We start from the raw sequence: 229,642 nt of genomic DNA on the forward strand, positions 1-229,642 counted from the left end.
ATTCTACAGCGTTACACGCTGCTGTCAACACCTCTTTTTCAACTTCCTTTTGGCTTCGATGAACTGAAGCAACCTGCTGCCGAAAACTGCATAACTCATTGTTTACCAAGGCGTTTTCCGTTTCGACTGCGCCGGAAGTGGGGCGAATTATAGGCTTCCAGAATCTGGCGTCAACCTTCTTTTTCATATTTCTGTCATATAAGTCAAAAATGCCCCTGAAACGCAAAAGCCGGCCCCGGGGGCCGGCTTTGCGCCTACCAAGCCTTACAGGCTAGGGAAAGCGAACTGCGACGCTTCATGGCTCGCCCGCTGCGGCCAACGCTGGGTAATTGCCTTGCGACGGGTATAGAAACGCACCCCGTCCGGCCCATAGGCATGCAGGTCGCCAAACAGCGAGCGCTTCCAGCCACCAAAGCTGTGATAAGCCACCGGCACTGGAAGTGGAACGTTCACCCCAACCATGCCCACTTCAATCTCATCACAGAACAGACGAGCCGCTTCACCATCACGCGTGAAGATACACGTCCCGTTGCCATATTCGTGGTCGTTGATCAGTTGCATCGCCGCTTCCAAACTGCTCACCCGCACCACGCACAACACAGGCCCGAATATCTCCTCCTTATAGATACGCATCTCAGGCGTCACACGGTCAAACAGGCTGCCACCGAGGAAGAAGCCCTCTTCATTCCCGGCAATACTCAATCCACGGCCATCAACCACAAGCTCCGCCCCCGAAGCGATACCGTCTTCTATATAGCCGCTGACCTTATCCCGTGCCTGCCCTGTCACCAGCGGCCCCATATCCAACCCAGAGGTCGTGCCAGCGCCAATCTTCAGCGCCTTGATCTGCGGCACCAACTTGGCGATCAATGCATCCGCAACCTGGTCACCCACGCACACCGCCACCGAGATCGCCATGCAACGCTCACCGCAAGAACCATATGCCGCGCCCATCAAAGCACTGACTGCGTTATCCAGATCCGCATCCGGCATCAGCACCGCATGGTTCTTCGCCCCACCCAGCGCCTGTACGCGTTTTCCGCGCTTGGTCGCTTCGGAGTAGATGTACTCGGCAATCGGCGTCGATCCCACAAAACTCAGCGCCTTCACTTCCGGCGCCTCAATCAGCGCATCCACCGCGCCCTTGTCGCCATGCACCACACTCAACACACCCTTAGGCAGGCCGGCTTCCTGCAACAATTGCGCAATCAACAACGTCGAACTGGGATCACGCTCAGAAGGTTTCAGGATGAAACAGTTACCGCACACGATTGCCAGCGGATACATCCAAAGCGGCACCATCGCCGGGAAGTTGAACGGCGTAATACCCGCCACCACGCCCAAAGGCTGGAAGTCCGACCAGGCATCAATGTTCGGACCCACGTTGCGACTGTACTCGCCCTTCAGAATCTCCGGCGCCGAGCATGCGTACTCAACGTTCTCGATACCGCGCTTCAACTCACCCGCCGCGTCTTCCAGGGTCTTGCCATGCTCCTCGCTGATCAACTGCGAGATGCGCGCTTCGTTCTGCTCCAGCAACTGCTTGAAACGAAACATCACTTGGGCACGCTTGGCCGGCGGCGTATTGCGCCAAGCCGGGAATGCGACTTTGGCTGAGTCGATCGCCTGTTGAATGGTTTCACGGCTGGCCAACGGCACCTGGTGAATCACCTGGCCGGTGGACGGGTTGTACACGTCGGCACTGCGACCGCTGTCGTTGACCAACTCACCGTTGATCAAATGCTGGATAAGGCTCATGCAGGGCTCCTGAAAAGTTGTTCTATATAGAAGGAGAAATCAGTCGATCTTGTTCAGCACTTCGCCGACCGCATCAAACAGGCGGTCCAGGTCCTGCGGCTTGCTGTTGAAGGTTGGCCCGAACTGCAGAGTGTCACCACCAAAACGCACGTAGAAACCGGCTTTCCACAAGGCCATGCCGGCCTCGAATGGACGCACGATGGCATCACCGTCACGCGGGGCAATCTGGATCGCACCGGCCAGGCCGTAGTTGCGAATGTCGATCACGTTCTTGCTGCCCTTCAAGCCGTGCAGCGCATTCTCAAAGTGCGGAGCGACTTCGGCTACGCTCTGCACCAGGTTTTCCTTCTGCAACAGGTCGAGTGCCGCCAGGCCAGCCGCGCAAGCGACGGGGTGCGCCGAGTAGGTATAGCCGTGGGGGAATTCCACCGCGTACTCAGGCGTCGCCTGGTTCATGAAGGTCTGATAGATCTCGCTGCTGGCAATCACCGCGCCCATTGGAATCGCGCCGTTGGTGACTTGCTTGGCGATGCACATCAGGTCCGGGGTCACGCCAAAGCTGTCGGCGCCAAACATCGAGCCGGTACGGCCGAAACCGGTGATCACTTCGTCGAACACCAGCAGAATATTGTGCTGATCGCAGATTTCACGCAGGCGCTTGAGATAACCCTGCGGTGGCACCAGCACGCCCGCGGAGCCAGCCATCGGCTCGACAAACACTGCCGCGATGTTGGACGCGTCATGCAGTTCGATCAGCTTGAGCAGCTCATCGGCCAACGCGATGCCACCCTGCTCAGGCATACCACGAGAGAAAGCATTGCTCGCCAGCAAGGTGTGTGGCAGATGGTCGACGTCCATCATCGCCTGGCCAAACATCTTACGGTTGCCGTTGACACCGCCCAGGCTAGTGCCTGCGATGTTCACACCGTGATAACCACGGGCGCGGCCGATCATCTTGGTCTTGGTGGCCTGGCCTTTCAGGCGCCAGTAAGCCCGCACCATCTTCACCGCCGTATCAGCGCACTCGGAGCCGGAGTCGGTGAAGAACACATGATTCAGGTTGCCTGGGGTCAAGTCGGTAATCTTTTCCGCCAGCTGGAAGGACAACGGATGACCGTACTGGAAGCCCGGGGAGTAATCCAAGGTACCCAATTGCTTGGCGACCGCTTCCTGGATTTCCTTACGCGTGTGCCCTGCGCCGCACGTCCACAGGCCTGACAGCGAGTCGTACACCTTGCGGCCCTTGTCATCGGTCAACCAGCTGCCTTCGGCGGCCACGATCAAACGTGGGTCTCGCTGGAAGTTGCGGTTGGCGGTGTAGGGCATCCAGTGCGCGTCCAACTTCAATTGGCTGGCCAGGGACGATGGGGCGTTTTCGGGCATGTTCATCAGCAAAACCTCGCAGGGCAAAAGGCAGCGTCGGGATTGAAAAGCGTTCTTGCAGCTAAATTGCCATGGCGATAAAGTCGGTGAAATTCAACTCTTCTAACCTTCAGTCAGGCCTTCACTAAACTATGAGCAGCCGTCGACCCGATCCCCTGGCCCAAGTCAGCGACTTTGATATTCGTCTGCTGCGCATCTTTCGCAGTGTGGTGGAGTGCGGTGGGTTCTCGGCGGCGGAAACCGTGCTCGGCATCGGGCGCTCGGCCATCAGCCAGCAAATGAGCGACCTAGAACAGCGTCTCGGATTACGTCTGTGCCAACGCGGCCGCGCAGGTTTTTCCCTGACGGAAGAGGGCCGCGAGGTTTATCAATCGGCCCTGCAACTCTTGAGTGCGCTGGAAAGTTTCCGCACCGAGGTCAACGGCCTGCACCAGCATTTGCGCGGAGAGTTGATCATCGGCCTTACCGACAACCTCGTCACCCTGCCCCATATGCGCATTACTCACGCCCTGGCCCAATTAAAGGAACGCGGCCCGGACGTGCAGATCCAGATCCGCATGATTGCCCCCAATGAGGTCGAACAAGGCGTACTCGACGGTCGCCTGCATGTCGGTGTAGTACCACAGGCCAGCGCCCTCTCCGGATTGGAGTACCAACCGTTATATAGCGAACGCTCGCTGCTCTACTGCGCAGTCGGCCACCCGCTGTTTTACGCCGACGACAAGCAATTGGACGACGAGCGCATCGACAGCCAGGACGCCATCGCACCGACCTTCCGCCTGCCTGCTGAAATCCAGGCCCATTACCAAGCCCTTAACTGCACCGCCAGCGCCTCGGACCGCGAAGGCATGGCGTTCCTGATTCTCACCGGCCGTTACATCGGCTACTTGCCCGACCACTACGCCAGCCTGTGGGTGCAACAAGGCCGACTGCGCGCGCTGAAATCGGCTACACGTTTTTACGATTTAAGCCTCGCATCGGTCACCCGCAAGGGACGTCGCCCTCATTTGGTGCTGGAAAGCTTCCTCGACAGTCTGGCCACAACGCGCTAGCACGGGGCTTACGCTAAAAGCTGAGCAACTGGACAGCTTTTTGCAAGGACAGATGGAACATGAACCATCCGCCTTGAGTTAACCCGCCATGCCACCAGAATCTAGCAGCCCCAGCGACCTGATCTACGGCCTCAACGACCGTCCCAAACCGGCGCCAGCCTTTTTGGCCGCACTGCAACATGTGCTGGCGGCGTTTGTCGGCATCATCACCCCGCCACTGATCATCGGCTCCACCCTGGGCCTGACCGCCCATTTGCCCTACCTGATCAGCATGGCGTTGATGGTTTCCGGTGTCGGCACGTTCATCCAGGCGCGCAGGCCATTTGGCATCGGCGCGGGGATGATCTGCCTGCAAGGCACCAGCTTTGCCTTTCTTGGCGCGGTGCTGTCGGCGGGTTTCCTGGTGAAACAACGCGGCGGCAGCCCGGAAGACATCATGGCGATGATCTTCGGCGTGTGCTTTTTCGGTGCCGTGGTGCAGATCGTGCTGAGCCGTTTTATCGGCCAACTACGCCGAGTCATCACGCCGTTGGTGACCGGGATTGTCATCACGCTCATCGGCATCAGCCTGATCAAAGTGGGTATCACCGACCTCGGCGGTGGCTTCAATGCAGCGGATTTCGGTGCGCCCACCAACCTTGCGTTGGGCCTGTTCGTGGTGCTGACGATCATCCTGCTCAACCGCTCCAACACGCCGTGGGTGCGGCTCTCGGCCATCATCATCGGCCTCGCGCTTGGCAGCCTCGCGGCCTGGTTCAGCGGAAAACTGGTGCCCCAAGCCCTGCCAGACTTGCCTCTGATGAGCCTGCCAATACCGTTTCGCTTTGGCTTCAACTTCGACTGGAGCGCTTTCCTACCGATCGCGCTGATTTACCTGATCAGCAGCATCGAAACAGTCGGCGACCTCACCGCCAACTGCATGATCGCGCGCCAGCCCATCAGCGGCCCTTCTTATATAAGCCGACTCAAGGGCGGCGTGCTGGGTGATGGTGTGAGCTGCATGATCGCCGCCACCTTCAGCGCCTTCCCCAACACCACCTTTGCTCAGAACAACGGCGTGATCCAACTCACCGGCGTCGCCAGCCGTTACGTTGGCTTATATATAGGCGTGGTGCTGTTTTGCCTCGGCTTGTTTCCGTTGATTGGCGCGGTGTTGCAGCAAATCCCCAAACCCGTATTGGGCGGCGCGACCCTGGTGATGTTCGGCAGTGTGGCGGCCGCAGGCGTGCGCATCCTTGCCCAGGCGCCGCTGGACCGCCGCAGCATGCTGATCATCGCCACGTCGTTTGGCGTCGGCCTGGGCATCGCCGCGCAACCGAACTTGCTGCACCTGATGCCGACCCTGGTGCAGAACCTGTTTGACTCGGCCATCACCAGCGGCGGGCTGACGGCCATCGTGCTGTGCCTACTGCTGCCGGAGTCGAAGGCGACTGAAGCTGCCGCAAACCACGCGCCGGAAAGCGACACACTGGAACCGCTTTAAGGGTTTTATTGCATCAGGACTTGTCTGAGGCTTGAGGGTGGGTTATCTGTGCACACGTCGTCTCTATCGATCAGCACGGTAATCTCCATGAGCCTCGAAGTTCCTGCCCACAGCAACCACGCCGGTAAGCCCGCCAGCCGCATTCGGCAAAAGAACGAACAAGCGATTCTCCAGGCTGCTGAAGATGAATTCGCGCGCCATGGCTACAAGGGCACCAGCATGAACACCATTGCTGCCAGTGCCGGATTGCCGAAGGCCAACTTGCACTACTACTTCACCAACAAGCTGGGCCTGTATATCGCCGTGCTCAGCAATATCCTCGAACTGTGGGACAGCACCTTCAACACGCTGACCGCCGAGGACGACCCGGCCGTGGCCCTCTCCCGCTACATCCGCGCCAAGATGGAGTTTTCGCGACGCCAACCCCAGGCCTCGCGGATCTTTGCGATGGAGATCATCAGCGGCGGCGAATGCCTAACCGAATATTTCAGCCAGGACTACCGCACCTGGTTCAGTGGCCGAGCGGCCGTGTTCCAGGCCTGGATCGACGCCGGCAAGATGGATCCTATCGACCCGGTACACCTGATCTTCCTGCTATGGGGCAGCACCCAGCACTACGCCGACTTCGCCACGCAGATCTGCCGCGTCACCGGTCGCACCAAGCTGACCAAGCAAGACATGGAAGACGCGGGCACCAACCTGATTCACATCATTCTCAAAGGCTGCGGCATCAAGCCGGCCCTCTAGACGAAGCCACTTATGCCTTTCACGCTCACCGGTCTTTGCGAATTTCGTGAAGAAATACGCAAAAGCCGCTTCATCACCCTCGCCGCGCCAATCACCAGCCCACAGGACGCCCAGGCATTTTTCGAGCAACACAGCGACCTGAACGCCACGCACAACTGCTGGGCCTGGAAGCTGGCCGACCAATACCGCAGCAGTGACGACGGCGAACCCGGTGGCACTGCCGGGCGACCGATTCTGGCAGCTATCGAAGCCCAGGGTTTTGATCAGGTCGCCGTGTTGGTGATTCGCTGGTACGGCGGCATCCAACTGGGCACCGGCGGCCTCGCCCGTGCCTATGGCGGCGGTGCGAATAAATGCCTGCAGAATGCCGAGCGCCTCGAACTGATCAGCCGCGTGCCGTTGAGTTGCGCCTGTGGTTTCTCCGAGTTGAACCTGGTGAAACTGCGCGTGGCTGAACTCGGTGGCCTGGTGGTGGAGGAACACTTCACCGCCAACGGTGTGGAGCTGCAACTGGCACTGGGTGAAGCGCACATCGACACGCTCCAGGCGCAGCTTGCCGACCTGAGCCGTGGGCGTATCCTGCTGCAACGCTGAAACTGTTACTGTAATTTGCTGAATCCCCCTGAACCGCGACTCCAAAGGAAGCTTTTCATGTCTACGCCAAAAACCGCACTGATCATCGGCGCCTCGCGCGGGCTGGGCCTTGGCTTGGTCAAGCAACTGCTCCAGGACGGCTGGGACGTAACCGCCACCGTACGTGATCCGAGCAAGGCCGATGCCCTGAAAGCCGTGGGCCCGGTACAGATCGAAAAACTCGACATGGACGATCAGCAAGCCGTGATCGCCCTGGCCCAGCGCCTCAAAGAGCGCACCTTCGACCTGCTCTTCGTCAACGCCGGCGTCAAAGGCCCGGCCAACCAGGAACCTGGCCACGCCACCCTGGCGGAAGTCGGCCAACTGTTTTTCACCAACGCCGTGGCGCCGATCAACCTGGCGCAGCGCTTTGTCGGACAGATCCGCAAAGACAGCGGCGTGCTCGCATTCATGAGTTCGGTGCTGGGCAGCGTGACCATCCCCGACGGCTCGGACCTGGCGCTGTACAAGGCCAGCAAGGCCGCGCTCAACTCCATGACCAACAGCTTCATCACACAACTGGGCGACCACAAGCTCACCGTGCTGTCGCTGCACCCAGGCTGGGTAAAGACCGACATGGGCGGCGAAAACGCGCACATTGATGTCGACACCAGCGTGCGCGGCCTGGTGGATCAGGTAAATGCCTACACCGGTAAAGGCGGCCACCACTTCGTGGACTACAAAGGCGACACCATCGCCTGGTAAACACCCCATTGATAGCGTCTTTTTCCTACGAGTAGACCAGATCCCGAACTACACGTAATCTACCCAGCTCGCCCTCACGGGCGACCCTGGATCAGCAGACAGGGCAACACTGAGCTGGCAAACCTGAACCCATCATTCAGAGGAGCCGGCCAATGCCTGCGACCCGTATCTGGTTAAAAAACCCCCTCGCGATTTTCACTGCCAATGGCCTCGATGCCCGTGGCGGCCTGGTGCTGCAAGACGGTGTGATCACCGAAGTGCTGGCCCAGGGGCAAGCACCCGCACAGCCCTGTGCCGAGGTGTTCGATGCCCGCGAGCATGTGGTCCTGCCGGGGTTGATCAACACCCACCATCACTTCTATCAGACCCTCACCCGCGCCTGGGCGCCAGTGGTCAACCAGCCGTTGTTTCCCTGGCTGAAAACCCTGTACCCGGTGTGGGCGCGGCTGACCCCGGAAAAGCTCGCCCTGGCCACCAAGGTTGCACTGGCTGAGTTGCTGCTCTCCGGCTGCACCACCGCGGCCGACCACCACTATCTGTTCCCCGACGGCCTGGAAAATGCCATCGATGTGCAAGTGGAAAGTGTGCGCGAACTGGGCATGCGCGCGATGCTCACCCGAGGCTCCATGAGCCTGGGCGAAGCCGACGGTGGCCTGCCGCCGCAACAGACCGTGCAACAAGGCCAAGTGATCCTCGACGACAGCCAGCGCTTGATCCACGAATACCACGAGCGTGGCGACGGCGCGCAGATCCAGATCGCCCTGGCGCCCTGCTCGCCGTTCTCCGTCACCCCGCAAATCATGCAAGCCAGCGCCGAACTGGCCAACAGCCTCGACGTGCGCCTGCACACCCACTTGGCGGAAACCCTCGACGAAGAAGATTTCTGCCTGCAACGCTTCGGCCTGCGCACCGTGGATTACCTCGACAGCGTCGGCTGGCTTGGCCCACGCACCTGGCTGGCCCATGGCATTCATTTCAACCCGGATGAAATTGCCCGCCTCGGCGCCGCCGGTACCGGGATCTGCCACTGCCCAAGCTCGAATATGCGCCTGGCGTCCGGCATCTGTCCGACCCTCGACCTGCTGGCTGCCGGCGCGCCGATCGGCCTGGGCGTGGACGGTTCCGCCTCCAACGACGCGTCGAACATGATCCTCGAAACCCGCCAGGCCCTGTACATCCAGCGCCTGCGTTACGGCGCGGAAAAAATCACCCCGCAAGGCGTGCTCGGTTGGGCTACCAAAGGTTCGGCGCAGTTGCTGGGGCGTACGGACATTGGTGAGTTGGCCGTCGGCAAACAGGCCGACCTGGCGCTGTTCAAACTCGATGAGCTGCGGTTCTCCGGCAGCCATGATCCGATTTCGGCGCTGCTACTGTGTGGTGCGGATCGGGCAGACCGGGTGATGGTAGGGGGCAAATGGCGGGTCATTGATGGCCAGGTGGAAGGGCTGGACCTGAAAGGCTTGATCGCCGATCACACCCAGGCGGCCCGACAACTGATCGCCGGAACCTAAGCAAACACACTTCAAAAGGTGGGCGAGGGTTTGACCTCTCCCACACCTTTATCTGCTGTGTTCCTACAACCCCAGCAGAGACAACATGATAAACGTCGCAAACAACACAAAATGGGTCATCCCTTCGATGGCATTGGTTTCGCCATCGTTGAGGTTGATCGCGCTGACAATCAACGTGATAAACACCATCACGGTTTGCACTGGCGTCATCGCCATCTGGAACGGCTGGCCAGTGTAGAGCGCCATCGCCTCCATCACCGGCACTGTCAAAATCACCGTCGACAACGACGCACCCAGCGCAATGTTCACCACTGACTGCATGCGATTGGCCAATGCAGCGCGCAACGCTGTCAGGATTTCCGGTGCTGCCGAGATCGCCGCGACCACAATCGCCGTGATCACCGGCGGTGCGCCCGTGCCTTCCAGACCCAGGTCGAGGGTTTTGGACATCACCTCGGCCAGCGCGCCAATCACAATCACGCCAAACACCAGCGTGCCAATGGAGAACGCCAGGTTCACCGGCGGCGTCTGCTCCTCTTCCGGCAGTTTCTTGCGGCGTTTTTCCGGGTAGCTGTAGCTGAAGAAATAACTGTGAGGCCCCACCTGCATGCGCAGGAACAGGGTATAGAGCACCACCATCGCGCCAATGGTGAAGGCTGAGTAAATTTTCCAGTCGGCTTCGGGGATAAATTCCGGCACCACCATCGACACGCCCATGGCCGTCAGGATCATCACGCTGTAGGTACGCGCCGAGTCATCGTTGTAGGACTGCTCGCCATGTTTGATGCCGCCCATCAACGCGGCCAGGCCGAGGATGCCGTTGATATCCAGCATTACCGCGGAGTAAATGGTGTCACGCACCAAGGTGGGCGACGGCTCGTTGCTCATCATTATCGCCAGGATCACCACTTCCACCAGCACGGCGGCCAGGGTCAGGATCATCGTGCCGTAAGGGTCGCCGACTTTTTCCGCCAATTGCTCGGCGTGATGGGCCACACGCATGGACGCCACCACGATAAAACCGATCAGCGCCACGCCTGCCAGCAGCGCGACCATTTGCCCGCTGTGCAGCATCCAGTGCTCCAGCGGGTAGGCGGCGATGGCAGCAATCAGCGCCAACAGCATGAATTTTTCTTGCTTGAGAGAGGAGAGCATTCGGGGCCTTTTCGTACAGCAAATCAGTCATTGATGGGGTACAGACTGCGCCACGCTGCTAACGTTTCGTTACACCTTAGTTCAGAACCCTATTGCGTGAATTAAACGAATACTCTCCTGCCGGTCAGGTTTTACCGATTATTTCAGCCATGACCTGTAGAATGCGCCCATTGCACCTGATGAGAATTTAGACATGTACGATTGGCTCAACGCCCTGCCCAAGGCTGAACTGCACCTGCACCTGGAAGGCTCGCTGGAGCCTAAGCTGCTGTTCGCCCTGGCCGAGCGCAACAAGATTGCGCTGCCATGGAACGACGTCGAAACCCTGCGCAAGGCCTACGCCTTCAACAACCTGCAAGAGTTTCTCGACCTGTATTACAAGGGCGCCGATGTGCTGCGCACCTCCCAGGACTTCTACGACCTGACCTGGGCCTACCTGCTGCGCTGCAAAGAACAGAACGTGATCCACACCGAACCCTTCTTCGACCCGCAAACCCACACCGACCGTGGCGTGCCGTTCGAAGTCGTGCTCAACGGCATCGCTGCTGCACTCAAAGATGGCGAGCAGCAACTGGGCATCACCAGCGGCTTGATCCTCAGCTTCCTGCGCCACCTGAGCGAAGACGAAGCGCAGAAAACCCTCGACCAGGCGCTGCCGTTCCGTGACGCGTTCGTGGCCGTGGGCCTGGACAGCTCCGAGATGGGCCACCCGCCGAGCAAGTTCCAGCGGGTGTTCGACCGGGCCCGTCATGAAGGCTTCCTCACCGTTGCCCACGCCGGCGAAGAAGGCCCACCGGAGTACATCTGGGAAGCCATCGACCTGCTGAAAATCCAGCGAATCGACCACGGTGTGCGCGCCATCGAAGACGAGCGCCTGATGCAGCGCATTATCGACGAGCAGATCCCGCTGACCGTGTGCCCGCTGTCCAACACCAAGCTTTGCGTGTTCGACGACATGGCCCAGCACAATATCCTCGACATGCTGGAACGTGGTGTGAAGGTGACCGTGAACTCCGATGACCCGGCGTACTTTGGTGGTTATGTCACCGAGAACTTCCACGCGCTGTACACCTCTCTGGGCATGACCCAGGACCAGGCCAAACGTCTGGCGCAGAACAGCCTGGATGCGCGACTCGTAAAGCCGTGACGTAAGCAAATGTGGGAGTGAGCGCCTGTGACGAGGGCGTTTGCTCCTAAAGCGCAGCCAATCGGGCGATTTCCGCCACCCCGACGTCGTTGACCACCACGGCCCGGGCCTCGTTGACCAAGCTGATCCAGTTCGATTGCAGGAACAACTGCAACAGCCCCGCGCCCAACGCGCCACCCAGGTGCGGTTGCTGCTGGCTCCAATCGAAACAGTCGCACACCAGCGGTGATGCCAGGGCTTGAGTAAAAATACCCAGGCCCGCCAATTGCTGCACACCCTTGACCGTGACTTCAATGCGTTGCTCGCGACGCTCGATCCACCCCGCCACCAACATCCGTTCATACAGCCCCGCCGCCAGCTCACCGCCGAGGTGACCCCGGCACAGCCGAACATGGCGCAACAATGGTGGCGCCACCAACGCCAAGGGTGGAGCATCCGGCGAACTGCGTATTGCGCTGGCCAGGGTGGTACTGGCCAAGGCATCGATGGCGACGCTCACGTCGACAGCCGCCACGCGGAACAGCCGTTTACCGCGCCGGGCTTCGATCCGTAGCAAACCACTCCCAGTCAGCCGTGCCAGATGCGCATTGGCCGAGGCCGGCGACAGCCCGGCAAGCGTAGCCAGTTCCTCAGAGGACTTGGCCGAGCCGTCCATCAGGGACCAGAGCATGGCGGTGCGTTTTGGCTCAGCGAGCAAGCTGGCGATCTGACTGATGCATGGTGCCTCTTCCATCGATTCACTCCCTGTCGACTTATTTTTGTACTGCGGTTGGCGCCAAAGTATAGGGGCGTAAACCGGCAGTTCCTTAGCGTCTTACAGCGCGAATAGGGACAGCATCTGAGTGAAATTTCCTTGTGTGATGGAGGCTATTTACCTAGCGCCTAATCGCTCCGGCAATTGAGCGGTCAATGTCGCACAGCGAGACACGAGCATTTCTCGCAACAGGTTGATGGGTTTGCTCAACTGCGCGCGATGCGCGCACAACAGATTGAGCGGTGTGCGCTCGCCGCGCAGCTCCGGCAGGATCAGGCGCAGGCGCCCGGCCAGCACGTCGGTGCTCACATCCAGCCAGGATTTATAGGCAATGCCTACACCGGCGACGGCCCAGCGGCGCACCACGTCGGCATCGTCGCTGAAGCGGTCGCCACTGACCGTCAGGCTGACGTCGCGCTTGCCGTCGTGAAAGGTCCAGTGGTCATGCACGCGACTGCCGAGCATATACAGCAGGCAATTGTGCTGGGCCAATTGCTCCAGATGTCGCGGCTCACCGTGGCATGCGAGATAACTGGGCGCCGCGCACAGCACACGAACGTTGTGCGGCGCGACGGGCAGTGCAACCAGGCTGGAATCCTCGGGTTCGCCATAGCGCAGGGCAATGTCCACCGGCTGGCGAAACAGGTCGGCAATCCGGTCACCCAACAACAGGCGCACGGTGAGCTGCGGGTACTCACGCTGGAATTCGTCCAACCACGGCAGCAGTTGGTTGCGGCCAAAATCCGAGGGGGCCGACAGTTGCAGCACACCGCTGACATGGTCCTGGCCGCTGGCCAACAGGCGCCGCCCTTCATCCAGAGAACTCAACGCGGCGCGGGCATACTCCAGAAAGCCTTCACCTTCGGCCGTCAGGCGCAGGCTGCGGGTGGAGCGCGCCAGCAAACGTGTGCCCAACTGCTGCTCGATACGCTTGAGTGCCGCGCTGGCCACGGCGGGCGACAAGTCCATCACCCGCGCCGCCGCCGACAAACTGCCCAGGTCGGCCGCGCGCACAAACAACTGCAAATCATCAAAGCGCAGCATGCTCTCCCCCGATTATCAAAATTCTATTGAAACAGAGTGCTGTTTTAGCGGCTTTTATGTTCTTGGGAAATAACCAATTATTTGCCCATCCCGTTCACCCGCCGTTTTGGAGCTCCCATGAAAGCCATTGCCTACTACGCATCACTGCCCATCACCGATGAAAAATCCCTGCAAGACATCGAATTGCCGGAGCCCGTCGCCGGCCCTCGCGACCTGCTGGTGGAAGTCAAAGCCATCTCGGTGAACCCGGTGGATACCAAGGTGCGCCAGAACGTCGCCCCGGAAAACGGCGCCGCCAAGGTGCTCGGATGGGACGTCGCCGGTGTGGTCAAGGCGGTCGGCAGTGACGTGAGCCTGTTCAAGGTCGGCGACAAGGTGTTCTACGCCGGCTCCCTGGTACGCCCAGGCGGCAACAGTGAACTGCACACCGTGGACGAGCGTATCGTCGGCCATATGCCCAAGAGCCTGGGCTTTGCCGAAGCCGCCGCGCTGCCGCTGACCGCCATCACCGCTTGGGAACTGCTGTTCGAGCGCCTGCAAGTGCGTGAGGGTAAAGACGACGAAGGCCAGAGCCTGCTCATCGTCGGCGCTGCCGGTGGCGTCGGTTCGATCCTGACCCAACTGGCCAGCCAGCTCACCGCATTGAAAGTGATCGGTACCGCCTCGCGCCCGGAAACACAGGCATGGGCCAAGGCGCTCGGCGCCGATCTGGTGATCGACCACAGCCAACCGCTGAGCGAAGCGCTGAAACACGCCGGCCACCCGCAGGTGACCCACGTTGCCAGCCTGACCCAGACCGACCATCACCTGGATCAACTGGTAGAAGCCCTACAGCCCCAGGGCAAACTGGCACTGATCGACGACCCCAAGGCATTGGACGTGAGCAAGCTCAAGCGCAAGAGCCTGTCGCTGCATTGGGAGTTCATGTACACGCGCTCGATGTTCGAGACGCCAGACATGATTGAGCAACACAACCTGCTCAATCGGGTGGCCGAGCTGATCGACGCCGGCACCCTGGAAACCACGGTGGGCGAGCACTTCGGTGTGATCAATGCAGCGAACCTGCGTCGAGCCCACGCCCTGCTGGAAAGCGGCAAGGCCAAGGGCAAGATCGTGCTGGAAGGCTTCTGAAATAACGGCTGTCAGTGTCGTCCCTTATTCGTGTAAGTAATGGACGACACCGCTAGTCAGAGAGTTGATCTTTGTCATATTTGTAAGCGTATTCGGGTTTATATTGGCCGCCTTTGCCACGATTCTTTTACGTGAGGAAGTCAGCAATGAAGATCCTGATAAAAGCGTTAGCAAAATCCCAGTGGGAAGTTCGTCTGGACCAGAAGGCGATTACTTTTCACACTGAAGCCGAGGCACGCGCCTTTGCCGATACCCTGCAAGCGCGCATCCAGGCGCCCCACCGCTTTCCAATCAGCCAGCAACATTCCGCCGCTGGCTGACCCGCTCGTCAGACCTGCGCTTGCGCGGCTCTCGCCCGTTGCAGGCGCTGGGTCGACACGGCCACCGTCACCGCCAATACGCCGCACAGGCTGATGACCATCGCCATCGGCATGGCCGTGCCATCGTGCAACACCCCCACCAACGACGCCGCCCCCGCCGCCACACCAAACTGGATGCAGCCAAGCAGTGCCGACGCACTGCCGGCCCGTGCGCCCTGCCCGCTCATGGCACAGGCTGAGGTATTGGGCAAAATGCAGCCCAGGCTGGCGATGCAGATAAACAGTGGCACCAGCAATGGCCACAGCGCATCAGTGCGCAACGCGGTGATGCCCAGCAGCGTCAGGCCTGCCAGCAGATACACCCACACCGAACGCGACAGCAAAAACGCCGGCCCACGCTTGGCCAGCAGGCGTGCGTTGAGCTGCGCCACCAGGATGAAGCCTGCGGCGTTGGAGCCAAACACCCAGCCGTAATGCTCGGCGGGCACGCCATACAGCTTGATAAACACGAACGGTGAACCGGCGATGTAGGCAAACATCCCGGCAATCGACAGCGCGCCGGTGAGGGCGTAGCCGAGGTAAACCCGGTCGGACAGCAACCCAAAGTAGCGGCGCAACGAGCCCGACAACGGCTGGCGCGGCTGATGGGCCGGGAAGGTCTCGGGCAGGCCGAATGCCACAGCAACGGCGGCCATCACACTGAAGATCGTCAACGCCAGGAAGATCGACTGCCAGCCCCACAACCCGACCATCACCCCGCCGGCCAGCGGCGCGAGGATGGGCGCCAGGCCGGTCACCAGCATTAATTGAGAAAACACTTTGGCCGAACCCACGGCGTCGCATTTGTCGCTGACCACCGCGCGGGAAATCACCATGCCGGCGCACCCGCCCAGGGCCTGCACGAAGCGGGCGCCGATCAGCCAATCCAGGGAGGGCGCGTAGGCGCAGGCGAAAGAGGCCAGGGTGAACAGGGTCACGCCGCTGAGCAGCGGCCCGCGTCGGCCGAAACGATCCGCCAGCGGGCCGTAGATCAATTGGCCGATGGCCAGGCCGGCGAAGTACACCGCCAGGGTCAGCTGGATGTGTTTTTCATCGGTGGCGAAGGCCGTGGCCATTGCCGGAAAGCCTGGCAGGTAAAAGTCGATCGCCAGCGGCGCGAAGGCGCTCAAGGCACCCAGGATCAGGATTATGCGAAGGTTCATCAGGCACCCAAGAGAGTCGGCAGCCCGACAGTCTAGCCGGGCCTGGGTGCCTTGAACATAACGATAGCTCGCTAACTATTAAAATCAGGCGAGCGTGGCGCTGTAGCCTTCCTCGGTGATCAGTCTGATCACCTTTTCGGCAGACAGACGGCTTTCCACGCCCACTTCCTTTGCCGCCAGATCGACCTTCACACTGGCCGCCGGGTCCTGGCTCTGCACCGCCTGGGTCACGGCCTTGACGCAATGGCCGCAGGTCATTCCTTCAACGCTGAATACTTGCATGACATGACTCCTTTGATGAGGTTGAAACCAGTCTCGACCTTGCCACGATGGCAAGGTCAAGTTCTGAAAAAATCGGCCGGGCTGGTATTCGGCGGCACTGTCGGCCAAGCTTGAGCCATCTTTGATTCATACCACGGAGCATTCGCCATGCGCTGGTCGTTTTTTGCCCTTGCCGGCTTGATGAGTTTGTCTGCCGCTGCGCCCATGGCCAGTGCCGATCAAGACTATGCGGTGCTGATCATTTCCCGGGAGCGCCTGGAAGTGCTGACCAACTGCGAGATCGGCCTCTACCTGAATGACCAACTGGCCGGCCGGCTGTTCCAGGAACAGGCCACCTCCTTCAACCTGCCCGCTGGCGATGTGTCACTGCGCCTGAAGCTGCTGCCGGGCCAGGCGCCGGGCTGCCTGCCAGGCCTGCTCGCCCCGCCCGCGCAGAACATCAAGCTCAAGGCCGGTGATGTACGCAAGCTGCGGATTGCCCAAGGCCCGGACGGCATGTACCTCAAAGCCGCTGCATTGGACTACTGAAGGCGCTTGACCTTACCCACAGGTCAAGGTTGATCCTAGGGGCAACTTCTCCTGGAGGACTGCCCCATGAATGGATCCACCACCTTTGATCTGCCCATCAGCGGCATGACCTGCGCCAGTTGCGCCGGGCGTGTCGAGCGTGCGCTGGGCAAGGTGCCGGGGGTGCAAAGCGTCAGCGTCAACCTGGCCAATGAGCGTGCCCACGTCCAAGTGCAGGGCCAGATGGACCCCGCCGTGCTGATCGCCGCCGTCGACAAGGCCGGTTACAGCGCGAGCCTGCCCCAAAGCGAAATAGCCACCGAGACCGATCAAGCCCAGCGCCTGCACCGCGAGCGTTGGTCGCTGCTGCTGGCGATTGCGCTGGCCCTGCCGTTGGTGCTGCCGATGCTGGTAGAGCCCTTCGGCCTGCACTGGATGCTCCCGGCCTGGGTGCAATTCGCCCTCGCCACCCCCGTGCAATTCATCTTTGGTGCGCGCTTCTATATAGCCGCCTGGAAAGCTGTGCGCGCCGGTGCCGGCAATATGGACTTGCTGGTGGCCATCGGCACCAGCGCCGGTTATGGCCTGAGTATTTACGAATGGCTCACCGCCCAGGCTGGAATGGCGCCGCACCTGTACTTTGAAGCATCGGCGGTGGTGATCGCCCTGGTGCTGCTGGGCAAATACCTGGAAAGCCGCGCCAAACGCCAGACCGCGAGTGCCATCCGAGCCCTGGAGGCCTTGCGCCCTGAACGCGCCCTGCGTGTACAGGATGGGCGCGAAGAGGATGTCGCGATCAGCGCGCTGCAGCTCAATGACCAGGTGCTGGTCAAACCCGGCGAGCGTTTCCCGGTGGACGGTGAAGTGATCGAAGGCCAAAGCCATGCCGACGAGGCGCTGATCAGCGGCGAAAGCCTGCCAGTGCCCAAACAACCCGGCGATAACGTCACTGGCGGCGCCATCAATGGTGAAGGTCGCCTGCTGGTGCGCACCACCGCCCTTGGCGCTGAAAGTGTGTTGGCACGCATCATCCGCCTGGTCGAAGACGCCCAGGCCGCCAAGGCGCCGATTCAGAAACTGGTGGATAAAGTCAGCCAGGTCTTCGTCCCCGCCGTACTGGTACTGGCGTTGCTCACGCTGGTGGGTTGGTGGCTGTACGGCGCGTCGCTGGAAACGGCGATTATCAACGCCGTGGCGGTGCTTGTGATCGCCTGCCCCTGCGCCCTCGGGCTGGCCACGCCGACTGCAATCATGGCCGGCACGGGTGTTGCCGCCCGCTATGGCATCCTGATCAAAGACGCCGAAGCCCTGGAACGCGCGCATGAGGTGAGCGCCGTGGTCTTCGACAAGACCGGCACCCTCACCTCCGGTACGCCAAAGATCGCGCACCTGGTCGCGGTGGATGGCAATCAAGCCGTGCTGCTGCAACAGGCCGGCGCGCTGCAACGTGGCAGCGAACATCCGCTGGCCAAGGCCGTGCTGGATGCCTGCAACGAACAAGGGCTGAAGGTGGCGGATGTGAGCGCCAGCCAGTCCCTGACCGGGCGTGGTATTGCAGGCACCCTCGACGGCCGGCCATTGGCCCTGGGCAATCGCCGCCTGCTGGAGGAAAGCGGCTTGAGCGCGGGGGACCTGGCAGGCTCCGCCAACGACTGGGAAGCCGAAGGCCGCACCTTGTCCTGGCTGATCGAACAGGGCCCGCAACCGCGCGTGCTCGGGCTGTTCGCCTTTGGCGACACCCTCAAGCCCGGTGCGTTGGCAGCCGTTGAGCAACTCAAGGCCCGGCACATCAGCAGCCATTTACTGACCGGCGACAATCGCGGCAGCGCCCGCGTGGTCGCGCAAGCGTTGGGCATCGACGATGTGCACGCCGAAGTACTGCCCGCCGATAAGGCCGCCACCGTCGCCGAGCTTAAAAAAACCGGCGTAGTGGCGATGGTCGGTGACGGCATCAACGACGCCCCAGCCCTGGCTGCCGCCGATATCGGCATCGCCATGGGCGGCGGCACCGACGTGGCCATGCACGCCGCCGGGATCACCCTGATGCGCGGCGACCCGCGCTTGGTGCCGGCCGCCCTGGAGATCAGCCGCAAGACCTATGCAAAAATCCGCCAGAACCTGTTCTGGGCCTTTGTGTATAACTTGATCGGTATCCCCCTGGCCGCATTCGGCCTGCTCAACCCGGTGCTGGCGGGCGCGGCCATGGCCTTGTCCAGCGTCAGCGTGGTGAGCAATGCTCTGCTGTTGAAAACCTGGAAACCCAAGGACCTGGAGGATCAACGCCCATGAACATCGGCCAAGCCGCTCGCCAAAGCGGGCTGAGCGCGAAGATGATTCGCTACTACGAATCCATCGGCCTGCTCAAAGCCGCCCACCGCACGGACAGCGGCTACCGTGTGTACGGCCCGCAGGATTTGCACACGTTGGCGTTTATCAAACGCTCGCGGGATCTGGGGTTTTCATTGGAAGAGGTCGGCAAGCTGCTGACCCTGTGGCAGGACCGGCAACGGGCCAGCGCCGACGTGAAGGCCCTGGCGCGCCAGCACATTGACGAGTTGAACCACAAGATTCGCGAACTGGGGCAACTGCGCGATACCTTGCAGGACCTGATGGAGCACTGCCAGGGCGATCATCGACCGGACTGTCCGATACTCAAAGAGTTGGCAGCGGGAAACTGCTGCGGCTGACAGGCTGTGCAAAAAAATCATTGTGGGAGGGGGCTTGCTCCCGATGGCGGTGGCTCAGTTAAAGATACTGAGACTGACCCACTGCTATCGGAGCATAGCTATCTACACAACTCTCAAAGGCTTATACATAACTCTGTGGTGAGCGGGCTTGTCCCGCGCTGGGCTGCGCAGCAGCCCCAAAACCAGGCAACTTGGTTTTTCTGAAAAAACGCGGTGGCTTTGATGGGGCTGCTTCGCAGCCCAGCGCGGGACAAGCCCGCTCACCACAACAGCCCAGTTGCCATAGATTCAGTATCCACGGGAAGTTGTGTAGATACCTATGGCTATCGGAGGCAAGCCTCCTCCCACATTTTTAACCTCATCTACCCTGAGATCACTGCATCCAGGGCGGCGGCGGTGGCTCGTCCGGCACTTTGCTAGACGGCGCATCGTCTGCCGCTCGAATCGCCTGCTTGCGCTCTTCATCCAGCCGCGCCGCTTCAATCTCGCGGATCACGCCGCCCACATCCGCCAACTCTTCCGGCTCGTCGAACTCACCGGTCAAGACGCTGGCCGGGTGCAAGGTGCCGGCTTCGTACAGCGCCCACATTTCCTTGGCGTACTTGGTCTTCTTCAACTCCGGGGCAAAGCGTCCGAAGTAGGAAGCCATGTTGCCCACGTCGCGCTCCAGCATGTTGAACGCATGGTTGTTGCCCGCCGCATCGACCGCCTGGGGCAGGTCGATGATCACCGGGCCGGTAGGCGTCAGCAGTACGTTGAACTCGGAAAGGTCACCGTGCACCAGGCCGGTACACAGCGTCAGCACGATCTGGGAAATCAGGAAGGCGTGGTATTCGCGCGCCTGATCCGGCTCCAGTGTCACGTCGTTCAGACGCGGCGCCGCATCGCCGTATTCGTCGGCCACCAGTTCCATCAACAGCACGCCTTCAAGGAAGTCGTAGGGCTTGGGCACGCGAACGCCCGCGCCGGCCAGGCGGAACAACGCCGCCACTTCGGCGTTCTGCCAGGCATCCTCGGTTTCTTTCTTACCGAACTTGGAGCCCTTGGCCATGGCCCGGGCCTGACGGCTGTTACGGACCTTACGGCCTTCCTGGTATTCGGAGGCCTGACGAAAGCTTCGTTTATTCGCCTCCTTGTAAACCTTGGCGCAACGCAATTCGTTGCCGCAGCGCACCACATAAACAGCTGCTTCTTTACCACTCATGAGAGGGCGCAGCACTTCGTCGACCAGACCGTCTTCGATCAGGGGTTCAATGCGTTTAGGAGTCTTCATCAGCTTTTATTGTGGGTCCTTTATTACCAAATACGCGTATGGCACTCGTTATACGGCAATCGGCTCGCCGGTGGGAGGGGCTACCGACCGTTGATTGCTTAAGAATGCATCCAATATGCCAGTTTCAACGCTCAATGATCGCCGTCACGCCTTGGCCGCCTGCGGCGCAGATCGAAATCAGCCCACGGCCCTTGCCTGCTGTATCCAACAATTTAGCCAGGTTGGCAACGATGCGCCCACCGGTGGCGGCAAACGGGTGGCCGGCGGCCAGGGAACTGCCCTTCACATTGAGCCGGCTGCGGTCGATGGCACCCAGCGGTGCGTCCAGCCCGAGGCGGGTCTTGCAGTAGTCCGCATCTTCCCAGGCCTTGAGCGTGCACAACACCTGGGCCGCGAAAGCTTCATGAATCTCGTAGTAATCGAAGTCCTGCAACGTCAGACCATTCCTCGCCAGCAGACGCGGCACCGCATACACCGGCGCCATCAACAGGCCTTCGGCGCCGTTGACGAAATCCACCGCCGCCGCTTCGCCATCGCGCAGGTACGCCAGGATCGGCAAGCCCCGCTCTTTCGCCCACGCCTCACTGCCCAGCAGCACCAGGGATGCACCATCGGTGAGCGGCGTGGAGTTGCCGGCGGTGAGTGTGCCCTTTTCGCTGCGTTCGAAGGCCGGCTTGAGGGCGGCGAGTTTTTCCGGCGTCAGGTCGGGGCGCAGGTTGTTGTCGCGGGTCAGGCCCAGAAACGGGGTGAGCAGATCGTTGTGCCAGCCTTCGGCATAGGCGGCCGCCATTTTCTGATGGCTCTGCAGTGCAAGCTGGTCCTGCTCGGCGCGGGGGATCTGCCAGGTCTGCGCCATCAACTCACAGTGCTGGCCCATGGACAAACCGTTGCGGGGCTCGCCATTGCGCGGCAGTTCGGGCTTAAGGTGATGGGGACGAAGTTGTAACAGGACTTTTAATTTATCCGCCATGGATTTGCTGCGGTTGGCTTGCAGCAGGAGCTTGCGCAGCCCTTCATTCACCCCAATCGGCGCGTCGGACGTCGTGTCGACCCCGCCGGCGATGCCGCATTCGATCTGGCCCAGGGCAATCTTGTTGGCCACCAGCAATGCCGCCTCCAGCCCGGTGCCGCAGGCCTGCTGGATGTCATAGGCCGGGGTTTGCGGCGACAGGCGCGAGCCCAGCACGCATTCGCGGGTCAGGTTGAAGTCCCGCGAATGCTTGAGCACCGCACCCGCGGCCACTTCGCCCATGCGCAGGCCATGCAGGTTGTAGCGTTCGATCAAGCCTTCCAGCGCGGCGGTCAGCATCGCCTGGTTGCTCGCGGTAGCGTACGGGCCATTGGAACGGGCGAACGGAATGCGGTTACCACCAATGATCGCTACACGGCGCAATTGAGTCATGGAAAGCTCCCTCTGTCTGTTATGGGCTTGATCACTGAGCCTAGTCGAACGACTGCTACCCTGGGATGGTCAACCCTTTGAACCCCAGCCTTCGGAGAGCGTTCCATGTCTGACCGTTATATCGACTTCGCCAACTCAAGCCTCGGCCATCGTCTGGTCGCCGCCCTTGGCCTGCCGTCACCGGTACGCCTGGAACGCTGGCAAGCCGGACGCCTGCGCCCGGTAGACGGTGCACTGCTGCTGGGCGGTGGTGCCCTGGCGAGCAAGGTGCAGGCATTTGCCCACAAACTCACTGACGCGACTTACACCTACGGCGCCGAGTCATCCACCTGGATTCCCGGACACGGCCCCAAGCTCAAAGCGGTGGTGTTCGATGCCAGCGAGTTGCAACACACCGACCAGCTCAAGCAACTGCGCGAGTTCTTCCAGCCGCTGATGAAAAACCTCGCCAACAGCGCTCACCTGGTGATCCTCGGCCGCGCTCCGGAAAGTCTCAGCGAACCGTTCGCCGCCAGCGCCCAACGCGCCCTGGAAGGCTTCAGCCGTTCACTGGCCAAGGAACTGCGCAACGGCGGCGTGTTGCAACTGCTGTACGTCGGCGAGGGTGCCGAGGACCAGTTGGAAGGCGCGCTGCGTTTCTTCCTCTCGCCGAAAAGCGCCTACATCTCTGGCCAGGTGATCCGCCTGCAGGCTTGCGCCACCCCCGTCGAGGATTGGACCCGCCCACTGGCCGGACGCAAAGCGCTGGTCACTGGCGCGGCGCGCGGCATCGGCGCGTCCATCGCCGAAACCCTGGCCCGCGACGGTGCCGACGTCATCCTGCTGGATGTGCCGCAAGCCAAATCCGACCTCGAAGCCCTCGCCGCGCGCCTGGGTGCGCGCACCGTGGTGCTGGATATCTGCGCCGAAGACGCCGCCGGCCAGTTGATCGAACACTTGCCCGATGGCCTCGACATCCTGGTGCACAACGCGGGCATCACCCGTGACAAAACCCTGGCCAACATGACCCCGGAATATTGGGACGCGGTGCTGGCGGTCAACCTCAATGCGCCACAAGTGCTGACCCAGGCGCTGCTCGACAGCGGTCGCCTGCACGACAACGCCCGCGTGGTAGTGCTGGCCTCTATCAGTGGCATCGCCGGCAACCGTGGGCAAACCAACTACGCCGCGAGCAAGGCGGGTTTGATCGGACTGGTGCAGGCATGGGCGCCGTTGCTCAAGGAGCGCGGGATCAGCATCAACGCCGTGGCGCCAGGGTTTATCGAAACCCAGATGACCGCGCATATCCCGTTCGCCCTGCGTGAAGCCGGGCGCCGCATGAGTTCCCTGGGCCAAGGCGGTTTGCCCCAGGACGTCGCCGAAGCCGTGGCCTGGCTCGGCCAGCCGGGCTCCGGCGCGGTCAGCGGGCAAGCATTGCGGGTGTGCGGGCAAAGTCTATTGGGAGCGTAAATATGGAATGGCAGACCTTAGGCAATACTCCGTTTCTGCCGCCGTTGTATTGGCGGGCGGCGCTCAAGCGCAAGATTACCGGCAGCACGCTGCCTGAGCAGGGCCTGCGCTGTCGGGTCAGCGTCAACCCCGGGGACGTGGCGGCGTATCGCAAGGTCTGCGGCTTTGCCGACAGCCCGATCCTGCCGGCGACCTATCCGCACATCCTGGCGTTTGGATTGCAGATGCAGCTGCTCACGGACAAGGCATTTCCCTTCCCGTTGCTGGGGTTGATCCACCTGAGCAATCGCATTCGCATCCATCGACCGCTGGGCGGCGTAAACGAGCTGTGCATCGCTGTGCACACGCAAAACCTGCAACCTCACGCCAAGGGCGCAACCTTTGAGGTGGTGACCACTGTCGAAGATGCTCTAGGCGTGCTGTGGGAAGCCGAGAGCCGGATGCTCTGCCGAGGCGTAAAACTCGAAGGCGAAGCAGCCGATGACACCCAGCCCACTCCTGCGCAGATCAGCGAACTGACCCGCTGGAAAGCCCCCACCGATATCGGCCGTCGTTACGCGAGGGTCTCCGGCGACTACAACCCGATCCACCTGAGTGCGCCGACTGCCAAATTGTTCGGCTTCCCCCAGGCCATCGCCCATGGACTCTGGAACAAGGCGCGCACACTTGCGGCCCTCGGTGAGCACCTGCCCGCGGCCAATGTGGAAATCGACGTAGTGTTCAAGAAGCCGGTGCGCCTGCCCAGCGAAGTGATATTGCACAGCAGCGCCTCCGGTTCCAGCGGTGAATTACTGCTGAAAGGCGCCGCAGACATTGAACATATGCTGGGTAAATGGCGGCCAATCGCATAAAAACCGCCGATGTCGGACGAGGCTCTCGACAGCCTCAACCGCAAGCCGCGGTATTCCTTGAGCTTCAGTTATCAACTCTGACGAGGTGCACAGTGCTCACGAGGATGAATGCTTTTTGAGCGGAAACAGGTTATCCAACGTATCGATCAACCGCACCAGGTAGATCGGCTTGCGAAACAGGTCGAGCACCTGCAGGCGCAACATGTCGCTGACATCATCCATCTCGGCATGACCCGACATCACAATCACCGGCAGGTGCGAGCGTGAGGTGTGTTCGCGCAGGCGCTTGATCAAGGAGATCCCGCTTTCTTCGGGCATGCGCAGGTCGGTGATGACCAGGGCAATATCCGGGTGAAGTGTCAATTCTTGCAAGGCGAAGGTGACGGAGGTGGCGGTAAAGCAGACGAATCCCTCGTTTTCGAGAGATTCGGCGAGCTCGATCAGGGCGTCCTCTTCATCGTCCACCAATAAGATTTGCTGGCGTGAAGAAGATGCGCTCATGGCCGTACCTGCGAGGGAAAAGATCGAATGACTGGCACATCCTGGCATCAAGTCCCCGTCGGCATTTGCGACGACATATTGGTGAAGATGGTACTTATCTTGCCACCCAATCCGGTCCCTGCACCGACAATGACCAGGGCAACCAGCGCCACAATAATGGCGTATTCAATACCTGAGGCACCCTCGCTGCGTTTGAAGAACAGTTGCGTCTGCACGTAAAGCTTCACTATCAGGTCAAGGAACATATGACTTCTCCCTAAAGCGCCACGGATTGCCGGTACGGCTCTAGCACGATCTACGCGGCGTGCCACTAGAGCATTGTCAACAAACCCTGGGCTCACAACTGTAATAACGAGTTAATCACAAAGTATTAGTCGCAAAGTTGGCGTCATAAAACCAAGCGTTCAAGGAGGCGGATCTTTAGTTCCGGTAAATTTTTTGTCAGGTAATGGCATTTCGTCCTAGCTGAGCTACCTTCAAATAGCCAAATCGTTAGATGTTCATCACAGCCAGGTTGCGAATTAACTCGTTTGGATTGGCGGGACTGTAGTGCAACCGGAAAGGGAGAGCCGTCATGAACAGTCGTATCAGCATGATCCTGGCTGGCGTGCTGTTGGTCGGGGCGTTGATCGCGGGGTATTGGGGGCTGGTGCTGAGCCGCCAACCTGCCCCCGTCGCCGAACCTGTCATTTCTGCTGAAAAACCCGCCGCTGACGCCGAAGACCAGACCCGCCTCCCGGTCGTGGTGCTGGTGCGCGATGTGCCGCCTTTCGTGGCGCTGACCGAAACCGACCTGGCCGTGGAAAAGCTGCGCACGGTGCCTGCCGGCAGCCTGACCCAACTTGACCAGGCGATCGGCCGCACCCCGCAGCGCCCCCTGAGCGCCGGCACTTGGCTTAATCAGGAAAGCTTCAGTACGGGCGGCCCGCTGGCCCGCATGATTCGCCCCGACGAGCGCGCACTGGCGGTTGCGGTCGATGAAGTGGTGGGTGCCGGTGGTCAACTGAGCCCCGGCGATTACGTGGACGTGCTGCTGTTTCTGCGCCAAGAGCCGGGCAACGCCGAGCCGTCGGCGCAGATCGTGGTCCCGGCGATGCGCTTGCTCAGCGTCGGCGACCAATTGGGGCTGACCAACGATGGCCAACCCGCCATGCCGCCGCCGGTCACGGCCGAAGAACGTATCCAGGCCGCGCAACGCCGGGCCGCTGCACGCAGCGTCGTGCTCGCCGTGCCGGAGCCTCTATTGAGCCGCCTGATGCTCGCCACGCAAGCCGGTACGTTGCGCCTGGCCGTACGCAGCGCCGACGAGCAACTGCTAAGCCGCTATTGGGCCGGCGACAGCGATGCGGCGCAAAAACTGCAAAGCGCCAACCGCGACCTCTACCAATTCACCCAACTGGCCATGAGCGCGCCGCCCAAACGCGTCGCCGTCGCCGTCACCAGCGGAGGGCCAAGCGTACGACGTGGCATTGAAGTGATTCGCGGCGCCCAAGCGGCGCCGCAAAACCCGTGATTGAGCAAGGATGCCTTGAATGAGCCATCGCTATGCCCCGCTGTTCACGCACATCGCCTGCGCCCTGATGCTGTCGAGCCTGTCGGTCGGCCTCGCAGTGGCGGCGCCGGGCAACTGCAGCGCCCTGGGCCAGTTGCCTGCCGTGGTCGAGGTGGGCGAAGGGCTGCAACAGGAACTGCAGTCGCCGGTGGCGATTACGCGCCTGGCGATTGGCGACCCGAAGATCGCCGATGTGCGGGTCCACGGTGACCGCAATTTTCTGCTCACCGGTGTCGGCGCGGGCGCCACCAGCCTGCTGGTGTGGACCGCCTGCGCCAGCGCGCCGCGCCAGAGCATGGTGTTCGTCAAGGGCAAGGCTACGTCGGCGCTGACCAGCCTGTCGCTGTCGCCGTCGGAGGACCCGTCACTGCCCAGCCAGGTACAGACCGATATCCGCTTTGTCGAAGTCAGCCGCACCAAGCTCAAGGAAGCCAGCACCAAGTTTCTCGGCATGGGCACCAACTTTTTCCTCGGCAGCCCGAACTTGCTGTCGCCCTCCGAAGGCGTGTTCAAACTGCCGGTGAGCACCGACAGTTTCAACGTCGGCTTTGGCGGCGGCCGCGTCAAAGCCATGATCAACGCCCTGGAACGCAGCGGTTTTGCCTACACCCTCGCGCGCCCGAGCCTGGTGGCCATGAGCGGCCAGAGCGCGACCTTCCTCGCGGGCGGCGAAGTCCCGGTGCCGGTGCCCAGCGCAGGCAGTGACACCATTTCCATCGAGTACAAGGAGTTCGGCATCCGCCTCACCCTGACTCCCACCGTGATCGACCGCAACCGCATCACCCTCAAGGTGGCGCCGGAAGTCAGCGAACTGGACTACAGCAACGCGGTGGTGATCCAGGGCATCCAGGTGCCGGCCCTGACCGTCCGCCGCACCGACACCAGCGTGTCCCTGGCCGATGGTGAAAGCTTCGTGATCAGCGGCCTGATCAGCAGCAATAACCGTTCGACCATCAGCAAGTTTCCAGGCCTGGGTGACATCCCGATCCTCGGTGCGTTTTTTCGCGACTCCAACATCAACCGTGAAGAAAAAGAACTGCTGATGATCGTCACGCCGCACCTTGTCCAACCGCTGGCGGCCAACGCTCGCTTGCCCTCTTTGCCCGGCGAAAAACTGCGCAGCTACGACCCGAACTGGTACCGCATGTTTTTCCTCGAAAACGGCAACTTCGACCGTCGCAGCGGACTGTCCCAATGAGCGATAGCCTGAGCCAGACGTTTCTGGCAATCACCCGCAACGACACCGACCTTGAATGGCTGCAGGGCGCCCTTGCGCCACTGGGCCAGGTGGTCAGTGCCGGCAGTGGCTCGCTGGATGAATTGCTCGCCCTGGTGGACGTGACCTTCGCCAACCTGGTGTTCGTGGGCCTCGACCGGGAAAACGTGGTGGCCCAGAGCGCATTGATCGAAGGTGCGCTGGAGGCCAAGCCGATGCTCGCGGTGGTCGCCCTTGGCGACGGCATGGACAACCAGTTGGTGCTGAACGCCATGCGCGCTGGCGCGCGGGATTTTGTTGCCTATGGCTCACGCTCCAGCGAAGTCGCCGGCCTGGTGCGGCGCCTGAGCAAGCGCCTGCCGCCCGTCACGTCGAATGCGCAACTGGGCGGGCTGACCGTGCTGTATGGCACCCAGAGCAATGCCGACGGCGCGATGCTGGCGACGCACCTGGCCATGGTGGTGCAGAAAAGCGGGCAACAGACGCTGGTGCTGGACCTCGGCCTGCCGCGCAGCGACAGCCTGGCGCTGCTGGGCCTGGAAAGCACCTTCAATTTCGGCGATGCACTGCGCCATTTGCGCCGCCTTGATACCACGTTGATCAACAGCGCATTCACCACGGCCAAGGACGGCCTGCGTATCCTCGCGTACGCCACCGGCGACGAACCGCTCAAGCTCACCAGCGCGGCCGAACTGTTCATGTTGCTCAGTGCACTGCGCCAGCATTTCCAGCACATCGTCGTCAACATCACCGGGCAACCGGACAGCGAAGCGCTGCGCACCTTTGTCAGCCACTGCGACAAGCTGCTGTGGTGCACCGACCAGAACGTCCTGGACTGTCGCCGCAACCTCGCAGTCCTCAACCGCTGGCGCGACAAAGGCATGAAGCTCGATCACGCCAAGCTGGTGATCGATCGCTACATCAAGTCATGCGCGCCCGACACCGAAGCGCTGGAAAAAAGCTTCGGCCTGCAGTGCATCGCCGTCCTGCCCTTGAGCGCCGAACTGCGCCTGAACGTGAAAAACCAGGGCCAGACCCTGTTTGTCCTGGCGCCCCGCGAACCCTTGACCCAAGCCGTGCGCGCCTTGGGCGAGCGTCTGGCGAAACGCTCCGAAGGCCTGGAAAAACCGTCAATGCGCTGGTTTGAACGCATCCTGGGGGCTGGACGATGAGCGGCGAAAAACTCTTCGGCGGGCCCGCCCGCAACGCCAATGGCAAAAGCGATAACGACGGCCTGAAGCTGGTGCTGCATCGCTACATCATCGACGCCATTGAAGAATCGGGCAGGAACCTGCTCGAAGGCACGCGCCAATCCCTCGCGCAATTTGTCATCGACAAAGTCTCCGAATACATCACGCGCATGCGCCTGGCAATCTCGCGCTATGAAATGGAGCGGCTGGCCGAAGAGATCGTCGACGAACTCACAGGTTTCGGCCCGCTGGAAGTGCTGCTGCGCGACCCGTCGGTGACCGAGATTCTGGTCAACGGGCCGCATCGGGTATTTATCGAACGCGAAGGCCTGCTGCACCAGAGTGACCTGCGTTTTATCGACGACCATCACGTCGAGCGCGTGATGCAGCGCATCCTTGCGCCACTGGGCCGACGCCTCGACGAGTCGTCGCCGATGGTGGATGCGCGTCTGCCCGATGGCAGCCGGGTCAATGCGATCATCCCGCCGATAGCCCTGGACGGGCCGTGTCTGTCGATCCGCAAATTTCGCAAGGACATGCTCAAGAGCAGCGACCTGGTAGCCATGCAGACCATCGACCAGAGCATCTTCGAGTTCTTCCAGGAGGCCGTAGGCAAGCGCTGCAATATTCTGATCAGCGGCGGCACAGGCACAGGCAAGACCACACTGCTCAATATCCTCAGCCAGTTGATCAACCCCCGTGAACGGCTGGTGACCATCGAAGACGTTGCCGAACTGCAACTGGGGCACCCCCACGTCGTGCGCCTCGAAACCCGCCCGCCGAATGCCGAAGGCCACGGCGAAGTGCGGTCCAGCGACCTGATCCGCAACGCCCTGCGGATGCGCCCGGACCGCATCATCCTCGGCGAAATCCGCGGCGTCGAAGTGCTCGACGTGATGACCGCGATGAACACCGGTCACGACGGTTCCATGAGCACCGTGCACGCCAACAACGCGCAGGATGCGTTGCTGCGCCTGGAAACCCTGGTGGGGTTGACCGGTCGCGTGGTCGCGGAAAAAACCCTGCGCCAGATGATCTGCGCCGCGCTGGACGTGATCATCCAACTCACGCGCATGCCCGATGGCCGCCGCTGTGTGAGCGAAGTGGTGGAAGTGGTCGGCGTGCGCGATGACGTGTATGTCACCAATACCCTGTTCCGCCTGGACCGGCGCACCGGCTTCGGTTTCCTGCGCGAAGCCATCCACCCCGCAGGCGACAAACTGCGCCGCGAATCGGCCTTGCCGCTATAGGGGGCGCTGAATGACCGGACCCTTGCTGCTGCTTATTTGCCTGCTGCTGATCGGCCTGTCGCTGTGGCTGTTCGACAACAGCCTGCGCAAGGCCCAGACCGACCGCGTGCTGGAACGCCTGGGCGACGGGCAGCCCGAGACAGCCGAAGCGAGCACGTCCTGGAGCGGTCTTGAGCGCATGTTCCTGCGTGCAGGGCTGGGTAAACCCACCGACCGCCTGGGCCTGTGGTTGAGTGCGTGGGTGATCGGCGCCCTCTTCGGCTACCTGCTGGGCGACGGCTGGGGCCTGTTCACGATGATCGTCGGCCCGCCGTTGGTGCTGCGCCTTTACATCGGTTGGCGTTACCAGCGCCGCGTCCAGCGCATGGTCGAGCAACTCCCGCAGTTGCTCGACCACAGCGTGCGCAGCCTCAAATCCGGCAGAACCCTGGCCGACGCGGTGTTGGGCGGCATCGAAGGTGTCGAAAACCCACTCAAGGAGGCCATGGGCCGCGTGCAGCGTAACGTGCGCATGGGCGTCAGCCTGCCCGACTCGGTCAGCGACTTCGCTGAGTTCTACGAACAGGACGAGTTTCGCCTGTTCGCCCTGGGCCTCAAGGTCAACCACCGCTACGGCGGCAATGCCAGCGAACTGCTGGAAAACCTGATCAGGATGATCCGCGAGCGCGAACAGGCCTCGCGTCAACTCAAGGCGATGACCGGCGAAACCCGCATGACCGCCTATGTGCTGGGCGGGCTGCCGATCTTGATGGTGGCTTACTTCATCCTGGTCAACCCCGGCTACCTGATGACCATGTGGAATGACGACACCGGGCGCCACATGTTGCTGGCTGCCACCGCGATGGACCTGACGGGCACGTTCGCCATGTGGCGCATGTTGAGGAGTGTCTGAGATGGTGCTTCTGGTAGGTGCCCTGTTGTTTCTCGCGGCGCTGGTCCTGGTGGGCGGTCAGTTGCTGGAGCATCGGCGCCGCGAGCGCCGGGTGACGGAACGCCTGCAAGGGCGCATCACCAGCGAAGCCAGGCTCGGCTCGCTCATCCGGCTACTGGGCGCAAGCTCGTTGGCCCAGGGCTCGGTGAGCCTGGACAGCGAAACGCAGACCCTGCTCAACCGCGTAGGCTGGCGCAAATCCAGCCAACGCTCGCTGTTTGCCGCACTGCAGATCGGCGTGCCATTTGTACTGATGGCCTTGACCCTGCTTGGCCAGGAACTGCTGTTCCCCGAGGTGGAACCAATGTGGATCGCCCCGCTGCTGGCCCTGGGCGTCGGCTACCTGCTGCCCAAGCGCGTACTGGCTACCTCCGCCAGATACCGCCAGCAGCGCATCGCCAGGGAAATCTCCACGTTTATCCCGCTGCTGCGCATCCTGTTCGAGTCGGGCATGGCGATTGAACAATCGTTGCGCGTACTGGGCAGCGAGGCGCAACGCTTGCTGCCCGACCTTACCCACGAATTGCGCCTGATCCTGGCGCGGGTCGATTCCGGCCTGGAACTGGGCGAGGAGCTGGGCAAGACCGCGCACTTGCTGGAAGTCGACGAGTTCACCGACACCTGCGTCATCCTCCAGCAGTTGATCACCCAGGGCGGCGGCGCAATGAAGTCCCTGCTGGCGCTCAAGCAATTGCTCGACGACCGGCGCCTGACCAATCTGCAGGAATTCATCTCGAAGATGTCGGCGAAGATGTCGGTGGTGATGATGGTGTTTCTGTTTCCGGCATTGTTGATTGTCCTCGGCGGCCCGGCCTTTATCGGCATCGCCCGAGCCCTGGTCCATTTTTAAGGAGCACCCGATGAAACCACTGATTGCCGCCATGGCCCTGCTGCTGCTCGGCGGTTGCGCCAGCAACGGGCAGACGCCCTGGGCCTCATTCACGTCGCCCGGCAGTTGCGCCAAGCCCAGTTCGGAACAGGACCTGGCGCTGAACCTGGCCGATGACATGGCCAACGAAGACAAGCTCCACGCCAGCCTGGCCAACCTGCAAAGCCTGCCCGATACGCTGCCCCAGGTGCGCCAGCGCAAGGCCCGCGCCTATCGCTTGCTGGGACGCAGCGAGGCCGAGCCGTTGTACCGCAGCCTGATCGGCACCTGCATGGCCGCCGAGGGTGAACACGGGCTGGGGCAATTGGCGGTGGCGCGGGGCGACAACGCCCAGGCGCTGGTCCATCTGCAAAATGCTGCGCGGCTGGCGCCCACCGACGAGAAGATCCGCAATGACCTGGGTGTGGTCTACCTCAACCAATCGCGCCTGGAAGAAGCGCGCTTTGAATTCTTGACGGCCATCGAGCTCAAGCAGAGCGACCCGTTGGCCGCCGTCAACCTGGTGACGTTGCTGATTTATCAGGACGACTGGGGACAAGCAGCCAAAGTGGTCAGCCAACTGGGCCTGAGCCCCGCGCAAGTCACCGAAGCCCAGGCGCGCGCGGCCAAACTCAAGCGCAGCCCTGCACGCAAAGTCGCGGCAGTCGCCGATGCCCTGCCCGTGACGATCAAGTAAGGAGTCGAGTATGAAAGCCCATTTACTGATGTGCCTGTGCCTGAGCCTGCTGCCGCTGGCCGCGGCGGCCATCGAGCCGGGGCCTTCGTCCCCACAGCAGGCTGAAACGGAAAATTGGCTGGCGCTGCAGGTCAATGGTCTCGCCGCGTCGCCCACCCCGCAAACCACCACGCCGGCGGAACGCGAACAGGCCCTGCAACGCTGGCTGGACAGCAACAAGCATCCGATCCCGGAATACTTCGAGTCGAAATCCAGCTCGTCCGGCGGTGGCGACAGTAAATGAAGTGATGAGCGTCAGTGCGCCGTGACCCGCTGACGCATGACCGAGTTACTCGGCGACAGCGCCAGCGCCAGTTGGGTGCGGTTGTGCATATGGGTCAGGCGCAACACCTGCGACACATACAGCTTGACGGTGTTTTCGGTGATGCCGAGTTCGCAGGCGATCTGGTAGTTGGTCTGCCCCTTGCCCACCAGACGGGCAACGTCGAGCTGACGCGGTGAGAGCTGATCGAACATGGCCGGGATTTCCACCGCCGCAGGCTCCTCGCCGACCGACTCGGCCGCGTCCACCACGCTCGGGCTGCGACGCACCTTGTCGAGATCCTGATACAGATCGTTGATGGATTCGGAAAGGTATTGCAGCTTCAGGTTCAGTTGCCCCAGGTGCAATTCCTTCTGACGCTCCTCCAATGCGGCTTCCTGGCGCTGCAGGCCTTCGAGCAGTTCTTCGAGGTCGATCGGCTTCTGGTAGTAGTCCGAGATGCCGGCGCGCAGGGCCTTGATCACGTCCTGTTTATCGGCACGCCCGGTGAGCATGATCGCCTCGAACGCACGATGCTTGCCCGCGATGTTCTGCATGGCCTGGACCAGTTCGATCCCATCCATGTCCGGCATGTGCAGGTCGCACAACACCAGGCCAATCTCCGTGTCTTCGGTGAAGCGCTGCAAGGCATGGCGGCTGGATTCGCAAGGGACGCAGCGATAGCCGCTATTTTCGATAAATTCACAAAGCTCCTCGACGATCAGTGGTTGATCGTCGACCACGAGCACTTTTACAGCCGAAGTGAGCTTGTTCACACGTTACTCCATGCCTGGCAAGCCAAATGATTGACCTATCCCTTTTCGACGCAGAATGTGAATCATCTGCTCAATAAACCTAGCCCTACTTTCCGACTATGTACATAGCGATAGAGGCCTTGTGCGACTAGTGGATCCAAAACCAATACAGGGCAAAACCTGTCAATACAAACGGTGCGAAAGGCTGCTTTCTTGACGTGCGCCTCGTCGCTGTTTCATGGCGCGCGCCAAGCCCTTGATGCACAAGCGACCAGGCCGCGAGCAGCGCCGCCGCAAGAATCAGCGACCACAGCAAATGATTCACCGTGGTGGCCAATCCCAGCGCCGCGAGCAGCTTTACGTCCCCCGCGCCGAAGCGGCCCAGCGCGTACCCCGGCAAGGTCAGCAGCAAGGCCAACACCAGCGCCCACGCGCCCTCGCCTGCTGGCGCACCCAGCCAGGTGCAGCCCGTCCACACCACATACAGCAGGGCCAGCAGCGCCGCACCGAGGGTCAACCCGTTGGCGATATGCCGCTGACGAAAATCCTGCACGGCACAGACACTCAGCCAAAGCAGCAACACCGCGCCATGGATCACGTAAAAAACATCCCTTTTTGCTGAATGATTCTATGCTGATATCAAGTAGTAGCCGTCAGGGTAGACGCAGTCATGAGAACCAGCCTCCCCAGAACGCAAAAAGGTGCCGCGGCGATTGAGTTCGCCTTGGTTTTCGGGATCTTTTTTGCGGTGTTCTATGGATTGATCAGTTACAGCCTACCGCTGCTGTTGATGCAATCTTTCAATCAGGCGGCAGCCGAAGCGGTGCGCCAGGCTATGGCGGTCGACCCAGTGGCTGCCGGCACCGCGTATGGCACACAGGTCACCCAACGCGCCAAAGACACGGTCGTCAGCCAATTGAGCTGGATCCCCGCCAGTTTCAACTTTCAGAGCAGCTACATCAGTTCAACCTACGTCGGCACCACCCTGACCGTGGCGATCAGCTACCCCACCACTAATCTGTACTCCGTGTTCCCGGCGCTGGTGATACCCGGCGTGGGCACCGTCCCCAGTCTGCCGGCCAGCCTCTACGCGCGTTCGAGTCTGCAACTTTGACGGCGGGGGACAACCTCTTCGGGCGCCTGCTAGGCCGCACCGAGGCCCTGGCCCGCGAAATAACGGCCATGCCCGCAACCGGGCTGCACGTGCACCTGGATCAGCTGGGCCATGTCCTGCACATCGGCGGCACCCTGCGCTCGCAACTCGCCGCACCCGCCGCCAGCGAGCACAAGCCACTGCTGCGTGAGCTGCTGTGCGCGGCCAGTGTCCTCAGCGTCGAGGGCAACCCCGCAGACTGGCAATACCAGAGCCTGGACCTGGATTTCCAGGCAAGCGCCGGCAAAGTCCTGCATCTGCGCGGCTGGATCGAGCCCGACGGCGACGGCTGGAACCTGCACCTGATGGACGTCAGCGACTTGCTCGCCGAGCACCAACAGGCCGGCGATCGCGAGGAGAACCATCAGCTCGCCAGCCGCATGAGCGAGCAGCTGCGCGTGTGCAGCCTGAGCCGCTTGCCGGAAGTGCTCAACGAACAACTGCGCAGCCTGTCGCAGCACTGGCACATTCCCTGTGTCGCGTTGGCGCTGCTGGATGATGAAACCCAGGGTTGGCGGATCTACAGCCAATACGCCGGCCACGACGCACCGACCTTGTGGCAGACCGACCAGCCCCTGGGCACCAGCCTCGACAGCGTCAATGGCAACGTCCCCTTGAGCCTGCCCAATGGCCGCAGCGACAACCCCCGGCTGCACAGCGTGTTCGGTGATGCCGACGGTTTTCTGGTGCCCTACCGCGATGGCCAGGGCGTTGCCGCGTGGCTGCTGTGCGGCTTTTATGATGGGCAGGCGCAGATCAGCAACACCGAATGGCTGCACCTGTGCGCCGCCCTCGCCGCGCCGCTGCTGAGCCGTTTGCGCGAGCAGCGCTACCATCAACAGCTGGAGCGCGTAGAAGCCTTGCAAGGCCTGCTCGGCACCGGCTGGTGGGAGTTGCTGCCGGCCACCCGCGAAATCCAGCTCGCCCCGCAGTTGTTACGCAGCCTGGGCCAGGAAGACGGCGCCAGGCGCCAGCCACAGGCAGCCTGGCTCGAATTGATCCCCCCCGCCGACCGCCAGGAGTTCGACAGCCGCCTGCACGATCTGCAAGTCCTGGGCAAACCGCTGCTCGCCAGCGTGCGCCTGCAACGCAGCGACGCCGACGGCCACCCGCTGTGGTACCGCGTGCAGGGCCAGGTGCTGGGGCTGGGCGACAGCCAGCGCTGGATCGGCGTGATGCTCGACATCAGCGATATCAAGAACCAGCAACTGCAAGCCGCCGCCGCCCACGCACGCCTGGACAACCTGATCGCCAGCGCTCCGGCCGTCATCTATGTACAGCGTTATGTCAGCGGCGCGCTGCACCCGGCGTTCTTCAGCGACAGCCTGCTGCCGCTGCTGGGCTGGACCCTCGACGACTGCAATCACGACAACCTGCTGTCGTTGATCCACCCCGACGACCGCGATGTCTATTTCGAACGCACCCGCCAGTTGCTGCGCGAAGGCACCGTGCGCAGCCGCTACCGCGTACGCGACAAACGGGACCACTACCACTGGCTGCTCGATGAAGCCAAGTTGCTGCGCGATGACCTCGGTCTGCCGGTGGAAGCCGTCGGCCTGTGGCTGGACGTGACCGAAGCGACCCTGGCCGCCGAGCACGTCAAGCAAAGCGAAGAGCGCTACCGCATCCTGGTAGAAGACTCACCGGCGATGATCTGCCGCTACCTTCCGGACCTGACCCTGACCTTCGGCAACACGCCGCTGGCCAACTACCTGGAATGCCCGCCGGCGCAACTGCCGGGGGTGAACCTGGGCCATTGGCTGTCGGACGAACAGCGCCAGGCCTTTGTGCAGCGCATCCGCCAACTCACGCCGGAGTTCCCGGTGAGCACCGCCGAAATCAGCCTGGAACTGCCTGGCCGCGAGCACGCCTGGTGGGTGTGGTCTGACCGGGGAGTCTTCGACGCGCACGGCACACTGGTGGAAGTCCAGGCCGTGGGCCGCGATAACACCGAAGTACGCCGCTCCCAGCAACAACTGACCCAAAGCGCGAAAATGGCCACCCTCGGCGAAATGGCCACCGGGCTGGCCCACGAGATCAATCAACCGTTGAACGTCATGCGCATGGCCATCGTCAACGTGCTCAAACGCCTGAGCAGCGGCGACGCGCCGGTCGACTACCTCACCGAAAAACTCCAGCGCATCGACGCCCAGGTGCAGCGTGCGGCGCGGGTGGTTGACCATATGCGCGTGTTCGGCCGCCGCTCGGAAATCGAGCAGCAACCGTTTGATCCTGCACAGGCGGTCGAAGGCGCGTTGTCGTTGCTCAGCGAAGGGGTGAAGGGCAAAGGCCTCGATCTACGGGTGATACCGGCGGACTTTGTCGTGCAGGTCAACGGCTACGTCGATCAGCTCGAACAAGTGCTGATCAACCTGGTGGTCAACGCCCGCGATGCGCTGCTCGGCCAGCGTGAGAAAAATCCGCAGCTGCAGCCATGGATTGCGCTGCACAGCGAGCATGACAGTCGTCATGTGCGCATCTGGGTAGAAGACAACGCCGGTGGTATTGACCCGCGCCTGATGGAGCGGATTTTCGAGCCGTTCTTCACCACCAAGCCGATTGGCGTGGGCACCGGGCTGGGGCTGTCGGTGAGCTACGGGATTGTCGAGAACATGGGAGGACGCCTGAGCGTCAGCAATGGCGCCGACGGTGCGCGGTTTTGCGTGGAGTTGCCCATTCTTCAGATCACCAGATAGGCGCGGCCCATGTGGCAAGTGAGGTTGGCGCCGACTTCGGCGTTGCCCAGATTAATGCCCAGCGCCGCCAGCAGCGTGTTGACGATGGGATCGAGGATCGGCGCAAGCACGGTTTGGATCAGTCCAACCACGCTGCTGACGATTGACGCCAGTGCCGTCGTCACTGTGGTGGTGGGGTTGTTCGGCGAACTGCCGGTGGGCGGCACGTAAGTAACCTGCAAGCCGCTCAAGGTGGTGCCGAGGCTGTTGACGATGTTGGCGGTGCCGGGCGCGTTTTTATAGGTGGGTGTCGCGTTCATCTCCGCCACCGGCAGAAACACCATGGGGTTGGTCTGCGCCGCCACCGTGGTCAGGGCGCGCAGGTTCAAGCCGCCGCCGACACCAGCAGTACGCGGCCCGCAGATCAAGGTCAGCAGGCAGTATTTCTGGCCAAAATCGATCAGCCGGATCGGTTGCACAGTCACCGCCGCCGACGACGAAAACGCCGACACCGGGTCCACATAACCGACACCCAAGGTGGCAAGGGACGTGGTGGCCTGCACGGTCAGCGACTTGGTCGCCGGCGTGGCGCAACTGTAGTCGGTGACGTGGCTCTCGGCGCTGGCCGCTTCGATGTAAATCGACAACGTTTCGGTGATGTCCACATCCGCCACATTGCAGCCGACGACACACAAGATACCGCCCACCACAGCGGGCAGGTTCAGGTTGAGCAGGCCGCCGACCACCTTCGATACCGGGGTCGTCAAGCCCGCCAAGATGGACGAGACACCTGAGACCACTTTGAGGATCGGCGCCTGCACCACCACCAGGGTCCGCACTTGCGCGGTGCGCACGAAAATCTGATCGGTTGGCGGGCTTTTCAACAGCCCGGCCTTGGCCAGCGCGGGGTTGCCTATCGCCGACAGCTGCGGCGCCTCAATCACCTTGGTCTGGATCGACACATTGCCCACCAGCGGAATACTCACCTGGGTCGCCGCGCTCACCGCACTTTTGCTGCTGGACAACTGCGCCACCGCTTCCAACAGTTGAAACAGCTGCACATTGGTATTCAGCGCGGCGGCGGGCGTCCCGGTGGCGACTTTCAACAAGTCGCCTACTTTCAACAGTTGGGTAGTGGGGGCGATGGCCTTCACTGAGATCACATCGTTGATCACCGCCGTGGCCACCGCGCCATTTTTTTGCAGCACCTTCACGGTGGCATCGATCAGTTGGCTGGCGGACACGGCGGTGTTGAGCAATGCATCGTAGTCGCCAGCGGTCACGTTCAATTGCACCGCCAGTTGGTCAAGGAAGCCGAGCAGGTTGACGTTGGTCTGCAACAGTCCGTTCCAGCCGGCTGCCGTGATCGACAGGCTGCCGCCGAGCAGATTGCCGAGCGCCAGGTTGAGCAGCGGGGATTTGGTGGAATCGACCGTTGCCAGGCTGCTGCGAATCGTCAGTTGTGCGACCGGCGGTGCAAACGCGGCCACGGCGGTGGCGGTCAGCACCGTTTGCGTGGATATCGGCGTGCCGCTGAACATGTTCCAGATACCGCCGGCGATGCTGGTCATCACGCTGTTAGTCGCCACCACGCGGATTGCGTCGTTCTTGCTGGCATCGGCGGTGTAGACGCGGATATTGCTGGCGTTGGTTGCCAGTGAGCCGCAGGTCACGGCCAGGCCACGGGTGGTGTCGCCGGCGACCACGGTGAAGCCATTGCGGGTGGCGTTCTGTATGGCGAAGTCATTGGCGGTGGAGGTTGGCGTGCACACGCCGCTACGCCCCGCCGCTTCCAGGGCGGCGCTGTCGGCGATGGACTGCAATTTGCGCTTTTCCAGGTACAGGCGACCGCTGTCAACTGCCAGCAGCATGAAGACCATAGCCACGGCCAGGGTCCCCGCTGCCATCAAGCCAATCGCACCACGCTGTCTGAAACCAGGTCGGGGAGACATCAAGGCACTCCTTAGCGCTTACTCTCCGTAGGTGCTGTGGAGTGTAGACAAGGCTTGGGAGGTGCGTTGGCCAGTGGCCATAAATTGCTGTTCGGGTTGATCCAGTGGCGGGGCCAGGTCAGTGCGGCGGGTAGCTGGAAAGGATGCGCGTCACCGTCGTGCGGATTGCGTTATTACGGTCCTGTGGGTTGGGCGTGCTGCTCATCATCTGTTCATCGCTGCCGCGCCACACCAGTTTGCCGTCCTTGCCGTCGAGCAAGTCGATCTGGAGGGTCGCGACTTTGTAGGTGATGTTGCGCGTTTCGTTGTACATCGGCGCGCCCCAGTAGCCGTTCCACGGGCCGCCCCAGGCGCCGCCGTAGTTGGTGGTGACTTGCTGCTGGCGGTCTTCGACGATGAGGTAGGCCTGTACGGTCAGGTCGGCCTTGGTACCGGCTGCGGCGGGGCGCAGGCCGCGTTGGTCGAGTTGCTCGCCCACGGCTTGGCGGATGCGTTGTTCGGTGAGGTCGCTCTTGATCCGTGGATCATCAGGGCGGTATTGCAGGGCCGGGTCTTTCCAGGCCCAGTTGCGGTAGGCGCCGAAGTCTCGGCTGGCGTCATAGTCGTGGTTGACCTGGCTGGTCTGGCAACCGCCCAGCAGCACGACAAAAGCGAGCGTAGCGATGCGACGAAACATGGTTTTTCTCCAAAAAGCGAACAGCGCTTGAAATGAGAATAGCGGTTAACGGGGCGGGTAGGCGCTCATGGCCTTTTGCACGGCCTGGCGCAAGGCATCGGCGCGCTCGCCGAGGCTGCCCTGGCTGGCAGTTTCGGCGCTGGTGCTCCACACGGGCTGACCGCTGCGGGCGTCAAACAGGTTGACCCGCACCACGGCTACCGTCACCTCGTAAGTGCGCACGATCGGCGCCGAGTTGTACATCCCGTAGCCATTGCCGTAGCGGTTGTAGCCGCCGTAGCCGTAACCGTAGTCATCCTGGACTTGCTTGAGACGCTTCTCCAGGCGCACGTCCGCACTGACCAGCACGTCGGGCGCGCGGTTGTCGTGCAAGGGCCGCAGGCCGCGTTGGTCGAGGGCGCCGCTGACGGCTTCGGCAATTTGCGCCGAATCCGCCCAGGCCGAGCCCGCCGGCAGTTGGCCGTTGCGCCACGCCCAATTACGGTAGGCGCCGTAGTCGCGCACCGGCGCAGGATACGCACTGGCATCAAAGGTGGTAGCCGCCTGGGCCGGCGCCGGTGGCAGAGGCGCAGACGCCGCCACATAAGGGTTGGGGCTGGAACACGCGCCCAGCCCGAGGGATAACAGGATCAAACAGAGACGACGCATTTCGACCTCCGCAGACTGGGCCGCTTAAACCGGACGGCAGATCCAGTGCAAATAACGCCCAAGTCCGGCAAAGCTTGGGTGACGACGGTGAGCGAGTTCCATCTCAACAAGGTCCTGTAAGTTCACGCGGGCCTGGAATTCCACCGGCATATAGTCGTGGAAAACGCGCACGCCACTTTGGCTTTCGACCTGCCATAGCCCGTCGAGTTGCGCCGCCAATTCGCGCGGGTCGAGGGGCTGTTGCGGGGTCAGGCTCTGCTTTTCGCCGGCCATGTCGTTCTTGCGCATTTTGCGGAAGTGGCCTTTGAGCAGGTTGCGATAAATCAGCGCATCACGGTTGTAGAACGCCAGGGACAGCCAGCCACCCGGCACCGTCAGTTGGTGCAGCACCGGCAGGATTGCATGGGGTTCGGCCAGCCATTCCAGCACCGCGTGGCACAGCACCAGGTCGTAAGGTTCGGTGAGCTGGCCGAGCAGGTCTTGCCAGGGCGCATGGATAAAGGTCGCCGTCTGCCCGGCCTCGGCGAAGCGCTGGCGCGCACCTTCAAGCATCGGCTCGGCGGGTTCGGCCAGGGTCACCTGGTGGCCGCGCTCGGCCAGCCACAGCGACATATGCCCCAGCCCCGCGCCGATATCCAGCACGCGCAAGGGGCGTGCCGGCAGGGCTTCAATCAAGTCGGCCTGAAGCACAGCCAGGCGAATCGCGCCTTTGGCACCACCGTAGATTTTCTCGGCAAAGCGCGTGGCCAACTGGTCGAAATGACGGTCACTCATGGGCAAACCGCCGTTCGCTGTCAGCCAGTTTGGCGCGCACCACTTCGTTCATGTCCAGGCCCAGCTCACTGCACAGCAGCAGCAGGTACAGCACGATATCGCCGACTTCCTGCCCGGCGTGGGCGAGTTTGTCGGCGGGCAACTGGCGGGATTGGTCTTCGGTCAGCCATTGAAAGATTTCCACCAGCTCGGCCATTTCCACGCTGGCGGCCATGGCCAGGTTTTTCGGGCTGTGGAACTGCTTCCAGTCGTTGGTATCGCGGATGCGATGCAGGCGTTCGGTGAGGTGTTCGAGGTTCATAGGGGGCTCCTGAAGGGGTATAGCTTCCGGGGGATGAGCCTTCAAGGCAAGTGAATCACTTGTGTGGGAGAGGGCTTGCCCCCGATGAGCATGGGTATCTACACAACTCTCAAAGGCTTACACATAACACTGTGGTGATCGGGTTCTTGCTGATGCTACGCGGTGTTTGTTATTGGGGCTGCTTCGCAGCCCAGCGCGGGACAAGCCCGCTCACCACAACAGCCCATTTGCCATAGATTCAGCATCCACTGGAAGTTGTGTCGATACCTATGCCCCGATGAGGCCCTAATCCACCACGCTGAATTCAAGCCGTGCAGTTTGACCGGCCTCATCCAGGACACTGAGCTGATAGCGCCCCAACCGCTCGAAACTGGCATTGATAAAGTCCTGATTGGCACTGTCCCCCAACGGCGCGCCATTGAGGAACCACCAGCGCCGACCACTGCCGCCCAGGGCCGAGATTTTCAGGCGCAGGGTTTGTTGGCTGGCGGCGGGCAGGCGCAGTTGGTCGCCTTCACGCACGCCGACAATGGACAGCGGCGAAGACGCGGCCAGCGCCGGTGGCGGGCAATCCGGATCGGCGGCCGGGATGCGTGCTTCGCGGCGCTCGGCCCTTGGCAGCCACGGTTCCAAAGGCGCGGGCCAGAGGGCGATATGGCGGGCGACGGCACCGGGGCAATGGGCGTCAACCTGCAAGCCCTTGGCGTTGACCCAAATACTTTCCATCAAGCCCACACTCAGTGGTTGGTCCAACGCCTGCAAGGTCGGCGGCGTGGTGTTGTCCAGGGTCCAGGCGAAGCGTTGGCGCCGACAATTCGGATCGCTGCGGCTCATCGACTGGCCCAGGGGCCAACAGATCGCCGCCACGCCGACAGTGGCTGGCACCGGTAAAACCGACGCGCTGATGCCGCGCTGGCTGTCGCGGTTGGTCAACACGTCATGCACCTGCAACATCAGAGGCGCCGCCGACGCCAAGCCGAACTGGCCCGGCACGGGCGTGCCGTCCGGTCGGCCGATCCACACGCCGATCAGGTAGCGCGGCCCCACGCCAATCGCCCAGGCATCGCGAAAGCCGTAGCTGGTGCCGGTTTTCCAGGCAAGCACCGGGCGCTGCACCAGCTCGGCACGCGGGTCGCGATCCGGCCGCGCTTGCCCACTGAGGATGCGCCGCACAATCCAGGCAGAACCCGGCGACAGCATTGGTCGTTCTCTCAACGTGTCGTCAGGCTGCAATCGGATGGAAGCGCTTTTACCGGCCCGGGCGAAGGCACTGTAACCACCCACCAAATCTTCCAGACGGCTGCCCGCGCCGCCGAGGATCAGCGCCAGGTTCGGCTCGGCCAACGCAGGCAATGCCAGGGGCACGCCGCCGATGCGCATCTCGGCGGCAAATCGCTTGGGCCCGTAAGCTTCCAGCAACTGCACCGCCGGCAGGTTCAGGGAGCTGGACAACGCAGTACTCGCCGGCACCGCGCCGGTAAACCCCATGGAGAAATTGCCCGGCCGGTAATCACCATACCGCCGGGGCACGTCCTGCAGCAGCGACTCGGAGTGAATCAGCCCCTCATCCAGGGCCAGGCCATACAGGAAGGGCTTCAAGGTCGAGCCTGGCGAGCGCAACGCGCTGATCATGTCAACATGGCCAAAGCGCCTGGCGTCATTGATGTCCACCGAGCCCAGATACGCGCGCACGGCCATGGATTCCTCTTCCACCACCAGGATCGCGGCCGAGGTGTGCTCCGGCAACCGTGCGCGCCAGCCCAGCAACAGGTCTTCGAGACGGCGTTGCAGGGTGGCGTCAACGGTGGTGCGGATCAGCGGCGGGCTGTCGGGGCGGTTCAGGCGGCGGGCGAGCAAGGGGGCCAGGCTCGGTTCCAGGCGTGGGGCAAGTAGCAGCGGTTCTTCAAGGGCTTCGTCGACCGCCGATTGCGGCCATACCTTAAACTCGGCGAGGCGCCGCAAGACCTTGTCCCGAGCCTGCTGGGCGCGCTGCGGATGGCGGTCCGGACGCAAGCGGCTAGGCGCCTGGGGCAATACGGCAAGCAAGGCCGCTTCGGCATGGGTCAATTGCGCCGGGGATTTGCCCAGATAGGCCCAACTGGCCGCGGCCACGCCCTGCAACGTGCCGCCAAACGGGGCGCGGTTCAGGTAGAGGTTGAGGATTTGTTCCTTGGACAGGTGCCATTCCAACTGCGCGGTGCGCCACAGCTGGCGCAATTTACCGTGAAAGGTGCGTGAATGCGGGTCGAGCAAACGGGCGACCTGCATCGACAAGGTGCTGCCACCCGACACCACCCGAGCGCCGGTCAGGTTCTGCCAGGTCGCGCGCGCCAACGCCAGCGGGTTTACGCCTGGATGCTGGTAGAACCAGCGGTCTTCGTAGGTGAGCACGGCGTCCAGGTAATACGGCGAGACTTCGCTGGTTTGCACCGGGTAGCGCCACACCCCATTAGCATCGGCAAACCGCCACAACGGCGTGCCATCCTCGGCCAGCACCACCCGCGCCAGGTCATCCTTGGGCAGGGGCAGCGGCCAGATACGGTCGGCCAGCCACAGCAGGGCAATCACCAACAGGAGGGTCGCCAGGGTCCAGCGGGCAACTAAACGCAATTTCAAACGGGCAAACCTCTATGCTGGTAGGGAACTAGCCTGTCGCATTAACAACCAAAGGCACAGACACGCCCACCTCTTATCAGGACACGCACATGCAGGTAGAAAGCTTTTTCGAGTGGTTGGGCCAGGCGCTCGGCTCCATCATCCGGTTTATCGTCGACGGCCTCAGCGGTTTGTTCGGTGTGCTGACCCATGCCGGCGCAAACTTTGTCGAAGGGTTGTCCCGTACGCTGGGCATGGACACGTCGATTATCAGCATCATCACCCTGATCGTCGGCCTTATGTTGCTCTACTCGGCAGTCCGCGCATTTATGCGGGCGTCGATCATCATGGGGATTATCTGGTTGCTGCTGGGGCTGTGGCTGCTCAGCTGGGTCGTGCACTAATCCCCTGCGGGAGCGAGCAAGCCCGCTCCCACAAGGGTTCTTCAGCGGCCCTTGATGACCAGGTCCGCCGGGGTCTCCCCCACGGCCTGCCAGTTCGGCCGATACATCGACTCCACCTGCGGCGGCGGCACACGGTAGGTGCCCGGCGTCACCGCACGCGCCAGGTACAGCAGGTGCGTGGTGCCATCGCCGTCCAGGTTGATCGCCGCCACATAGCGGTCATCGCGGAACTCCTGATGCTTGAGCGCCGCGTTCTGCATCGACTCGCGCCATTCCTTCACTTGGCTGCTGGCGTTTTCCAGGCTGGCGGCACTTTGCGCCAGGTTCTGGTTTTCCAGCTCCAGGCCAGCGGGCAGGAGGTCGACCACCAACGCATCCGGTACGCGCTGCTTGGCGCTGACCGCCAGATGCACCAGCACCAGGTCGCCGCTATTAAGGCTGCGCAGGTTCAGCGGCTGGCCGTTCATACCCAGGTATTCACGGCGGATGCTCAGGTTGTCGCCACCCGGTGCCGGCGGCACTTGCGGGTAACCCGAGATCGTCAGTTGCTGGTACACCGGCGTGTCGCCCTGATTGCTCAGGCTCAGATCGCCTGAAAGCAGCTTGCCTTCCAGGTCCAGCGTCGACTGTTGATTGTTCAGCTCTTGCTCACCGCCGCTGCCGTTGAGCAGGACCTTCCAGGCCGACTCGGGCTGGGCGAACCCCAGGCGCCCGGCCAGGAACAGTGAATTGCGCTCCTGGGTCGACAGGTACGGGCTGGCCGCCAATTGGTCCGACAGGGTAAACAAACGCTCTTCGCGCTTGCCCTTGGCCAAGTCATTCTCTTCCAGCAACGCCAGGATCATCGCCTGGTCCCGCAGCGGGCTGCCGTAGTCGGCCAGCCATTCCTTGGCGCTGCGTTGCGCTGCCAAGCCTGCCTGCAACGCCTGGTCCGCACGCGGCTGGTCGCCCATCTTGTGCAAGGCGATGGCCAACTGCACCAGCGGCAACCCGGAACGCGCATCGCTGCGTCGCTCGAAAATGCTGCGCAGCGCGCCCAGTGGCGCCTGCTGACTGCGCGCCAGCACCATGCCGGCGTAGGCTTGCACGGCAAAGCGCGTGTGTTCGGCGTTGTCGCTGTAGTCGACTTCGATCAGGTTGCGCTCCTGCACATACCGCAGCAGGCGCTCGCTGGCCTTTTTCAAGGCTTCAGGCGGCACGGCAAAACCCTGGTCGCGGGCGCGCAGCAGGAAGTCGGTGACGTAGGCCGTCAGCCAATATTCTTCTTCGCCGTCGGCGCCCCACAAACCAAAGCTGCCGTTGTAGCGCTGCATGCCCAGCAGGCGTTCGATGCCCAACTCGATCTTGCGCTTGCGCTCGGCATCCGGCTCGCCCTTGATGCTCAGACGCTTGAGCAACGCATCGTCAGCGTACAGCGACGGGTACAGGCCGCTGGCGGTTTGCTCCAGGCACCCATACGGGTACGCCTTGAGCGCCGATATCTGCGCGCCGAGGTTCAGCGGCGGCCGGCTCGACAGGCTCAACAGCGCCTCACGCCCGGAGGCATCGAATTGCTCCAGGCTGCCGGCGGGCAAGCTCCAGGGTTCATTTTTAAGCACTGCGCGGTAATGCTTGAGCAGCGCCGGATAAGCCGGACGCACGCCCAAGGTCCACTCGCGGCTGAACGGCGGCAGGTTTTCACCCGGCAGATCCAGCCCGTTGACTGTCACCTTCACCTTGCCCTGGCCCAACCCGCCCCAGGCTTTCACCGGGATACGCAGGGTGGTGCGCTGGCCTTGTTTGAGCTCAACGGTTTGCGCGGCAGTGTTGACCAATTCCAACTGCCCCTCGGCGCTCAGTTGCACATCGAGTTTCTGCGCCTTGCCCGACAGATTGGACAGGTCCAGGGCCAGTGTCGTCTGGTCACCGCCGGCGAGGAAGCGCGGCGCCGACAGCTCGGCGATCAGCGGCGCGGCAATCACCGTCTTGGCTTCAGCCATGCCATAGCGGTCATCGCTCCAGGCCTGGGCCATCAGGCGCAGTTCGCCATTGAAGTCGGGGATGTTGACGCTGACTTCGCCCTCGCCCTTGTCGTTCAAGGTCACAGGCGCGCTTTGCAGGGCGACGATGGTCACGCTGGTGTCCGGGCGCTTGCCACCCTTGGCCAATGCCGCGTCGCCACCGAAGGCCAGGCTGGCCAGACGGCCCTGCCCGGCTTCGATCAACTGGCCGTAGATGTCGAACTGGTCCACGCCATACGCCTTGCGGCCGAACAGGCTGGCGTACGGGTCGGGCGTCGGGTACTCGGTGATGTTGAGGATGCCCACGTCCACCGCCGCCACCAGCACATGCACCTGTTTGGGCACGCTGCCGTCGTCGTTTTTGGCGGTGACTTTCACCGTCAGTGGTTGTTTGGGGCGCATTTTTTCCGGGGCGGTGAGGGTCACGCCGAGCTTGCGCTGGGTGCGATCCAACGGCAGGTGCAGCAGGCCCACGGCGCGTTTGGGGGTGATATTGGCCTTGCGTTCGCCAGGGCGAATCACCAGGGCACTCACATACAGGTCATGGCGCGACCATTTAGGGTCGAGTTTCACGGCGAAGCTTTTGCCCTCGGCCGGCACCTCGATTTCCTGCCACCACAGCGGCCCTTCGGCGGACTCCACCAGCAGGTAGCCTTTACCGGCAGCGGGCGGCGTCACGGTGATATTGGCGGTGTCACCGTCGCCATACGCCGGTTTATCCAGCGCCAGCTTGACCTGATCGGGCCGCACGGCGCCGCCTTCGGTGTTGTCCTGGGCCTGGTAACCGGCCCAGAAACGCAGGCTGCTGACCAGACCGGTCTGCGGGTCTTCAACCTCGACACGGTACGGGCCCCACTCCACCTGGAAACTGACCTTGGCGGTGTCGCCGGCCTTGATGTTCAGCGTCTGCTCATCAAGGTTGAGGAATTTCTCGTTGTAGTGGTAACTCCAGCCGTCGTTATCGGAGTAGTTCCAGTAATAGTCGCGGCGCTCGCGCACCAGGCGCACCTTGAGGTTTTGCGCGGCGAGTTTCTGCCCGTCCTGGTTGGCCAACAGCACTTCGAATTCCGCCGGGCCATCGCCGTTGGTTTCGGTGCCGTCAAACAGCCCGCGCAGGCCCGGCAATTGCTCGGCCGGCCAGATGGGTTGCACCAGGCGACGGGTGATCGGCCGTCCGCCCGACTCTTGCAGGCTGGCCTGCACGATCAGTTGCAGCGGTGATTTGGCCTCGGCCCATTTGCTTTCCAGGGTCAGTTTTTCCTGGCCCTTGGCATCAAGGACACTTTCGTCCAGTTCAAAATCCTGGCTCAGTTCTTCTTCGGTGACGGAACCGAACTGATAGCCCGGCAGCGCCTTGACCGCTTCGCGCAGCGGCCGCACATAGACTTGCCCGCTGACCCGATTGCCGGAAGCTGGCGCGCCGTACAGGTAACGGCCGTTGACCTGGATGACGGGGTTATCCGCCGGGCTCAATGCTGTGTCGCTACCCTTGAGTTCCAGCGCCAGGCGCTCGGGCAGGAAGTCTTCGACGAGGAACTCATACAACTGCGGTTTGCCGTCGCCCAGGTCGAACACCAGCTGCCAGCGCCCGGTCGGCGCCTCTGCGGCCAGTTGCAGTTGGTATTGATAGAGGCCGGATGCGTCGGCATCCCAGACAAATTTGCGGCTGACTTGTTCATCCGGACGGCGCACCTCGACACTCACCGGCTGCGGCTTGACGGCGTTGCCGTCCTTGTCGCGCAGCAGGGCGTTGAGCAGCACGGTTTCGCCGGGGCGATACAGGTCGCGCGGGCCGAATACAAAGAACTGCAACGGGTGCGAGGGTTGGCCGCCGATGTCGAACTCCGCCAGGTCCAGCGCAGCGCTGTCGAGGCGCAGCAGGCTGGTCTGTTCGCCTTGCTTGGCAAGCAAAACCTGGGCCTTTTTCGGCAACGGCAACTCGGCGTGGCCACCCTTCTCGGTCTTGCCCTGGCCCAGCACGCGACCATCGGCATCCAGCACTTCCAGGTCGACGCCATCCAGCGCTTTGCCGCCTTCCAGTGCCTGGGTAAACACATCCAGGCGATTGGCGTAGCGATGCACCGACAGGCCGATATCACTCAGGGTAAACAGCGTGGCCGGTTGCGAATAGTTGTAGGTGCCCGAAGCGCGCATCACTGCCAGGTATACGCCCGGCTGCTGCAATTGCTTGAGGCCGGCAATGGGCAGCAGCAGGGTTTCACGGGTATTGCGCGCCGGATTGAGATCAAAACGGCCGCCGTAGACCAGATCGGCCAGCGGCAGCAGTTCACGGGATTCATAGCTTTGCAGGCTGGTATTGCGCCCCCACTGCGCCAGGAACGACGGCAGGGATTCGGGCTTGATGCGGAAGAATTCGACGTCGATCTTGTCAACGTTCAGCGCGATCACCGGCAGGCCCTCGGCGAGGCGCGTCGGCAGCAAGGTGCCACGGCTGGCGAAGCCGACGGTGGCTTGCAGGTCACGGGTTTCCAGGCGGGCGATGTACTCGGCGGCGAGCGTGTTGTCGTTGACCGCCTTCACCCCGGCGTCGACTGTCAGCACCAGTTTGCGCTGGGGCTCAAGGTGGCGCAGGCGCAGCTCCATCAGGTTATCGGACAGTTCCCAGGCGCCGTCGACCTTGCCCGATTTGCTGTCCACCAGGTGGAGCCTATCGGCGAACTTCTGGTCGGGGTCCAGGGGAATGGAAAAACTCACCGACAAGGTGCTGGCCCCGTCCAACTGCACCTCGGACACGTCCACCACGCTCAACTCACGCCCGGCATAACGCTGCTTCAGCGCTGGCACATCCACCGCCGCCTTGGCCGGTTTCGGCGCAGCCGCCACTGGGGGTGCGGACGGCGCAGCAGGTTTATCGGAAGAATCGCAGGCGCTCAGCAGGGCCAGCGCGCAGGCCAGGAACAATCCTTTGTTAAGCATGGGGCACTCGTAGTGAGAGGGAACCGAGGGGTGAACTATATATCAGCGCCGGCAAAGCCGATGTGGCGCTGGTCACATTGACCGACGGAGGGTGGGTTGGTTCTGGATCTGCTTCAAGCCAAGCCAATTCCCACAGCCTACAAAGAATAAAATGTGGGAGGGGGCTTGCCCCCGATGACGGTGGGTCAGTTGATGCATGAGTTGACAGACACACAGCTATCGGGGGCAAGCCCCCTCCCACATTGGTCCTGCGGGGCGACGGAGGGCCAGTTACACTGCAGCTCCCCAGAGGAGCCTCCATGCCCACCTTACTCACCGACTGGCGCCACCGGCCCACACATCGCCGCGTCTGGGCCCTGGCCGCGCCGATGATCCTGTCCAATATCTCCGTGCCGCTGGTGGCCTTGGTCGACAGCATGGTCATCGGCCATCTGCCCCATGCTCATCAGTTGGGTGCCGTGGCCGTCGGGGCCAGCCTGTATACCTTTCTTGCCTGGGCCATGGGTTTCCTGCGCATGGGGTCCACCGGTTTCGCCGCCCAGGCCGCTGGCCGCAACGATGGTCCGGCGCTGCGACAAATCCTGCTGCAAGGTCTGTTGCTGGCGCTGGGGCTGGCGATGTTGCTGGGCACGGTAGGCATTCCCTTGAGCCACCTGGCGCTGGAGTGGATGCAGCCGTCACCCGAGCTCAATCAACTGACTCGTGACTTTTTCCACGCCCGCCTGTTCGGCCTCCCTGCCGCCCTGGCCACTTATGCGCTGGTTGGCTGGTTCCTCGGCACGCAAAACGCCCGCGCGCCGCTGGCGATTCTGTTGACCACCAACCTGGTGAATATCGCGCTCAACCTGTGGTTCGTGCTCGGTTTGGAGTGGGGCGTGGTCGGCTCCGCCCGCGCCTCCGTGATCGCCGAATGGACCGGCGCCCTGCTAGGTCTGGCGCTCACGCAAAAAGCCCTGCGCGCCTACCCCGGCCATATCGCCTGGGCCGCGCTGAAAGTGTGGCAAAGCTGGCGCCCATTGCTGGCGGTGAACCGCGACATTTTTATCCGCAGCCTGGCGCTGCAATCGGTGTTTTTCATGATCACGGTACAAGGCGCGCGCCTGGGCGATGCCACCGTGGCGGCCAACGCGCTATTGCTCAACGGGCTACTGTTGACCGCCCACGCCCTGGACGGTTTAGCCCACGCGGTGGAAGCCCTGTGCGGCCACGCCATCGGCGCCCGTGATCGCCAGTCCCTGCGCCGTTCATTGGTGGTCGCAGGTGGTTGGTCACTGATTGCCAGCGTCGGCTTTGCGCTGCTGTTCAGCCTGGCCGGGCACCTGTTTATCGCCATGCAAACCGACATCCCCAGCGTGCGCGACACCGCTGATATCTACCTGCCCTACCTGGCCCTGCTGCCGTTGATTGCGGTTTGGAGCTATCTGTTGGATGGCCTGTTTATCGGCGCCACCCGCGCGCGGGAAATGCGCAATGGCATGCTGCTGACGGTGTTGCTGGCACTGCCCTTCGCCTGGGCGCTGCAGGGCTTGGGTAATCACGGCCTTTGGATCACTTTCCTGCTGTTCATGGCACTGCGCAGCCTGACCCTGGGGGGCATCGCTTGGCGGCTCAAGCAGCGTGGCCACTGGTTCGGTACCGGTGCTGACTGACCACTGCCAGAACATCACAACAATACCCATTAACGGCACGGGTAAAATTAACCAGGTCATCCAGATATAACCCTGGCAACTGTTCGTACGCTCAATGCACTGAATTCCATTGACCAAGCCAAAAGCAGCTAGGTTTATTGGCCGGAGGTGGACTCGATAAACCCAGTCACCCTATCCAGCACCGGCGCCAACCAGCGCAAAGGCTTGGCGATAGACGCCACCAATGTCGCATGGCCGGTTCGGGTGAAATACAACACCTCGACCGGCGCACCCGCTTCCCGCAGTTTTTTCGCTAACCCTCCCGTGTTGCGGGTGGGGTTGACGAGCGTGTCATCGGTCGAGGCAATCAACAGGCTTGGCGGCGCGTCACGACTGACGTGGTTGATCGGCTGCGATTCCGGCGGCGAGTCCGGAAAGAAGAACACCGGCTTCACGTCTGGGTTTTCAATCGGCAAGAAGTCATAAGGCCCGGCCAGGCCGATCCAGCCTTTGAAGATCGATGGTGCCAAGCCCACTGCATTGAGCCAACGCCCATCCAGCGCCAGCATCGAGGCGTTATAAGCGCCGGAGCTATGGCCCATCACGTAAAGCTGCTTGGGATCGGCGCCGTATTCAGCGCCATGGTGATAAGTCCAGGCCACCGCTTTTGCGCCATCCTGGAGAAAGGCGGGGTAACGCACTTGCGGGTAGAGCCGGTAGTCTGCGATCACCACCACCACGCCACGTGAAGCCAGGGCTTCGCCGACGAAAGCGTAGTCGTCCTTGCTGCCGTTGTTCCAGCTGCCGCCGTAGAAAAACACCACCACGGGGGCGTTTGAAATGGCAGGAAGCGGGCGGTAGATATCAAGCTTCTGGCGGGGATTGTCGCCGTAGGCGATGGCGGAAGTTTTGGTGAAGGTGTCGCAGGGTGTCAGTGCATTGAGCACTTTGATCGGCGAGCAGGCCGCCATGAAAGCAGCCATTGCCAGGGTGAACACTTGCAGCCATTTGCTCGACATCGTTCAGCCCCCACACAACCTAAGGAATGGCAGCGTTCCCACTGTGGGAGGGGCCATCGCACCGCCCCTCCCACAGTTGGACTTGTGTCAGCTCAGCTTACGAGGACAGGTACGAAGACCGCGTCAGGCCCAGGCGCAAGGCGTCCAGGAACTGGGTGCGTTCCGACGCGCTGATCTTCGCGCTCGCGCACTTGTCACGGTAATGCGTCATCAATTCCTCCGGCGACAAGTGCACGTAGCGCAGCATGTCTTCGATGGTGTCGTGGGTCTCGATGCCGGCGCTGTACACCGAGCCGTCTTCGCGCTGGTAGATGTTCACCGAGTCGGTGTCACCGAACAGGTTGTGCATGTCGCCGAGGATTTCCTGGTAGGCGCCGACCAGGAAGATACCCAACAGGTAGTCTTCACCTTCGTTCAAACCGTGCACCGGCAGGCTGGTCTCGATGCTCTGCTCGTCGACGTACTGCTTGATCTTGCCGTCGGAGTCGCAGGTCAGGTCTTGCAGCACGGCGCGGCGCAGCGGCTCTTCGTCGAGGCGGTGCAACGGCAGGATCGGCAATACTTGGCCGATGGCCCAGGTGTCCGGCAGGCTCTGGAACACCGAGAAGTTGCAGATGTACTTGTCGGCCAGCTTGTCGTTGAGTTCGTCCAGCACCTGGCGGTGCGAGCGCTGGCGGGCTTTCAACGAGTTGTGCAGGCGGCGGCACACGGCGAAGTAGCACTGCTCGGCCAGGGCTTTTTCGGCCAGGGTCAGCTTGCCATCGGCGTACTGGGTGGCCACGTCGCTCATGTAGTGAGTGGCGCGCCAGTAGGTTTCGGTGACCATCTCGATGTCGGTCGGACCCAGCAGGTCCACCAGCCACTGCACGGTTTCCGGCAGGCTTTCCTTGTTTTCGATGGTCGGGATTTCGTCGTTGTGTTTCTCGACGTCAGTGACTTGCACCACCAGCATGGCGTGGTGGGCGGTCAGGGAGCGGCCGCTTTCGGAGAAGATATTCGGGTGCGGCAAGCTCTGCGCGTCGCAGAATTCCTTGAGCATGCCCACGACCACACCGGCGTAGTCGTCCATGTCGTAGTTGATGGAGCTGGCGTTACGCGAGTGCGTACCGTCGTAGTCCACGCCCAGGCCACCGCCGACGTCGATGTGATCCACCGGCAGGCCGAGGTTGCGCAGTTCGCCGTAGTAACGAATGGCTTCCTTGAACCCGTGCTGGTAATCGGCCAGGTTGGCGATCTGCGAGCCCATGTGGAAGTGCAGCAACCGGATGCCCTGGTCCAGGCCTGCGGCGCGGAAGCGCTCGACCACGGACAACAGTTGCGCCGCCGACAAACCGAACTTGGACTTCTCGCCACCGGTGTCCGCCCACTTGCTCGACGCGAGGGACGACAACCGCACACGCAGGCCGACCTGTGGCTTGACCTTGAGGCTGGCAGCCTCTTCGATCACCAGGCCGACTTCGGATTCTTTCTCGATCACGATAAACACGTTGTGGCCGAGCTTCTGGCCCATCAGCGCGAGGCGGATGAACTCACGGTCCTTGTAGCCGTTGCAGACGATGGTGCCGCCCTTCGGCGCCAGGGCCAGCACGGCCAGCAGCTCAGGCTTGGAGCCCGCTTCGAGGCCAATGGAGACGTTCTGGGTGGCGATGATGTTCTCGATCACCGCTTCCTGCTGGTTCACCTTGATCGGGTACAGCGCGGTGTACTTGCTCTGGTATTCCAGGCGTTCGATGTTGGCGTCGAAGGCACCGGTCAGTTGGCGTACACGGTCTTGCAGAATGTCAGGGAAGCGCACCAGCAACGGCAACGACAGGCCGCTTTTGCGCAACTGGTCGACTTGCTCGTAAAGGTCGACAGGCGTGCTGTTCGGGCCGTTCGGACGGACTTCAACGCGACCGGCGTCATTGATCGCGAAATACCCGGCCCCCCAATGGCGGATCCCGTAAACACTGCGGCTGTCCGCAACTGTCCATTGGCTGCCATCGTCTTTGCGTGTGCGTCGTACGGACATCGAAGTCCCCTATAAATGAAGGCGAAGGCGCCACCTCTCAGGGAGGCTGGCGCAGTCTAAAGAATGAAAATGACGATTTGCCTGTAAGAAAGGTAGACCTCACTCGCAGGACAGAGTTTAGACACAGGTTGGGAAGAGGCTGTCAGCCGCCGGACTTCTTGGCCTTGTAACCGAGCTTGATCAGCTCGGCCAACAGCAGTTCGACGTGATCGCCCTGGATCTCGATGACGCCGTCTTTCAACGCGCCACCGGTGCCACAACGCTTTTTCAGCGCGGTGGCCAGTTCCTTGAGCGCATCTTCAGCCAGGGGCACGCCGGTGATAGTCGTCACCGTCTTGCCGCCACGGCCCTTGCTCTCGCGTCGCACGCGGGCAATACCGTCGCCTTCAGGGATCAGGGTCTGTTTGCAGATACACGAATCCACGGGCTGACGACAGTCCGGGCAGTGTCGACCTGCATCGGTGGAAAATACCAGGCCACCAAGGGCGGCGAAGGATGCGGCTTTTTTGGCCACCGGCAATCCTCTTGGGAGGATGAAGACTGATCGGCGCGCTCATGCACGACCGACCGCGAAGCCCCACTCAGGCAGGGGCAGCGCTACCGAACCGCCAAGGCGGCTCGGGTGAAAAGTCGCGCAGTGTAACGGCAAAAAGCCAACTTGCTAAGGGCCAAATAGCGCCAATTTATGCAACTTTAGCGACGCGAGGCCAGATAGCGGCGCAGGCCCTCTTGGGCGTCCGGGCAGTAGGGCTTTTGTTCGGCCTCCTGCAGGACAATCTCGATGGGCAAAAAGCGCGCTTCCATGACTTCTTCAGGCTGTAAACGCAGGGGCCCATCCCAGACAGCGGAATAGGATCTGCACCACAAACGGCTGTCACCGTCCTCGAAGTAGAAATGGTCATGCTCCACCAATTCCACCCCGCCCACGCCAAGTTCTTCCTCCAGCTCACGCGCTGCGGAGTCTGCATAACTCTCCCCGGCCGCCACCATGCCGCCCGCCGCCGTGTCCCAGAACCCAGGGTACATGGCTTTGCTCAGGGTACGCCGGTGCACACACAGCTCACCGGCGGAGTTGAACAGGAAGATAAACGTGCAGCGGCCGATCAAGCCCCGCTGGCGAAGGTCGGACCTGACGAGGGTGCCGAGCAGATTGTCCTGCTCGTCGACCCAGCAGATCAGTTCAGCATCGGAAGCCGCACGGTGCGCGGCCTCCTGTTGAGTGGCGTCCATCATCAACCTTGGTTAAGCAACTGACGCAGATCGATCACCGCTGCGTTGGCCCGCGAGATGTAGTTGGCCATCACCAGCGAGTGGTTCGCCAGTACGCCAAAGCCGCTGCCGTTGAGGATCATCGGGCTCCACACGGGCTCTTGCGAGGCTTCCAACTCACGGATGATCTGACGCACGCTGACCGTGGCGTTCTTCTTGGCCAGTACGTCGGCGAAGTCGACTTCGATGGCGCGCAGCAGATGGGACAGTGCCCACGCCTGACCACGGGCTTCGTAGAACACGTTGTCGATCTGCATCCATGGCGTTTCCACCACCTCTTCGTCGACCTGCGGCACTTCACCTGGCGCCAGGGCTTCGGTTTTGAGTGCGGTGTTCAATTTGACCCGGCCAACACTGGCCGACAGGCGTTGCGACAACGAACCCAGGCGGGTAGCCACATCACCCAGCCAGTTGTTCAGGTTGTCGGCACGCGCATAAAACAGCGCGCCGCGCTGGTTAGGGTCGGACAGGCGCGCTTCATAGCGGCTCAGGGAGTTGATGCCTTCCTGGTACTCCGACTCGCTCGATGGCAGCACCCAGCTCTTGTTATCGAAGTTGAAACGCGGCTCGGCCTTGGCCAAGTCAGCGTCTTCGGCCGATTGCGACTGGGACCGGGCGAAGTCTTTACGCAGGGCACGGGTCAGGTCGCGCACCTGCACCAGCACGCCGTACTCCCAGCTCGGCATGTTGTCCATCCACAAGCCCGGCGGGAAACGGTCGTTGGAGATATAGCCGCCGGGTTTGTTCAGCAAGGTGCCGACCACGGTCTTGAGGGTTTCGACAGTGGTGTAGCCCACCACCATCTGCTTGCCTTCTTTCTCGGCAGCAATTTGCGCGTTCTGCTGGACCGGGAACAGCGCCGGCTCTTCGCTCCAGTACCAACCCAGGGCACCGGTGACCAACAGGTACAGACCCAGCACGCTAAGCAGCGCCCGGCTCATCAGCAGGGTACGAAAATAGCTGCGGTTGGCCGACTTGGGCTCAGGGGCGGGGCCTTTGGCACTGCCTGCACGGTTTTTCCAGTCCAGCATGGCGATATCCTTTCAATCACTTGAGTTCATGCACTTCAATTGACGGCGTGCGTTCAAACACTCCGACCACAACCCTACCCCATCGTGCCCGCCGGTGCGGGGGTTTTCACCAAACTGGCGCAGGAGTGGCGCTGGACTATAAAGGATGGACGCTTTTTACGCTGCGCGACCGTCAGGTCATTAACTGAATCGCACCGACATGCAGTTAATTGACATATGACACTCATCCCACTGAAAAGAGGTGCTAGCATAGAGCCATCAGTTCGACCTCAGCATGCACCCTTACTAGTAGTCAGGATATGACCGAGCCAGAAGACCCCAGCCGTGAGCGTCTCAAGCAGCACTTTGCCCAGCGGGTAATTCATCAGGCACGTCAAATTCTTGAGATCTGGCAGCGCCTGCAACGCAGCGAATGGTCTGGCGCCGACCTCTCCGAGCTCAGCGAGGCCAACCTGCGCCTGCTGCGCTTTGCCGAGCGTTTTGAACAACCCGAACACGGCCAGTTGGCGCGCAACATCGGTGAATCACTCCAAGCGGTGGATGAAAACCGTGGCCGCCTCAGCAGCCAGTTGATCACCGAACTCAACCGTTTGATGCAGCGCCTGTCGCGCACCGGCCTGCGTCAGGGCGACCAGCTGGAACAGACCTTCCTGCCACCGATGCGCAAGCCGATCTACGTGATGCTCGCCGATCACGACCGCGCCGAGCGCCTGGCCAAGCAGCTGGAATTCTTTGGCCTGAGCGCCCAGTCACTGGATAGCGTGGCGGCGTTTCGCGCCTCAATGAGCGAGCGCCTGCCGTCTGCAATCGTGATGGACGTGGATTTCTGCGGCGCAGGCCTGGGCCTCAAGCTCGCCGCCGAAGCCCAGGAAGGCCTGGAGCAAAAGCTGCCGCTGTTGTTTTTCAGCCTGCACGAAACCGACACACCGACCCGACTGGCTGCCGTGCGCGCCGGTGGCCAGGAGTTTCTGACCGGCACACTGGAAGCCTCCAGCCTGCTGGAAAAAATCGAAGTGCTGACCTGCGTCGCCCAGTACGAGCCTTATAAAGTGCTGATCATCGACGACTCGCGGGCCCAGGCGCTGCACACCGAACGGCTGCTCAACAGCGCCGGGATCGTCACCCGCACCTTGATTGAGCCGATCCAGGCCATGGCCGAGTTGGCGGACTTCCAGCCCGACCTGATCATCCTCGACATGTACATGCCCGCCTGCACCGGCACCGAACTGGCCAAGGTGATCCGCCATAACGACCGTTATGTGAGCGTGCCGATCATTTACCTGTCGGCCGAGGACGACCTGGACAAGCAATTGGATGCGATGAGCGAAGGCGGCGACGACTTCCTCACCAAGCCGATCAAGCCGCGGCACCTGATCACCACCGTGCGCAACCGCGCCGCCCGCGCCCGCCACCTCAAGGCACGGATGGTGCGCGACAGCCTGACCGGGCTGTACAACCACACCCATATCCTGCAATTGCTCGAAGACTGCAGCTTCCGCGCACGCCGCGAGAACAAGCCGTTGAGCTTTGCCATGCTTGATATCGACCACTTCAAGCGGGTCAATGACAGCCATGGCCACCCCATGGGCGACCGCGTGATCAAGAGCCTGGCGCTGTTCCTCAAGCAGCGCTTGCGCAAGACCGACTTTATCGGACGCTACGGCGGTGAAGAATTCGCCATCGTGATGCCCGACACCGACCTGGAGTCGGCCTGCAAGGTGCTGGATGAAATCCGCGGACGCTTTGCCGAAATCCATTACCCGGCACAGCCTCAGGATTTGTGGTGCACGTTCAGCGCCGGGCTGGTGGAGCTGTGCGACGGCTCCGACAGCCTGATGATGGCGGCCCAGGCCGACGAGGCGCTGTATCGCGCCAAGCATGCCGGGCGCAATCGCGTGCAAGCCGCACGGACGTCAAAGCAAAGTGCCACCTTTTCACCAGAATCCACTGACTCCGTCATAACGCTGTAATGAAAACGCAATAACTTCAGGCACTTACCTTTTGCTGTCGGTTGAAACCACGCATGCGCCTGAAGCTGCTGACCAATCTCAACACCCTTCTTCTGGTGGCCGTGTGCCTGGCACTCGGGGCGACGCTGTGGTGGTCGCAACGGGCGCTGGAACGGCCCTATCTGCTGATGGAGCGCTACCTGGGGCTGTCGCAGACCTTCCAGAACCAGGCGGCGCGCAATATCGACGATTACCTGGCCAGCGGCGATGCCCTGCGCCTGAGCAGCGCCAGTCAAAGCCTGGAAAACCTGCTGCAACAGCTGGATGAGCTGCCCGCTGACCTGGCGCAGAACCTGCGCCCCAGCCTGGCTGCCCTGGACACCTTCAGCAAGACCGACCTGCTGGCCGCCGGCAAACTGGCCGGCGACCCACAGGCCTTGCTGCTGCAAGCCGAGCGCGAATTGGGCGCCAACCTGGACCAGTTGAGCCAGTACGCCATGGGCGTCAATTCCCCTGACGGTGCGCGCTACCTTCAACCGCTACTGACCGCGTCCCAACACCTGGGCAAGTTGTCCCTGGCCCGCGACAAGCTGGTGAGCAGCGGGCGTGCGGAACTGGCCAATGATGTGGAGCGCGAAGTCGCCAATATCCGCGCCCAGGCCGACGCGCTGGGACAACTGCCGTTGCTCGGCGTCAAAGCCAGCACCGAATCCAGTACCGATGACTTTTCCGCCCTGATGGGCCTGGAAAACAGCGAAAAAACCGAAGCCCAGGACACCGGTGTCGACCTCAAGCGCGAACTCAACAGCCTGCTGACCCGTTACCCCGCCGAACTCAAGCGCACCCGTGAACAGATCCAGCAACGCAGCGACCTGGCCGCCAGCACCCACCTGAAGATCAACGCCGTGCAACAGGCCATCGCCGGTCTTGAGCCTGTGGTGCGTGCGCAACATGGCCTTATCCAAAGCGAAGTCCGCCTGATGCAAGGGGTGATGATCGGCCTGATCCTGCTGATTGCGCTGCTGATCGACACCCTGCAACGCCGCCTGGCAAGGGTGCTGACCAATCTGGCCCCGGCCTTGTCGGTCTGGGCCGAAGGCAACTTCAGCCAACCGATCGCACTGGGCAAGACCAACCGCGAACTACACGACATCGAAGCCTCCCTCAACCGCTTGCGCGCCTACCTGGTGGACTTGGTGGACACCATTCGCGGCAATGCCGAAGAAGTGGCTGGCAGCAGCCGCGCCCTCGCCGAACTGAGCAGCGGCCTGCACGACGGCGCCGAGCGCCAGGCCGGGGACACCGCACAAATCCGCGATTCCCTGGGCGAACTCGAAGCCACCATCCAGCAAGTGGCCGGCGATGCCAGCCAGGCCGCCAGCGCCAGCCGCAGCGCGGGCCAGGCAGTGGAACAAGGCCAGCGGGTGATCGGTCTGAGCCTGACCGGTTTGCATGCATTGGTCGGCGAAGTGCAGCAAAACGCACAGATGATCGAGAAACTTGCTGAAGAGTCCGCCACCATCGGCGGCGTGCTCACGGTGATTCGCTCGATTGCCGACCAGACCAACCTGCTGGCCCTCAACGCCGCCATCGAAGCCGCCCGCGCCGGCGAGGCCGGACGTGGATTTGCGGTGGTCGCCGACGAAGTACGCACCCTGGCCCAACGCACCGCCGGCGCCACCGCAGAGATCCAGGGCTTGATCAGCGGCCTGCAAAACGCAGCCCACCAGTCAGTGGAAGGCATGCGCGCCCAGGTCGAACACGCCGAAGCCACCGCCCAGCAAGCCCAGGCGGCGGATGGAGCGCTGGATGAAATCGTCGGGGCGATCCAGACCATTTCCGACACGGCTGTGCGGATTGCCGACGTGACCGCACAGCAGAGTGGCGCGGTGAGTGAGATTCGCGATAATAGCGAGCGGATTCATCAATTGGGTGAGGATAATTTGCTGCGCATCGGGCAAGGGCGTAGCCAGGGAGAGCATCTGCTGGTGCTGGGTGGGCAGCTCAACACCGCAGTCCAAGCCTTTCGCGTATGACCCAATCCCGCGCCCTATGAAGATCAAATGTGGGAGGGGGCTTGCCCCGATTGCAGAGTGTCAGCCACTGCATGTGTTGGCTGATGCACCGCTATCGGGGGCAAGCCCCCTCCCACACTTGATCTCGATGACCAGATCTAAGGCCCCAGTCACAAATTTTGCGCAATCCTCGCTAATCGTGCTGCCTACTGCATAGAACTGGACAGTCACAAAGGCTTTGCGGCATAGTCGCCGGGTTCTGCCGTACTCCCATCAATAACAAGGAACAGCCGATGGCGACCTTACTGGTTCTTCACGGACCCAACCTGAACCTGCTTGGCACCCGCGAACCGGGCGTCTACGGGGCTGTGACCCTGGATCAGATCAACCTCGATCTGGAGCAGCGGGCTCGTGTTGCCGGCCACCATCTGCTCTACCTGCAAAGCAATGCCGAGTACGAATTGATTGATCGCATCCATGCCGCGCGCGGCGAAGGCGTGGACTTTATCCTGATCAATCCCGCCGCTTTTACGCATACAAGTGTTGCATTACGTGACGCGCTGCTGGCGGTGAGCATCCCATTCATCGAAGTGCATTTATCGAACGTGCATAAACGCGAAGCTTTCCGCCATCACTCTTACTTCTCCGACGTAGCGGTAGGTGTGATCTGCGGCCTTGGCGCCAGCGGTTACCGACTGGCCCTGGAGGCCGCCCTGGAACAACTTGAACAACCGGCCAAGCGCCCCTGACCGACCCTTGGGAGTTGATGATTCATGGATATCCGTAAAGTTAAGAAATTGATCGAACTGCTGGAAGAGTCCGGCATCGACGAGCTGGAAATCAAGGAAGGCGAAGAGTCCGTACGGATCAGCCGCCACAGCAAGACCCCGGCTCAACAGTTCTACGCGCCACAGATGCAAGCACCGGCTCCGGCTGCTGTACCTGCCGCCGCGCCAGCCGCCGCTGCTGCACCTGCTGCCCCGGCCGCGCCTGTTCTGAACGGCTTCGTGGTCAAGTCGCCAATGGTCGGTACTTTCTACCGCACCCCGGCTCCAACCTCGCCAGCCTTCGTTGAAGTCGGCAAGACCGTGAAAGTGGGCGACACCATTTGCATCGTTGAAGCGATGAAAATGATGAACCACATCACCGCTGAAAAAGCCGGCGTCATCGAATCCATCCTGGTAGAAAACGGTCAGCCGGTTGAGTACGACCAGCCGCTGTTCACCATCGTTTGAACCGCGGAGCGCCTTCGATGTTGAAACCTGCGAAGAAACTGCAAAAAGTCCTGATCGCCAACCGCGGCGAGATCGCGCTGCGGATCCTGCGCGCCTGTAAGGAAGAGGGCATCAAGACCGTCGCTGTTTACTCGACGGCCGATACCGAATTGATGCACGTGAAACTGGCGGACGAAAGCATCTGCATCGGCCCGCCACTGGCCACGAACTCGTACCTGAAAGTCTCGAACATCATCGCCGCTGCTGAAGTGACCGGCGCTGATGGCATCCACCCGGGCTACGGCTTCCTCGCGGAAAACGCCGATTTCGCCGAACAGGTAGAAAAATCCGGGTTTGCCTTCATCGGCCCGAAAGCCGAAACCATTCGCCTGATGGGCGACAAGGTCTCGGCCAAGGACGCCATGATCGCGGCCGGCGTGCCAACCGTTCCTGGCTCCGACGGCCCACTGCCGGAAGACGAGGAAACCGCGCTGCGCATTGGTCGCGAAGTCGGGTACCCGGTGATCATCAAGGCCGCCGGTGGCGGTGGTGGTCGCGGCATGCGTGTGGTGCACAAGGAAGAAGACCTGATCGAAGCCGCCAAGCAGACCCGCTCCGAAGCGGGCGCCTGGTTCGGCAACCCGATGGTCTACCTGGAGAAGTACCTGACCAACCCACGTCACGTGGAAGTCCAGGTACTGTCCGACGGCCAGGGCCACGCCATCCACCTGGGCGACCGCGATTGCTCGCTGCAACGTCGTCACCAGAAGGTACTGGAAGAAGCACCGGCACCGGGCCTCGATGAGAAAGCCCGCGAAGAAGTGCTGGCTCGCTGCGTCAAGGCATGCATCGATATCAACTATCGTGGCGCCGGCACCTTCGAGTTCCTCTACGAAAACGGCCGCTTCTACTTCATCGAGATGAACACTCGCGTGCAGGTAGAGCACCCGGTTTCGGAGATGGTCACCGGTATCGACATCGTCAAGGAGATGCTGAGCATCGCCGCTGGCAACGTGCTGTCGTTCACCCAGGCCGACGTGAAGATCCACGGCCACTCCCTGGAGTGCCGGATCAACGCCGAAGACCCGAAAACCTTTATGCCGAGTCCTGGCCTGGTCAAGCATTTCCACGCGCCCGGCGGCAACGGCGTACGTGTGGATTCGCACCTGTACAGCGGCTACAAGGTTCCGTCCAACTACGATTCCCTGATCGGCAAGCTGATCACCTGGGGCGCGACCCGCGACGAGGCCATGGCCCGTATGCGTAACGCCCTGGACGAAATCGTGGTCGACGGCATCAAGACCAACATCCCACTGCACCGGGACCTGGTTCGTGATGAAGGCTTCTGCGAAGGTGGTGTGAACATTCACTACCTGGAACACAAACTGGCCGACCAGTAAGTGCTCCAACCAACAAAGCCGCCTTCGGGCGGCTTTGTTGTTTCCGGGCCCCAACTTTCAGGCCATACGCAGTACAAATGTGGGAGGGGGCTTGCCCCCGATTGCAGTGTGTCAGTCTCAGTATCTGTCACTGATCCACCGCTATCGGGGGCAAGCCCCCTCCCACATTTGATTTGTGTTCAGTCAGTACAGTCGTCTTATGCCCTGCTCTCGCGTAAACTTGCGCCCTTTCGCGACCCTGCCGTCGCACACTCATTTTTTCAAAGGTGCCCGCCATGCCTTGGCTGCAAGTCCGTCTCGCCATCAGCCCAGAACAAGCCGAAACCTACGAAGACGCGTTCCTCGAAGTGGGCGCCGTCTCGGTGACCTTCATGGACGCCGAAGACCAGCCGATTTTCGAGCCGGAACTCAACACCACTCCGCTGTGGTCCCACACCCACCTGCTGGCCCTGTTCGAAGACGGCACCGATGCGGCCGCCGTGCTGGCCCATATGGAGCTGCTCACCGGTGGCCCGCTGCCCGAGCATCACAGCGAAGTGATCGAAGACCAGGACTGGGAACGCAGCTGGATGGATAACTTCCAGCCGATGCGTTTCGGCCAGCGCCTGTGGATCGTACCGAGCTGGCATGCCGCACCAGAGCCTGATGCGGTGAACCTGCTGCTGGACCCAGGCCTGGCGTTCGGCACCGGCACCCACCCCACCACAGCATTGTGCCTCGAATGGCTCGACGGCCAGGACCTGACCGACAGCCACGTGCTGGATTTCGGCTGCGGCTCGGGGATCCTGGCGATTGCCGCGCTGTTGCTGGGCGCCAAGCAAGCCGTGGGCACCGACATCGACGTGCAGGCCCTGGAAGCCTCGCGCGATAACGCCGGGCGCAACCATATTCCTGAAGATAAATTCCCACTCTACCTGCCTGAAGACCTGCCGCAGGTCCAGGCCGATGTGCTGGTGGCGAATATCCTCGCCGGGCCGCTGGTTTCCCTGGCGCCGCAACTGTCGAGCCTGGTCAAGCCGGGCGGGCGCCTGGCGCTGTCGGGCATCCTCGCCGAGCAAGGCGAAGACGTTGCTGCCGCGTATGCCCAGGATTTCGAGCTGGATCCGATCGCCAACCGCGATGGCTGGGTACGCATCAGCGGGCGTCGGCGCTAGAATGAGCGCTTGCCTGAATCGGATGGCCGCATGACCGACAGTTTCGTCACCCAGTGCCCGCATTGCCAAACACGCTTTCGCGTCAACCACGCTCAATTGAGCGTGGCCCGTGGCGTGGTGCGCTGCGGCTCGTGCCTGCAGGTGTTCAACGCCGCTCGCCAGCTGCTGGAGCAGCGCGCCCAGGCCGTGGCGCCTGAACAACCGGAAATCGCGATGCCCCCTGAGGCACCCCGCGCCATCAGCCAGAAACAGTGGACCGCCGAAGAGCTGGACCTCGACAACCTGGACCTGGACGAAGAACTGGCCAAGCTGGAGCGCCGCGAGATTCAGCACACGCTGCCCGTGGGCGCGGAACGTCGCCAACCGGGTGCAGAGCGCCGCCAGAAGGAAGACGCCCTCAGCGCCAGCCGCGAAACCGTCAAGGCCGAAGAGGAAAAATGGGCGGCCAGCCTGTTCAGCGATCCGCCTGAAGAGCGTACCAAAGCCCCGGAAGACGAGTCGGAACCGAGCAACGCCCCTGCGACAAAGCAGCGCACCGAGCCGTCCATGTCGCAGCACATCGACGATATCGACGACGAGCCGCCACTGCGTGCAGCCCCCGAGGATGAAGACCTCGACCCACCGTTCACTCCGCTCACCCAGGCGGCGGACGAGCCGGAACCCGAGGAGCGCCCCCAGTTGCGTCGCAAGCGCCCGCGCCCCGACGCTGGCGTTCACGACGAACTGCTCCAGGACCTCGAAGACGACCCGCTGCACCTGTACGCGCAAAAGCGCCCACAGGGCTGGGGCCGCCGCTTAATCTGGATACTGCTGGTGCTGATCGCCGCCGCGGGGTTGGCAGGCCAATACATCGCCTACCAGTTCGACGACTTGGCGCGCCAGGACGCTTACCGCCCGTGGTTCCAGCAACTGTGCCCCACACTGGGCTGCAAGGTGCCATCACGGGTCGATATCGCCCACATCAAGAGCAGCAACCTGGTAGTGCGCAGCCACCCGGAATTCGCCGGGGCGCTGGTGGTGGATGCAATCATCTACAACCGCGCGACGTTCTCCCAGCCCTTCCCCCTGCTGGAGCTGCGTTTTGCCGACCTCAATGGCGGCCTGATTGCCAGTCGTCGCTTCAAACCCGCCGAATACCTCAGCGGCGAGTTGGCCGGCGTGAGCGAAATGCCATCGCAGACCCCGATCCATATCTCCCTGGACATCCTGGATCCGGGCAACAAAGCCGTGAATTACAGCCTGAGCTTCCACTCGCCCGAGTGAACCGACCCACTCACCGAAGCTTGACGGTGGATTATTGACTTGGCGCCGCGCATCCAAACCGGCGGCGATAAAGAAATAACTGTTCAGATTTTATCCAATCCAGCCTTTATCCAGTCATCGAGAGCGGGTATCATGCCAACCCTTTTTCGAACTCTAATGATCCGGCCCCACAACAGGGAAGTCCTATGTCGGCGGTACGCATCGGCCCATACACATTGCAGAACGGCTTGATCCTCGCCCCGATGGCGGGTGTCACCGACCAGCCCTTTCGTCAGCTGTGCAAACGTTTGGGCGCGGGTCTTGTAGTCTCGGAAATGGTCACTAGCGACATGAGCTTGTGGAACACCCGCAAATCGCGGATGCGCATGATCCACGAAGGTGATCCCGAGCCCCGCTCGGTACAGATCGCCGGCGGTGATGCGCAGATGCTGGCGGATGCGGCCCGAGCCAACGTGGAGTTGGGCGCACAGATCATCGACATCAACATGGGCTGCCCGGCCAAGAAGGTCTGCAACAAGGCCGCCGGTTCCGCGCTATTGAAAGATGAGCAGTTGGTTGCCGAGATCCTGCAGGCCGTTGTCGCCGCAGTGGATGTGCCGGTAACCCTGAAGATCCGTACCGGCTGGGACCGGGACAACAAAAACGGCCTGACGGTGGCGAAGATCGCCGAACAGGCAGGTATTACAGCGCTGGCGGTCCATGGCCGCACACGCGCCGATCTGTATACCGGTGAAGCCGAGTACGACACCATCGCCGCGATCAAGCAGGCGGTGTCGATGCCGGTGTTTGCCAATGGCGACATCGACTCAGCCGAAAAAGCCCGGCGCGTACTGCACGCAACCGGTGCCGATGGCTTGTTGATTGGCCGGGCCGCCCAAGGGCGCCCGTGGATTTTTCGTGAGGTCGAGTATTTCCTGCGTACCGGTGAAGTCTTGCCGGCGCCGAAATTGGTCGAAGTGGAACGTATTCTGCTTGAGCATCTGGCTGCACTTCACACCTTCTATGGGGATGTGATGGGCGTGCGCATTGCTCGCAAGCATGTGGGTTGGTATCTCGCAACCCTGCCGGGCGCCAGGGAGTTTCGCGCCGGATTCAATCGTTTGGATGAAACGCAAGCACAGGTCACCGCCGTTCGTGAGTTTTTTGCCGAACGAGACAAGAGCCTGAGAGCAGGGGACGGAGAAGGGGTGGCCGCATGACGATGATGACCGAGACTTTAGTGAGTGGAACAACACCCGTGAGCGACAACGTCAATTTGAAACAGCACCTCAACACGCCGAGCGAAGAAGGCCAGACCCTTCGCGGGAGTGTCGAGAAGGCGCTGCATAATTATTTCGCCCACCTTGAGGGCGCTTCCGTCACGGACGTGTACAACCTGGTGCTCTCCGAAGTCGAGGCGCCCTTGCTCGAATGCGTGATGAACTACGTCAAGGGCAACCAGACCAAAGCCAGTGAGCTGCTGGGCCTCAACCGTGGCACCTTGCGCAAAAAGCTCAAGCAATACGATTTGCTGTAAGCATTCAATCAAACCAGAAAGGCGCCCGCGTAAAACCGGTCGCCTTTTTTGCTGACTCCTTTGCTTTTGATGGAAATTGAAATGACCGACCAGACTACCCGCCTGCCGATCCGCCGCGCCTTGATCAGTGTCTCCGACAAGACCGGGATCCTCGAATTTGCCCGGGAGCTGGAAGCCCTGGGCGTGGAAATCCTCTCCACGGGCGGGACCTTCAAACTGCTGCAGGACAACGGCGTGGCCGCAGTAGAAGTCGCGGACTACACCGGTTTCGCAGAAATGATGGACGGTCGGGTCAAGACCCTGCACCCGAAAATCCACGGCGGCATCCTTGGCCGTCGCGGTATCGACGACGCCATCATGACCGAGCACGGCATCAAGCCGATCGACCTGGTGGCCGTCAACCTGTACCCGTTCGAAGCCACCATCAACAAGCCAGGCTGCGACCTGCCGACCGCTATCGAAAACATCGATATCGGCGGCCCGACCATGGTGCGCTCGGCCGCCAAGAACCACAAAGACGTGGCCATCGTGGTCAACGCCAGCGACTACACCCAAGTGCTCGAAAGCCTGAAAGCCGGCGGCCTGACCTACGCCCAGCGCTTTGACCTGATGCTCAAGGCGTTCGAACACACCGCCGCCTACGACGGCATGATCGCCAACTACATGGGCACCGTGAACCAGGCCGCCGAAACCCTCAGCACAGAAGGCCGCAGCCAGTTCCCGCGTACCTTCAACAGCCAGTTCATCAAGGCGCAGGAAATGCGCTACGGCGAGAACCCGCACCAGAGCGCGGCGTTCTACGTGGAAGCCAAGCCTGCCGAAGTGGGCATCGCCACCGCGACCCAGCTGCAAGGCAAAGAACTGTCCTACAACAACGTGGCCGACACCGATGCCGCGCTGGAATGCGTGAAGAGCTTCGTCAAGCCGGCCTGCGTGATCGTCAAGCACGCCAACCCGTGCGGCGTGGCCGTGAGCCCGGACGCTGAAGGCGGCATCCGCCAGGCGTACGAATTGGCCTACGCCACCGACACCGAGTCGGCGTTCGGCGGCATCATCGCCTTCAACCGTGAACTGGACGCCGAGACCGCCAAGGCCATCGTCGAGCGTCAGTTCGTTGAAGTGATCATCGCCCCTTCGGTAAGCGAAGAAGCGCGCGCCATTGTTGCCGCAAAAGCCAACGTGCGCCTGCTGGCCTGTGGCGAATGGTCGGCTGACCGCGCTGCAGCCTGGGACTACAAGCGCGTCAATGGCGGCTTGCTGGTACAGAGCCGCGACATCGGCATGATCGGCAGCGAAGACCTGAAAGTCGTGACCAAGCGCGCCCCGACCGAGCAAGAGATCAACGACCTGATCTTCGCCTGGAAAGTGGCCAAATACGTTAAATCCAACGCCATCGTCTACGCCAAGAACCGCCAGACCATCGGCGTCGGCGCCGGCCAGATGAGCCGCGTGAACTCGGCGCGTATCGCCGCGATCAAGGCTGAGCACGCCGGCCTGCAGGTTGTAGGTTCGGTGATGGCATCCGATGCGTTCTTCCCGTTCCGTGATGGTTTGGACAATGCCGCCAAGGCCGGCGTGACCGCCGTGATCCAACCGGGCGGCTCGATGCGTGATGCTGAAGTGATTGCCGCTGCTGATGAAGCCGGCATTGCCATGGTCTTCACCGGCATGCGCCACTTCCGTCACTGATCCAAATGTGGGAAAGGGCTTTGTGGTGAGCGGGCTTGCCCCGCGCTGGGCTGCGAAGCGGCCCCAAAACAGCAATCCGCGCCGTATCTGATGCCCTGCGTTCTTGTTGATTGGGGCTGCTTCGCAGCCCAGCGCGGGGCAAGCCCGCTCACTACATAAGTTCAGCTCCACACTGAAGCGCTCGTGCAGCGCCTTACAGAATTTGAGGTTTTTGAAATGAATGTATTGATCATTGGCAGCGGTGGCCGCGAACACGCCCTGGCCTGGAAAGTTGCCCAGGACCCGCGCGTCCAGAAAGTTTTCGTCGCTCCCGGCAACGCCGGTACCGCCATTGAAGCCAAGTGCGAAAACGTCGCCATCGACGTATTGGCCCTTGAACAACTGGCCGACTTTGCTGAAAAGAACGTGTCCCTGACCATCGTCGGCCCGGAAGTCCCTCTGGTCGCTGGCGTTGTGGACCTGTTCCGCAGCCGTGGCCTGGACTGCTTCGGCCCGACCGCTGGCGCTGCACAACTGGAAGGCTCCAAGGCTTTCACCAAGGATTTCCTGGCGCGCCACAAGATCCCGACTGCCGACTACCAGAACTTCACCGAGATCGAGCCGGCCCTGGCCTATCTGCGTGAAAAAGGTGCACCGATCGTGATCAAGGCCGACGGCCTGGCCGCCGGCAAAGGCGTGATCGTTGCCATGACCTTGCAGGAAGCCGAAGACGCCGTGCGCGACATGCTCGCCGGCAATGCGTTTGGTGAAGCCGGTTCGCGTGTGGTCATCGAGGAATTCCTCGACGGCGAAGAAGCCAGTTTTATCGTGATGGTCGACGGCAAGAATGTGCTGCCGATGGCCACCAGCCAGGACCACAAACGCGTCGGCGACGCCGACACTGGCCCGAACACCGGCGGCATGGGTGCCTACTCCCCTGCCCCGGTGGTCACCGCAGACGTGCACAAGCGTGTGATGGACCTGGTGATCTGGCCGACCGTGCGCGGCATGGCCGACGAAGGCAATGTGTACACCGGTTTCCTGTACGCCGGCCTGATGATCGACAAGGCCGGTAACCCGAAAGTCATCGAGTTCAACTGCCGCTTCGGCGACCCGGAAACCCAACCGGTGATGCTGCGCCTGCAATCGAGCCTGGTCCTGCTGGTGGAAGCCGCCCTGGCGCAAGCCCTGGACAAGGTTGAAGCACAATGGGATCCACGCCCGAGCGTCGGCATTGTGCTGGCGGCCGGTGGTTACCCTGCCGACTACGCCAAAGGCGATGTGATCGAAGGCCTCGATGCTGCCGCAACGCTGGAAGGCAAGGTGTTCCATGCGGGCACCGCGCTCAAGGATGACAAGGTTGTGACGGCCGGCGGTCGTGTGCTGTGCGCTACCGCAATGGGCGCCAGTGTCGACGCTGCGCAGCAACAGGCTTATGCACTGGCCAAGAAGATCGACTGGAAAGGCTGCTTCTACCGCACGGACATCGGCTACCGCGCCATTGCCCGTGAACGTGGCGAAACTCAGTAACACTAGCTATCCGTTCGGTTAGGCAAGGGCCTCTGGCCCTTGCCGTCTACAGGCCTCCCCGCGCATAGTTAACCCGTGCATCAACCTACGAAGGGATTTCGCCGTGCGCTGGCTCAGGATCGCCATAGGTTTCACTGTCAGCCTGCTGACACTGCTCTGCTTGTTCCCGGCCCAGGCCGCTGCACAAGGCAGTGGTTGGGCAGTATTGCTTGATGAACAGGCCGACCTGCAACTGAGCGACATCCGTTCCCCACGCTACACCAATCAATTCAGCCCCATCGAACTGGACCGCGTGACCGCTGCGCAGCCGGACGGTGCGTTGTGGGTACGTTTCAAGCTGCAGCCCGGCAAGCACGAGCAAGTGCTGCGGGTATTCGCCCCCGACCTGTCGCACCTGAGCCTGTATGTACTGGACGGCGACAGCCTGGTCGAGCAACAAAGCACCGGCGCCCGCCAGCCCCAGGCGGAACGCCCGCTACCCAGCAGCGATTTCATGCTGCCAATGCCCCAGAGCCAGAAGCCTCTCGATGTCTACCTGCGCCTGGTCTCGGAACACGAACTGCGCCCCTATATCACCCTGGAACCGGCGGTGCTGGCGGCCGCCGACCAGACCCAGACGCTGATCTACGGCCTGCTGTTCGGCTGCCTGCTGATGCTGATCCTGCACAACCTCTCGCGCTTCGCTTACCACCGCTCGCGCAGCAGCCTGTGGCTGGCGGCCTGTGAACTGCTGTTGATGCTCAGCCTGGCGCTGCTGCTCAACCTGGTAGGCCCATGGCTACCGAACTGGCATGCAATCCAGACCCCCGGCGCCTACCTGGCCTTGCTGCTGACCGCACCGTGCGGGCTGATGTTCGCCTATCGTTTCTTCATGCCCCTGGGCCCGCACCCGCTGAACAAAGTGTTGATGGCCGACATCCTGTTTATCGTGCTGTGCGGCCTGCTGCTGTTGTTCGTCAACACCCTGCCGCTGAACATCATCACCTACGCCCTGGTGGCCCTGGCCGGCCTGAGCATGCTGTTTGTCTCGGCTTACCACTGGCAGAAAGGCTACCGCCCGGCGCGCTTGTTCGTGGCGGGCATGGTGGTGTTCAACATTGGCACGCTGATCATCCTCCCAGCCCTGCTGGGCCTGACCATGGTGTCGCCTCAGGGGTTGATCATCACGCTGCTGGCGTTTATCTGCCTCAGTGGCTTGTTGATGAGCCTGGCCCTGGGCGAACGCCAGCGTGCGATTGTCGAGGCCCGTTTCAGCCTCAGCCGCGACCTGGCCGCCAGCAATGCCGAGATCGCCGCCAAGGCCGAGTTCCTGGCCAAGATCAGCCACGAAATACGCACCCCCATGAACGGCGTGCTGGGCATGACCGAGTTGCTGCTGGGCACGCCGCTGTCGGTGAAGCAGCGCGACTACGTGCAGACTATCCACAGCGCCGGCAACGAGCTGCTCACACTGATCAATGAAATCCTCGATATTTCCAAGCTTGAATCCGGGCAGATCGAACTGGATGACGTGCAGTTCGACCTCAATGCCCTGATCGAAGACTGCCTGAGCATCTTCCGCGCCAAGGCCGAGCAGCAGAATGTCGAGCTGATCAGTTTTATCCAGCCCCAGGTGCCGCGCGTCATCAGCGGGGACCCGACGCGCCTGCGCCAGGCGATGCTGAGCCTGCTGGAAAACGCCCTGCACAAAACCGATGAAGGCGAAGTCCTGATCGTGGTCGCCCTGGACGACCGCAGCACCAAGCCACGCCTGCGCATTGCCGTGCAGGACAGCGGCCTGCCGATGGAAGCCGCCGAGCGCGACGCACTCCTGCACAGCGAACTGCACAGCAAGAATTTCCTCTCGGCCACCCGTCTGAGCGGCCACCTGGGCCTGGTGATCGCCCGCCAACTGATCCTGTTGATGAACGGCGAATTCGGTATCAAGAGCGGCAGTCACCAGGGCAGTACCTTGTGGCTGACCCTGCCACTGGACCCGGAACGCCTGGAGCACCCCACCTCCGACCTCGATGGCCCGCTCAAGGACGCCCGCGTGCTGGTGGTGGACGACAACGACACCTGCCGCAAAGTGCTGGTGCAGCAATGCACCGCCTGGGGCCTGAACGTCAGCGCGGTGCCCTCAGGCAAGGAAGCCCTGGCCTTGCTGCGCACCAAGGCGCACCTGCGCGACTACTTCGACGTCGTGCTGCTGGACCAGAACATGCCCGGCATGACCGGCATGCAACTGGCGGCAAAGATCAAGGAAGACCCGAGCCTGAACCACGACATCCTGCTGATCATGCTCACCGGCATCAGCAACGCGCCAAGCAAGATCATCGCGCGCAACTGTGGGATCAAACGCATCCTCGCCAAGCCGGTCGCCGGTTACACCCTCAAGACCACCCTGGCCGATGAGCTGAACCAGCGCAGCAAAGGCGGCGTGGCGCTGCGCGTCTCACTCAACGCCCCGGCGGCGATTACCGTGCCCAGCGATTTCAAGATCCTGGTCGCCGAAGACAACAGCATCTCCACCAAAGTGATTCGCGGCATGCTCGGCAAGCTCAACCTCAACCCGGACACCGCCAGCAACGGCGAAGAAGCGCTGGAGGCGATGAAGGCCCAGCGTTATGACCTGGTATTGATGGACTGTGAAATGCCGATCCTCGATGGCTTCTCGGCCACCCAGCAGCTGCGGGCGTGGGAAGTCAGCCACCAGCGCATTCGCACACCGGTGGTGGCGCTCACGGCGCATATCCTTTCGGAACACAAAGAACGCGCGCGCCAGGCTGGGATGGATGGGCATATGGCCAAACCGGTGGAGTTGTCGCAGTTGCGTGAACTGGTGGAATTCTGGGTCGCGCAGCGTCAACAGCGGGCGGAGCACGCGCCTTCCTGACCTGGAGCGTACCGCCTGATAGACTCTCCACACTTTTCCTGCCGCGAGCTACCTCCATGCTCCACGTGTTATTCAGCGTCTACCTGAAAATGCTGGTGCTCTACAGCCCGTTCTTCGTGCTGTCCTGCTTTATCAGCCTGACCCGTGGCTACTCCAGCAAAGAACGCCGGCGACTGGCCTGGAAGGTAGCGTTGGCGACCCTGGTGTCGAGTGTGCTGCTCTACCTGTTCGGCCGGGTGATTTTCAGTGTGTTCGGCATCACCGTGGATGCGTTTCGCATCGGCGCCGGCAGTGTGTTGTTTATCTCGGCCCTGGGCATGGCCCAAGGCAAGTCAGCGGTGCAGACCGACAATGTGCAGCAGGACGTGACCATCGTACCGCTGACCATTCCCCTCACCGTCGGCCCCGGCACCATCGGTGCGTTGTTGGTGATGGGCGTCAGCCAGCCGCACTGGGATGACAAGATCACCGCCATCCTCAGCATCGCCCTGGCCAGCCTCACGGTTGGCGTGGTGCTGTATCTGTCCAACCGTATCGAACGGATTCTCGGTGACCAGGGCTTGCAGATTGTCAGCCGGTTGATGGGCCTGTTTGTGTGCGCCCTTGCCGCGCAAATTATCTTTACCGGCGTACGGGGTTATCTGGTGCCTTAGATCCGGTACTTGGCAATCGCCGACTGCACCTTGTCGCCCGCACTCTCGCGCATCAATTGGATGGTTTTTTCGTTGACCACCGAGGTGCTCAGCACCAGGCAGGTCTGCCCGCTGAAGGCCTCGACCGAAGCGCTGTCCCACTCAAGGAACGGCAATCCCACCTGTTTGCTCACGCTCTGGGTGCTGTAGGTCACCAGCACCATCGTCAATTCGCCGCCCGCTTCGACACAGGACGCCAGGCCGAAATCACCGCCCTGGTGCAGCGTACTGTTGCGCCTGAACAACTCGAAGGACGCCGGTTGCTGCTTCATGGCTTCCAACGCATCGGCTGCCAGTTTCGGCAGCGCCGCGACCAATGGCCCCGAAACCGACATCGACGCCAGCATCGTGGCGATGATGTTCAGGGCCGCCAATTGCACCGACAGGCCCTTACCCGAATGTGAAACCCGCTCGAAACGGCTGCGCACCGGCAGCCAGCCCAGGCTGATCATCACCTTGATAAATTCGTCGTACCAGGCCTCGGTACCGCGCGGGGTCTTCAAGACATCACTGACGTAACTGCTGGCCAACAGGTAGCTTTTGCGGATGTATTCCCGGTTCAGGCCCGACAGCCCCTCGGCGAACGACATCACACTGTTGTTGACCACTGCCGCGTTGCAGTCGTCCCCCGTGTCGAGCGGCGGCAATGAGGGCTGCGCGCCAGGCGCCCTCGGCAATGTGTAGGCGGCAATCAACTTGCGCCGTTTTGTGTTGTTGATCCTTCTGTGATGTTGCTCCATTTTCGGTTCTCCACAAGCACCCCACATGGGGCTTACCTGCACACTAGTCCAGTGGCCGATGCGCGTTCCAGGCGACAAACATCCCTTGGCAAGACACACCTGAAACCAGCGCCCAGCAATCACACGGGACACCTGCGAGCCTTCGTTTTTTCGTCGCACAAAAAAGAAAAAGCCCCGAACAACAGCAGAGTAATCCCTGTGTTATTCGGAGCTTTCTGACAGCCAGCAGGCCATTTTCAGGAGAGGGGTTTCTCACCATACCAGCGTGGCGTATAGACCCACTCACCACCACCGGCTCGCGCGAATGTGCAAGTGGTGGACGAGCCGATCAGCACCATGGTGCGCATGTCCACCTGGTCCGGAGTGAGTTGCCCCAGGGTAGTGACACGCAAGGTCTGACCCGGTCGGCCGATATCGCGGCCCAGCACCACCGGTGTTTGCGGCGTGCGGTGCAACGCGACGATTTCCAGGGCACGGCCCAGTTGCCACGGCCGTGACCGCGAAATCGGGTTATAGAACGCCAGGGCCAGGTCGGCCTGGGACGCGAGGTCCAGGCGTTTTTCGATGATCGACCACGGCTTGAGGTTGTCCGACAGCGACATCACGCAGAAGTCATGCCCCAGCGGCGCGCCCGCCTGGGCAGCGGTGGCCAGGGAGGCCGAGACACCTGGCAGGATTTCCAGGTCGACCTGGTGCCAGGCCGGATCGCTGGACTCGTGCAACGCCTCGATCACCGCCGCCGCCATGGCGAACACGCCAGGGTCACCGGACGACACCACTACCACCGAACGGCCCTGAGCGGCCAGTTCGAAGGCATGGCGTGCGCGTTGCATTTCTTCGCGGTTGTCGGTGCAGTGCTGAATCTGATCGTCGCGAAATGGCCCGGCCATGCGCACGTAGGTTTCATAGCCCAACACATCGGTGCAGCGCGCCAGTTCGGCCTTTACCGCCGGCACCATCAACTCGGCGGCGCCTGGGCCGAGGCCGATCACGGCGAGGCGGCCACGCGGGCGGCCCACCTGCGACAGGTCCAACGGCTGCTCGGCGACGTCAATCACGATGTCGGCATCCTGGGTAACGCTGGCGAAACGCAGCGGCACCGCCAATGCCGATGCGGCTTCATGCAGCGACGCCTCGGCCATCTGCGTGTCGCTGGCCAGCAGGCACGCCAGGGAATGCACGGCGATGCCTGCGTCATGCAACGCCGCTCGCACCCGCGCAGCCAACTCCACACCCGGTTTGCAGGTGACTGACACCGTCTTCGGATAGATCAGCAATTCATTGGCAGCCGGCACGCGCTCGGCGCTGCCTACGTGAATCGCCAGGCGCGCTTGCTGGTCCTGGGGCAAATTCGCTTGACCCAGCCACGGCGCCGCGCCTTCGATACGTACGCTTTCGCCGGCCAGCAGGTCGGAGACGAAGCGCTTGCCGAGCTCCAGATCCGCCAACTCATAACCGGCCGGCGGGTTGAGCAGGCAGGTGCCGAAGCGCAGTTCGCCACTGGTGGTGATCGCAGCGGCCACATCAAGTGCGGCCGCGATGTCCCGCGCCATCACGTTCACGCCACCCAGGCCGCCGAGCAGCGGCACCACGGCACTGCCGTCTTCGGCAACAGCCAGCACGGCCGGCTCTTCGCCTTTTTCCAGCAGCAGCGCAGCCAAGGTGCGGATGACGATACCGGCCGCGCACAGCGCAATCAGCGGCGTGCCGTGCTGATACAACTGACGCAGGGTGGCGCCGAAGTCGCTGTAAGCCTGGTCCGCACCGTCAACCCGCCCGGCCAAGCCGTGGATCACGGCGCCAGGGTAAACCTGCTGGATCCTGCGCGCGGTCGCCAGGCTGCCCTGGCCGAGGATGACAATCGCCGGACTCATCACCCTTGCCACCGTTCACCGGGCACGATGATCAGCGAGAAGTACGGTGACGACGACGGGTCGACCTGATCCAGCGGCACGATCTTCTGGTTGGCCATGGTGGCGCGCTCCACATACAGCGCGCGCTCGGCCAGGCCGAGTTCTTCCAACACCTGGCGCACCTTGGGGAAGTTGCGACCCAGCTTCATGATCACCGCCGCGTCGGCATCCGCCAGGCGGCGCTTGAGGTCATCGTGAGGCAACACGCCCGACAGCACGGAGAGGCTCTGGTTGCGATACACCAACGGTGCGCCAAGCACCGAAGCGCCGCCGAGCATCGAGCACACGCCCGGAACAACCTGGGCTTCGTAGCGCTCGGCCAAACGGTCATGCAGGTACATGTAGGAACCGTAGAAAAACGGATCACCTTCGCAGATCACCGCCACATCGCGACCGGCGTCCAGATGCGCGGCCACGTCGACGCTGGCGGTGTCATAAAAATCGCTGATCACTTGCTCGTAGGACAGCGGCGCCGGAAGTGCCTCGGTGGTCACCGGGTACACCAGCGGCATCAGGGTCTGTTGCGCCACCAGATGGTCCTCGATGATGCCGAAGGCGTTGCCCTTCTTGCCCTTGGCCACGAAGTACGCCACCACCGGCGATTCACGCAGCAGGCGCAGGGCCTTGAGGGTGATCAGTTCCGGGTCGCCGGGGCCCACGCCCAGGCCGATCAAACGTCCGCGTGCCGGCATTATTCCACCTCCGTGGCGAGCGCATTGACCGCTGCGGCGGCCATGGCACTGCCGCCCAGGCGGCCTTGCATGATCACGAACGGCACCCCACGGCTGTCAGCGGCCAGCATCGCCTTGGATTCAGCGGCGCCGACAAAACCCACCGGGAAACCGAGGATCAACGCCGGTTTCGGCGCGCCCGCATCGAGCATTTCCAGCAGGTAGAACAACGCGGTCGGCGCGTTGCCGATCACCACCACACTGCCTTCCAGGTGCGGGCGCCACAGCTCCAGGGCGGCAGCGGAGCGGGTATTGCCCAGCTCCCGCGCCAGTTCCGGCACGCTGTCGTCGCGCAGGGTGCAGATCACCGCGTTGTTGGCCGGCAGGCGCGTGCGCGTCACGCCTTCGGAGACCATCCGCGCATCACACAGAATCGGCGCGCCAGCGGCCAGCGCATCGCGCCCGGCCTTGCCCGCACCTTCGGAAAATTGCAGGCCGTCGATGGCATCGACCATGCCGCAGGCATGAATCACTCGCACCGCGAGTTTTTCCAGATCGGCCGGGATGCGGTCCAACTTGGCTTCCGCTCGAATAATGGCGAAGGAGTTGCGATAGATCTCCTGACCGTCGCGGATGTAATCAATCATCGGTGTTGCTCCGTGGACAAGCGCGCAACAGGGCGCCCGCCGCTTCAATGGAAAGAGTGCGCGCGTGCAGCCGGCCAAAACCCGGGTGGGCTGCATCGCGAAAATAGAGGTCGTAGTGGCCTGGGCTCACCGCCAGCAGGGTGACGGGCGCGGTGTGCGCGGCGGCGCAGGAACGTGGGCAGCCTGTCAGATGCACGTCATGCCCGGCTTGCAGCGCGGCCAGTTGCAGGGCGTCGGCCTTGGTGTCGGCCAGTGCCTTGGCGCAGCCGCTGGAGCCGGTGCAGGCGGTCAGGCGCGCCAGGGGTTGGTCGATGGAACAGAGAAAGCCCAGTTGCGCCAGGCGTTCGCTCACGGCGTGAGGTTTTTCGACGTTGGGCAGCAGCACGCCTTGCCAGGGAGTGAAGCGCAAGGTGGCGTCACCGTAGTCGCGAGCGAGTTGTGCGGCGCCCCTGAGCATCGTCGGATCCAGGCGACCCAAGGGGGCGATGGCCGCGACATAGAATTGATTCTTCTGCGCCTGTGGATAAGTCCCGAGGTGCAGCAAGGCGCCACTGGGCGGGCGTTTGAAGCCGTCGACCGGCAACAGCGGCAGGCGCAGTTGGCTCAGCAAGTTATCCACAGGCAAATGGCGCATGCGTGTTTGTTCTGGGGTGGCGAGGTCGAGAAAGGCGTCCAGCACCGCCACCACCAGTGCGTGGCCCTGCTCCAATGGCACCGCTGCCAGTGGCGCATCCAGCCCCGGACAGCCGGCCAGACCGAACGCGAGCAGCGTCTCGCCATTGCGCACGAACGCCGAGAGCCACAGATCGTGATGATGTTCGAGCATCGCCAGATCCTCGCCGCCATCCAACTGCACGGCGAACTTGGCCGACAGCGCATGGAAACGCAGGTGGTTTTGCAAGGTGGCGAGGATCTGCCCGGCCAACGGGCGGGTGTCGAACAGCATCTGCGGGTCAATACCGGCGCTGGGGCTGAGCATCAGATTGCGCACATCGTCACCGCCAGCGTTGCTCGGGCCGAGGCCTGCGGCCAGCAGCCTGGCAATCAGCGCATCCTGCCCGGCGCCGATCCCACGTATTTGCAGATTGGCGCGGTTGGTCGCCTCGATCACCCCGCCGGCATAGGCCTGGGCGGCTTCGGCCACGGCGTCGGCTTGCGCACTGGTGATCGAGCCACCGGCCAATTTGATCCGACAGATACCGCCATCCAACGCCTGGACAATACGCAGCAACCCCGGACAAGCCGAGGGGCGCAAGGTATTCAGAGTGGGCGTTGGGTTCACGGGGCTACCGGTTCACAGGTAAAGGCGCGGTATTATGCCTGCTTTGTCCGGCGGCATGAAAAGCCTGCCCGTCGGATGTCGTTCAAGGAATTGATATGTCGCCCTGGCTGACGGTTGTAGGCATCGGTGAAGACGGCTTCAAGGGCCTGGGCAGAAATGCCCGGCATGCCCTGTTGCGCGCCACGCGGATTATAGGTGCTCAGCGCCAGTTGGACCTGCTGCCGGTGTGTATTCGGGGGGAACGCCAGGTGTGGCCGAGCCCGTTTTCCCTGGAGCCGGCGCTGGCACAACGCGGCACGCCAGTGTGTGTGCTGGCCAGCGGCGACCCGATGTTCTATGGCGTGGGAGCCAGTCTGGCGCGGCAGGTGGCGGCTGAAGAACTGCTGATTTTGCCGGCACCGTCGTCGGTGTCGTTGGCGGCAGCGCGGTTGGGCTGGCCGTTGCAGGAGGTGGTGACACTGTCCGTGGTCGCCCGGCCAGCGGCGGCGATCAATGCACATCTGGCCACGGGCGTGCGCTTACTGGTGCTGAGTAATGACGGCGGCAGCCCTGCGTTGATTGCTTCGTTGTTGGCCGAATCCGGGTTCGGGCCCAGCCGATTGACGGTATTTGAACACCTGGGCGGCGCGGATGAACGGCGCATTGACGGTTTGGCTGAAGATTGGCAACACGCCTCGGTTGCCGACTTGAACCTGGTCGCCATCGACTGCCTGGCCTCCAGCGACACACCGCGTCTGTCGCGCCTCGCGGGCTTGCCCGATTGCGCCTTCCAGCACGACGGCCAACTGACCAAGCGCGATGTACGCGCCATGACCCTCGCCCGCCTCGCCCCTATGCCCGGCGAACTGCTGTGGGACGTGGGCGCGGGCAGTGGCTCAATCGGTATCGAATGGATGCGTGCGCACCCAAGCTGCCGCGCCTTGGCGATTGAAGCAGACGAAGGCCGCCAAGGCCTGATCGAACACAACCGCGATGCCCTCGGCGTGCCCGGTTTGCAGTTGATTCGTGGCAAAGCCCCTGAGGCGTTGCATGGCCTTACCGCACCCGACGCTATCTTTATCGGCGGCGGCGTCACCCGTGAGGGCGTACTCGACACCTGCTGGCAGCACCTGCGGCCCGGTGGGCGATTGGTGGCCAACGCCGTGACCCTGCAAAGTGAAATGACCTTGATGAACTGGCGCGCTCAACATGGCGGTGAGCTGACGCGCATTCACGTAGCCCAGGCCCAGCCGTTGGGGGAGTTTGATACGTGGCGCCAGGCGTTGCCGATTACGCTGCTGGAAGTGGTCAAGCCGCTATGAAACGCATCTTGCTGCTGGGCGGCGTGACCGAAGCGCTGGCCATCGCCCGGACATTGGGCCCGGAACATATCTACAGCCTGGCCGGTGTCGGGCGGGTGCCGACCGATCTGACCTGCCAAGTGCGGGTCGGTGGTTATGGTGGCGCAGAGGGCTTGGCGCGGTTTGTCCGGGATGAGGGGATCAGCCTGATTCTCGACGCAACCCATCCGTATGCCGCGCAGATCAGCCGCAATGCCGCCGAGGCGGCACAGTTGAGCGGTGTACCGTGCTGGGCATTGCGACGCCCGGCATGGCAGCCCCTGGCCGGGGATGATTGGCGAGAGGTCGGTGATTGGGCCGAGCTGATTGAAGCCTTGAAACCCTTCAAGCGGCCGCTGTTCACGTTGGGCCGAGAGCCGTTGCAGCACCTCGATGAAATCCCCTCCGACCAGTTCTGGACGTTGCGGGCACTGGATGTGTATCCGGGCAACGAGCGCTGTGAAGTGATCGGCGCACGTGGGCCGTTTTTGATCGAAAACGAGCGAGAGTTGTTTGAACGGCGCGGGATTGATGTGCTGATCAGCAAGAACAGCGGCAGCACGGCTACCGAGCCGAAGCTGGAAGTGGCGCGCGAGCGCGGGGTGCCGGTGTTGGTGTTGAAGCGGCCGGTGTTGGCGGCGGTGGATCGGGAGTTCCCAACGGTCGCAGCGGTACTACAGGCAATCCACTCTCTCTGAACAACACAGTTCAAATGTGGGAGGGGGCTTGCCCCCCGATGGCGGTGGTTCAGCCAGCAAATCAGCGACTGACATAGCGCTATAGGGGGCAAGCCCCCTCCCACCTTGTTTTCTGTGGTGCTAGCGGCTCGTGGCTGTCGGCTGCCCAACGCCGCCGTGCACGCGATCTGCAAGCAATTCCTCTCCCAGGTCAAAAGCCAAGTCGCAGCTCAACGCGCTGGCCGATGCCCGTGTTTCGCTAAGGTTGACCAGCAGGTCTTCGGTACTGAATACGTCGGCTAGGTGAACAGCCAGCTATCAGGCTGCACCACCAAAAGTCGAATCCCCCTACAAACACTTCCGAACAGGCTGGCTGGCTCAGCCAAAAGCCCTCGACCTAACCTCCCCGCTCGCGGTTTCGCGTCAGCCATCCGCGATGGGGATGCCTGCTTTTGCAGCGCGTCGCAACTTGCCAACATGTATCCCAAGGAATACGATCTGAGATGATCCACTTCAAGAGATCTGATGAGTTTCAGGAATGGCTTTATTCGCTACGCAGTAAACCCGCCCATGGACGCGTACTTACAAGATTGGATAACGCAAGAATGGGCAATTTTGGAGACTGCGAAAACGTCGGAAATGGCGTATCCGAAATGCGCATCCACTATGGTCCTGGATATCGGGTGTACTTCAAACGTGTAGGTGAGGTGATTTATCTACTGTTGATAGGTGGCGATAAATCAACGCAAAAACGCGACATCGAGCGAGCTAAAGAAATTGCCGAAGAATTTGATAAAAAGGAGTGACCCATGACTCAATTTAAAGATTTCGACATAGCCGAGCATCTGACGACTCCTGAGGACATGGCGGAGTATCTCGAAGCCTCTTTCGAAGAGGACGCCGGTGACGGAATGCTGATTCGTTCAGCGCTCAACAATATCGCCCGCGCCCAAGGCATGACCCAAATTGCTCGCGACGCCGGCCTCGGACGCGAAAGCTTATATAAAGCCCTCTCCAGCACTGGCAATCCCGAGTTCGCGACTATCATGAAAGTGATGAAAGCGTTGGGCCTCAAGCTTCACGCCACGGCGGTGTGATTCTGCTGCGACACCAAACCACACCGCCGCTTTTTACTTATCCCCCCCGATCAGGCTAAATACCCGCCTGATCGTTTAACCCTACGGATTGTCCGCCATGGCCCGTCAACGCTTTGCAATTGCCTGGATCGCCTGCCTTGCAGTGCTGTTCAACGCGTTTGCCATGCCAATGGCCGCTGCGATGCAGCAGGCCGACGACCCGGTCAAGCAACTGATGTGGGGCGGGTTCTGTTCTTCCAATGGCGCAAGCCTGAAGACGATTGCCCTGGGCAAGCTGGACATTCCGGCGCCGCAACAGGACGATCATTCCACCATGCAGCATTGCTGGTGTTGCTCGGGCTCGGCGCCTTTGGTGGCGTTGCCGGGGCATGTGCCGCAGTTGTATCTCACGCGATTTGAAGCCGTACCGCGTCAGCCACAACCCCCACTGCAAACCCCTACCCCGCGCCAGCAATGGCCGAGCCTCAACCCCCGCGCCTCTCCAACGGTCTGATCTTCTTCGCAAGTGAACTGCGTTTAGAACCGTTCTGGAGAACTGCCATGCTCAAATCTTCCCTGCTTCTGGCCGCGTTGCTGCTGCCGGTGTTCAGTGCCGCCAATGCCGAAGACTACAAGGCCGGCGACCTGCTGGTCAGCGATCCCTGGTCCCAGGAGTTGCCGCCCAATGCGCCCACCGTCGCGGCGTACTTTGTGATTCACAACACCGGGGCGACCCCGGATCGCCTGCTCAGCGTCGACACGCCCGTGGCCGACAAAGCCGAGCTGCACGAGCATGTGATGCAGGGCGATCTGATGAAGATGCAGCAAGTGCCCAGCGTTGCCGTACCGGCCAAGGGCGATCTGACCTTCGCGCCCATGGCCTACCACGTGATGCTGCTGGGCCTCAAAGACCGCAGCCTGCTGGCCGATGGCAAGCAATTCCCACTCACCCTGACCTTTGAAAAATCCGGCAAGGTCGAGGTGCAAGTGTCGGTCCAAAAAGTGCCGCCGATGGCCGCCCACGCGCATAAGCACGCCCAATAGGCCAACACTCGATGGGCGCCCCCCGCGCCAGGCTCTCTCCACATCACCGCGTGAAGCGCGGCAGTTGGATCAGCCTGTTCGCCATGCTGATGATCTTTATCGGTCCGCTGATTTCCCAAGCGATGCCGATGGATCATCACGCCGGTATGTCGATGCCGATGAGCATGTCCATGGATATGGACATGTCGGGCGACCACGGCGAATCCCATCACCCCAAAGCCCCCAACGACCATCACGCGCTCTGGGCCAAGTGCGGTTATTGCGACCTGCTGTTCAGTTGCCCTGCCCTGCCCGGCAGCCTTTCATTCGTGGCCCTCGGTACCCCGCCGCCGGCCAATGCCCTCTCCCCCGCCACGCGCCTGGGCCATGCCCGGCAGAGCATCTTCCCCGGCGCCCGCAGCCGTGCGCCGCCCATCGCCTCGTAAACACCAAGCACCGTTACTTCACCCCGGCCGACTTTAGACAGACAGCCGCAGGCTGCTGGCCGTGTTGTTTACGATTGATTGATGGAATTTGTCATGTCCAGGTTTACTGCTGACTCCCGTTTGGGAAGTACTTCTGTGCTCGCTGCCCTATGCGGCGCCCTGCTCGCCCCCCACGCTCAGGCCGATGAGCACGACGAGCATGAGCTGACGCCCACGGTGATCACCGCCATCGCGCCCAGCTCGCCGCTGACCGTGGTCACCAACCCCAAAGAGCCGCGCCAACCGGTGCCCGCCAGCGACGGCGGCGACTACCTCAAGACCATCCCCGGCTTCGCCCTGGTGCGCAACGGCGGCACCAATGGCGACCCGGTACTGCGCGGCATGTTCGGCTCGCGCCTGAATATCCTCACCAACGGCAGCATGATGCTCGGCGCCTGCCCCGGCCGCATGGATGCGCCCACGTCGTATATTTCCCCGGAGACCTACGACACGCTTACCGTGATCAAAGGCCCGCAAACCGTGCTCTGGGGCCCAGGTGCCTCGGCCGGTACGATCCTGTTTGATCGCGAGCCCGAACACTTCGGTGAGTTGGGCACACGGCTCAACGCGAGCGTGCTGGCTGGCTCCAACGGGCGCTTCGACAAGGTCATCGATGCCGCCGCTGGCGGGCCGCTGGGCTATGTACGGGTAATCGGCAACCAGGCCCACGCCGACGACTACAAAGACGGCAACAACGACACCGTCGCCTCGCGCTACGACAAATGGAATGGCGACGTGGCCGTTGGCTTCACCCCGGATGCCGACACCCTGCTGGAACTCACCGCCGGCCGTGGCGATGGCGAAGCGCGTTACGCCGGGCGTGGCATGGACGGTTCGCAGTTCCTGCGCGAAAGCCTCGGGCTGCGCTTCGAGAAATCGAATATTGGCGAGGTGCTGGATAAGGTCGAGGCCCAGGTCTACTACAACTACGCCGACCACGTGATGGACAACTATAGCCTGCGCACGCCGTCGGGGACCGGGATGATGGCCGGGCCGATGGCCTCCAACGTCGACCGTCGTACCCTCGGCGCGCGCATCAAAGCCACCTGGCGCTGGGCCGATGTGCAGTTGATCAGCGGCCTGGATGCGCAGACCAACGAACACCGCCAACGCAGCAGCATGGGCATCGACACCTACAAGGATTTGCCCAAGGTCAAGGACGCCAACTTCCACAACTACGGCGTGTTCGGCGAACTCACCTGGTACGCCGCCGAGCGTGATCGCCTGATCACCGGCGCACGCCTGGACCGCGCCTCGGCCAAGGACTTTCGCCAGACCAGCGCCACCGCCAATGAAACCCGCGCCGACACGTTGCCGTCGGGCTTCATGCGCTACGAACACGACCTGGCCAACAGCCCCACCACCCTCTACGCAGGCTTGGGCCACACGCAGCGCTTCCCGGATTACTGGGAGTTGTTCTCCCCCAATACCGGCGCGGTCGGTTCGGTGAATGCCTTCGACGGCGTGAAACCGGAGAAGACCACCCAACTCGATTTCGGCGCGCAATACAAAGCCGACAACCTTGAAGCCTGGGCCTCGGGCTACATCGGCCAGGTGCGTGACTTCATCCTGTTCGACTACCGGCCAGGCATGATGGGCACTACCTCGCAGGCCCGCAACGTCGACGCTCGCATCATGGGCGGTGAACTCGGCGCGGCGTACAAGCTGACGCCAAACTGGAAGACGGACGCCACCCTCGCCTACGCCTGGGGCAAGAACAGCAGCGACGGCAAGGCCCTGCCGCAAATGCCGCCGCTGGATGCACGTTTCGGCCTGACCTACAGCGCAGACGACTGGAGCGCCGGCGCGCTGTGGCGGATGGTCGCCGCACAAAACCGTATCGATCAGAACAAGGGCAACGTGGTCGGCAAGGACTACGACAAGAGCGGTGGCTTTGGCGTGTTCTCGTTGAATGGCGCGTATCGCATCAACAAAAACTTCAAGGTCAGCACCGGCGTCGACAACCTGTTCGGCAAGGCCTACGCCGAGCATTTGAACCTGGCGGGCAACGCCGGCTTTGGCTACCCGGCCAGCGACCCGCAGGCCATCAAGGAGCCGGGGCGCACCCTCTGGACCAAAGTCGACATGAGCTTCTAAAAGCATCGGGGGCAAGCCCCCTCCCACAGTTGGAATGCATTCCACATGTGGGAGGGGGCTTGCCCCCGATGGCGGCCTGACCAACGACAAAAATTTAAGCTTTGCGGAGCATCCCTGATGACCACTCAAAACGTTTCCTTCTACAACCTGGCCTGGCGCTGGCATTTCTACGCCGGCCTGTTCGTCGCCCCTTTCATGGTGCTGCTGGCCCTGACCGGCATCATCTACCTGTTCAAACCCCAACTCGACCCGCTGATGTACGGCGACCTGCTCAAAGTGCAAAGCGCCGAGCACGCACTGAGCGCCGACGAGCAGTTGCAACGTGCCCAGGCGGCCTTTCCTCAGGGCAAGATCACCAAGTACCTGCCGCCGGCCGACACCACCAGCAGCGCGCAATTCGTGATGCACGACGGCGGGCGCGAAGTCACCGTCTTCGTCGACCCCTATCGCGGCACCGTACTCGGTGAACAGGATGCAAAAAACAACCTGCAAGCCATCGCCCGCGCCCTGCACGGCGAGCTGATGATCGGCACCGTCGGCGATCGCCTGATCGAACTCGCCGCCGGTTGGGGCGTGGTGCTGGTGGTGTCGGGCCTGTACCTGTGGTGGCCGCGCGGCAAGTCGTCGGCCGGGGTGTTATGGCCACGCTTTAACAGCCGCGGCCGGTTGTTCTGGCGCGATCTGCACACGGTAGCCGGCTTCTGGGGCGCGGCGTTTTTACTGGTGATGCTGCTCAGCGGCATGACCTGGACCGGCTTCTGGGGCAAGCAATACGCCGACCTGTGGAACACCTTCCCGGCGGCGATGTGGAACACAGTGCCGCAGTCCGATCAGCAGGCACGCGTGCTCAACACCGCGACGCAACAGACCGTGCCCTGGGCCATGGAAAACACACCGATGCCGATGTCCGGCGACCACGCCGAACACATGAACCACGGCGCCATGCACGCCGCTCCCGCCGCGCCCACGGTACGCCTGCAACAGGTGGTGGATCTGGCCACTGCACGCAAAGTCGAGCCCGGCTACAGCATCACCTTCCCCACCACCGCCGAAGGCGTGTTCACCGTCGCCGTATTCGCCAACGACCCACGCAACGACGCCACCCTGCACGTGGACCAGTACACCGGCAAGGTCCTCGCCGATGTGCGCTGGGAGCACTACAGCAACGTGGCGCGGGCCACCGAGACCGGGGTGATGCTGCACGAGGGCAAGATGTTCGGCTGGGTCAACCAACTGGTCGTGCTGGTGATCTGCCTGATGATTCTGCTCAGCGCCATCAGTGGCGTGGTGATCTGGTGGAAGCGCAAGCCCCAGGGCGGCCTGGGCGTTCCGCCGTTGCGCCATGACCTGCCGAAGTGGAAAACCGGCGTGGTCATCATGCTCGGCCTGGCGCTGGTCTTCCCGCTGGTGGGGGCTTCGCTGGTGCTGGTGTGGCTGCTGGATCGGCTGGTACTGGCGCGGTTCAACCGAGCAACCGGATGGCCACCAACCGCCTCATGAGTCACCGGGCCACGCACCCTTACAGCGCGCGCTGTGCACCCTCCCGGAAAACAAGCGCCTACTTGGTGCGTCCGTGCTCGCAGAAGCCTCCTACAACCCGCGCAGCCGGCCCGTTCGTAATAGCAGGCACAGCCTTTGCAGTGCCCCCTTCAGTTCCCCAACCTACGCCCATAACAATGTTGAGTTCTGGAGATTGCACAATGAAGCGTCGCAGCTTGATCAAGGCTTTCACTTTGTCGGCATCCATTGCCGCGATGGGCATGACATGGACCCTCCAGGCCGCCGAGACCATCAAGGTCGGCATCCTGCATTCGCTGTCCGGCACCATGGCCATCTCCGAAACGTCGCTCAAAGACATGGCGCTGATGACCATCGACGAGATCAACGCCAAGGGCGGGGTGAACGGCAAGATGCTTGAACCGGTGGTCGTGGACCCCGCCTCCAACTGGCCGTTGTTCGCCGAAAAAGGTCGGCAGTTGCTGACCCAGGACAAGGTCGCCGTGGTGTTTGGCTGCTGGACCTCGGTGTCGCGCAAATCGGTATTGCCGGTGTTCGAAGAACTCAACGGCCTGCTGTTCTACCCGGTGCAGTACGAAGGCGAAGAGATGTCGCCGAACGTGTTCTACACCGGTGCGGCGCCGAACCAGCAGGCGATCCCGGCGGTGGAATATCTGATGAGCGAAGAAGGTGGCAGCGCCAAGCGCTTCTTCCTGCTCGGCACCGACTACGTGTATCCGCGCACCACCAACAAAATCCTGCGTTCGTTCCTGCATTCCAAAGGCGTGGCAGATAAAGACATCGAAGAGGTCTACACCCCGTTCGGCCATGCGGACTACCAGACCATCGTCGCCAACATCAAAAAATTCTCTGCCGGTGGCAAGACGGCGGTGATCTCCACCGTGAACGGCGACTCCAACGTGCCGTTCTACAAAGAACTGGCCAACCAGGGTTTGAAGGCCACCGACGTGCCGGTGGTGGCGTTCTCCGTGGGTGAAGAAGAACTGCGCGGCATCGACACCAAGCCGCTGGTGGGCAACCTGGCCGCCTGGAACTACTTCCAGTCGGTGGAGAACCCGGTCAACCAGAAGTTCGTCGCCGACTGGAAAGCCTACGCCAAGAAACACAACCTGCCGGGCGCGGACAAAGCCGTGACCAACGACCCGATGGAAGCCACCTACGTGGGCATCCACATGTGGGCCCAAGCGGCCGAGAAAGCCAAGTCCACCGACGTCGACAAAGTGCGTGAAGCCCTGGCCGGCCAGACCTTCGCCGCGCCGTCGGGCTTTACCTTGACCATGGACAAGACCAACCACCACCTGCACAAGCCGGTGATGATCGGCGAGATCCAGGCCGATGGGCAGTTCTCGGTGGTGTGGCAGACCCAGGAGCCGATCCGCGCGCAGCCGTGGAGCCCGTACATTCCTGGCAATGACAAAAAACCGGATTACGCGGTGAAGAGCAACTAAAGCCCCACCACAGGCCAAATGTGGGAGGGGGCTTGCCCCCGATGGCGGTGTATCAGGCAATGCTTTTATCACTGAACCACTGCTATCGGGGGCAAGCCCCCTCCCACAGTTTTGACCGCGCATGACTAGGACATTTGTTTATGCCCACTGCCCTCCATCGCTATTTCCTGGCCTTGCTGCTGTTGCTGCCTTTCGCCGCACATGCCAGCGACGCCGAAGACTTCCTCGCCGCCAACCCGACCCAACAAGCCAAGCTGCTCCAGGACTGGGCCGCAACGCCTGACCCAGCACGCATCGAGCTGGTGGACGGCCTGCAACAAGGCCAGCTCACGCTCAACGGCGAGACCAGGACCGTGCGCCTGAACAACCGCCTGCGCGGCTTGATCGACAACGTGCAAGCCAGCCAACAACTGCTCGCCGCCGACCCCAAGGTGCGTCTGGCCGCAGCGGTTACCCTGCAAAAAAGCGCGCAACCTGCGCAGCTCAAGTTTCTCGACCAGCGCGTCGCCGCCGAAACCGATGAAGGTGTGCACACCGCCCTGAGCCTGGCCCTGGCCAACCTGCAACTGGTCGACCCCGACCCGGTGGTGCGCCTGGCCGCTGTGCGTTTGCTCGGCAGCACCGGCGACCCGCTCGCCCGCACCCGCCTTGAAGCGCTGCTCGCGCCCGGCGTCGAAACCGATGCCGCCGTGCACACCGCCGCCGAAACCAGCCTGGCCCAGGTCAAACGCAAACTGATGGTGGGCGAGATCCTCGGCCAGGCCTTCAGCGGCATGTCCCTCGGTTCGATCCTGCTGCTGGCCGCGCTGGGCCTGGCGATCACCTTCGGCCTGCTCGGCGTGATCAACATGGCCCACGGCGAGATGCTGATGCTCGGCGCCTATTCCACCTATGTGGTGCAGTTGCTGATGCAGCGCTACGTGCCGCAAGCCATCGAGTTCTACCCGCTGATCGCGCTGCCGGTGGCGTTTTTCGTCACCGCCGCCATCGGCATGGCGCTGGAGCGCACGGTGATTCGTCACCTCTACGGCCGGCCATTGGAAACCCTGCTCGCCACCTGGGGCATCAGCCTGATGCTGATCCAGGCCGTGCGCCTGGTGTTCGGCGCGCAGAACGTCGAAGTGGCCAACCCTGAATGGTTGTCCGGCGGTATCCAGGTACTGCCCAACCTGGTGCTGCCGTACAACCGCATCGTGATTATCGCCTTCGCCTTGTTCGTGGTGGTGCTCACCTGGTTGCTGCTGAACAAGACGCGCCTGGGCCTCAACGTGCGCGCCGTCACCCAGAACCGCAACATGGCGGCCTGCTGCGGCGTGCCCACCGGGCGCGTGGACATGCTCGCCTTTGGCCTCGGCTCCGGCATCGCCGGCCTGGGCGGCGTGGCGCTGAGCCAGATCGGCAACGTCGGCCCGGACCTGGGCCAGAGCTACATCATCGATTCGTTCCTGGTGGTGGTGTTGGGCGGCGTCGGCCAGTTGGCCGGCAGCGTCACGGCGGCCTTCGGCCTGGGCATCGCCAACAAGATTCTGGAACCGCAGATCGGCGCCGTGCTCGGCAAGATCCTGATCCTCGCGCTGATCATTCTGTTTATCCAGAAACGCCCGCAAGGACTCTTCGCACTGAAAGGACGGGTGATCGACTGATGAACCAGCCATTGATGCTTACAGCCGCACAAAAGGCCGGCCCCAAGGCGACGATTGCCACCGGTGTGATCATCCTGATCCTGCTGCTGGCCTTGCCATTGTGCTCTCTGCTCTCGCCGGAAAACCCGCTGCATGTGTCGGCGTACACCCTGACGCTGGTGGGCAAGATCCTCTGCTACGCCATCGTCGCCTTGGCCCTGGATCTGGTGTGGGGTTACGCCGGGATGCTGTCCCTCGGTCACGGTTTGTTCTTCGCCCTCGGCGGTTATGCGATGGGCATGTACCTGATGCGCCAGGCGTCCGGCGACGACCTGCCGGCGTTCATGACCTTTTTGTCGTGGACCGAATTGCCCTGGTACTGGGCCGGCACCGACCACTTCCTCTGGGCCTTGTGCCTGGTGGTGCTGGCGCCGGGTTTGCTGGCGTTGGTGTTCGGTTTCTTTGCCTTCCGTTCGCGGATCAAGGGCGTGTATTTCTCGATCATGACCCAGGCACTGACGTTCGCCGGGATGCTGCTGTTCTTTCGCAACGAGACCGGGTTCGGCGGCAACAACGGCTTTACCAATTTCCGCAGCATCCTCGGTTTCGGCATTACCGAGCCGGGCACGCGGGCGGTGTTGTTCCTGGCCACGGTGCTGCTGTTGGTCGCCAGCCTGTACATCGGCTGGCGCCTGGCGCTGAGCAAGTTCGGCCGGGTGCTGACGGCCCTGCGCGATGCCGAGAACCGCCTGATGTTCTGCGGCTACGACCCACGCGGCTTCAAGCTGTTCGTGTGGGTGTTGAGCGCGGTGTTGTGCGGCTTGGCCGGTGCGTTGTACGTGCCGCAAGTGGGCATCATCAACCCGAGTGAAATGTCGCCGACCAACTCCATCGAAGCCGCTGTGTGGGTCGCCTTGGGCGGGCGCGGCACCTTGATCGGCCCGTTGCTCGGCGCGGGCGTGGTCAATGGCATGAAGAGCTGGTTCACCGTGGCTTTCCCGGAATACTGGCTGTTCTTCCTCGGGGCGCTGTTCATCATCGTCACCCTGTATTTGCCCAAGGGCGTTATCGGCCTGCTGAAGAAATGAGGAACGTCATGCTCGAACCTATTTTTGATGCCGGCAGTGGCCGCGATGCCATCGGCATTGGCCAGGCTGCGGGCAAGGGCCTGAACACCCGCCACGGCACCATCCTGACCCTCGAAGACATCAGCGTCAGCTTCGACGGCTTCAAGGCACTCAACGACCTCAATCTCTACATCGGCGTTGGCGAACTGCGCTGCATCATCGGCCCCAACGGCGCAGGCAAGACCACGCTGATGGACGTGATCACCGGCAAGACCCGACCCAGCCACGGCAACGCCTGGTTCGGCGAAACCCTGGACCTGACCAGCATGAGCGAAGTGCAGATCGCCCAGGCCGGCATCGGCCGCAAGTTCCAGAAGCCCACGGTGTTCGAAGCCCTCAGCGTTTTCGAAAACCTGGAACTGGCGCAGAAGACTGACAAGTCCGTATGGGCCAGCCTGCGTGCCCGCTTGAGCGGCGAGCAGAAAGACCGGATTGATGAAGTGCTCGACACCATCCGCCTCACCGCCTCGGTGCATCGCCCGGCCGGGTTGCTGTCCCACGGCCAGAAGCAGTTCCTGGAAATCGGCATGCTGCTGATGCAAGACCCGCAACTGTTGCTGCTGGATGAACCGGTGGCGGGCATGACCGACGCCGAAACCGAATTCACCGCCGAACTGTTCAAGCGCCTGGCAGGCAAACATTCGCTGATGGTGGTGGAACACGACATGGGTTTTGTCGGCTCGATTGCCGACCACGTGACCGTGTTGCACCAGGGCAGTGTGCTGGCCGAAGGGTCGCTGGAACAGGTGCAGGAAAACGAGCGGGTGATCGAGGTTTATCTCGGTCGCTGAATAGGTGTGGAAGGGCTACGAAACAAGAGCCAGGCACCCGCAGGATTTGAGGAGAGTGTGAACATGCTGCAAGTCGACAAACTGCACCAGTACTACGGCGGTAGCCACATCCTGCGCGGGCTTTCGTTTGACGTGAAGATCGGCGAAGTCACCTGCCTGCTCGGGCGTAACGGCGTGGGCAAGACCACCCTGCTCAAGTGCCTGATGGGCTTGCTGCCGGCCAAGGAAGGCGCGGTGAACTGGGAAGGCAAGGCCATCACCGGCTTTAAACCCCATCAGCGCGTGCACGCCGGTATCGCCTACGTGCCTCAGGGCCGCGAAATTTTCGGGCGGCTGACGGTGGAAGAAAACCTGTTGATGGGGCTTTCCCGCTTCCCCGGTTCCGAGGCCAAGCAAGTGCCGGCGTTTATCTACGAACTGTTCCCGGTGTTGCTGCAAATGAAACATCGACGCGGCGGTGACTTGTCCGGCGGCCAGCAGCAACAGCTTGCGATCGGCAGAGCCCTGGCCAGCCGCCCGCGCCTGTTGATCCTGGATGAGCCCACCGAAGGCATCCAACCCTCGGTGATCAAGGAGATCGGCGCGGTGATCAAAAAGCTCGCCGCCCAGGGCGATATGGCGATTCTGTTGGTGGAGCAGTTCTACGACTTCGCCGCTGAATTGGCCGACCAATACCTGGTGATGTCCCGTGGTGAAATCGTGCAGCAGGGCCGTGGAGAAAATATGGAAAGCGAGGGTGTACGTGGTCTCGTAACCATCTAATCTGTAGCGTCCTAACGATAAGCATAAAGACATGAACCTGCCCGTTACCCCTGCCCTGTTCACCCCCAGCTGGCACGCCGAGCTGGAACTCGGCTACGCGCGTTTCGGCGACACCACGCGCCCGGTGATGCGCCGCCACCTCGGCCCGCTGCGGGTGCAAAAGCACCTGTACGCCGAAGGCCCCGAGGTGTGCCAGCACATCATCGTGCACCCGCCCGGCGGGATTGCCGGTGGGGATCGCCTGGACATCAGCGCCCATGTCGCCGAAGGGGCCTGGGCCCAATTGACCAGCCCCGGCGCGGCCAAGTGGTACCGCGCCAGCGGCCCGGCGTTCCAGCAACTCGAACTGACGGTCGAAGCCGGCGCGACGCTGGAATGGCTGCCCCAGGAGACCATCGTATTCAGTGCCGCCCAGGCCGAACTCACTACGCGCATCGACCTGCACGGCGATGCGCGGCTGTTCTACTGGGACGTGGTCGCCCTGGGCCGCCCGGCCAGTGGCGAGCGTTTTGACCTTGGGCACTTTCAATCGCACCTGGATATCCGCCGCGACGGCCAGTTGCTCTGGCACGAACGCCAGCGCATTGTCGGCGCCGATGGGTTGCTCGACTCACCTATCGGTCTCGATGGGCAACCGGTGTTTGCCACGTTGTTGGTGACGGGCGAGATCGCCCCCGAATTACTCGAAACCTGCCGCGCCCTGCCACATGCCGTGCGCGGCGACCTGACCCAACTGCCCGGCTTGCTGGTCGCTCGCTGCCTGGCCAGCGAGGCGCTGTTGGCGCGGGGTTGGTTGATTGATTTATGGCGGCTGTTGCGCCCGGCGATGCTGGGCCGCGAAGCCGTTTCACCGCGAATCTGGAGCACATGAAGATCAAAATGTGGAAGGGGGCTTGCCCCCGATGGCAGTGGGTCAGTGACAGATGTCTTGCCTGACACTCCCCTATCGGGGGCAAGCCCCCTCCCACAGGGATCTCCAGTGTTTTTTATGAATGTTGTTTGAAGGACCTTGAACCATGGACCTGACCCCACGGGAAAAAGACAAACTGCTGATCTTCACCGCAGGCTTGGTTGCCGAACGCCGCCTGGCGCGCGGGGTGAAGCTCAATTACCCGGAAACCATCGCCTACATCTCGGCGGCGCTGATGGAAGGCGCCCGCGATGGCCGCACCGTGGCCGACCTGATGCACTTCGGCACCACACTGCTCAGCCGTGAACAGGTGATGGAAGGCATCCCGGAGATGATTCCGGATATCCAGGTGGAAGCCACCTTCCCCGACGGCACCAAGCTGGTCACCGTCCACCAACCCATCGCGTGAGGCGCGGCCATGATTCGTGATGCGATTGAAAGCGACCTGCCAGCGATCCGCGCTATCTACAACGACGCGGTGCGCAACACCACGGCGATCTGGAACGAACAACCGGTCGACCTGGCCAACCGCTTGGCGTGGTTTAACGCACGCCAGGCCCAGGCGTACCCGATCCTGGTGTCGGTCGAGCATGATGAAGTCACCGGCTACGCCTCGTTCGGCGACTGGCGACCGTTCGAAGGCTTTCGCTACAGCGTCGAGCACTCGGTGTATGTGCGTAACGACCAGCGCGGCAAAGGCCTTGGCCCGCGCCTGATGGAAGCCTTGATCGAACGTGCGCGCAGCGGCGGCAAGTACGTGATGGTCGCCGCCATCGAAAGCGGCAACCAGGCCTCGATCCGTCTGCATGAACGCCTGGGGTTCGTCACCACCGGGCAGATGCCGCAGGTGGGTATCAAGTTCGGGCGTTGGCTCGACCTGACCTTTATGCAACTGGCCTTGAACCCGGGCGCCGAGCCGCCCAAGGAGTGAGATCGATGAGCGCTGCGCAACTGCGTCGAGTCAATGCAGAAAGTTTTGCCCATTACCGCGAGGGCCTGATTGAGCTGTTGCTGGATGCGGTCAAGCACGGCGCGTCGGTGGGCTTCATGGCCGACTTCGATGAGGCCCAGGCCCGCGAATATCTGCACGGCGTTCAGGCGAGCATCGAAGACGCCAGCCTGTTGCTGTGGGTGGTGGTGCGCGACGAACAGGTGCAGGCCAGCGTGCAGTTGGCGCTATGCCAGAAAGCCAACGGCCTGAACCGCGCCGAGGTGCAAAAACTGCTGGTGCACAGCCGCGCGCGGCGCCATGGCCTGGGCCAGCAACTGATGCAAACCCTGGAACTTGCCGCACGCCAGCACAAGCGTGGCCTGCTGTACCTGGACACCGAAGCCGGCTCCGGGGCCGAAGCCTTCTACCAGGCGTTGCGCTACACCAAGATCGGTGAACTGCCCGATTACTGCCAAAGCCCGGACGGGCGCTACAGCCCGACCGCCATCTACTTCAAGACCCTGGGGCAACCTGCATGATTCCTGGTGAATATCAGATCCAGCCCGGCGAGATCGAACTCAACGTCGACCGCCGCACCGTCACCCTGAGCGTGGCCAACAGCGGCGACCGGCCGATCCAGGTGGGCTCGCATTATCATTTTTTCGAGACCAATGACGCGCTGACGTTTGACCGTGCGTTGAGCCGAGGCATGCGCCTGAATATTCCGGCGGGGACTGCGGTGCGCTTTGAGCCGGGGCAAAGCCGTGAGGTGGAGCTGGTGGATTTGAGCGGCGGGCGGCGGGTATTTGGGTTTGCCGGGCGGATCATGGGCGACCTTTAGGGCCTCATCGGGGGCAAGTCGAATCGTCGCACCGCCCCTCCCACCTTTGATTTGTGAACGCATTCAAGTGTGGGAGGGGGCTTGCCCCCGATAGCGGTGTCACATTCAACATAATTTTTCCAGGGCAACCACACATGAAAATCAGCCGCCAAGCCTACGCCGACATGTACGGCCCCACCGTCGGCGACAAGGTGCGCCTGGCCGACACCGAGCTGTTCGTCGAAGTCGAGCAGGACTTCACCGTCTACGGCGAAGAGGTCAAATTCGGCGGTGGCAAGGTGATCCGTGACGGCCAGGGCCAGAGCCAATTGCTCGCCCATGAAGTGGTCGACACGCTGATCACCAACGCACTGATCATCGACCACTGGGGCATCGTCAAGGCCGACGTCGGCTTGAAGAATGGCCGCATCCACGCGATTGGCAAAGCCGGCAACCCGGACATCCAGCCCGGCGTGACCATGGCCATCGGCGCCAGCACCGAAGTGATCGCCGGTGAAGGCATGATCCTTACTGCGGGCGGCATCGACAGCCATGTGCACTTCATTTGCCCGCAACAGATCGAAGAAGCGCTGACCAGCGGCGTCACCACCATGATCGGCGGCGGCACGGGGCCGGCCACCGGCACCAACGCCACCACCTGCACGTCGGGCCCGTGGCACCTGGCGCGCATGCTGCAAGCCAGCGATTCGTTCCCGATGAACATCGGCTTTACCGGCAAGGGCAACGCGAGCCTGCCGGAGCCGTTGATCGAGCAGGTCAAGGCCGGCGCTATCGGTTTGAAGCTGCACGAAGACTGGGGCACCACGCCTGCCAGCATCGACAACTGCCTGAGCGTCGCTGACCAATATGACGTTCAGGTAGCGATCCACAGCGACACACTCAACGAGTCCGGCTTCGTCGAAACCACCCTCGCCGCGCTCAAAGGCCGCACCATTCACACCTACCACACCGAAGGTGCCGGTGGCGGGCATGCGCCAGACATCATCAAGGCCTGCGGTTTCCCCAACGTGCTGCCCAGCTCCACCAACCCGACGCGGCCATTCACCCGTAACACCATCGACGAACACCTCGACATGTTGATGGTCTGCCATCACCTGGACCCGAGCATTGCCGAAGACGTGGCCTTCGCCGAAAGCCGCATCCGCCGCGAGACCATCGCCGCCGAAGACATCCTGCACGACCTCGGCGCGTTCTCGATGATCAGCTCCGACAGCCAGGCCATGGGCCGCGTCGGCGAAGTGATCACGCGCACCTGGCAGACCGCCGACAAGATGAAAAAACAGCGCGGCGCCTTGCCCGGCGATGGCCCCGGCAACGACAACTTCCGCGCCAAAAGGTACATCGCCAAGTACACGATCAACCCGGCGATCACCCATGGCATCAGCCATATCGTCGGTTCCATCGAGGTGGGTAAATGGGCTGACCTGGTGCTGTGGCGCCCGGCGTTTTTCGGCATCAAGCCGACGCTGATCCTCAAGGGTGGCGCGATTGCGTCGAGCCTGATGGGCGACGCCAATGCGTCAATCCCGACCCCGCAGCCGGTGCACTACCGCCCGATGTTCGCCAGTTTCGGCAGCTCACTGCACGCCACCAGCCTGACCTTTATCAGCCAGGCAGCATTGGAAGCCGGGTTACCGGAAGCCTTGGGTTTGAAAAAGCAGATTGCGGTGGTCAAGGGGTGTCGCGAGGTGCAGAAAACCGACCTGATCCACAACGATTACCTGCCGGACATCGAAGTGGACCCGCAGACGTATCAGGTCAAGGCCGATGGGGTGTTGCTGTGGTGTGAACCGGCTGACGTACTGCCGATGGCGCAGCGTTACTTCTTGTTCTGACTCGACCTGCTGTGGTGAGGGAACTTGCTCCCTCACCACAGTGATTCAGAAGTTCTCGCGTGGGTTGAAGTTGGCTTGCTTGGCCAGCGCCTGCCACAGCGCGATGGTCTCGTTGTCAGCCTGCTTGGGCATCACGGCCTTTAGCTGCACGTACAGGAAGCCACGTTCGCCGGCCTTGTTCAGCAAGCCATGACCCCTGGCGCGCATGCGCTGGCCGTTCTGGCTGCCGGCCGGCACCTTGAGGTTGATCTTGCCGGTGAGGGTCGGCACGGTCACTTCCGCCCCCAACGCCAACTCCCATGGAGCCAGGGGCAAGGTGATCACCAGGTTTTCGCCTTCCACTTCAAACTTGGGGTGCGGCGCAAACTTGATGATCAAGTACAGGTCGCCATTGGCCCCGCCGCCAATCCCCGGCGCGCCCTGGCCTTTGAGGCGGATGCGCTCACCGTCGGCCACGCCGGCAGGGATCTTCACGTTCAGGCTCTTGGTGGTGTTGCTGACGTGCCGGCCCGAAGCGTCATATTGCGGCACCTGGAAGGTGACCTGCTTGGACTCGGTGGACAGCGTCTCTTCCAGGAACACCGACAGCTGCATCTCCACGTCCTGGCCTTTACGCCCTGTGGGTCGGCGCTGGCCGCCACCAAACGCATCGCCGCGCGAGCCGAAGATCGAACTGAAAAAGTCCGAGAAGTCGCCCGCGTCCTGGCCGCCACCAAAGCCGCCACGGCTCTGCCAGCCCGGCGGCCCCTGGAACGGCTGGCCATGCTGGCCGTATTTGCGCAGTTCATCGTATTCGGCGCGTTTGTCGGCACTTTTCAGGGCTTCATAGGCCTCGGACGCATCCTTGAACTTGGATTCGGCATCCTTTTCCTTGCTGACGTCCGGGTGATATTTACGCGCCAGCTTGCGATAAGCCGACTTGATCTCCTTGTCGTCAGCCGTCGGCTCGACACCGAGAATCTTGTAATAGTCTTTGAAATCCATGGGGGCATCACCATCCGTTATCGATATCGCGCAGCCCGCCACACGGCACACCATGGCTGGCAGCCTGGGAATTGATGTCAGGGCGCGTCATAAGTTGAGCGGCGGCACACAGGTTCAATGCAATGGCTGTGTACCGCCTGGATATGCCCACAAGATTGGGGCAAAACGCGGCCTTTCAAGATGCAATACCGCTATTTACGACGACGGACGGGTTACCGACCTGAGTAGGATCAAGCGAACAGCCTTTTTATCATCCCCTCGGTGTATTGGTAGTCCATTCGCAGTTCGGTGCCCGCGGCGATATCTTCAGTGGCAAAAAGGGTGTTGAGGATGAACGGCTTGCGCTTTATCTGCGCCCCTGGCCCCACGCCCAGCCACATGTCGGCCTCAACATCAAACCCCACTGTCTCGACGTTATACCCACCTGGCGCGTGGCGCAGCGGCTTGCCGTTTTCGTCATATTCAAAGTGGGTGTTTATTCGCGACAGAATATTGTCCCCCGACAAATGAATCGGCACCTCCTTCAACACGTTACCCTCGGCGACCCTCTGGCTGCCCACCTTCATGGTGTAGGTCTGGCCGCCCTGGCCGAAGATCCCCGACGGCAGTACGGTGCCGCCGTATACACCGACGATTTCCCCTTTGGCGATACGCCGGTTGGCCACCACCATGGACTGGCCGATCAACGCCTTTTCACCAGGCACTTTCACATCCTGCGCCGTGAACGTGCGCAGTTGCAGTTGCGCTTCATAGCGTGCACCGACGTGCTCATACCCTTCGAACTGGATGTAGGGTTTGACCTGCGCGGAGGTGTATTGCGTGTCGGATTCCAAGGCCACTTGCCTCTGCAGGGTTCGGATACGGATCGGCCTGCCCTGGTAATCCCTGAGTGGGTACTTGCCGTTGTTGGCGCGGATGTAACTGCCGACCGGATTAGGGTTGGCCGCAAAGTGCACTTCCCGGCGCATGTAACTGAGTTCTGCCGCTGTATAGGGCTTGACCGGCATGGATTCCGACGCGTCGACAAACTCATCGTCAGACCCCGGCTGCACCATTCCGCCCGCCAGGCCTCGACGCCGCCACACACCATTGACGTCAGGCTTGGCGACGATTGTGCTGCTGGTCAACCGCAAGGGGTTATCCGCCGCTTGTACCCATAACACGTAATGCTCGCCATCACCCGCATCGGGCATGCTTGCCACGAAGTAGCGCTTGCCATTGAAGTCGACGGCTTGTGCCTGGGACAGTTGCAAGCCGTTGCCATCGCTGTCCACCAACACTTCAAGGCTCGCTGTCGGCACCAGCGCCTGCACCACTTCATCGCGGCTCAAGCGTTCGATCAATTGTGCTTCCTCAATCTCGAACTGCGCCTGCAATGCCTTGACCTTGGTGTCGTAGGTTGCACGGGGCAGCGTCCCGGCATCGAAGTCGCGCTGCAAGGCTTCCATTTGTTCGTGATGGGGTTCGTTCTGTGCTTCAAACTGCGTACGGTATTTATTCGCCACATAGTCTTTCCAGAAGTCTCTGGCGAGCATGGCTTGCAACTCCTGGGAGGAGTTATCCAGGCTGAGCACCCGTTGGCAGGCCGCATCAAGCATGGCCTGGCTCACATTGCCGAACTGGACAAACCGGGCCTGCTGCGGTTGGCCGGGCAATTCAAGGCGATCCTTGAGCCCATGACGATACGCCATGCGCACCTCCACCTCTTCCACGGCCCTCAATGCGCTCTCTCGTTGGGCGGGGGTCAAGCCTTCACGCACGTTGATCGCGGCCCTGCGCTGGTCGATATCCTCCAAGGCGATCTTTTCCAGCTCATCGAGACGGAACAGCCCCTTGGACAGCTTCAGCAGGGCCGCACCCTGGGTCGAGTCCAAGGCAAGTGCCTTGGCGTTGTAGGTCGTCAGCAGGATCTCCAGGTTGCTGAAGGTCAAGGCCGCGCGGTCACAGCAGGCCGCCCGCCCCGCCCACTCGAACATCTCCTTGCGCAACTGCTCGGACTCATTGCTGTTTTGCGTGATGCCATCGATCACCTCCCAGATCCGGCGCTGCAAGTCCTCACGCCCGGCAGGCGCTATTTCCAGGTCCCGGAGCACTTCAAAGAAGCCGTCCGAACCCGGCAACGCACGCAGGGTGGACCACTGGAGCCGGCGCTGCGCCAACTGCTCAGTGGAAAAGCCCGTGGACCAGCGCCGAAACGGAGCATCCGCGCCATGCAACACCACCGAGCCATCCACCGCACTCGTCACGCTGGCGAGCAATCGATTGGCTGTTCGCTCGGTGGCGGTGAGCCGGTCGCCGTAGGCGCTGATGCGTGACGAGAGTATCGCCGCCGAGTCGGCAGTCAGGCGGATCCGGTTGTTTTGCAGGGACAAGCGGGTCAAGCCATGCATCTGCCCGACCGCTGGCGGTAGCTCACGCAACTGGTTATTCGACAAGTCGAGCCAGCGCACCCCGCGAAAACGCGCGAGGAACCCTTCCGGCGAGGTTCGAAGGTTCATATTGCTCAGGTTGAGCGAACCCACATGGCTGAAATCCGCGTCCAGGTCAGGCAGGCTCGGCAGGTTCAGATCACTGAGGTTCAACTCCAGGCCGAAAGGTTCGCCATCATTGGTGAGCTGTTGCGGTGTTTCTTGCCTCCAGCAGCGCAAGATGCGGTCCCAGGCCTGGCGGCGATCACGCAAAGACCCTGCGTCATTGGCACGCTCGCCGACACGCACATAGCGCTGGCGCTCACCACCGCCTGAAAATACCCATTCGTTCAACTGCTTGAGCAGCACAGAATGCTCTTGCCAGAGGCGGTTCAGCTGCGCCTCGGCCCCTTCACCCCAGGACCAGATAAGCGCCCTGGCCTTCTGCACGGAGTACTCGGGGTACATGTACTGCACCTTATCGATACGCGGATTTTTACTGTCGAAAGCGCCCTCCAGTGCCCCTTGCAACAGGTCGGGTCGAGACCGGGCCAGGTCCTGCCAGTACTTATCGAAGGTTTTCCAGTAATCGGGGGGGAAGCGATTATTCTCGAGCAAGGTGACATTGTTGATCCGTACCACGGTTTCCACTTGATCCGCGGGCGGCACCAGGTTGTCCTGCGGTACCTGTTGCAGACGGTTTTGACGCAGGTCGAGACGCTCCAGCCCGGCCTGTTCTCTCAACCCCGAGGGCCAACGCTCGATGCGCGTCCAATACAGATTCAGCTCTCTCAAATGGGGCATGCCACTGAAGTCTGGCGTTACGCCCAATGGGTTACTCGAAAGGTCGAGCACTTGCAGCGCATTGAGATCGCTTAACAGTCCAGCGCTGTGTTCGGTCAACTGCAAGCCATTGGCGTTCAGCTTCAACGACGTGAGCTGCTTCATGTCGCCAATCACCGCAGGCAGCTCGGTCATTTCGGCCCCGGTGATGCTCAAGCTGTTCAACTCGGTAAAGTTTTCGAGGAACAACGCAGTGGAATCTCCCCCCCCATGTAACATTCGACAACACCAATTCCCGGACATGGTCGAAGCCTGCTTTTATGGCGGGTATATCCACCCGATAGAAGCTGTCCCTGGGCACGCGAATGTGCAACTGGCTCCCGGTCTCACGGCGCCAGCAGCGTTTGATCTCTTCGCTCACACGCCACTCAACGCTATGAGGGTTCAGGGCCTGCGGCCCTCTTGCTTGCGCCCAGACCTTCAAGGTTTTCTTCAGGGTGCGGTACTCCAACTCACGGCGGCTCAACTCGCCCCGCACGTCTTCACCCAGCGATTCAATGAACGCCGTGACCTGCTCGTCGCTGAAGGTCGGAAACAACCGCCGTACCCGCTCCGCCGGGAAGCGAAGCACATTCCCCGCCGTCCTTAACAACTGGCGCACCCCAGGCGCGCCGCCCAACAGCCTGGCCATCGGGTCGTAGTCAGGCTTGCGCAACGGATTCTCCTCCAGCACCGTGCGCAACGGTTCTCGCGGTAACGGGCTGCGTTGGATCGCCTGCTTGAGCTCAACGGCACTGCTCAAGCCCAGGCGCTGGCGTTCAGCGAGCGCCAATTGTTCCCAGATAGCGCTGTAGAAATCGCCGGGCATGGAGGCTTGGAAGTCGCCGCTTTCCAGCAGCACCAGTGTGCGTTTATGCGCAAAGTCAGGCGAGCCGATGGCATCCAGCACCGTGCCTTCAGCCGAATACTGACGCAGCTCGATGCGCGAACCGCGGTGCCAGCCCGGCAGGGTTTCCAGGGTGCGCAAGGCCAGGCGCTGGCTATCGAGGTGCGCCTGGGTGTCCAGGTGCAACCCTTCGTAGGCACGGGCCACCCGGGTTTCCTGGGCACACCATCGGGCTTGCGTGGCCAGGGGCTCGGGCAAGCGACGGGTGCTGCGAAAGGCCTGCAACTGATCGGTCGTCGCCTGTTGCAGCACACGCTCAGCGACCGGTGTGGGCAAGGCCGGGTAGGTATCCAGCAGACGTTGTACATCGGCATCGGCCGCCGGGTTCAGCGCTTGGTAGCGTTGCTCCAGCAACGGCCCCTTGAGGCTGTCAACGGCATCGCCGAGATAGTGGCGCAGCTTGCCGGCGCGCACCTCCAGCGACTCCTCGGGGCTGCCGGGAAACGCCTCGAGCAGCGGGTCGACACCCTGCAACGTATACAACAACTCCCGTAGCAAACCGCCCCGGGCCATGGCGCTTTCGGTCACCACCATCACGCGCTTGCTGGCTGAAGCCGGGGCATCGGGTGTCTCCCAGAGCACCTCGCCCCGGGGGCCGATGACTTTCAGCGCCACGTTGTCAGGCAACAGGCCGCGGCGTTGAAGCAGGTCAAATTGCAGCTTGGGTTCGGCTTTCGAGTACACCAAGGGATCGCTGCTTCTGATGCGCTCGGCAAAGGTGGTGAGCTGCTGGTGCAGTTCGAAGCGTTTGAGCGTGTCTTCCAGCAACCACGGCAATGGCTCATGATGGACTGCGGCCTGGCGCAGCACGTCGGTGTCGACACCGCTGATGCGCAGCGGGTCCGCCTGATCGCCAAGCCCCAGGCGCTTGAGCAAGGTCGGTTCATCCCAGGTCAGCGGTTCTTCCAGCTCATGGCTCCACACCCCGTTGTGGTTGTGCTCCAGCTCTGGGGTATAAGCGCCGGAGCGGGTCGGGTGCTGGATGCGGTAATCGCCGGTGAGGGGGTCTTGCTTGACCTGATAATGGGCGTCCTCGAATGCCACCAGTTGCTGCCCGTCATGCTCGTACAGGCCCAGCGCGCTGGCCTTGGCCTCGGGCGCCGGTTTGACAGGCGATTCGTAGGGCGCCAGGTCAGGGTTCCACAGCACCTGCTTGCCGGACGGCATCGTCACAGGTTTGAGATGCTCCACCGCGCTTTGCCATTTAACGGCTGGCAACACCTTGGCGCCGGTGGCAATAAACGCCACGTTCAACGCCACCGACGCAAAATGCGCCCACATTTGCCGCGGCTCGCCTTGCCCATAGGCCTCTATCCCTTCAAAGACTTCGTAGCACATCTGCGACGCGCCCACGGCCAACATGATCGGCCCCAACCCTGGCACCACGAAGGCCGCCAGGTTGAACACGCTGACAGCGGCGTCGAAAAAGCTTTCCAGACGCTCCAGCCGCGCCTTACGGCCCTCGTCCTCGGTAGGTACGGCCACGGCCCGCGCATCACTCAAGATCTTGCTGATATGTGCCTGGCGACTGAGCTGCCAGAGGTCACCACTGAGCAGGAAGCTGTCCATGGGCAAATGCACCAACGGCGTACGCAGCGGATAATCCGTCCCGCCGTTGCCATTATCGGCGGGCTGGTACAACCGGTTGAAACGAGCGAAAAAACCGCCTTGCTCGCGCACTGGCACAAAGCGGCTGAAAAAGCGTCGATAGGATGCGCTGTGCAAACGCATACGCAGGTCGACCATGAACTCGCCACTCGATGCGTACTCCTTGACCGGCTGTTGCGGATCGCCGGGTATGTAAACCACCAGGCGCTCGGTACGGTCCGAACGTTCACGGTCGGGCCCGATCAGCAGCGGCCCCACCAGCACACTGTCCAGTACCTTGAGCGCGGCGTAGGTGACCGGCTTGCCCGTCAGCTTCGGCGTGCCGGAACCGGCCACCACCTGTTTGAGCATCTGGTAGGCATCGGCGCTCAACGCGCCGTTTAACTGCAACCGGGCGATCTCGATGCTCAGCGCCAGTTGCTGGCGTTGATGTTCCTCAAGCAATTGCTCCAGCGCCTCGCGCTCTTGGGCGGCGTCGGGTTCGACCACCGCCTTGATGTGCTTCTGGTATTGCGCGCCGAGGTCCAGGGAGCGGCACAGCTTGGCAAATTCATGGGGCTTGATCGCCACCGCGTGGGCACTGACGGCGGCGAATGTCGCAATGATGTGGGGGTTATCGGGATTCCAGCGGGTAATGAGTTGGCAATCGTTGCACGGCGATGGCTGTTCTTCATCGGCCTCGAAATTGGCCAGGGCCGCTTCCAGCAGGGATGTACCACGGTAGGTGTAAGTCAGGCTGGGGTCATTTTGCTGCTCAAGCACAAAGGCCCCGTAGAAATCGTCGCGAGCACCTTTGTAGGCGTATTTGCGCACGAGGAACACATTGCGTACATCCAACTCCAGGTTGAACTGCTTTTTGATTGCGTCCTTGAGCGGCTGCTCGGCGAACGCCAGGATGTCGTCGATCTGGCCAAGATGCTCTTCGATTGAATTGAGGGTTTCGCGAAAACGTGTGTGCTGCTCGGCCAGGGTGGTTTTGTCTTGGTGAGTCGCGGCCAGGTACCAGGACGGAATGTCCATCTCGTGCTGGCCCAGCTCTTCCTGGCGCTGGGTCGTGCCATCCAGGAACCAGCTTGGCACGCGTTGTTTGAGGAAGTCGTAGTGCACGCCGCGCAGGTCGGCGGTAAAGGTTGCATCAGGCATAGCGGTTCATCCGTGAGCGGTAAAACCGCAGCCTAGCCAAACCCCGGCAGGTTCAAGACGTAGCTATGTAGCGCGAATGCCGGTGGATTTACGGATCACCGGTCTACGCATCCGAGCGCCAGTGGCATACACTGCGCGGCCGTTTTTTGCCCGGAACCTGTGAGACATGAAAAACGCATCCCCAGCCCGTGCCTGCGGCATCGACTTCGGCACGTCCAACTCCACCGTCGGCTGGATCCGCCCCGGCGAGGAGACGCTGATCGCGCTGGAGGACGACAAGATCACCCTGCCGTCAGTGGTCTTTTTCAACTTCGAGGAGCGCCGCCCGGTGTACGGTCGCCTGGCGCTGCACGAATACCTGGAGAACTACGAAGGCCGCCTGATGCGCTCGCTCAAGAGCCTGCTGGGTTCCAAGCTGATCAAGCACGACACCAGCGTATTGGGCACGGCGATGCCGTTTACCGACCTGCTGGCGCTGTTTATCGGCCAGCTCAAGAGCCGCGCCGAAGCCACCGCCGGCCGCGAGTTCGAAGAAGTGGTGCTGGGCCGCCCGGTGTTTTTTGTCGATGACGACCCGATGGCCGACCAGGAAGCGGAAAACACCCTGGTCGACGTGGCGCGCAAAATCGGTTTCAAGGATATTTCCTTCCAATACGAACCGATCGCCGCGGCCTTCGACTATGAGTCCACCATCGAGAAAGAAGAGCTGGTACTGATCGTCGACATCGGCGGTGGTACGTCCGACTTCTCGCTGGTACGCCTTTCCCCGGACCGCCGCCACAACGACAACCGCCAGGACGACATCCTCGCCACCGGCGGCGTGCACATCGGCGGTACCGACTTCGACAAACAGCTCTCGCTGGCCGGCATGATGCCGCTGTTCGGCTACGGCAGCCGCATGAAAAGCGGTGCCTACATGCCTACCAGCCACCACATGAACCTGGCCACCTGGCACACCATCAACTCGGTGTACTCACAAAAATCCCAGCTGGCCCTGGGCAGCATGCGCTACGACATCGAAGACACCGGCGGCATCGACCGCCTGTTCAAGCTGATCGAACAGCGCGCCGGGCACTGGCTGGCCATGGAAGTGGAAGAGACCAAGATCCAACTCACCCATGAAGACAGCCGCCACGTGGCGCTGGATCGGGTTGAGCCTGGGTTGAGCGTGGACCTGAGCCGCGCACTGTTCGAGTCGGCCATCGACGGGCTGCTGGAGCGCGTGCGTAACAGCGTGACTCAGTTGCTGACCGATGCTTCGGTGGATGTAGCGCAGGTCGACACGGTGTTCTTCACCGGCGGTTCCAGCGGCATCCCGGCCCTGCGCCACAGCATCTCGGCGATGCTGCCGAATGCGCGGCATGTAGAAGGGAATATCTTTGGCAGCATTGGTAGCGGGTTGGCGATTGAGGCGAGCAAGCGCTACGGCATCTGATAGGACCTGATTTCACTGATGCTGCAAATCCAATGTGGGAGGGGCAAGCCCCCTCCCACAGTTACATCAGACCATCCCGCCGAGCTTCAGCTCACTCTTCAGGTACGCATAGTAAATCGGCCCCGCCACCACGCCCGGCAGCCCGAATGCGGCTTCGAACACCAGCATCGCCAGCAGCAATTCCCACGATTTGGCGCTGATTTGCCCACCGACGATCCGCGCGTTGAGGAAGTACTCGACCTTGTGGATCACGATCAGATAGCCCAACGCCGCCACCGCCACCCAGATCGACAGCGACAGCGCGACGATGGTGATCAGGGTGTTGGACATCAGGTTGCCGATCACTGGCAACAGGCCGAGCAGGAAGGTCAGTACGATCAGGGTTTTGGTCAGCGGCAGGTGAATGCCGCACAGCGGCAGCACCACGGCGAGGAACACGGCGGTGAAGGCGGTGTTGAGCGCAGCGATCTTGATCTGGGCGAAGACGATGTTGCGAAAGGCCTGGACCAGCAGGTGCAGGCGGTCGAACAGTGCAGCGGCCAGGGGTTTGCGTTTGGTCAGGTCGGGCACGCGCTGCAGGGCGATGATCGCGCCGAGCACCATGCCGATCAGCAGGGTGACGAACATGTGCGCGGCGTCCTTGCCGACCAGTTGCAGTTCGCTCAGGTGCTTGCTCAGCCACTCGCCGATGGCCACGCGAAATTCGGCGGCGCTGGCCGGCAGGTAGGCGTCGAGGAACGGCGGCAGTTGGCCGCGTGCGCGGTCGACCACGCCCATGAATTTGTCGAGGGACGCTCCGGGGTTTTCTGCTTCGTGGAGCAGGAAGCTGATGGCGCCGGCGAAGATCAGGGCCAGCACGCTGACGATCAGGGTGCCAAGCAACGCCACCGCCAGCCAGCGGGCGCGGCGGCCTTCGATCAGCCGTTGCAGTTGGGGGGTGAGCATGTTGACCAGTTCATAGACCAACAGGCCGGCCAGCAAGCTGGGCAGCAATTTCAGCGGCAATACGAGGAGCAATCCGCCGAAGATGATGATGTAGCTGGCCAGCAACAACACATGACGCTGAGAAAACGTTGGCATACAGCCTCAAAACGAACGGCGTTAAAGGATGGGCAGTCTGCCAGCCTTGAAGGAATCAAGCGAGTGGATAGGTGGTGAATGCGATCAAGTGTGGGAGGGGCTCCCACATTTGATCGTCGGCGCCTGCGAAATCGTGATCAACCTTTGAGGCAGGTGCTCATGAACGTCTTGCGCGCATCGCCGGTCAGCGCTTTGGTTTTCGCCGACGCATTGCAATCCTTCATCTTCTGCTGCTGCGGCGTCAGGGTCTTGGCGTCATTGGCAGCCGGGGCCGACAGGCAGGTTTTCATGAAGGCCTTGCGGTCGTCGCCCTTGAGCGTCTTGGTGGTGGCTTCGGCATTGCAGGTGGTCATCTTGTTTTGCTGGGCGGTGGCGGCAAAGCCTTGGGAACACAGCAACAGGCCCATCATCAACAACGGAATACGCAGCATCTTCATGGAGTTTTCTCCCGGTTACCACGCCGAGGGGCGCGGCCTATGCGCAGTGTAGTCAAAGCCTGTTACATCTTCATCCACGGCGAATATTCGTCCGGCGATACTGCTCCGGCGTACAGCCGGCGTGGCGCTGGAACATCGCGATAAATGCCGAGGCTGTGCTGTAGCCGAGGTCGAACGCCACCTGTTGCACGCTGCGCTCGCTGTCGAGGGCTTCAATGGCCGCGAGGTAGCGCAGGCGCTGGCGCCATTCACCGAAGCTCATGCCCAACTCGCGCACAAACTGGCGCGCCAGGGTGCGTTCGCTCACGTGCACCTGCTCAGCCCATTGCGCCAGCGGGCGGTTGTCGCCAGGGTCGGCCTGCATGCCTTCCAGTACGCCGAGCAACCCTGAGGGGCGGGCGTAAGGCAGGAAACCGTCGTGGATCGGTGCCTGCCGTAGTTGATCCACCAGTACCTGGGCCAGGCGGATGTCGGCTTCGGTGTGCGGGATATTCACATCACGCCGGGCGAAGTCGCGCAGGATCGCCTTGAGAATATCGCTGATGGCCAGGGTGCAAGGCTGGGGCGGCAGTTGCTCGCAGAGCGCGGGGGCCAGGCCCACGGAGTGATAGACAATCGCCTGGGCGTTGTAGGAACTGTGCTCAGTATTGGGTGGGATCCACACCGCGTACTGCGGCGGCGACATAAACCGGTTGCACGCCACTTCCATGCGCATCACACCGCTGGCGGAGTAATCCAGCGATCCCCAGAAATGCTTATGCGGCGTGCATTCGGTGTCGGGGGCGAAGTCGGAATACCGGAAGTACACCGGGCTCGGCAGGCTGCGAAAATCCGCAAGGCGTACGGTATGTCTGGCCATATTGTCTGGATGCAAAGGTGATTTGTCTGGATCGAAGTATAGGCTTCGATCCAGACAATGGATAATCCCGCTTCATCAACACACTTGGTTTCTTTCGATGCAATACGCGTATCCCCTGCTGGCCATTTTTATCTGGGCCGGCAACACCGTGGTCAACAAACTGGCCGTGGGTGCGATCTTCCCGTCGGAGATCGGCTTTTACCGCTGGCTGCTGGCGGCGCTGCTGTTCACGCCATTTATGCTTAAGCCAGTGATCGCCCATTGGGCGCAGATTCGCCCGAACCTGGGCAAGATCGTCATCCTCGGCGTGCTGGGCATGGCCGTATACCAAAGCCTGGCGTATTACGCCGCGTCCCTGACCACCGCCACCAACATGGGCATCATCCTGTCGCTGATGCCATTGATGGCGCTGACGGCGGCGATCATCAGCCTCGGCCAGCGCCTGACCTTCGGCGCGCTCACCGGCGCGGTGCTGTCGTTTGCCGGCGTGGTCGTGGTGGTGTCGTCCGGCAGCCTGGGCGCGCTGTTGCAGCATGGCGTCAACCTGGGCGACGCCATGATGCTGGTCGCCACATTGGCCTACGCGGTCTACAGCACACTGCTGAAAAAATGGCAGCTGCGCCTGCCGCCGCTGGTGTTGCTGTATTTGCAGATACTGGTGGCCGTGCTGGTGTTGTTTCCGCTGTTCCTGTTCTCGGCCAAAGCCGGCCTTGGCTGGGCGAATATCCCGCTGGTGCTGTACGCCTGCTTGCTGGCATCGATGCTCGCGCCATTGGCGTGGATGCATTCGGTGAAGACCTTGGGGCCAAGTCGTACCACGCTGTTTTTCAACCTGCTGCCGTTGATTACTGCGTTGATTGCGGCGGTGGTGCTGAAGGAGGAGTTGGCGATGTATCACCTGGTGGGTGGTTTGCTGACCCTGGGCGGGGTGATCTTGTCGGAGCGCTGGACCACGCCGGTGCGCCGCCGGGCTTAAACACCCGCGGCTTTCAAGCGCCGGGCATGCTCCACAAACAATCGGATCGGCTCGGCGCCCTTGCCCACCAGCCCCAGTGACTGGTTGACGATATCAAAGTGGTCCAGGGCAAAGTCATCGCCGATTACCGTGCCCAGGTGCGAGCTGTAGCGCCCGACCATGCCGTCGCACTGGCCCTTTTCCCGCACAAAGCTGCGGGCGAACAAGCGACAGCTGCGATTGGTACCGTCGAACAGGTTGCGACCACGGTCGGTGATACCCGGCTGCAACGTGCCGGACCACGAGTAATAGCGCACGCCGTTGACCACCTCCGCGCCCTGCCCGCCCCACGTCTCGGGCAAGCCTTGGGGATACTGGCGATTGAACAGGGCCACCCCTTCACTGGTCAGGGAATGGTGCGATGCCTGCAAGTCCGGCTTGAAGCGCGGCCCGCGATAGCCGGTTTCCAGCACGCCCATCACCCAGGCGACCAGATGAAACAGCGCGCTCATGATCCGGCCCTTGGCGCCGTCGGCCGGGTAATGGCGGTGGATATGGTCTGCCAGCTCGGAACCATGGTTGGGCCCGGCCACCGAGGTCACCGACGCCACCCATTCCGGGCGCTTGGCCGCTGCATAACGCGCGGTCAGCGAGCCTTGGCTATGGCCGATCAGGTTGACCTTATCCAAGCCGGTCTCACGGCGAATACGTTCGATCTGCACCAGCAACTGCTCGCCGCGCACTTCGCTGGAGTCCAGCGGCGCCACCTGCACCGGGAACACCTGCGCCCCGCCCGCGCGCAAGGTCGGAACAATGCCGTACCAATACGGGAAGAACCCGAGGCGCACAAACCCGAGCATGCCGGGCACCAGCACCAGGGGGTAACGCGTGGCTAACGACTGCGGCATGACGCGAACGTCCTCGAAACTGAAGTCCTGCCGTGCAGCCTAGCGCAACCTCAAGTCGGGCTGATGACGCCGGGGATGAATCCGATAAAACTTTTTGCGTTGCCTGGGACTCACAACTTGGAGCGATCACGCCAGCAGAGCGTGGCGCAAAACCGGATTAGCACCAGGAGATTGAGATGACTGAAGCACATTTGACCGACGTTGCGACCCTGCGCAGCCGCGCCCGCCAGAACGTCGAAAACGGCGCCGTGACCGAAGGCTACGACGCCGATCGCGAAGAAATCATCCGCCTGCTCAACGAGTCGCTGGCCACCGAATTGGTCTGCGTGCTGCGCTACAAGCGCCACTACTTCATGGCCAGCGGCGTAAAAGCCGCCGTCGCCGCAGACGAATTCCTGGAGCACGCCACCCAGGAAGCCGAGCACGCCGACAAACTCGCCGAACGCATCGTGCAACTGGGCGGCGAGCCGGAGTTCAACCCCGACCTGCTGTCGAAGAACTCCCATGCGCAATACGTGGCCGGCAATACCTTGAAGGAAATGGTCTACGAAGACCTGGTGGCCGAGCGCATCGCGGTGGACAGCTACCGCGAGATCATCCAATACATCGGCGACAAAGACCCGACCACGCGCCGCCTGTTTGAGGAGATCCTCGCCCAGGAAGAAGAGCATGCGGACGATATGGCGGATATTCTTGAAAGTCTGTAAATAGCGGCGTAGAAAAAGGGGGGAACTGATTGCTCAGTTCCCCCCACTGCTTCTGCGATGACGTCACCCTGTCAGAAACCAAGATACGGCCATTCCAACGATGGAAGAGATAGTCAGCAAAAAGGGGATGACCATCCAGAGTTGCAGGCTCTTCGGGATTCGCCTTACATCCTCAACGAGCACCAAGTGGCGCCATTGAAAAACCTTTGGCATGAGGATAACAATGGCGATAACGAAAAGACGCTTAAGCCTCCCACCAAACAGCCCGAATCCGAATCTGTATTTAAATGTCACGATGAATGAGCTGAACTTTAAGTGCTCTTCGGCTTTTTCGAGTTTTGTATAGATGGCATAAATGCATATGGGGAAAGACAGCATCATAATAATGGCCGATATCATACCCATGGACTCAAGTGTCATTTGCTCCCCCTGAAAGCCTCATAAAGACTCGTACCAACCTGCTCTCCATACTCATTTCCCAGCGGCCCTGCGGTTGCACCTCCGATTACCCCACCCGAACGCAAGTTTTCCTCCCTCGACAAACTTCGCCCGCGTACATTCCTGCTCGCGCCCGCTGGAACACGCCTCTGTTATCTTTTTAATAGAGCCGTCATTTTTCAACCCCGTCCCCAAACGCGCCATACCAGAGAGCTGAAGATCCAGCGTCGCGAACAGCGCCCTGCGCTTGACCAGAAACTCATTCCTCGCCTCCATGGTCCCGTGCCTCAAGTACTGTTTATGCAAATCATCAATTTCCCTGAGGGTCTTTTCGATTTGCGCCAAGTGCTTGCTCCAGGTGCTGCTGGCGCTCCCGATGGCGAGTGAGGCATGGGACATGATTGCCTGTAGCTGATCGTAGTTTTTGATCAGAAACTGATCGCTTGCAGAGTGCGCCATCAACGCCTGTTTTATGTTCTGCGCGGAGCGCATCAGCTGTGCTTCTTCAGCGGTACAAGATGCCGTACGCGCATCTGGAATGATCACCAACTGCCCAGGCAATACCACGACATTGCGGATATGTTGGTTGACGATGTCGAACTTCGCTTGTGTATGAAAGCCTAGAGAAAGACTGAGTTTGAGCAATGGATAAGGCTGGGGTCGCTCATTGATAAATGCGTAGGGTCCCTGCATGGATTACATCTCCTATTAACAGTCGCGGCCGACTATAGGAAGGCAAGCCAGGAGGCGTAAGGGGAATCAGAGGCGGTTTCAGCACTTCAGAAATGGGCTACACAAAACCAGGATCATGCTTACGGCACGGCCATAAAAAAGGCGACCCAACGGTCGCCTTTTCCGACAATTTCGACGATCAGCCTTTCACCGTCTTTGGCGCCTTGCCTTCTTTCATCTGCTGCAACAGCGGTGCACATTCGTTGGGCTCGCCGCCACTTGGGGCGACCAGCGCAAGCAACCCGGCGGCAGGACCGGCGATCACGCCCAGTGCCACCATGCCGGCGCCGCGCAAGGCCAGTGGAATAGCCTTCACGCCGGCATTGGGCTTGATGAACGGCCCGTTCACGTAAAGCGGCGAGCGCAGGGAGAAGAGGCGGAAGCCTTTGGATTCCGGCGTGACGGTCAGGTCCAACTGTTCGGTGGCCATGTTCGCGGTGCCGTCGACGTAGATGATGGCGTTCTCGGTATCGAACACAAACAGCCGCGTGGTTGCCAGGCCGGTCTTGATGCCGAAGTCCGCCGCCGCGCAGTTGATCTTCACTTCCTTGTCGCCGAACAAACGGCCCACCACATAGTTGCCGACGTTGAGCCCGGCAATTTCCATCAGGCCACGGCTGATGGCGCCGTCGTTGATCAGCATCTTCAGGTCACCGTTGGAACTGCCCAACAGCGCCGCCACGGAGTTGCCGCGCCCAGCAATATCGGCATCGCCGTTGAGTTCACCGAAGCTGGTTTTCATCGGCTCGAAGGTCGGGAACAGTTGCTTGAGCTTGAAGTTACGTGCGGTCAGCCTGGCGCGACCTTCCATTGGTGTGATGCGCCCATTCAGGCGGATCTGCGCATCGAGCTTGCCGCCGGCAACGCCAAAACGCAGGGGTTCCAGGCTTAGCTCGCCGTCATTGAGCACAACGTGGGTGTAGAGGTCAGTGAAGGGCAACTCGGCACTGTGCACAATGCGTTTGCCGGTGAATTCCACGTCGGCGTCCATGTCGCGCCAGCGTTCGGTGCGGAACTCTTCCACTGGCAGCACTTTGGTCGCCGGCTGCTTGCTTTCGCCGCCACGGGCCTTTTGCTTGGCGTTGGAGTCGGCGCCAATCAAGGGGGCCAAGTCAGTCATCAGCAACTGGTTGGACACCAGCGCGCCGCTGAGCTTGGGCCGTGGCTGGCTGGCGACGTAGCCGAGGTTGCCGTGGATATCGCTGTTGCCGATCTTGCCGTTGAAGTTTTCGTAACGAAAGGACGCGCCGCTGGCCTCGTGCAGCTTGGCGATCAAGTGGCCGTCGGTGGCGTAGGCCGGCGAGTCCGGCAGGGTGACGCCGGTCAGCGGGTACAGGTTGCCCAGGCTGCTGCCGGACAGTTTCAGGCGCAGGTCGAGGGCGCCGAGGTTGAGCGGGTCGGTCAAGGTCCCGGCCAGGGCGATGCTGGTGTCGGCGATCTTGACCTGGGCCTGCAGCGGGAACGGCTTGGCCGCGTCCTGCAGGGCCAGCAGGCCGCCGATTTTGCCGGTGCCATCCAGCTTCTGGCCGTGGTACTGGCCTTTGACCTTGAGGGCGAACGCATAGTCCTGAGGCGCGGAGCCTTTTTCCAGGGCCTTCCTGGCATCGGCATCACCGACGATTTCACCAAACGGGATCGGTTTGCCCAGGGGGTCGATGATCACGTCGAGCTGGGTCTTGAGGGTCTGGTCGTCGAGGGTCACGTGGCCTTTATCGAAACCGATGGCGCCGATGTCCACCACCCAGTTGGAGGGTTCGGCATTCGGGTCCTTAGGGTCGAACGTGAAGGTCCAATTGGCCCGGCCATCGGCCAGGCGCTGCAACGCGGCGCTCGGTTCGGTGAGGTCGATACGCGGAATCACCACGTGCTGCACCAGCAGCGCCAGGGGCGAAATACGCAGCTCGACTTTTTTCAGCGTGACCATCTGCGGTTTTTTCGACCAATCGGGGTTGCCCAAGGTCAGGTCTTCGGCGATCACGTGGGGCCATGGCACCCAGGCACGCCAACCGCCTTCATCGGGCTCGCGCTGCCACACCACGGCGAGGTTGCCATTGATGGCAAACGGGCGATGCAGTTCTTCGGAAACTTTGGCATTGAGGGGCGGCTTGATGCGGTTCCAGTCAAAAAACACCAGGACCAGGACCGCTACGGCGATTAACAGAACGAAGCTGGCGCAGCTCCAGGCGACGATTTTACGAGTGCGCGTCATTGCACAGGACTCCTCAACACGACTAGCTGAACTACAGCTCAATAAGGGTACGACTGGTAAACCGTCCGGGGGTTTAACCCAGTGGCCGATTTAGTCTCAAAAAGCCATTTTCCTGATCAACCAGACAAATCCGATCATCGACGGCGCACCATTGTTACCCAGGTTCGTGTCGAAAATACCCACCACGGTGCAAAACCGCGTGCTTGAGAGGTCCGGTCTAGAGCCTCCGCAAGGAACAATCAATTCTGTTGATTATTACCATTGTGTTTATGAACTTTTATATCGACATATCGAGAGTAGCATTAGTCCTGTACCCACTTTATCGCCCTCCCAAGGAGCAACCATCATGAAACGCCAAGTACTCGCTACCGTCCTGTTGTCCATCCTGGCTTCCAGCGCTTTTGCCCTGCCAGCCGCTGAACAAGTCACCCCTCAAGTCAAAGCCGACGCCGTGCACTTCAGCCAGACCCTGGCCCGTAGCGGTTCGCAAGAAGAAGATGCCCGTGACTACGCCAAAGGCGCTGTTGCAGAAAACGGTTCGGATCAGATCAGCAAACGCGCTCACGCCGAAGGCCTGACCGAAAACGGCAGCGATCGCCTGCATGAGAATGGTCTGGTTGAAGATGGTGCCGATCAAATCAGCAAGCGCGCCTACGCTGAAGGTGTTGCCGAAGATGGTTCGGATCGCCTGAAAGAACAAAATCAAGCACAGAGCTAACCCTATGGTAGCCCAGAAAAAAGCCCGATCACCTGATCGGGCTTTTGACCTTTTGTAGAACCTGTCACGCTCGCCTGCCCCGCCAAGTTCGACGCCAACAGAGCTGTTTTGCTAGAGTGCGTCGCTGTACTTGCCGACAAAGCCCCCGCCCATGCTGCCCCGCGCCGAACAGAAGCAACAGACCCGCCTTGCCCTGATGGACGCTGCCCGCCATCTGATGGAGTGTGGCCGTGGGTTTGGCAGCCTGAGTCTGCGGGAAGTGGCCAAGACGGCCGGCATTGTGCCCACCGGTTTCTATCGCCATTTTGCCGATATGGACCAGCTTGGGCTCGTCCTGGTGAGTGAAGTCGGCCAGACCTTTCGCGCGACCATTCGCCTGGTGCGCCACAACGAGTTCGTGATGGGCGGCATCATCGACGCCTCGGTGCGGATCTTTCTCGATGTGGTCTCGGCCAACCGTTCGCAATTCCTGTTCCTGGCCCGCGAGCAATATGGCGGCTGCCTCGCCGTGCGCCAAGCCATCAGCGCTTTGCGCGAAGACATCACCCATGACCTGGCGGCCGACCTGACCCTGATGCCCAAGTTGCAGCACCTGGACAGCGAGGGCCTGCACGTGATGGCCGACCTGATCGTCAAAAGCGTGTTCGCCACCCTCCCCGACATCATCGACCCACCGGCGCATGCCTTGCCGGCCCATCTCACGCCACAGGCGAAAATCACCCAGCAACTGCGCTTTATCTTTATCGGCCTCAAGCACTGGCAGGGCCTGGGCAGCACCGAGTAAGCCGATCAACCCGCCGAATGGAAACGCTTGGCGGTGGTGTAGTTCTTGTTCCAGTAGCTGTTGCTCAGCGAATCGATACGCACGGTCTTGCCGGTGCGCGGCGAATGAATGAATTTGCCCTGGCCTATATAGAGACCCACATGGCTGACCTGGCCGCGCCCATTACCCTTGAAGAACACCGCATCGCCGGGCTTGAGCGCACTGCGCTGGATGGTAGCGGCCGTCGATCGGTGCATCGCCGCGGTCGTGCGCGGGATCTGGATATTGGCTTCAGTCTTGAACAGGTAAACCAGGAAACTGCTGCAATCGAACCCTTGCTTCGCGGAAGTGCCGCCCCATTTGTAGGGCGTGCCCAGCAACTCATGCGCGCGGTCGATCACGTTCTCGATTGCTTCGCTTTTAAGTGACGACGCGAAGGCAGGACGAGGCTGAAAGTTGGCCGAAGCGGATGACACAACAAAAGACAGGCTGACAATGACTAAACAACATAATGATTTGAACATGATGAACGTCGCGGGGAATTAAACAGGGCGCAAAGCCTAATGATTCCTTACGTAACGCGATGAACGCCGAATCCCCATATCACGTAGGACAAATCCGAAACGCTCACAACAGGTGCGACCAGCAATAGCGCGCACCATTTTGGGTCAGTTCTCGCCTCTTTAAACGCCCTGTTTAGTGGCATCAAAGGGCCGTCCTACAAGCAATTCCTACTCACCCTCCGGGTTGGCAAGCCCCTTGCTCTAGCTGTTTCATCGCTCATAGCTGGAAGCTTCCTGATGCTGGTGATCCACCGCCGAATAGCCCCCCAAGCCCTCTGGGCCGCTGAGTTGCTGCTGAACTTCGAAGCACGCAGCAAGAGCCGCTTGCGCTGTTTCAGTGCCGACGGTGAAGACGTCGGCTTGTTTCTGGAGCGTGGCCAGCCACCGTTGCACGATGGCGAATGCCTACAGGCGGAAGACGGACGTGTCGTACGTGTCTGCGCGCGGCCTGAACAACTGCTGCACGTCACCTGCGCCAACGCGTTTGAACTGACCCGCGCCGCCTATCACCTCGGTAACCGCCACGTGGCGTTGCAGGTTGGTGATGGCTGGCTGCGCCTGCTTGATGACTATGTCCTCAAGGCCATGCTTGAACAGCTGGGCGCCACCACGCAGACGATCGAAGCGCCATTCCAGCCGGAGCACGGTGCCTATGGCGGTGGTCACCATCATTCACGCCATGGCGATGAAGATTTCAACTATCCGCCCAAGCTGCACCAGTTCGGCGTGCGTTTATGAACCCAGCCTGGGCGCTGCTGCGTCTGGCCAGTCCGCAATTGCCGATTGGCGGCTACAGCTATTCCCAAGGCCTGGAGATGGCCGTGGAGAATGGCCGCGTGAAGGACGCCGCCAGCGCTCGCCGCTGGATCAGCGACCAGTTGCTGCTGAACCTGGCGCGTTTCGAAGCGCCGCTGCTGCTCGCCCATTGCCGCGCTGCAGCCGAGCAGGATTGGCCGACACTCTCGCAACTGTGCGAAGCGCACCAGGCCAGCCGCGAGACCCGCGAGCTGTATCAAGAAAGCCGCCAGATGGGCTACTCCTTGCACCAATTGCTCAACGGTCTGCCGGAGCTGGACAGCGCAGCCCGCACCTTTCTTGAGCAACGCAGCGAACCCCACCTGGCCCTGGGCTGGGCCCTGGCCGCACGCGCCTGGGCCATCAGCCCCGACGACGCCCTCGCCGCCTGGCTGTGGAGCTGGCTGGAAAATCAACTGGCCGTGCTGATGAAAACCCTGCCCCTGGGCCAACAAGCCGCCCAACGCCTGACCAGTGAGCTGCTGCCGCTGCTGCAACAGGCCCAGCAGGATGCCGCCCGCATCGACCCCCATCATTTCGGCAGCGCCGCGTTCGGCCTGTCCCTGGCGTGCATGGCCCATGAGCGCCAGTACAGCCGCCTGTTCCGTTCCTAGGAGCGCTTTATTTGGAGAAGCACATGAACACACAACCCCTGCGCGTCGGCATCGGCGGCCCGGTCGGCTCCGGCAAAACCGCCCTGACCCTGGCCCTGTGCCTCGCGCTGCGCGACCGCTACAACCTGGCGGTGGTTACCAACGACATCTATACCCGCGAAGACGCTGACTTCCTGGTGCGCAACCAGGCCCTGGCGCCCGAGCGCATCATCGGCGTAGAAACCGGCGGCTGCCCGCACACGGCCATCCGTGAAGACGCCTCGATCAACCTGGAAGCGGTCGACCAACTCAACCGTCGCTTTCCCGGCCTGGACCTGATCCTGGTGGAGTCCGGTGGGGACAACCTCTCGGCCACGTTCAGCCCGGAACTGTCGGACCTGACGATCTATGTGATCGATGTGTCGGCTGGCGACAAACTGCCGCGCAAAGGCGGCCCAGGCATCTGCAAATCCGACCTGCTGGTGATCAACAAGATCGACCTCGCGCCGCTGGTCGGCGCGTCGCTGGAGCTGATGAACAGCGACACCCAGCGCATGCGCAACGGTAAACCCTTTGTGTTCAGCAACCAGAAAACCGGCGTCGGCCTGGACGAGATTGTCGCCTTTATCGAACGCCAGGGCCTGCTGACCACCGCCGCCTGATCAACCCATAAGGAACCTGTCTATGAGCCTCAACAAACTCTTCGCCGCTGCCGCCCTGCTGCTCGCCCCGGCGTTGGCCTTCGCGCATCCGGGTCATGGCGACAATGGCCTGGTGGCCGGTATCAGCCACCCATTGGGCGGCATCGATCACTTGCTGGCCATGCTTGCCGTCGGCCTGTGGGCAGCGCAGCAGAAAGGCGCCGCCCGTTGGGCCCTGCCGTGCACCTTTGTCGGCACCATGCTGATTGGCGGCGTGTTGGGTTTTGAAGGCCTGGCATTGCCGGCGCTGGAAAGCGGGATTGCCGCGTCGGTGCTCGCACTGGGCCTGGCAGTGGCGCTGGCGGTGCGTCCGCCGCTGTTCATGGCGGTGGGCGCTACGGCGTTGTTTGCACTGTTCCACGGGGTCGCCCATGGTCTGGAACTGCCGGAGATGTCCAACCCTTGGGCGTATGCCGCTGGGTTCGTCGGCGCGACCGCTGCATTGCACGCGGCCGGGTATGCCGTGGTGCGTTTTCTGCCGGCTGCGGCGGCGCCGTTGGTGCGGGTAGCCGGGGCGGCTTCGGCAGCGACTGGGGTTTGGTTGCTGGCGGGCTGATCTGCGGCGCGCTTTAGGGATTCATCGCGGACAAATGTGGGAGGGGGCTTGCCCCCGATAGCGGTGGCACAGACAACACCGTTCCCAAGCCTGCTACCATGCGCGCCTACACCCCTGCCGTGACGACGCCAGCCAATGCCCATCGCTTCCCAGCCTACGTTGAATTCCGTACTCACCCATTTCCACACCCTGATCGTGCCGCTCTGGCAGGGCCCGGGCTGGAATGCCGAGTTGGCGCTGCCCTATGAGGCGCTGGATGCCGATCATTGGCCTTTGCCGCCGCAACGCTACCGCGCCATGGCCTGTGCCCGGCAGTTGTACCTGTTCGCCAGCCTGATCGGCGAACCCGACGCGGCCTTCGCCGAGGAGCGTGCCGCTGCGCTGTTCCGTTCCCTGCAACGGCACTTCCACGACGCCGAGCACGGTGGCTGGTTCTACAGCATCGACCCGGCCGGGCAGCCGCTGGATAAGCGCAAAGACCTCTACACCCACGCCTTCATCATCTTCGCCTGCGCCCACTACTGGGCCAAAGTGCACGAACCGTTGGTCGAATCGGTACTCAACGCGGCCCTTGAAGTGGTCGCTGAGCGTTTCGCCACCGGCGATGGCCTTTACGAGGCGGTGCTTGAGCGTAATTGGTCGTCCCTCAAGTCCGGCCCGCTGCAAAACCCGTTGATGCACCTGGCCGAAGGCTTTCTCGCCACCCTTGCGGTGCGCGAAGACGCCGAGGTACAAGCGGCGTTGCTGGCCTTGGCGACGGCTATGCAACAGCGCTTCATCGACCGCCAGCATGGCGTGATGATGGAAAAACCGCTGGGCGCTGTGGATAACTGGTTCGAGCCAGGGCATCAGTTCGAGTGGTTCTTCTTGCTGGAATCGTCCCCCGTCTTACGCGGCACGCCGTTGCATGCCTCACTGACTCGGGCATTTGCCTACGCCGAGCAGAAGGGTGTGGACAACTTAAGCGGCGCGGTGAGCGGCATGCTTAGCCTGGACGGCAGTGTGCGTGACGCCACCCAGCGCATCTGGGCCCAGGCGGAATACCTGCGGGCGCTGACCTTGCGGCCGGGCAGTGAGGAGGTGTTACAGCGCCAGTTGCTGGCGCTGCAAGAGCATTTCCTGCATGACAGAGGTTGGCATGAATGCCTGGATGCCAACGGTGCCGTGAGCCGACGGGACATGCCGTCGACGACGCCTTATCACTTGGCGACCTGCTATCAGGGCCTGATTCAGCATCTGCGCTGACCTTCAGAGCCTCATCGGGGCATGAGTATCTACACAACTCTTAAAGGCTGACACAGAATCCTGTGGTGAGCGGGCTTGCACCCGCGCTGGGCTGCGAAGCAGCCCCAATAAGGTCACCGCAGAGTGCCAGAACCAATCGAGGTGAAGGTTTTGGGGCTGCTGCGCAGCCCAGCGCGGGACAAGCCCGCTCACCACAACAGCCCATTTGCCATAGATTGAGCATCCTCCGGAAGTTGTGTAGATGCCCATGCTCATCGGCGGTGCGACGATTCGACTTGCCCCCGATAGCCTCGCCTCGACTTAAAGTCCTACTTACTTACCGCCCCGCTCAATCGCAAAACCAGCCCAGGTCTGGCTCACCGGCATCAGCTCCAAGCGGTTGATGTTGACGTGCGCCGGGGTGTTAATCACCCAGAAGATCGTGTCGGCAATGTCCTGCGGCTGGATCGGCTCAGCGCCGGCGTAGGTGGCGTCGTAACGCGCCTGGTCACCACCGAAACGTACCAGCGAGAACTCGCTCTCACACAGGCCTGGCTCGATATTGGTCACGCGCACGCCGGTGCCTTGCAGGTCGCAACGCAGGTTCAGCGAGAACTGCTTCACGAACGCCTTGGAGCCGCCATATACGTGGCTGCCAGGGTAAGGGTAGTTACCGGCGATAGACCCCAGGTTGATGATCCCGGCGCCACGCCCGTGAGCGATCAAGCGCGGCAGCAGCAGATTGGTCGTGGTCAGCAGCCCTTTGATGTTGGTGTCGACCATGGTTTCCCAATCGTCGAGGCTGCACTTGGGCGCAGGATCAGTGCCCACGGCCAGGCCGGCGTTGTTGATCAGGCCACGCAGTGTGGCGAACGACGGCGGCAGGCTGGCGATGGCGTCTTCCATACCTTTGCGGTCACGCACGTCCACGACCAGGCCGTGCACTTCAGTCTGCTTGGAAAGCTCTTCAACCAAGGCATTCAAACGTTCGGCACGACGGCCAGTGAGCACCAGTTTCCAACCGGCGTCAGCAAAACGACGGGCGCAGGCTTCGCCAAAACCTGAGGTTGCGCCAGTAATAAACAGCGTGTCGGACATGGTGTTCTCCTTGCGGGCATCGGAAAAAAAAACAGCCAGCAGAATGCCCTTACACCGCCTTCGCGGCAACCGCTAAGCGCACCGCCCAATCTACAACTGATCGTTTTTTGATCACTTCAAGCAACGCTATATGAACCGTGGCCTGCAGCCATATACGCGCAGGTTATCCACAACTGCGCCCACAGTCTTTGGGGGCAAGTGCAAAACACCGCAAGCCGCTGTGTACAAGGCTTTCAGGCGGTTTTAGAAAGTTTTTTGCTTGACCTTGACGAGGGCGTATGTAGGCCTATCGACACAGGGAAAATTCAGACGATGGCTCCAGGCCAGTCATTCCGGCCTCTGCGGAGGTCTTTCCAGAGTTTAATCACAGACTTATCCACAGGCTGAAGGGTCATATTTCGGTCATATACCTGTGTCTTTAAACAGGTTGACAAACCCCTTGGCCGGTCGCCAAAAAGCGCCTGATCAAAAAACAACCGACGCGCTGCAGGCCACGGTTTTAAAGGCGTTCAGCCAGCTACTCCCACGTTACCCACAGCCGGTTCCACAGTGGATGGGGACAAGTCAAAAGTGTGACAAAACAGGGATTTGCGGCGGCTATATGTCGCGCTTTGGAGGAGGGCTGGATTTGTTTTCCACAATTTGGGATCGGCCTTGTGAACACCCACAAAACAAATGTGGGAGGGGCTTGCCCCCTCCCACAGAGGTACTGCGTTGTGATTTAGATCAGTGCCCGCCGAGGTAGGCGTTGCGCACTTCCTCGTTCACCAGCAGCTCCTTACCCGTGCCTGTAAGGCGAATCTCGCCGTTGACCATCACATACGCCCGGTCCGACAAGCGCAGTGCGTGGTTGGCGTTCTGCTCCACCAGGAAGATGGTCATCCCGGTGGCCGCCAGTTCGCGCAGGGTGGCGAAGATCTGCTTCACCACAATCGGCGCCAAGCCCAGGCTTGGCTCGTCCAACAGCAACAGCTTGGGCCGGCTCATGAGTGCACGGGCGATGGCGAGCATTTGCTGCTCGCCGCCGGACATGGTCATGGCCCGCTGGGTACGCCGCTCCTTGAGCCTTGGAAACAGCTCGAACATGCGCTGCATGTCTTCCTGGGCGTACTTGTCGCCAATCGGGATGGTGCCCATCAGCAGGTTTTCCTCGACGGTCATGTCAGGGAATACCCGCCGCCCTTCCGGCGACTGCGCAATACCATTGGAGGCGATGTAGTGGGACGACTTGTGGGTAATGTCGACGCCGTTGTACAGAATCTGCCCCGACTCAGCCCGAGGCTGGCCGAAGATCGACATCAGCAGCGTGGACTTACCCGCGCCGTTGGAGCCGATCAGGCTGACGGTTTCGCCTTCATTGATGTGCAGCGAGACTTTTTTCAGGGCCTGGATCGGGCCGTAGAACACGTCCAGGTCTTTCATTTCGAGGATAGGCCCGCTCATACCAGCTCCTCTTCGTCGGCGCCCAGGTAAGCGGCAATCACTTTCGGGTCGTTGCGGATCGCTTCCGGCCCGCCCTCGGCGATTACGTTGCCGTGGTCCAGCACCACGATGTGGTCGGAAATACTCATTACCATGCCCATGTCGTGTTCGATCAGCACCACCGTGAGGTCGTGTTCGTCGCGCAGCAGGCGAATCATCGCGCTGAGGGCTTCGGTTTCCTGGGGGTTGAGGCCCGCGGCGGGTTCGTCCAGGCAGATGATCTGCGGCCGGGTGCACATGGCGCGGGCGATTTCCAGGCGGCGCTGCTGGCCGTAGGAAAGCTCACCGGCCAGGCGGTTGGCGCAGTCCACCAGGTCGACGACTTCGAGCCAGTAGAACGCGCAATCCAGCGCGTCACTTTCGGCCTTGCGGTAGCCCTTGGTGTTGAGGATGCCTGCGAGCATGTTGCGGTTGACCCACATGTGCTGGGCCACCAGCAGGTTTTCCAGCACCGACATTTCCTTGAACAGGCGAATGTTCTGGAACGTCCGCGCTAAACCTGCACGATTGACCAGATGGGTACCGCCGAACATCTTGTAGTACACGCGGCTGAGGAAGCTTTTCGGCGACACAAAGTCGACGGCCTTGAAGCGCTCGCCCAGCAGTTGGATCACGTTGGTCTGCTTGCCGCGCACGTTGAGTTCGATCTTGCCGCCGCTGGCTTTGTAAAACCCGGTGAGGCAGTTGAACACCGTGGTTTTGCCGGCGCCGTTAGGGCCGATCAGGGCGAAGATCGAGTTGCGTTCGACCTTGAGGCTCACATCGCTCAAGGCCTTGATGCCACCAAAGTGCATCATCAAATGTTCCACGGACAGGACGACTTCCTTGCTCATGGCGCCACTCCTTTACGTGGGGTCACACCGGTACGGCTGATCCGGATCAAGCCGCGTGGTCGCCAGATCATCATCACCACCATCAACACGCCAAACAGCAGTACGCGGTACTCCGAGAAGCTGCGCAGCAACTCCGGCGCCACGGTCAGCACGAACGCCGCGATCACCACGCCGACCGTCGAGCCCATGCCGCCCAGGACCACGATGGCCAGGATCAGCGCCGACTCGAAGAACGTGAACGACGACGGGTTGACGAAGCCCTGGTAGCTGGCAAAAAACACCCCGGCCAACCCCGCCGTGGAAGCGCCGATGGTGAACGCCGAGAGTTTGACCAGCACGTGGTTCAGACCCATGGAGCGGCAGGCGATTTCATCTTCGCGCAGGGCTTCCCAGGCGCGGCCGACCGGCATGCGCGTCAGGCGGTGCTTGATGTACAGCACAGCCAGCACCACCAGGAACAGCACGATGTAGATGAACATGAACTTGATGTTGGGGTTGTAATCGAGGCCGAAGAATTCGTGGAACGGAATCCCGCCCTCCTTCGCCTTGCGCCCGAACTCCAGGCCGAGGAACGTCGGTGAAGGCACCGGCATGCCGTTAGGGCCACCGGTGAACGACAGCCAGTTATTGAGCACCAGACGGATGATCTCACCGAAACCCAAGGTCACGATGGCCAGGTAGTCACCGTGCATTCGCAATACCGGGAAGCCGAGTATGCACCCCGCCAGCGCCGCCGCGATGGCCGCCAAGGGCAGCACGCTCCAGAAACCCAGGCCGAGATACTGATAACCCAGCGCCAGGCCGTAGGCGCCGATGGCGTAGAACGCCACGTAACCCAGGTCGAGCAAGCCGGCCAGGCCGACCACGATGTTCAGGCCCAGGCCGAGCAACACGTAGATCAGGCCGAGGATCACCACAGTCAGCAGGTACTTGTTGGCGAAGATCGGGAACACGATGGCGATCACGATCAATGCCGGGATGATCCAGCGCAGCCGCGACTTGTAGTCCGGTGGCAGCACATGCACGCCGGAACCACTGCTCTCGAAGCCCTGCAGAATCTTCACGCCCTTGGGGGTTTGCAGGAACAGGCTGAGGGCAAAGCGCCCGACCATCACGATGGCGACCAGGATGGCCACGCGCGCGGGTTCCAGGTTGAAGCTGTAGCCGTCGAGGACCACGCCGACGATCGGACCGAACACGATCAGCGAAATCAGCCCGGCAAGGATCGTATCGACGACACTTTTCTTGATATCGATAGGTTTGGCAGCAGACATGTTTACACCTTAGCCACGAGCGGGCGACCCAGCAGGCCCTGGGGACGGAAAATCAGAATCACCACCAGCAGGGAGAAACTGAATACGTCTTTGTAGTCAGAGTTGATCAACCCCGAGAACAGCGACTCGGAAATACCCAGGATGATCCCGCCCAACATCGCCCCAGGCAGGGAGCCGATGCCGCCGAGTACCGCTGCGGTAAATGCCTTGATGCCGATGATGAAGCCGGCATAGAAGTCGAAAGTGCCGTAATTGAGGGTGATCAGCACGCCGGCCAATGCGGCCATGGCGGCACCGATGACAAACACGTAGGAGATCACGCGGTCGGTGTTGATGCCCAGGATCGAAGCCATCTTGCGGTCTTGCTGGGTTGCGCGGCACATGCGACCGAGCTTGGTGTACTTGATGATGTAGGTGAGCAACGCCATACCGGCGAAGGCCGCCACGAGGATGAATACCTTGGTGTACGTGAGTTGCACGAAGCCGGTGCCGATGTCGACGCGCCAGGCGCCAGCCAGCAGGGTTGGAATGCCTTGTTGTTTCGCACCCTGGGCGATCTGCGCGTAGTTCTGCAGGATCAGGGAGATCCCGATGGCGCTGATCAGCGGAGCCAGACGGGTAGAGTTACGCAGTGGTTTATAGGCGACACGCTCGATGACCCAACCGTACACGCCGGTGACGACCACGGTGAAGATCAGAGTGCCGAGAATGAGCAGCGGGAAGGATTCGATGCCGAAGTAAGCCAGCAGTGCCAGACTGATCGCCGCGAGGTAAGCGGAAATCATATAAACCTCGCCGTGGGCGAAGTTGATCATGCCAATGATGCCATAGACCATTGTGTAGCCGATGGCGATCAGGCCATAGACCGACCCGAGGGTCAGGCCGTTGACCAGTTGCTGCAGGAAAATACCATCCATAACGCAATCTCACGCGGTGAGCACCTGCACACCGGTGGGTGTGCGGCGCTTCTGGAGGAAAAGACAGATCTCGATCAGAACACGGTCCTCTTGTGGGAGGTGGCTTGCCCCCGATAGCGGAGTGTCAGTCAACAGTTGTTCAACAGACCCACCGCATCGGGGGCAAGCCCCCTCCCACATGGATTACTTCTGCTTTTCCAACTGGTGGTACTTGCCTTCTTTATCCCACTGGTAAACCACGTAGTCGGAGATTTTCAGGTCGCCTTTACCGTCCCATTCCTTCTTGCCCATCACGGTCTGGACCGGGTTGGCCTTGAGCCATTTGGCGGCGTCTTCGCCTTTGTTGGACTTGGCACCGTTGAAGCCGGCAGCCAGGGCCTGGACCGATGCGTAGGCGTACAGGGTGTAGCCTTCGGGCTCGGTGCCGTTCTTGCGGAACTCTTCCACCACAGCCTTGCTGTCCGGCAGCAGGCGCGGGTCGGCGCCGAAGGTCATGTACACGCCATCGACGTACTGCTTGCCGCCAGCGGTGGCCACCAGTTCGTCAGTCACGATGCCGTCATCGGACATGAACTTGACGTCCTTGAGGCCGGCTTCACGGATCTGGCGAACCAGCGGGCCGGCTTCCGGGTGCAGGCCGCCGAAGTACACGACGTCCGCGCCGGTGGAACGGATCTTGGTCACCAGGGCGCTGAAGTCTTTCTCGCCACGGGTCAGGCCTTCTTCGAGCACCGGCTTGACGCCGCGCTTGGTCAACTGGGCAGCGGTGGCGTCGGCCAGGCCTTTGCCGTAGGTGTCCTTGTCATTGATGACCGCGACTTTCTTGCCCTTGAGCACATCGACGATGTAGTCGCCGGCGACGATGCCCTGCTGGTCGTCACGCCCGCACATGCGGAACATGGCGCCCAGGCCGCGTTCGGTGACTTGTGGGTTGGTGGAGCCTGGGGTGATAGCGATGATGCCCGCTTCGTCATACACCTCGGAGGCTGGGATGGTGTTGGACGAGCAGAAGTGCCCGACCACGCCGATCACTTTGTCCTGGTCAGCCAGGCGGTTGGCCACGGCCACGGCTTGTTTTGGCTCACACGCATCGTCACCGGCAACCAGCACGATTTTCTCGCCGTTGATGCCGCCAGCCTTGTTGATCGTATCGGCTGCCGCTTGGGCACCCTTCATGTACTGCTCACCGAAAGCGGCGTTGGCGCCCGTCATGGGCCCCGCTACGCCAATCTTCACATCAGCTTGAACAAACGTAGAAACACCCAGCGCCGCTGCAACGGCGAGGGCCAGAAAACCTTTCTTGTAAAACGTCTGGGACATGAGTGGTGCTCCGATATTTTTGATTTTTGGCACGACAACTTGCATTCAAACTTTTCACTGAAAGCTCAGAGCAAGCCCCGTGCCATTACGTTTTTATTCTTCAAAAAGACACCGTGTCATTGTTATTACTGGCGTTTCGACTCGACTCGCCAGCACGTGCAACCGTCTAGCCTACAGAGGTGCAACCAACCCCCTTAAAAAGTACAACCCTGGCAGGTGCCACCTGCAACCGGATGGATAAACCGCAGCCCCTGCACCTGTAACAGCATGCGTAACGGAACTGCACATTTACAGTGCGCAACTGCTACGACCTGCACCAATACAGATTAGTAGCCGGCTAAGAAAATGCAGGCTTCTGAGCGGTATTTCGCTGATCAGATCACGATCCTCAGGCATTGCCCGGCGTGATACAGCGAGAACCCAGCCTCATACAGGCAACTGCGCAAGCCCACGCCGGCCAGCGGTTGCATCGGCGCGAAGGGAATCGGCAGGGCCTGGGGATCCTGGTGACACAAGTAGTCGGCGAACGCCTTGCCGACCACACTGCCGGTGGTCACGCCACGCCCGTTATAGCCGGTGACGGCGACCAGGCCAGGGGCCGGTTCGAACAAGCGCATCAGGTGATCGGGAGTGAAGGCGATGCAGCCGGTCCAGGTGAACTCCCACTGCACCGATTTGAGGTAGGGGAAGTAGTGCTGCTGCACCCGATCGGCCCACGCCTTGAGAAACCACGCCGGTTTCTGGTTGCCATTGCCCAGGCTGCCAAGCAACAAACGACCCTCGGCATCGCGGCGGATGCTGCTCAAGACCTGGCGCGTGTCCCACGAACCCTGGCCGCCGGGGAGTATCTGCCGGGCGGCGTCATCGGTGAGCGGGGCCGAGGCGACCTGGTAGTAATAACCGGGGAAAAAGTTACGCCGCAGCTCGGTCCATTCGCCTTCGGTGTAGGCATTGGAGGCAATCACCACCTGCGCTGCCTGCACTGCACCGTGCTGGGTCTGCACCGACCACTGCGCACCCTGGCGTTCCAATTGGGTGGCCGGCGAATGATCGAACAGTTGCCCACCAAGCCCGACCGCAGCATTGGCCAACCCAGAGGTGTAGGCCATCGGGTTCAAGGTACCCGCCCGCCGATCCAGCAAGGCGGCGGCGATCTTTTTAGTGCCGGTGGCGTGCTCGCAGGCCTGGCCGGTGAGCAGCTCGACCAGCGCGCCGCGGCGTTTCCATTGTTCTTCACGACTGCGCAAATCCGCCTCGCCACGGGCGTTGTGCGCCATGTGCAAGGTGCCCTCGCGGCGCAGTTGGCAATCGATGTTGTATTTGTCGATCAGGCTGAACACCAGCGAAGGTGCTGCGCCAAGCATGCGATTGAGCTGACTGCCCACCGCTTCGCCGAAACCGGCCTCGATGTCATCCGGCGGGATCCACAACCCGGCGTTCACCAACCCGACGTTACGACCTGAACCGCCGTGGCCGGTGCGATGGGCTTCCAGCACGGCGACGCTTTTGCCCTGCTCCAGCAGGTGAATGGCGGCCGAAAGTCCGGTAATACCGGCGCCGATCACGCACACGTCCACTTTCAACTCGCCCTTGAGCGCGGCGCGATCCGGCCGGCTGGGGGTGAGGTGTTCCCACAAACATGTTTCGCGTAGTGCCATTGCCAGACTCCGGTGAGACCTAACAAACAACAATCTTGATGTGCAATGCGGTCACATGTGGGAGGGGGCTTGCCCCCTCCCACATTTTTAACCGCGTTTCGACAGTGGTTTAGTCGAAGGTAATGCCCTGGGCCAGCGGCAATTCCAGCGAGTAATTCACGGTGTTGGTCTGCCGACGCATATACCCACGCCACGCATCCGAACCCGACTCACGCCCGCCACCGGTCTCTTTCTCGCCGCCAAACGCGCCGCCAATCTCTGCGCCGCTCGGGCCGATGTTGACGTTGGCGATGCCACAGTCACTGCCCACGGCCGACATGAATTGCTCGGCCTCGCGCACGTCCGTGGTGAAGATGCACGACGACAGGCCTTGAGGCACGGCGTTGTTCAGGCGCAGGGCTTCGGCGAAATCGCTGTAGCCAACCACGTAGAGGATCGGCGCGAAGGTTTCGGTGCACACCACGTCGCTTTGCTCGGGCATTTCCACAATCGCCGGCGACACGTAGTAGGCGTTGGGGAATTTATCTTCCAACTGGCGCTTGCCGCCGAACACCTTGCCGCCTTCGCTCAAGGCCTGCTCCAGGGCGTCCTGCATATTATCGAAGCCGTGTTTGTCGATCAGCGGGCCGATCAGGTTGCCTTCCAGCGGGTGGCCGATGCGCACTTTGGAATACGCGGCCTTGAGGCGGGTGACGATCTCTGCCTTGACCGACTCATGGGCGATCAGGCGGCGCAGGGTGGTGCAACGCTGGCCGGCGGTGCCGACGGCGCTGAACAGAATGGCGCGCACGGCCATGTCCAGGTCGGCGCTTGGGCCGAGGATCATGGCGTTGTTGCCGCCCAGTTCGAGGATGCTGCGGGCAAAACGTGCGGCGACTTTAGGCGCCACTTCGCGCCCCATGCGCGTGCTGCCGGTGGCGCTGATCAGCGCGACACGCGGGTCATCCACCAGCGCGGCGCCGGAATCGCGGCCACCGATGATCACTTGGCTCAAATACTCAGGGGCACCGTCGAATTTCTTCAGCACGCGCTCGAACAGCGCCTGGCACGCCAGGGCGGTGAGCGGGGTCTTTTCCGAGGGTTTCCAGATCACGGCGTTGCCGCACACCAACGCCAGAGTGGTGTTCCACGCCCACACCGCAACGGGGAAGTTGAAAGCGCTGATTACGCCGACCACGCCCAGCGGGTGCCAGGTTTCACGCATGTGGTGGCCCGGGCGTTCGGAGGCGATGGTCAAGCCGTACAGCTGGCGCGACAGGCCGACGGCGAAGTCGCAGATGTCGATCATTTCCTGCACTTCACCCAGGCCTTCCTGAGTGATCTTGCCCGCTTCCCAGGACACCAACTCGCCCAGGTCGGCCTTGTATTCGCGCAGCACGTCGCCGAATTGACGCACCAGCTCACCCCGACGCGGCGCCGGCACTTTGCGCCAGGCGTCGAATGCATGCTCGGCGCGACTGACCTGTTGCTCCACCTCGGCGGCACCTTCCCAGTGCACACTGCCGATGCGGCTGCCATCAATCGGCGAATGCACGGGCTGTTTACCCGCCTGGTACAGCGCCGGGTTTACCCCGAGACGATCAAGCAATGCGGCAACCATGGGTCACTCCTTCAATCTGCAGACAAAAAATCGCACCGCGCCACGCACGGCGATCCAGGCCTTATTTGTAGCTGGCCCAAGACTTGCCAACAAACGACGATTAGGCGAGATATCATTCCGTTTATTCATGCAAAGCATAAAAAGAGGCACGCCGTGCTGAACAAAAGACATTTGCCCTCGATCACCGCCCTGCAGTGTTTCGAAGCCGCCACCCGCCACCTGAGCTTCACCCGCGCCGCCGAAGAGCTGAACCTCACGCAGAGCGCGGTCAGCAAGCAAGTGGCGCAGCTGGAAGAACTGCTGCAACACCTGCTGTTTCGCCGCGTGCGTCGCCGCCTGCAGATGACCCCGGCAGGCGACCTGTACCTGGTGGAAGTGCGCAAGATCCTCACGCAAGTGGAGATGTCCACCCATTACCTGCGCTCCTACGGCGGCGAGACCGAAGTGTTGCGCGTGTCCACGCCCTACACTTTCGGCGCGCGCTGGCTGGTGCCGCGCCTCAAGGGCTGGCGGCTGCGTCACCCGCAGATCCATCTGGACCTGTGCAACGAGCAGGAGCCGGACGAACTGCTGCAAGGCAAGGCCGACCTGGCCTTCTACTTCGGCCAGGGCGCACGCCCCGGCACCGAGAGCCTGAAGCTGTTCAGTGAAGAACTGGTGCCGGTGTGCGCACCCGAGAGCCTGCCCACCAAGCCCTTCACCGACCCCACGCAACTGAGCGAACTGGTGCTGCTGCAAAACGCCTCGCGCCCCCAGGGCTGGCATGACTGGTTCGCCAGCCAGGGTTACCAGACTGAACACAGCTACCACGGGCCGCGTTTTGACACCTTTTATATGTGCATTCGTGCAGCGCAGGTCGGCTGTGGCGTGGCGTTGTTGCCGCGGTTTTTGGTGGAAGAGGAATTGGCCGATGGCAAGCTGGTGATTCCCTGGCAGCATGCGATGCCGAGCCAGGATGCGTATTACCTGGCGTATCCGGAGCATTCGGCAGAGGTGCCCAAGGTGCGCGATTTTGTGAAGTGGATGATGGAGCAGGTTATTTAGTGCCTGAAAGATAGCCATCGGGGGCAAGCCCCCTCCCACATTTGGAATGCATTCCAAGTGTGGGAGGGGGCTTGCCCCCGATGAGGCCAGTAGCCACACCCAAAAAAATCACTGGCAAAACCCCACGGGTCTATGCGCCACTAGCCCCCTTCCTTAATTGTGCGTAAAGGCCGGCGCCCAACGCCGACCCGTCTGGAGATTCCCGTTATGAGCGAGAGTGTGTTTGCCGATCGCATCGTGCAGAACCTGCTCGACACCGACTTCTACAAGCTGACCATGATGCAGGCGGTGCTGCACAACTACCCGAACGTGGAAGTTGAATGGGAGTTTCGTTGCCGTAACAGTGAAGACCTGCGCCCCTACCTGGCGGAGATCCGCTACCAGATCGAGCGCCTCGCCGAGCTGAGCCTGAGCCCGGACCAATTGGGCTTCCTGGAACGCATCAGTTTTATGAAGCCGGACTTCCTGCGTTTCCTCGGGCTGTTCCGCTTCAACCTGCGTTATGTGCAGACCGGCATCGAAAACGGCGAGTTGTTTATCCGCCTGCGCGGCCCGTGGCTGCATGTGATCCTGTTTGAAGTGCCGATGCTGGCCATCGTCAGCGAAGTGCGTAACCGCTACCGCTACCAGACCGTGATCCTCGAACAGGCCCGCGAGCAGCTGTACCGCAAGTTCGACTGGCTGACGGCGAATGCCAGCAGCGAGGAACTGTCGGAACTGCAAGTGGCCGACTTCGGCACGCGCCGGCGCTTCTCGTACCGGGTGCAGGAAGAAGTGGTCACCGTGCTCAAGCATGACTTCCCAGGACGCTTCGTCGGCACCAGCAACGTGCATCTGGCCCGCGAGCTGGACATGAAGCCCCTGGGCACCATGGCCCACGAATGGATCATGGCCCACCAGCAACTCGGCCCGCGCCTGATCGACAGCCAGATCGCCGCCCTCGATTGCTGGGTCCGCGAATACCGGGGCCTTCTGGGCATCGCCCTGACCGACTGCATCACGACCGATGCGTTCCTCGGCGACTTCGACTTGTACTTCGCCAAGCTGTTCGACGGCCTGCGCCACGACTCCGGTGACCCGGTGCAATGGGCCGAAAAAGCCATCGCCCACTACCACAAACTGGGGATCGAGCCGATGAGCAAGACCCTGGTGTTCTCCGACAGCCTGTCGCTGCCCAAGGCCCTGGAGATTTTCCGGGCGCTGCGCGGTCGTATTAATGTGAGCTTCGGCATCGGCACCAACCTGACCTGCGATATCCCGGGGGTGGAACCGATGAGCATCGTGCTTAAAATGACCGCGTGCAATGGCCAGCCCGTCGCCAAGATCTCCGATGAAGCGGGCAAGACCCACTGCACCGATCCGAATTTTGTCGCCTATTTGCGTCATGTTTTCAAAGTACCTGCCATTTCCAGCAAGGAGTGAATCATGCAAGCCGTACAGCGTGAGATTGCGCAGCAACTCAAGGTGCAAGCGCCGTTCAACGACCAGGCCAGCCTTGAGGCCGAAGTGGCCCGCCGCGTGGCTTTTATCCAGGATTGCCTGCGCAACTCCGGGCTCAAGGCTTTGGTACTGGGCATCAGCGGCGGCGTCGATTCCCTGACCGCCGGCCTGTTGGCCCAACGTGCGATGCAGGAACTGCGCGCCAGCACCGGTGACAAGGCTTACCGTTTTATCGCGGTGCGCCTGCCCTACTACACCCAGTTCGACGAAATCGACGCCCAGGCCTCGGTGGACTTTATCGAGCCGGACGAGCGCCACACCGTGAACATCGGCCCGGCGGTGAAAGCCCTGGCCAGTGAAGTGGCTGCGTTCGAAGGCAAGGCGGCGGTGTCCCGCGATTTCGTACTGGGCAACACCAAGGCGCGCATGCGCATGGTGGCGCAATACACCATCGCCGGCGCGGCCGGTGGCCTGGTGATCGGCACCGACCACGCGGCGGAAGCGGTGATGGGCTTTTTCACCAAGTTCGGTGACGGTGCGTGCGACCTGGCGCCTTTGAGCGGGCTGGTGAAGAACCAGGTGCGTGCGATTGCACGGCACTTTGGCGCGCCGGAATCGTTGGTGGAGAAGATCCCGACTGCCGACCTCGAAGACCTGTCGCCAGGCAAGCCGGATGAAGCGTCACATGGCGTGACCTATGCGGAGATTGACGCGTTCCTGCACGGTGAAGCGGTGCGCGAGGAAGCGTTCAGGATTATCTGCGAGACGTATCGCAAGACTGAGCACAAGCGGGTGATGCCGTTTGCGCCTTGAGGTGAGCCAGGCAGTATTGTAGTGACTGTCAGATAGTCATCGGGGGCAAGCCCCCTCCCACCTTTTGAAATGCGATCCAATGTGGGAGGGGCGGTGCGACGATTCGACTTGCCCCCGATGAACGATAACGCGGTCTTACTTGACGACCACCGTGCCTTTCATCATCGAGATGTGGCCTGGGAACGAGCAGAAGAACGCGTAGTTGGTCCCGGCTGCCAGCTTCGACACATCGAACGTCACCGAATCTTTCTCGCCGGCACCGATGATCTTGGTGTGGGCGATGATGCGGTCGTCACCTTCTTTCAGGTAGTTTTTGTCGATGCCAGCGGCCATGCCTTCAGTGGCAACGGGTTGCATGTTGGCGGCAGTGGTCAGCACCCAGTTATGCCCCATGACGTTTTTTGGCAGGTTGCCGGAGTGAGTCAGTTCGACAGTGAACGTCTTGCAGCTCTTGTCGATCACGACTTCCTTGGTATTGAAGGACATCTGGTCAGTGGAGTCGACGGTGACCTTGCACTCTGCGGCAAGCAACTGGCCGCTCGCCAGAGTCAGCAGGGAAACAGCAACGAGTTTGGCAAACATGTGAATCTCCAAGGCAGGGTTTAAAAAACGCGGATTGCGATAAGGGTGCATCAAACAGGCTTGAATTCTTATGATCTGAATCAACAGATTGTATACAACTTTAGGCTATCAGACTTATCAACACAATCTACCAGCCAAAGTCGCAGTACCTCCCTATGATCGGCCCATCACCCACTGGAGTCCGAACCATGCGCCTCAATCACCTGTTCAACGGCCTGCTGGCCGCGTACGCCTGCGGTAAGTGAAGGCAAAGCGCGCTGCTAAGCTGCTACCATAGCGACCCAAGGCAGCTGCGCGCCGCCACCCTCACCTTCGACCCTAGAGGATCGCCCATGGCCAAACCTAATTACTCCTTCGCCAAACGTCAGAGAGACTTGGCCAAGGAACAGAAGAAAGAGGAAAAACTGCAACGCAAGAAAGCCGCTGCAGACGAAGAAGCCGGCGCACTGAACCCGGACGTCGATGCTGAAGAAACGAGCGACGAGACTGAAACACCAAAGGATCCGGCTGAATAATTTCTTTTGTGGTGAGCAGGCCCACCCTGCTCACCCTCCTCAACCGCTACTCCAGCGGCATTACCGTCACCCGCACCTCCGGGTCATGGCTCCCTCCCCCCAGAATCACCCCACGCAACGGCGACACATCGGAAAAGTCCCGGCCCCAGGCCAGGGTGATGTGCTCCAGTGCCGGCTGCACATTGTTCGTCGGATCAAAATCGACCCAGCCTGACACCGGGCAAAACACCGAGACCCACGCATGGGACGCATCGGCGCCGATCAGCCGTGGCTGGCCGGGCGGTGGCTGGGTGAGCAGGTAACCGCTGACATACCGCGCCGCCAGCCCCCGCGAGCGCAGGCAGGCAAGCATCAGGTGGGCGAAGTCCTGGCACACGCCACGACGGCGCTCCAGCACTTCCACCAGCGGAGTGGCGACCTGGGTGGCTTCGGCATCGAAAGTGAATTCGCTGAAGATCTTTTCCATCAACGCCTGCACGCCCAACAGCAACGGCTCACCGGGCGGGAAGCAACTTTCGGAGAACTCGACGAAGGTTTTTTTCAGGTGCACGTAGGGCGATTCAAAGCGATACCGACAGGCTTCGATTCGCTCAGCCTTCATCGGCTGGCTGCTGTAGGTCAGGCTGTCACGGGTCTGATCCCAGGCCGGTGAACGCTGGAAATCCAGCGCGGGCCGCGCCAGTACTTCCACGGTCAGCCCGGCGTTGACCAGTAGTTCATCATGGGGCCGTTCGAACGCCAGGCGAGTGATCGGGTTGCCGTACACGTCCAGCTCATCGCGGCGCGAGGTCGGCTCCGGGCTGATATCCAGTTGCTGCGAGGTACAGCGCTGCCAGGCACAGGGCCGTGGCCATAAGTGCGCCAACTGCTGGGCCAGGGACACCGGGCTGTCGTAGTGGTAGTGGGTATCGTGAAAAATCTGATAGCGCGCGCTCATTACACCGACACCGTTTGCTGGCTGACATCATCCACATGGGCAAAATGGCGCAGGGCCAGGCGATCCGACACTTGACCGCTTTCGTCGGCCACCGCTTGCAGCAGGTCGGCCAAACCGTCCAAGGCGGCACGTACGCCGGACTCGCCAAACAGCGGGTTCTCCAGGCAGCCCAGGTCGAAACGCGCCAAACGCTCCACCAAGGGCGCCAGCCCGGTTTCCCGTGGGACACCGAAGTCGTCATTAAGGCGACGCACGGTGCGGCTGACCAGCTTGAGCTGGAACAGCACCGCATGAGGGTTCTGCTCATCCAACAGCAGCAGGTCGAGCACGGGGATCAATTGCGGCACCGCCAGGTAGCGCGAGCGGTAGGTGATGCTGCTGTTACCCAGTTCCAGCAACCACTCCAGCCCCGCCTGATCGAACACCGCCATACCCCGCAGGAACGCTGCCAGGCTACTGCTCAAGAACTGCAGGCGCTCGATGCGCCGCCCCATCATCAGGAAACGCCAGCCTTCGTCACGGGTCATGTCGTCCAGGGCAAAGCCGGACAGCGCCGCCAGGGACATCACCAGGCGGTTGAGAAAATCGAGTAACTCGCCAAAGTCCGGCGCTTCACGTTCCAGCTCCATGGCTTCGCGTTGCAGCTCCACCAGCGCCTGCCAGTTCTCGCGGGACAACTTGCCGCGCACCTGGGACGCCGCCCACTGCAAGCGTTGCAGGTTGGCACGCAGGCTCGATGGCCAGTCGTCGCCGAGCAATGCGCCAAGCAGACGCTCAGGCAATTCGCCCTCTTCGGGCAGCAGGCGCAGGTTTTCGCCCAACTCCACCGCCGCCTGCAACGCCAAGGGATCGTCGCCGTCGACGTAACGCGCCAGCACGATACGCAACCAGCGCGCGCTGTTATCGCAGCGCTCGCAATAACGGCCAAACCAGAACAGGTTTTCCACCACCCGTGACGGCAGATAAGGATCGCGGCGCACCAGGTCGTGGGCACCAATCGTGCGCTGGGCACGCCACTGCTCGCCACCGGCGGCGCGCTCGCCGAGTACCCAGGTGTCCTTGCTCGCACCGCCGCGCTGCATCGACACCACTTCGGCATCGGCCTCGGCGGCCACGCGGGTCAGGCCACCGGGCAATACGCGATAGCCCTCGTCACTGGCCACCGCGTACACACGCATGCCGATGGCGCGGTGCTGCAGGTGGTCATCCACGGTGTGCCACACCGGCGCCTGGGACAGTTGCGCCAGCTCCTGGGCGACATAGGCGTATGGCCGCGCCCGCATGCGTTCGGCCAGGGCGTCGCGTTGTTCATCGTTCAGATCGCGACCGAATACCGGGGCGAAACTCTGCGAGGGGAACGCGGGTTTGATCAGCAGCTCCGGCAGTTTCTCCAAGGCTTCGGCGAGCACCGGCGCTTCGCCGCACCACCAGGTGGCGATGGACGGCAGGATCAGTGTTTCGCCGAACAGGAATTCGTTGATCTTCGGCAAAAAGCCGAGCAACCCAGGGGATTCCAGCACGCCGCTGCCCAGGGCATTGGCCACCAGCACATTACCCTGGCGCACGGCATCCAGCAGGCCCGGCACGCCGAGGGCCGAGTCGGTGCGCAGTTCCAGCGGGTCACAGAAGTCATCGTCCAGGCGCCGCATGATCGCGTGCACTCGGCGCAGGCCGCTGAGCGTCTTGAGGAACACGGTGCTGTCGCGCACGGTGAGGTCGCCGCCTTCCACCAGCGGGTAGCCGAGCTGGCGCGCGAGGTAGAGGTGTTCGAAATAGCTTTCGTTGAAACGGCCAGGCGTGAGCAGCACGATCAGCGGTGGCTGGTCATCGCCGGGAGCCTGGCGGGCCAGGGTTTCCTGGAGCGTGCGGAAGAAGCCGGTGAGGTGCTGCACCTGCAAGTCGCGGTACAAGTCCGGGAAGGCGCGGGACACGATGGTGCGGTTTTCCAGCGCATAGCCGGCGCCCGACGGCGCCTGGGTACGATCGGCCGTCACCCACCAACGCCCATCCGGTGTGCGCGCCAGGTCCACCGCGTACAGGTGCAGGAAGGCACCGTCGGGTGGCTGGATACCCTGGCACGGCCAGAGGAAATTGTTATGCCCGAACACCAGCTCCGCCGGCAGCAGGCCTTCCTTGATCAAGCGTTGCGGGCCATACAGATCGGCGAGCACCGCATTGAGCAGGCGTGCCCGCTGGGCGATACCGGCCGACAGGTGCTGCCACTCATCGGCGGCCAGCACATGGGGCAGCAGGTCCAGTTCCCACGGACGATCGGCGCCCTTGGGATCGGCGTAGACGTTGTAGGTCACGCCGTTTTCCTGGATCTGCCGCGTCAGCAGCGCCTGGCGCTGGGCCAGTTGCGCGGGGGTGCTGCGTTGCAGGTGATCAAGCAGGCGCTGCCAATGGGCACGCACCGCGCCACTGCCATCCAGCAGTTCGTGATAAGTGCCCGCAGTCAGCGGGTAACGGTCGAGCAAGTCGGACATGGAACGCTCGGCAGAGGCAAAGGGGCTCAGATTAACTCAACAAACACTGCAAATCCCCTGTGGTCGCCGGGCTTTTGTGGTGAGCGGGCTTGCCCCGCGCGAGGCAAGCTCGCTCACCACAAAAGCCCAGGGCACAGTGAAATCGCATTCAGTCTTTTTTATTGGAGAAACGTCGTAGATCCAGAGTCATCGGCAGCTCGTCATTAATCTCCAGGTTTGGCACCGGCAGTTTTCCAGGCGTATGCCCCAAGCGGAAAAACCGCTCCTGCCGCCGGCTCTCAGCGCCGTTGGCATTCACCGGCAAGCTGTCGTAATTGCGTCCGCCCGGATGCGCGACGTGGTACTGGCAACCGCCCAACGAGCGTTGCATCCAGGTGTCGAGCAGGTCAAACACCAACGGCGCGTGCACCGGGATGGTCGGTTGCAGACAGTTGGCCGGTTGCCAGGCGCGGTAACGCACGCCCGCGACAAACTCGCCGACGCGCCCGGTGGGTTGCAGCGGCACCGGGATGCCATTGCAGGTCAGCAGATAGCGTTGCGGTGGCAACCCGCTCAACTTCACTTGCAGGCGCTCCAGGGACGAATCCACATAACGCACCGTGCCGCCTACTGCGCCCTCCTCGCCCAGCACGTGCCAGGGTTCCAGGGCCTGGCGCAGTTCCAGCTCGATACCGCTGACGGCGTAATCGCCGACCTTGGGGAAACGAAACTCCAGATGGGCGGCGAACCATTCGGCGCGCAGCGGGTAACCGGCGGCGTTGAGTTCGACGATCACGTCGGCAAAGTCCTGCTCGATAAAATGCGGCAGCAGGAAACGGTCATGCAACTCGGTGCCCCAGCGCGCCAGTTTCGGCGGCGCGTAAGGCTCACGCCAGAACCGCGCCACCAGCGCCCGCAGCAACAATTGCTGGGTCAGGCTCATGCGCGCATGGGGCGGCATTTCAAAGGCGCGCAGCTCCAGCAGGCCCAGGCGGCCAGTAGCGCCGTCGGGCGAGTACAGCTTGTCGACACAGAATTCGGCGCGGTGGGTATTGCCCGTCACGTCGATCAGCAGGTTACGCAGCAGGCGATCCACCAGCCATGGCGGGCATTCTTCACCCGGCTCGGGCATTTGTGCGAAGGCGATTTCCAGCTCATACAGCGCATCGTTGCGCGCTTCATCCACCCGCGGCGCCTGGGAGGTCGGGCCGATAAACAGGCCGGAGAACAGGTAGGACAACGATGGGTGGTTATGCCAATAGCTGATCAGGCTGCGCAGCAAATCGGGGCGGCGCAGGAACGGCGAATCCTTGGGCGTGGCGCCGCCGAGCACAAAGTGGTTACCGCCGCCGGTGCCGGTGTGGCGGCCGTCGATCATGAATTTTTCGGTGGTCAGGCGAGTCTGGCGAGCCTCTTCGTAGAGAAACTCGGTGCGCTCGACCAACTCATCCCAGGTCGCAGACGGCTGCACATTGACCTCAATCACGCCTGGGTCCGGCGTGACCCGGAAGTTGCTCAGGCGCATATCGAACGGCGGCTCGTAGCCTTCCAGCAGCACCGGGCAGTGCAGCTCTTCAGCGGTGGCTTCGATGGCGGCCACCAACTCCAGGTAATCCTCGACGCGCTCCAGGGGCGGCATAAACAGGTACAGCCGCCCTTCACGGGCTTCGGCACACAGCGCGGTACGGGTCAGCCAGTCGGCGGATTCATCCACCTCTGGCACACGGTCCTCGCTCGACGCGGGTTCGCCGGGGCTTTGCAGTTGCGCGGTGGTCGGCAGCTGCGGTTGATCCTGATTGGGATCGGTGGGATGCACGAACGGATACTCCGCCGCCGTCACCCACGGCTGCGAGGCCAGTGGCAGGCGATAGCCTAATGGCGAATCGCCCGGCACCAGGCGGCAGTGATTATCGCGCAGGTACCAGCGCCCGCTCTGCCAGCGGTCATTGGCGGCGGTGCGCGCCAGCGGCAACACTTGGCCGATGATTTTATCCAGGCCCTGGCTGAACACTTTGCGTAGGCGTTCACGTTCCAGGTCATCACTCAAACGAGGGTCTTGGGCGGTGACGTTCTGTGGCAACGCACCTTCACGCCACAGGTAGTAAAAATTGTCTTCAAAGGCCGGGAACACAAAACGCGCCGGCAACTTGAGGCGCTCGGCCACACTGGCCAGGAAACGCCCGGCCATCACGCCATCCGCACCGTAGTCCTCTTGCTCATCGGCAATCAGCGCGCTGTTGTGCCAGATCGGCACACCGTCTCGACGCCAGTAACAGTTGAGCGACCAGCGCGGCAGTTGCTCGCCGGGGTACCACTTGCCCTGGCCAAAATGCACCAGGCCTTTGGGCGCGTAGTGCTTGCGCATGCGCTGGAACAGCTCGGCGGACAGGCGACGTTTGTCCGGGCCAAGGGCTGCGGTGTTCCACTCTGCGCCGTCGGGGTCGTCGATGGATACGAAAGTCGGCTCGCCGCCCATGGTCAGGCGCACGTCGTCCTTGAGCAGGTCGCCATCGATCTGCCGGCCCAGCGCCTGAATCGCCAGCCACTGCTCTTCGGTGTAGGGCTTGGTCACCCGCGGGGCTTCCCAAATGCGCTCTACCGACATTTCGTGGGTGAATTCGCACTCGCACGGTTCCACCAAACCACTGATTGGCGCGGCAGACGATGGATCAGGACTACAGGCCAACGGGATATGCCCTTCACCGGCGAACAGCCCGGAGGTGGCATCCAGGCCAATCCAGCCCGCGCCGGGCAAATACACTTCGCACCAGGCGTGCAGGTCAGTGAAGTCCACCTCTGTGCCGGACGGGCCGTCGAGAGCTTTGACGTCGGCGGTGAGCTGGATCAGATAACCGGAGACAAACCGCGCCGCCAACCCCAGGTTGCGCAGCAATTGCACCAGCAGCCAGGCCGAGTCACGGCAGGAGCCGGAGGCGTTGTCCAGGGTGAACTCCGGGGTTTGCACGCCCGGTTCCATGCGGATCAGGTAGCCAATGTCATTGGCCAGGCGCTGGTTGAGCCCCACCAGGAAGTCCACGGCGGGCAACGGCGTGCGGTCGATGCCGGCCAGGTAGGCAGCAAACTTCGGCGTCAGCGGCAGGGTTTCCAGATATGGCGCCAGCTCACGCTGCTCATCGGCGGCGTAGCTGAAGGGGATTTTTTCGGCATAGGGTTCGAGAAAGAAGTCGAACGGGTTGAAGACTGCCATCTCAGCGACCAGGTCCACTTCGATCCGCAGTTCATCGGTCTTTTCCGGGAACACCAGGCGCGCCAGGTAGTTGCCTTGGGGGTCTTGCTGCCAATTGATGAAGTGCTGCTCGGGCAGCACTTTCAGCGCGTAGGACAAAATCCGCGTGCGGCTATGAGCAGCCGGGCGCAAACGCACGATCTGCGGGCCGAGTTCGACAGCCCGGTCATAGCGGTAATGCGTAACATGGTGCAACGCGACATGAATCGACACGGCGGCCTCCTGCGAGCCAGGGCATGGACACAACGCGCGCAAGACTTATGCCACTGCGGCGGTCATTGCGCTTTATCGTAAGACCCGGTGCAGTACAGCACCAAAACGGCGCCATCGCAGGTGCCGTGGTGCGAGGGTTGCACATATTTGTGGCGCACGTGCGAACGTAGGTGGTGAATCTACCCAGTCAGTGAGCTTTGCGTTGTGCAATGACGGCTTGGCGCAGGCGGCGGATTCCAACGAGTTTTGTACGCATCTCTCGTTGAACCTTGCTGTTAAGTGTCAACAGTCCGAGGGATGGGAATAACAGCGCCAACCCATAGAGAACTTTATGAGGCTGATACTGAACCATTGGAAATACAAACAGTAGACAGGCGACGTAGATACCGACCATCACCCATACCCAGGAGGGTCGCCCCCGCAAAATCATAAAGTTGCTATGGACCGTCAACAGAATGAGCAGCGCCCCGACCACTATGATCTTGAGCCCCACTTGAGCCATCGGCACATCCCGAAAATAGGTGACGAACGCCAGCGCCACAGCCAACGCCAACGAGAAGTACGCAGCGAATACGCCGCCCAGAAACGTCAGGAAGTAATGCCTGAAAAAGTCTCGCAACGTCATCAAGTCGTTCATTCGTTTATTTCCTCGTACACCCCTATCGCAATGGTGTTGACGTTTCCGGAGTACGCGCTCCCGCCAAACCCTACGCTGGCGCCCAGGACTTCTTTGATCTGGGTAGTGGTGCTGTGCTTGAGCTGCGCAGGGGTGAAACGCTTGGTGAGTTCACCCGACGCCTGCTTCAACTTGAGCATTTTTGCGCTCAAGCTAGGATGGTTGATGCTCAGTAGCTCTTTCGTGAGCTTGGATCTTTCCTGTCGATTCAACCCGCGAAGCACGTCACGCAGGCTCTTACCCGTCGATGCTTTGGCGGCACTGACCAGCTTGACCGTCGTCAGGGCCGAAGCGCCCACGCCTGCCAGTGATACTGCGTCCAGCACAATGGAAGCATTCTGATACCAACCTTCACTGTCGAGCCAATCCTTTACCTCAGGTTTGGCTACCTCCAGCGCTGTTCGAGCAATGCCGTTGAAACACTGAAGCGAACTTGCACCGGCAGCCGCATACCCCACCACAACGATGACGGAACTGGCGCCGGCACTGAAAGGCACCAGAATCGTTCCACTGGCGATCGCAACCCAACTGATGACAGCGCCCAAGCAGGAGATTCCGGTATTTACGGATTCGCCAATCAGTCGGGACTCTCGAGGATTGCTCACGACATGTTGAGCAAACTGCGTCGGCGCAATGTACTTCTGCGCCTCGCGCAAGATGATGCGCTTGGGCTTGATGCTGCAGATCGGCTTGAACTCGCGCAGGGTGATGATGTTGAAATCGGCGTCGATGTACACCACGCCCGCGCCGACGATGCCGGGGTCGGCGTCGATGGCGGCGAACAGGCGCGGCAGGTTGATCTGGCTTTCGATGCGCTGGCGCGCCATGAACTGGGAGCGGTTGGAGTCCATGCCGATGCCGGCCAGGGGGTTGCCCATGGTTGTTCGTCCTTGAAAGTGAGGATGGCAGATCGGGCCTCGTCGGGGGCAAGCCCCCTCCCACATTTGGGTCTGTGAACACCGTCAGTGTGGGAGGGGGCTTGCCCCCGATAGCGATCTAATGGGCGCCACCTTACCAAACAGGCTCACCCCCGACCAGAAAGCAAAACGCCAGCTCAAGGCTGGCGTTCTGCATATTCAAGCAGCGATCAACGCGGCACAACCGGCTTGCGCGCAGGCTTGCCGCCCTTGCCCTTGGCCGCATCGGTGCGCTCTTTGGCCGCCTGCTTGTTACGCGCCTGGGCCGCAGCCTTGGCCTGCTCACGCTTGTCCCACGGGTTGCTGCCGTCGCTGCCACGGGGCGGCAGGCCGGTGTGCTGGGTGAGAATCTTGGTGGTGGTTTCCTTGGCGACCTTGTGGCTGCCGGCCGGCGTCGAGTTCTTGCGCCGGGCACTCTGGTAACTGTCGGTGGACGGCTGGTGCAGCGGGATCAGTTGGTCCTTGCCCGACCCGATCAGGTCGGCACGGCCCATGCGGGTCAGCGCTTCACGCAGCATCGGCCAGCCTTTCGGGTCGTGGTAACGCAGGAACGCCTTGTGCAGGCGGCGCTGCTCCTCGCTCTTGACGATGGTTACCGCGTCGCTCTTGTACGTCACCTTGCGCAGCGGGTTCTTGCCCGAATGGTACATCGCGGTGGCGGTGGCCATCGGCGACGGGTAGAACGCCTGCACCTGGTCGGCACGGAAGCCGTTGCCCTTGAGCCACAGGGCCAGGTTCATCATGTCTTCATCGGTGGTGCCAGGGTGGGCGGCGATGAAGTACGGGATCAGGTACTGCTCCTTACCCGCTTCCTTGGTGTACTTCTCGAACATGCGCTTGAACTTGTCATAGCTGCCAATGCCCGGCTTCATCATCTGGTTGAGCGGACCTTCCTCGGTGTGTTCCGGGGCGATCTTCAGGTAACCACCGACGTGGTGCGTTACCAGCTCTTTGACGTATTCCGGCGACTCGACAGCCAGGTCGTAGCGCAGGCCGGAAGCGATCAGGATCTTCTTCACACCCGGCAACGCACGGGCGCTGCGGTACAGCTGGATCAACGACGAATGGTCGGTGTTCAGGTTCGGGCAGATACCAGGGAACACGCAGGACGGCTTGCGGCACGCGGATTCGATTTCCGGGCTCTTGCAGGCGATGCGGTACATGTTCGCGGTCGGGCCACCGAGGTCGGAGATGACGCCGGTAAAGCCAGGGACTTTGTCGCGGATCTCTTCGATTTCGCGAATGATCGACTCTTCGGAACGGTTCTGGATGATGCGGCCTTCGTGCTCGGTGATCGAGCAGAAGGTGCAACCGCCGAAGCAGCCACGCATGATATTCACCGAGAAGCGGATCATGTCGTAGGCCGGGATCTTTTCCTTGCCGTAAACAGGATGCGGAACGCGTGCGTAAGGCATGCCGAACACGTAGTCCATTTCTTCGGTGGTCATCGGAATGGGCGGCGGGTTGAACCACACGTCCACTTCGCCGTGTTTCTGCACCAGAGCACGAGCGTTGCCCGGGTTGGTTTCCAGGTGCAACACGCGGTTGGCGTGGGCATAGAGCACCGCATCGCCACGGACTTTTTCCACCGACGGCAGGCGAATCACGGTCTTGTCGCGGGTCATGCGCGGGCTGGCCAGGATCTGTACGACCTTGGCTTCTTCCGGGTCATCCACCGGGCCTTTTTCCTGCTCGATGGCGCAGGCCTGGGTGTCCTGGGTATTCACGTACGGGTTGATGATCTTGTCGATCTTGCCCGGCCGGTCGATGCGCGTGGAGTCCACTTCGTACCAGCCGGCAGGCGTGTCACGGCGAATAAACGCGGTGCCGCGCACGTCGGTGATGTCTTCGATCTTGTGGCCCCACGACAGGCGCTGGGCAACCTCGACGATGGCCCGCTCGGCATTGCCGTACAGCAGGATATCGGCGGTGGCGTCGATCAGGATCGAGTTGCGCACGCGGTCCTGCCAGTAGTCGTAGTGGGCGATGCGGCGCAGGGAGGCTTCGATGCCGCCCAGCACGATCGGCACGTTCTTGTAGGCTTCCTTGCAACGCTGGCTGTACACCAGGCTCGCACGGTCCGGGCGTTTGCCCGCCATACCGCCAGGGGTGTAGGCGTCGTCGGAACGGATTTTCTTGTCGGCGGTGTAGCGGTTGATCATGGAGTCCATGTTGCCGGCCGCGACGCCGAAGAACAGGTTCGGCTCGCCGAGCTTCATGAAGTCGTCTTTGGACTGCCAGTTCGGCTGGGCAATGATCCCGACGCGGAAGCCCTGGGACTCCAACAGCCGGCCGATGATCGCCATGCCGAACGACGGATGGTCAACGTAGGCATCACCGGTGACGATGATGATGTCGCATGAATCCCAGCCAAGCTGATCCATCTCCTCCCTGCTCATCGGCAGGAATGGCGCAGGACCGAAACATTCGGCCCAGTACTTGGGATAGTCAAATAACGGCTTGGCTGTTTGCATGACGGTGACCGGTGTTGAGATGAAAAATCGCGGGCGCGGAATATAGCACAAATTTTGACCAATTCCGACCTTTGCAGTCGGAATTGGCGACGACGTTCTTACTCGTCGTCGAAGTTGTAACTGCCCGGCGCCAGGTTTTCGAAGCGGGTGTACTTGCCGATAAACGCTAGGCGCGTGGTACCGATCGGGCCGTTACGCTGCTTACCGATAATGATTTCAGCGATGCCTTTATGCTCAGTTTCCGGGTGATACACCTCGTCCCGGTAAACGAACATGATTACGTCAGCATCCTGCTCGATCGCTCCAGATTCGCGCAAGTCGGAGTTGATCGGGCGCTTGTTCGGCCGCTGCTCCAGGGAACGGTTGAGCTGCGACAGGGCAACCACCGGGCAGTTGAATTCCTTGGCCAGGGCTTTCAACGAGCGGGAAATCTCGGAAATCTCGTTGGTACGGCTGTCGCCGCTGGAACCTGGGATCTGCATCAGTTGCAGGTAGTCGATCATGATCAGGGCGATATCGCCGTGCTCACGCACCAGGCGTCGGGTCCGTGCGCGCATTTCCGACGGGCTGATGCCCGCCGTGTCATCGATAAACAGCTTGCGGTCGTTTAGCAGGTTGACCGCCGAGGTCAGGCGCGGCCAATCGTCGTCTTCCAGGCGACCGGCACGTACCTTGGTCTGGTCGATGCGACCGAGGGACGACAACATACGCATGATCAGCGATTCGCCTGGCATCTCCAGGGAGTAAACCAACACTGCCTTGTCGCTGCGCAACACGGCGTTTTCCACGAGGTTCATGGCGAATGTGGTTTTACCCATGGACGGACGGCCGGCGACGATGATCAAGTCAGACGGCTGCAGGCCGCTGGTCATGCCATCCAGGTCGGTGTAGCCGGTGGACAGGCCAGTGATCGCGTTGTCGGTGTTGAACAAGGTATCGATACGGTCGATCGCCTTGGTCAGCAGGTCGTTGACGCTGACCGGGCCACCGGTTTTCGGCCGTGCCTCAGCGATCTGGAAGATCTGCCGTTCGGCTTCGTCGAGAATTTCTTCAGCGGTACGACCTTCCGGGTTGAAGGCGCTGTCGGCGATTTCGGTGGCGATGCCGATTAACTGGCGCAACGTGGCCCGCGCACGGACGATCTGCGCATAGGCCTTGATGTTGGCGACCGATGGCGTGTTCTTCGCTAGCTCACCGAGGTAACCCAGGCCACCCACTTGGGAGGTCTGGCCTTCCTTGTCCAACTGCTCGGCCAGGGTCACCACGTCGATCGGCGAGTTCTGGTCGGCCAGCTTGGCGATGGCGCGGAAGATCAGGCGGTGGTCATGACGGTAGAAATCGCCATCCGAGACTTGATCCAGCACGCGTTCCCAGGCGTTGTTGTCCAGCATCAAACCACCGAGCACGGCCTGTTCGGCCTCGATGGAATGCGGCGGCACCTTCAGGGCAGCGGTTTGCAGATCGTATTGCTCAGGAGCGGAGATATCGTTCATGGCCACTTGGAATTTTGGGATCGTAAAAAAACAAAAGGCACGACCTGTAAACAGGATCGTGCCCGATGTTAACTGGCTGACACGCGAGGTGCCAGTCAGTTAGGTGCTGCTTAAGCTGCTACCACGACAACGCGTACGGTGGCTTCAACTTCAGCGTGCAGATGCACGGCTACGTCGAATTCGCCTACGTTGCGAATGGTGCCGTTCGGCAGACGAACTTCGCTCTTCTGCACTTCAACGCCGGAGGCGGTCAGTGCATCAGCGATGTCGTGGGTGCCGATCGAACCGAACAGCTTGCCTTCGTCACCGGCGGTGGCAGTGATAGTCACTTCCAGCTCAGCCAGTTGGGCAGCGCGAGTTTCGGCCGAAGCTTTTTTGTCTGCTGCTGCTTTTTCCAGCTCAGCACGACGCTCTTCAAACGCAGCCAGGTTGGCAGCGGTTGCAGCGGTGGCTTTGCCGTATGGCAGCAGGTAGTTACGACCGTAACCGGCCTTAACGTTCACTTTGTCGCCCAGGTTGCCCAGGTTGGCGACTTTTTCCAGAAGGATCAGTTGCATGTGAAAATCCTCTAACTTTTAACCTTCACCGTTCGCGTTATCGGCGTCTTTCGGCGCCAGACGACCGCGAAAATCAATCAGGCCGTCGACAATGGCCAAGACCACGAGTAACGGATAGATCAGCTGCATGAACAGCAACAGCGTGACGTACAACCCCACCAGCCAGAACCTGGCCAGGCGCTTGCGCGCAACAAGCCCATGAATCAGGGCCAGCCCGGCAAACACCAGCGGTACGCTGCAAATCGGCGCTAACAAGGCCATCTGGGTCCCGAAGTTCGGTCCGATAACCATGCACGCCAGCAGCAACATCGCTGGTCCCGCGGGGATTCTGATACTGCGAAACTCGCGACCAAAACCACCCGGGTTGTACAACAACGCCTGCCAATAACGCCCAAGAATCAGGCTCAGCACGCTGACGACCTGCAACAAAGCCGCAATCAGGCCGGTCAGGACCGGGGCAATCAGTGACGCAAACCGCGCTCGCTCATCTACCGACAATTGCTGGTAGAGATCCCCGAGGGCCAGCGGCAGGATCTTGACGATCTCCTGCGCCAGCGCCTCGATTTGCGGGCGGAAAGCCGCGCCAAGCATCACTGAGTACACCAACCCCAATGCCACGCTGACCAGCAGCGTGCGGACCCAGGACTCACTTGCGCGTAAAACCAACGCAAGGCTCGATGACCCCAGCAGTACCAGAAGTACCCGTGGATCACCCATTTGCAGCCACCAGATCAAGGCAGGCAACAAACCCAGGGCAAGAACGCCAAGAGCGTCCTTCAAACCGCGCCGCAGCAGCACAAGGCAACCTGCGGCAGCACCCAACCAATAAAGCAACGGCAATGCCGCACATCCAGCCACTACCAGAGTGGCCTGCACACGACCGCGCATGATGAACTCAGCTAAGGCGCGCATGCATTCAATCCCTTACTACTTGTCGACTGCCCGGTCTCAGCGGCCGTGGCTGTCGGTGTAGGCCAGCAGGGCCAGGAAGCGGGCGCGCTTGATAGCGGTGGCCAGCTGACGCTGATAACGTGCTTTGGTACCGGTGATACGGCTTGGAACGATTTTGCCGGTCTCGGATACGTAGGCTTTCAGAGTGTTGAGATCTTTGTAATCGATCTCCTTCACTTCTTCAGCGGTGAAGCGGCAAAACTTACGACGACGGAAGAAACGTGCCATTTGATAGGCTCCTTAATAAGGTCCGTGGATTACTCGTCAGCGTTATCGCTGCTGTCGCTGTCATCACTGTCAGCGCTATCAGCGCCTTCGTGCTCAGGACGGTCGCGACGCTCACGGCGCTCACTGCGGTTTTCTTCAGCCTTGAGCATCTCGGATTGGCCGGTAACGGCTTCTTCGCGACGGATGACCAGGTTACGGATCACTGCATCGTTGTAGCGGAAGTTGTCTTCCAGCTCGGCCAGGGCCTTGCCAGTGCACTCAACGTTCAGCATCACGTAGTGAGCCTTGTGAACATTGTTGATTGCGTAGGCCAGTTGACGACGGCCCCAATCTTCCAGACGGTGGATTTTGCCGCCGTCTTCTTCGATCAGCTTGGTGTAACGCTCAACCATGCCGCCGACTTGCTCGCTTTGATCCGGGTGGACCAAAAAGATGATTTCGTAATGACGCATGAATGCTCCTTACGGGTTGTAGCCTGCCGCTCAAAAACGGTCAGACAAGGAGTGAATGACACTTATGGATCTTGCCGCAGGGGAGGCACATGCGTGCCTGCCAGGTGGGCAAGGGGCGCAATTGTAGAGAAGGGGAAGAACGGGCGCAAGGTGATTGGTGATTATTTGAACAACCTTCCGAACACCACAAACCAAATGTGGGAGAGGGCTTGCCCCGATAGCTGATGGTCAGTCACATCATCTGTAACTGAACCACCGCTATCGGGGGCAAGCCCCCTCCCACATTTTGCATCTATGCCAGGCTCAGAATTACTTCTTGGCCTTGACCTTGACGCCACGCTGACGCCGGGCTTCGAACAGGCATACGCCCGTCGCCACCGACACGTTCAGGCTGCTGACGCTACCGGCCATCGGCAGGTGTACCAAATAGTCGCAATGCTCGCGGGTCAAGCGACGCATGCCCTTGCCTTCAGCACCCATGATCAAGATAGTCGGGCCGGTGAGATCCTGGTCATAAATACTGACCTCGGCCTCTCCCGCCGTACCTACGACCCACAGGCCACGCTGCTGGAGTTTCTCCAGGGTGCGCGCCAGGTTGGTCACAGCCACCAGCGGAATCACTTCCGCCGCCCCGCAGGCGACTTTACGCACGACGGGCGTCAGGGTAGCGGACTTGTCTTTAGGCACGATCACCGCCAGCGCACCGGCAGCGTCGGCCGAACGCAGGCAGGCGCCGAGGTTGTGCGGGTCGGTTACGCCGTCCAGCACCAGCAACAGCGGCGCGCCTTCGGTGCGGTCGAGCAGCTCGTCGAGCATGGCTTCGCCCCAGACCTGGCTCGGACTTACGTCCGCGACCACGCCTTGGTGAACGCCTTCAACCCAAACGTCCATTTCACGACGCTCGGCCTGGCCGATGGCGACCTTGTTCTGGGTCGCCAACTCGACCAGCGCTTGTACGCGCGGCTCGCTGCGACCTTCTGCCAACCACACTTGCTTGACACGCTTAGGGTGATGACGCAGCAGTGCTTCTACGGCATGGACGCCGTAGATTTTTTCCAGACTCATGACTTGGCCTTAGGTTTGCGCGACCCGCCGCTTTTCGCAGGGGCCGAACCCGCTTTTGGCGGGCCTTTACGGTGTTTACTTGGCTTGCTCGACGGCTTTTCCGCCCCGTGGGACTTTCCCCCAGACGCCGCTTTACCACCGCTTTTGGCTTCGTTGAGCAACTGCTGCTTCAACTCGCGGCTCTTGCGCAGTTCGGCGTTTTTCGCCGCTGCGTCGCTTGGGCGGTAGGCTTCGGGGGCCTTTTCCTTGACGGAGGAACGGCGACCGGCCTTGGCCGGCGCAGGCTCGGCGGTCGCTGCTTTCGCAGGAGCGCCTTTGCCCTTGGTAGCCGGCGCGGCGGTTTCGCTGCCACGTTTTTTACGACCGACTGGTTCGGCTGGCTTGTCTGGCATACCGAAGTCGATCTTGCGCTCGTCGAGATCGACGCGCATGACCTGCACTTCCACGGTATCGCCCAGACGGAAGCTGCGACCGGTGCGCTCGCCCGCCAGGCGGTGATGCACAGGATCGAAGTGGTAGTAGTCACCCGGCAAGGCAGTGACATGCACCAGGCCTTCGACGTAGATGTCGGTCAACTCGACGAACAGGCCAAAGCCGGTCACGGCGGTGATCACACCCGGGAAGGTCTCGCCAACGCGGTCTTTCATGAACTCGCACTTGAGCCAGTTCACCACGTCACGAGTGGCTTCGTCGGCGCGGCGCTCGCTCATGGAGCACTGCTCGCCCAACTGTTCCAGGGCCGCTTCGTCGTACGGATAGATCCGCGCCTTCGGAATCGTCATGGCACCGGCGCGTTTGACGTGCGGGGTGTTCTGCTTGGAATGGATCACGCTGCGGATTGCGCGGTGCGTGAGCAGGTCCGGGTAACGACGGATCGGCGAGGTGAAGTGGGTGTACGCCTCGTAATTCAGGCCGAAGTGGCCTTGGTTGTCAGCGCTGTACACCGCCTGGCTCAGGGAGCGCAGCATCACGGTCTGGATCACGTGGTAATCCGGACGGTCCTTGATGCTGGCCAGCAAGGCCTGGTAGTCCTTCGGCGTCGGGCCGTCCTTGCCTTTGTGCAGGGACAGGCCGAGCTCGCCGAGGAAGGCACGCAGTTTTTCCAGACGCTCCGGCGGCGGACCATCGTGCACGCGGTACAACGCAGGAATCTCATGCTTTTTCAGGAACTCAGCAGTGGCCACGTTGGCCGCCAGCATGCATTCCTCGATCAGCTTGTGTGCATCGTTACGTGTGGTCGGGGTGATTGCGGCGATCTTGCGCTCGGAACCAAAGACAATCCGGGTTTCCTGGGTTTCAAAATCGATCGCGCCACGCACGTGACGAGCACCCAACAGCACCTTGTACAGCGAGTAGAGCTGCTTGAGGTGCGGCACGACGCCAGCGTATTCGGTACGCAGGGCCTTGGCTTCGCTGGTCTTCGGCGTTTCTAGGATGGTGCTGACCTTGTTGTAGGTCAGGCGCGCCTGGGAGTGAATCACCGCCTCGTAGAACTGGTAATCGGTCATTTCACCGGTTTTCGAGATGGTCATCTCGCATACCATGGCCAAACGGTCGACTTTCGGGTTCAGGGAGCACAGGCCGTTGGACAGCTGCTCGGGCAGCATCGGGATCACGCGCTCAGGGAAGTACACGGAGTTGCCGCGCACCTGGGCTTCGTTATCCAGGGCCGAACCGATCTTCACGTAGCTGGACACGTCGGCAATCGCGACGAACAACTTCCAGCCGCCGGAGAACAGGCGCAGCTTGCCAGGCCTGGCTTCGCAGTAGACCGCATCGTCGAAGTCGCGGGCATCTTCGCCGTCGATGGTGACGAACGGCAGATGGCGCAGGTCGATGCGTTTTTCTTTGTCTTTCTCTTCCACTTCAGGCTTGAGCTTGGCGGCTTCCTTGAGCACGGCCTCAGGCCAGACGTGAGGAATATCGTAGGTGCGCAGCGCGACGTCGATTTCCATGCCCGGCGCCATGTAGTTGCCGACCACTTCAACGATATCGCCCTGAGGCTGGAAGCGCGCAGTTGGCCAGTGGGTGATTTTCACCTCGACGAACTGGCCGACTTTGGCAGCGCCATTGCGGCCCGGGGTGATCAGCACTTCCTGCTGGACCTTCGGGTTATCCGGCACCACAAAGCCGATACCGCCTTCTTCGAAGTAACGGCCGACGATGCACTCGTGGGCACGGGACACCACTTCGACGATCACGCCTTCACGGCGACCGCGACGGTCCAGGCCGGAAACGCGCGCCAGGGCACGGTCGCCATCGAACACCAGGCGCATTTGCGCTGGGCTCATGAACAGGTCGTCACTGCCGTCATCCGGGATCAGGAAGCCGAAACCATCACGGTGGCCGGCAATGCGGCCGAGGATCAGGTCGAGCTTGTCCACAGGCGCATAAGTGCCACGGCGGGTGTAGATCAGTTGAGCGTCGCGCTCCATGGCACGCAAACGGCGGCGCAGGGCTTCGAGCTGGTCTTCGGTGGTCAGACCGAATTCTTCAACCAACTGCTCGCGGCTAGCAGGCGAACCCCGATCGGCGAGGTGCGCCAGGATCAGTTCGCGGCTAGGAATAGGGTTTTCATATTTTTCCGCTTCACGAGCGGCCTCGGGATCGAGGGACTGCCAATCGGCCATTAGAGAGTTTTCACCTTGTCTATATGCGGGTTAGTTTGGCATACGCGTATTGAAACGGGAAATTTCAGGCATCAACAAGCGTTTAAAAGCCCTTTATAGCCCTCGGTGCGCACCTTGCACGACCATTGGCGAAATTTTCCAGGCTTTTTTCATGGCGGGGGTTTACAGCCTACAAGCCTCTCCGTATAGTGCGCGCCATCGACGACGGCAACGTTGTTGATGCTGCCCAGGTGGTGAAATTGGTAGACACGCCAGCTTCAGGTGCTGGTGATCGCAAGGTCGTGGAAGTTCGAGTCTTCTCCTGGGCACCAAATTCAGATCAAACCCGCGAAAGCGGGTTTTTTCGTTTCAGGCTTTTGATTTTTAACGCAAAACCCGTTTTATTTTTTTGAATCAGGGGTTTACAGATCAAAAAGCCCGCCGTATAGTTCGCCCCATCAACAGCGGCAACGTTGCTTGATAAGCCCAGGTGGTGAAATTGGTAGACACGCCAGCTTCAGGTGCTGGTGATCGCAAGGTCGTGGAAGTTCGAGTCTTCTCCTGGGCACCAAATTCAGATCAAACCCGCGAAAGCGGGTTTTTTCGTTCCTGGGGTTTAAAAACTCTGCCAGCGTTTGCTGCTACGCCGCACCTGAGAAACTTTATCGTTTATCCTTGCAATGATTTGTTGCATCTCAAGTGAGGAAAACCCCGGATGATGATCCGCGATACCCGTCCCAAGACATCCCTTCTGCGTGGCCTGACCATCACTCTGCTCGGCCTGGCCCTGCTCTCGCCCGTCGCTTACTCTGCCGACAAAGTTTCCCTGACCTTGTACAACGGCCAGCACAAAGAAGTCGGCGATGAGCTCGCCAAGGCCTTCGAAGCCAAGACCGGCATCCACGTCAATGTGCGCAAAGGCAGCAGCAACCAGCTGGCCAGCCAGGTCGTGGAAGAAGGCGCCCCCCCCCCCGCCGATGTGATCTATACCGAAGAATCTCCGCCACTGAACAAACTCGGCGAGCAAGGCCTGCTGGCCAAGATCGATGCCAGCACCCTCGACGTACTGCCCAAGGATTACGTCGGCAGCAATGGCGACTGGATGGGCGTGACTGCGCGCACTCGTGTCGTAGCCTTCAACCCCAAATTGATTGCCGAGAAAGACCTGCCCAAATCCGTACTGGATTTCGCCGGCCCCGAGTGGCAAGGCAAAGTCGGTTTCGTGCCGACCAGCGGCGCGTTCCAGGAACAGGCCGTGGCAATCATCAAGCTGCACGGCCGTGAAGCGGCTGAAGAATGGCTCACCGGCCTGCGCGCGTTCGGCAAGGTGTACAGCAATAACATGGTCGCCCTGAAGGCCGTGGAAAACGGCGAAGTCGCCACCGTCCTGGTGAACAACTACTACTGGTTCGCCCTGAAGAAAGAAAAAACCAACCTGGACTCCCAACTGCACTATTTCACCGACGGCGACGCTGGCGGCCTGATTACCGTGTCGTCCGCTGCCGCGCTGAAATCCAGCAAGCACCCCAAGGAAGCCCAGCAACTGCTGGCGTTCATGGCCAGTGAAGAAGGCCAGCGAGTCATCACCAATACGTCGGCGGAATATCCGTTGCGCAAAGGCATGGAATCCAATCGCGGCCTAAAGCCTTTCAGCGAGCTGCAACCGCCGAAAGTCACCCCTGCGGACCTGGGCAACGCCGAAGAAGCCCTGGAGCTGGAACGTGACGTTGGCTTGAACTGATGACCCCATCGCTCTCCGCTGCGGGGTTCAGCCCCCGCCGCAAACGCCCGTCGATCTGGCTGCTGCTGCCGGTACTGTTGCTGGTTGGCCTGAGCCTGTTGCCGCTGGCCTATGTCGGCCTGAAAGCCTGGCAGGCCGGGTGGGCGGAGGCTGTGCATCTGCTGTGGCGGCCTTATGTGTTCGGGCTGCTGCGCAACACCCTGGCGCTGATGGTTGGGGTGACGGTGACCTGCGGCGTGATCGGCCTGTCCCTGGCCTGGCTGCTGGAACGCAGCAACCTGCCTGGACGACGCATCTGGGGCGTGATCCTGTGCCTGCCGTTTGCGGTGCCTGCGTTTGTCAGCAGCTTTACCTGGGTGTCGCTGAGCGCCAACTTCGAAGGGCTGGGCGGAGCGATCCTGGTGATGAGCCTGTCCAAATACCCGCTGGTGTTTCTGCCTGTGGCGGCGACATTGCGCAACCTTGACCCTTCCCTGGAAGAGTCCGCTCGCACGCTGGGACTCAATCGCTGGGGTGTGTTTTTGCGCGTCACGCTGCCGCTGCTGTGGCCATCGCTGCTGGCGGGGGCATTGCTGATTGCGCTGCATATGCTGGTGGAATTCGGCGCCTTGTCGATCATCGGCCTGCAAACCTTCACCACCGCGATTTACCAGCAATTCGAGCTGGAATTCAGTAACGCCAACGCCGCGATGCTTTCAGCAGTGCTGCTGGTGATGTGCCTGACCCTGCTGTGGCTGGAGCTGCGCGTGCGCGGCAAGGGCCGACACGTACGTATCGGCCAGGGCGCGGCGCGGCATGCCGAGCAGGTCAAGCTGGGTAAATGGGCACCGCTGGGCCAGGTGTATTGCCTGGCGCTGGCAATCATTGGCAGCGGCATCCCCCTGGGAATGCTCGCTTATTGGTTGGCCGTCGGTTCGTCGGCAGCGTTTCCGGTGGCCGAGATCAGTGAGGCGCTGCTGTCTTCTCTGGCCCTGTCGCTCGGCGGCGCAGCATTGTGTCTGGTACTCGCCGTACCGGTCGGGTTGCTGGTGGTGCGCTACAAAGGTCAATTGGCGATCTGGGCTGAGCGCCTGCCGTATCTGCTGCACGCCCTGCCCGGCCTGGTAATTGCGCTGACGCTGGTGTATTTCGCCCTGCATTACGTGCCTGCGCTGTACCAGACGTCGGCCCTGCTGCTGATCGCCTATGCGTTGCTGTTTTTGCCGCTGGCCCAGGCGCCGATCCGCACCGCATTGAACAAGGCCGCGCCGCAATTGGAAGAAGCTGCGCGCACGCTGGGCGCTTCGTCGTTCAGCGCGTTTTGCTGGGTGACCTTGCCGATTATCTTCCCGGCACTGGGGGCCGCGTTTGCGCTGGTGTTCCTGGATGCGATGAAGGAATTGACGGCGACCCTGCTACTCAGTCCGACGGGACTGAACACACTGGCCACGGCAGTGTGGTCGCATACGTCGAATGTGGAATTCGCGGCCGCGGCGCCTTATGCGGCGTTGTTGATTCTGGTGTCGGGGCTGCCGGTCTATCTGTTAACCACTCGGATGTACTTGAGCCGCTGAGATCGCTATCGCCCCCCCCCCACAGGTTGAAATACAGTCAACAGGTGGGAGGGGGCTTGCCCCCGACGAGGCCCGAACAGTCGACACTAGGCCCGAAACTGCCCCAAACTCGCCTTCAACTGCGCCGCCAACCCATCCAGCACCTTGCCACTGGCGGTCGTTTCAACCACCGCCTGCGCGGCACGCTCCGCCTGGGCATGAATCACCTCTACCCGCCCGCGTACTGCATGGGCGCCCTGGGCCTGATGCTCAGCGGCACGGGTGGCCAGGCCAATCGCTGCGTGCACTTGCTCAACCGAAGCCTGGACCGTCTGCTGCAAGCGCACGCTGTCACGCAGCACCAGCAACCCTTCATTCGCCTGGCGCCCGGCCTTGCCGATGGTTTCCACCGCCTCACGCGCGCCCTGCTGCAACGCCACGATGTGCGCCTGGATGTCTCCGGTGGAGCTTTGAGTTTTACTGGCCAGCGCCCTTACTTCGTCCGCCACCACCGCAAAGCCGCGCCCGGTCTCGCCGGCACGCGCCGCCTCGATGGCCGCGTTCAGGGCCAACAGGTTGGTTTGCTCGGCGATACCATGAATCACCGTCAACACCACCTCGATCTGCTCGCTTTGCTGAGCCAGCCGCTCGATCACCTGGGAGCCGGCCTGGACTTGTCCCGCCAGCGCCTCAATCAAACTGCCGACTTCGGCCGACGTTCGCGAGTTTTCATCGGTGGCCTGGCGAATATCAACGACCTGTTGCAATGCCGCTTGCATGGCATGGCTTTCGGCCTGGGCCTCGTCGGCCATTTGCGACAGCGCACGCAAGCTCTCGGCCACTTCATCGCGCTGCAAGCCAGCGGCCGCATCGGCACCGGCATTGCGCAAGGTCATGGCGCCGATTTCCACGCCGGTACGCTGGGCCACGTCCCCGGCCTCGCGCACGATGGGCTGCAACTTATCCACAAAGCGATTGACCGCCGAGGCCATGTCGCCAATCTCGTCCTTGCTACTGATCTGCACACGCTTGGTGAGGTCGCCCTCACCCGCAGCCAGGTCGTCCATGGCCGCAATCAACAGCTTCAGGCGATTGACCACACGACGGCCGAGCACGACCGCGATCAATGCCAATACGCCGAAACCAACCAGCGCCAGTCCCATGCCGATACGCCAGCGCAGCGTGCCCGCAGCCTCCTGCACCGCGCCAGTGGTGTTGGCGGTCATTTCGGTTGCGGTGGCTTGCGCCGACTGCAGGCGCGCGCCCATTGCCGCAGCGCTGTCCGCAGCTGCGCCTTTGAGACTGTCGCCGACCAACTGATCACCGCTGGCAATCAGCGCGGCAAAACGCTTGTCCAGTGCTTGCAGGTCAGCCTCGACCGACGCAGTCGATACGCCCATGAGCACCTTGCCGATTTCTACGCCATTGGGGCTGATGGAGGCCTCAACGTAGAACACCGAAGAATCGTTCTTCGCGGCATTCAGGACTTTGTCCAAGGCGCGGTCGCCCTGGCCTTTTTCCAGCAGCGCCTTGTTGATCGGATTTTCGCGGTTCAGGTAACGGGTCAGATGCTCACCCGCCGCATCGTCGTAGACCACAAACAGCACGTTGGGATTGCGCTGGGCGCGCCGAGCAAACTCGGACAATGTGGGCACGTCGCTGTCCCACATGGCCCGGGGCGCCACCGAGGCCAGCAGTTGCGCCATGTCATTGGCGGAGTCCTTCAGGTCTTTTTCCAGGGTCGCACGCAGCTGCTTCTGTTCTTCCTGCAGGCGTGTGGAAAGGCCTGCCGTCAGGCGCTGGCGGGTGCTGGCAGACAAACTGTCGAGGCTTGAAGTGACTTCCTTGCCTGCCTGGGCCAACTCACCAGACAGCTTCTGGCTATCGATCCCCAGGCGACTGCCCAAATCAGCCTCCAGCGCAGTGACGGTGCTCCGGGTTAGAGCGACGGCCACCAGCACTTGCACCAAAAGGGCGATACCCAAGGTAACGAACACCGGTCGCAACAGACGACTTTGTAACAACGAAAGAACGGCAGACATCAAGAATCCCTCCACCACGGGTGCCATTAATTTGATAGCACCGCGAAAGAAAGAAACACAGCAAGGGTCGTGCCGCTTGGCGAACAGAAACGAAAAAGGGCTCCCGAAGGAGCCCTTTTCTTTTTACATCAACAGCTTATTAAGCGAACGGATGACGCAGAACGATGGTTTCGTTGCGGTCAGGACCCGTCGAAATAATGTCAATCGGCGCACCGATCAGCGCTTCGACACGCTTGATGTAGGCACGAGCGTTGGCCGGCAGTTCTTCCAGGGTCTTGGCGCCCACGGTCGATTCGGTCCAGCCCGGCACTTCTTCGTACACAGGCTGCAGGCCTACGTAGCTGTCAGCGTCAGTCGGAGCAACATCGTTGCCTTCTGCATCTTTGTAGCCGACGCAGATGTTGATGGTTTCCAGACCGTCGAGCACATCCAGCTTGGTGAAGCAGATGCCCGAGATGCTGTTCACATCGATAGCGCGACGCAGGATAACGGCGTCGAACCAGCCGCAACGACGGGCACGGCCGGTGGTAGCACCGAACTCGTGACCTTGCTTGGCCAGGTGCGCACCGACTTCGTCGAACAGTTCAGTCGGGAAGGGACCCGAACCTACGCGGGTGGTGTAAGCCTTGGTGATGCCCAAGATGTAGTCCAGGAACATCGGGCCAACGCCCGAACCGGTCGCAACGCCGCCAGCGGTGGTATTGGAGCTGGTCACGTACGGGTAGGTGCCGTGGTCGATGTCCAGCAACGAACCTTGGGCGCCTTCGAACATGATGTCTTTGCCAGCGCGACGCAGGTCGTGCAGCTCGGCCGTCACGTCCAGCATCAGCGGCTTGAGCAGCTCGGCGTATTCCTTGCACTCGGCCAGGGTCTTGTCGAACTCGATGGCTGGCTCTTTGTAATAACCGACCAGCATGAAGTTGTGGTAATCCACCAACTCACGCAGTTTGTCTTCAAAGCGCGGCATGTTGAGCAGGTCGCCCACACGCAGGCCACGACGCGCAACCTTGTCTTCGTAGGCTGGGCCGATGCCGCGACCGGTCGTACCGATCTTCAGCTCGCCACGGGCCTTTTCACGGGCCTGGTCCAGCGCAACGTGGAAGGACAGGATCAGCGGGCAGGACGGGCTGATACGCAGGCGCTCGCGCACCGGTACGCCTTTCTCTTCCAGCTTGATGATCTCGCGCAGCAGGGCATCAGGTGCAACTACCACGCCGTTGCCGATCAGGCACTGCACGCCTTCGCGCAGGACGCCCGACGGGATCAGGTGCAAGACGGTTTTTTCGCCATCGATGACCAGGGTATGGCCAGCGTTGTGGCCACCTTGGTAGCGCACTACGGCGGCAGCATGTTCGGTCAGCAGATCAACGATCTTGCCTTTGCCCTCATCACCCCATTGGGTGCCCAGGACTACGACATTCTTACCCATAACACTTGTCCTCATTCGCGCAAACTTGGTGCCGGCGATGGCCGGCAGGAAAACTCAAGAAGCCAGTGGCGATACTTGCCAAAGCCCGTTCTGCAGAATCAATTGCCGGTCGCAGTCCGCATCACGGGCGGCGGCCAATGGCTGGCCAGGCAAAGCCTGGACAACACGCTGACCCTCACTGCGCAACTGGCATACCTGCTGCCAGAGTGCTGCGTCCGTACTGTCGGGCATCCAGATGCCACCAGACGGCAGCTCGACCTCAGCACGCCCCAGGGTCACCAGGGTTTTCAAATCGGTGGAGAAGCCAGTCGCCGGACGGGCGCGACCGAAGTCGGCGCCGATATCGTCGTAACGACCGCCTTGGGCGATGGCCTGTCCAACACCCGGGACAAACACCGCGAACACCACACCGGTGTGATAGTGGTAACCGCGCAGCTCGCCCAGATCAAAGTACAGCGGCAAATCGGGGAAGCGCGCCGATAACTGCTCGGCAATCGCCAGCACGTCATCCAGCGCAGCCAATACCGGCGCTGGCGCATTGGCCAGGCGCTCACGCGCAGCCGTCAGCACTTCACGACCGCCGCACAGGTTCACCAGCGCGCGCAGCATGCCGGCGAGATCCGCAGGCACGCCGTCGGTCAACGCGATGACTTCATCGATAGCCTTGCGCTGCAGGGCATCGAACAACTGCTGCTCGACCTCACCAGACAAACCGGCCGCACGGGCCAGGCCACGGTAGATACCAACGTGACCCAGGTCCATGTGGACATCGGGCACGTCAGCCAGTTGCAGCATGGCCAGCATCAAGCTGATCACTTCAACGTCACTGCTCGGACTGGCATCACCGTACAACTCGGCGCCCAACTGGATCGGGCTACGGGAGGACGACAAGGCCCGCGGCTGAGCATGCAGCACGCTGCCGGCGTAGCACAGGCGGCTCGGACCTTCGCGGCGCAGGGTGTGCGCATCAATGCGCGCCACTTGTGGCGTGATGTCTGCCCTGAAGCCCATTTGCCGACCCGATTGCGGGTCGATAACCTTGAAGGTGCGCAGATCCAGGTCCTGGCCCGCGCCGGTCAGCAGGGATTCCAGGTACTCGATATGAGGCGTTACGACAAACTCGTAACCCCAGCTCTGGAACAGATCCAACACCTGGCGACGCGCTACTTCAATGCGCGCAGCTTCTGGTGGCAGTACTTCTTCGATGCCATCTGGCAGCAGCCAGCGGTCTACCGTTGCCATTACGCCATTCCCCTTTGATCCGGGCGGCCAGCCCTCGGCCGAGCCTTGAGTGAAGCAGAAAACACCCGCCCCCTGCATAAACCACGCGCAAGAGCGACGTGACGAACGGCCTGCAAACGGCCTCGTCGGGCACTTTCCTCGAAAAACCTGTCACGCCTGCCGAATCAAACATGCAGACGCAAAAAAGCCGGGAATTTCCCGGCTGCCGCATCATACACCCGTTTTCTGAAAGGATCACCCCGCCAGGCATTTTAGCCGCCCGACGGAGTGCGCCCTACAGAATCACAGGCTGGTTACTTGGACTTTTCCAGGTAGCGGAAGAAGTCGCTGCTTGGGTCCAGCACCATGACGTCGGTTTTGTTCGCGAAGCTCTCACGGTAGGCGCGCAGGCTACGGTAGAACGCGTAGAACTCCTGGTCCTGACCGTAGGCCTTGGCGTAGATCGCCGCAGCTTGAGCATCGCCATCACCACGCGCCTCTTCAGACTCACGGTAGGCTTCTGCCAGCAGTACACGACGCTGACGGTCGGCATCGGCACGGATACCTTCAGCCAACTCGTTACCCTTGGCGCGGTGCTCACGGGCTTCACGCTCACGCTCGGTGCTCATGCGCTCGAACACGCTGCGGTTCACTTCCTTCGGCAGGTCGATGGCCTTGACCCGCACATCGACAACTTCGATGCCCAGCTCTTTTTCCGCCATCGTGTTCAGCGAACGCGTGATGTCAGCCATCAGTGCGTCACGCTCACCGGATACCACCTCGTGCAGGGTGCGCTTACCAAACTGGTCACGCAGGCCCGATTCCAGACGGCGCGACAAACGCTCGTCGGCAATCTGCTTGAGGCCGGAGGTCGCGGTGTAGAAGCGCTCGGCATCCTTGACGCGCCACTTGGCGTAGGCGTCAACCATCACGGCTTTCTTTTCCAGGGTCAGGAAGCGTTGTGTCGGTGCATCCAGGGTCATCAGGCGGGCGTCGAACTTGCGCACCTGGTTGACGTAGGGGACTTTCACATGCAGGCCCGGCTGGACATCTGCCTGGACCACGCGACCGAATTGCAGCAGCACCGCACGCTCGGTCTGAGCCACGATGTAGAAGCAGTTCCAGGCAGCGATGACCACGACGACGCCCACAATCAGGGCGGTCAGCGATTTATTGCTCATCAACGACTCTCCCTGGTACGTGATTGCTGTTGCAGCAAGTCAGCGGCTGCACGAGCGCTCGCTTCGTTGGCAGCGGCATTGGAGCCGGAGGCCGGGGCGCTGGTGCTGCTACGACCACCTTCGATCATCTTGTCCAGCGGCAGGTACAGCAGGTTGTTCTGCCCACCCTTGCTGCCGGTCACGAGGACCTTGCTGGTGTTGCTGAAGACTTCCTGCATGGTGTCCAGGTACAGACGCTCGCGGGTGACTTCAGGGGCCTTGCGGTACTCGGCGACCAGCTTGGTAAAGCGATCTGCCTCACCCTTGGCGCGGGAGACCACTTCATCGCGGTAACCGTTGGCATCTTCGATGATGCGCTGGGCCTGACCACGGGCTTCCGGCACGACGCCGTTAGCATAGGTTTCAGCCTGGTTGCGCGAACGCTGCTCGTCTTCACGGGCGCGGATCACGTCATCGAAGGCTTCCTGCACTTCACGCGGTGCCGCTGCGCTTTGTACGTTCACCTGGGTAACGGTGATACCGGTGCGATAGGTATCGAGGAACCGTTGCAGGCGCTCCTTGATTTCGCTGGCCATCAATTCACGACCTTCGGTCAGTACCTGGTCCATCGCAGTGGAACCCACCACATGGCGCAGGGCGCTTTCGGTCGCGTGCTGCAGGCTGATTTCCGGCTGATCAACGTTCAGCACGAAGTCCTGCAGGTTGCTGATCTTGTACTGCACGGTCAGCGGCACTTCGACGATGTTCTCGTCTTCGGTCAGCATCTGGCCCTGCTTGGTGTAGGCACGCTCACGCGTGACGTTCTCCATGTACTTCTTGTCGATCGGCGGGAAGTAGATATTCAGGCCCGGGCCGACAGTCTCGTAGTACTTGCCGAAGCGCAGCACCACGGCCTGCTCCTGCTCATCCACGACGTAGACGGCGCTGTACAGCCATACCGACGCCAGCACGACAAGACCCAAGCCCAGCAGGCCATAGCCACCGCCCTTGCTGGTACGACCACCGTCGTCACCACCACGTTTTTTTCCACCACCGAACAACCCATTCAGGCTTTCCTGCAGCTTTCGGAAGGCCTCGTCGAGATCTGGTGGCCCCTTGCGGTCGCCATTATTGCGGCGCTTACCACCCCAAGGATCCTGATTATTCGAGTTGCCACCCGGCTCATTCCAAGCCATAGCGCTCTCCATCTGATAAAGCAAAGACGCACCCACGGCGCGCCGACCAATGCTACAGAATGCCTGCTACTGCGGCACAACCGCTTTCGGAGGCTTTTATTGCAAAGTGTGTTGTTCGATGAACTCTGTCGGGACTACACCCTCACGGCTGACCAGCCGATTGAGCTCCGAGCGCGGCAACCGAACGGCCAGCAAGCTGACACCTTCTTCGTCGTGTTCTTCTTTCTGTACCGCGCCCAGCTCGAAAAACTGTGCACGCAGTCGAGCAAAACGCTGAGGCAAGCGCAAGGTGCCGACAAACAAATCGCTGCCGAGCAACTCGGCGATGGCTTGTTCAAGCAGCTCCAAGCCACTGCCATCTCGCGCCGACAGCCATACCCGCTGGGGTTTGCCGTTCTCGTCGCGCTGGATTTGTGGCTCAACGCCTTCAAGCAAATCGAGTTTGTTATAGACCTCAAGGATCGGCAAGTCCTGGGCGCCAATCTCGCCCAGCACCACCATCACCTGTTCAATCTGCAACATGCGATCCGGTTCAGCCGCATCGATCACGTGCAACAGCAGGTCGGAATTGCTCGACTCTTCGAGCGTAGACCGAAATGCCTCGACCAGCTTGTGGGGCAAGTGACGAATGAAACCCACGGTGTCGGCCAGGACGATCGGCCCGAGGTCGCCAATGTCCAGGCGGCGCAGGGTCGGGTCGAGCGTGGCGAAGAGTTGATCGGCGGCGTACACGTCGGATTGGGTCACGTTGTTGAACAGCGTTGACTTGCCGGCGTTGGTATAGCCCACCAGGGACACGGTAGGGATATCCGCGCGAGAACGCCCACGTCGCGATTGCTCGCGCTGGCTGCGTACTTTTTCGAGGCGGCCCTTGATCTGGCGCAGGCGAACCCGCAGCAGGCGCCGGTCGGTTTCGAGCTGGGTTTCACCCGGGCCACGCATGCCGATGCCACCACCCTGACGCTCAAGGTGAGTCCAGCCGCGAACCAGCCGGGTGCTCATGTGGTCAAGCTGGGCCAGTTCTACCTGGAGCTTGCCCTCATGGGTACGGGCGCGTTGGGCGAAAATATCGAGGATCAGGCCGGTACGGTCGATCACGCGACACTCGAAAACACGTTCGAGGTTACGTTCCTGACTGGGCGTGAGGGTGTGATTGAAGATCACCAGATCGGCTTCTTCGGCGTGGACCAGGTCGCGCAGTTCCTCGACCTTGCCGCTGCCAATCAGAAATTTGGCGGTTGGCCGATGACGCGGCACGTTAAAAAACGCAACGGTCTCGGCGCCGGCCGAATTTGCCAACTCCTGAAACTCCTGCGGATCTTCGCGCGCCTCAGGGTCCTGTCCATCCAAGTGAACGAGGATTACCCGCTCACCACCACCGTGGCGCTCAAAGAACAAAGGAGACTCCTATCAGGCGTTACCTGGCTCAGCGTCACCGACTTCGTCACCTGCTGCGCTAGGCAGACGGATTGGACGAACTGGAACGACTGTCGAGATAGCGTGCTTGTAAACCATCTGGCTGACGGTGTTTTTCAGCAGGATCACGAACTGGTCGAACGACTCGATCGTGCCTTGCAGCTTGATACCGTTGACCAGATAGATGGAAACCCCCACTTTCTCTTTACGTAAAGTATTCAAGTAAGGGTCTTGTAGCGAATGCCCTTTTGACATGTGCCGCACTCCTTTAAGGATCAATAATAAAAAATCGGAAAATAGATAGCTCATGGCCGTCACACCCCCAAGGATAGACGGCAATTGCAAGGACTCAGCTCAATATGGAGACCGTTCCCAAGTATTTCAAGGCGCGTGACAGATTGTCGCTGTCCAGGCTGTCCAACCAGTGCAAATCGCTCCAGCTGCGCAGCCAGGTGAACTGGCGTTTCGCCAATTGGCGCGTGGCAATGATGCCGCGCTCCTGCATTTCGGCTGACGTCAGCTTGCCATCCAGATGATCCCAGACTTGGCGATAGCCTACAGCGCGTATCGAAGGTAACCCTGGATGCAGGTCACCTCTGGAACGCAGTGCTACGACCTCGTCGATAAACCCCTGTTCCAACATAATTGTGAATCTTTGTGCAATTCGTTCATGCAGCACCTGGCGATTTGCCGGAGCGATGGCCAGATTCGCCACAGTATAGGGCAATTGTGACTGTCCAGAAGCGCCTGCGTCAGCACTTTGCGCACTTTGTTTCAGGCGTAGTTCAGTCATGGTCTGACCGCTGACACGCCAGACTTCCAGAGCACGACTGAGACGCTGGGGGTCGTTGGGGTGAATGCGCGCGGCCGAGACCGGATCCACCGCCGCCAACTGGTCGTGCAAGGCTTGCCAACCAAGGCGTGCAGCCTCTTCTTCGAGTTCGGCACGCACCTGGGCATCAGCCGGCGGCATATCCGCCAGACCTTCCTGCAAAGCCTTGTAGTAGAGCATCGTGCCGCCCACCAGCAGCGGAATGTTGCCCCGTGCAGTGATCTCGGCCATGGCGGCCAGGGCGTCGGTGCGGAAATCCGCGGCCGAATAGCTCTCGGCCGGGTCTATGATGTCGATCAAACGGTGCGGATGCTCAGCCAACAGTGCTTTAGACGGCTTGGCCGTACCGATGTCCATGTCCCGGTAAACCAGGGCAGAGTCGACACTGATCAGCTCGCATGGCAACACCTTGGTCAGCTCGATGGCCAGGTCGGTCTTGCCGGCGGCCGTTGGGCCCATCAGAAAAATCGCGGGGGGCAAGATACTCATCAACGGCCGCGCAGGAACAGTTTGTCCAGATCGTCCAGGCCCATTTGGGTCCAGGTCGGTCGGCCATGGTTGCATTGGCCGCTGCGCTCGGTGTTTTCCATGTCACGCAGCAGGCCATTCATTTCCGGCAGGGCCAGACGGCGGTTGGCGCGAATGGCGCCGTGACAGGCCATGGTGCCGAGCAGCTCGTTGATGTGCGCCTGGATACGGTCACTGGTGCCGTACTCCATCAGGTCTGCCAGCACGTCGGCCACCAGCCGGTTGGCTTCGGCTTGTTTGAGCAGCGCCGGAATCTGGCGGATTGCCAGGGTTTCCGGCCCCAGGCGTTGCAACTCGAAGCCCAGTTTCTGGAACACGCTGTGGTGCTCTTCGGCGCAATCGGCTTCACGCTGGCTGACGGCCAGGGACTCCGGCACCAGCAGCGGCTGGCCGCTGAGGCCTTCGCTGGCCATGGCGATCTTCAGGCGCTCGTACATGATCCGCTCGTGGGCGGCGTGCATATCCACCAGCACCAGGCCGTGGGCGTTTTCCGCGAGGATATAGATACCTTTGAGCTGCGCCAGCGCATAACCCAGCGGCGGAATATCACCGCCACCTTCCGGCAAGGCCGCTGCGCCCGGCTCGGCACCCGGCAGCGGCGCGAAAAATTCGCGGTAGGCCGCCCGGGCCTCGGCCACAGGCACCGTCGACTGCGGTCGCGGTGTGTATTGGTATTGATAGCCCGCGCCCGCACCGGAGCCCGGCGCGGTATACGCAGGTTGCGACTGCGGCGATTGCAGCAGGTTGGCCGCCAGGCTCATTTCGCCCTGAGGCCCAAACTCGCCAGCTTCGGGACCGCTCGGACGCACCACCGCCGTCACTATCGGCGCCGACAATTGATCATCCGGGCGCACGTCGCCCAGCGCGCGGTGCAGGGTGCCATAGAGGAAGTCATGCACCATGCGCCCGTCACGGAAGCGTACTTCGTGCTTGGTCGGGTGCACGTTGACGTCGACCACCGAAGGGTCAACCTCAAAGAACAAGACAAATGTCGGATGCCGCCCGTTGAACAGCACATCGCGATACGCCTGGCGCACCGCGTGGGCCACCAGCTTGTCGCGCACCGCACGGCCATTCACAAAGAAGTACTGCAAGTCCGCCTGGCTACGAGAGAAAGTCGGCAAGCCAACCCAGCCCCAGAGCCGCAAGCCATTGCGCTCGATCTCGATCGGCAGCGCCTGCTCCAGGAACCCACCGCCGCAAATCGCCGACACTCGCCGAGCGCGCGCGGCGTCGTCATGGGCTTCGTGCAGGCTGAGGATGGTCTTACCGTTGTGCCGCAGGTGGAATGCCACGTCGAAGCGGGCCAAGGCCAGGCGCTTGATGACTTCTTGCAGGTGATCGAATTCGGTTTTCTCGGCCTTGAGGAATTTGCGCCGCGCCGGGGTGTTGAAAAACAGGTCGCGCACTTCCACCGACGTGCCCACCGGGTGTGCCGCCGGCTGGACCCGCGGCGCCATGTCCCGGCCTTCGGTTTCCACTTGCCAGGCCTGCTCGGCATTACGGGTGCGGGAAGTCAGGGTCAAGCGTGCCACGGAACTGATCGAAGCCAAGGCCTCACCGCGAAAGCCCAGGCTCATGACCCGTTCGAGGTCTTCCAGGTCGCGGATTTTGCTGGTGGCGTGACGGGCCAGGGCCAGCGGCAGGTCATCGGAAGAAATGCCGCTGCCGTCGTCACGTACCCGCAGTAACTTGACGCCCCCCTGCTCCACGTCGACATCAATGCGCTTGGCACCGGAGTCGATGCTGTTTTCCAGCAGTTCCTTGATCACCGATGCAGGGCGCTCAACAACCTCGCCCGCTGCAATCTGGTTGGCCAGGCGCGGGCTGAGCAACTCAATGCGCGACCCGCTGTTCAAGGTAGATTCGCTCATTACTGCGCCGCCAATTCAGTGCCTGGGATGGTCAACACCTGGCCAACTTTCAACTCATCGGTCTTCAGGTTGTTGGCACTGCGCAACGTCGCGGCCGAGACCTGGAAGCGCACTGCCAGCATCGCCAGGGTATCGCCGGGCTGCACACGATGGTCACGCGGGCCTTGGGCGATCTTGCCGGAGTCCCGCAGCCAGGCGATGTAGGTGCCAGGCGGCGGGTTTTGCTGGAAGAACTGACGCACACCGGCGCTGATGGAGCGCGCCAAGGCCTGTTGGTGGCTGGCACTGGCGAGCTTGGACGCTTCGTTGGCGTTGGAGATAAACCCGGTTTCCACGAGGATCGACGGGATGTCCGGTGACTTCAGCACCATGAACCCGGCCTGTTCAACACGCTGTTTGTGCAGCGAAGTCACGCGACCGATGTTGCTCAGGACCTTCTGGCCGACGTTCAGGCTGGAGGTCAGCGAGGCCGTCATCGACAGATCGAGCAATACACCCGCGAGCATCTTGTCCTTGTCGTCCAGGGATACGTTGCCGGCACCGCCGATCAAGTCGGAACGGTTTTCGCTGTCGGCCAGCCAACGAGCAGTCTCGGACGTAGCGCCGCGATCCGACAACGCAAACACCGAGGCACCGAACGCAGCGGTCGAGGGCGCCGCATCAGCGTGGATCGACACGAACAGGTCAGCCCCCTTCTTGCGGGCGATTTCGGTACGGCCGCGCAGCGGAATGAAGTAGTCGCCAGTACGGGTCAGCTCGGCGCGATAGCCTTTCATGCCGTTGACCTGGCGTTGCAGTTCACGGGCGATGGCCAGTACCACGTCTTTTTCATGCTGGCCCCGCGAGCCGGATGCACCGGGGTCTTCACCGCCGTGGCCGGCGTCGATCACTACGATAATGTCGCGTTTGCCCGCCGGGGCAGGCGGCGGTGGCGGCAACTTGACTTGGGGCTGCGACGGGTTGACCGGCACGGCGGGCACAGTCGCCACGGCCGGTGTCGGCGCAGGCGGCGGTGCGGCATCGGCGGCGTTGTCGAACAGGTCGACCACCAGGCGGTTGCCATACTGGGCATTCGGCGCCAGGGAGAAGCTTTTCGGGGTCACGACTTTTTTCAGGTCGATGACCACACGCAAGTCGGTAGGCGTGCGCTGGGCCGAGCGCATGGCGGTAATCGGGGTGTTGGCGGTGGACACCTTCAGCGGCGCGGCCAGGGTCGCGCCGTTGATGTCGATCACCAGGCGATCAGGCGCCGTGAGGGTAAAGACGCTGTGCTGGACCGGGCCAGACAGGTCGAACACCAGTCGCGTGTTATCCGGCGCTCGCCACAGGCGAACACTCTTCACCTGTGAAGCAGCCAGAGCATTGACAGTCATTGCCGCAAGCAACACCCCTACGACAGCAACCAACGCGCGAAAGCGCATACCTAACCCCACCAATTATTTGAATTCCAATACCAGAGCAGCACACCACGATTCACCGCGTGGGCTCTGGGGCAACAACTTCAGCTGACGTCCTGATTCATGCGGCGTAATGGTAATGGTCAGGTCCGGCTTTGGCAAAAAGCCTGTGCCTTTATCTGGCCACTCGATCAGGCACAGTGCGTCTTCATCGAAGTAATCACGGATGCCCATGTACTCCAGCTCTTCAGGATCGACCAGGCGATAGAGGTCGAAGTGGAAAGCACGCGCCGCACCGATCTCATAGGGCTCGACCAAAGTAAACGTAGGACTTTTTACCGCCCCCACGTGGCCCAACCCACGAATGATGCCCCGTGACAGCGTGGTCTTGCCCGCCCCCAGATCGCCTTCGAGAAAGATCAATCCCGCGCCACGCGTGACCTGCGCGACGCGATGACCGAACGCGACCATGGCGTCTTCATCGGCCAGGAAAAGGATTACTTCAGGCACGGCGACTGCTCCTCCAACAATTGACGAATGGCCGGTATCAGGTCGCTGGCCGCCAGGCCACGCCCCAGGCTGCCCTGGCGATCCCCTGCCGTGGCGTGCAACCACACGGCCAGGCAGCTTGCTTCATAAGCCGGCATGCCTTGAGCCATCAGCGCACCCACCAGGCCGGCCAATACATCGCCCAAACCTGCCGTCGCCATTGCCGGATGGCCCTGATCACAACGGGAAACACGGCCATCGGGGCTGGCAATCAAACTGCCAGCACCCTTGAGGATAGCCACTGCCTTGAATTTCTGGCTCAACGCGCGCGCTACCTTAAGGCGGTCGGCCTGTACCTCGGCTGTCGAAATGCCCAACAAGCGCGCGGCCTCGCCCGGATGCGGCGTAATCACACTACCGCTCGGAAGACTCACAGTACCGGCCGCCAACTGATTCAACGCGTCTGCGTCCCACACCTGCGGCAGCTGCGCGTTGGCGGCAACCGATATCAGGCTTTTACCCCAGGACGCCTCACCCAGGCCCGGACCAATGACGATGACCGAGATTTTTTCCAGCAGACCCATAAGCTGGTTGGCTGAGCTCACGCCTACGGTCATGACTTCCGGCATGCGAGCCAACGCGGCAGGCACGTGCTCAAGGCGAGTCGCCAGGGACACCATGCCCGCCCCGCTGCGCAAGGCACTTTGCGCGCTCAACAGCGCTGCGCCGCCAAAGCCGCGATCGCCACCAATGACCAGCAAGTGGCCGAACTGGCCTTTATGGGCGTCCGGGGAACGCGCAGCCAGTTGCGGCAAATGGCCGTGCAACAAGGACTGAACGTCGGTTATTTCGTGTTTTGTCTGCGGCATGCGTCTTCAAGCTCCGATGTCTGGCAGAATTATACGCATCTAACCTGTGGTTTCCCGTGTCTCATGCCCGCTATTACCTCCGATCTGCCTGCCCTCGCCCAATCGATCAAAGACTGGGGCCGCGAGCTGGGCTTTCAACAAGTCGGCATCAGCGGCCTGGACCTGGCTGAGCATGAACAGCACCTGCAACGCTGGCTCGACGCGGGCTACCACGGCGAAATGGACTACATGGGCGCCCATGGCAGCAAACGCTCGCACCCTGACGAGCTGGTTCCCGGCACCTTGCGCGTGGTGTCGCTGCGCATGGACTATCTACCCGGCGACACTCAAATGGCGCAACTACTGGCCCAGCCGGAAAAAGCCTACATCTCGCGCTACGCCCTGGGCCGTGACTACCACAAGCTGATCCGCAAGCGCGTACAGCAACTGGCCGACCGGATTCAGGCGCAGATCGGCCCGTTTGGCTTCCGCGCCTTTGTCGACAGCGCGCCCGTACTTGAAAAAGCCATCGCCGAAAAGGCCGGCCTGGGCTGGATCGGTAAAAACACCTTGGTACTCAACCGCAAGGCTGGCAGTTATTTCTTCCTCAGCGAGCTGTTTGTCGATTTACCGCTGCCGGTGGATGAGCCCCATAGCACCGAACACTGCGGCCGTTGCACGGCGTGCCTGGATATTTGCCCGACCAACGCCTTTGTCGGCCCCTACGTGCTGGACGCCCGGCGCTGTATTTCCTATCTGACCATCGAACTCAAGAGCGCCATTCCTGAAGACCTGCGCCCGCTGATTGGCAACCGCGTGTTCGGCTGCGATGACTGTCAGATCGTTTGCCCGTGGAATCGTTTCGCCCGCGCCACCACCGAGGGCGATTTCAAGCCTCGGCATAACCTGGATAACGCAGAACTGGCCGAACTGTTTATGTGGGACGAGGATAAATTCCTCAGCAGCACCGAGGGCTCGCCCCTGCGCCGCGCCGGCTACGAGCGCTGGCTGCGCAACCTGGCGGTGGGCCTGGGCAATGCGCCGTCGAGCATCCCGGTGCTGGAAGCCTTGAAGGCACGCCGGGATTCCCCCTCGGAGCTGGTACGCGAGCATGTGGAATGGGCGCTGAACCAGCACGCTACGCGCTAGTGCACGTCGTCGTTGTAGACGAACTTGGGCATTTCCCAGTGAAAACGGATCGCCAACAGGCGCAATAGAAAGCCGCTGAACAGGGTCAGCAGGATCGCTTGCTCGCTGGGCAATTGCAGATACAAACAGAGCAAATAGAACCACGCGGCTAGGAACGACACGCTGGCGTAGAGCTCGCGGCGGAAGATCAGCGGAATGTCGTTGCAGAAAATATCCCGCAGGATGCCGCCAAAAACCCCGGTGATCACGCCGCTCACTGACGCCACCAACATACCGTGCCCCATTTCCAGGGCAGTCATGCAACCGATCAGCGTGAAGGCCACCAGGCCCAAGGCATCCAACGCCAGGAACAACGAGCGCAGGCGGCGCATCAGGGGCGCGATAAAGATTGTCACCAGCGCCGCCACCGAGGTCAGCACCAGGTACTCCGGGTGTTTGACCCATGTCAGCGGGTAATGCCCCAGCAACACATCCCGCACCGAACCGCCACCCAGCGCCGTTACACAGGCAATCAGCACCACGCCGAACCAATCCATGCCGCGACGCCCCGCAGAGAGGGCACCGGTCATGGCTTCGGCGGTGATGGCGATCAGGTAAAGCATCAGCAGCATGATGGCGATCCTTGTAAAGTTGTAGTGAGCGGGCTTGCCCCGCGCTGGGCTGCGCAGCAGCCCCAAATAGTTGGCGATGATATTTATCGGGAGGAATGCGGCGACGGTAGTGGGGCCGCTACGCAGCCCAACGCGGGACAAGCCCGCTCACCACAGGAAGCCCGGACACGGTAAGAAACCGTTTCAAGCCTTGATGAAGTGCTTGCGGTAATGCTGCAACTCGGCGATCGACTCGCGAATATCGTCCAGCGCCAAATGGGTGCTGCCTTTGTGGAAGCTGTCTTTGACTTCCGGCGCCCAACGCGCGGCCAGTTCCTTCAAGGTCGACACATCCAGGTTGCGGTAGTGGAAGTAGCTTTCCAGCTCCTTCATGTGGGTATAAAGAAAGCGGCGGTCCTGGCAGATGCTGTTGCCGCAGATCGGCGATTTGCCCTTGGGCACCCACTTTTCCAGGAAGGCGATGGTTTCGGCTTCGGCCTCGGCCATGCTGATGCGGCTGTCGCGCACACGCTGGGTCAGGCCGGAGTTGCCGTGGGTACGGGTGTTCCACTCGTCCATGGTGGCGAGAACGGCGTCGCTGTGGTGGATGGCGATCACCGGACCTTCGGCCAAGGTGTTGAGGTTGCTGTCGGTGACAATGGTCGCCATCTCGATGATGACGTCGGTGTCGGGGTTCAGACCGGTCATTTCCAGATCGATCCAAATCAGGTTCTGTGGGTTTTGCATGGCTTGATTCTCTTGGCACCTTGGCGTAGCTGCGCAGTTTAGCAGGCGGGGCCGTGCTAGACTCGCGACCGTTTTACCCAACCTTTGCATTATCAACACGGAACACCAATGGCCAAACGCCAGCTCAACCGTCGCCAAAACTGGCGCATCGAAAAGATTCAAGGCGAACGCGCCGCTCGCGCCGCCAAACGTGAATCCTCCGCCGTGGAAGCGCTTGAGGGCGGCGACCTGGGCCCCGAGCAAACGGGCCTGGTGATCGCGCACTTTGGTGTGCAGGTCGAAGTCGAGGCGCTGGAAGGCGAACTGGCAGGCTCTGTGTCCCGCTGCCATTTGCGCGCAAACCTGCCGGCGCTGGTCACCGGCGACAAGGTCGTGTGGCGTGCAGGCAACCAGGGCATCGGCGTGATCGTCGCCCAGCTGCCGCGCACCACCGAACTGCGCCGGCCCGACAGCCGCGGCCAGCTCAAGCCGGTAGCGGCCAACGTCGACATGATCGTGATCGTGTTCGCGCCGCTGCCCGAGCCCCATGCCAACCTGATCGATCGCTACCTTGTAGCCGCCGAGCACGCCGGCATTCGCCCGCTGCTGCTGCTGAACAAATTCGACCTGATCGACGAGCAGAACGCTCCGGCGCTCAATGCCTTGCTGGCGGTCTACCGAACCCTGGGTTACCCGGTGCTGGAAGTCTCGGCTCACCACGGTAACGGCATGGAACAGCTGCAACAGCAGTTGGACGGGCGCATCAGCGTGTTTGTCGGCCAGTCCGGCGTGGGCAAGTCATCGCTGGTCAACAGCTTGCTGCCGGAAGTCGACACCCGTGTCGGCCCGCTGTCGGAACTGTCCGGCCAGGGCACCCACACCACCACCACCGCGCGACTGTTTCACTTCCCCGGCGGCGGTGAGCTGATCGACTCCCCTGGCATCCGTGAATTCGGCTTGGGCCACGTCAGCCGCAGCGATGTGGAAGCGGGCTTCATCGAGTTCAACGACCTGATCGGTACCTGCCGTTTTCGCGATTGCAAGCATGATCGCGAGCCGGGCTGTGCGTTGCTCAAGGCCTTGGAAGATGGGCGCGTGCAGCAGCAGCGGATGAACAGCTATCGGTCGATTATTGCGAGTCTCCCGGAGAGCAGTTACTGAGCAGGCATGCCTTGATGCATATAAATGCCAATGCAGAGCGCCCTATTCCATTGATTTAATGGGAGTTGGCATCAAGAATTCAGCATAACTGGGTGGCTCGTCGACACAAGCCAGCTTGAATTCGGAATTTCTGATGCCCATAATCGCTCCGTCACCAGCGAAAGCTGGCAGGAGTCTGGATCCTTTCGGGTTGATCCAGCGGCGCAGAAGGGGCGAAGCAAGCTCCACTGCGTGTCGAATGAAGCCGCCTTCGGGCGGCTTTGCTTTTTGTGGGACATTCACGAGTGGCTCTCTACTATCACCCGAAACAAGGCGATGTTCTTCTGTGCGATTTCACCCGAGGCTTCGTGGCACCGGAAATGCTGAAAATCCGTAAAGTCGTCGTGATATCTCCTACCGCCACTCACAATCGAAAACTGTGCACCGTCGTGCCGATCTCATCTACCGCACCAGAAATTCAACACGACTGGCATCATTTGCTACGCAGCAATCCGCTTCAATCCGACGGCTACAAAGAGCTGTGGGTGAAGTGCGACATGATTTACACAGTCAGCTTCGAACGGCTCGACAAACTCCACAGAAAGACTCGGTCCAAAGGGCGAGAGTACTTCGTACCTCGATTGTGCTCCGACGATATGCGGGGTGTGATCAGCGGTGTTAAAGCGTACCTGCCACTCTGAGCACACATGAAAACGCCCCGTTCATCGGGGCGTTTTCATTGGTGCGGCGCACGGCATGAACCTTAGGATCCCGCCTTAGGCACCGTAGGATCCTTCATCCCACCATCATCAAACAGATTCAGCTTCTGCCGCAGTTCGTGGGCTGGCAACGGCTCCTGCCCCGGCGGGATGGCGTTCGGGTCAGTCGGCACTTCGCCGGGTGCGCCCGCGCCTGGGGTTGGCACAACGGGCGGCTGATCACCTTCAATCGCACGCTGGGCCTTTTTGGTCAGCACCACGATGTCGATACGCCGGTTGATCGGATTGAACGGATCCTTGGGCTCGAATAGCTGCGAGGAGGCAAAACCCACCACGCGCGCCACTTGCGGATCGGGGTAGCTGCCTGCCACCAACGCACGGCGGGCGGCGTTGGCGCGGTTGGCCGAGAGTTCCCAGTTGCCGAAATCACCCTGGCCGGCATACGGTTTGGCGTCGGTGTGGCCGCTGATGCTGATCTTGTTCGGCACCGCCTTGATGGTGTCAGCCATGGCCAGCAGGATGTCTTCGAAGTAAGGCTTGAGCCGCGCGCTGCCGGAATCGAACATCGGCCGGTTGGCGGCATCGGTAATCTGGATGCGCAGGCCTTCGGGCGTGATCTCGAACGAGATCTGATCCTTGAATTTGAGCAGCTGCGGATTTTCATCCACCTTGGTCTGCAACTCTTGCAGCAACAACTCCAGGCGTTCCTGCTCGACCTGCTCGGCCATGCTCTCGACCGTGTCACGCTCGATCGGGATTTTTTCCTGCGGGGCCTCGGTCTTGACCTCTGGGTTGATGGTGCGCTCAGGCGCCAACTGCGGCGAGCCGCCCAGGTCGATCACAAACGGCGTGCCACTTTCCGAGAAGCCAATCGGGTCTTTGAAGTAGCCGGCGATGGCGATCTTCTGTTCGGGCGTGGCGGTAGACATCAGCCACAGCACCAGGAAGAACGCCATCATCGCCGTCGCAAAGTCGGCGAAGGCGATTTTCCAGGCGCCACCATGGTGCCCCGCAGCGAAGCGCTTGACGCGCTTGATGATTATCGGCTGGTTGTTTTCCATGGCTTAGCGACCGCGAACCGCTTGTTCCAGCTCGGCGAAGCTTGGGCGATGCTTCGGGTACAACACCTTGCGACCGAACTCGACCGCCAGCGATGGCGGCATGCCGGACGCGGACGCTACCAGGCTGGCCTTGATCGATTCGTACAGATTGATTTCTTCCTTGGCATCGTGAGCCAGGGAGGTGGCCAGCGGGCCGAAGAAACCATAGGCCGCGAGAATACCGAAGAACGTACCCACCAGCGCCGCACCTACGTGCATGCCGATGGCCGCTTGGTCACCTTCGCCCAGGGATGCCATGGTCACCACGATACCGAGCACCGCCGCAACAATACCGAAGCCAGGCATGCCGTCGGCGATGCCGGTCACGGCGTGGGAAGGGTGTTCCAGCTCTTCTTTAAGGCTGAACAATTCCATGTCGAACAGGCCTTCCAGCTCGTGGGGGGCCATGTTGCCGGAGGACATGATGCGCAGGTAGTCGCAGATATAGGCGGTCATGCGCTCATCTTTGAGCACGGCCGGGTATTTGGCGAAAATCGGGCTGGCGGCGGCGTCCTCGATGTCGGCCTCGATGGCCATCATGCCTTCGCGGCGGCTCTTGTTGAGGATCTCGTACACCAGGCCCAGCACTTCCAGGTAGAAGGTGTGGGTAAAGCGCGAACCGAACATGGCCAGCGATTTCTTGACCACGTGCATGGTCATGTAGCCGGGGTTGGCCTGCAGGAAGGCGCCCAGTGCCGCACCACCAATGATCAGCACTTCGAAAGGCTGGATCAGTGCCGCAATTTTACCGTGGGACAGGACGTACCCGCCGAGCACGCTCGCGAAGACGACGATGATGCCGATAATTTTAGCCATAGGAGATGAGTACTTGCGCCGTCGGGTTCATGGACATATTTGGGGGAACTGGAAAACTCTTGTTCCTCTTATCGGCAAAACTGCGCCAGACTATAGCCCGTTAAGGCGAAAAGCCAGTTCGGCCCGCTCCGGGCGTGTTGACCGCAAGTGATGATCGCGCCCCAATCATGGCTAATGAAACGACAGTCCCATCTGTAAGACCTTCCTCTCTCGCCGCTTGGATCAAGCGTCTGGACGACGTACTGCTGCCCGTTCCTCAGGCCAGCCATGACCGAGTGTGCAAAGCCATCCGCGACAGTCGCAGTTCGTTGCGAGATATTGCCGAACTGATGCAGAACAGCCCCGCCCTGGTGCTCAGCGTGATGCGCGAGGCCAACAGCCACACCCATGGCAGCCTGGCGGAACCGGCGGAAAACCTTGAAGTGGCGCTTAACCGCCTGGGCCTCAAGCGCGCCGAAGAACTGCTCGCACGCCTGCCCTCGTTGCCCGCTCAAGAAATTCCCGTGGCATTGCGCCAGCTGCTGCTGGTGAGCCAGCACGCGTCGCAGCAGGCCAACGGCTTGTTCGGCAGCCGTCTGGCGCGGCTCTGGCAGGACATTCACTGGGGCAGCCTGCTGTTTCTGTCGCCGCTGTGGCCGATGGCCGTTGCCTACCCCAAACTGCTTGAAGAGTGGGAACTGCGCGTCATCCACAAAGGCGAGCCTGCACGCAAGGTCGAGCAGGAACTGTTCGGCGTACGCCTGCTGGACCTGTGCCTGGGCCTGACCGAAGCCTGGCACCTGCCGATCTGGGTATCCCAGGGCTATACCCTGTTGCTGCGCGAACAACGTTTGCTGGTCAAGGCGCTGCATATCGCCCGCGAAGACGACCCGTTGCGCCACCAGCAATTGCTCGACGCCGAACCCAATCTGCGTCGCTGGCTGAACCAGCCGGCCAATACCGTGCTGCTGGCCAATGGCCTGGCGATGTCGGCCCAGGAGTCCTGGACCTGCCCGCACACCCAACGCTGGCAATACCTCACCGCCCTGTACCTGCAACAGCCCTTGGCAGAGGTGCAGCAACACTCTCATCAACAAGCCGTGACCAGCGCCCGCACCGCCCTGATGCCCGACCTCTGGCACCCGGCGCTGTCGCTGATCTGGCCGTGGCACGTACAGAAGATCCATCGCGGCCTGCTGCCGGCGCCGCCACCGACTGCCGAGGCCCTGGCCGTTTGGCGCAACCGCTGCACCGAACTGCTCGTAGAGCCGAGCCGCTTTGCCAATGCCATGCATTTGACCACCTGCGCCAAGGAAGCCCTGGTGGCCAGTGGCATGCAGCGTGTCCTGTTGTTCATGGCCGATCGCGCCCTGAGCACCTTGCGTGTACACCAGGCCGACGGCCTGCCCAAAGACGCCGCCAACCTGAGCCTGGACGTGGTCAACAGCACGCTGCTGCAACGCCTGCTGGAAAAATCCGCCCAAGTGCGCCTGACGCCGGACAACCACGCGCAGTTCTCGGCCTTGCTGCCGCCGATCCTGCGCCGCCTGTTCACCGGTGAACACCTGCTGTTGCGCTCGATGAGCTGCAATGGCCGCGTGGTGATGGTGATGGTCGCCGACCAGGGCGGCGGGCCGTTCTCGGAAACCACCGTGCAGGCCTTCGGCAAAACCGCCCAATGCATCGAGAAAGCCCTGCACAGCTTTACCAACCGCAGCGCCTGATGCTTGCGCTACAATCGCCGTCCTTTATCGCCAACATTTGTGCCCAGGAGACCTCACATGCCTGACTTCTCTGGCTTGCCGCTGGTGATCGAATCCAGCGACCTGCTCGGCAGACTGGATGCCGAGCACCTGATTCTGGTGGACCTCACCAGCGCCGCCCGCTACGCCGAAGGGCATATCCCCGGCGCGCATTTCGTTGACCCCAAGCGCACCCAACTGGGCCAGCCGCCGGCACCCGGCCTGCTGCCCAATAAAGCCGACCTGGAAAAACTCTTCGGCGAACTGGGCCACACGCCCGACGCCACCTACGTGGTGTACGACGACGAAGGCGGCGGCTGGGCCGGGCGTTTTATCTGGCTGCTCGACGTGATCGGCCACCAGAAATATCACTACCTCGATGGCGGCCTGCTGGCGTGGCTGGAAGATAAGCACCCTGTTTCCACTGATGTCCCAGCTCCGGTCGGCGGCCCGGTCAGCCTCACGTTGCACGACGGCCCCACCGCGACCCGCGAATACCTGCAAAGCCGCCTCGGCGCGGTCGACCTGGGCATCTGGGACGCACGCGGCCCGCTGGAGTACTCCGGTGAAAAGGTGCTTGCCGCCAAAGGCGGGCACATCCCCGGCGCGGTGAATTTCGAGTGGACCGCCGGCATGGACAAGGCACGCAACCTGCGTATCCGCCGCGACATGCCGCAAATCCTTGAAAACCTCGGGCTGACGAAAGATAAAGAAATCATCACCCACTGCCAGACTCACCACCGCTCTGGCTTCACCTACCTGGTGGCCAAGGCGCTCGGTTATCCGCGAGTCAAAGGTTATGCCGGTTCCTGGGGCGAATGGGGCAACCACCCCGACACCCCCGTTGAGATTTAAGGTTTAAGGACAGTTATGAAAAAGCAGTTGTTTATCCTCAGCCAGTACTTGCTGCCGCACCACCTGCTGTCGCGCCTGGCGGGCTGCATTGCCGAGTGCCGCGTGCGTTGGTTCAAGAATGCATTCACTACCTGGTTCGCCAAGCGCTACCAAGTGGATATGTCTCAAGCGTTGGTTGAAGACGTGACCGCCTACGAGCACTTCAACGCCTTCTTCACCCGCGCCCTCAAGGATGGCGCGCGCCCACTGGACCCAACTCCAGGCGCGGTGCTCAGCCCGGCCGACGGTGCGGTCAGCCAGCTCGGACCGATTGAACATGGTCGTGTGTTCCAGGCTAAAGGCCATAGCTTCAGCGTGCTGGAGTTGCTGGGTGGTGATGCGGCTGTAGCAGCACCGTTCATGGGCGGGGATTTTGCGACAGTTTATCTATCACCCAAGGACTACCACCGCGTGCACATGCCACTGGCCGGCACCCTGCGGGAAATGGTCTATATTCCGGGCCGCATCTTCTCGGTCAACCAGACCACCGCCGAAAATGTGCCGGAGCTGTTTGCGCGTAACGAGCGCGTTGCCTGCATCTTCGACACCGAGCGTGGTCCGATGGCCGTGGTGTTGGTGGGTGCGATGATCGTCGCGTCGATCGAAACCGTATGGGCTGGCCTGGTAACACCACCAAAGCGCGAGCTGAAAACCTTCCGCTACGACGAAGCCGCACGTGCGCCGATTCACCTGGAGAAAGGCGCGGAGCTGGGCCGCTTCAAGCTGGGTTCGACCGCGATTGTGCTGTTCGGGCCGGATCAGGTTAAGTGGTCTGAAGAACTGCTGGCGGGTTCGCCTGTGCAGATGGGTCAAGGCATCGCACTGCCGAAAGCCTAATTCCAGAGCGGTAAAGATCCAATGTGGGAGGGGGCAATCCCCCTCCCACACTCAGTTACAGCTGACCGTCGCGGTCGCGAAAGCCCAGCAGATACAGCACGCCATCCAACCCCAACGTCGAAATCGCCTGCTTGGCCGATTGCTTGACCAACGGCTTGGCACGGAACGCTACACCCAAGCCGGCAATCGCCAGCATCGGCAAGTCATTCGCGCCGTCGCCGACCGCAATGGTCTGCTCCAGACGCAAGCCTTCCTTGTGGGCCAACTCCTTCAGCAGATCCGCTTTGCGCTGTGCGTCGACAATCGGCTCCACCGCCACGCCCGTCACCTTGCCATCCACCACTTCCAGCTCATTGGCGAACACATAGTCGATGCCCAACTTGGCCTGCAATTGCTTGGCGAAGTAGGTGAAGCCGCCGGACAGGATTGCAGTCTTGTAGCCCAGGCGCTTGAGTTCGGCGAACAGGGTTTCGGCGCCTTCAGTCAGGCGTAGCGAGGCACCGATAGAGTCCAGCACGCTGACATCCAGGCCTTTGAGCAGCGCCAGACGTTCTTTAAAACTGGCGCGAAAGTCCAGCTCCCCGGCCATGGCGCGCTCGGTGATCGCCGAAACCTGCTCACCTACGCCCGCGGCCTTGGCCAGCTCGTCGATGACTTCCGCTTCGATCAGCGTGGAGTCCATGTCGAACACCGCCAGGCGACGGTTGCGACGAAATAGCGAGTCTTCCTGGAAGGCGATGTCGACATTCAGCTCCTGGGCCACGCTGAGGAATTCGGCGCGCAGGGCCTGCGGATCGGCCGGTTCGCCGCGCACGGAGAACTCGATGCAGCCCTTGCCCTGGTCAGCAGGCGTGTCCAGGGGCATGCGGCCCGACAGACGGTCGATATGGTCGATATTAAGGCCGTACTGCGCCGTGATCGAGCTGACGCGCTGCAGTTGTTCGGCGGTGACCTTACGGGTCAGCAACGTGACGATATGGCGCTTCTTGCCCTGGCCGGCCACCCAGTGCCGGTAATCCTCTTCGGATACCGGGGTGAAACGCACCTGTTGGTCGAGCTTGTACGCGGTAAAGAGGATGTCCTTGAGCACTGACGAGGCCTGCTCGGTGCTAGGGATTTCCACCAGGATGCCGAACGACAGGGTGTCGTGGATCACCGCCTGGCCGATGTCGAGAATGTTCACACCACCCTGGGCCAGCACACCGGTAATGGCAGCGGTAAGACCCGGACGGTCTTCGCCAGTGATGTTAATCAGGACAATTTCGCGCAAGGCGCACCCCCAGGCTGGAAAAAAACCGCATTCTACCCACTTTCAGTGACCATCGGGCACAGCCAGCGCTTTGCCGGTCTTGGGCCTGTCGCTATACTGCGCGTCAACTTCACGGACCGAGAGCCGAGCGCAAGTGAACCGGCCCACGCCAGTAAAAACCGATAACTTCTTCCTGCTGATCTTCCGGGCACTGCGCCACCGCCGTGTACCGATCGCATTACGCATCGCCAGCCATAACGTGATCCTGGTCGCCCTGGCCCTGGTGATCTATGCCTGTGTGATGGGTTTGCAGTTCAAACAGGCCATGCACGAGCAAGCCGACGCCCTAGGCGAGAGCCTGACCACCCAGACCGCCACCTCGGCGACTGAGCTGTTGGTGTCCAACGACATCCTCAGCCTCAACGTGCTGCTCAACAACCTGACCAAAAACCCGCTGGTGGCCCACGCCGCGATCTACAGCGTGGACAACCGCATCATGGCCGAAGCCGGGCAGCGCCCGAAAAACGGCCTGCTGGGTGAAGCCGAAGGTCTGTACCAGAGCAACATTACATTCCAGGATGTGAAAGCCGGCCAACTGCGCATCAGCCTGGACATGCAGCAATTCCAGCAGCCGATGACCATCAGCCTGCAAAGCATGGGCATCCTCAGCGCGATCCTGCTGGCACTGGCACTGGCCTTGAGCCTGCGCCTGGGCCGGCATATCTCCACGCCCTTGATGCAACTGCGCATCTGGCTGCGGGATATCGACGAACATACCCCGGCCACCGACCGCCAGGATGAGATCGGTGACCTCGCCCGCCAATTGCACGCCAGCTTCGCGCCGGAGCCAGCGCCCAAGGCTGAGCCGGAACCTGAGTTCGACGACACCGATTACGACGACGAGCCAGAGTTTGAAGTGCGCAACCTGCGAGATCCAGGCTTCGATGAAAGCGCGCCGGTGGCAGGTCTCAAACCCGCTACACGCAAGGTAATCCAGGCCGAAGAAGACGAGCTGGACGACGAAGACCCCTTCGCCGACCTGCGCGACACCTCGGTCAGCAGCCCGGCCATCGCGCCCAAGCCGGTACCGGCAAGGAACACCGAGCCCCAGCACAGCGCCGTACTGGCCGTGCAACTCGGTGCCCAGGACCAACTGCGCCGCCTGCCCCGCGCACGCCTGACCGAATTGCTGGAACGTTATCGCGATTGCCTCGACCAGGCCGCCTCGCTGTACCAGAGCGAACTGCACACCCTGAACGATGGCAGTACGCTGATGCTGTTCCACAGCGAAGACAGCGGCGAAGACTACCTGACCAACGCCATCTGCTGCGGCGAGTTGCTGCGCGCCCTGGGCCATGCCCTGCAGATCGAAGTGGCGGACAGTGGCATCACCCTGCAACTGCAACTTGGCTTGACGGTAGGTGACGACCTGTTCGGCATGAGCCAGATCGATCTGCTGCTGACCGAGATCGCCCAGGACGCCCTGGCCCTGTCGCAACACAGCCGCAACCTGCTGCTGGTGGAGCGCAAGATCAGTGAGGACACGCTGATCCGCCAACGCGCCCGCATCCGCCCGATTGCCAGCCCTGAAGGCGCAAGCTGTGTGGAGCGGCTGATGGAGCCGTACCCGTCGATGCTGGAGCGCCAATTGGCGCGGATGCACGAGACCCGCAAGCCCTGAAGAACACTGCAGGGCTAATGTGGGAGGGGGCTTGCCCCGATAGCGGTGGTTCAGTTAATGATGTGCCAACTTATACTCAGCCATCGGGGGCAAGCCCCTCTCCCACATTTAATCGCACACAAATAAAAAGGCCCGCTGAACGAGCGGGCCTTTTTATTTGTGCGATTCAGATCAGAACCTGAACACTTCCATATCCGTACGGATCGGCGTAGCCATCGGCATTTTAGGCTTCTGCGGTTCTGCTGGCCTGGCCTGCACCGCCGGGGCTTGCTTGCGCGGCGCCTCGGCAATCGGCGGCTGATTGGCCAATGGCTTGAGGGCCACCGACAACTGCTGCGCCAGGTTCTGCAACAGCACGCCCTGGGCCTGGACCTGCGACGCGGTAGTGCCGGCGTGCTGCTCCTGCAAATGCACGATGCGGCTGTCGCGCACCTGGCCACGACGGTCGATCAAGCGCCACTGCGCATCGAGGATCGCCGGTTGCGAAGCCCCCGAATCCAGCCGCGTAATGGTCAGCAAAACCTGCACATCCGGCGAAAAACCGGCGGGCGCAGGTGAGAGGACCACACGCTGGCTGTCCAGATGACCGGCCACTTGGCGCAGCATCAACTGGTTGATGTCGGACGACAAACTGCCCGCCCAACGACCATCGGTGGAACCTTGCAGGCTGCCGTCGTTCTGACGTTGCAGCAGGGTTTCGCGTTGCAGGTAGTCGGCGACAACCACCGGGCCCAGCAGAACCGCCATACCCGCACTTTGTGCGGGTTGCGCCGGACTTCCGCTGTCCAGCTGGTACAGCGACACCGGTTGGTGTGTGCTGCAACCCGCCAGCCCCAAAAGGCCAGCGAGCATCAAAAATAGAGGAAGGCGTGGAGCAGTCATCATCCCATCCAGGTGGCTGCCACAAGGCGAACCACAATGTAATACTAAAAATAACCTAAACACGCTCGGCCACGCCGGCGCTGGAAAGGCCATATCATCCGTGAATATGCGCCGTGACTCCAGCGCCAAAGCGTCGATCTACGCTTTAAATCGTAGATCGAGGGCTCTAGTACGCCTTAAACGGGCGTTTCCACCAGCAATGCGTCTACCCGCTGGAAACCTCGCGGCAGTTTATTACCACGCCGGCCACGCTCGCCCTTGTAGTGCTCAAGGTCATCGGGACGCAGCGACAGCGTGCGTTTACCGGCCTGAAGTACCAAAGTAGCGCCCTCCGGGATCACTGCGATGTCGGTCACGTACTCTTCGCGACTGGCCACCCGCTCCCCTGGAATACCAATAATCTTGTTGCCCTTGCCTTTGCCCAACTGCGGCAGATCGCTGATCTTGAACACCAGCAAGCGCCCTTCGGTAGTCACCGACGCCAGCCAATTGCTCTCACGGTCATCCACCGGTCGCGGCAAGATCACCTTGGCGCTGTTCGGCAGGCTCAACAGCGCCTTGCCCGCCTTGTTCTTGGCCTGCAGGTCTTCACCCTTGACCACAAACCCGTAACCGGCGTCGGAGGCGATGACATACAGCGAGTCATCATCCGGCAGCAGCACGCATTCAAAATTCGCCCCTGGCGGCGGCGTCAGACGCCCGGTCAACGGCTCGCCCTGCCCCCGCGCGGACGGCAAGGTGTGCGCCGGCACCGAATAGCTGCGCCCCGTGGAGTCGATAAACACCGCAAACTGGTTGGAACGCCCGGCTGCGGCGGTTTTAAAGCCATCACCCGCTTTGTAAGACAGGCCAGTGGCGTCAATATCATGCCCTTTGGCTGAACGAACCCAACCCTTTTCCGACAGAACGACGGTAATTTTCTCGTTAGGCAGCAGTTCGGTTTCTGTCAGCGCCTTGGCTTCAGCGCGCTGCACGATTGGCGAACGACGGTCATCGCCATAGGTTTCGGCGTCTTTGATCAGCTCGCTGCGCACCAGCTTTTTCAGCTTGGCTTCGCTGCCCAGCAGGGCTTGCAGCTTGGCTTGTTCCTTGAGCAACGCGTCCTGTTCGTCACGTAGCTTCATCTCTTCCAGTCGCGCCAATTGACGCAAGCGGGTGTCGAGGATGTAGTCAGCCTGGATCTCGCTCAGCTCGAAGCGCGCAATCAACTCGGCTTTCGGGTGCTCGGCGGTACGGATGATGTGGATCACTTCATCCAGGTTGAGATAGGCGATCAGCAAGCCATCCAACAGGTGCAGGCGGCGTTCGACCTTGTCCAGGCGGAATTGCAGGCGGCGACGAACGGTCTGTACGCGGAACTCCAGCCACTCCACCAGCAGGTTGCGCAGGTTTTTCAGCTGTGGCTTGCCGTCCAGGCCAATGATGTTGACGTTGACCCGGTAGCTGGACTCAAGGTCCGTGCTGGCGAACAGGTGCTGCATCAGCACTTCGTGATCGACCCGGCTGTTGGTCGGAATGATCACGATGCGGCATGGGTTTTCGTGGTCGGACTCATCACGCAGGTCGGCGACCTGAGGCAGTTTCGACGGTTTGGCCTGCATCAGCGCGGCGATCTGCTCCAGCACCTTGGCGCCGGACACCTGGTGCGGCAGCGCGGTGACAATAATGTCGCCGTCCTCGATGTGGTAGACGGCGCGCATGCGCACCGAGCCCTTGCCGGTTTCGTACATCTTCAGCAGGTCGGCACGCGGCGTGATGATTTCCGCTTCGGTCGGGTAATCCGGACCCTGGATATGCTCGCAGAGCTGCTCGACCGTAGCTTTTGGCTCATCCAGCAAACGCACGCAAGCCGTGGCGACTTCCCGCAGGTTGTGCGGCGGTACGTCGGTGGCCATGCCAACCGCAATACCGGTGGTGCCATTGAGCAGGATATTCGGCAAACGTGCAGGCAACACCAGAGGCTCGTCCAGAGTGCCGTCAAAGTTCGGACCCCAATCCGCAGTGCCCTGGCCGAGTTCGCTGAGCAGCACTTCCGAGTAACGCGACAAACGCGCTTCGGTGTAACGCATGGCGGCGAAGGACTTGGGATCATCCGGCGCGCCCCAGTTACCCTGGCCATCTACCAGCGTGTAGCGGTAGCTGAACGGCTGCGCCATCAGCACCATGGCTTCATAGCAGGCCGAGTCGCCGTGGGGGTGGAACTTACCCAGCACGTCACCGACGGTACGCGCCGACTTCTTGTGCTTGGAATCGGCATCCAGGCCCAGCTCGCTCATGGCGTAGATGATGCGCCGCTGCACAGGCTTGAGGCCGTCGCCGATATGCGGCAAGGCACGGTCCATGATCACGTACATGGAGTAGTTGAGGTAGGCATTTTCGGTGAAGTCAGCCAGCGACCGGCGCTCTACGCCGTCTAAGCTGTCTGCGAGGATGTCACTCATGCGGGCCTCATCATTGTTTGGTAAGGCGCAGCGGAAATGCCGCTGCGCCGGGTCAATTCAAGTGTTTGATCATTCACGGCTGGGCACTCCAGCCGCCGACCGGGGCGGCAAAACGATAGACCACCGGGCGTTTTTCACCATCGGCGCGGGGGCCGAAGTTGTTGTCGATACCCAGCCATGCGCCCTCAGCGTCCACCACCAGGGCTTCAGCCAGGCCATAGGGCTGGGCGTAACGCCGCTCGGGCGTCAGGGTTTCGTCGGCAAACGACCAGCACAGCTCAACCTTGGCCGTGACCGCATCGCGGCGGCAAATCTGGAACGCGTTGCGCTCCAGGGTGAACAGCTTGCCGTTGAACAGGGAAAGATCAGCGAAATCCTTGGACACAGCCTTGGCGTCGGTGAACTTCGCCGGCTGTACTTCCTGGCCGGCCTCACTCAACAACACGCACGCGCCGTCACAATCCCACAGGCTTTGCGGGCGCTTGATGGAAATCAAGCCGCGCCGCTCGCGCTCCGCCGCCAACCATATCTGATTGCCTTGCGGGTTCACCGCCAAGCCTTCGAACAAGGCATTGAAGTGCAGCAACATGCCACTGGCCCGCGCTTCACGCACCATGCCTGGGGCAATCTTCAGCCATTCAGGCGCGCCCGTGACCGGTACCTGCAGCACCGCCGCATGGGCTTCACTGACGATGTAGCGATTACCGGCGGCATCGCAGCTGATTCCTTCAAAATCCAGGTCGCCACCGCGAATGAACGAAGCAGCCTTGGTGCGCGAACGCAGCCCCCACGGCAGGCCGGATTCCGGCACGGGCGGGACATCGATTTTCAGCGTTTCGGCCTGCCAGGTCGGCGCGCTGATATCCAGGCGGTAGATCTGGTCGTCGTCACGGTCGGAAACCGTCCACAACTCCTTGCCGCACATAGCCAGCCCCGACAGGTTGCCGCCGCGCATGCCGTCCACCGGGTGCTCGGACACGAGCTTGAGCTCGGCCACGGGCGCAGCCACCACCGGGGTGGCCGCCAGCCCGCTCAACATCAGGATCGCCAGGGCGACGCCTGTGCGCATCAGCCCAGCACCTCGGCCAGGTTGCCTTTGGATTCCAGCCACGCCTTACGATCCGGCGCACGCTTCTTCGCCAGCAGCATGTCCATCATTTCCGAAGTGCCGGCGTAGTCTTCCAGGGTCAACTGCACCAGGCGTCGGGTGTTCGGGTCCATGGTGGTTTCACGCAATTGCGGCGGGTTCATTTCGCCCAGGCCTTTGAATCGCGTGACCTGTGGCTTGCCGCGCTTCTTCTCGGCAACCAGGCGGTCGAGGATGCCGTCGCGCTCGGCTTCGTCCAGGGCATAGAAAATCTCCTTGCCCAGGTCAATGCGATACAGCGGCGGCATCGCGACGTAGACGTGACCGGCATCCACCAGCGGGCGGAAGTGCTGTACGAACAGCGCACAGAGCAATGTAGCGATGTGCAGGCCGTCGGAGTCGGCGTCGGCGAGGATGCAGATCTTGCCGTAGCGCAGTTGGGCGATATCCGCCGAACCTGGATCAACACCAATGGCCACGGCGATGTTGTGCACTTCCTGGCTGGCCAGAACTTCACTGCCGTCGACTTCCCAGGTGTTGAGGATCTTGCCGCGCAACGGCAGGATCGCCTGGAATTCCTTGTCCCGCGCTTGCTTGGCGGAACCGCCGGCGGAATCACCTTCCACCAGGAACAGCTCGGAACGCATCGGATCCTGCCCGGCGCAATCGGCCAGTTTGCCGGGCAATGCCGGGCCCTGGGTGATGCGCTTGCGCTCGACCTTCTTGCTGGCCTTGAGGCGACGGCCGGCGTTGTTGATCGCCAGTTCGGCCAGGGCCAGGCCCAGCTCAGGATGCTCGTTGAGCCACAGGCTAAAGGCGTCCTTGACCACACCGGAGACAAATGCTGCCGCCTCACGGGACGACAGACGCTCTTTGGTCTGCCCGGAGAACTGTGGCTCCTGCATCTTCATCGACAGCACGAACGCGATGCGCTCCCACACGTCTTCCGGCGCCAGCTTTACACCACGCGGCAGCAGGCTGCGGTATTCGCAGAATTCGCGCATGGCATCCAGCAGCCCCTGGCGCAAACCATTGACGTGGGTGCCGCCCTGGGCGGTGGGGATCAGGTTGACGTAGCTTTCCTGCACACTGTCGCCGCCCTCGGGCAACCACAGCAGCGCCCAGTCGACCGCTTCTTTATTACCGGCCAGGCTGCCGCAGAACGGCTCGTTTGGCAGGCGTTCGAAGTCGCTGACGGAATCTTCCAGGTAAGAGCGCAGGCCGTCCTCAAAGTGCCATTCGACCTTCTCGCCAGTGCCTTTGTCTTCAAAGGTCACCAGCAGGCCCGGGCACAACACGGCCTTGGCCTTGAGCACATGCTTGAGGCGGCTGATGGAGAACTTCGGCGAATCGAAGTATTTCGGGTCCGGCGCAAAGTACACGCTGGTGCCGGTATTGCGTTTGCCCACGGTGCCGATCACTTCCAGGTCGGTGGCTTTGTAGCCATCGGCGAAGGTCATCTGGTACTCGTTGCCATCGCGCTTGACCTTGACCCGCACCAGCGTCGACAGGGCGTTGACCACGGAAATACCCACACCGTGCAAGCCACCGGAGAACTGGTAGTTCTTGTTGGAGAACTTGCCGCCTGCGTGCAGCTTGGTGAGGATCAGCTCGACGCCCGACACGCCCTCTTCCGGGTGAATGTCCACCGGCATGCCGCGACCATCGTCGGACACTTCCAGGGAGTGGTCAGCGTGGAGAATGACGTGCACCGACTTGGCGTGCCCGGCCAAGGCTTCGTCGACGCTGTTGTCGATGACTTCCTGGGCAAGGTGGTTCGGCCGACTGGTGTCGGTGTACATGCCGGGGCGTTTGCGCACCGGGTCGAGGCCCGAGAGGACTTCGATGGCGTCGGCGTTATAAGAGCTAGCGCTGGGAGTGGCCATGGGGTCTCGTCGTGAGTCGTTCGATTAAAAAGTAACCTGCGGTTTCCAAGGCAATTACAGTGCCGAAAAATCGAAGGATTGATACTGATCTGCGCCAATGCCGGCAAAGCTGAGCAGCGCCGGCAATTGCTGGGCGAACCCTTGGTAACCATGGTCGCCACCGGCCTGGATGCGCAAGGCACAGGCCCGGTAATACTGCTGGGCGAGGCGATAATCCAGGGTTTCATCCCCGGTCTGCAACCACACCTGGTAACGCGCCGCGTCCTGGGGCGCCGGCACTTCCAGCTCGGCCAGCGCCGTGACGTGGTCGTGGGTCAATTCCCAGGTTTCATCGGTGTAGAGGTTCTTCTGGGTGCCCAGGTAACCGTCGAACATCCGATGGGGGCTCACCGCCGGGTTGACCAGCAGCGCCTTGAGGCCATGGCGCTCGGCAAGATGGGTTGCATAGTAGCCGCCGAGTGAGCTGCCGACCAGCAGTGGCCGCCCCAGTTGGACAATGGCCTCCTCCAACTGAGGAATGGCCTGACGCGGGTGGTGATGCAGGGCCGGCACACGCAGTTGGTCGGCCAGGCCGAGGCTGTCCATCACGGTGATGAGCTGGCTGGCCTTGTTGGACGCCGGCGCACTGTTGAAACCGTGGATATACAGGATCGAAGCAGACATACCGGGCTCTCCGCGCTTGCGCCAAAAGGGCGCAGTTTACAGGTAAATCTCAGTAGCCGTTGCTACCGTAATCCACCATAAACGCGAAGCCGGCCAGCCGCTCTACACCAGTTTCCAACCGTCCGTCGGCATGCAAGCGCAGCCAACGATAGCCCGGCGCCTGCTCACTGACCTTGAAGTCCTCGCTGCCCGGTGCGAACTGGATGCAGGTGGACGGCGATGCCAGCAGGCGCACGCCGTTGCGCTCACGGTCGATTTCCTGATGCACATGACCCCAGAGTACGGCCTTGACCTGGGGGAAGCGGTCCAGCACGGCAAACAGCGCCTCGGGGTTGCGCAGGCCGATGGGCTCCATCCAGGCACAGCCGATGGACACCGGGTGATGGTGAAAGCACACCAGATGGTGACGGTTTGGCGCTTCGCTCAGAGCCTGAGCCAGTAGTTGCAGTTGTTGGTCTTGCAGGTAACCCGGCACGGAACCGGGTACGGCGGAGTCCAGCAGGATGACCCGCCAGTTGCCCACATCCACCACCGGCTCCAATAAATCGCTGTGCACGGCGGCGTGGGCCATGATTTGCGGTTCGTCATGATTACCGGGAATCCAGCGCGCCGGGGCGTCGATCTGCCGGGTCATGTCACGAAACTGCTGGTACGACTCCAGCGTGCCGTCCTGTGACAGGTCCCCCGTGGCCAACACCAAATCGATGTGCGGCTGCTGCGCGCGCACCAATTCGATGACGCCTTGCAGGCTGTCACGGGTATTCATGCCCAGCAGCGTGCCGTCGGCCTCGGCAAACAAATGACTGTCGGACAGTTGCACCAGCAATACCGGTGCATCGGGGTTCACGGTGGATACGCTCGGCAAGGCGCTCTCCCAAGGCAATCACAGGAATGGACAATTGGGGCGATTATGCTGGGGCAGAACGCAAAGAGGAAACCCGGGGAAGCAGACGCAGTTCACATCTACCGCACAACCTCAAACTCATGGCCCAGGGCCAGGCAATGGCTCAACCACTCACCGAGGAACACATTGAGCTGCGCTTTCTCATCGGGCTGGTGCATGAACACGTTGGGGTAAGGATAGATGCTGCGAAAGCGTCGTGCATGTTCGGCGCTGATCACTTCCGCCATACGGGCGTCGTGGTAGACCTGCACTTCCAGTTGCGGCACCGGCAACCAAGGCAGGCTGTGCTCCTGGCGCACGCGCAGGGTGGTGGTGTACGGGCAGTTGACGATGACTTCCAGGGCCAGCACGCCGAGCATCTGGTCGCCATGGGTAACGCCGATACGCCGCGCCTCGGGGGCGTGGCGCATGTCGGGCAACAGGCGCATCAGCCGCGCATAGTTGGCTTCGCAGGCGGCTTGCAGCCCGATCAGGTCGACTCGATAACGTTCCCGCGCCTTTACTGCCATAACCCCCTCACTTCCGCGCGATTAAGCGCAAGCCATTGCAGGGCGATAATGCTGGCTGCGTTGGAAATCTTACCGTCGCGTACCGCTTGCAGGGCATCTTCGAAGGCCCAGACGGTGACGCGGATATCTTCTGCCTCTTCTTCCAGTCCATGGACACCACCGGCACCGACGCTGTCGCAACGGCCCAGGTACAAATGCACAAACTCGGTACTGCCACCGGGCGACGGGAAATACTTGGTGATCGGCCACAGCGCGGAGAACGTCAGCCCAGCTTCCTCCTCGGCTTCGCGGTGTGCAACCTCCTCTGGCTGTTCTTCCTTGTCGATCAGCCCCGCGACCATTTCCACCAGCCAAGGGTTGTTGCTGCGGCCCATGGCACCTACTCGGAACTGCTCGATCAATACCACTTCATCGCGCTGCGGGTCGTACGGCAGGACACACACCGCGTCGTGACGGACGAAAACTTCGCGGTTGATTACACGACTCATGCCGCCATCGAACTTTTCGTGGCGCAGTTGCACGCGATCAAGCTGGTAGAAGCCCTTGTAGGCATTGTCGCGCTGAACAATCTCAATCTTGCTCGGCGTCGATTTTGCTGTGTCCGTCATATCCTTTCCTCGTTATGCCTGAGCAATTCGCGCCATCCTAACGCGCTCGCGCCCTAGGATGCAGCCCCTTTCCGGTTGCCGGGATAGACGGCGGCGGTCAAACTCACTCTAATCAGCTTAGTGGCGAACTGACTGCCTTGCAGGTAGTCGAAGCTGCACAATTTCGCTCTTATCGATAGACGAAGGACATCCATGTCGCTTTTAAAAATCGCCTCCGTGGCCTGCATCGCCTTGACCCTCGGCGCCTGCCAAAGCCTGTTCCAACCCAACTGGCGCACCCCGCTGGAAGCCACCCGCGACACCACCGAACAAACCCGGCCGGGCTGTGCCAGCGCCGATTGCGCGTTGGTGAATATCGACACCGTGCACTTTGCCAAAGACCCCAAGCTCGACGCCTTGATTGAACAGCGCCTGCTGGAAATGACCGGCGCCAACCCGCTGCCGACCAGCCTTGAGAGCTATCGCGAGCAATTCCTGAAAACCGCGGCGCCCAGCAACAGCATGTATTTGCAGGCCAAGGTACGGGAGCAGCATGACGGCTTGGTGATTATCGAACTGTCCAGCTACCTGGATCAGGGCGCCACCCATGGCGAGCCGGGCCGTGCGTTCATCAACTATTCGCGCCAGCAGCAAAAAGCGCTGTCGCTCACCGATATGCTACTGCCGGGCAAGGAAGACGCCTTCTGGAAAGCCGCCCAGGTGGCGCACAACAGCTGGCTGATCAGCACCCGCCTGAGCCTGGAACCGGAGTTCGTGAAAACCTACCCCTTCCAGAAAACCCCGAACGTGGCGCTGACCTATGGTGGCGTGGTCCTCAAGTACCCCACCACCACCATCGCGCCGTATGCCTTGGGCCATGTCGAGTTGCAGATTCCCTACTCGCGCCTGGAAGGCATCCTCAAGCCTGAGCTGGTGCCTGCGCGCCGCTGAAGGCGCGACCCAGGATGAACTGCAGCAACCCTGCCAGCACCAGCGCCGGCAGGGTTGCGCCGACATCCGGGTAGAGATTCGCCAACAAGTGGTAAGTGGCGATGCCACCCAGCCAGGCCAGCAACGCCGACCAACGCAGGCTGGTGACCACACCCTGGCCACGACGGCGCAGGATGAAATGATCCACCAGCACCACGCCGAACAACGGCGCGAACACCGAGCCGATCAACAGCAAGAAGTTCTGGTACTGGGCCAACGGCGCAAAACAGGCGATCAAGGTGCAGATCACCCCGATAGCCAATGCCAGGTGCTCGACTTTCAAGCGCAACAAAATCCCGCTGGACACCGCCGCCGAGTGAATATCGGCAAAGGCGTTTTCCGACTCATCCAACAGGATCAGCAGCAGCGGAATCCCCAGGCCCGCACCCGCCAACGCCAGGAGCAGCGCGTTCACTTCGCCGCTTGGCGCGAACGCCAGGGTATAGGCCACGCCCAGGCTCATCAGCCAGAAATTACCGATAAAGAATCCCAGCGCGGTGCCGCCGAAGACACTTTTGGCGCGCTTGCCGAAACGGGAGTAATCGGCAATCAGCGGCAGCCACGACAGCGGCATGGCGATGGCAATATCAAAGCCCACCGCAAATGGCAGCGAACCGTCACCGGCCTGAGCCCATAACGCGGCCAGGTCGGCCTTGGCAAACAGGTTCCAGGTCAGCCACACGCAGGCGGCGAGCAGCAGCCAGATGCCCCATTTGCGCAGGATCTGGCGCACAAAGGTCAATGGACCGCTGACTGCCAGCAAGGTCGCCAGGCCGCCAAAAAACAGCGTCCACAACACAGGACTGGCCAACAGGCTGCCCTCGCTGAATGCCCGCGTGCCCAGCAGGCTGGCGGCATCGCGCATCACGATGATTTCGAACGAGCCCCAGCCGATCAGTTGCAGCAGGTTCAGCAACGCCGGCAGGCTTGCGCCCTTGGCGCCGAGGCTGAGCTTGAGCGCGGCCATGGCGGACAGGCCGGTATCGCTGCCGATCACGCCGACGGCGGCCAGCGAGAGCACGCCGACCAGGGTGCCGAGAAAGATGGCCAGCAATGAACCGCTAAGGCCCAGGCCCGGAGCGAGCAACGCGCCGGTTTGCAGGACCATCAGGCCGATGCCGAGGGAGAACCACAGGGAGAAGAGGTCGCGGGCGCCGAAGACTCTTTTGTCAGCAGGCACCGCGATGTCGGGGGAATAGGTGCTGGGTTGAATGCTCAAGGGTTTTATCTCTGAAGAACATTTGTTGTTTGGGAGATAGCAATCGGGGGCAAGCCCCCTCCCACAGTTTTGAAAGTGTTCACACTTCAAATGTGGGAGGGGGCTTGCCCCCGATGAGGCCGGCACAGTTACCGCCAACCCCGGATCAGACCTTCTTGTACAGCTGACTCCCCTCCTGCTTGAACCGCTCCGCCTGCTCCGCCAGCCCCTTGGCCACATCCACATCCACCGCGTCAATGCGCTGGTTGGCCGCGTATTCACGCACTTCCTGGGTGATTTTCATCGAGCAGAATTTCGGCCCGCACATCGAGCAGAAATGCGCGACCTTGGCCGAGTCCTTCGGCAGGGTTTCATCGTGATAGGAACGTGCGGTGTCCGGGTCCAGGCCGAGGTTGAACTGGTCTTCCCAACGGAACTCGAAGCGCGCCTTGCTCAAGGCGTTGTCGCGGATCTGCGCGCCCGGATGACCTTTTGCCAAGTCTGCCGCGTGGGCCGCGATCTTGTAGGTGATGATCCCGGTCTTCACGTCATCCTTGTTCGGCAGGCCCAGGTGTTCCTTGGGCGTGACGTAGCACAGCATGGCGCAGCCGAACCAGCCGATCATCGCCGCACCGATACCGGAGGTGATGTGGTCGTAACCCGGCGCGATGTCGGTGGTCAACGGGCCGAGGGTGTAGAACGGCGCCTCGTCGCAGCATTCAAGCTGCTTGTCCATGTTCTCCTTGATCAACTGCATCGGCACGTGGCCGGGGCCTTCGATCATGGTTTGCACGTCGTGCTTCCAGGCGGTCTTGGTCAGTTCACCGAGGGTTTCCAGTTCGCCGAACTGCGCGGCGTCATTGGCGTCGGCAATCGAGCCAGGGCGCAGGCCGTCGCCGAGGGAGAAGCTGACGTCATAGGCCTTCATGATTTCGCAGATTTCGTCGAAATGCGTGTAGGTGAAGTTCTCTTTATGGTGCGCCAGGCACCACTTGGCCATGATCGAACCGCCACGGGACACGATGCCGGTGACACGCTTGGCAGTCAGCGGCACGTAGCGCAGCAAAACGCCGGCGTGGATGGTGAAGTAGTCGACGCCCTGCTCGGCCTGTTCGATCAGGGTGTCGCGGAACAGCTCCCAGGTCAGGTCTTCGGCGGCGCCACCGACTTTTTCCAGGGCCTGGTAGATCGGCACGGTACCAATCGGCACCGGCGAGTTGCGGATGATCCACTCGCGGGTTTCGTGGATGTGCTTGCCGGTGGACAGGTCCATCACGGTGTCCGACCCCCAGCGAATGCCCCAGGTGAGTTTCGCCACTTCTTCTTCGATGGACGAACCCAGGGCGCTGTTGCCGATGTTGCCGTTGATCTTCACCAGGAAGTTGCGACCGATGATCATCGGCTCCAACTCGGTGTGGTTGATGTTGGCCGGGATGATTGCGCGGCCACGGGCGATTTCTTCGCGCACAAACTCGGGGGTAATGATTTTCGGCACGCTGGCGCCGAAGCTGTGGCCAGCGTGTTGCTGGTCCAGCAGGCCACTGGCACGGGCCTCTTCAAGCTTCATGTTTTCGCGGATGGCGACGTATTCCATCTCGGCGGTGATGATGCCTTTGCGTGCGTAGTGCATCTGGGTGACGTTGGCACCGGCCTTGGCGCGGCGCGGGTTCTTAACGTGGGCAAAGCGCAATGCGGTCAGTTCGGCGTCGCTGAGCCGTTGCTGGCCGAAGTGCGAGCTCAGGCCGGACAGGCGCTCGGTGTCGCCGCGCACTTCAATCCACGGCGAGCGCACATCGCCCAGGCCTTTGCGCACGTCGATGATCACGTTGGGGTCGGTGTACGGCCCGGAGGTGTCATAGACCACCACGGGGGCGTTGATTTCACCGCCGAAATCGGTGGGGGTCACGTCCAGGCTGATCTCACGCATCGGCACACGAATGTCCGGGCGAGTGCCCTGCACGTAGATTTTTTGCGAGCGGGTAAACGGCTGCACAGAGCCGGAGTCGACCTTGGCCGATTCACTTAAATGCACAGTGTTTTTTAGTTTTGTCGTCATCACGGGCTCCAACTTATCCAGGCGGTGGATTTTTGTCGGAGCGAACCTGTGACGGATGGACGCACTGAAACCAGTGCTGTGCTTGGCGCACGAGGACTGTTCGATTGTCGAACAGCATCCCGGACGAAGCACAAGAGGACTCGCCGGGTGACGAGAAATCTTGTTCCCTACGCAGGCGCTAACCTGATCAGGTTCAACGGGATCCGGTATTTACCGATCTCAGCCTTCCAACAAGGCACCCCGACAAGAACGCGGCCAGTCTAGACCATGCCGTGGGCAAATTGCCAACAGTGGAGCATTCAGCGTGATGAATGGCGCAATTGCAGGATTGTTGTGCCGGGGTCGCACCACTACACTCGGGTGCTGCCTCAAGGCTTGACGCCAGGAATGGCCAGCCGTAGCCTTGGGCGCTAAATTATCATCGTAATATTCACACTAGGGATCGCCTCATGCTGCGCAAACTTTCACTGGCTGTTGCCGTGTCTTGTGCGACCAACGCAATGGTCTGGGCAGCAGAAGCGCCCTTGTCTGCCAGAACCGATCTGGTCAGCGTCTATCAGGAAGCGGTGGATAACAACGCCGACCTGGCTGCCGCCCGCGCCCAATACGGCGCGCAAAAAGAAGTGGTGCCCCAGGCACGCGCCGGGTTGCTGCCGAATTTGTCGGCCGGTGCCGATATCAACAACGTACGCACCCAGATCGACACGCCAGCGGCCACTGCCAACCGCGACGCCCATTCCTGGCGCGCAACCCTGAGCCAGCCGCTGTTCCGCGCCGACCGCTGGTTCCAGCTGCAAGCCGCCGAGGCCGTCAACGAGCAGGCCGCATTGCAACTGTCAGCCACGGAACAGAATCTGATCCTGCAAAGCGCAGAGAGCTATTTCGCCGTGCTGCGCGCCCAGGACAACCTGGCCTCCACCAAGGCCGAAGAGAACGCCTTCAAGCGCCAACTGGACCAGTCCAACGAGCGCTTCGATGTGGGCCTGTCGGACAAGACCGACGTGCTGCAATCCCAAGCCAGCTACGACACCGCTCGCGCCAACCGTATCCTGGCCCAGCGCCAGGTGGATGACGCCTTTGAAGCGCTGATCACCTTGACCAACCGCCAGTACAACTCGATCCAGGGCATCGTGCACACGTTGCCGGTGTTGCCGCCGCTGCCGAACGACGCCAAGGCGTGGGTTGAAACCGCCGGCCGCCAGAACCTGAACCTGCTGGCCAGCAACTACGCCGTCACCGCTGCCGAAGAAACCCTCAAGCAGCGCAAGGCTGGCCACGCGCCGACCCTGGATGCGGTAGCGCAGTACGAAAAAGGCGATAACGACGCCCTCGGCTTCAGCAACCCAAATGCCTTCGGCACGCCGTATCGCGGTGATGTCGAGCAGCGCACCATCGGCCTGCGCCTGAGCATCCCGCTGTACAGCGGCGGCCTGACCAGCTCGCAAGTGCGTGAGTCGTACTCGCGCCTGGGCCAGACCGAGCAGCAGCGCGAAGGCCTGCGCCGCCAGGTGGTGGAAAATACGCGCAACCTGCACCGCGCCGTGAACACCGATGTGGAACAGGTGCAGGCGCGCCGCCAGTCGATCATCTCCAACCAGAGCGCGGTGGAAGCCACGGAAATCGGTTACCAGGTGGGTACGCGCAATATCGTCGACGTGCTGGACTCACAGCGCCAGCTCTACTCGTCGGTGCGCAACTACAACAACAGTCGCTACGACTACATCCTCGACAACCTGCGCCTGAAGCAGGCGGCGGGCACCTTGAATCCAGGGGATTTGCAGGACCTGACGCGGTACCTGAAGGCGGACTACAACCCTGATAAAGACTTCCTGCCGCCGGACCTGGCCAAGGCTGCCGCCGAACAACTCAAAGCCCGACCGGGTTATTGAACACACTTGGATCATTGTTGAGTCAGTGAGTGATCAGTCTGGCCAACCCATCCAGCAGGCGCTTCAGCGCGCCTTGGTTGGCCTGCATCACCTTGAGCCCCGCCTGCGCCATCCGACGCGCATCCTGCGGCAGCTCGAACAGCTGCCGCACGGCTTCGGCCAACCCTTGCGCGTCATCCACCTCACGCAAAGCCCCGGCTTCGCGCATCATCGCGGTGATTTCGAGGAAGTTGAACACATGCGGCCCCATGATCACCGGCTTGGCCAGCGCCGCCGGCTCCAGAGGGTTGTGCCCGCCGGTCGCCACCAGGCTGCCGCCGACGAAGGCGCTGTCGGCCAGGGCATACAGAAACAGCAACTCGCCCATGGTATCGCCGAGCAGCACCGAGGTGTGTGCACTGACGGGCTCGCCGGTGGAACGGCGCACCGTGGCAAACCCTTGCTGCTTGCACAGCTCGAACATCGGACCAAAACGCTCCTGATGACGCGGCACCAGAATCAGTAATGCATTGGGATAGCTGGCGAGCAACTGACGATGCGCGGCCAACACCACCTCATCTTCACCTTCGTGAGTACTGGCGGCGATCCACACCGGACGCTCGCTGGCGCCCCATTGCTCGCGCAATGCGGCCGCTCGCTCCAGCAGTTGCGGGTCGATGGTCAGGTCGAACTTGATTGAACCGGTCACCTCTACAGTCTCCGGCCGCGCGCCAAGGCTCAAGAAGCGCTGGGCCTCGGTGTGCGTCTGTACAGCGAACAAACTCATTTGCGCCAGCATCGGCGCCGTCAGCTTGGCGAAACGTCCATAACCCTTGGCCGAACGGGCCGACAGCCGCGCATTGGCCAACGCCACCGGAATGCCGCGCCGAGCGCAGGCGTGGATATGGTTGGGCCACAGCTCGGTTTCCATGATCACCGCGAGCCTGGGCTGCACGCGGTCGAGAAAACGCTTGGCCGCGCACGGCAAGTCATAGGGCAAATAGCAGTGCTGGATGCGCGGCTCGTCGGCGAACAACGCCTGGATCCGCTCGGAGCCGGTGGGCGTCATGCAGGTGACGGTGATCGGCAGCTGTGGATAACGCTGCAGTAGCCCGCGGATCATCGGCGCGGCGGCAATGCTTTCGCCCACTGACACGGCATGCACCCATATCCCGCCCGGTTTCATCACCGGCAAGCCATAGGAGAAGCGCTCGCCCACGCGCTCGGCGTAGGCCGGCGCCTTGCGGGCGCGCAGCCACAGACGTAAAGCCACCAACGGCAGCGCCAGGTAAAACAGACAGCTGTAGAAAGTTCTATTCATGGCGGCGGAGTTTATCCACTTTTTCAATCAATCGCCCGCAGGCACTCGGCAAAACGTTCGGCGAGGAAACGTGCCGCGGGCCCGAGGTGCTCATCGCGGCGCCATACCAGCTCCACCACCAGGGCCGGCGGCGTCCACTCGCTGCCCAACTCAACCATTTGTTGCTGATAAGTCGGATATTGCACGATGTGCCGCGGCAGCCAGGCCCAGCCCAGGCCACTCATCAGCCATTCGGCCAATACGTAGAAACTGTCGGCGCGCCACACCAGCGGGCTGGCGGCTTCGCTGCCGGGATAGACACTGGTCTGCGTCGACATCAGCAGCTGCCGGTACTGGGCCAGGCGCTGGCACGTCACGTACCCGTCCTTGACCAGCGGGTGGTTCACACCGCAGACCGTGACCATTTCCACACTGCCGACCACGCGCCGCTCAAGGGCCTCGGGAATCTGGTCGTGATAGAACAACAGGCCCAGGTCCGCCTTGCGCTCCACCAATTTGCGCGCCACGTCGCCTTGGGCGGCACTGGACAGCTGCACTTCCAGCAAAGGGTATTGCACCGCCAGCGCCTCAAGGCTGTCGAGCACCGGCTGGAACAGCATCGCCTCGTCCTGAGCCAGGCGCAGGCAGGCTTCTTCACCACGGGTCAGCGACAACGCCCGGCCGTTGAGCCGCTCACATTGACGCAGCACTTCGCGCGCCTCTTCCAGCAATACGCTGCCGGCTTCCGTCAGGCGCGGCTGGCGGCCACTGCTACGCTCAAACAGGCTCACGCCCAGGTCTGCCTCCAGCAGCGCAACTGCATTGCTCACCGCCGATTGCGCCTTGCGCTGCCCACGCGCCACGGCCGAAAACGAACGCTGCTCGGCGACGTCGACAAACAGGCGCATCTGTTCAAGATTCCACTGCATGGCCAACCCATCTCCAAATCGGATAGGTAATGACTTTACCCCATCTGGCAAAGCTCTAGAATGCCGACCTTATCCAATGCGCTGCACACCGAGGATTGACGCCATGAACCCTGCCTACTATTACCTGGCTATCGCCATTTGCTCGGAAGTGATTGCTACTGTCTCGATGAAAGCCATCAAGGGCTGGAGCACGCCAATCCCGTTACTGCTGGTGATCGTCGGCTACGGCGTGGCCTTCTGGATGCTGACGCTGGTGGTGCGCACGGTGCCGGTGGGTGTGGCCTACGCCGTGTGGGCCGGGATGGGCATCGTGATGGTCAGTATCGCGGCGCTGTTTATCTACGGGCAGAAGCTGGATGTCCCGGCGATGCTGGGGATGGGCCTGATTGTGCTGGGCGTGGTGGTTATCCAGTTGTTCTCGAAAACCGCCGGGCATTAAGCACCCGATATTCGCAGCCTCGCTAAAGCTCGACAGCGCCTACGGTGTGCACGGTTTGAGAATGTATACTTGCGGCCTTGTTTAGAAATGAGGTCGCCCATGCCATCCGTTATGTCCACCGACGTTCTGATTGTCGGCGCCGGAGTTGCCGGCCTCTGGCTGAATGCGCGCCTGCGCCGCCAGGGGTTTTCCACGGTGGTGGTGGAAAGTGCCACGTTGGGTGGCGGGCAAAGTCTGAAGTCCCAGGGGATCATTCACGGCGGTGCGAAATACGCCCTGCACGGCGCCCTTACCGGCGCCTCCGAAGCGATAGCCGATATGCCGCGCCGCTGGCGTGAAGCCCTGGCGGGCAACGGCGAGCTGGACCTGTCCGGCGTGCGCTTGCTGTCCGAAGCCCATTACCTGTGGTCCCCCGGCACGATCGCCGGCAACCTCACCAGCTTTTTTGCCAGCAAGGCCGTGCGTGGCCGTGTCGATCAGGTCAAGGGCGACGACCTGCCAGCGGCACTGCAAGACCGCCGTTTCAAAGGCAAGGTGTATCGCCTGGCCGAGTTGGTGGTGGATGTGCCAAGCCTGATCGACCGCCTCGCGCAATTGGCCGGTGACGGCTTGCTTGCAGGGCAACAGATCGAACCGCTTTATGAAGGCAACAAACTGGTGGGTTTGAAGGTCGATGGCCGCGAGATCCGCGCCCAGCGCATCGTCCTGAGTGCCGGCGGCGGCACCGCTGAACTCCTGGCAACACTGGGCCTGAGCAACCCGGCCATGCAAAAGCGCCCGTTGCACATGATCATTGCCAAAGGCCCCGGCCTGAAGCCGCTGTACGCCCATTGCCTGGGCGGCGGCACCAAGCCGCGTATCACCGTGACCACCCATCCGGCTGCCGATGGCAACTGGGTGTGGTACATGGGCGGTGATATTGCCGAGGCCGATGGCGTGGCGCGCACGCCCGAAGAGCAAATCGCCACCGCCCAGAAAGAACTCGCACAATTGCTGCCCTGGATCGACATGAGCCAGACCCGCTGGGCCACTCTGCGCGTGGACCGTGCCGAGCCGCTGCAATCAGGCCTGAGCCGTCCCGACAACGCCTTTGTCGCAGAAGAAGGTCGCCTGCTGGTAGGATGGCCAACCAAACTGGCGTTGGCGCCAGACTTCGCCGATCGGGTGATCAACAGCCTCGAACGTGACGGTATCCGCCCGAGCACCTGCGAGCCACTGCCGGAGCTGCCTAAACCCGCCCTCGGCGTACCGGCCTGGGAGCAACTGCTGCCATGAGCCTACCCACCTTGCACGACCTGCATCGCCCTTTGGGCAGCACCGGCATTCTGGTCTCGCCGCTGGGCCTGGGCACCGTCAAGCTGGGCCGCGACCAGGGTGTGAAATACCCCAACGGCTTCCAGATTCCGGATGACGATCAAGCGCGGATGCTCCTGCGCCAGGCCCGCCAGTTGGGCATCAACCTGATCGACACCGCACCGGCCTATGGGCGCAGCGAAGAACGCTTGGGGCCGCTGTTACGCGGCCAGCGCAAGGATTGGGTGATCGTCAGCAAGGTCGGCGAAGAGTTCGAAAACGGCGTCTCGCAGCACGACTTCAGTGCTGCCCACACCCGGCTGTCCATTGAGCGCAGCTTGAAACGACTTGAAACGGATTTTATCGACCTGGTGCTGGTGCACTCCGATGGCAACGACCTGCACATCCTCAACGACTGCGAGGTCTACCAAACCCTGGCGGAGCTGAAAAAAGAGGGCAAGATTCGCGGCTTCGGCTTCTCCGGCAAAACCGTCGAAGGCGGCGTGAAGGCTTTGGAACAAGGTGATTGCGCGATGGTCACTTACAATCTGAACGAACAGACAGAGAAAGCCGTCATTGAATATGCGGCGGCCCATGGCAAAGGCATTCTGGTCAAAAAGGCGCTGGCCAGCGGCCACGTTTGCCTTGAGCCTGGAATGGATCCAATACATGCGAGCTTCATGCTGTTGTTTGCGCAAACCGGCGTCGCCAGTGCTATTGTCGGGACCATTAATCCGCTGCACCTGGCCCATAACGTGGCGACCGCTGCCAAGGTCATTCGTCAACTCTGATGCCGCCCACGCGGCCGACCCCGTCGCAAAAAGGAGCCGACATGCCGCGAACGCTCATAAGAAAAAACCCCAGCAACTTTAAAACACTACCGCTGCACGTCGAAGCCACCCCCGAAGGCCTGAGCTACCAGAGCGTGGGCATGCCGCTCAACTTCGCCCAGACCCTGCAACGGCGCAAGCCGGTGGAGGTGGCAGACCCGGAACGTTTCGCACTGGAACTGGCCAACCTCGGCGTCTCGGTACGCCTGACCCTGCACTGGCAAAACCGCGATTACTGGGTGCTGGTGCGACAGCGTCGCCAGGACCGTGGCGACGTGGTGCTCAAGCTGATCTCCGGCTATGTCCCGGCCCATGAACTGAACCTGCCGCTGCATACGGCCATCCAGGAAATTGCCGAAGAATGCCTGCTGGAAACGCCCGAAGGCTGGCTCGGCGGGCGCTTCAACGATACTTGGCTACCCGCCCCCTACTCCGCCGCCCTGCATTACCGCGAAGCGCTGCCGTTTCGCCTCAGCCCGCTGTCCGGCGCGGCGCGCCCGGTGCGTTGCGCCACCACCCAGTTGATCGAACGCCCACGGGCCTATGTGCATTTGCCCACGGCGTCGCTGCAATTGATCTACGACCTGCGCCTGGAAGTGCCAAAGGAAGCCAAGTCCCTGAGCCTGTTCCACGTGGATGAGCGCCTGGAAGGCGACCAGTTGGTAGCACGCCTGGACCGCAAGCGTCCGGACCTGTACCTGATGCCCCTCAAAGACGGCCAGCCCCTTCCCGAGCTGTACACCGTAAAAAAAGACCAGCTGTACCCGGCGAGCACACGGGGCTTGTACCTGGCAGAAAGCTTCGCCCAGCAGGAAGGTTGGCTGGTGCGTGAAGAGCGCATTCGCTGGAAGGATTGGCTCAGGCAGCAAGGCCTGGCGGAGCCGGAGAAAGAATCGAAGCTGAAGGGATTGGCGCGGCGAGTGCTGCGCAAGATCGTGCCGAAGAAGAAAGCCAAGGGCTGAGTGAGCTGCAATCCAACTGTGGGAGGGGGCAAGTCCCCTCCCACAGCTGATAGCATTTAGCCGTTGATTAGTCGCTGGAGGCCGACTTTCAACGGGGTCGGCTCGGGCAATTTGAAACTCGCCAACAACCGCTGGTTATTCGCCCGCGAATGCCGGATATCCCCTGACCGCGCAGGCCCGTAGGTCACAGCCGGCAAACTGCCCACCGCCTCTTCCAGCGCCTGCAGCACTTGCTTGAGGGTGGTGGTACGGTTCCAACCCACGTTAATGGCCCCCAAAGGTGCGTCCGGCGCTTCGATGGCCTGCACCAAAACATCCACCAGGTCTTCCACGTACATGAAGTCGCGGGTCTGCTCGCCATCGCCAAACACGGCAATCGGCAAACCCTGCTGGGCACGCTCGCTGAAGATACTGATCACGCCGGAGTAAGGCGACGACGGGTCCTGACGCGGACCGAAGATATTGAAGAAGCGGAAGATCACCGGCTCCAGACCATGCTGACGGCGATAGAAATCAAAGTACTGCTCGCCAGCCAGCTTGTCGGACGCGTAGGGCGTCAACGGCGCCTTGGTGGTCTCTTCGTCAATCGAAGCACCCTCGCCGTTGTTGCCATACACCGCCGCGCTGGACGCAAACACCACACGCTTGACCCCGGCCTGGCGCATGGCTTCGCAGACATTCAGGGTGCCGACGAAATTGCTCTGGTGCGTACTCACCGGATCATCCACCGAGGCCTGCACGGACGCCACCGCTGCCAGGTGCACCACCGCCGTCGCGCCAACCGCGGCACGCGCCACCAGCGCGGCATCGGCGACATCCCCTTCGAGCAACTCGACACGCGGGTTGCCCAGCGGCAGGTTGCTGCGTTTGCCTGTGGACAGGTTGTCCAGCACACGCACTGCGTAGCCTTTGGCAAGCAAGGCATCGACGAGATGCGAGCCAATAAAGCCCGCGCCCCCCGTGATCAGGACCATCGGATCAGCCTTACTCATTGTTGCGAATCTTCTCGACAATCGCCGTGGTCGAGCTGTTCTCGACCAGGCCCAGTACTTTGACCGTGCCGCCGTAAGCGCTGACGATATCGGCACCGACCACCTGGTCGACGGAATAGTCGCCGCCCTTGACCAGCACGTCCGGCTTGACCTGGGCCAGCAGGTTTTCCGGGGTCGCTTCAGGGAAGCTGATCACCCAGTCCACTGCGCCCAACCCGGCCAGTACGGCCATGCGCCGGTCGACGCTGTTGATCGGACGGCCAGGGCCTTTCAGGCGGCTGACCGATGCGTCGTCGTTGACCGCCACGATCAGGCGGTCGCCTTGGGCGCGGGCCTGCTCCAGGTAAGTCACGTGGCCGGCGTGCAGGATGTCGAAGCAGCCGTTGGTGAACACAATGCTTTCGTTGTGCGCACGCGCATCGTCAATTGCCAGCAGCAATTGCTCGGTGGTCAGCACACCGCGCTCCGAGCCCTCGGAGCGCTGGATGGCACGGCGCAGTTCAGGTGCGCTGATCGCAGCGGTACCCAACTTGCCGACCACGATGCCCGCCGCCAGGTTGGCCAGGGCCACGGCGTGGGGCAGTTCTTCGCCGGCCGCGATGGAGGCGGCCAGGGTGGAAATCACCGTGTCGCCGGCACCGGTGACGTCGAACACTTCACGGGCCCGCGCTGGCAGGTGCATCGCCGGGTGGCCGGGACGCAGCAGGGTCATGCCGTGCTCGCCACGGGTCACCAGCAAGGCGCCGAGGTCGAGATCGGCCATGAGCGCCGCGCCTTTGGTGACCAGTTCGTGCTCGTCGGCGCAACCGCCGACGATGGCTTCGAACTCGCTGAGGTTCGGCGTGATCAGGCTGGCGCCCCGATAAATCGAGAAGTCCTTGCCCTTGGGATCGGCCAGGACCGGAATACCCTTGGCCTTGGCGGCCTGGATCAGTACCTGATGGTTCTTCAGTGCGCCTTTGCCGTAGTCGGACAAGACCAGCACTTTGACGCCTTCGAGCAATTCGTCGACCTGGCCGCTGAGGGCCAAAGCGTCGGTGGCGAAGGGTTCTTCAAAATCGATACGCAGCAATTGCTGGTGACGGCTCATGACCCGCAGCTTGACGATGGTCGGCTGATGGGCAATGCGCTGGAACAGCGCACGCACGCCGGCACCGCGCAGGCTGTTGGCCAGGCTGTCGGCGGCTTCGTCGTCGCCGGTCACACCCACCAGGGAGGCCGGGGCGCCGAGGGCGGCAATATTGAGGGCAACGTTGGCAGCGCCACCTGGACGGTCTTCGATTTGCTCGACCTTGACTACCGGTACCGGCGCCTCAGGGGAAATCCGTGAGGTACCACCATGCCAGTAACGGTCGAGCATGACATCGCCGACCACCAAGACAGGGGCTTGATCGAATCGCGGCATGGACAACTTCATGGAGCAACCCACATACAAAATGAACAGGGGCGCGATATTAGCACAGGGTGAGCGCCGCCTAGTTCGAGAGCTTTATCCGCACCGCATCACGCGCCAAAACTGGTTAATTTTTATACAAAATCGCCAGAATACGCGCCACCGCTTCGTCCAGTTCAACCTCATCGGTGTTGATTTCGCAGTCGGCCTGCCGAGGGGCCTCGTAGGGGCTGTCCAGACCGGTGAACGCTTTGATACGCCCATCCAGCGCCGCACGGTACAAACCTTTGGGGTCACGCCGTGCACATACGTCGAACGGCGTGCTGACGTAAACCTCAAAGAACTGCCCCGGCCCGAACAGTGCCCTGGCGGTCGCGCGGTCGACGCTGAACGGCGAGATTGCTGACACAATCACAATCAATCCCGCGTCCACCATCAAGCGCGCCACTTCGCCGATACGCCGGATATTTTCCTTGCGCGCCGCATCGCTCATGCCCAGGTCATTGCACAGGCCCGAGCGCAAATTGTCGCCATCAAGCACAAAAGTGTGCCGCCCCTGCTCATTGAGTTGCACCTCCAGGGCATTGGCCAGGGTCGATTTGCCGGACCCGGACAACCCCGTCAACCACAGGCAGCAAGGTTGTTGATGCTTGAGCGCCGCCCGTGCGGTCGCCGACAACGACAAGGCAAAGGGACGGATGGCAGCGGCATCTCTGGCCAGCGACTGCTTATTCATAACCCAACACCTCGTAATCACGCTGATAGGCGCGCTTGACCAAACGGCGCGTGCGCACGGAGCAAAACGCTCTCACCGGCTCGCTTCGCCGCCCCAGTGAAACATTCAGATGTGGCAGGGATGAGGTCACGCCAAGGCGCTCGCACAGGTGCTGGAAATCTTGCTCCAGGGATTCCTGGCGCCCGAGAAAATCCATGGCCATTTGGCCCAGGTGATCGACCAGAAAGTCGGTCTGGGGTGCGAAATGCAGTTGGCGGCGCAGGTTGTCCGGGTGCAGCCAGCCGGCCACAAAATGGTCGAAGTCGCGGTAGTGGCTGACCAGCGCCTGGGCTTGCAGATCGCGGGCGCCCATGTGGTTACTGCGCAGGTAGTTGTAGGCCGAGTAGGCACGCTCCAGCGGGTCACGCACGAAGGCGAATTTGAAACTGCGCTCGCAGTGTTCGGGAAACTGTTGCTCATACCAGTAATACGGCAGGTGCCCCGGCCAGCGCCCATCGAGAAGTGCCGAGCACACGCTGCTGCCGGCGCACTTGGGCACATGGATAAACACACAATTGTGCTGTTCGAAAGCCGGATTAAGGGTGGTCACCCCCGACAGGGATTTATTGACCGCCTGGCGATCCACCACCGACAAACGCCCCAGCAAGAACACCCTCTGGTGTTTGGGAAGCAGTTTCCACAACAGACGTTGCAACATTCCATTACCCACGCAAGAAGGTTAGCCCTCTCGTTCGTCATTCGAATCGAGAAGGCCAACATAACAAACGACAGGCAGTGAATTATTTGGCTTTGGTCAAGCCCTGTAAGGGTCTTGATACAAACAGCGGGGCGCATTGCACGCCCCGTTGGTTCAGGTGATGTTGTTCGCGACCGGCTCGTCCAGCCCCATGGCGTGCAGGCGCGAGTAATAGCCGCCCTTGGCCAGCAGTTCGACATGCGTACCGCGCTCGACAATTTCGCCGTGGTCCATTACCAGAATCAGGTCGGCCTTTTCGATGGTCGACAAACGGTGTGCGATCACCAGGGTGGTGCGGCCTTTCATGACCTTATCCAGTGCGGCTTGGATATGCCGCTCGGACTCGGTATCCAGCGCCGAGGTCGCTTCATCCAGGATCAGCAGCGGGGCATTTTTCAGCAGGGCCCGGGCAATCGCCAGGCGCTGGCGCTGGCCACCGGAAAGCAGCACGCCGTTTTCACCGACTTCGGTGTCCAGGCCTTTGGGCAGCTCCGCGATGAAGTCCATGGCGTAGGCATCGGCCGCTGCTTTTTCGATGTCGGCACGCGGCGCGTCGGCCAGGTCGCCGTAGGCGATGTTATTGGCCACGGTATCGTTGAACAGGGTCACATGCTGGGTAACCTGGGCCACATGGCGGCGCAGGTTGCGCAGGCGATAGTCTTCGATCTCGACTTCGTCCAGCAGGATTTCCCCGGTTTCATGATGGTAGAAACGCGGAATCAGGGCGGCCAGTGTCGACTTGCCGCTGCCTGAGCGTCCGACCAGGGCGATCATCTGCCCAGGCGCTGCGCTGAAGCTGATGTTCTTGAGCACTTCGCGCTCGGTGCCTGGGTAAGTGAAGCTCAGGTTGCGCACGTCCAGGCGACCGCTGACGCGATCACGCTCCACGGTACCGCCGTCGACTTCAGGCACTTCATCCAGTTGTTCAAAGATGCTTTCTGCGCCGGCCACACCTTTCTGGATCGTCGAGCTGACTTCCGACAACTGGCGGATCGGCTTGGGCAGCAGGCCCGCCGCCGTGATGTAGGCCACGAGATCACCTGCCGTCGCCTCACCGCGCAACAGCAGCACCAGGAACATCAACGCGGCCATGGCCGTGTAGATCACCAGTTGCAGCATCGGCGTGTAGACCGCGCCGGTCTTGTTCATGCTCAGTTGCTTGTCGGTGTTGCCCTGGCTGGCGGCGGCAAAGCGGCGCTGCTCGTAGTCTTCGCCGCCGAAGCTGCGCACCACGCGGTAACCCTGGATGGTCTCGGAGGCTACGTGGGTCACGTCGCCCATCGCCACCTGGATCTTCTTGCTCTGCTTGCGGAATTTCTTGCTGGTGCTGCCGACCATGATTGCGATCAACGGCAGGATTGCCAGCATCACCAGGGTCAGTTTCCAGTTCATCCACAGCAGGTAGCCGAACAGGAACACCACCGTAAGGCCTTCGCGGATCACGACCTTGATCGCATCCGTGGCCGCGCCGGTGACCATGGTCACGTTGAAGGTGATGCGGGAAATCAGGTGCCCCGAGTTATGGGTATCGAAATAGCGATTAGGCAGCACCAACAGCTTGTTGAACAGCTGGACCCGCAGGTCATGCACCAGCCCCAGGGAAACCTTGGCCAGGTAGTAGTTACCCAGGAAAGAGCCGAGGCCTTGCCACGCGGCGATCAGGATGATCAGCAGCGGCACGGCCATCAGCAACTTCAGGTCCTTGAAAAACGGGACCTTGGGCAAAAACACCACATCGGGATTGCTCAAGCCATCCACGAAGTACTTGAGAATCCCGGCGAGCATTGGCTGGGTCGAAGCAAAAATCACGAAGCCCACGATACTCAGCAGGAACATGCCGAGGTACGGTTTCACATAGCCCAGCAGCCGGAAATAGATTTTCAGGCTGGATTCCTGGTCCGCTTTGGGCGGTGCGTCACTCATGTGTCGAGCTCACTGATTGGGTAGGACGCGAACTTTATCACACGCGTCGGGTTTGGCCCGAGCCCAGACCAAAACACTGGCCAGCGCAATCGGCAGCCAGGAAATGAACCACTCGGCACGCGGCGTGCCCGTCAGGCTGGCGGCGTCGAACTGCATGGCCAGGAACGAAAACACCCACATGCCGATGACGCCCTTGCCGTAGAGGGTGTCGCGGGCCTTCCAGGCTTGCCACAGCACACCGAACCACAGGCCGCACCACAGCAGCAGACCCGGCAGGCCCAACTCGATGCTCACATGGGTGAACAGGTTATGGGAGTGGTCAAAAAAGAGGTTATCGGCAAATATCTTGTAGTCGCCGCCCAGCCCGAGGCCGGTCCAAGGGCGCTCGCTGATCATTTGCACGGCCGCCATGAAGATCTGCGGGCGGTAGGACACACCACGGGCCAGCATCAGCGATTGCATGGCGAAGAACACCGCCAGGGCCGCCACCACTGCGCCAATGGCAATCACGGCGGTACGCCGATCACGGCACCAGGCAGGCATCGCCACCACTGTCAGCAGCAACGCCAGCGCGGCGCCACGGCTTTGGCTCAACACCACGAACAGTCCGAGGAACCCAACCGCCAGCACCCAACCCACTTGCATCCAGCGCCCACGGGGAACCCAGTGCAACAGCCAGACGGCCGCCAAGCCGATCACGTAGGCGCCCAGGATGGGGTGGGACAATTGGCCCAAGCCGGCCAGACGCGCCGTCCAGCTATTATGCTCAATGCCATAGAACTTGATGATTGCAAGCAGCGACGACAATGCCAGCCCGAAGCCACCCCATTGCATCACGCGAATGACGCGCTCGGGTTGACCACACGCAAACACCGGGAAAAACAGCAGGAACACGCCGATATACAGCAGGCGCTTGGCCTCGCGGGACGGGTCTTCGGCGTTGGTCCACAACAGGCTGATCGCGCCCCAGACAGCAAGCGCGGCAATCATCAGGCAGATCCAGCGCTGTTCGTGCCAGACCTCCTTGAGACGCTCACGCGCCGCCCAGGCAAACACCATTGCCGGCAACCACAGGAACAGCGTCAAGCCTTGTTGATAAATCTTATTGGTCGGCGCGAAGGCAACTGCCAGCAAAAACCAAAGTAACCCCAAAATCATCCATACCTGCGCCCAACGACTTGCTTGCATCACCCGCTCCTGAATACGTTCAACCCGCCAACCCGGCATGGTTAAAACCCAAAACTTTCGGCATTATTACCGACCACTGTGCCCGCGACTCCCACAAGGCTTTCCGACGATGCAATGTTCAAGGCTCCCCCAGGCCGATTTAACCGCGATGATTGAAGGTGCCAAAATCCTGGAGAAGGACAGCTACGGCCCCAAAGTCTACCTGCTGACCGACGGGAATATCCTCAAACTGTTTCGCCGCAAACGCCTGTTCTCCTCTGCGTTGTTTCGCCCGTACTCCAAGCGGTTTATCGACAATGTGGCGCAACTGCAGCAGCGTGGTATCCCCACCTTGAGCGTACTCGCGTTCTTTCAACTGACGGCGCCCGGCATGACTGCCGTGCTGTACCGTCCGTTGCCGGGCGAGACGCTGCGCCAGATCTCCAGCCGCGAAGGCTTTGATTGGCAAGCGAACCTCGACCCGCTGGTGGCCCTTATTCGTCGCCTGCATGACGCGGGCATTTACTTCCGTTCGTTACATTTGGGCAATATTGTCGTGACACCCGACAATGAAATGGGCCTGATCGACGTGGCCGATATGCGCTTCCTGCGCGCGCCATTGAACCCGGAACTGGCTCGGCGCAACCTGCAACACTTCGCACGTTATATTGCGCGTGAGAACCTGAACGAACGCTTTCCAATGCGAGCACTGGAGCACGCCCTGCTAGCGGCATGAAAACAGCCGTCGGGTGGTTTCAGTGAAATCACTCCAGGCTTGCTCCGGCGCCAGTGCCCGCGACTGAGCCTCGACGACCTCCTCAGCGGAACTCGCGAACGCACGCGTCAGGAGGTTACTCCAGGACGCAGCATCGTCTGCAGGCGCGTACCAACCGCAATCCCCCAACTGCTCGCGGAACACCGCCAGCTCGCTGGTCAACACGGGCACGCCGGCCATCACCGCCTCTTGCACGATCAGCCCCAAGCCCTCTTCCTTCGAAGGAATGGCCACCCAGTCAAACGCCCGATAAAGGCTCGCCGCCTCGGGCAGATGCCCCGGCAAGGACACTTTGTCGCGCACGCCAAGCGCCTCGATACGCGCTTCAAGCCCAGGTCTCGCGGGCCCTTCGCCGATAATCACCAGGCGCGCATCCGGCTGATCAGCCGTCGCAGTAGCAAAGGCGTCCACCAAGCAGGCAAACCCCTTGCCATCGACCAGTCGACCGACCGCACCTATCGCCGGCGCGGCCTCTAACGACAGGCCCAGGCGGGAGCGAGCCTGTTCACGGGAAAGCACCGCAGCACGAAAAACCACAGGGTCGAAAGCACTGCGCAGCACAACCACAGGTCGCTTGAGGTCACGCTCCAGCGAACCGGCGAGGGTCTGCGACACTGCCGTCACCGTGAGTTGCGACGCAGGAAACGAGTCGAACAACTGTTGATCCGCACCGCGCAAACGCGTGGCACCATGGAAAATCACCACGGCGCGCACATGCGGCAAGTGCTTGAGCACGGGCAAGAACACACGGGCGACGCCGATCCCGTCAAGGAGCACCACCTGCAGATCGTCGGGCAAGGCCTTGCGAAAGCGTGCATGCATCCACGGCATCAACCACTTCCACAGGTGCCGGCCCTTGAGCTTTGCGGAAGACAAATCCCACTCCACAGCACCCTCGGCCAGGCCATCGCTACCGGCCGCACTGCCTTGAAGCAGCCAGTGGTGAACGGGAGCGCCGCTGTCGGTATGGGACAGTATCTGCTGATGCACCTTCTGCACCGAGGCAAATGCAGAACCACCGGCCCACATGATGTTGAGAATGCTCATCGAAAAAACCTTATGCGGCGTGGGTGTGGCTCTTTGTGCTTCGCGGATCAAACACCGAGTTTCAGGCGCAACCGCTCCAGCCAGTTCAACGGCGCACGAGGCCGCAAGGGCGGCTGGAGCTCTTCGACAATACGCTGGCCGATGCGCGCAAAGCTGAACTGGCTGACGGCAAGCTCTTGCCCGTTGCGCGCGATTTCTGCCGCCAGTTGCGGGTCGGCGCGCAGCTGCGAGAGCTTTTCCTGCAACTGTGGAATGTCCTTGTAGAACACCACATTGACCATGTCCTTGAACCCAAGGGCTTCGTTTTCCGCAGCCCCTTGGTCAAACGCCAGCAGCACACAGCCACAGGCCATGGCCTCGAAGTTCTTGATCATGTACTCGCCCATGCCCACATCGGCACTGACGAAAAAGCGAATCCGGTTAAGCGTCGCGCAGTATTCCTCACCCGACTTGGTGCGCGTGACCACCAGCGGCTCAACGCAGGCCAACTCATCAAGCAGCGCCTTACGGCCGCTATAGGCCACACTGTTGGTGCTGCCGACAAATGCCAACTCGATGTCGCGCTCCAGCCCCTGGTGCTGCAACAACGCCTGGTCGTAGCCTTTGGGCACGAACACCGCATCAAAGCCTTCGGCACGCAGGCGCTCGGCCACGCTGTAGCCGGAGCTGATCACCCGCGCCCACGGCAAGCGGCGGTAGTGCGCACTGAACTTGCCGGTGTATTTGCAGGGGATGTAGTTCTGGTAGGCGTCGTGTTCGAGGATCACCAGGTTCGGGATCGTACGGATAAACCCGGCCTGGCGGATTTCCTGCTTGAAGCGCAGGAAGAAGACGATGCGGTCATAGCGGGTCACGTCGACTTCGCGCTTGAAGTAACCGCGCAGGTTGCGCTGCTCATCGCTGCTCAGCCAGCGGGTATCACACTCGCAGTGCTCGGCAATGCCTTCGTACAAGCGATCCAGAATCGCGCGCTGTTCTTTCTGTACCAGAAACAAAACTTTCATGACCTTTCCTTTCACAAACGCCAGAACAACTCATGCCGTCGTACGGCCTTGCGGAAAAACTCGTTCTCGCCATAAGGCGACCGCGCACGGCCCGCCAGCACCCGCTGGAGCCAGCGGCGCACCCGACGCTTGAACGGCGGTGCGGGTTGCAGGTCATGCATCATGCCAAGCGCCATGGCTTTGTCGCGCTGCTGCGCCAACGACAGCGGCAAGCTACATGGGCGCAGCTCAAGCGTGTCGTCGAACAGCGGCGGCAAGGCAATCCCGGCGCCCGCGTCACCCATGGGCCAGCGGTCGTTGTCATGCAGATGGTTGGCGTAGCCCAGGATAATGGTCGGTTGCCATTCCAAGCCTTGCAACGCCTCGACCACCGCCTGCTGCGCGCAAATATGGTCTGGGTGCGGGTCGAGCACCGGATGCGGCAACACGATCACTTCGGGACGCGCCGTCAGCAGCAACTGGCGCAGATCGGCCAACAGGTTGTTCCAGGTCGGCAGGCCGTCGACATCCGCCGGTAACGGGAACGGATTGAACTGGCGAAACAGGCGGATATCCGACAGCTGCGCTTCGCGCGAAGCCACTGGCTGATCAGGCGCCGCGCGCATCGCCGGCAATTGCAGGCAGAAGTAGCCCAACTGCACGCAATGGGCCTGGGGTACACCTGCCCAAAGCGGCACGGCGATGCTGTCCCAGGCGCGCAGGCGGCCTTTGATGCGCGAGGCGTCGACCGGGTCCAGGCCCATTTGCTGATAATGCTCGGCTTCGATTTCACCGGCCGTGAGGGTTACGATCCATGGTTTTTCAGCCTGGCTATACAAGCCAAAAGCAGCCAGCTCGGCGTCATCGGCATGGGGCGCGATGACCATCACCCGCTGCTCTGAATAATCCGGATCGACCCAGGCCCACAACCGGGGCGCGCCGTGCAAGGTGCAAAAATGCCCGCGCAGACGCAGCTCACCTGCCGCCAGGGCAGGCGCCAGGCCACTGAGGTTGAGATAACGAACCCCGTTCACACCCCGCTCGAAAACCTGTCGATCAGCGCCGTCAGCGCCCGAAATCTCAATCCCCGGATCCAGAAAACGCCCCAGCCAACTGCTCTTGACCTTGATGGCCAACACCAGGGTCGCATCGGCTTGCAGGGGCGAATCAACCCGCAGTTGCGCGCCGTCGAGGCGCACTCCCGCCACCTCGGCATCCGCCGAGAACCGGTATTGATAGTCTTCGCCGGGAGCATAAAACAGATGGTCGGCAAACCAGGCCTCATGGGCGACCCAGGCCAGCACGCCGAGTAACAACGGCAACCACCAGGCGACCCAGACGCCGATCACCACCAGCAGCAACAGGCCGATCAGCAGGGCAACCCGCTTGTTGCGCCGATGACGCTTGAGCAATTGCTGTTTGCGGGTCATACGGTCAGCACCGGCACAGGGTTACACCAACGGTCTTTGTACTCGCGGTCGGCACGCCCGAAGGAAAAGCGCAGCGGCTTGCCGACTTCGCGTGCCTGCTCCCAGGCGCTCTGGGTGTTGAGGAAACTCAGGACGCTGCCCGGGCTGAACGCACGGGTCTCAGGGTCGACACCGCCGTTGACGTACTCCACGCTGATCCACTCGGGCGACTCGACCCGGTACACCAACTGGACCGCGATGGGCGCATTGTTGAGGAAAATCACCGAGCCAATCAGCCACTCGCGCAGCAGCTCGATCACTTCAGCCATGCGCTCGGCACCGGTGGCGACAAACCCCCAGCGGCGCAGGAACAGATCGCAGTAGATCGCGGCCAGTTCCTGGCTGGAAAACTCACTGACCGGGCGCACGACACCACCCGCCTCTTCGAGCAAACGCAGTTCGCGGCGTTGGTTGTAGCGGAATTTCTTCGACAGTTCTTCCGGGGTGCGGGCCATGGCCAACTGTTCGGCCTGAGGCTTGAGGCCGCTGAAACGGCCTTCGTTCAGGGCCGACAGGTAGCGCGCGCGGTGGCGCAACGGCGCCTGGGCATTCGCGGCGGCGGGCAGGATCAATTCGGCGTTACCCAAGTCAAACAGGCCTTTCTTGCCTTTTTGCTTGAGTACGTCCTTGGACAACGCCAGGTCGCGGCCCCAGGTGGCGATGCACGCCTGCGTTTCACCGCCCTGCTCCCAGGCCAGGTAGCGCACCGGAATATCGGCCAGCCCGGCCAGGCGTTCGATCACTTGGGGATGCGTCGCGACGCTGCCGCCAAAACGTTGCCAGGCTTCGCTATAGGCAGGCGCGTCGACGACGGACCAGCCTCGCTCGCGCCAGCCTTGGAATCGATTGAGCATCAGGCCCCCGCGGTCAGTTCAATAACGTGCGGCAATTGCCAGAAGGTATCGCGTACCGCCTGATCCGAGAAATGCGTGCGCAGGCGTTCCAGCATCATCTCGGCGCACTGCCGTTGCTGGTGGTGATCCATCGCGGCCAAATGGCGCAACCCCTGGGCGAGGTGTTCGGCGTCGCCGAAGGGGAACAGAATACCGACGCCTTCGACCACTTCCTTCGCACCGCCACAGGCCGTGGCCAGCAACGGTACACCGGCCGCCATGGCTTCCAGCAGCACCATGCCGAACGGCTCGTGATCGGAGCTCAGGGCAAACACGTCGAACGCACGGAAATACCGGCGTGCATCCGGCACCTGGCCGAGAAACAGCACCTGCTGGGCAACCCCCAGCTCGTGCGCCAGGTCCTTGAGGCTTTGCTCCAGGCGGCCGCTGCCGAGAATCGCCAAACGGCTCTGGGCCGGCAAGTGCGGCAACGCCAGGGCAAAGCCTTTGAGCAGCGTGGCCTGGTCTTTGTCCGCGTGCAGGCGGCCGACGTTGCCGACGACCCATTCATCCGGCGACAAGCCCAGGGCATCGCGTGCCTCATCGGCCGGCACCTGAATGGCCTGCAACGCGTCGACATCGATACGGTTGTACAAGGTCTGGATACGCGCTGCGGGCCAGCCCGGCAGACTGCGGCGCAGGTCGTCACGCACGGCGTCGGAAACCCCCAGCAAACTCAGGCGCTTGCGGAAGAACCCGGCGAACAGTGAGCGGCTTTGACGCTGATAATCACCAAAGGCGTGATGCACGCCGATCACCGGCAGCCGCGTACCGAGCAAGGCGATGTAGATCGGCTTGAAGCGGTGAGCGATACAAAAGCTGAAGTTGCGCGACGCGGCGATCTTGCGCAGTTCACGGATCGCACCCAGCTTCAGGCCGCGAACGGCCCTGGAGCTGAATTCCATGAACAACACTTCGTCCGACGCACACTCGGCAGCCACCTGCGGATCGGCGACCCCGGTGAGAAACACCGTGGTCACCTTGTAGCCGGAGCCAGCGAACAGGCTCGCGTACTGCCGCGCGCAATCCAGGAACGGCCCGTAATAGCCGTGGCAGAACTGCAGGACGTGGCGATCAGCCGAGCGCGTCATAAGGGTCCACGCCGTCTTTGACGACCAGGATGTCTTCCATGATCAGGTATTGCAGGTCGGAGCCGAAGAACATGTCCAGCGCGTCCTTCGGCGAGCAGATCATCGCTTCGCCACGACGGTTGAGCGAGGTGTTCAGGGACACGCCGTTGCCGGTCAGCACTTCGAGCTCTTTCATCATGTCGTAGTAGCGCGGGTTGTACTCGCGCTTGAGCACCTGGGCGCGGGAGGTGCCATCTTCATGGACTACTTCCGGCACGCGAGTTTTCCACTCTTCCGAGACTTCAAAGGTGAAGGTCATGAACGGCGCCGGGTGATCGACCTTGATCATCTGCGGGGCCACGGTGTCGAGCATCGACGGGCAGAAAGGCCTCCAGCGCTCGCGGAACTTGATCTGGTGGTTGATACGGTCAGCCACGCCGGTAGCACTTGGGCAACCGATGATCGAACGACCGCCCAACGCACGCGGGCCAAACTCCATGCGGCCCTGGAACCAGGCTACCGGGTTGCCGTCGACCATGATCTTGGCAATGCGCTGGGGCATGTTGTCGATCTTGCGCCACACCGGCTTGCTCTCGTGCTTGGCACACGCCGCAATTACGTCTTCGTTGCTGTAGGACGGGCCGAGGTAGACGTGTTCCATCTTCTCCACCGGCACACCGCGGGCGTGGGACACGTAGGCAGCGGCGCCAACTGCCGTACCGGCATCGCCGGACGCCGGCTGCACAAACAACTCTTTCACGTCGTCACGGGCGATGATCTTCTGGTTCAGCTTGACGTTCAGCGCACAGCCGCCGGCGAAGGCCAGCTTGCCGGTGTCCTTGAGAATGTCGCCCAGGTAATGGTCGATCATCTGCAAGGCCAGTTTTTCGAACAGCGCTTGCATGCTCGCGGCGTAGTGGATGTACGGTTCGTCAGCGATGTCGCCTTCACGCTTGGGACCCAGCCACTCGATCAGTTTTGGCGAGAAGTAGAAGCCCTTGCCCTTCTCTTTATACCGGCGCAGGCCGATGACGTTGGCGTAGTCGGTATTGATCACCAACTCGCCGTTCTCAAAGGAGGCCAGGCGCGAGAAATCGTATTTGCTGGCATCGCCGTACGGCGCCATGCCCATGACCTTGAACTCACCGTCGAGCATCTCGAAGCCGAGGAACTCGGTGATCGCGCCATACAGGCCGCCGAGGGAGTCCGGGTCGTAGAATTCCTTGATCTTGTGGATCTTGCCGTTTTCGCCGTAGCCGAAGAACGTGGTGGCGTATTCACCCTTGCCGTCGATCCCCAGGATCGCGGTTTTTTCTTGAAAACCGGAGCAGTGGTAAGCGCTGGAAGCGTGGGCCAGGTGGTGTTCAACCGGTTCGATCTTGATTTTCTTCGGATCGAAGCCCAGTTGCTCCAGGCACCAGACGATCTTGTTGCGATAGCGCTTGTAGCGACGGTTGCCCATCAGGATCGCGTCAAGTGCGCGGTCCGGGGCGTACCAGTACCGCTTGGCATAGTGCCAGCGCGCCTCGCCGAACAGGCTGATCGGGGCGAACGGAATCGCTACCACGTCAACATCGGAAGGCTTGATACCGGCCTGTTCCAGGCAGAACTTCGCCGATTCGTAGGGCATGCGGTTCTTTGCATGTTTGTCGCGTACGAAACGCTCTTCTTCGGCGGCCGCGATCAGCTTGCCGTCGATATACAAGGCTGCGGAAGGATCATGGCTAAGGGCGCCGGACAGGCCAAGAATCGTCAATGCCACAGGGGTCTAGCCTCTTTTAGTCTGCATGCAGGCGGGTGGCGCCTGAAAAAAGTGTGCTTCCTGCCTGGGCAGGAAACAGCTAAAGGGCGGGATTATAGCGTAAAAGCAGCAGGAAGCTGTTAGCGACGAGCGGTTAGCGGAGGTCGACCACCCTGCTGAGCGCCGGCTAGTTGCGCTCCAACATTCGCCGACTGGCAAAACTGAAGCTCAGCACGATAAAGATCAGCACGCCGGTCGCCACTTGCTGCCAGTAGAAGTTCCAGCCGATCAACAGCAGGCCGTTGGCGATGACGTTGATAAACAGCACGCCCAGCAGGGTTCCTGGAATGTTCGCCCGGCCCTGCCGGCTCAAGGTGGTGCCGATAAAGACCGCGCCGATGGCATTGAGCAAAAAGGCATTGCCCGACAACGGCACGTAGGCGCTGACCGTAGAACTGAGCAACACCCCCGCCACCCCGCAGGCCAGGGCAGTCGCCAGGGCCACGACGCTGACAATCCGCTGCACCGACAACCCTGAGTAATACGCCAGCAGCGGCTGGGTGCCTTGGGCCAGGAGTTCACGACCCAGGCGTCCGCGTGCCAACGCCAAGCCGTAGAACAACGCCAGCCCCAGCACGATCAGCAAAGGCGCAAGGCCGCTCAGTTCCGGCTTCAACCCCTGGCTGATGTAGATGGGCTGGCCGCCGTCCGAGAGCAATTGCTGGGCGCTGGTGCCGATAAACAGTGTGCCCAAGGTGGCAAGAAATGGACTGATCCGCAGCCCGGCGATCAACCCGGCATTCAGCACGCCGACCAACAGCGCCGCGATCAACGCACCGGTCGCGGCAACGGCCCAGCCATGCCCGCCATTGAGCAGCACCACAAAACTGAAACTGGCGAAATCCAGCGCAGTGCCCACCGACAGGTCGATGCCACCTGCCGCCACCGCGTACGTCATGCCGATGGCAACAATGGCCAGCAGTACAAAGTTATTCAGCACCAGGCTTTTCAGGTTGCCACCGCTCAGGAAGCCCGGTGCCTGAACAGCAAACACCAGCACGATCAACGCAAATACCAGCGGCAATGTCAGCGGCAGCAAGGCGCGCGGGTTCATGAGCCGGCTCCCCGATTCAATGCGCTGGACGCGGCCACCACCAGCAGGATCAGCACACCTTGCACACCGTTGACCCAGAAGTTCGACAGGTTGAGCAACTGAAAGCCGTTGATCAGAAAACCGATCAGCAACGCCGCCAACAACGTCCCAGGAATACTTGCCACCAGCCGGCGGGAAAACACCACGCCGAGAAAGGCAATCGCCACCACCGACAGCAGCATGTCGCCGGAGCCCGTAGTGCTGCCGCTGAAAAACGCCGCCGAACACAACGCAGCCACCCCGGCGCACAGGCCCGACAGCGCATAACTCGACACCCCATAAGCGCGCACGCGAATGCCCGCCGCCTGCGCCGCCTGGGGATATTCACCCACCGCGTGCAGGCGCAGGCCATAGGCCGAATGCTGGATTAACATGGTCAGCAACCCCGCCGTCAGCAGCAACACCCAGGCCAGGGCGGGCACCGCCAGCCAACTGCCGCCGCTGAGCACGTCCAGCAGCGGTGAGTCGGTGGAAACCACGGTATTTTCCGTCAGCACCAACTCCAGCCCCGCCAGCACATTCATGCTCGCCAGGGTGGCCAGCAGCGGCGGCAGGCGCAGCAGCACCACGGCCAAGCCATTGAACAGGCCGACTGCCAGGCCACAGCCCAAGGTCAACAGTAGGGTGAGCCCCAGCTCCAGCCCGGCATTGTTAAGGCGGCTGAACACCGCTGCGCACAGCCCCAGATTGGCCGCCAGCGACAGGTCGAGCCCACCGGCCAGCACATTCGAGCCGCCGCCGATAATCACGCAGGTCAGCCCGAAGGCCAACACGCCGAGAATCGCCGATTGACTGAACACATTGGCCAGGTTGCCCGGCGACACAAACCCCGGCGCCGCCAGGGCAAACCCCAGCAGAATCACCAGGAATACGCCCGCCGAACCCCGGCGCAGTATGACCTCAAGCATGCTCGACCTCCCTCGCCCGCACAGCTGCCGTGGGCACGGCGCCCGTTGCACAGGCGAGCAACTGATCGCTGTCGACCTCCCCCGCACGAAACTCACCGGCAATCTCGCCGCGATGCAGCACCAGGATCCGATCACTGATCCCCAGCAATTCCGGCAAGTCCGATGACAGCACCAACACCGCTGCGCCCTCTTCCACCAGGCGCCCAATCAGCCGATAGATTTCCACCTTGGCGCCCACATCCACGCCCACACAGGGCTCGTCCAGCAAGTACACCGCCGAGCGACGGCTGAGCCATTTACCCAGGGCAACCTTCTGCTGGTTACCGCCGCTCAATTGGCTGACGGCGGCGTCAGGCCCCGGCGTCTTGATCGCCAGTTCCTCAATCAAGCGCGCAGTTTCCGCCTGCTCGTTGCCCCGGTTCAGCAAGCCCCAGCGGCTGAAGCGCGAGAGCCCCGCCAGCGTGAGGTTTTCCAGCACCGACAGCAGCGGCGAGATGCCTTGGCTACGCCGCTCCTCCGGCACCAGCGCAATGCCGTCAGCAATCGCCTGGCCGGGTGACCGCAGGCGCAGCAAGCGCCCGTCCAGATGCACACTGCCGCTGTCGGCCCGCTCGACGCCGAACAGTGTCTTGAACAATTCCTTGGCGCCGGAGCCGACCAGCCCGGTGAGGCCAACGATTTCACCGCGCCGCACATGCAGGTCAATCTGCCGATAACGCCGCGCCAGACTCAGCCCGCGCACCTGCAACAGCGGCGCGCCCAACTCGACCCTGGCCTTGGGGTACATCTCCTGCACGTCGCGGTTGACCATCAGCCGCGCAATCTCTGCGCTGGACGTGTGCCGTGGCTGCACCACCGCCACATCCCGACCGTTGCGCAGCACCGTGACGTCGTCGCACAGGCTGTCGATTTCCTGCAGGTAATGAGAGATGTAGAGGATCGAAAGCCCTTGGTCGCGCAGGCGCTTGACGATGCGCAGCAGCTGGTCGACCTCGCGCTTGACCAGCGCCACGCTGGGCTCGTCGAACACCAGGATCTTCGGTTGGCGAATCAGTGCCCGGGTGATTTGCAGCACCTGGCGCTCGGCGCTGTTCAATTCGCCCACCAAGGCGCCGGGAGGCAGTTGCAGGTCAAAGTATTCCGCCAACAGACGCTGCGCCTCACGCTGCTGCCGCCGCCGATCCACAAACGGACCCCGGCGCAACTCATGCCCGAAATACAGCGCTTCGCCTACGGTAAAACTGGCGGGCAGCAGGCGCTCCTGATGGATGAACTGCACGCCCAATGCGTCCACCTTGCGCGGCGACAGCGTTGCATAGGCCTGGCCGTCGATGCTCACCTGCCCCGCGTCGGCCGTGTGGATACCGGCCAGGATCTTGATCAAGGTCGACTTGCCCGCGCCGTTCTCGCCCACCAGCCCATGGATGCTGCCGCGCTCGACCTTGAGGCTCGCATCATCCAGCGCCTGGGTAGCGCCAAAGCGCTTGCGCAGGTGTTGCAGGTGCAAGGCGGCCATCAGTCACCCCGCAGCTGTTGAACCTGCGCCAGGTTGCCGGCGGTGGTCAGCAAGGTGGCGACATGGGTTTCCTTGGGCAGATCACGTTGCCCGGCCAGGTAGCGCGCCACATTTTGCACGGCCGTCTTGCCGATCAGCGCCGGTTGCTGCGCGACTACCGCACCCACCGGCGAGTTCGCCTGGCCGAGCAGCGCCAGGACCTCGGGGGTACCGTCGACGCCATAGGTCTTGATCTCGGTGCGCTTGGCATCGATCAACGCCTTGCTCGCGCCCAGTTGCGGAATATCCCAGGCCGACCAGATCGCCGAAACACTGCCCTGCGGGTATTTGTTGAGCAACGCCGACACCTGGGAGTAGGCGTCCTGCACGGTATTGGGGATCACATCACGCAGCTCGGGCTGGATGATTTCCAGCTGCGGGTAGTCCTTGAGCGCCAGCTTCAACTGGTCATAACGAATCGCACACACCGGCACACCATAGAAACCATTGAACACCAGGATCTTGCCCTTGCCGCCGGCGTCCTTGATCAGTTGATCAGCCAGGGCCTTGCCGGTGGCGACGTTGTCGGACGTGGTGTTGTTGAGGCTGTACTGCGACGGCGCATCGATGGTGAACAGCGGAATCCCGGCCTTGCTGATGCGCTTGAGCCACGGGTCGATCACGCTGAGGGTGCCGAGGGTCTGGATCACCGCGTCGGGCTTCTGGGTGACCACGGTTTGCAGCTGGGTCACCAGATTCTTGTCATTGCGCCCGGCGTCGAGAGTGATCGGCGTACCGCCCAGGCGCTTGATCTCATCCACCTGGGCCTGGAACGCCTTGATATCGAAATAGTGACTGGTGCCAGTCATGCTCACCGCAATGCGCTTACCGGCCAGGGACGGCACGGCGTCATCGCCGTCGGCAGCCTGGGCGACGGCGGCGTGACCCAGCAGCACAACGGCGCCGAGGCAGATCAGACGGGAAAGCGAGGAAAGACTCAAAGGCATACAAGGCTCCGCGTGCGGCTGGTGAAAGGGTTCACCAGGAGGCATTGCAGAGGCCGTGCCAGGGTTTTTATCCTTTAAAACCAATAGGCTGAAAAATTTGAGTGAAAGCAGACTGTCGCTCTCAGCTAGGAAATGTCCGATAGCTGTTGCTCAGGCAACAGCTATCTACAGTGAGCGTGTCAGTTGACTGAACAGGATCATGGCCTGGCGACTACTCAGCTACCCCGCGTTGACACTCAAAAATCGCAAGCATAGAATCTGCCGCAAATGGACTGGGGGATCCCGGTCGGCGTTATAGCCTCGGTGAGTTTCACCGGGGCTTTTCGCTTTCTGCGGCAGGGAAAATTTTAAGCCCCCAGTTTTCAAACCCCTCGCCCACCCTGCTCCGCCCCCCGCTGCAGTAAAACTTGCGCTTAAGCACGTCAAAGGCTCGATTTTCCTGGCCCGGCCGTAAAACGCTCATGCCGACGGGTCGGGCAACAAGGTCCGCAAGCTGCAATCCTGTCGAATTGACCTGCTTGGTCGCAAACACCACATCAAACGGCAAGCGGATGCCCAGACGATTGGCTCCGTCACACATCCGACGAAACTCCAATTCAAGCTCGTTATCTTCTTTACGACCCCGACGCTCGAAAATCACATGCGTCAACGCACTCTGCTGATTTTTCTCTTGTAAAAACTCGTAGAGTGTTTCGAGACAGAAGCCCAATGCCAGATGGTAAGGGTTGTGTATTGGACCTTGCTGCTCGCGAAGAGTGGCTTTATCAATCACACAACTGATCAAGACGAAGTTGCTCGACTCGATGATGCTGGTCAGCTCTTCAAGAAAAAGATGTTTGTGCTGGCGAGAGGCGAACATGCTGGAGAACGCGCCTTTTTCCTTGCGAATTTCCAGTTCATGCAAGCCTACAAGATCATGCCCCATATGATTGAACTTGAACTTCTGAAGCGCCGGGATGACCTTTTCACAGTAGTGCCTCTTATGGAAAACACAGAAAGCCAAAACAAACATGGGGTAGTTGACATCGAGTGTCTGCATCCCGTGATCGCCGCTTTCATCCACATACACTATGAAATCACTGAACGGCCCGTTGGGTGGTGTCGCTGCCGCCACTTCTGCAGCGCACTCAGCTTCACTTTCACTTTCAAAGAGCAAAAACTGTGGGGAGGTTGGTTTTCCATCAGCCATGGGATGTTAAATCCTGGATATATGCGCGTTTTTGGAGGCGTCCATCTACGCGCATAGTGCCCTCCCGCTCAGCTACAGAGGGCCACCAGTCAGAATCTCTTTGGGCAGTCGCTGATCAATCAGCTTGTACAGCGCGCTTTCCTGCGGCCAGTTACGCATAAACCGCGCGCGATCCCTGGCGAAGGCCGGGGCGAAGCTGGCGGCGGAGTTGTGTTGGCACATGGCATCGAGGTCGATGAGGGCCCAGTGGTCTTCGTGCCAGAACAGGTTATGGCCCTTGAAATCGCCATGGCTGATGCGTTCGCGGATCAGTTCGGCAAACAGTTTATCCAGCGCCACCAGCTCATTTTCCGGTGCGTCACCTTGCTCGATGTAAGGCGCGAAGCGCTCGATGATGTCCGGGCCCGGCAAGTATTCGGTGATCAGGTAGGCACGGCTGCGCAGCCATAAAAAGCGTTTTTCCAACACCGCCAGTGGCTTGGGCGTGGCGATCCCGAGGAACGCCAGGCGGTTGCCTTCGCGCCAGGAATGCCAGGCGCGGCTCGGGCGCCAGAAGCGCTTGAGCCAGTGGGCGAAACCCTTGATGTTGTAGCGCTTGATCACCAGCGGGCGACCGACCACTTCTACCTTGGCCACGCTCGCAGCACCACCGGTCTTGTACAGGTGGCCCTGGTCGAGCAGCGCATCGGCCTGTTCCAGCACCGGCAGCATCGCGGACTCTTCTTCGCGACGCATCGCGCGCAGGCCAAAGGCGCCTCGCTCCACGCTGAATAACGTGCATTCGCGGCCCACCTTGCTCAAAAAGTCTTTCAAGCGCCAGGCGCTGACCTTGCGCACCTGTTTTTCCAGGGCTTGCAGCGGCAAGGCGTGTTCGCCGTTGCTCAGCAGGTAATACACCAGCAGCTCTTCGGTAAACGGCTCAAGGTTTTTCGGCAACTGGGCGAAAAACACGCCCAGGTTCTCCAGCACGCGGTTACGCGACAACGGCTTGCCGGCCTCTTCGACGCGGATACCGGCGCCGTCGATCAGGTACAACTTGCCGCTTTGACGCAGCAGGTTGTCCAAGTGCAGATCTTCCTGCCACAACCCTTTGGCATGCATTTGCGCAATCGCGCCCAGCGCTTCGGCAAGCACGGCGGTTTGTTCGTCGGCCAATGGTGGCAGGCCTTCAACGGCATGCCAGGCATCGGCCAGGCTTTCGGCGCCTTCGATAAATTCGAATAACAGCCAGCCGCCCTCGCCTTCCTGCAGGCCATCGGCGAGCAACAACGGTGTAGTCAGGCCCTGTTGGGCCAGCAGGCGTACGCCAGCCAGTTCACGCTGAAAGTGCCGAGCGGCCTTGCCGCCCACCAATAACTTGGCCAGCACCGGGCGCCCGCGCCACACGGCTGCGCCCACGTAACGTTCGCCAGGCAACACGCGCAACAGGCTCAGCAGTTGCAACTGGCCGGGGCCTGCCGCATCCGCGAGGTCAAGAGTCAGGGGCAGGCTCGGTGTGCGGCCGGCGCTTTTCAGCTCGGACAGGCGCATCAGCGGTTCTCCTTGTGGCTACGCCGGGCCGTCAGGCGTTGCAGCCAGGTGGCGACCAGTGCGCTGTCTTCAGGCTGATCGAGGTAAGCCGCCAACAGTTGGCGCACCTGCGCGTCCGACCACTGCGGTGCACGGCGCAGCAACGGCTCCAGGTCCTTGACCCGATCACGCCAGCCGAACAGCAGCGGGCGGGTTTTCTCCAGGTCGATCAACTGCGCGGCGTAACCGTCGCCGGTCGCCTGCAGGAAAATATGCTTGGGGTAAAAGCAGCCATGCACCTGGCCGACGCTGTGCAACCGGCGCGCCAGTTGGCCGCACGCCAGCAGGATCGCGTGGTGCTGGGCGTCGCTCAGTTGCAGCCACTGCTCCAGCAATGAATCCAGGTCATTCCAGCCGTCGAGGGCACGGGTCAGCAGCATTGCACGGTGTTCACCGGCGACTTTGCGCTCGCCGTAAAACGCCGCCTGCAACGCCGGGATACCCAGCGCGCGGTAACGGCTGATATTGCGAAATTCGCGGGAGAAACTCGGCTCGCCCAACGGTCGGTGCAAGCTGCGCGTGAGGTAGTTGCTCTGGCGCTTGAGGTAATACCCGTGGCCATCGAGCTCCAGGCGAAACACGCTGCTCCAGCCGCCACGGCTGGTGTTGGGCTCATCCACCGCGTCCAGTTGCTTGGCCCACAGCGCGTCGAATGTCGCGAGGCCGTGGCGCTCCAGCAAGGCACGGTCTTCAGCCGCCAGGAAATCACTCATTCGCGTCCCTCGAAAAACTTCACTACGTGGCGGATCCGCCGCTTGTCCGAATCGCTCAGGTGCCGACACCCACGGTACTGCATGTAGAAACGCAGGCGCTGGGTGGCCGACAGGTGATACTTGGCCACCTTGTCCAGGCAGGCCAGGTCTTTGGTGATGCGGTACTTGAGCCAGAAACCGCGCCAGAAATCGCCGTTGGGGCAGTCGATCAGGTACAGGGTTTGCTGGTCGTCGATCAGCAGGTTGCGCCATTTCAAATCGTTATGGGTAAAGCGCTGGTCGTGCATCGTGCGCGTGTACTCGGCGAGCTGGCGGCTGACGACATCGACCCATTTGGGGTCGCGCAGGCGCGCATCTTGGCGCTCGGCCAGCACCGAAAGGTCTTCGGTATTGGGCAGCTCACGCGTGATCATCGCGCCACGGTCGTAGGCCAGGCCATTGCGCTCCAGGCCCCACGCGACCACATCGGCGGTGGGAATGCCCCACTTGGCGAAGCGCTTGAGGTTCTGCCATTCGGACTTGACCCGCGGCTTGCCCAGATAGCGCCGCAGGCCCTTGCCGGCACCGGTGTAGCGCTTGACGTAGTAATTGACCCCACCGCGCTCGACCCGGATCACTTCCGACAACGGGTCGCGGGTCAGCCGCTCACCTTGCAGGGCGAACACCGCTTCGAGGCTTCCAAAATCATCCGCCAGGGCGGCATAGGCAGGTTCCAGGTTCCAACCCGCCATCAGATCGCATCCCCGTAGCGTTGCTTGCGTGCGTAAAGCTTGTCGGCCTTGCGCTGCATCAGGCTCAAAGACGCCGATTGCTCGGTCAGGATCTGGCGCAGCGGCTGGCGGAAATAGCCCTTGAGGAAGCGCAACTTGTCGCGCCGGGTCAGGCCGATGTCCAACGCCGAGTAGTACAGCGCGGACAGGTCCTTGTCGCGCCAGCGCAGCGGCAGATGGGCACGCATCTGGGCGCGGTGCAGGTCGATCACCGAGAGCTTGATGTCGCGTGGGTCGATCGGCTTGGACGTGTCCAGCAGGAAGTGGCACAGGTAGCAGTCGCGATGGTTCACGCCGCCCCGGTGCATGTCGCCGACCATGCGCGCCAGCTCGGCGGTGAGCGCATGGCGCAAGGCCGGTGTTGGCGGCTCGGCGACCCAGTTGAGGGTCACGTCTTCGAGGCTGAGGGTCGGCGCCAGTTCTTCGGTGATGATGAACGAGTGCTGGTCCGCCGGGTTACTGCCTTTTTCGCCGAAGGCCACACCGGTCATGGTCGGTACGCCGATCTCCTGCAAGCGGTGGATGGCATCCCATTCCAGGCCCGCGCCCAGTACCG

General features: G+C 61.5%; 203 protein-coding genes, 2 tRNA genes and 1 riboswitch (1 of these 206 cut by a window edge). Of the genes, 91 read left to right on the plus strand and 114 right to left on the minus strand.

Translation table 11 applies throughout. The annotated features are described in order from the left end of the window. The 3 genes from AOA60_RS33300 to AOA60_RS05630 form a co-directional block, all read right to left on the minus strand. On the minus strand, nt 1-187 hold a 187-nt coding region (locus tag AOA60_RS33300; protein WP_218240568.1), incomplete at its 3' end, for a hypothetical protein. A gap of 77 nt (nt 188-264) precedes the next feature. Beyond that, nucleotides 265-1,758 carry a CoA-acylating methylmalonate-semialdehyde dehydrogenase gene (locus tag AOA60_RS05625; protein WP_099583550.1) on the minus strand — a complete coding sequence of 498 codons (1,494 nt, stop codon included), beginning with the start codon at nt 1,756-1,758 and terminating at the stop codon, nt 265-267. A 39-nt stretch (nt 1,759-1,797) separates the two neighbouring features. Further along, nucleotides 1,798-3,147, minus strand: coding sequence for an aspartate aminotransferase family protein (locus AOA60_RS05630; RefSeq protein ID WP_027607942.1), 1,350 nt, complete (start codon nt 3,145-3,147; stop codon nt 1,798-1,800). Nucleotides 3,148-3,272: 125 nt separating this feature from the next. Between AOA60_RS05630 and AOA60_RS05635 the strand changes: the two genes are divergently transcribed. From AOA60_RS05635 to AOA60_RS05660, 6 genes are all read left to right on the plus strand, one after another. Next, nucleotides 3,273-4,193 (plus strand): LysR family transcriptional regulator, encoded by a 921-nt coding sequence (locus AOA60_RS05635; RefSeq protein WP_099583551.1) that lies wholly within the window; start codon nt 3,273-3,275, stop codon nt 4,191-4,193. 88 nt (nt 4,194-4,281) lie between these two features. Beyond that, nucleotides 4,282-5,676: a uracil-xanthine permease family protein gene (locus AOA60_RS05640; RefSeq protein WP_099583552.1), complete on the plus strand. Its 1,395-nt coding sequence runs from the start codon at nt 4,282-4,284 to the stop codon at nt 5,674-5,676. Between the two features lie 87 nt (nt 5,677-5,763). Next, nucleotides 5,764-6,423, plus strand: coding sequence for a TetR/AcrR family transcriptional regulator (locus tag AOA60_RS05645; RefSeq protein WP_099583553.1), 660 nt, complete (start codon nt 5,764-5,766; stop codon nt 6,421-6,423). Nucleotides 6,424-6,435: 12 nt separating this feature from the next. Then, on the plus strand, nt 6,436-7,017 hold the full coding sequence (locus tag AOA60_RS05650) for a YigZ family protein (protein ID WP_099583554.1): 582 nt from the start codon (nt 6,436-6,438) through the stop codon (nt 7,015-7,017). Between the two features lie 57 nt (nt 7,018-7,074). Then, nucleotides 7,075-7,761, plus strand: coding sequence for an SDR family oxidoreductase (locus tag AOA60_RS05655; RefSeq protein WP_099583555.1), 687 nt, complete (start codon nt 7,075-7,077; stop codon nt 7,759-7,761). 152 nt (nt 7,762-7,913) lie between these two features. Next, nucleotides 7,914-9,272 carry an 8-oxoguanine deaminase gene (locus AOA60_RS05660; RefSeq protein ID WP_099583556.1) on the plus strand — a complete coding sequence of 453 codons (1,359 nt, stop codon included), beginning with the start codon at nt 7,914-7,916 and terminating at the stop codon, nt 9,270-9,272. Nucleotides 9,273-9,335: 63 nt separating this feature from the next. On the opposite strand, the gene AOA60_RS05665 is transcribed toward AOA60_RS05660, so the two are convergent. Next, on the minus strand, nt 9,336-10,427 hold the full coding sequence (locus tag AOA60_RS05665) for a calcium:proton antiporter (RefSeq protein ID WP_099583557.1): 1,092 nt from the start codon (nt 10,425-10,427) through the stop codon (nt 9,336-9,338). A gap of 193 nt (nt 10,428-10,620) precedes the next feature. Here AOA60_RS05665 and AOA60_RS05670 point away from each other — a divergent pair, with 193 nt between their 5' ends. Further along, entirely contained in the window at nt 10,621-11,574 is a 954-nt protein-coding gene (locus AOA60_RS05670) for an adenosine deaminase (RefSeq protein WP_099583558.1), read from the plus strand. Between the two features lie 46 nt (nt 11,575-11,620). On the opposite strand, the gene AOA60_RS05675 is transcribed toward AOA60_RS05670, so the two are convergent. Together AOA60_RS05675 and AOA60_RS05680 are read right to left on the minus strand one after the other, a co-directional pair. Then, the gene (locus tag AOA60_RS05675; RefSeq protein ID WP_099583559.1) at nt 11,621-12,307 is read right to left on the minus strand and encodes a helix-turn-helix transcriptional regulator; all 687 of its coding nucleotides are present in this window, start codon (nt 12,305-12,307) and stop codon (nt 11,621-11,623) included. A gap of 138 nt (nt 12,308-12,445) precedes the next feature. Next, nucleotides 12,446-13,372 (minus strand): LysR family transcriptional regulator, encoded by a 927-nt coding sequence (locus tag AOA60_RS05680; RefSeq protein ID WP_099583560.1) that lies wholly within the window; start codon nt 13,370-13,372, stop codon nt 12,446-12,448. 117 nt (nt 13,373-13,489) lie between these two features. Between AOA60_RS05680 and AOA60_RS05685 the strand changes: the two genes are divergently transcribed. Further along, on the plus strand, nt 13,490-14,503 hold the full coding sequence (locus tag AOA60_RS05685; RefSeq protein ID WP_099583561.1) for a zinc-binding alcohol dehydrogenase family protein: 1,014 nt from the start codon (nt 13,490-13,492) through the stop codon (nt 14,501-14,503). Nucleotides 14,504-14,649: 146 nt separating this feature from the next. Continuing rightward, nucleotides 14,650-14,823 carry a hypothetical protein gene (locus AOA60_RS33015; protein WP_177411507.1) on the plus strand — a complete coding sequence of 58 codons (174 nt, stop codon included), beginning with the start codon at nt 14,650-14,652 and terminating at the stop codon, nt 14,821-14,823. 8 nt (nt 14,824-14,831) lie between these two features. Here the strand turns inward: AOA60_RS33015 and AOA60_RS05690 are convergent, their stop codons facing one another. Then, the gene (locus tag AOA60_RS05690) at nt 14,832-16,025 is read right to left on the minus strand and encodes a multidrug effflux MFS transporter (protein ID WP_099583562.1); all 1,194 of its coding nucleotides are present in this window, start codon (nt 16,023-16,025) and stop codon (nt 14,832-14,834) included. 84 nt (nt 16,026-16,109) lie between these two features. Continuing rightward, nucleotides 16,110-16,307, minus strand: coding sequence for a heavy-metal-associated domain-containing protein (locus AOA60_RS05695; protein ID WP_099583563.1), 198 nt, complete (start codon nt 16,305-16,307; stop codon nt 16,110-16,112). A 147-nt stretch (nt 16,308-16,454) separates the two neighbouring features. Here AOA60_RS05695 and AOA60_RS05700 point away from each other — a divergent pair, with 147 nt between their 5' ends. The 3 genes from AOA60_RS05700 to cueR all read left to right on the plus strand — a co-directional run bounded on the left by AOA60_RS05700 (nt 16,455) and on the right by cueR (nt 19,501). Beyond that, nucleotides 16,455-16,835: a hypothetical protein gene (locus tag AOA60_RS05700; RefSeq protein ID WP_099583564.1), complete on the plus strand. Its 381-nt coding sequence runs from the start codon at nt 16,455-16,457 to the stop codon at nt 16,833-16,835. Nucleotides 16,836-16,901: 66 nt separating this feature from the next. Beyond that, on the plus strand, nt 16,902-19,103 hold the full coding sequence (locus tag AOA60_RS05705; RefSeq protein ID WP_099583565.1) for a cation-translocating P-type ATPase: 2,202 nt from the start codon (nt 16,902-16,904) through the stop codon (nt 19,101-19,103). Next, on the plus strand, nt 19,100-19,501 hold the full coding sequence (cueR, locus tag AOA60_RS05710) for a Cu(I)-responsive transcriptional regulator (protein ID WP_099583566.1): 402 nt from the start codon (nt 19,100-19,102) through the stop codon (nt 19,499-19,501). Before AOA60_RS05705 ends, cueR begins: the two co-directional genes overlap by 4 nt. A gap of 373 nt (nt 19,502-19,874) precedes the next feature. Here the strand turns inward: cueR and AOA60_RS05720 are convergent, their stop codons facing one another. Then, on the minus strand, nt 19,875-20,774 hold the full coding sequence (locus AOA60_RS05720; protein WP_099583567.1) for a PA4780 family RIO1-like protein kinase: 900 nt from the start codon (nt 20,772-20,774) through the stop codon (nt 19,875-19,877). Nucleotides 20,775-20,898: 124 nt separating this feature from the next. Then, nucleotides 20,899-22,176: an acetyl-CoA C-acetyltransferase gene (locus AOA60_RS05725; RefSeq protein ID WP_099583568.1), complete on the minus strand. Its 1,278-nt coding sequence runs from the start codon at nt 22,174-22,176 to the stop codon at nt 20,899-20,901. 105 nt (nt 22,177-22,281) lie between these two features. On the opposite strand from AOA60_RS05725, the gene AOA60_RS05730 reads away from it, so the two are divergent. Beyond that, nucleotides 22,282-23,625, plus strand: a complete 1,344-nt coding sequence (locus AOA60_RS05730) for a 3-oxoacyl-ACP reductase (protein WP_099583569.1) — start codon at nt 22,282-22,284, stop codon at nt 23,623-23,625. Nucleotides 23,626-23,627: 2 nt separating this feature from the next. Continuing rightward, on the plus strand, nt 23,628-24,476 hold the full coding sequence (locus tag AOA60_RS05735) for a MaoC family dehydratase (RefSeq protein ID WP_099583570.1): 849 nt from the start codon (nt 23,628-23,630) through the stop codon (nt 24,474-24,476). Between the two features lie 96 nt (nt 24,477-24,572). Here AOA60_RS05735 and AOA60_RS05740 read toward each other — a convergent pair whose 3' ends face one another. Beyond that, nucleotides 24,573-24,977: a response regulator gene (locus AOA60_RS05740; protein WP_099583571.1), complete on the minus strand. Its 405-nt coding sequence runs from the start codon at nt 24,975-24,977 to the stop codon at nt 24,573-24,575. Between the two features lie 47 nt (nt 24,978-25,024). Beyond that, nucleotides 25,025-25,222 carry a Flp family type IVb pilin gene (locus AOA60_RS05745; protein ID WP_099583572.1) on the minus strand — a complete coding sequence of 66 codons (198 nt, stop codon included), beginning with the start codon at nt 25,220-25,222 and terminating at the stop codon, nt 25,025-25,027. Nucleotides 25,223-25,551: 329 nt separating this feature from the next. Between AOA60_RS05745 and cpaB the strand changes: the two genes are divergently transcribed. Genes cpaB through AOA60_RS05785 form a run of 8 tightly spaced genes read left to right on the plus strand, consistent with a single transcriptional unit; the run spans nt 25,552 to nt 32,964 of the window. Next, nucleotides 25,552-26,490, plus strand: a complete 939-nt coding sequence (cpaB, locus tag AOA60_RS05750; RefSeq protein WP_099583573.1) for a Flp pilus assembly protein CpaB — start codon at nt 25,552-25,554, stop codon at nt 26,488-26,490. Between the two features lie 19 nt (nt 26,491-26,509). Further along, nucleotides 26,510-27,727, plus strand: coding sequence for a type II and III secretion system protein family protein (locus AOA60_RS05755; protein ID WP_099583574.1), 1,218 nt, complete (start codon nt 26,510-26,512; stop codon nt 27,725-27,727). Continuing rightward, nucleotides 27,724-28,917 (plus strand): pilus assembly protein, encoded by a 1,194-nt coding sequence (locus tag AOA60_RS05760; protein WP_099583575.1) that lies wholly within the window; start codon nt 27,724-27,726, stop codon nt 28,915-28,917. Before AOA60_RS05755 ends, AOA60_RS05760 begins: the two co-directional genes overlap by 4 nt. Next, on the plus strand, nt 28,914-30,185 hold the full coding sequence (locus tag AOA60_RS05765; protein WP_099583576.1) for a CpaF family protein: 1,272 nt from the start codon (nt 28,914-28,916) through the stop codon (nt 30,183-30,185). Before AOA60_RS05760 ends, AOA60_RS05765 begins: the two co-directional genes overlap by 4 nt. 10 nt (nt 30,186-30,195) lie before the next feature. Next, a complete protein-coding gene (locus AOA60_RS05770) occupies nt 30,196-31,077 on the plus strand; it encodes a type II secretion system F family protein (protein WP_099583577.1) in 882 nt (293 codons plus the stop codon). A 1-nt stretch (nt 31,078) separates the two neighbouring features. Next, nucleotides 31,079-31,966 (plus strand): type II secretion system F family protein, encoded by an 888-nt coding sequence (locus tag AOA60_RS05775; protein ID WP_099583578.1) that lies wholly within the window; start codon nt 31,079-31,081, stop codon nt 31,964-31,966. A 10-nt stretch (nt 31,967-31,976) separates the two neighbouring features. Further along, complete coding sequence (locus tag AOA60_RS05780) at nt 31,977-32,681, plus strand: tetratricopeptide repeat protein (protein ID WP_099583579.1); 705 nt, start codon at nt 31,977-31,979, stop codon at nt 32,679-32,681. A 10-nt stretch (nt 32,682-32,691) separates the two neighbouring features. Further along, entirely contained in the window at nt 32,692-32,964 is a 273-nt protein-coding gene (locus AOA60_RS05785) for a DUF3613 domain-containing protein (protein WP_099583580.1), read from the plus strand. Nucleotides 32,965-32,975: 11 nt separating this feature from the next. Here the strand turns inward: AOA60_RS05785 and AOA60_RS05790 are convergent, their stop codons facing one another. Continuing rightward, nucleotides 32,976-33,758 carry a response regulator transcription factor gene (locus AOA60_RS05790; protein ID WP_099583581.1) on the minus strand — a complete coding sequence of 261 codons (783 nt, stop codon included), beginning with the start codon at nt 33,756-33,758 and terminating at the stop codon, nt 32,976-32,978. Between the two features lie 127 nt (nt 33,759-33,885). Further along, entirely contained in the window at nt 33,886-34,335 is a 450-nt protein-coding gene (locus AOA60_RS05795) for a prepilin peptidase (RefSeq protein ID WP_099583582.1), read from the minus strand. A gap of 72 nt (nt 34,336-34,407) precedes the next feature. Between AOA60_RS05795 and AOA60_RS05800 the strand changes: the two genes are divergently transcribed. Both AOA60_RS05800 and AOA60_RS05805 read left to right on the plus strand, forming a co-directional pair. Continuing rightward, nucleotides 34,408-34,851 (plus strand): TadE/TadG family type IV pilus assembly protein, encoded by a 444-nt coding sequence (locus AOA60_RS05800; RefSeq protein ID WP_099583583.1) that lies wholly within the window; start codon nt 34,408-34,410, stop codon nt 34,849-34,851. Then, nucleotides 34,848-37,586, plus strand: coding sequence for a PAS domain-containing sensor histidine kinase (locus tag AOA60_RS05805; protein WP_099583584.1), 2,739 nt, complete (start codon nt 34,848-34,850; stop codon nt 37,584-37,586). Before AOA60_RS05800 ends, AOA60_RS05805 begins: the two co-directional genes overlap by 4 nt. On the opposite strand, the gene AOA60_RS05810 is transcribed toward AOA60_RS05805, so the two are convergent. From AOA60_RS05810 to pbpC, 6 genes are all read right to left on the minus strand, one after another. Next, nucleotides 37,571-39,517 (minus strand): pilus assembly protein TadG-related protein, encoded by a 1,947-nt coding sequence (locus AOA60_RS05810; RefSeq protein ID WP_099583585.1) that lies wholly within the window; start codon nt 39,515-39,517, stop codon nt 37,571-37,573. The two genes, AOA60_RS05805 and AOA60_RS05810, sit on opposite strands and share 16 nt — an antisense overlap. A gap of 118 nt (nt 39,518-39,635) precedes the next feature. Further along, entirely contained in the window at nt 39,636-40,193 is a 558-nt protein-coding gene (locus AOA60_RS05815; RefSeq protein ID WP_099583586.1) for a DUF4136 domain-containing protein, read from the minus strand. Nucleotides 40,194-40,238: 45 nt separating this feature from the next. Next, the gene (locus tag AOA60_RS05820; protein WP_099583587.1) at nt 40,239-40,841 is read right to left on the minus strand and encodes a DUF4136 domain-containing protein; all 603 of its coding nucleotides are present in this window, start codon (nt 40,839-40,841) and stop codon (nt 40,239-40,241) included. A gap of 24 nt (nt 40,842-40,865) precedes the next feature. After that, nucleotides 40,866-41,615 carry a methyltransferase gene (locus AOA60_RS05825; RefSeq protein WP_099583588.1) on the minus strand — a complete coding sequence of 250 codons (750 nt, stop codon included), beginning with the start codon at nt 41,613-41,615 and terminating at the stop codon, nt 40,866-40,868. Then, complete coding sequence (locus AOA60_RS05830) at nt 41,608-41,916, minus strand: MazG-like family protein (protein WP_003188211.1); 309 nt, start codon at nt 41,914-41,916, stop codon at nt 41,608-41,610. The genes AOA60_RS05825 and AOA60_RS05830 overlap by 8 nt, the downstream gene beginning before the upstream one ends. Nucleotides 41,917-42,201: 285 nt before the next feature. Further along, the gene (pbpC, locus tag AOA60_RS05835) at nt 42,202-44,532 is read right to left on the minus strand and encodes a peptidoglycan glycosyltransferase PbpC (RefSeq protein WP_099583589.1); all 2,331 of its coding nucleotides are present in this window, start codon (nt 44,530-44,532) and stop codon (nt 42,202-42,204) included. A gap of 89 nt (nt 44,533-44,621) precedes the next feature. Here pbpC and AOA60_RS05840 point away from each other — a divergent pair, with 89 nt between their 5' ends. Next, a complete protein-coding gene (locus AOA60_RS05840; protein WP_099583590.1) occupies nt 44,622-44,915 on the plus strand; it encodes a hypothetical protein in 294 nt (97 codons plus the stop codon). 41 nt (nt 44,916-44,956) lie between these two features. Here the strand turns inward: AOA60_RS05840 and AOA60_RS05845 are convergent, their stop codons facing one another. Further along, entirely contained in the window at nt 44,957-49,852 is a 4,896-nt protein-coding gene (locus AOA60_RS05845; protein WP_099583591.1) for an alpha-2-macroglobulin, read from the minus strand. A 299-nt stretch (nt 49,853-50,151) separates the two neighbouring features. Here AOA60_RS05845 and AOA60_RS05850 point away from each other — a divergent pair, with 299 nt between their 5' ends. Further along, nucleotides 50,152-51,501 carry an MATE family efflux transporter gene (locus tag AOA60_RS05850; RefSeq protein WP_099583592.1) on the plus strand — a complete coding sequence of 450 codons (1,350 nt, stop codon included), beginning with the start codon at nt 50,152-50,154 and terminating at the stop codon, nt 51,499-51,501. Between the two features lie 134 nt (nt 51,502-51,635). Here the strand turns inward: AOA60_RS05850 and AOA60_RS05855 are convergent, their stop codons facing one another. From AOA60_RS05855 to AOA60_RS05875, 5 genes are all read right to left on the minus strand, one after another. Beyond that, a complete protein-coding gene (locus AOA60_RS05855; protein ID WP_099583593.1) occupies nt 51,636-52,499 on the minus strand; it encodes an alpha/beta hydrolase in 864 nt (287 codons plus the stop codon). A 97-nt stretch (nt 52,500-52,596) separates the two neighbouring features. Continuing rightward, entirely contained in the window at nt 52,597-54,510 is a 1,914-nt protein-coding gene (gene speA, locus AOA60_RS05860) for an arginine decarboxylase (RefSeq protein WP_099583594.1), read from the minus strand. A gap of 142 nt (nt 54,511-54,652) precedes the next feature. After that, a complete protein-coding gene (locus AOA60_RS05865) occupies nt 54,653-55,024 on the minus strand; it encodes a translation initiation factor Sui1 (protein ID WP_099583595.1) in 372 nt (123 codons plus the stop codon). 179 nt (nt 55,025-55,203) lie between these two features. Next, entirely contained in the window at nt 55,204-55,740 is a 537-nt protein-coding gene (locus tag AOA60_RS05870; RefSeq protein ID WP_099583596.1) for an NUDIX hydrolase, read from the minus strand. Nucleotides 55,741-55,742: 2 nt separating this feature from the next. Continuing rightward, a complete protein-coding gene (locus AOA60_RS05875) occupies nt 55,743-56,810 on the minus strand; it encodes a DUF2333 family protein (RefSeq protein ID WP_099583597.1) in 1,068 nt (355 codons plus the stop codon). Nucleotides 56,811-57,109: 299 nt separating this feature from the next. On the opposite strand from AOA60_RS05875, the gene AOA60_RS05880 reads away from it, so the two are divergent. The 13 genes from AOA60_RS05880 (at nt 57,110) to AOA60_RS05945 (ending at nt 74,047) form a co-directional block, all read left to right on the plus strand. After that, nucleotides 57,110-58,780: a PleD family two-component system response regulator gene (locus tag AOA60_RS05880; protein WP_099583598.1), complete on the plus strand. Its 1,671-nt coding sequence runs from the start codon at nt 57,110-57,112 to the stop codon at nt 58,778-58,780. A 53-nt stretch (nt 58,781-58,833) separates the two neighbouring features. Continuing rightward, complete coding sequence (locus tag AOA60_RS05885; RefSeq protein ID WP_099583599.1) at nt 58,834-60,795, plus strand: methyl-accepting chemotaxis protein; 1,962 nt, start codon at nt 58,834-58,836, stop codon at nt 60,793-60,795. 272 nt (nt 60,796-61,067) lie between these two features. Then, nucleotides 61,068-61,523, plus strand: coding sequence for a type II 3-dehydroquinate dehydratase (gene aroQ, locus AOA60_RS05890; protein ID WP_099583600.1), 456 nt, complete (start codon nt 61,068-61,070; stop codon nt 61,521-61,523). Between the two features lie 24 nt (nt 61,524-61,547). Next, nucleotides 61,548-62,009 (plus strand): acetyl-CoA carboxylase biotin carboxyl carrier protein, encoded by a 462-nt coding sequence (gene accB / locus AOA60_RS05895; RefSeq protein WP_099583601.1) that lies wholly within the window; start codon nt 61,548-61,550, stop codon nt 62,007-62,009. 17 nt (nt 62,010-62,026) lie between these two features. Beyond that, on the plus strand, nt 62,027-63,388 hold the full coding sequence (gene accC, locus AOA60_RS05900; RefSeq protein ID WP_099583602.1) for an acetyl-CoA carboxylase biotin carboxylase subunit: 1,362 nt from the start codon (nt 62,027-62,029) through the stop codon (nt 63,386-63,388). A 275-nt stretch (nt 63,389-63,663) separates the two neighbouring features. Beyond that, on the plus strand, nt 63,664-64,542 hold the full coding sequence (gene prmA, locus AOA60_RS05905) for a 50S ribosomal protein L11 methyltransferase (protein ID WP_099583603.1): 879 nt from the start codon (nt 63,664-63,666) through the stop codon (nt 64,540-64,542). A gap of 30 nt (nt 64,543-64,572) precedes the next feature. After that, entirely contained in the window at nt 64,573-65,805 is a 1,233-nt protein-coding gene (locus AOA60_RS05910; RefSeq protein WP_099583604.1) for a DUF3426 domain-containing protein, read from the plus strand. Between the two features lie 185 nt (nt 65,806-65,990). Continuing rightward, nucleotides 65,991-67,004 carry a tRNA dihydrouridine synthase DusB gene (gene dusB / locus AOA60_RS05920; protein ID WP_099583606.1) on the plus strand — a complete coding sequence of 338 codons (1,014 nt, stop codon included), beginning with the start codon at nt 65,991-65,993 and terminating at the stop codon, nt 67,002-67,004. Continuing rightward, nucleotides 67,001-67,321 (plus strand): DNA-binding transcriptional regulator Fis, encoded by a 321-nt coding sequence (gene fis, locus AOA60_RS05925; protein ID WP_032890623.1) that lies wholly within the window; start codon nt 67,001-67,003, stop codon nt 67,319-67,321. The genes dusB and fis overlap by 4 nt, the downstream gene beginning before the upstream one ends. An 81-nt stretch (nt 67,322-67,402) precedes the next feature. Beyond that, nucleotides 67,403-69,010: a bifunctional phosphoribosylaminoimidazolecarboxamide formyltransferase/IMP cyclohydrolase gene (purH, locus tag AOA60_RS05930; RefSeq protein WP_099583607.1), complete on the plus strand. Its 1,608-nt coding sequence runs from the start codon at nt 67,403-67,405 to the stop codon at nt 69,008-69,010. A 216-nt stretch (nt 69,011-69,226) separates the two neighbouring features. Further along, nucleotides 69,227-70,519 carry a phosphoribosylamine--glycine ligase gene (gene purD / locus AOA60_RS05935; RefSeq protein ID WP_099583608.1) on the plus strand — a complete coding sequence of 431 codons (1,293 nt, stop codon included), beginning with the start codon at nt 69,227-69,229 and terminating at the stop codon, nt 70,517-70,519. 103 nt (nt 70,520-70,622) lie between these two features. Beyond that, the gene (locus tag AOA60_RS05940; protein WP_099583609.1) at nt 70,623-73,394 is read left to right on the plus strand and encodes a hybrid sensor histidine kinase/response regulator; all 2,772 of its coding nucleotides are present in this window, start codon (nt 70,623-70,625) and stop codon (nt 73,392-73,394) included. Nucleotides 73,395-73,450: 56 nt separating this feature from the next. Beyond that, nucleotides 73,451-74,047, plus strand: coding sequence for a MarC family protein (locus AOA60_RS05945; protein ID WP_003217330.1), 597 nt, complete (start codon nt 73,451-73,453; stop codon nt 74,045-74,047). Here the strand turns inward: AOA60_RS05945 and AOA60_RS05950 are convergent. From AOA60_RS05950 to cobG, 5 genes are all read right to left on the minus strand, one after another. After that, nucleotides 74,044-74,826, minus strand: a complete 783-nt coding sequence (locus AOA60_RS05950; protein ID WP_099583610.1) for a hypothetical protein — start codon at nt 74,824-74,826, stop codon at nt 74,044-74,046. The genes AOA60_RS05945 and AOA60_RS05950 overlap by 4 nt on opposite strands. 236 nt (nt 74,827-75,062) lie before the next feature. Beyond that, nucleotides 75,063-76,700, minus strand: coding sequence for a precorrin-3B C(17)-methyltransferase (cobJ, locus tag AOA60_RS05955; protein WP_099583611.1), 1,638 nt, complete (start codon nt 76,698-76,700; stop codon nt 75,063-75,065). Next, the gene (locus tag AOA60_RS05960) at nt 76,700-77,431 is read right to left on the minus strand and encodes a precorrin-2 C(20)-methyltransferase (RefSeq protein WP_099583612.1); all 732 of its coding nucleotides are present in this window, start codon (nt 77,429-77,431) and stop codon (nt 76,700-76,702) included. The genes cobJ and AOA60_RS05960 overlap by 1 nt, the downstream gene beginning before the upstream one ends. Next, a complete protein-coding gene (locus AOA60_RS05965) occupies nt 77,431-78,057 on the minus strand; it encodes a precorrin-8X methylmutase (protein ID WP_099583613.1) in 627 nt (208 codons plus the stop codon). Before AOA60_RS05965 ends, AOA60_RS05960 begins: the two co-directional genes overlap by 1 nt. Then, a complete protein-coding gene (cobG, locus tag AOA60_RS05970; protein ID WP_305887045.1) occupies nt 78,050-79,339 on the minus strand; it encodes a precorrin-3B synthase in 1,290 nt (429 codons plus the stop codon). The genes AOA60_RS05965 and cobG overlap by 8 nt, the downstream gene beginning before the upstream one ends. A 95-nt stretch (nt 79,340-79,434) precedes the next feature. Here cobG and cbiE point away from each other — a divergent pair, with 95 nt between their 5' ends. From cbiE to ureC, 20 genes are all read left to right on the plus strand, one after another. After that, nucleotides 79,435-80,640, plus strand: coding sequence for a precorrin-6y C5,15-methyltransferase (decarboxylating) subunit CbiE (cbiE, locus tag AOA60_RS05975; protein WP_099583615.1), 1,206 nt, complete (start codon nt 79,435-79,437; stop codon nt 80,638-80,640). Next, the gene (locus AOA60_RS05980; RefSeq protein ID WP_099583616.1) at nt 80,637-81,356 is read left to right on the plus strand and encodes a cobalt-precorrin-6A reductase; all 720 of its coding nucleotides are present in this window, start codon (nt 80,637-80,639) and stop codon (nt 81,354-81,356) included. The genes cbiE and AOA60_RS05980 overlap by 4 nt, the downstream gene beginning before the upstream one ends. Before the next feature lie 482 nt (nt 81,357-81,838). Beyond that, on the plus strand, nt 81,839-82,141 hold the full coding sequence (locus AOA60_RS05985; RefSeq protein ID WP_099583617.1) for a type II toxin-antitoxin system RelE/ParE family toxin: 303 nt from the start codon (nt 81,839-81,841) through the stop codon (nt 82,139-82,141). A gap of 3 nt (nt 82,142-82,144) precedes the next feature. Next, complete coding sequence (locus AOA60_RS05990; protein ID WP_099583618.1) at nt 82,145-82,432, plus strand: addiction module antidote protein; 288 nt, start codon at nt 82,145-82,147, stop codon at nt 82,430-82,432. Between the two features lie 97 nt (nt 82,433-82,529). Next, nucleotides 82,530-82,925 (plus strand): DUF2946 domain-containing protein, encoded by a 396-nt coding sequence (locus AOA60_RS05995; protein ID WP_099583619.1) that lies wholly within the window; start codon nt 82,530-82,532, stop codon nt 82,923-82,925. 47 nt (nt 82,926-82,972) lie between these two features. Further along, on the plus strand, nt 82,973-83,455 hold the full coding sequence (locus tag AOA60_RS06000) for a copper chaperone PCu(A)C (RefSeq protein ID WP_099583620.1): 483 nt from the start codon (nt 82,973-82,975) through the stop codon (nt 83,453-83,455). A gap of 11 nt (nt 83,456-83,466) precedes the next feature. Then, nucleotides 83,467-83,880 (plus strand): DUF2946 domain-containing protein, encoded by a 414-nt coding sequence (locus tag AOA60_RS06005; RefSeq protein ID WP_099583621.1) that lies wholly within the window; start codon nt 83,467-83,469, stop codon nt 83,878-83,880. A 93-nt stretch (nt 83,881-83,973) separates the two neighbouring features. Continuing rightward, nucleotides 83,974-86,016 carry a TonB-dependent copper receptor gene (locus AOA60_RS06010; protein ID WP_099583622.1) on the plus strand — a complete coding sequence of 681 codons (2,043 nt, stop codon included), beginning with the start codon at nt 83,974-83,976 and terminating at the stop codon, nt 86,014-86,016. Between the two features lie 117 nt (nt 86,017-86,133). Beyond that, on the plus strand, nt 86,134-87,516 hold the full coding sequence (locus AOA60_RS06015) for a PepSY domain-containing protein (RefSeq protein WP_099583623.1): 1,383 nt from the start codon (nt 86,134-86,136) through the stop codon (nt 87,514-87,516). A gap of 200 nt (nt 87,517-87,716) precedes the next feature. Beyond that, nucleotides 87,717-88,982 (plus strand): urea ABC transporter substrate-binding protein, encoded by a 1,266-nt coding sequence (gene urtA, locus AOA60_RS06020; protein ID WP_099583624.1) that lies wholly within the window; start codon nt 87,717-87,719, stop codon nt 88,980-88,982. A gap of 140 nt (nt 88,983-89,122) precedes the next feature. Continuing rightward, nucleotides 89,123-90,625 (plus strand): urea ABC transporter permease subunit UrtB, encoded by a 1,503-nt coding sequence (gene urtB / locus AOA60_RS06025; protein ID WP_099583625.1) that lies wholly within the window; start codon nt 89,123-89,125, stop codon nt 90,623-90,625. Next, a complete protein-coding gene (gene urtC, locus AOA60_RS06030; protein WP_099583626.1) occupies nt 90,625-91,692 on the plus strand; it encodes an urea ABC transporter permease subunit UrtC in 1,068 nt (355 codons plus the stop codon). Before urtB ends, urtC begins: the two co-directional genes overlap by 1 nt. Then, nucleotides 91,689-92,522, plus strand: a complete 834-nt coding sequence (urtD, locus tag AOA60_RS06035) for an urea ABC transporter ATP-binding protein UrtD (protein ID WP_099583627.1) — start codon at nt 91,689-91,691, stop codon at nt 92,520-92,522. The genes urtC and urtD overlap by 4 nt, the downstream gene beginning before the upstream one ends. Before the next feature lie 63 nt (nt 92,523-92,585). Next, the gene (gene urtE / locus AOA60_RS06040; protein WP_099583628.1) at nt 92,586-93,284 is read left to right on the plus strand and encodes an urea ABC transporter ATP-binding subunit UrtE; all 699 of its coding nucleotides are present in this window, start codon (nt 92,586-92,588) and stop codon (nt 93,282-93,284) included. Nucleotides 93,285-93,315: 31 nt separating this feature from the next. Next, nucleotides 93,316-94,155 carry an urease accessory protein UreD gene (locus AOA60_RS06045; protein WP_099583629.1) on the plus strand — a complete coding sequence of 280 codons (840 nt, stop codon included), beginning with the start codon at nt 93,316-93,318 and terminating at the stop codon, nt 94,153-94,155. A gap of 145 nt (nt 94,156-94,300) precedes the next feature. Next, complete coding sequence (locus tag AOA60_RS06050) at nt 94,301-94,603, plus strand: urease subunit gamma (protein WP_010213535.1); 303 nt, start codon at nt 94,301-94,303, stop codon at nt 94,601-94,603. A 9-nt stretch (nt 94,604-94,612) separates the two neighbouring features. After that, entirely contained in the window at nt 94,613-95,125 is a 513-nt protein-coding gene (locus AOA60_RS06055) for a GNAT family N-acetyltransferase (protein ID WP_099583630.1), read from the plus strand. Between the two features lie 5 nt (nt 95,126-95,130). Beyond that, nucleotides 95,131-95,664, plus strand: coding sequence for an N-acetyltransferase (locus tag AOA60_RS06060; protein WP_099583631.1), 534 nt, complete (start codon nt 95,131-95,133; stop codon nt 95,662-95,664). Continuing rightward, a complete protein-coding gene (locus tag AOA60_RS06065) occupies nt 95,661-95,966 on the plus strand; it encodes an urease subunit beta (protein WP_099583632.1) in 306 nt (101 codons plus the stop codon). Before AOA60_RS06060 ends, AOA60_RS06065 begins: the two co-directional genes overlap by 4 nt. A gap of 134 nt (nt 95,967-96,100) precedes the next feature. Beyond that, entirely contained in the window at nt 96,101-97,801 is a 1,701-nt protein-coding gene (gene ureC, locus AOA60_RS06070; protein ID WP_099583633.1) for an urease subunit alpha, read from the plus strand. A gap of 45 nt (nt 97,802-97,846) precedes the next feature. Here the strand turns inward: ureC and AOA60_RS06075 are convergent, their stop codons facing one another. From AOA60_RS06075 to AOA60_RS33825, 3 genes are all read right to left on the minus strand, one after another. Continuing rightward, the gene (locus AOA60_RS06075; RefSeq protein WP_099583634.1) at nt 97,847-98,785 is read right to left on the minus strand and encodes a DnaJ C-terminal domain-containing protein; all 939 of its coding nucleotides are present in this window, start codon (nt 98,783-98,785) and stop codon (nt 97,847-97,849) included. A 230-nt stretch (nt 98,786-99,015) separates the two neighbouring features. Continuing rightward, a complete protein-coding gene (locus AOA60_RS33820) occupies nt 99,016-102,141 on the minus strand; it encodes an NEL-type E3 ubiquitin ligase domain-containing protein (RefSeq protein ID WP_256592807.1) in 3,126 nt (1,041 codons plus the stop codon). Next, the gene (locus AOA60_RS33825; protein WP_256592803.1) at nt 102,029-105,673 is read right to left on the minus strand and encodes a DUF6543 domain-containing protein; all 3,645 of its coding nucleotides are present in this window, start codon (nt 105,671-105,673) and stop codon (nt 102,029-102,031) included. The genes AOA60_RS33820 and AOA60_RS33825 overlap by 113 nt, the downstream gene beginning before the upstream one ends. Nucleotides 105,674-105,839: 166 nt before the next feature. On the opposite strand from AOA60_RS33825, the gene AOA60_RS06085 reads away from it, so the two are divergent. Further along, nucleotides 105,840-107,108, plus strand: a complete 1,269-nt coding sequence (locus tag AOA60_RS06085; protein WP_099583635.1) for an Hsp70 family protein — start codon at nt 105,840-105,842, stop codon at nt 107,106-107,108. Nucleotides 107,109-107,174: 66 nt separating this feature from the next. On the opposite strand, the gene AOA60_RS06090 is transcribed toward AOA60_RS06085, so the two are convergent. The 3 genes from AOA60_RS06090 to AOA60_RS06100 all read right to left on the minus strand — a co-directional run bounded on the left by AOA60_RS06090 (nt 107,175) and on the right by AOA60_RS06100 (nt 109,484). After that, the gene (locus tag AOA60_RS06090; RefSeq protein ID WP_049710256.1) at nt 107,175-108,188 is read right to left on the minus strand and encodes an AI-2E family transporter; all 1,014 of its coding nucleotides are present in this window, start codon (nt 108,186-108,188) and stop codon (nt 107,175-107,177) included. Between the two features lie 137 nt (nt 108,189-108,325). Then, nucleotides 108,326-108,625, minus strand: a complete 300-nt coding sequence (locus AOA60_RS06095; RefSeq protein ID WP_005784310.1) for a PsiF family protein — start codon at nt 108,623-108,625, stop codon at nt 108,326-108,328. Nucleotides 108,626-108,695: 70 nt separating this feature from the next. Continuing rightward, entirely contained in the window at nt 108,696-109,484 is a 789-nt protein-coding gene (locus AOA60_RS06100; RefSeq protein ID WP_099583636.1) for a helix-turn-helix transcriptional regulator, read from the minus strand. A 97-nt stretch (nt 109,485-109,581) separates the two neighbouring features. Between AOA60_RS06100 and AOA60_RS06105 the strand changes: the two genes are divergently transcribed. Next, nucleotides 109,582-110,460, plus strand: a complete 879-nt coding sequence (locus AOA60_RS06105) for a DMT family transporter (RefSeq protein ID WP_099583637.1) — start codon at nt 109,582-109,584, stop codon at nt 110,458-110,460. Here AOA60_RS06105 and AOA60_RS06110 read toward each other — a convergent pair. Further along, nucleotides 110,457-111,347, minus strand: coding sequence for a triacylglycerol lipase (locus AOA60_RS06110; RefSeq protein ID WP_099583638.1), 891 nt, complete (start codon nt 111,345-111,347; stop codon nt 110,457-110,459). The two genes, AOA60_RS06105 and AOA60_RS06110, sit on opposite strands and share 4 nt — an antisense overlap. 176 nt (nt 111,348-111,523) lie before the next feature. Here AOA60_RS06110 and AOA60_RS06115 point away from each other — a divergent pair, with 176 nt between their 5' ends. Further along, complete coding sequence (locus tag AOA60_RS06115) at nt 111,524-112,054, plus strand: bacterioferritin (RefSeq protein ID WP_099583639.1); 531 nt, start codon at nt 111,524-111,526, stop codon at nt 112,052-112,054. Nucleotides 112,055-112,117: 63 nt separating this feature from the next. Here the strand turns inward: AOA60_RS06115 and AOA60_RS06120 are convergent, their stop codons facing one another. The 3 genes from AOA60_RS06120 to AOA60_RS06130 all read right to left on the minus strand — a co-directional run bounded on the left by AOA60_RS06120 (nt 112,118) and on the right by AOA60_RS06130 (nt 115,433). Continuing rightward, complete coding sequence (locus AOA60_RS06120) at nt 112,118-112,474, minus strand: hypothetical protein (RefSeq protein WP_099583640.1); 357 nt, start codon at nt 112,472-112,474, stop codon at nt 112,118-112,120. 51 nt (nt 112,475-112,525) lie between these two features. Beyond that, complete coding sequence (locus AOA60_RS06125) at nt 112,526-113,185, minus strand: hypothetical protein (RefSeq protein WP_256592804.1); 660 nt, start codon at nt 113,183-113,185, stop codon at nt 112,526-112,528. 178 nt (nt 113,186-113,363) lie between these two features. Further along, nucleotides 113,364-115,433 (minus strand): AsmA family protein, encoded by a 2,070-nt coding sequence (locus AOA60_RS06130; RefSeq protein WP_099583641.1) that lies wholly within the window; start codon nt 115,431-115,433, stop codon nt 113,364-113,366. 346 nt (nt 115,434-115,779) lie between these two features. Here AOA60_RS06130 and AOA60_RS06135 point away from each other — a divergent pair, with 346 nt between their 5' ends. Both AOA60_RS06135 and AOA60_RS06140 read left to right on the plus strand, forming a co-directional pair. Continuing rightward, complete coding sequence (locus AOA60_RS06135) at nt 115,780-116,151, plus strand: hypothetical protein (RefSeq protein ID WP_099583642.1); 372 nt, start codon at nt 115,780-115,782, stop codon at nt 116,149-116,151. A 151-nt stretch (nt 116,152-116,302) separates the two neighbouring features. Beyond that, complete coding sequence (locus AOA60_RS06140; protein ID WP_099583643.1) at nt 116,303-116,935, plus strand: TetR family transcriptional regulator; 633 nt, start codon at nt 116,303-116,305, stop codon at nt 116,933-116,935. Nucleotides 116,936-116,940: 5 nt separating this feature from the next. Here AOA60_RS06140 and AOA60_RS06145 read toward each other — a convergent pair whose 3' ends face one another. Next, nucleotides 116,941-117,438, minus strand: coding sequence for a C40 family peptidase (locus AOA60_RS06145; protein WP_099583644.1), 498 nt, complete (start codon nt 117,436-117,438; stop codon nt 116,941-116,943). 276 nt (nt 117,439-117,714) lie between these two features. On the opposite strand from AOA60_RS06145, the gene ureE reads away from it, so the two are divergent. From ureE to AOA60_RS06170, 5 genes are all read left to right on the plus strand, one after another. Then, a complete protein-coding gene (gene ureE / locus AOA60_RS06150; RefSeq protein ID WP_099583645.1) occupies nt 117,715-118,215 on the plus strand; it encodes an urease accessory protein UreE in 501 nt (166 codons plus the stop codon). Next, nucleotides 118,212-118,886 carry an urease accessory protein UreF gene (locus AOA60_RS06155; RefSeq protein WP_099583646.1) on the plus strand — a complete coding sequence of 225 codons (675 nt, stop codon included), beginning with the start codon at nt 118,212-118,214 and terminating at the stop codon, nt 118,884-118,886. The genes ureE and AOA60_RS06155 overlap by 4 nt, the downstream gene beginning before the upstream one ends. 23 nt (nt 118,887-118,909) lie before the next feature. Beyond that, nucleotides 118,910-119,527: an urease accessory protein UreG gene (ureG, locus tag AOA60_RS06160; protein ID WP_099583647.1), complete on the plus strand. Its 618-nt coding sequence runs from the start codon at nt 118,910-118,912 to the stop codon at nt 119,525-119,527. Nucleotides 119,528-119,549: 22 nt separating this feature from the next. Next, the gene (locus AOA60_RS06165; protein ID WP_099583648.1) at nt 119,550-120,122 is read left to right on the plus strand and encodes a HupE/UreJ family protein; all 573 of its coding nucleotides are present in this window, start codon (nt 119,550-119,552) and stop codon (nt 120,120-120,122) included. A 135-nt stretch (nt 120,123-120,257) separates the two neighbouring features. Then, nucleotides 120,258-121,367 carry an AGE family epimerase/isomerase gene (locus AOA60_RS06170; protein ID WP_099583649.1) on the plus strand — a complete coding sequence of 370 codons (1,110 nt, stop codon included), beginning with the start codon at nt 120,258-120,260 and terminating at the stop codon, nt 121,365-121,367. A gap of 312 nt (nt 121,368-121,679) precedes the next feature. Here the strand turns inward: AOA60_RS06170 and AOA60_RS06175 are convergent, their stop codons facing one another. The 8 genes from AOA60_RS06175 to AOA60_RS06215 all read right to left on the minus strand — a co-directional run bounded on the left by AOA60_RS06175 (nt 121,680) and on the right by AOA60_RS06215 (nt 131,528). Continuing rightward, the gene (locus AOA60_RS06175) at nt 121,680-122,444 is read right to left on the minus strand and encodes an SDR family oxidoreductase (protein WP_099583650.1); all 765 of its coding nucleotides are present in this window, start codon (nt 122,442-122,444) and stop codon (nt 121,680-121,682) included. Between the two features lie 726 nt (nt 122,445-123,170). Next, a complete protein-coding gene (locus AOA60_RS06185; RefSeq protein ID WP_078740437.1) occupies nt 123,171-123,887 on the minus strand; it encodes an ABC transporter ATP-binding protein in 717 nt (238 codons plus the stop codon). Then, a complete protein-coding gene (locus tag AOA60_RS06190) occupies nt 123,884-124,759 on the minus strand; it encodes an ABC transporter ATP-binding protein (RefSeq protein WP_099583651.1) in 876 nt (291 codons plus the stop codon). The genes AOA60_RS06185 and AOA60_RS06190 overlap by 4 nt, the downstream gene beginning before the upstream one ends. Beyond that, on the minus strand, nt 124,756-126,033 hold the full coding sequence (livM, locus tag AOA60_RS06195; protein WP_099583652.1) for a high-affinity branched-chain amino acid ABC transporter permease LivM: 1,278 nt from the start codon (nt 126,031-126,033) through the stop codon (nt 124,756-124,758). Before livM ends, AOA60_RS06190 begins: the two co-directional genes overlap by 4 nt. Before the next feature lie 2 nt (nt 126,034-126,035). Next, nucleotides 126,036-126,950, minus strand: a complete 915-nt coding sequence (locus AOA60_RS06200) for a branched-chain amino acid ABC transporter permease (RefSeq protein ID WP_003188099.1) — start codon at nt 126,948-126,950, stop codon at nt 126,036-126,038. Between the two features lie 183 nt (nt 126,951-127,133). Beyond that, nucleotides 127,134-128,270 carry a branched-chain amino acid ABC transporter substrate-binding protein gene (locus tag AOA60_RS06205; protein ID WP_099583653.1) on the minus strand — a complete coding sequence of 379 codons (1,137 nt, stop codon included), beginning with the start codon at nt 128,268-128,270 and terminating at the stop codon, nt 127,134-127,136. Nucleotides 128,271-128,644: 374 nt separating this feature from the next. Continuing rightward, complete coding sequence (locus AOA60_RS06210; RefSeq protein WP_099583654.1) at nt 128,645-129,928, minus strand: FAD-binding oxidoreductase; 1,284 nt, start codon at nt 129,926-129,928, stop codon at nt 128,645-128,647. A gap of 109 nt (nt 129,929-130,037) precedes the next feature. Then, nucleotides 130,038-131,528 (minus strand): aldehyde dehydrogenase family protein, encoded by a 1,491-nt coding sequence (locus tag AOA60_RS06215; RefSeq protein ID WP_099583655.1) that lies wholly within the window; start codon nt 131,526-131,528, stop codon nt 130,038-130,040. Between the two features lie 153 nt (nt 131,529-131,681). Between AOA60_RS06215 and AOA60_RS06220 the strand changes: the two genes are divergently transcribed. The 3 genes from AOA60_RS06220 (at nt 131,682) to nadE (ending at nt 134,825) form a co-directional block, all read left to right on the plus strand. After that, nucleotides 131,682-132,572, plus strand: a complete 891-nt coding sequence (locus tag AOA60_RS06220) for a LysR family transcriptional regulator (RefSeq protein WP_099583656.1) — start codon at nt 131,682-131,684, stop codon at nt 132,570-132,572. 207 nt (nt 132,573-132,779) lie between these two features. After that, entirely contained in the window at nt 132,780-133,994 is a 1,215-nt protein-coding gene (gene pncB, locus AOA60_RS06225; protein WP_099583657.1) for a nicotinate phosphoribosyltransferase, read from the plus strand. Nucleotides 133,995-133,997: 3 nt separating this feature from the next. Beyond that, nucleotides 133,998-134,825 (plus strand): ammonia-dependent NAD(+) synthetase, encoded by an 828-nt coding sequence (gene nadE / locus AOA60_RS06230; protein WP_099583658.1) that lies wholly within the window; start codon nt 133,998-134,000, stop codon nt 134,823-134,825. 135 nt (nt 134,826-134,960) lie between these two features. On the opposite strand, the gene azu is transcribed toward nadE, so the two are convergent. Further along, nucleotides 134,961-135,407 (minus strand): azurin, encoded by a 447-nt coding sequence (gene azu, locus AOA60_RS06235; RefSeq protein WP_099583659.1) that lies wholly within the window; start codon nt 135,405-135,407, stop codon nt 134,961-134,963. A 332-nt stretch (nt 135,408-135,739) separates the two neighbouring features. On the opposite strand from azu, the gene AOA60_RS06240 reads away from it, so the two are divergent. After that, complete coding sequence (locus AOA60_RS06240) at nt 135,740-135,922, plus strand: hypothetical protein (RefSeq protein WP_099583660.1); 183 nt, start codon at nt 135,740-135,742, stop codon at nt 135,920-135,922. 46 nt (nt 135,923-135,968) lie between these two features. Here the strand turns inward: AOA60_RS06240 and AOA60_RS06245 are convergent, their stop codons facing one another. The 13 genes from AOA60_RS06245 to rnr all read right to left on the minus strand — a co-directional run bounded on the left by AOA60_RS06245 (nt 135,969) and on the right by rnr (nt 154,227). Then, complete coding sequence (locus AOA60_RS06245) at nt 135,969-136,859, minus strand: transglutaminase family protein (RefSeq protein ID WP_099583661.1); 891 nt, start codon at nt 136,857-136,859, stop codon at nt 135,969-135,971. Next, nucleotides 136,859-139,345: a circularly permuted type 2 ATP-grasp protein gene (locus AOA60_RS06250; RefSeq protein WP_099583662.1), complete on the minus strand. Its 2,487-nt coding sequence runs from the start codon at nt 139,343-139,345 to the stop codon at nt 136,859-136,861. The genes AOA60_RS06245 and AOA60_RS06250 overlap by 1 nt, the downstream gene beginning before the upstream one ends. 148 nt (nt 139,346-139,493) lie before the next feature. Further along, complete coding sequence (locus AOA60_RS06255; protein ID WP_099583663.1) at nt 139,494-142,784, minus strand: DUF2126 domain-containing protein; 3,291 nt, start codon at nt 142,782-142,784, stop codon at nt 139,494-139,496. Between the two features lie 187 nt (nt 142,785-142,971). Next, nucleotides 142,972-143,421, minus strand: a complete 450-nt coding sequence (locus tag AOA60_RS06260) for a hypothetical protein (RefSeq protein ID WP_099583664.1) — start codon at nt 143,419-143,421, stop codon at nt 142,972-142,974. Next, nucleotides 143,418-144,338, minus strand: coding sequence for an NAD synthetase (locus tag AOA60_RS06265; protein WP_099583665.1), 921 nt, complete (start codon nt 144,336-144,338; stop codon nt 143,418-143,420). The genes AOA60_RS06260 and AOA60_RS06265 overlap by 4 nt, the downstream gene beginning before the upstream one ends. A 209-nt stretch (nt 144,339-144,547) precedes the next feature. Next, nucleotides 144,548-146,851 (minus strand): YgiQ family radical SAM protein, encoded by a 2,304-nt coding sequence (locus AOA60_RS06270; protein WP_099583666.1) that lies wholly within the window; start codon nt 146,849-146,851, stop codon nt 144,548-144,550. 98 nt (nt 146,852-146,949) lie between these two features. After that, nucleotides 146,950-148,344 (minus strand): replicative DNA helicase, encoded by a 1,395-nt coding sequence (gene dnaB, locus AOA60_RS06275; protein WP_064450415.1) that lies wholly within the window; start codon nt 148,342-148,344, stop codon nt 146,950-146,952. A gap of 110 nt (nt 148,345-148,454) precedes the next feature. Continuing rightward, nucleotides 148,455-148,901, minus strand: a complete 447-nt coding sequence (rplI, locus tag AOA60_RS06280) for a 50S ribosomal protein L9 (RefSeq protein WP_003171376.1) — start codon at nt 148,899-148,901, stop codon at nt 148,455-148,457. An 18-nt stretch (nt 148,902-148,919) separates the two neighbouring features. Beyond that, nucleotides 148,920-149,813, minus strand: a complete 894-nt coding sequence (locus tag AOA60_RS06285; RefSeq protein WP_099583667.1) for a hypothetical protein — start codon at nt 149,811-149,813, stop codon at nt 148,920-148,922. Nucleotides 149,814-149,849: 36 nt separating this feature from the next. Continuing rightward, the gene (gene rpsR / locus AOA60_RS06290; protein WP_003171373.1) at nt 149,850-150,080 is read right to left on the minus strand and encodes a 30S ribosomal protein S18; all 231 of its coding nucleotides are present in this window, start codon (nt 150,078-150,080) and stop codon (nt 149,850-149,852) included. 29 nt (nt 150,081-150,109) lie between these two features. Continuing rightward, a complete protein-coding gene (gene rpsF / locus AOA60_RS06295) occupies nt 150,110-150,532 on the minus strand; it encodes a 30S ribosomal protein S6 (RefSeq protein ID WP_003171371.1) in 423 nt (140 codons plus the stop codon). Nucleotides 150,533-150,841: 309 nt separating this feature from the next. Beyond that, nucleotides 150,842-151,597: a 23S rRNA (guanosine(2251)-2'-O)-methyltransferase RlmB gene (gene rlmB, locus AOA60_RS06300; RefSeq protein ID WP_099583668.1), complete on the minus strand. Its 756-nt coding sequence runs from the start codon at nt 151,595-151,597 to the stop codon at nt 150,842-150,844. After that, a complete protein-coding gene (gene rnr, locus AOA60_RS06305; protein ID WP_099583669.1) occupies nt 151,594-154,227 on the minus strand; it encodes a ribonuclease R in 2,634 nt (877 codons plus the stop codon). Before rnr ends, rlmB begins: the two co-directional genes overlap by 4 nt. 224 nt (nt 154,228-154,451) lie before the next feature. Here rnr and AOA60_RS06310 point away from each other — a divergent pair. From AOA60_RS06310 to AOA60_RS06325, 4 genes are all read left to right on the plus strand, one after another. Further along, nucleotides 154,452-154,538, plus strand: a tRNA-Leu gene (locus AOA60_RS06310). 152 nt (nt 154,539-154,690) lie between these two features. Continuing rightward, nucleotides 154,691-154,777 (plus strand) — tRNA-Leu (locus AOA60_RS06315). 144 nt (nt 154,778-154,921) lie between these two features. Continuing rightward, a complete protein-coding gene (locus AOA60_RS06320; RefSeq protein ID WP_099583670.1) occupies nt 154,922-155,947 on the plus strand; it encodes an extracellular solute-binding protein in 1,026 nt (341 codons plus the stop codon). Then, on the plus strand, nt 155,947-157,500 hold the full coding sequence (locus tag AOA60_RS06325) for an iron ABC transporter permease (protein ID WP_099583671.1): 1,554 nt from the start codon (nt 155,947-155,949) through the stop codon (nt 157,498-157,500). Before AOA60_RS06320 ends, AOA60_RS06325 begins: the two co-directional genes overlap by 1 nt. An 86-nt stretch (nt 157,501-157,586) precedes the next feature. Here AOA60_RS06325 and AOA60_RS06330 read toward each other — a convergent pair whose 3' ends face one another. The 12 genes from AOA60_RS06330 to AOA60_RS06385 all read right to left on the minus strand — a co-directional run bounded on the left by AOA60_RS06330 (nt 157,587) and on the right by AOA60_RS06385 (nt 171,932). Beyond that, on the minus strand, nt 157,587-159,521 hold the full coding sequence (locus AOA60_RS06330) for a methyl-accepting chemotaxis protein (protein ID WP_099583672.1): 1,935 nt from the start codon (nt 159,519-159,521) through the stop codon (nt 157,587-157,589). A 139-nt stretch (nt 159,522-159,660) separates the two neighbouring features. Then, a complete protein-coding gene (locus AOA60_RS06335) occupies nt 159,661-160,950 on the minus strand; it encodes an adenylosuccinate synthase (protein ID WP_032890489.1) in 1,290 nt (429 codons plus the stop codon). Between the two features lie 54 nt (nt 160,951-161,004). Next, entirely contained in the window at nt 161,005-162,192 is a 1,188-nt protein-coding gene (locus AOA60_RS06340) for an ATP phosphoribosyltransferase regulatory subunit (protein WP_099583673.1), read from the minus strand. Between the two features lie 293 nt (nt 162,193-162,485). Further along, complete coding sequence (gene hflC, locus AOA60_RS06345) at nt 162,486-163,352, minus strand: protease modulator HflC (RefSeq protein WP_010213607.1); 867 nt, start codon at nt 163,350-163,352, stop codon at nt 162,486-162,488. Then, nucleotides 163,352-164,527, minus strand: coding sequence for an FtsH protease activity modulator HflK (hflK, locus tag AOA60_RS06350; protein WP_099583674.1), 1,176 nt, complete (start codon nt 164,525-164,527; stop codon nt 163,352-163,354). Before hflK ends, hflC begins: the two co-directional genes overlap by 1 nt. Nucleotides 164,528-164,623: 96 nt before the next feature. Beyond that, nucleotides 164,624-165,925, minus strand: coding sequence for a ribosome rescue GTPase HflX (gene hflX / locus AOA60_RS06355; protein ID WP_099583675.1), 1,302 nt, complete (start codon nt 165,923-165,925; stop codon nt 164,624-164,626). 12 nt (nt 165,926-165,937) lie between these two features. After that, the gene (hfq, locus tag AOA60_RS06360) at nt 165,938-166,198 is read right to left on the minus strand and encodes an RNA chaperone Hfq (protein ID WP_071482778.1); all 261 of its coding nucleotides are present in this window, start codon (nt 166,196-166,198) and stop codon (nt 165,938-165,940) included. A gap of 94 nt (nt 166,199-166,292) precedes the next feature. Next, nucleotides 166,293-167,264 (minus strand): tRNA (adenosine(37)-N6)-dimethylallyltransferase MiaA, encoded by a 972-nt coding sequence (miaA, locus tag AOA60_RS06365; protein ID WP_099583676.1) that lies wholly within the window; start codon nt 167,262-167,264, stop codon nt 166,293-166,295. Further along, nucleotides 167,264-169,162 carry a DNA mismatch repair endonuclease MutL gene (gene mutL / locus AOA60_RS06370; protein WP_178075328.1) on the minus strand — a complete coding sequence of 633 codons (1,899 nt, stop codon included), beginning with the start codon at nt 169,160-169,162 and terminating at the stop codon, nt 167,264-167,266. Before mutL ends, miaA begins: the two co-directional genes overlap by 1 nt. A 14-nt stretch (nt 169,163-169,176) precedes the next feature. After that, nucleotides 169,177-170,598, minus strand: coding sequence for an N-acetylmuramoyl-L-alanine amidase (locus AOA60_RS06375; RefSeq protein WP_099583678.1), 1,422 nt, complete (start codon nt 170,596-170,598; stop codon nt 169,177-169,179). A 15-nt stretch (nt 170,599-170,613) separates the two neighbouring features. Further along, complete coding sequence (tsaE, locus tag AOA60_RS06380; RefSeq protein ID WP_099583679.1) at nt 170,614-171,084, minus strand: tRNA (adenosine(37)-N6)-threonylcarbamoyltransferase complex ATPase subunit type 1 TsaE; 471 nt, start codon at nt 171,082-171,084, stop codon at nt 170,614-170,616. Beyond that, a complete protein-coding gene (locus AOA60_RS06385; protein ID WP_099583680.1) occupies nt 171,072-171,932 on the minus strand; it encodes an NAD(P)H-hydrate dehydratase in 861 nt (286 codons plus the stop codon). Before AOA60_RS06385 ends, tsaE begins: the two co-directional genes overlap by 13 nt. Nucleotides 171,933-171,995: 63 nt before the next feature. Here AOA60_RS06385 and queG point away from each other — a divergent pair, with 63 nt between their 5' ends. Further along, on the plus strand, nt 171,996-173,060 hold the full coding sequence (queG, locus tag AOA60_RS06390; RefSeq protein WP_099583681.1) for a tRNA epoxyqueuosine(34) reductase QueG: 1,065 nt from the start codon (nt 171,996-171,998) through the stop codon (nt 173,058-173,060). Here queG and AOA60_RS06395 read toward each other — a convergent pair. Further along, the gene (locus AOA60_RS06395; RefSeq protein ID WP_170827587.1) at nt 173,057-173,674 is read right to left on the minus strand and encodes a trimeric intracellular cation channel family protein; all 618 of its coding nucleotides are present in this window, start codon (nt 173,672-173,674) and stop codon (nt 173,057-173,059) included. The genes queG and AOA60_RS06395 overlap by 4 nt on opposite strands. A gap of 180 nt (nt 173,675-173,854) precedes the next feature. Further along, nucleotides 173,855-174,397: an oligoribonuclease gene (gene orn / locus AOA60_RS06400; protein ID WP_099583682.1), complete on the minus strand. Its 543-nt coding sequence runs from the start codon at nt 174,395-174,397 to the stop codon at nt 173,855-173,857. 108 nt (nt 174,398-174,505) lie between these two features. Between orn and rsgA the strand changes: the two genes are divergently transcribed. Together rsgA and AOA60_RS06410 are read left to right on the plus strand one after the other, a co-directional pair. Beyond that, nucleotides 174,506-175,537 carry a small ribosomal subunit biogenesis GTPase RsgA gene (gene rsgA / locus AOA60_RS06405; RefSeq protein WP_003171340.1) on the plus strand — a complete coding sequence of 344 codons (1,032 nt, stop codon included), beginning with the start codon at nt 174,506-174,508 and terminating at the stop codon, nt 175,535-175,537. A 284-nt stretch (nt 175,538-175,821) separates the two neighbouring features. Beyond that, the gene (locus AOA60_RS06410; RefSeq protein WP_099583683.1) at nt 175,822-176,217 is read left to right on the plus strand and encodes a type II toxin-antitoxin system PemK/MazF family toxin; all 396 of its coding nucleotides are present in this window, start codon (nt 175,822-175,824) and stop codon (nt 176,215-176,217) included. 62 nt (nt 176,218-176,279) lie between these two features. On the opposite strand, the gene motB is transcribed toward AOA60_RS06410, so the two are convergent. Both motB and motA read right to left on the minus strand, forming a co-directional pair. Beyond that, a complete protein-coding gene (gene motB, locus AOA60_RS06415; protein WP_099583684.1) occupies nt 176,280-177,296 on the minus strand; it encodes a flagellar motor protein MotB in 1,017 nt (338 codons plus the stop codon). 3 nt (nt 177,297-177,299) lie between these two features. After that, nucleotides 177,300-178,151 carry a flagellar motor stator protein MotA gene (gene motA, locus AOA60_RS06420; RefSeq protein WP_099583685.1) on the minus strand — a complete coding sequence of 284 codons (852 nt, stop codon included), beginning with the start codon at nt 178,149-178,151 and terminating at the stop codon, nt 177,300-177,302. A gap of 167 nt (nt 178,152-178,318) precedes the next feature. Here motA and AOA60_RS06425 point away from each other — a divergent pair, with 167 nt between their 5' ends. The 3 genes from AOA60_RS06425 to asd are packed head-to-tail and all read left to right on the plus strand — an operon-like array spanning nt 178,319 to nt 181,603. Further along, nucleotides 178,319-179,854 carry an HDOD domain-containing protein gene (locus tag AOA60_RS06425; protein WP_099583888.1) on the plus strand — a complete coding sequence of 512 codons (1,536 nt, stop codon included), beginning with the start codon at nt 178,319-178,321 and terminating at the stop codon, nt 179,852-179,854. A gap of 57 nt (nt 179,855-179,911) precedes the next feature. Continuing rightward, on the plus strand, nt 179,912-180,727 hold the full coding sequence (locus tag AOA60_RS06430; RefSeq protein WP_099583686.1) for a rhodanese-like domain-containing protein: 816 nt from the start codon (nt 179,912-179,914) through the stop codon (nt 180,725-180,727). A gap of 15 nt (nt 180,728-180,742) precedes the next feature. Further along, complete coding sequence (asd, locus tag AOA60_RS06435; RefSeq protein ID WP_099583687.1) at nt 180,743-181,603, plus strand: archaetidylserine decarboxylase; 861 nt, start codon at nt 180,743-180,745, stop codon at nt 181,601-181,603. A 55-nt stretch (nt 181,604-181,658) separates the two neighbouring features. Here the strand turns inward: asd and serB are convergent, their stop codons facing one another. After that, the gene (gene serB / locus AOA60_RS06440; RefSeq protein ID WP_099583688.1) at nt 181,659-182,873 is read right to left on the minus strand and encodes a phosphoserine phosphatase SerB; all 1,215 of its coding nucleotides are present in this window, start codon (nt 182,871-182,873) and stop codon (nt 181,659-181,661) included. Between the two features lie 133 nt (nt 182,874-183,006). Between serB and AOA60_RS06445 the strand changes: the two genes are divergently transcribed. Continuing rightward, nucleotides 183,007-184,533 carry an AhpA/YtjB family protein gene (locus AOA60_RS06445; RefSeq protein WP_099583689.1) on the plus strand — a complete coding sequence of 509 codons (1,527 nt, stop codon included), beginning with the start codon at nt 183,007-183,009 and terminating at the stop codon, nt 184,531-184,533. 171 nt (nt 184,534-184,704) lie between these two features. Here the strand turns inward: AOA60_RS06445 and AOA60_RS06450 are convergent, their stop codons facing one another. The 8 genes from AOA60_RS06450 to AOA60_RS06485 form a co-directional block, all read right to left on the minus strand. After that, nucleotides 184,705-185,415: a membrane integrity-associated transporter subunit PqiC gene (locus AOA60_RS06450; RefSeq protein WP_178075326.1), complete on the minus strand. Its 711-nt coding sequence runs from the start codon at nt 185,413-185,415 to the stop codon at nt 184,705-184,707. Nucleotides 185,416-185,591: 176 nt separating this feature from the next. Continuing rightward, nucleotides 185,592-187,856: a DNA topoisomerase IV subunit A gene (gene parC / locus AOA60_RS06455; protein WP_099583691.1), complete on the minus strand. Its 2,265-nt coding sequence runs from the start codon at nt 187,854-187,856 to the stop codon at nt 185,592-185,594. Between the two features lie 73 nt (nt 187,857-187,929). Then, nucleotides 187,930-188,925, minus strand: coding sequence for an esterase-like activity of phytase family protein (locus tag AOA60_RS06460; RefSeq protein WP_099583692.1), 996 nt, complete (start codon nt 188,923-188,925; stop codon nt 187,930-187,932). Then, entirely contained in the window at nt 188,925-190,829 is a 1,905-nt protein-coding gene (gene parE, locus AOA60_RS06465; RefSeq protein ID WP_099583693.1) for a DNA topoisomerase IV subunit B, read from the minus strand. The genes AOA60_RS06460 and parE overlap by 1 nt, the downstream gene beginning before the upstream one ends. Before the next feature lie 54 nt (nt 190,830-190,883). Next, the gene (locus tag AOA60_RS06470) at nt 190,884-191,492 is read right to left on the minus strand and encodes a YqiA/YcfP family alpha/beta fold hydrolase (RefSeq protein WP_099583694.1); all 609 of its coding nucleotides are present in this window, start codon (nt 191,490-191,492) and stop codon (nt 190,884-190,886) included. Between the two features lie 49 nt (nt 191,493-191,541). Then, nucleotides 191,542-192,357 carry a 3',5'-cyclic-AMP phosphodiesterase gene (gene cpdA, locus AOA60_RS06475; RefSeq protein ID WP_099583695.1) on the minus strand — a complete coding sequence of 272 codons (816 nt, stop codon included), beginning with the start codon at nt 192,355-192,357 and terminating at the stop codon, nt 191,542-191,544. Between the two features lie 98 nt (nt 192,358-192,455). Further along, entirely contained in the window at nt 192,456-192,905 is a 450-nt protein-coding gene (locus AOA60_RS06480) for a DUF1249 domain-containing protein (protein ID WP_003171323.1), read from the minus strand. Then, nucleotides 192,896-193,513, minus strand: coding sequence for an NUDIX domain-containing protein (locus AOA60_RS06485; protein ID WP_099583696.1), 618 nt, complete (start codon nt 193,511-193,513; stop codon nt 192,896-192,898). The genes AOA60_RS06480 and AOA60_RS06485 overlap by 10 nt, the downstream gene beginning before the upstream one ends. 192 nt (nt 193,514-193,705) lie before the next feature. Between AOA60_RS06485 and AOA60_RS06490 the strand changes: the two genes are divergently transcribed. Further along, on the plus strand, nt 193,706-194,443 hold the full coding sequence (locus AOA60_RS06490; RefSeq protein ID WP_099583697.1) for an RsiV family protein: 738 nt from the start codon (nt 193,706-193,708) through the stop codon (nt 194,441-194,443). On the opposite strand, the gene cytX is transcribed toward AOA60_RS06490, so the two are convergent. Continuing rightward, nucleotides 194,412-195,701: a putative hydroxymethylpyrimidine transporter CytX gene (gene cytX / locus AOA60_RS06495; RefSeq protein WP_099583698.1), complete on the minus strand. Its 1,290-nt coding sequence runs from the start codon at nt 195,699-195,701 to the stop codon at nt 194,412-194,414. The genes AOA60_RS06490 and cytX overlap by 32 nt on opposite strands. 145 nt (nt 195,702-195,846) lie before the next feature. Then, nucleotides 195,847-197,736, minus strand: coding sequence for a phosphomethylpyrimidine synthase ThiC (thiC, locus tag AOA60_RS06500; RefSeq protein ID WP_099583699.1), 1,890 nt, complete (start codon nt 197,734-197,736; stop codon nt 195,847-195,849). Nucleotides 197,737-197,883: 147 nt separating this feature from the next. Next, nucleotides 197,884-197,989, minus strand: a riboswitch (TPP riboswitch). 196 nt (nt 197,990-198,185) lie between these two features. On the opposite strand from thiC, the gene AOA60_RS06505 reads away from it, so the two are divergent. After that, a complete protein-coding gene (locus AOA60_RS06505; protein WP_099583700.1) occupies nt 198,186-199,625 on the plus strand; it encodes a TolC family outer membrane protein in 1,440 nt (479 codons plus the stop codon). A 22-nt stretch (nt 199,626-199,647) separates the two neighbouring features. Here AOA60_RS06505 and waaA read toward each other — a convergent pair whose 3' ends face one another. Both waaA and AOA60_RS06515 read right to left on the minus strand, forming a co-directional pair. Continuing rightward, the gene (gene waaA, locus AOA60_RS06510; RefSeq protein WP_099583701.1) at nt 199,648-200,925 is read right to left on the minus strand and encodes a lipid IV(A) 3-deoxy-D-manno-octulosonic acid transferase; all 1,278 of its coding nucleotides are present in this window, start codon (nt 200,923-200,925) and stop codon (nt 199,648-199,650) included. Nucleotides 200,926-200,948: 23 nt separating this feature from the next. Next, entirely contained in the window at nt 200,949-201,839 is an 891-nt protein-coding gene (locus AOA60_RS06515) for a LysR family transcriptional regulator (protein WP_099583702.1), read from the minus strand. A 97-nt stretch (nt 201,840-201,936) separates the two neighbouring features. Between AOA60_RS06515 and AOA60_RS06520 the strand changes: the two genes are divergently transcribed. The 4 genes from AOA60_RS06520 to AOA60_RS06535 all read left to right on the plus strand — a co-directional run bounded on the left by AOA60_RS06520 (nt 201,937) and on the right by AOA60_RS06535 (nt 205,357). Beyond that, nucleotides 201,937-202,272 (plus strand): multidrug efflux SMR transporter, encoded by a 336-nt coding sequence (locus tag AOA60_RS06520; RefSeq protein WP_003236297.1) that lies wholly within the window; start codon nt 201,937-201,939, stop codon nt 202,270-202,272. Nucleotides 202,273-202,371: 99 nt separating this feature from the next. Continuing rightward, nucleotides 202,372-203,547 (plus strand): FAD-binding oxidoreductase, encoded by a 1,176-nt coding sequence (locus AOA60_RS06525; RefSeq protein WP_099583703.1) that lies wholly within the window; start codon nt 202,372-202,374, stop codon nt 203,545-203,547. Beyond that, complete coding sequence (locus AOA60_RS06530; protein ID WP_099583704.1) at nt 203,544-204,356, plus strand: aldo/keto reductase; 813 nt, start codon at nt 203,544-203,546, stop codon at nt 204,354-204,356. Before AOA60_RS06525 ends, AOA60_RS06530 begins: the two co-directional genes overlap by 4 nt. 41 nt (nt 204,357-204,397) lie before the next feature. After that, nucleotides 204,398-205,357, plus strand: coding sequence for a metal ABC transporter ATPase (locus AOA60_RS06535; RefSeq protein WP_099583705.1), 960 nt, complete (start codon nt 204,398-204,400; stop codon nt 205,355-205,357). Nucleotides 205,358-205,413: 56 nt separating this feature from the next. On the opposite strand, the gene AOA60_RS06540 is transcribed toward AOA60_RS06535, so the two are convergent. From AOA60_RS06540 to AOA60_RS06565, 6 genes are all read right to left on the minus strand, one after another. Further along, the gene (locus tag AOA60_RS06540; protein WP_099583706.1) at nt 205,414-206,349 is read right to left on the minus strand and encodes an NAD-dependent epimerase/dehydratase family protein; all 936 of its coding nucleotides are present in this window, start codon (nt 206,347-206,349) and stop codon (nt 205,414-205,416) included. Beyond that, a complete protein-coding gene (gene hldE, locus AOA60_RS06545) occupies nt 206,342-207,766 on the minus strand; it encodes a bifunctional D-glycero-beta-D-manno-heptose-7-phosphate kinase/D-glycero-beta-D-manno-heptose 1-phosphate adenylyltransferase HldE (protein WP_099583707.1) in 1,425 nt (474 codons plus the stop codon). Before hldE ends, AOA60_RS06540 begins: the two co-directional genes overlap by 8 nt. A gap of 103 nt (nt 207,767-207,869) precedes the next feature. Then, nucleotides 207,870-208,478, minus strand: a complete 609-nt coding sequence (cysC, locus tag AOA60_RS06550) for an adenylyl-sulfate kinase (RefSeq protein ID WP_099583708.1) — start codon at nt 208,476-208,478, stop codon at nt 207,870-207,872. Then, nucleotides 208,471-209,175 (minus strand): sulfotransferase family 2 domain-containing protein, encoded by a 705-nt coding sequence (locus tag AOA60_RS06555; protein WP_099583709.1) that lies wholly within the window; start codon nt 209,173-209,175, stop codon nt 208,471-208,473. Before AOA60_RS06555 ends, cysC begins: the two co-directional genes overlap by 8 nt. A 153-nt stretch (nt 209,176-209,328) precedes the next feature. Then, nucleotides 209,329-211,137: a lipid A export permease/ATP-binding protein MsbA gene (gene msbA, locus AOA60_RS06560; protein ID WP_099583710.1), complete on the minus strand. Its 1,809-nt coding sequence runs from the start codon at nt 211,135-211,137 to the stop codon at nt 209,329-209,331. 9 nt (nt 211,138-211,146) lie between these two features. After that, nucleotides 211,147-212,325: an O-antigen ligase gene (locus AOA60_RS06565; RefSeq protein ID WP_099583711.1), complete on the minus strand. Its 1,179-nt coding sequence runs from the start codon at nt 212,323-212,325 to the stop codon at nt 211,147-211,149. 148 nt (nt 212,326-212,473) lie between these two features. Between AOA60_RS06565 and AOA60_RS06570 the strand changes: the two genes are divergently transcribed. Further along, nucleotides 212,474-213,040 carry a toluene tolerance protein gene (locus tag AOA60_RS06570; protein WP_178075327.1) on the plus strand — a complete coding sequence of 189 codons (567 nt, stop codon included), beginning with the start codon at nt 212,474-212,476 and terminating at the stop codon, nt 213,038-213,040. Here AOA60_RS06570 and AOA60_RS06575 read toward each other — a convergent pair. From AOA60_RS06575 to rfaP, 15 genes are all read right to left on the minus strand, one after another. Next, nucleotides 213,029-214,126 carry a glycosyltransferase gene (locus AOA60_RS06575; RefSeq protein WP_099583713.1) on the minus strand — a complete coding sequence of 366 codons (1,098 nt, stop codon included), beginning with the start codon at nt 214,124-214,126 and terminating at the stop codon, nt 213,029-213,031. The genes AOA60_RS06570 and AOA60_RS06575 overlap by 12 nt on opposite strands. Nucleotides 214,127-214,173: 47 nt before the next feature. Continuing rightward, entirely contained in the window at nt 214,174-215,130 is a 957-nt protein-coding gene (locus tag AOA60_RS06580) for a glycosyltransferase (RefSeq protein ID WP_099583714.1), read from the minus strand. Nucleotides 215,131-215,141: 11 nt separating this feature from the next. Beyond that, entirely contained in the window at nt 215,142-216,539 is a 1,398-nt protein-coding gene (locus tag AOA60_RS06585) for a PIG-L deacetylase family protein (protein WP_099583715.1), read from the minus strand. Then, entirely contained in the window at nt 216,536-217,432 is an 897-nt protein-coding gene (locus AOA60_RS06590; protein ID WP_099583716.1) for an antimicrobial resistance protein Mig-14, read from the minus strand. Before AOA60_RS06590 ends, AOA60_RS06585 begins: the two co-directional genes overlap by 4 nt. Next, nucleotides 217,432-218,562, minus strand: coding sequence for a glycosyltransferase (locus AOA60_RS06595; protein WP_099583717.1), 1,131 nt, complete (start codon nt 218,560-218,562; stop codon nt 217,432-217,434). Before AOA60_RS06595 ends, AOA60_RS06590 begins: the two co-directional genes overlap by 1 nt. Further along, on the minus strand, nt 218,546-220,303 hold the full coding sequence (locus AOA60_RS06600; RefSeq protein ID WP_099583718.1) for a carbamoyltransferase: 1,758 nt from the start codon (nt 220,301-220,303) through the stop codon (nt 218,546-218,548). Before AOA60_RS06600 ends, AOA60_RS06595 begins: the two co-directional genes overlap by 17 nt. A 166-nt stretch (nt 220,304-220,469) precedes the next feature. Beyond that, nucleotides 220,470-221,396, minus strand: coding sequence for an ABC transporter permease (locus AOA60_RS06605; RefSeq protein WP_099583719.1), 927 nt, complete (start codon nt 221,394-221,396; stop codon nt 220,470-220,472). Beyond that, a complete protein-coding gene (locus tag AOA60_RS06610; protein WP_099583720.1) occupies nt 221,393-222,343 on the minus strand; it encodes an ABC transporter permease in 951 nt (316 codons plus the stop codon). The genes AOA60_RS06605 and AOA60_RS06610 overlap by 4 nt, the downstream gene beginning before the upstream one ends. Then, nucleotides 222,336-223,859: a sugar ABC transporter ATP-binding protein gene (locus AOA60_RS06615; protein ID WP_099583721.1), complete on the minus strand. Its 1,524-nt coding sequence runs from the start codon at nt 223,857-223,859 to the stop codon at nt 222,336-222,338. The genes AOA60_RS06610 and AOA60_RS06615 overlap by 8 nt, the downstream gene beginning before the upstream one ends. Next, on the minus strand, nt 223,859-224,845 hold the full coding sequence (locus tag AOA60_RS06620) for a sugar ABC transporter substrate-binding protein (protein ID WP_099583722.1): 987 nt from the start codon (nt 224,843-224,845) through the stop codon (nt 223,859-223,861). Before AOA60_RS06620 ends, AOA60_RS06615 begins: the two co-directional genes overlap by 1 nt. Before the next feature lie 310 nt (nt 224,846-225,155). Beyond that, nucleotides 225,156-226,034, minus strand: a complete 879-nt coding sequence (locus tag AOA60_RS06625; protein WP_099583723.1) for a DUF3800 domain-containing protein — start codon at nt 226,032-226,034, stop codon at nt 225,156-225,158. Between the two features lie 72 nt (nt 226,035-226,106). Beyond that, a complete protein-coding gene (locus AOA60_RS06630) occupies nt 226,107-227,564 on the minus strand; it encodes a lipopolysaccharide kinase InaA family protein (protein ID WP_099583724.1) in 1,458 nt (485 codons plus the stop codon). Then, nucleotides 227,564-228,316, minus strand: a complete 753-nt coding sequence (locus AOA60_RS06635; protein ID WP_099583725.1) for a lipopolysaccharide kinase InaA family protein — start codon at nt 228,314-228,316, stop codon at nt 227,564-227,566. Before AOA60_RS06635 ends, AOA60_RS06630 begins: the two co-directional genes overlap by 1 nt. Further along, nucleotides 228,313-229,047, minus strand: coding sequence for a lipopolysaccharide kinase InaA family protein (locus AOA60_RS06640; RefSeq protein WP_099583726.1), 735 nt, complete (start codon nt 229,045-229,047; stop codon nt 228,313-228,315). Before AOA60_RS06640 ends, AOA60_RS06635 begins: the two co-directional genes overlap by 4 nt. Then, nucleotides 229,047-229,642, minus strand: partial view of a lipopolysaccharide core heptose(I) kinase RfaP gene (rfaP, locus tag AOA60_RS06645; protein ID WP_099583727.1) — the 3' portion only. 211 nt of this gene lie beyond the right edge of the window; the window shows 596 of its 807 coding nt (coding positions 212-807); its start codon lies beyond the right edge, outside the window; the stop codon is at nt 229,047-229,049. Before rfaP ends, AOA60_RS06640 begins: the two co-directional genes overlap by 1 nt.

This window comes from Pseudomonas sp. 2822-17, from assembly GCF_002742485.1.
Lineage (GTDB): Bacteria > Pseudomonadota > Gammaproteobacteria > Pseudomonadales > Pseudomonadaceae > Aquipseudomonas > Aquipseudomonas cyclaminis.

What these genes read in the sequence shown, in the direction of transcription:
- AOA60_RS05625 (WP_099583550.1), bottom strand. Translation starts at nt 1,758, where the DNA reads ATGAGCCTTATCCAGCATTTGATCAACGGTGAGTTGGTCAACGACAGC.
- AOA60_RS05630 (WP_027607942.1), bottom strand. Translation starts at nt 3,147, where the DNA reads ATGAACATGCCCGAAAACGCCCCATCGTCCCTGGCCAGCCAATTGAAG.
- AOA60_RS05635 (WP_099583551.1), top strand. Translation starts at nt 3,273, where the DNA reads ATGAGCAGCCGTCGACCCGATCCCCTGGCCCAAGTCAGCGACTTTGAT.
- AOA60_RS05640 (WP_099583552.1), top strand. Translation starts at nt 4,282, where the DNA reads ATGCCACCAGAATCTAGCAGCCCCAGCGACCTGATCTACGGCCTCAAC.
- AOA60_RS05645 (WP_099583553.1), top strand. Translation starts at nt 5,764, where the DNA reads ATGAGCCTCGAAGTTCCTGCCCACAGCAACCACGCCGGTAAGCCCGCC.
- AOA60_RS05650 (WP_099583554.1), top strand. Translation starts at nt 6,436, where the DNA reads ATGCCTTTCACGCTCACCGGTCTTTGCGAATTTCGTGAAGAAATACGC.
- AOA60_RS05655 (WP_099583555.1), top strand. Translation starts at nt 7,075, where the DNA reads ATGTCTACGCCAAAAACCGCACTGATCATCGGCGCCTCGCGCGGGCTG.
- AOA60_RS05660 (WP_099583556.1), top strand. Translation starts at nt 7,914, where the DNA reads ATGCCTGCGACCCGTATCTGGTTAAAAAACCCCCTCGCGATTTTCACT.
- AOA60_RS05665 (WP_099583557.1), bottom strand. Translation starts at nt 10,427, where the DNA reads ATGCTCTCCTCTCTCAAGCAAGAAAAATTCATGCTGTTGGCGCTGATT.
- AOA60_RS05670 (WP_099583558.1), top strand. Translation starts at nt 10,621, where the DNA reads ATGTACGATTGGCTCAACGCCCTGCCCAAGGCTGAACTGCACCTGCAC.
- AOA60_RS05675 (WP_099583559.1), bottom strand. Translation starts at nt 12,307, where the DNA reads ATGGAAGAGGCACCATGCATCAGTCAGATCGCCAGCTTGCTCGCTGAG.
- AOA60_RS05680 (WP_099583560.1), bottom strand. Translation starts at nt 13,372, where the DNA reads ATGCTGCGCTTTGATGATTTGCAGTTGTTTGTGCGCGCGGCCGACCTG.
- AOA60_RS05685 (WP_099583561.1), top strand. Translation starts at nt 13,490, where the DNA reads ATGAAAGCCATTGCCTACTACGCATCACTGCCCATCACCGATGAAAAA.
- AOA60_RS33015 (WP_177411507.1), top strand. Translation starts at nt 14,650, where the DNA reads ATGAAGATCCTGATAAAAGCGTTAGCAAAATCCCAGTGGGAAGTTCGT.
- AOA60_RS05690 (WP_099583562.1), bottom strand. Translation starts at nt 16,025, where the DNA reads ATGAACCTTCGCATAATCCTGATCCTGGGTGCCTTGAGCGCCTTCGCG.
- AOA60_RS05695 (WP_099583563.1), bottom strand. Translation starts at nt 16,307, where the DNA reads ATGCAAGTATTCAGCGTTGAAGGAATGACCTGCGGCCATTGCGTCAAG.
- AOA60_RS05700 (WP_099583564.1), top strand. Translation starts at nt 16,455, where the DNA reads ATGCGCTGGTCGTTTTTTGCCCTTGCCGGCTTGATGAGTTTGTCTGCC.
- AOA60_RS05705 (WP_099583565.1), top strand. Translation starts at nt 16,902, where the DNA reads ATGAATGGATCCACCACCTTTGATCTGCCCATCAGCGGCATGACCTGC.
- cueR (WP_099583566.1), top strand. Translation starts at nt 19,100, where the DNA reads ATGAACATCGGCCAAGCCGCTCGCCAAAGCGGGCTGAGCGCGAAGATG.
- AOA60_RS05720 (WP_099583567.1), bottom strand. Translation starts at nt 20,774, where the DNA reads ATGAAGACTCCTAAACGCATTGAACCCCTGATCGAAGACGGTCTGGTC.
- AOA60_RS05725 (WP_099583568.1), bottom strand. Translation starts at nt 22,176, where the DNA reads ATGACTCAATTGCGCCGTGTAGCGATCATTGGTGGTAACCGCATTCCG.
- AOA60_RS05730 (WP_099583569.1), top strand. Translation starts at nt 22,282, where the DNA reads ATGTCTGACCGTTATATCGACTTCGCCAACTCAAGCCTCGGCCATCGT.
- AOA60_RS05735 (WP_099583570.1), top strand. Translation starts at nt 23,628, where the DNA reads ATGGAATGGCAGACCTTAGGCAATACTCCGTTTCTGCCGCCGTTGTAT.
- AOA60_RS05740 (WP_099583571.1), bottom strand. Translation starts at nt 24,977, where the DNA reads ATGAGCGCATCTTCTTCACGCCAGCAAATCTTATTGGTGGACGATGAA.
- AOA60_RS05745 (WP_099583572.1), bottom strand. Translation starts at nt 25,222, where the DNA reads ATGTTCCTTGACCTGATAGTGAAGCTTTACGTGCAGACGCAACTGTTC.
- cpaB (WP_099583573.1), top strand. Translation starts at nt 25,552, where the DNA reads ATGAACAGTCGTATCAGCATGATCCTGGCTGGCGTGCTGTTGGTCGGG.
- AOA60_RS05755 (WP_099583574.1), top strand. Translation starts at nt 26,510, where the DNA reads ATGAGCCATCGCTATGCCCCGCTGTTCACGCACATCGCCTGCGCCCTG.
- AOA60_RS05760 (WP_099583575.1), top strand. Translation starts at nt 27,724, where the DNA reads ATGAGCGATAGCCTGAGCCAGACGTTTCTGGCAATCACCCGCAACGAC.
- AOA60_RS05765 (WP_099583576.1), top strand. Translation starts at nt 28,914, where the DNA reads ATGAGCGGCGAAAAACTCTTCGGCGGGCCCGCCCGCAACGCCAATGGC.
- AOA60_RS05770 (WP_099583577.1), top strand. Translation starts at nt 30,196, where the DNA reads ATGACCGGACCCTTGCTGCTGCTTATTTGCCTGCTGCTGATCGGCCTG.
- AOA60_RS05775 (WP_099583578.1), top strand. Translation starts at nt 31,079, where the DNA reads ATGGTGCTTCTGGTAGGTGCCCTGTTGTTTCTCGCGGCGCTGGTCCTG.
- AOA60_RS05780 (WP_099583579.1), top strand. Translation starts at nt 31,977, where the DNA reads ATGAAACCACTGATTGCCGCCATGGCCCTGCTGCTGCTCGGCGGTTGC.
- AOA60_RS05785 (WP_099583580.1), top strand. Translation starts at nt 32,692, where the DNA reads ATGAAAGCCCATTTACTGATGTGCCTGTGCCTGAGCCTGCTGCCGCTG.
- AOA60_RS05800 (WP_099583583.1), top strand. Translation starts at nt 34,408, where the DNA reads ATGAGAACCAGCCTCCCCAGAACGCAAAAAGGTGCCGCGGCGATTGAG.
- AOA60_RS05810 (WP_099583585.1), bottom strand. Translation starts at nt 39,517, where the DNA reads ATGTCTCCCCGACCTGGTTTCAGACAGCGTGGTGCGATTGGCTTGATG.
- AOA60_RS05815 (WP_099583586.1), bottom strand. Translation starts at nt 40,193, where the DNA reads ATGTTTCGTCGCATCGCTACGCTCGCTTTTGTCGTGCTGCTGGGCGGT.
- AOA60_RS05820 (WP_099583587.1), bottom strand. Translation starts at nt 40,841, where the DNA reads ATGCGTCGTCTCTGTTTGATCCTGTTATCCCTCGGGCTGGGCGCGTGT.
- AOA60_RS05825 (WP_099583588.1), bottom strand. Translation starts at nt 41,615, where the DNA reads ATGAGTGACCGTCATTTCGACCAGTTGGCCACGCGCTTTGCCGAGAAA.
- AOA60_RS05830 (WP_003188211.1), bottom strand. Translation starts at nt 41,916, where the DNA reads ATGAACCTCGAACACCTCACCGAACGCCTGCATCGCATCCGCGATACC.
- AOA60_RS05840 (WP_099583590.1), top strand. Translation starts at nt 44,622, where the DNA reads ATGCAGGTAGAAAGCTTTTTCGAGTGGTTGGGCCAGGCGCTCGGCTCC.
- AOA60_RS05845 (WP_099583591.1), bottom strand. Translation starts at nt 49,852, where the DNA reads ATGCTTAACAAAGGATTGTTCCTGGCCTGCGCGCTGGCCCTGCTGAGC.
- AOA60_RS05850 (WP_099583592.1), top strand. Translation starts at nt 50,152, where the DNA reads ATGCCCACCTTACTCACCGACTGGCGCCACCGGCCCACACATCGCCGC.
- AOA60_RS05855 (WP_099583593.1), bottom strand. Translation starts at nt 52,499, where the DNA reads ATGTCGAGCAAATGGCTGCAAGTGTTCACCCTGGCAATGGCTGCTTTC.
- speA (WP_099583594.1), bottom strand. Translation starts at nt 54,510, where the DNA reads ATGTCCGTACGACGCACACGCAAAGACGATGGCAGCCAATGGACAGTT.
- AOA60_RS05870 (WP_099583596.1), bottom strand. Translation starts at nt 55,740, where the DNA reads ATGGACGCCACTCAACAGGAGGCCGCGCACCGTGCGGCTTCCGATGCT.
- AOA60_RS05875 (WP_099583597.1), bottom strand. Translation starts at nt 56,810, where the DNA reads ATGCTGGACTGGAAAAACCGTGCAGGCAGTGCCAAAGGCCCCGCCCCT.
- AOA60_RS05880 (WP_099583598.1), top strand. Translation starts at nt 57,110, where the DNA reads ATGACCGAGCCAGAAGACCCCAGCCGTGAGCGTCTCAAGCAGCACTTT.
- AOA60_RS05885 (WP_099583599.1), top strand. Translation starts at nt 58,834, where the DNA reads ATGCGCCTGAAGCTGCTGACCAATCTCAACACCCTTCTTCTGGTGGCC.
- aroQ (WP_099583600.1), top strand. Translation starts at nt 61,068, where the DNA reads ATGGCGACCTTACTGGTTCTTCACGGACCCAACCTGAACCTGCTTGGC.
- accB (WP_099583601.1), top strand. Translation starts at nt 61,548, where the DNA reads ATGGATATCCGTAAAGTTAAGAAATTGATCGAACTGCTGGAAGAGTCC.
- accC (WP_099583602.1), top strand. Translation starts at nt 62,027, where the DNA reads ATGTTGAAACCTGCGAAGAAACTGCAAAAAGTCCTGATCGCCAACCGC.
- prmA (WP_099583603.1), top strand. Translation starts at nt 63,664, where the DNA reads ATGCCTTGGCTGCAAGTCCGTCTCGCCATCAGCCCAGAACAAGCCGAA.
- AOA60_RS05910 (WP_099583604.1), top strand. Translation starts at nt 64,573, where the DNA reads ATGACCGACAGTTTCGTCACCCAGTGCCCGCATTGCCAAACACGCTTT.
- dusB (WP_099583606.1), top strand. Translation starts at nt 65,991, where the DNA reads ATGTCGGCGGTACGCATCGGCCCATACACATTGCAGAACGGCTTGATC.
- fis (WP_032890623.1), top strand. Translation starts at nt 67,001, where the DNA reads ATGACGATGATGACCGAGACTTTAGTGAGTGGAACAACACCCGTGAGC.
- purH (WP_099583607.1), top strand. Translation starts at nt 67,403, where the DNA reads ATGACCGACCAGACTACCCGCCTGCCGATCCGCCGCGCCTTGATCAGT.
- purD (WP_099583608.1), top strand. Translation starts at nt 69,227, where the DNA reads ATGAATGTATTGATCATTGGCAGCGGTGGCCGCGAACACGCCCTGGCC.
- AOA60_RS05945 (WP_003217330.1), top strand. Translation starts at nt 73,451, where the DNA reads ATGCTCCACGTGTTATTCAGCGTCTACCTGAAAATGCTGGTGCTCTAC.
- AOA60_RS05950 (WP_099583610.1), bottom strand. Translation starts at nt 74,826, where the DNA reads ATGGAGCAACATCACAGAAGGATCAACAACACAAAACGGCGCAAGTTG.
- cobJ (WP_099583611.1), bottom strand. Translation starts at nt 76,700, where the DNA reads ATGAGTCCGGCGATTGTCATCCTCGGCCAGGGCAGCCTGGCGACCGCG.
- AOA60_RS05960 (WP_099583612.1), bottom strand. Translation starts at nt 77,431, where the DNA reads ATGCCGGCACGCGGACGTTTGATCGGCCTGGGCGTGGGCCCCGGCGAC.
- AOA60_RS05965 (WP_099583613.1), bottom strand. Translation starts at nt 78,057, where the DNA reads ATGATTGATTACATCCGCGACGGTCAGGAGATCTATCGCAACTCCTTC.
- cbiE (WP_099583615.1), top strand. Translation starts at nt 79,435, where the DNA reads ATGTCGCCCTGGCTGACGGTTGTAGGCATCGGTGAAGACGGCTTCAAG.
- AOA60_RS05980 (WP_099583616.1), top strand. Translation starts at nt 80,637, where the DNA reads ATGAAACGCATCTTGCTGCTGGGCGGCGTGACCGAAGCGCTGGCCATC.
- AOA60_RS05985 (WP_099583617.1), top strand. Translation starts at nt 81,839, where the DNA reads ATGATCCACTTCAAGAGATCTGATGAGTTTCAGGAATGGCTTTATTCG.
- AOA60_RS05990 (WP_099583618.1), top strand. Translation starts at nt 82,145, where the DNA reads ATGACTCAATTTAAAGATTTCGACATAGCCGAGCATCTGACGACTCCT.
- AOA60_RS05995 (WP_099583619.1), top strand. Translation starts at nt 82,530, where the DNA reads ATGGCCCGTCAACGCTTTGCAATTGCCTGGATCGCCTGCCTTGCAGTG.
- AOA60_RS06000 (WP_099583620.1), top strand. Translation starts at nt 82,973, where the DNA reads ATGCTCAAATCTTCCCTGCTTCTGGCCGCGTTGCTGCTGCCGGTGTTC.
- AOA60_RS06005 (WP_099583621.1), top strand. Translation starts at nt 83,467, where the DNA reads ATGGGCGCCCCCCGCGCCAGGCTCTCTCCACATCACCGCGTGAAGCGC.
- AOA60_RS06010 (WP_099583622.1), top strand. Translation starts at nt 83,974, where the DNA reads ATGTCCAGGTTTACTGCTGACTCCCGTTTGGGAAGTACTTCTGTGCTC.
- AOA60_RS06015 (WP_099583623.1), top strand. Translation starts at nt 86,134, where the DNA reads ATGACCACTCAAAACGTTTCCTTCTACAACCTGGCCTGGCGCTGGCAT.
- urtA (WP_099583624.1), top strand. Translation starts at nt 87,717, where the DNA reads ATGAAGCGTCGCAGCTTGATCAAGGCTTTCACTTTGTCGGCATCCATT.
- urtB (WP_099583625.1), top strand. Translation starts at nt 89,123, where the DNA reads ATGCCCACTGCCCTCCATCGCTATTTCCTGGCCTTGCTGCTGTTGCTG.
- urtC (WP_099583626.1), top strand. Translation starts at nt 90,625, where the DNA reads ATGAACCAGCCATTGATGCTTACAGCCGCACAAAAGGCCGGCCCCAAG.
- urtD (WP_099583627.1), top strand. Translation starts at nt 91,689, where the DNA reads ATGAGGAACGTCATGCTCGAACCTATTTTTGATGCCGGCAGTGGCCGC.
- urtE (WP_099583628.1), top strand. Translation starts at nt 92,586, where the DNA reads ATGCTGCAAGTCGACAAACTGCACCAGTACTACGGCGGTAGCCACATC.
- AOA60_RS06045 (WP_099583629.1), top strand. Translation starts at nt 93,316, where the DNA reads ATGAACCTGCCCGTTACCCCTGCCCTGTTCACCCCCAGCTGGCACGCC.
- AOA60_RS06050 (WP_010213535.1), top strand. Translation starts at nt 94,301, where the DNA reads ATGGACCTGACCCCACGGGAAAAAGACAAACTGCTGATCTTCACCGCA.
- AOA60_RS06055 (WP_099583630.1), top strand. Translation starts at nt 94,613, where the DNA reads ATGATTCGTGATGCGATTGAAAGCGACCTGCCAGCGATCCGCGCTATC.
- AOA60_RS06060 (WP_099583631.1), top strand. Translation starts at nt 95,131, where the DNA reads ATGAGCGCTGCGCAACTGCGTCGAGTCAATGCAGAAAGTTTTGCCCAT.
- AOA60_RS06065 (WP_099583632.1), top strand. Translation starts at nt 95,661, where the DNA reads ATGATTCCTGGTGAATATCAGATCCAGCCCGGCGAGATCGAACTCAAC.
- ureC (WP_099583633.1), top strand. Translation starts at nt 96,101, where the DNA reads ATGAAAATCAGCCGCCAAGCCTACGCCGACATGTACGGCCCCACCGTC.
- AOA60_RS06075 (WP_099583634.1), bottom strand. Translation starts at nt 98,785, where the DNA reads ATGGATTTCAAAGACTATTACAAGATTCTCGGTGTCGAGCCGACGGCT.
- AOA60_RS33820 (WP_256592807.1), bottom strand. Translation starts at nt 102,141, where the DNA reads ATGAAGCAGCTCACGTCGTTGAAGCTGAACGCCAATGGCTTGCAGTTG.
- AOA60_RS33825 (WP_256592803.1), bottom strand. Translation starts at nt 105,673, where the DNA reads ATGCCTGATGCAACCTTTACCGCCGACCTGCGCGGCGTGCACTACGAC.
- AOA60_RS06085 (WP_099583635.1), top strand. Translation starts at nt 105,840, where the DNA reads ATGAAAAACGCATCCCCAGCCCGTGCCTGCGGCATCGACTTCGGCACG.
- AOA60_RS06090 (WP_049710256.1), bottom strand. Translation starts at nt 108,188, where the DNA reads ATGCCAACGTTTTCTCAGCGTCATGTGTTGTTGCTGGCCAGCTACATC.
- AOA60_RS06095 (WP_005784310.1), bottom strand. Translation starts at nt 108,625, where the DNA reads ATGAAGATGCTGCGTATTCCGTTGTTGATGATGGGCCTGTTGCTGTGT.
- AOA60_RS06100 (WP_099583636.1), bottom strand. Translation starts at nt 109,484, where the DNA reads ATGGCCAGACATACCGTACGCCTTGCGGATTTTCGCAGCCTGCCGAGC.
- AOA60_RS06105 (WP_099583637.1), top strand. Translation starts at nt 109,582, where the DNA reads ATGCAATACGCGTATCCCCTGCTGGCCATTTTTATCTGGGCCGGCAAC.
- AOA60_RS06110 (WP_099583638.1), bottom strand. Translation starts at nt 111,347, where the DNA reads ATGCCGCAGTCGTTAGCCACGCGTTACCCCCTGGTGCTGGTGCCCGGC.
- AOA60_RS06115 (WP_099583639.1), top strand. Translation starts at nt 111,524, where the DNA reads ATGACTGAAGCACATTTGACCGACGTTGCGACCCTGCGCAGCCGCGCC.
- AOA60_RS06120 (WP_099583640.1), bottom strand. Translation starts at nt 112,474, where the DNA reads ATGACACTTGAGTCCATGGGTATGATATCGGCCATTATTATGATGCTG.
- AOA60_RS06125 (WP_256592804.1), bottom strand. Translation starts at nt 113,185, where the DNA reads ATGCAGGGACCCTACGCATTTATCAATGAGCGACCCCAGCCTTATCCA.
- AOA60_RS06130 (WP_099583641.1), bottom strand. Translation starts at nt 115,433, where the DNA reads ATGACGCGCACTCGTAAAATCGTCGCCTGGAGCTGCGCCAGCTTCGTT.
- AOA60_RS06135 (WP_099583642.1), top strand. Translation starts at nt 115,780, where the DNA reads ATGAAACGCCAAGTACTCGCTACCGTCCTGTTGTCCATCCTGGCTTCC.
- AOA60_RS06140 (WP_099583643.1), top strand. Translation starts at nt 116,303, where the DNA reads ATGCTGCCCCGCGCCGAACAGAAGCAACAGACCCGCCTTGCCCTGATG.
- AOA60_RS06145 (WP_099583644.1), bottom strand. Translation starts at nt 117,438, where the DNA reads ATGTTCAAATCATTATGTTGTTTAGTCATTGTCAGCCTGTCTTTTGTT.
- ureE (WP_099583645.1), top strand. Translation starts at nt 117,715, where the DNA reads ATGCTGGTGATCCACCGCCGAATAGCCCCCCAAGCCCTCTGGGCCGCT.
- AOA60_RS06155 (WP_099583646.1), top strand. Translation starts at nt 118,212, where the DNA reads ATGAACCCAGCCTGGGCGCTGCTGCGTCTGGCCAGTCCGCAATTGCCG.
- ureG (WP_099583647.1), top strand. Translation starts at nt 118,910, where the DNA reads ATGAACACACAACCCCTGCGCGTCGGCATCGGCGGCCCGGTCGGCTCC.
- AOA60_RS06165 (WP_099583648.1), top strand. Translation starts at nt 119,550, where the DNA reads ATGAGCCTCAACAAACTCTTCGCCGCTGCCGCCCTGCTGCTCGCCCCG.
- AOA60_RS06170 (WP_099583649.1), top strand. Translation starts at nt 120,258, where the DNA reads ATGCCCATCGCTTCCCAGCCTACGTTGAATTCCGTACTCACCCATTTC.
- AOA60_RS06175 (WP_099583650.1), bottom strand. Translation starts at nt 122,444, where the DNA reads ATGTCCGACACGCTGTTTATTACTGGCGCAACCTCAGGTTTTGGCGAA.
- AOA60_RS06185 (WP_078740437.1), bottom strand. Translation starts at nt 123,887, where the DNA reads ATGAGCGGGCCTATCCTCGAAATGAAAGACCTGGACGTGTTCTACGGC.
- AOA60_RS06190 (WP_099583651.1), bottom strand. Translation starts at nt 124,759, where the DNA reads ATGAGCAAGGAAGTCGTCCTGTCCGTGGAACATTTGATGATGCACTTT.
- livM (WP_099583652.1), bottom strand. Translation starts at nt 126,033, where the DNA reads ATGTCTGCTGCCAAACCTATCGATATCAAGAAAAGTGTCGTCGATACG.
- AOA60_RS06200 (WP_003188099.1), bottom strand. Translation starts at nt 126,950, where the DNA reads ATGGATGGTATTTTCCTGCAGCAACTGGTCAACGGCCTGACCCTCGGG.
- AOA60_RS06205 (WP_099583653.1), bottom strand. Translation starts at nt 128,270, where the DNA reads ATGTCCCAGACGTTTTACAAGAAAGGTTTTCTGGCCCTCGCCGTTGCA.
- AOA60_RS06210 (WP_099583654.1), bottom strand. Translation starts at nt 129,928, where the DNA reads ATGGCACTACGCGAAACATGTTTGTGGGAACACCTCACCCCCAGCCGG.
- AOA60_RS06215 (WP_099583655.1), bottom strand. Translation starts at nt 131,528, where the DNA reads ATGGTTGCCGCATTGCTTGATCGTCTCGGGGTAAACCCGGCGCTGTAC.
- pncB (WP_099583657.1), top strand. Translation starts at nt 132,780, where the DNA reads ATGAGCGAGAGTGTGTTTGCCGATCGCATCGTGCAGAACCTGCTCGAC.
- nadE (WP_099583658.1), top strand. Translation starts at nt 133,998, where the DNA reads ATGCAAGCCGTACAGCGTGAGATTGCGCAGCAACTCAAGGTGCAAGCG.
- azu (WP_099583659.1), bottom strand. Translation starts at nt 135,407, where the DNA reads ATGTTTGCCAAACTCGTTGCTGTTTCCCTGCTGACTCTGGCGAGCGGC.
- AOA60_RS06240 (WP_099583660.1), top strand. Translation starts at nt 135,740, where the DNA reads ATGGCCAAACCTAATTACTCCTTCGCCAAACGTCAGAGAGACTTGGCC.
- AOA60_RS06245 (WP_099583661.1), bottom strand. Translation starts at nt 136,859, where the DNA reads ATGAGCGCGCGCTATCAGATTTTTCACGATACCCACTACCACTACGAC.
- AOA60_RS06250 (WP_099583662.1), bottom strand. Translation starts at nt 139,345, where the DNA reads ATGTCCGACTTGCTCGACCGTTACCCGCTGACTGCGGGCACTTATCAC.
- AOA60_RS06260 (WP_099583664.1), bottom strand. Translation starts at nt 143,421, where the DNA reads ATGAACGACTTGATGACGTTGCGAGACTTTTTCAGGCATTACTTCCTG.
- AOA60_RS06265 (WP_099583665.1), bottom strand. Translation starts at nt 144,338, where the DNA reads ATGGGCAACCCCCTGGCCGGCATCGGCATGGACTCCAACCGCTCCCAG.
- AOA60_RS06270 (WP_099583666.1), bottom strand. Translation starts at nt 146,851, where the DNA reads ATGCAAACAGCCAAGCCGTTATTTGACTATCCCAAGTACTGGGCCGAA.
- dnaB (WP_064450415.1), bottom strand. Translation starts at nt 148,344, where the DNA reads ATGAACGATATCTCCGCTCCTGAGCAATACGATCTGCAAACCGCTGCC.
- rplI (WP_003171376.1), bottom strand. Translation starts at nt 148,901, where the DNA reads ATGCAACTGATCCTTCTGGAAAAAGTCGCCAACCTGGGCAACCTGGGC.
- AOA60_RS06285 (WP_099583667.1), bottom strand. Translation starts at nt 149,813, where the DNA reads ATGCGCGCCTTAGCTGAGTTCATCATGCGCGGTCGTGTGCAGGCCACT.
- rpsR (WP_003171373.1), bottom strand. Translation starts at nt 150,080, where the DNA reads ATGGCACGTTTCTTCCGTCGTCGTAAGTTTTGCCGCTTCACCGCTGAA.
- rpsF (WP_003171371.1), bottom strand. Translation starts at nt 150,532, where the DNA reads ATGCGTCATTACGAAATCATCTTTTTGGTCCACCCGGATCAAAGCGAG.
- rlmB (WP_099583668.1), bottom strand. Translation starts at nt 151,597, where the DNA reads ATGAGTCTGGAAAAAATCTACGGCGTCCATGCCGTAGAAGCACTGCTG.
- rnr (WP_099583669.1), bottom strand. Translation starts at nt 154,227, where the DNA reads ATGGCCGATTGGCAGTCCCTCGATCCCGAGGCCGCTCGTGAAGCGGAA.
- AOA60_RS06320 (WP_099583670.1), top strand. Translation starts at nt 154,922, where the DNA reads ATGATGATCCGCGATACCCGTCCCAAGACATCCCTTCTGCGTGGCCTG.
- AOA60_RS06325 (WP_099583671.1), top strand. Translation starts at nt 155,947, where the DNA reads ATGACCCCATCGCTCTCCGCTGCGGGGTTCAGCCCCCGCCGCAAACGC.
- AOA60_RS06330 (WP_099583672.1), bottom strand. Translation starts at nt 159,521, where the DNA reads ATGTCTGCCGTTCTTTCGTTGTTACAAAGTCGTCTGTTGCGACCGGTG.
- AOA60_RS06335 (WP_032890489.1), bottom strand. Translation starts at nt 160,950, where the DNA reads ATGGGTAAGAATGTCGTAGTCCTGGGCACCCAATGGGGTGATGAGGGC.
- AOA60_RS06340 (WP_099583673.1), bottom strand. Translation starts at nt 162,192, where the DNA reads ATGGCAACGGTAGACCGCTGGCTGCTGCCAGATGGCATCGAAGAAGTA.
- hflC (WP_010213607.1), bottom strand. Translation starts at nt 163,352, where the DNA reads ATGAGCAATAAATCGCTGACCGCCCTGATTGTGGGCGTCGTCGTGGTC.
- hflK (WP_099583674.1), bottom strand. Translation starts at nt 164,527, where the DNA reads ATGGCTTGGAATGAGCCGGGTGGCAACTCGAATAATCAGGATCCTTGG.
- hfq (WP_071482778.1), bottom strand. Translation starts at nt 166,198, where the DNA reads ATGTCAAAAGGGCATTCGCTACAAGACCCTTACTTGAATACTTTACGT.
- miaA (WP_099583676.1), bottom strand. Translation starts at nt 167,264, where the DNA reads ATGAGTATCTTGCCCCCCGCGATTTTTCTGATGGGCCCAACGGCCGCC.
- AOA60_RS06375 (WP_099583678.1), bottom strand. Translation starts at nt 170,598, where the DNA reads ATGCGCTTTCGCGCGTTGGTTGCTGTCGTAGGGGTGTTGCTTGCGGCA.
- AOA60_RS06385 (WP_099583680.1), bottom strand. Translation starts at nt 171,932, where the DNA reads ATGCCGCAGACAAAACACGAAATAACCGACGTTCAGTCCTTGTTGCAC.
- queG (WP_099583681.1), top strand. Translation starts at nt 171,996, where the DNA reads ATGCCCGCTATTACCTCCGATCTGCCTGCCCTCGCCCAATCGATCAAA.
- orn (WP_099583682.1), bottom strand. Translation starts at nt 174,397, where the DNA reads ATGCAAAACCCACAGAACCTGATTTGGATCGATCTGGAAATGACCGGT.
- rsgA (WP_003171340.1), top strand. Translation starts at nt 174,506, where the DNA reads ATGGCCAAACGCCAGCTCAACCGTCGCCAAAACTGGCGCATCGAAAAG.
- motB (WP_099583684.1), bottom strand. Translation starts at nt 177,296, where the DNA reads ATGGAAAACAACCAGCCGATAATCATCAAGCGCGTCAAGCGCTTCGCT.
- motA (WP_099583685.1), bottom strand. Translation starts at nt 178,151, where the DNA reads ATGGCTAAAATTATCGGCATCATCGTCGTCTTCGCGAGCGTGCTCGGC.
- AOA60_RS06425 (WP_099583888.1), top strand. Translation starts at nt 178,319, where the DNA reads ATGGCTAATGAAACGACAGTCCCATCTGTAAGACCTTCCTCTCTCGCC.
- AOA60_RS06430 (WP_099583686.1), top strand. Translation starts at nt 179,912, where the DNA reads ATGCCTGACTTCTCTGGCTTGCCGCTGGTGATCGAATCCAGCGACCTG.
- asd (WP_099583687.1), top strand. Translation starts at nt 180,743, where the DNA reads ATGAAAAAGCAGTTGTTTATCCTCAGCCAGTACTTGCTGCCGCACCAC.
- AOA60_RS06450 (WP_178075326.1), bottom strand. Translation starts at nt 185,415, where the DNA reads ATGACTGCTCCACGCCTTCCTCTATTTTTGATGCTCGCTGGCCTTTTG.
- parC (WP_099583691.1), bottom strand. Translation starts at nt 187,856, where the DNA reads ATGAGTGACATCCTCGCAGACAGCTTAGACGGCGTAGAGCGCCGGTCG.
- AOA60_RS06460 (WP_099583692.1), bottom strand. Translation starts at nt 188,925, where the DNA reads ATGCGCACAGGCGTCGCCCTGGCGATCCTGATGTTGAGCGGGCTGGCG.
- parE (WP_099583693.1), bottom strand. Translation starts at nt 190,829, where the DNA reads ATGGCCACTCCCAGCGCTAGCTCTTATAACGCCGACGCCATCGAAGTC.
- AOA60_RS06470 (WP_099583694.1), bottom strand. Translation starts at nt 191,492, where the DNA reads ATGTCTGCTTCGATCCTGTATATCCACGGTTTCAACAGTGCGCCGGCG.
- AOA60_RS06480 (WP_003171323.1), bottom strand. Translation starts at nt 192,905, where the DNA reads ATGGCAGTAAAGGCGCGGGAACGTTATCGAGTCGACCTGATCGGGCTG.
- AOA60_RS06485 (WP_099583696.1), bottom strand. Translation starts at nt 193,513, where the DNA reads ATGACGGACACAGCAAAATCGACGCCGAGCAAGATTGAGATTGTTCAG.
- AOA60_RS06490 (WP_099583697.1), top strand. Translation starts at nt 193,706, where the DNA reads ATGTCGCTTTTAAAAATCGCCTCCGTGGCCTGCATCGCCTTGACCCTC.
- thiC (WP_099583699.1), bottom strand. Translation starts at nt 197,736, where the DNA reads ATGACGACAAAACTAAAAAACACTGTGCATTTAAGTGAATCGGCCAAG.
- AOA60_RS06505 (WP_099583700.1), top strand. Translation starts at nt 198,186, where the DNA reads ATGCTGCGCAAACTTTCACTGGCTGTTGCCGTGTCTTGTGCGACCAAC.
- waaA (WP_099583701.1), bottom strand. Translation starts at nt 200,925, where the DNA reads ATGAATAGAACTTTCTACAGCTGTCTGTTTTACCTGGCGCTGCCGTTG.
- AOA60_RS06520 (WP_003236297.1), top strand. Translation starts at nt 201,937, where the DNA reads ATGAACCCTGCCTACTATTACCTGGCTATCGCCATTTGCTCGGAAGTG.
- AOA60_RS06525 (WP_099583703.1), top strand. Translation starts at nt 202,372, where the DNA reads ATGCCATCCGTTATGTCCACCGACGTTCTGATTGTCGGCGCCGGAGTT.
- AOA60_RS06530 (WP_099583704.1), top strand. Translation starts at nt 203,544, where the DNA reads ATGAGCCTACCCACCTTGCACGACCTGCATCGCCCTTTGGGCAGCACC.
- AOA60_RS06535 (WP_099583705.1), top strand. Translation starts at nt 204,398, where the DNA reads ATGCCGCGAACGCTCATAAGAAAAAACCCCAGCAACTTTAAAACACTA.
- AOA60_RS06540 (WP_099583706.1), bottom strand. Translation starts at nt 206,349, where the DNA reads ATGAGTAAGGCTGATCCGATGGTCCTGATCACGGGGGGCGCGGGCTTT.
- hldE (WP_099583707.1), bottom strand. Translation starts at nt 207,766, where the DNA reads ATGAAGTTGTCCATGCCGCGATTCGATCAAGCCCCTGTCTTGGTGGTC.
- cysC (WP_099583708.1), bottom strand. Translation starts at nt 208,478, where the DNA reads ATGAATAAGCAGTCGCTGGCCAGAGATGCCGCTGCCATCCGTCCCTTT.
- AOA60_RS06555 (WP_099583709.1), bottom strand. Translation starts at nt 209,175, where the DNA reads ATGTTGCAACGTCTGTTGTGGAAACTGCTTCCCAAACACCAGAGGGTG.
- msbA (WP_099583710.1), bottom strand. Translation starts at nt 211,137, where the DNA reads ATGAGTGACGCACCGCCCAAAGCGGACCAGGAATCCAGCCTGAAAATC.
- AOA60_RS06565 (WP_099583711.1), bottom strand. Translation starts at nt 212,325, where the DNA reads ATGCAAGCAAGTCGTTGGGCGCAGGTATGGATGATTTTGGGGTTACTT.
- AOA60_RS06570 (WP_178075327.1), top strand. Translation starts at nt 212,474, where the DNA reads ATGATTGAAGGTGCCAAAATCCTGGAGAAGGACAGCTACGGCCCCAAA.
- AOA60_RS06575 (WP_099583713.1), bottom strand. Translation starts at nt 214,126, where the DNA reads ATGAGCATTCTCAACATCATGTGGGCCGGTGGTTCTGCATTTGCCTCG.
- AOA60_RS06580 (WP_099583714.1), bottom strand. Translation starts at nt 215,130, where the DNA reads ATGAAAGTTTTGTTTCTGGTACAGAAAGAACAGCGCGCGATTCTGGAT.
- AOA60_RS06585 (WP_099583715.1), bottom strand. Translation starts at nt 216,539, where the DNA reads ATGACCCGCAAACAGCAATTGCTCAAGCGTCATCGGCGCAACAAGCGG.
- AOA60_RS06590 (WP_099583716.1), bottom strand. Translation starts at nt 217,432, where the DNA reads ATGCTCAATCGATTCCAAGGCTGGCGCGAGCGAGGCTGGTCCGTCGTC.
- AOA60_RS06595 (WP_099583717.1), bottom strand. Translation starts at nt 218,562, where the DNA reads ATGACGCGCTCGGCTGATCGCCACGTCCTGCAGTTCTGCCACGGCTAT.
- AOA60_RS06605 (WP_099583719.1), bottom strand. Translation starts at nt 221,396, where the DNA reads ATGAACCCGCGCGCCTTGCTGCCGCTGACATTGCCGCTGGTATTTGCG.
- AOA60_RS06610 (WP_099583720.1), bottom strand. Translation starts at nt 222,343, where the DNA reads ATGCTTGAGGTCATACTGCGCCGGGGTTCGGCGGGCGTATTCCTGGTG.
- AOA60_RS06615 (WP_099583721.1), bottom strand. Translation starts at nt 223,859, where the DNA reads ATGGCCGCCTTGCACCTGCAACACCTGCGCAAGCGCTTTGGCGCTACC.
- AOA60_RS06620 (WP_099583722.1), bottom strand. Translation starts at nt 224,845, where the DNA reads ATGCCTTTGAGTCTTTCCTCGCTTTCCCGTCTGATCTGCCTCGGCGCC.
- AOA60_RS06625 (WP_099583723.1), bottom strand. Translation starts at nt 226,034, where the DNA reads ATGGCTGATGGAAAACCAACCTCCCCACAGTTTTTGCTCTTTGAAAGT.
- AOA60_RS06630 (WP_099583724.1), bottom strand. Translation starts at nt 227,564, where the DNA reads ATGCGCCTGTCCGAGCTGAAAAGCGCCGGCCGCACACCGAGCCTGCCC.
- AOA60_RS06635 (WP_099583725.1), bottom strand. Translation starts at nt 228,316, where the DNA reads ATGAGTGATTTCCTGGCGGCTGAAGACCGTGCCTTGCTGGAGCGCCAC.
- AOA60_RS06640 (WP_099583726.1), bottom strand. Translation starts at nt 229,047, where the DNA reads ATGGCGGGTTGGAACCTGGAACCTGCCTATGCCGCCCTGGCGGATGAT.